Origin of the sequence: Shewanella chilikensis (assembly GCF_037953065.1) — a bacterium.
GTDB classification, from domain to species: domain Bacteria; phylum Pseudomonadota; class Gammaproteobacteria; order Enterobacterales; family Shewanellaceae; genus Shewanella; species Shewanella chilikensis.
In genome coordinates, this window is the sequence record NZ_CP149966.1 from 410,001 (window position 1) to 640,686 (window position 230,686).

Sequence of the window (230,686 nt, forward strand, 5' to 3'; positions counted from 1 at the left end):
AGGCGAAAAGAACCCCTGTGAGGGGAGTGAAATAGAACCTGAAACCGTATACGTACAAGCAGTGGAAGCGGTCCTTGAGACCGTGACTGCGTACCTTTTGTATAATGGGTCAGCGACTTACATTTAGTAGCGAGGTTAAGCGAATAGCGGAGCCGTAGGGAAACCGAGTGTTAACTGCGCGTTTAGTTGCTAGGTGTAGACCCGAAACCCGGTGATCTAGCCATGGGCAGGTTGAAGGTTGAGTAACATCAACTGGAGGACCGAACCGACTAATGTTGAAAAATTAGCGGATGACTTGTGGCTGGGGGTGAAAGGCCAATCAAACCGGGAGATATCTGGTTCTCCTCGAAAGCTATTTAGGTAGCGCCTCGGACGAACACCTTTGGGGGTAGAGCACTGTTAAGGCTAGGGGGTCATCCCGACTTACCAACCCTTTGCAAACTCCGAATACCAAAGAGTGCTATCCGGGAGACAGACGGCGGGTGCTAACGTCCGTCGTCAAAAGGGAAACAACCCAGACCGTCAGCTAAGGTCCCAAAGTAATTGCTAAGTGGGAAACGATGTGGGAAGGCTTAGACAGCTAGGATGTTGGCTTAGAAGCAGCCATCATTTAAAGAAAGCGTAATAGCTCACTAGTCGAGTCGGCCTGCGCGGAAGATGTAACGGGGCTAAGCAATTCACCGAAGCTACGGGTACTGATGCTTGCATCGGTGCGGTAGAGGAGCGTTCTGTAAGCCGTTGAAGGCGAAGGGGTAACCCACGCTGGAGGTATCAGAAGTGCGAATGCTGACATGAGTAACGATAAAGGGGGTGAAAAACCCCCTCGCCGAAAGACCAAGGGTTCCTGTCCAACGTTAATCGGGGCAGGGTGAGTCGACCCCTAAGGCGAGGCTGAAAGGCGTAGTCGATGGGAAACGGGTTAATATTCCCGTACTTCTGCTAACTGCGATGGAGAGACGGAGAAGGCTAGGCCAGCGCGGCGTTGGTTGTCCGCGTTTAAGGTAGTAGGTGGTGTGCTTAGGCAAATCCGGGCACACATACACTGAGAGCTGACGACGAGTCCCCAAGGGGATGAAGTGGTTGATGCCATGCTTCCAGGAAAATCTTCTAAGCTTCAGGTTAGCAGGAATCGTACCCCAAACCGACACAGGTGGTCGGGTAGAGAATACCAAGGCGCTTGAGAGAACTCGGCTGAAGGAACTAGGCAAAATGGTACCGTAACTTCGGGAGAAGGTACGCTGCCGGCGGTGAAGACCTCGCGTCGTAAGCTGCTGGCAGTCGCAGATACCAGGTGGCTGCAACTGTTTATCAAAAACACAGCACTGTGCAAAATCGCAAGATGACGTATACGGTGTGACGCCTGCCCGGTGCCGGAAGGTTAATTGATTGGGTTATCTTCGGAGAAGCTCATGATCGAAGCCCCGGTAAACGGCGGCCGTAACTATAACGGTCCTAAGGTAGCGAAATTCCTTGTCGGGTAAGTTCCGACCTGCACGAATGGCGTAATGATGGCCACGCTGTCTCCAGCCGAGACTCAGTGAAGTTGAAATTGCGGTGAAGATGCCGTATACCCGCGGCTAGACGGAAAGACCCCGTGAACCTTTACTATAGCTTGGCACTGAACATTGACCCTACATGTGTAGGATAGGTGGGAGACTATGAAGATGAGACGCCAGTCTTGTTGGAGTCAACCTTGAAATACCACCCTTGTAGTGTTGATGTTCTAACCTTGGTCCCTTATCGGGATTAGGGACAGTGCCTGGTGGGTAGTTTGACTGGGGCGGTCTCCTCCCAAAGAGTAACGGAGGAGCACGAAGGTTGGCTAAGTACGGTCGGACATCGTACGGTTAGTGCAATGGCATAAGCCAGCTTAACTGCGAGACAGACACGTCGAGCAGATGCGAAAGCAGGTCATAGTGATCCGGTGGTTCTGAATGGAAGGGCCATCGCTCAACGGATAAAAGGTACTCCGGGGATAACAGGCTGATACCGCCCAAGAGTTCATATCGACGGCGGTGTTTGGCACCTCGATGTCGGCTCATCACATCCTGGGGCTGAAGTCGGTCCCAAGGGTATGGCTGTTCGCCATTTAAAGTGGTACGCGAGCTGGGTTCAGAACGTCGTGAGACAGTTCGGTCCCTATCTGCCGTGGGCGTTGGATGATTGAGGGGAGCTGCTCCTAGTACGAGAGGACCGGAGTGGACGAACCGCTGGTGTTCGGGTTGTCATGCCAATGGCATTGCCCGGTAGCTACGTTCGGAATCGATAACCGCTGAAAGCATCTAAGCGGGAAGCGAGCCCCAAGATGAGTCATCCCTAGGTCCTAGAGACCTCTGAAGAGCCGTTCGAGACCAGGACGTTGATAGGCAGGGTGTGTAAGCGTTGCGAGGCGTTGAGCTAACCTGTACTAATGACTCGAGAGGCTTAACCATACAACCCAGATGGGTTTTACGGACTTGAAGAAGTTAGATACTTGATTGAAGTTTGAACTCAGGCTCTGAAAAGAGCACAGCTTTCTGAATTGAAGAACAAAGGTTAATGACGCAGGTAATTGTTTGGCTGACAAAGCCATGACGAGCGAGCCGCGCAGTGTACTGAAGTACATGAGCAGCGTAGCGAGGAAACAATACCGTCAGACGGACAATTAACCAGTAAGAATATGTCTGGTGACAATAGCATTGTGGTCCCACCTGATCCCATCCCGAACTCAGAAGTGAAACGCAATCGCGCCGATGGTAGTGTGGGGTCTCCCCATGTGAGAGTAGGTCATCGCCAGACGCCTAACAAACAAAAAAGCCCTAGCTGAATGCTAGGGCTTTTTTGTTTGTCTCGCTTCCAGCGAGCACGACTTAACATGCAGCCCAAAGCTGCTGGCGCAGTGTGTGCCCCTCAGCTCGCAGCCAAGCTGCTTCGCGCTACAGCCATCTATCAAGCTGTGCTTGATGAGCAGATGTCTTTCGCCCCCATGTGAGATGGTGCTGTGGATATGTTGAGAATGGCTCGACTGGTTTATCTGGTCAGATTTATCCAACCTCTGGAGCACAGAGATTTCACTCGACCAGTATCCTCAATGAAGGTATTCCAGGCTCGGGATACTTGCTCAACAATTTGCTCCTAGCAATCGAATATTCGGTTGGAAAGACAGTGTAGTCTGAACCATTGCCAAATTTGCTCCATCGGGTTCTGCTCCGGGGGAATAGGCGGACAGTTTAATCAAAGTGAGATTTGAGAAAACCATTGCCGTATCCATAGTATGCCAGCCTGCGCCATCAAGGATGACCTCTGCAGAGGTGATTTGGGACATCTGCATCGACAAGACAGGGATAATAAAAAGCCAGCTTAGGCGGCTGGCTTAGGGCTTACTTTGAAAACTCTGTCAGGATTTTATCAAGAATCGGTTGGTTGGCATCCGGGAAGGTGTATTCCGGGAGCTGTTCCAAGTGCACCCACTCGACTTGCTGTCCTTCTACGCCATAAGCCGTACCATTGAATTCCGTAACCAGGTGAATATCCAGTAATACCTGTTTGTCCGGGTAGTCATAAGACAACAACATAAAGGGAGTAGAATCTGCTATGTTGAGGCCAACCTCTTCCGCGAGTTCTCTGGCAAGCGCTTGGGTGACGGTTTCGCCCATTTCGACTTTACCGCCGGGGAACTCCCATTTTCCACCTTGATGCAGATGCCCATGGCGCTTGGCCAGTAGGATCTGTTTACCGGATTTGATAATACCGACTGCGACATGAACTCTTTTGGTCATGATTGATCCTTGAAGAAATTGCCTTCATCGTAACCCAGCTCATCCAGCATCTGCTGATCAAATTCTGGCTTCACCGGGATAGCATGTTTCTCTGAGGCCCAATCTCCAAGATCTATGAGTTTACAACGCTCGCTACAGAAGGGCTTGAATTTGGATTCGGGGCTCCATTCCACCTCTTTTTGACAGGTGGGGCACTTAACTGTGATAGGCATTTTTGTGTCTCTCGGGCTAACTGATGGCGCCCATGGTAAAGAGTTTAGCCGCAGGTCGCCAGTAGGAATTTGACGGTTTTGTCGGAATGCTTTTGTTGTTCGAACTGGACAAAATGAATGGCAAAGCGGTTTCTGTGACCACTAATGGTGGGGTAGCAGCCTTGCTCAGCATCCAGCTTGACTCTGACCAGCGACAGGCTTTGTTGGCTATCGCCTTGATAAAAGCCGGCATGGGCCACAGCTTCTCGGTACTCACAGCTCATGCGGGTTAGTTGCAACAGCAGGCTGATAGGTTGCAGTAAACTCCTGAAGTGGTTAGTCCATTGGCGATACTCTTGGCTGCGTTCTTCCCAAGGTTTCGCCAGCCAAAAGTGGAGTTGTGGCAGATCGAAGTTACAGCAAGCACCAGGCATACTGAATCTCTGTCTGAGCGCCGATATAAATCTGTCTTGTTTCAGTTGGCTACCTGGACGCTGCGGGCGTTGCAGCTCTTCTCTGGCATGGGAGAATTGTTCAAGATAGTGCTGCAGTTGTTGTTGATCGACTTGTTCCTGCTGTTGCCAGTTTTGCAGTTGGATTAATTGGCGGTCGATGTCTTTGATGACTTCGCTGCGGTAATCACAGCGTTCGGTAAGTTCACAGAGAGAGAAAAGCGGATAAAAGCATCTGTGTTGATGATCTTGCAGCAGGTTGTTATCCAATTGACGAGCGAGATATTCCAGGCGCAGATAACTACGGATCTTTTCATTTAGCGGCTGTTCGAATATCAGTTCTGTCGTGTTCATGAATTTTTAATGTCTGCCAGCTGTAAGTATTTATTATGCAGCGCCAGTACCTGGGCCTGTAACGCGTCGATCTCTCCCTGATTGTCAATCACATCATCGGCCTTATCGAGTCGGCTCTGGCGGTCGCTCTGGCTATTGATAATGTTTTGAACCTGCTCCTTAGACACCATGTCCCGTTCAATAGTTCGCTGCAATTGTAATTTGGGTGAAATATCTACGACTAATGTGCGATCTGCCAGTTTGTCCAGGCCGTTCTCAAACAGTAAGGGAACCACCATAATGACATAAGGAGAAGCCGCCATCTCAAGCTGTTCCAGCATGCGGGTGCGTATCATGGGATGCAACAGGGCATTGAGCCATTCCCTGTCTTGCGGATGATGAAATATCTGTTCCCTCAGCGCCGCCCTATCCAAGCAGCCATCGGGTGTCAGCATCTGCGGTCCAAATTTATCGCCAATTTGCTTAAGGCCATCTGAGCCTTTGGCGACAACTTCTCTGGCGATGATATCGGCATCAACCAAAACAATGCCTTGCTCGGCAAACAGATTGGCTACTGTCGTTTTACCGCTGCCTATGCCCCCCGTGAGGCCTATAATAAAGTTCGCCATTTAAAGTGTTCCCAAGTACCAGTCAACTATCTGTTGCCCCCACACCATGGCAACCCAACCGGCTATGGCAATATAGGGGCCAAAGGGAATGGGGTTACCCCGATTGAGGTTCTTGAACACTATGAGTAACACACCTACCAGGGCGCCCACCAAAGAAGAGAGCAGAATTATCAGTGGCAGCATCTGCCAGCCCAGCCAGGCGCCGAATAGAGCCATCAGCTTGAAATCGCCATAACCCATGCCTTCCTTGCCGGTGATTAATTTGAACAGCCAGTAGATAGACCAGAGGCTTAAATAACCGGCTGCGGCGCCTATGGTGGCATCGGTAATGCTGGTAAAAGTGCCGGAGATATTAATCAGTAAACCGAGCCACAGCAGCGGCAGGGTTATCTGGTCAGGCAACAGCATCTCATCCAAATCTATGCCGCTGAGGGCTATCAGTCCAAAGGTCAGAATAGTTGCATAGGCAAACTGCAGTGTTGGACCAAAGTGCCAAGCGAGCGTACAAATGAGTAGGGCAGTCAACAACTCGAACAGAGGATATCTTGCCGAGATCTTGGTCTTACAGGCAGCGCATTTGCCGCCAAGCATCAGGTAACCGATTATGGGTAAGTTGTGCCAGGGTTTGATATGAGCGCCGCACTTGGGGCAGGCAGACTTCGGCAGCAACAGATTGTACTTGGCCGGGTAGTTATCTATCGGTGCATTGAGCTTGGCTTCACCTATCTGTTTGGCGAATTCGGGCTGGTATTCCTGCAGGTATTGATTGCATTCCTGCTGCCAATCGCGCTTCATCATTACCGGCAGACGGTGGATTACCACATTGAGAAAGCTGCCTATCACAGAGGCAAACAGAAAACAGAGAACAAGAAAGAGCCACAGATTGTGGCTCAATATGGCAATAAAGTCTGACATCGAATATTACACTGCCCTAAAAATGGTGTTAAAAGTGCTGCTTGTTATTATTGCACCGGCTTTGATACTGAGGCTTAACCTACCACGTTACCCATTTGGAAGATAGGCAGGTACATACCTACAATAAGGCCGCCTACCAGAGTACCTATCACCACCATCATAATGGGTTCAATCAGGCTGGAAAGCCCGTCTACGGCGTCATCTACCTGCATCTCGTAAATATTGGCTATCTTGTTGAGCATATTATCCAGCGAGCCGGATTCTTCACCTATCATCACCATCTGGATCAGCATATCGGGAAACAGCTTGGTGGTACGCATGGCTACGTTCATTTGCATACCGGCCATCACTTCGGTACGTACATTCAGCAGGGCCTTGCGGTAGACATAGTTACCGGAGGCGCCGGCGGCGGACTCCAGGCCATCAATCAGCGGTACCCCGGCGGCAAAGGTAGTGGCCAGGGTGCGGGCGAAACGGGCCATGGCAGCCTTATGGAGAATTTCGCCAATCAGGGGAATTTTAAGCACCATTTCATCGATACGGTTACGAAACTTTTCCGAGTTGCGATGGGCGCGGACAAACAGCCAAACCCCGATAACAATTGCCGCGAGAAACAGATACCAGGTACTTTGCAGCCAACGGCTTATATTAACTATCAACTGGGTAAAGGCGGGCAGTTCGGCGCCAAAGCCGGCAAAGATACTTTCGAACTGAGGTACCACAAACAGCAATAGCAGCACAGTAACTGCTATGGCAACCACAACTACCGCCGCGGGATAGAACATGGCTTTTTTGATCTTGGACTTGAGCGCCTCGGCTTTTTCTCTGTAGGTCGCGATACGGTCAAATACCGCATCCAAAGAGCCGGAATGTTCCCCGGCGGCCACCAGGTCGACATAGAGATCGTCGAAATAAGCCCTGTGGGGGCGCAGGGCATCGGAAAGGGGGATACCGGCCTGAACATCGGCCAGCACAGTGCCCAGCAAAATACGCACCTTGTTTTTCTCATGGCCGCGGGCAATCAACTCGATGGAGGTCACCAAGGGCACACCTGCGGCCAGCATGGTGGCTATCTGGCGGGTGATCACCGCGATATCCATCGGCTTGATTTTTTTATCACCGCCAAAGAGAGAGGCAGACTTTTTACGTACCAGTTTGGGATTAATCCCCTGGTTTTTCAGCAAGCTTTTGATTTCGGCAATGCTGGCGCCGCGCAATTCGCCGGAGCTTTGCTTGCCATCGCGGTTAAGACCTTTCCAGGTGAAGGTGTAGATCTTGGCTTGAGCCTTGGCACCTTTGGTTTTGGCTTTATTGTTTTTAGCTGTTGCCGTTGCTGTGGCCATAATAGTTCCTTGGAATAAACGGTTTGCCGTGCCTGCATATTATTTTAGTCGGGTTACCCCTGGCCCGCCTGCAGCGAATGGCGTTAAGCACTTATGTTGTGGCGCTTATGCTATGGCACTCACGCTTTGGCACGCAGGCTTTGGATATCACTGTCGCTGTCTGGCTTGGCAGGCATCAGTAACTGGTTACCCGGTTGACCTCGGCAATGCTGGTGACGCCCTGAATGACTTTAAGCAGGCCAGACAGGCGCAAGTCCCTCATTCCCTGCTGCTTGGCGGTAGCGGCAATCTGCAGTGAATTACCGCCTTCCATAATGGTTCTGGCAATTTCATCGGACATCTTCATCACCTCATAGATACCGACTCGGCCCTTATAGCCACCGGAGCAGTGCTCACAGCCACAGGGCTTATAAACGGTAAAACCGCTATCTATCTGTTGCTGGCTGAAGCCCAGCTGCAGCAGTTCATGTTCGGGGACCTCTTCCGCTTGTCGGCATTCGGGACAGAGACGGCGGGCCAGGCGCTGGGCAATAATCAGGTTGACCGAACTGGCAATGTTGTAGCCGGGTACGCCCATATTGAGCAAACGGGTGAGGGTTTCGGCCGATGAGTTGGTGTGCAGGGTCGAGAGCACCAAGTGGCCGGTTTGGGCCGCCTTGATGGCGATTTCGGCGGTTTCCAGGTCACGAATTTCCCCCACCATCACCACGTCCGGATCCTGACGCAGAAAGGAGCGCAGCGCCGAGGCGAAGGTTAACCCGGCCTTGGGGTTGATATGTACCTGATTAACCCCTTCGAGGTTAATCTCCACCGGGTCTTCGGCGGTGCTGATATTACGCTCTTCGGTGTTGAGAATATTGAGGCCGGTATAGAGGGACACGGTTTTCCCAGATCCCGTGGGGCCGGTAACCAATATCATCCCCTGGGGTCTTGCCAGCATCTCCATATAGGCTTGTTTCTGGTCTTCCTCATAGCCGAGCTTTTCTATGCCCAACTGCGCTGAAGAGGAGTCGAGGATCCGCATCACTATTTTTTCGCCCCAGAGGGTGGGCAGGGTGCTGACTCGAAAATCGATGCTCTTGTTGCGCGACAGCCGCATCTTGATGCGGCCATCCTGGGGCACCCGGCGCTCGGCGATATCCAGCTTGGACATCACCTTTAAGCGAGCCGATATCCGTCCGGAAAGTGAAATCGGCGGCTCGGACACCTCATGGAGTATGCCATCGATACGAAAACGGATGCGGTAGCGTTTCTCGTAGGGTTCAAAATGCAGATCCGATGCGCCCTTACGGATGGCATCGGTGAGAATTTTATTGATATAGATGACGATGGGGGCATCGTCCTTGCCTTCATTATCTTCATGTTGGCGCTTGTCGGTATCTGTGACTTCGATGTCGGCGAGGGACTCTTCGTCGAGGCCATCGAGATCCAGCGAGCTCAAGTCCTCTTCCAGTACCTTTTCCAGCGCCTTGGCTAACTTGTCCTCTTCGACCAGTATCGCCTCGGCATGCAGGCCGGCGCTGAACTGAAAGTCTTCCAGGGCGGCGATATTGGTGGGATCCGAGGTGGCGATATAGAGGCGGTTGCCGCGCTTGAACAGCGGCAGACATCTGTGTTTGTCGATCAGCTTCTTGTTGAGAAACTCATCCGGAATACTGCTGAGGTCAAACTCATTGAGATCCAGCAGCGGGGTGCCGTACTCCTCATAACAGAGCTCGGCTATGCTGCGGGCGGATAAAAGCTTGCTGGTCACCAGGGTGGTGACCAGGGCTTGGTTGCTGTTTTGCGACTGCTTGATGGCCTCCGTCAGGCTGCTCTCATTGAGCAGCCCCTTACGGATAAATAGGGTCGATAATCCTAAGTGGAGGCCTGTTGTTGGCATTAATTAATCATTTAATCGAGTTTAAGTTAATAATGGACTCTTTTAATTAAGAGCCCATTAGCTTTAATTTTGCTTAAGCAGCAGGAGCAGGATTACAGAATTCAGTTGATTCGTTTCCACAAGTCGCTGTCCAAATCACTTTGCTACCAACGATTGCTGGTGTAAGGGTATAAGTATCCCCGGCGACTAAGTCACTATCAGTTGCTGGTACGGCTACAATAACTCCGGCTGCGGTGCTTAATCCAACGATCCCCGCACCAGCTTCAACATCTGCAGGAATTCCTTCTGCCCCGGCATTACATACATCTAGGGAAGGTGCGAATAAGTCCGAGATGTGAGATCATCGTGTTGTAACCTGAACCCAGAATGAGTAACCGGATGAGCCAGCAACTGACTTTTGCCGACAGTGAGTTTTCCAGTAAACGCCGCCAGACCCGCAAAGAAGTTTTCCTTGGCAGAATGGATGACTTGCTTCCCTGGGACAAATTACTTGGCGTTATCGAGCCTGTGTATCCCAAGGCCGGTAATGGTCGCAGGCCCTATCCGCTGGAAACCATGCTGCGTATTCACTGCATGCAGCAATGGTACAACCTGAGCGATGAGGCCATGGAAGATGCCCTCTATGAAATCGCCTCCATGCGACAATTTGCTCGCCTGTCACTGGATAAAGCCATTCCAGACCGCACTACCATCATGAATTTCCGGCATTTGCTGGAGCAGCATGAACTGGCCCGCAAAATCTTCAGTACCGTTAATCACTGGCTAGCAGAGTGTGGCGTTCTAATGACCCAGGGCACCTTGGTGGATGCCACCATCATTCAAGCCCCCAGCTCTACCAAAAACAAACACAACAGCCGTGATGAAGACATGCACCAGACCAAGAAAGGTAACCAGTGGTACTTCGGCATGAAAGCGCACATTGGCGTGGACGCCAAAAGTGGCCTGACCCACAGTCTGGTGACCACGGCGGCTAACGAGCACGACCTCAATCAGGTTGGCAAGTTACTGCATGGCGATGAAGAATTTATCTCAGCCGATGCTGGTTATCAGGGGGCCGAAAAGCGCGATGAGCTCAGCGATGTCAGCGCAGACTGGCTTATCGCCAAGCGTCCCGGCAAAGTGAATGCATTGAAGCAACACCCGCGCAAGAACAAGCTGGCCATCCGTTACGAATACCTGAAAGCGAGTATCCGAGCGAAGGTTGAGCATCCATTTCGGATAGTAAAATGTCAGTTTGGTTTCGTCAAAGCCAGGTACAAGGGGCTGGCTAAAAACGACAGTCAACTGGCGATGTTATTCACCCTAGCGAACCTGGTTCGAGTTGACCAATTGATACGGGCACAGGCGAGATCTACCTGAAATGAGGAAATTGGCCTGAAACAGGGCCAAAATCAGCCACGAAGAGACGATTTTGGGCTGAAAATTGGAAAATTGAGCCACAGGACGTCGATAAAGGACGGTTTGGGGCGTCATATCGGGAGCTGCGGACCACTTAATCGCAGCTTCCCTAGGTCTTGCTTCATCTGAACACATATTTCTACGGCTGTTTTAACAGCAGCAGTTGCATTGGTAACCTCTGTGAATTTTGCTTTAAGCAAATAGTTTTGATACGCAGGCAGTGCGATGGCCGCCAGAATGCCTATGATCGCGACAACGATCATTAGTTCGATCAGGGTAAAGCCCTGAGCACGCTTGTTGAGTTTGATACCTTTCATTTGCTTTCTCCGTTGTTGCCGTCTTGAGTGAATCGGTAACTTGATTCCCTGTTACTCGTATTCCTGTGATGCCTGTAAATATTCAGGCGGTTTTTCCGGCTTGCCAGCTTGGTGGGGATCACCCCAAAGCCTATCTGGATCCAGACTCAATCAGTTCAGCAAAACCATTTAAGTTTATCGTATGTCGTTCCGGCAAACCGCACCTCAAGGAACTGAGCATTTACTCAAATCACAATTTTTACATTTGTAACTTTATTGTGCGTCATAAAATAGCAGTTTGGGTGGTTACCTTGTCGGTGAGGTTGGCCGACGCGGCCATCTCGCCTGCCCTAAAAGTTAGTATAAAGTTACTAAAAAGGGAATCTGCAATAGTGAAAAAACCACCTGAAATAGCGGAAAAAATCAAAATTGTTATCCACCACCAAGTTTTACCGGTAACAATATTTTGACGCTTCACCCTGTTTGTGTCAGGGATGTGGCGTTGTCAAAAAAATGCTTGGCTCCCAATTAGCGGTAAATATAGTTGTTAACAGTTTGTTTGTTTTGTTGGGCGGTTTTGGGGGCGGATTTTTGGCGGGGAATAGGTGATTTTTATAGCTGGTTTTACCTAGGTGGGTTTTCATGCACAGGTTTTGTGCATGGGCTTTATGCATGACTTTATGCATGGGCTTTATGCATGAGTTTTATACTGGTGCCGAGTGAGGTGCACAAACCGTGCCTGCCAGAGGACGAATATAACCCTGGGATAGTATTATCAGACGGGCTCTTGCTCGGGCTTGGGGCTGGGCTTGGGGGTGGACTTGGGTCTGGACTTGAGTTTGGTCTTGGGGCGGCGGTTTTCAGTGGAGTGGCGAGAGCCTGACTCAGAATAAGGCGCAGATGCTGCAAGCTGCAATGGCAAGCGGATGAGTATTGTGCGGTTAGCGGTTAACGCCTGCTGGGGTGGGATTGGGGCTGAAATCGGCATACCCCTGGCGTCAGGGGTATGCCTGCCAAGATCTCAGCCTTTGAGGCGCATGGAGAGATCCATGGCCCGCACATGCTTGGTCAGGGCGCCGACCGAGATAAAGTCGACACCGGTTTGGGCGAAGGCAGTTATGGTTTCCAGAGTGACATCGCCGGAAACTTCCAGTTTGGCACCCAGTCCCTTGGCCTTAAAGCCATTATTGAGCTCTACCGCCTGCAGCATCATGGTGACATCGAAGTTGTCCAACATAACAATATCGGCGCCGCCCTCCAGCGCTTGCGCCAGTTCTTCCAGGGTTTCTACTTCGACTTCCACAGGTTTGTCCGGGCGCAGTGCTCGTGCGGCCGCAATCGCCTTGGCGATACCGCCGCAGGCCATAATATGGTTCTCTTTGATCAGAAAGGCGTCGAACAAACCTATGCGGTGGTTTTTGCCGCCGCCGCAGGTGACGGCATATTTTTGCGCCGTCCGCAGGCCGGGAAGGGTCTTGCGGGTATCGAGCAAACGGCATTGAGTGCCCGCCAGTTTGTCGCAGTAAATCTTGGTCAGGCTGGCTACGCCTGAGAGGGTTTGAATAAAGTTCATCATGGTGCGCTCGCCGGTGAGCAGCAGGCGAGCCGGGCCAGAGAGTTCACACAGCAGCTGATTGGGCAGCACAAGATCGCCATCATCCACATGCCAGTGCAGGGCCACTTCGCCTCCGAGCTGGTTAAATACCTGTTCGGCCCAGGCTTTACCACAGAAAACACCTTCTTCGCGGGTAATAAGGGTAGCTTCGGCATATTTGTCTGCCGGGATCAACAGGGCTGTGATATCGCCCTCGGAGGCCTTCTGGTGGCCAAGATCTTCGTCCAGTGCGGCTTTGACACTGACCCTGATATCATTTTCGAGCATGATACGCGTCCTTGATTGACTCGGGATTATTGAGGAAATTTATGCTGCTAGATTAGCATAATAAGGGGCGCTGCTGGTATTGTGTTGGAGGCACAATTGGCTGTGGTCGAGTCCGGGGTGATTTGAAGCGCAAGCAGCCAAGCCTTGCTTTAGTGACGCCAATAGAGAGTCGGGAGATAAATAATTGGTTCGGGAGCTATGGATTGATGGTTGGTATGGCGAAGCCGTACCCAGGCCTTCACCTCACTTTAATCACAGGCCAGATGGCGAGGTGAGCCTTTTGGTGATCCATAATATCAGTCTGCCGGCCGGCTGTTTTGGTCTGCCTTATATAGAGCAGCTGTTTTTGGGAACCTTGGATACTGAAACCGACCCCAGCTTTGCCGAGCTTAAGGGGCTGGAAGTGTCGGCGCATTTTCTGATTCGCCGTGATGGTGAATTGCGCCAATATGTTTCGGTCGACCAGCGCGCTTGGCATGCAGGGGTATCTAACTTTGCCGGTCGTAGCGGCTGTAATGACTTTGCCGTCGGCATAGAGTTGGAGGGCACAGATGATTCCGGTTTTACCGAGGCGCAGTACCATAAACTTATTACCCTGAGCCAAAGTTTACGGTTGGCCTACCCGGATATCACCAAAGAGAGAATAGTAGGTCACAGCGATATTGCCCCTGGGCGCAAGACAGACCCGGGCCCGGGGTTTGATTGGCAAAGGTATCTGCAGGCGCTGTGACGCGTGTCGCTTTGAGATGGCCACAGGCCTAAAGAGAGCATGGAGAAGAAGAGATGGCACTGTTTTCCCTGTTGATCGCGATTATTGTTGAACGTTTGAAACTGCTGCCGGCTCGTTGGCAGTTGGACAGTGGGCTGCGCTGGTATCAAAGGCAGATGTTTACCGACAGTCAGTTGAGCACTACAGGTGGCATGATAGTGGCGCTCTTGCTACCGGCTGTGAGTGTGGCAGTGGCTTTGTGGGTAGTGGATGGATGGTTTTGGGGCTTGCCTTCGCTGCTGTTGTGGGTGGCGCTGGCGGTAGTTTGTTTTTCCCACCAATATCAAAGGCGTTTATTTAAGCGTTATGTGCAGGCTGCTTGCCGCGGTGATGTGCAAGCCAGTTTTCATTTCGCCGGAGAGCTGGACTGCAGTGAATGCCTGGATGCGGTCAGCGAACGCGAGTTGGGCGCCAGGGTAGGCCAGAGCGTGGCCTGGCTCAACTACCGCTATTATGGCGCCGTGGCGCTGTTCTTTATTCTATTTGGCCCCGTAGGCGCGGTGTTTTATTGCAGTGTGCGTTTTTTTGATGAAAGGCGCCAACGCTTGGCTAAAGAGTGGCCTGTGGTAGATAAGCTGCTGTATTGGCTCGACTGGTTGCCGGCACGGATCATAGGTTTTGGTTATGTGCTTTGCGGTCATTTCAGCAATGCTTTTCCGTTATGGTGCCAGTTGGCGCTGAAACGGGAGGCGACGCCCAGGGAGATAGTGACCCAAGTGGCGCTGGCTGCTGAAACTCTGCCGGATGATGAAGATGTGCCTGTGTCGGTACAGTCTACCTTGGCACTGCTGGCCTTGAGTAAGCGTAACTCAACTTTACTGCTTACTATTTTGTCGCTGTTGACCATTTTTGGTCTGGTGAGTTAGTGCTGAATAAGTGTGCTTGCGGTTTTGCTGCGGCGGGGCTTGGGTTTAACCAGGCTTTGGCTTAACCAGGCTTTGCCGCAAACAGGGCCCGAAGCTGCTTGTTAATTGGTCTGACCCCAGAGGGAAAAATATAGGCTATGCTCACACATCGTGAGTTGACTTGATGCAGATCACTAACTGGACTTTAAAAGTGTGATTTGATAAAGTGCGCTCACTCGTAGAAATTGGTAAGACCAATTTACAATAGGAGCTGAGGGCCAGATGGCTTATAGCAAAATCAGTCAGCCAAAGATTTCTGACGTCATCATGAATCAGTTGGAGCAGATGATCCTGGAAGGCAGCTTGCAGCCGGGTCAGAAGTTACCTCCTGAACGCGAGTTGGCGTTGCAATTTGAAGTCTCCCGTCCCTCATTGCGGGAAGCGATTCAAAAGCTGGAAGCAAAAGGATTATTGCTGCGCCGCCAAGGCGGTGGTACCTACGTTAAAGAACAGTTGTGGCAGAGTCTTGCCGATCCCATAGTCGAACTTATGCAGGGTGATCCGGAGAGTCAATATGACTTGCTGGAGTTCCGTCATGCCACCGAAGGCATGATGGCTTATTTTGCCGCCCTGCGCGGAACTGACGCCGATATGCAGAATATCCAGCGAATGATCCAGGAAGTGGAAGACGCCGAGGGAATTGAAGCGCAAGCGGCCGCCATTGTGCATTTTTACCGGGCAGTAGCCGAGGCATCACACAATGTTGCCATGCTGCACCTGGTGCTGAGTTTAACTCCTGTGCTGCATCAGAATGTGGCGCAAAACCTGGAGCTTCTGAGTCGTCGTGAAGAAGCTTCATCCATGGCGAATAAACATAGGCGGGCTTTGCTGGCCGCTATTATTCGCCGCGATCCCGAAGCCGCGCGTGAAGCGTCCAATGACCACTTGAGTTATATCGAGGAAGTCATGTTGTCGGTACGGGAAGAAGATAGCCGGTTGCAGCGTAGCTTGCGCCGTTTGAAGAGCGGCGTGTAGCCCAGGGTCGGCCCAGTGCCCACCTTAGGACGTCGTAATCACTATTAATACAATGTATAGAAGGACAGTGTCATGTCTGAAAATATGCTACAAGACTTGGATCCGTTAGAGACACAGGAATGGGTAGAATCCCTGCAGGCCGTATTGGAGCAGGAAGGTCCCGAACGTGCTCATTACCTGTTGGAAAAGCTGATCGATAAGGCTCGCCGTAACGGTACTCACCTGCCTTACACTGCCACTACTGCTTACCTGAATACCATTCCTGCCGGGCAAGAACCTCATATGCCGGGTAACCAGGAGATGGAACGTCGCATTCGCGCCATTGTGCGTTGGAACGCGTTGGCTATGGTACTGCGTGGTTCCAAGAAAGATCTGGAGCTTGGTGGTCATATTTCCAGTTTCTCATCCAGTGCCACTATCTATGATGTGTGCTTTAACCACTTCTTCCGTGCTCCCAACGAGAAAGACGGCGGCGACCTGGTTTACTTCCAGGGTCACATCGCCCCCGGCATCTATGCCCGTTCTTTCCTCGAAGGTCGTCTGAGCGAAGAACAGCTGGCCAACTTCCGTCAGGAAGTGGATGGCAAAGGCCTGTCCTCCTATCCGCATCCCAAGCTGATGCCTGATTACTGGCAGTTCCCTACGGTTTCCATGGGTCTGGGCCCTATCCAGGCCATTTATCAGGCGCGCTTCCTTAAGTACCTGACTGACCGTGGCATCAAGGATTGCTCCGAGCAAACCGTATATTGCTTCCTGGGCGACGGCGAGTGTGATGAGCCGGAAGCGCTGGGTGCCATCGGTTTGGCCGCTCGTGAAGAGCTGGATAACCTGGTGTTTATCGTTAACTGTAACCTGCAGCGTCTCGACGGCCCTGTACGCGGTAACGGCAAGATCATCCAGGAGCTGGAAGGTGAATTCCGCGGCGCCGGTTGGGAAGTGGTCAAGGTTATCTGGGGTCGTTACTGGGATCCATTGTTGGCCAGTGACACCAGCGGCAAGTTGCTGCAACTGATGAACGAAACCGTTGACGGTGAATATCAGAACTGTAAAGCCAAAGGCGGTGCCTGGACCCGTGAACACTTCTTCGGTAAGTATCCTGAAACCGCCGAGATGGTAGCCAACATGTCTGATGATGACATCTGGCGCCTGAACCGTGGTGGCCACGACCCGGTGAAGATTTACGCCGCGCTCGATAGAGCCAAGAAGACCAAGGGTCGCCCAACTGTTATTCTGGCCAAGACAGTGAAAGGTTATGGTCTGGGTGATGCCGGTGAAGGCAAGAACATTGCCCATAACGTCAAGAAGATGGACATTGAAGCCATTCGTCACTTCCGTGACCGCTTCAACATCCCAATCCCTGATGACAAGCTGGATGAAATCCCCTTCTACCATCCGGGACCGGATTCCGAAGAGGTTAAATACCTCAAGGAACGTCGTGAGGCCCTGATGGGTTATCTGCCTGCCCGTCGGCAGAAGTTCAGCGAAGAACTGCAAGTGCCTTCACTGAAGATTTTTGATGCGGTTCTCAAAGGCTCCAACGGCCGTGAGATCTCTTCTACCATGGCCTTTGTGCGGGTATTGACTGCCTTGCTGAAAGACAAGGGCATAGGTAAGAAGATAGTACCTATCATCCCGGATGAGGCCCGTACCTTTGGTATGGAAGGTCTGTTCCGTCAAGTGGGTATCTATGCTCACGAAGGCCAGAAATATGTGCCTCAGGATGCGGATCAGGTTGCTTACTATCGTGAGGACAAGTCCGGCCAGGTGCTGCAGGAAGGGATTAACGAGCTGGGCGCCATGTCCTCTTGGGTGTCGGCTGCGACCAGCTACTCGGTCAATGATACGCCGATGATCCCTTTCTATATCTATTACTCCATGTTCGGCTTCCAGCGGATCGGCGATCTGGCTTGGGCCGCCGGCGACATGCGCGCCCGTGGCTTCTTGGTAGGTGGTACTTCCGGCCGGACTACGCTGAACGGCGAAGGCTTGCAGCACCAGGATGGTCACAGCCATATTCTGGCCAACACCATTCCTAACTGCATCAGCTATGACCCAACCTATGGTTATGAAATTGCCGTTATTGTTCAGGATGGTATTCGCCGCATGTATGGCGAAGATCAGGAAGATATCTTCTACTACCTGACCACAATGAACGAGAACTATGTTCAACCTGAAATGCCACAAGGCGTGGAAGAGGGCATAGTCAAGGGTATCTACAAGTTGGAAAGCGTTGCCGGTTCCGGCAAAGGCAAAGTCCAGCTGATGGGTTGCGGCACTATTCTCGAGCAAGTACGCAAGGCGGCGCAGGCGCTGGCGAAAGACTTCGGTATCAGCACAGATGTGTTCAGCGTTACCAGCTTCAACGAGCTGGCGCGTGATGGCCAGGCAGTTGAGCGCTGGAACATGCTGCACCCAACAGAAACCGCCAAGGTGCCTTATGTGAGCACAGTGCTGGCCAAAGATGCGCCTGCGATTGTGGCGACCGATTACATGAAGATCTACGGCGAGCAGCTGCGCGCTTACGTGCCTTGTGACTACAAGGTGCTGGGTACCGACGGTTTCGGCCGCTCTGACAGCCGTGCCAACCTGCGTCACCACTTCGAAGTGGATGCCAAGTTCATCGTGGTTGCTGCGCTCAAGTCGCTGGTGGACCGCAACGAGCTGCCGGTAGATGTTCTGGCCAAGACCATTGCCGAATACGGCATCGACGCCGACAAGATCGACCCACAGCACGCGTAAGAGGGGAAGCAGAATGGCTGATATGAAACAAGTACTGGTTCCCGATATTGGCGGGGACGAGGTACAGGTTATTGAGATCTGTGCCAATGTGGGTGACAGCCTGGCGGCTGAAGACTCCATTATTACCGTTGAAAGCGACAAGGCGACCATGGATATTCCTGCGCCATTCGCCGGTGTGCTCAAAGAATTGAAAGTGGCCGTTGGCGACAGCGTGTCTGAAGGCACCTTGATCGCCTTGATGGCCGCCGAAGGCGCAGAAGCGGCTCCTGTTGCAGAAGCGCCCAAGGCAGAAGCTGCACCTGCTCCGGCAGCGGCTCCCGCGCCAGCTGCAGAACAGGCGGCGCCGGCCGCACCTGCAGACGGTGGCAGTCAGGTCATCGAAGTGACAGTGCCGGATATCGGTGATGCCGCAGATGTCGATGTTATTGAGGTGCTGGTGAGCGAAGGTGAGGCTATAGAAGCCGACGCCGGGTTGATCACGCTGGAAACCGATAAGGCAACCATGGATGTACCTTCGCCTCAGGCGGGTACAGTCAAGTCACTGAAAGTGAAGGTTGGCGATAAGGTTTCCCAGGGCTCTTTGGTGTTGCTGCTGGAAGTTGGCGCCTCTGCCGAAGCGCCACAAGCGCCAGCGGCTCAAGCAGCCGCACAGCCGGTGGCCGCTCAGGCAGCCGCGCCTGCCACAGTTGCAGTGAAAGAGATTGCGGTTCCCGATATCGGTGATGCTGCCGATGTGGACGTTATCGAAGTGCTGGTGGCGGTAGGTGATGAGATCAGTGCCGATCAAGGGCTGATCACTCTGGAAACCGACAAGGCGACCATGGAAGTACCGGCGCCCTTCGGTGGCAAGCTGGTTTCTCTGACCGTCAAAGTGGGTGACAAGGTGTCTCAGGGTAGCGTGATTGCCACGGTTGAGACCCAAGGCGCTGCTCCCGCAGCAGTTGCTGCACCGGCAGAAGCCCCAGCTCAGGCGGCCCCTGCCCCCGCACCGGCTCCAGTGGCCGCGCCTGCAGCGCAGAGCCGCCCACCTGTGCCGCATCATCCGAGCGCCGGTGCCCAGCCTAACACAGGTGCGGTACACGCTTCTCCGGCGGTGCGTCGCCTGGCCCGTGAGTTCGGTGTGGACCTGACTCAGGTGAAAGGTACGGGTCGCAAGGGGCGTATCCTCAAAGAGGATGTGCAGGCCTATGTGAAATATGAACTGTCACGGCCCAAGGCCACGGCGGCGACTTCTGTCGGCGGCGGCAGTGGTCTGCAGGTTATCGATGCGCCTAAGGTAGATTTCAGCAAGTTCGGTGAAGTGGAACAAGTACCACTGACCCGGATCCAGAAGATCTCCGGCCCTAACCTGCACCGCAACTGGGTGACCATTCCCCATGTGACTCAGTTCGATGAGGCTGATATCACAGAGATGGAAGCTTTCCGTAAGCAGCAGAATGAATTGGCTGCCAAGCAGAAGCTGAATGTGAAGATCACTCCGCTGGTGTTCATGATGAAGGCGGTTGCCAAGACGCTGCAGCAGTTCCCGGTATTCAACTCCAGCCTGAGCCCGGACGGTGAATCGCTGATCCGCAAGAAGTACTTCCACATAGGGGTGGCGGTTGATACGCCAAACGGTTTGGTTGTGCCGGTGGTGCGTGATGTGGACAAGAAAGGGATTATCGAGCTCAGCCGTGAGCTGACCGAAATTTCGATCAAGGCCCGCGACGGCAAGCTCAAGGCAGCCGACATGCAAGGCAGCTGCTTCACTATCTCAAGCCTGGGTGGTATCGGCGGTACCGCGTTTACGCCTATCGTCAACTATCCGGATGTGGCAATTCTCGGGGTGTCCAAGTCTGAGATCAAGCCGAAGTGGAACGGTAAAGAGTTTGAGCCAAAGCTGATGTTACCACTGTCACTGTCTTATGATCACCGGGTGATCGACGGGGCGATGGCGGCACGCTTCAGTGTCACTCTGTCAGGGATCTTGTCCGATATTCGTACAATGATCCTCTAACACAACAGGCTGCCCCTCGGGGCGGCCTTTTGTTTATTGTGATCAGTGTCAAACACGGGTTAAAATGCGCCCACCTTACGAGACAAGCACTTTCGAGCTGGCGCATCGCAGGTTGGGCTGGCTGTCCCCAACGGAATGAAAGAAATCAGAGGAAAAAATGAGTAACGAAATCAAAACTCAGGTAGTGGTATTAGGTGCTGGCCCTGCTGGCTATTCTGCGGCTTTTCGCGCGGCAGATTTAGGCCTGGAGACAGTGATTGTTGAGCGTTTCAGCACTCTGGGTGGCGTATGCCTGAATGTGGGTTGTATTCCTTCCAAAGCCCTGTTGCATGTAGCCAAAGTGATTGAAGAGGCCAAGGCGGTATCGGATCACGGTGTTGTGTTTGGCGAGCCAAAAATAGATCTCGACAAGCTGCGTGGCTTTAAAGAGAAAGTGATCGGCCAACTGACCAATGGTCTTGGCGGTATGTCCAAGATGCGTAAAGTTAAGGTGGTTAACGGTTTCGGTAAGTTCACTGGCCCCAACAGCCTCGAAGTGAAAGGTGCCGACGGTGAAACCACAGTGGTTAACTTTGACAACGCCATCATAGCTGCTGGCTCACGCCCAATTCAGCTGCCTTTCATTCCTCATGAAGATCCACGTATCTGGGACTCTACCGATGCACTGGAACTGAAAGAGATCCCAGGCAAGATGCTGGTGATGGGCGGCGGTATCATAGGTCTGGAAATGGGTACTGTTTACTCGTCTCTGGGCAGTGAAATCGACGTGGTTGAAATGTTCGACCAGGTGATCCCTGCGGCGGATAAAGACGTGGTTAAGGTCTTTACCAAGCAGATCAAGAAGAAATTCAACCTGATGCTGGAAACCAAGGTGACAGCGGTTGAAGCCAAAGAAGACGGCATTTATGTGTCTATGGAAGGTAAGTCGGCACCTGCCGAGCCAGTGCGTTACGACGCAGTGCTGGTGGCCATTGGCCGTACTCCCAATGGCAAGTTGATTGATGCCGACAAGGCCGGGGTCAAGATTGACGAGCGTGGCTTTATCAATGTCGACAAGCAACTGCGTACCAATGTGGCCAACATCTTCGCCGTGGGTGATATAGTTGGTCAGCCAATGCTGGCTCACAAAGGTGTGCATGAAGGCCACGTGGCCGCCGAAGTGATTGCCGGTATGAAGCACTTCTTCGATCCTAAAGTTATCCCATCCATCGCTTACACAGATCCTGAAGTGGCTTGGGTTGGTCTGACCGAGAAAGAAGCCAAAGAGCAGGGCATAGCATACGAAACCGCGACCTTCCCATGGGCAGCCAGCGGCCGTGCTATCGCTTCCGATGCCAGCGAAGGTATGACCAAGCTGATTTTCGACAAAGAGACTCACAGAGTGATCGGTGGCGCTATTGTGGGTGTCAACGGCGGTGAGTTGCTGGGTGAAATCGGCCTGGCCATCGAGATGGGTTGTGATGCCGAAGATCTGGCGCTGACCATTCACGCTCACCCGACTCTGCACGAGTCTGTAGGGCTGGCGGCCGAGATCTACGAAGGTTCAATCACAGATCTGCCTAACCCAAAGGCAAAAAAGAAAAAGTAATCTGCTGATTGGGGACTTGTTCCCTGGCAGGGTTGAAGTCGGGTCCAGTTAGCTGGGCCCGATTTTTTTATATCAAGTGCAATCCTTGTAAACGAACTGTTGTTTACAAGATGAAATTCGGTGGTCTAGCTGGTACATTCAAGACTGGTCACCAAGGTCATTCATCAACCGATGATAAGAAAACTAATAACAGCAGGTATTGCTATACTGCTCAGCCTTTTTTTCGGGGCTGCATCGGCAGATGCCGACGAGTTGGTTAAAAGGGTATTTTCTTCCAGGGATGGTTTGATCAACACCAGTATTCTCGACATCAGTATGGATGAGCGGGGATTTATCTGGCTCTCTACCGAACAGGGACTGTATCGCCTCAGCAACGCCAATATCCGCCGTTTGGATCGCGATGGTCTGGAATCGCGGATGGCCGATGAGTATCTACCCCTGGTCAAGTCTCTCGGGCAACAACAGATGCTGGTCAGTACTCTGTCGCACGCCTATCTCTACCATATAGCCGATAACCGTTTCCGTCAGTTTGGCAGCGATGAGCTGTTTCCGGATTATCAGGGTGGCGGTTTAATGAAGAGCTTGCAATCGACCGCTGGCGGCTGGCTGCTGTTAACGGAAAAAGGTCAGATTTGGCGCCTGAGTCAGGACCTGCAACAGCTTAGTAAGTTGTTTGATTTACCTTTCGACAGCGATTTGCTTTGGGATCAGCTGTTACAGCTTGAGAGTGGTGCCTTACTAATAGGGAACGCTTATGGCTTGGAGCTGAGATCGCACAATGGCGATGTATTGCAGCGTTTACCCTGGCAGGATAACTATGGACGTCTCAATGCCTTGTTTCTGGATAGCCAACAGCGGATCTGGGTGGCCGCCAGCAAAGGATTCTATCGGGTGGATCTGGCTGCCAACAGCATAGAGGCCGTGGCCGAAATCCCTTTTTTTACCAGTGAAATCACCGAAGATCTCAAGGGAAACCTGTGGATTGCCAGCAAGCAGGGATTGTTAAACTGGTCTCCGGATAGCCGCAAATTAAAACAGTATAAAGAACAGTTGAAGCTCAAGGCCGGTATCGAATATATCAATGCCCTGCAGGTGGACAGCAATGGCCTGATCTGGGTTGGTGGCACGGGGCATTCGCTGGCAGTGGTAGCCGATTCACCGGAATTTATTCTGGATAGTTTCAGCGCTTCTGAACCTTACAAGCTCAGTGATTCCATGGTTTGGGCCATACTGGCCGACGGTGAGATGCTGTGGCTGGGAACCGACTCAGGGTTGTTGGCCGTCAATCGAAATACCCAACAGAGCCAAACTACGCTTCCCAAAGGGATGGAGGTCAATGACAGCATCTACAAGATAGATAATTTGGACCAGAATCACCTGTTGTTATCGACCACCAATGGCTTATTTGTGATGAACAAGCAGACCTTGGAAGGGCAACCCTTGGGGGATTGGAACGGCAGCGGGCAGTCTCTGAGTCACAAGACGGTGATCACGGCTTTGAATGAGGGCAACCTTTGGTGGTTTGCGACCAGCAGCGGTTTGTATGAGTGGGATCAAACTCAAGGCAAGATAGCGCAAAAGACTTTGCCGGACACTGAATCCAGTGGCAATAATCCTGCGATTTACGGTGTCTATCGCGATAGTCGGCAGCGCTTGTGGATAGGTGGCAATAAGTCGTTCGGTTACCTGGAAAAGGGTGGTGGCTTCCGCTCGTTGGCGTCGGTATTTGATGACTTGCCGCATATGCCGACGGTGAGCCAATGGTTGGAATTGAGTCCGGATCGTTTTTGGCTGGCCACCCGGCAGGGAGGCTTGATCGAGCTGGACTTGCAGACCATGAATATTCGCCGTTTGACGCAAGAATGGCAATTGGACTGCAACACAGTATTTTTTTTGCAGGATACCGGCGACTACCGAGTTGTGGGATGCAGTTATGTGTTGATCCGTCAGGAAAAGAGTAGTGGTGAAATCAAGGTATTCAATAATGATGACGGTTTGTTGGGGGAGGAACTCAACGAAGGGGCATACTTCTATCAGCCGCAGCAGGGCCTCTATGTAGGTACGCCGGATGGGGTGATACTGCTGGACGTTGCCGGCATGGTTAATCGTATTCCAAAGCACGGCGCCATTGTTGAGTCGATTGCGGTTTATTATGACAATAAAACAGAGCTGAGTTTGGTACCGACTCCTGAACAACTCATTGCTCCCGGAGCCAGAATGCTCAGTTTTCAACTGAGCAGCATGGACTACCTGGATGATGCGCCCATTAGCCTCAAATACCGTTTGCGGCATCCAGGGGAAGATGAGTTGAATTATCTACTGCTGGATAATCAGTCCCAGATCAACCTTTCAGGGCTGACTCCCGGCGCCTACCAACTGGAGGTGATTAGCCAAAATAACGGTCTCTGGCAGTCGGAAGCCTTTCGCTTTCCTTTTTCTGTTGACCAGTTCTGGTGGCAGAGTCAGTGGTTCAAGGGGGTGTTGTTACTCATTATATTGGCAACGATTTTCAGTATCGTGCTGTTGCGTCAGCGTCAGGTACAACGTTTTATGACCATGAACCTAGCGTTGATGCAGAGTGATGACAGGTTGAGGCAATCACTCAGGGGCAGTGAATCGGATCTCTGGGAATGGCGCCGTGATACCGGCCAGTTTCATCTGGATAATCGCGGTGGCGTGCTGGGCAGCGGTGAAGACTTTATTCTTATCGGGATAGATAAGTTGCCGGTGCATCCAGATGATAGGACTGCCGCTTTGGACGAATGGCGCAGGATGTTGGAAGGTGAGAGTGACAGGTTTGAGTCTGAATACCGTTATATGCGTCAGGATGGCAGTTGGGGCTGGCTCAGGGTGCGCGGTAGGCCGGTCAGTCACGATCCGGTTTCCGGCAAGGTGCTCAAGGCAGCCGGGATTTATTCCGACATCACCATCAAGCGGCAACTGGAAGAGGAGGTAGAGCTGCTGGCGCAGGCATTTGAAAACACCTCTGAAGGGGTGTTTATTTTGGACGCCAATGAGGTCATCAAGGTCGCCAACAGAGCGGCAGAGTCGATAGTAGGTCAGGATAGGCAGAGCCTGCAGGGACGGCACTTCGGCGAGTTGGTGGTCAGTGAAAACTTCCATAAAGATAAGGTCGCCATTTTACTGCAAGGGATAGATTCCTGGACCGGCGAGCTGGAAATTGTTGGTGTGGCCGGGTCGCGCTGTCCTGTGTGGCTCAATATTTCCCTGATGCAGGATCGCAAGGAGCGGGTGCAACACTATGTGGTGGTGTTTTCCGATATCACTGAGCGCAAACGCACCGAGGCGGATCTGCGCCGCCTGGCGAACTATGACGTGCTGACCGGTTTGCCGAACAGGTCGCTGTTTGCCAACCGTTTGCAACAGGCAATCGAAGGGGCCAAAGATCAGCAACATAAGCTGGCCTTGCTGTTTTTGGATCTGGACAGGTTCAAGCATGTTAACGACTCCTACGGCCACAGCATGGGAGATGCGCTGCTGATAGAGGCCGCCAATAGGCTGCAGTCAGTGATGGGGCCGGAGCAGGTGTTGTGCAGGTTTGGCGGTGATGAGTTTGTGATCCTGGTACAGGATGCCGAGATAGATAAGCTCAATCGCCTCTGTGAGCGTCTGTTGGCGCAGATAGCTCAGCCGTTTGAACTCTATGGACGGGAGTTTTTTATTTCCACCAGTATCGGCATCAGTATCTGGCCCGACGATGCCAGACAACCTGAGATGTTGATCAAGAACGCCGATCAAGCCATGTATCACGCCAAGGAAGAGGGCAGAGGGAATTTCCAATACTATTCCAGTGAGCGTAATGCAGAGGCTTTGTACCATCTACGTTTGGAAGCCGATTTACGCCACGCCATAGAGCAGGGCGAGTTTGAGCTCTATTACCAGGGTCAGTTTGATGTAAAAGAGCAGCAAAAGCTTATCGGTATGGAAGCCTTGTTGCGCTGGCATCATCCAAGCGAAGGTTTTGTACGGCCGGATATTTTCATCAAGGTGGCCGAATCCTGTGGTTTGATTATTACTATCGACCGTTGGGTGCTGCGCCAAGCTTGTGAGGATGGTGCCCGTTGGAGCCAGAGTGCGGCGGAGCCGTTCAAGTTGTCGGTAAATGTCAGCGCAGTGCATTTCCGTCACCCGGAATTTATCAGTGGCGTGCTCGATATCCTCGAAGAAACCGGAATGCCGGCCGAATATCTGGCGCTGGAGATCACCGAAGGGGTGTTGATGAAAGAGCTGCAGATTGCCCGCCAGCACTTGAGACAGCTGAGGGCCCACGGCATAGAGGTGGCGATTGATGACTTTGGTACCGGCTACTCATCGCTGGCTTATTTGCGCCACTTTGAAGTGAATACCCTGAAAATTGATCGCTCCTTCCTCAAAGATATTGCCGGCAACAGTGCCGATCAGGCGATTGTCAGCAGTATTGTCGAGCTGGCCCGTAACCTCAAACTCAAGGTGGTGGCCGAAGGGGTGGAAACCCGGGAACAGCTGCAACAGGTCACTCACAGAGGCTGTCATATCATTCAGGGTTACTACTTTGCCAAGCCCGTACCTGCTGGTGAACTGGCATCCTGGTTTTACGAAACGTGCGATTTATGATCTTTGTTTATACCCTATTGGAACTTTCTCTTTACTGTAAATTCTTTGTTAGAATATACCGACTCTAATTCTGGAACTCTTGCTAGGTATGAAACCCTCTCTGCGCTTACTGGTTTTGATTGGCACTTTGTTGAGTGTGGCTGCGGTGGCGGCCGAACGTCCTAAGGTAGGCCTGGTACTCAGTGGCGGGGGCGCCAAGGGCGCGGCACATGTTGGGGTGCTTAAGATGCTCGAGGCAAACAATATTCCAGTCGATTATGTTGCCGGTACCAGCATAGGCGCCTATGTCGGCGGCCTTTATGCGCTTGGCTACAGCGCCACAGAAATTGAAACCATTATGATGAATGAGGATTGGTCCAAGGGTTACTCGGACACTATTCCGCGCCAGGCCATGAGTTATCGTGATAAACAGCAAAGAGACCAATACAATATTCCGCTCAATCTGGGGATCCGTGATGGTGAAGTACAGTCGCCCAGTGGCGTACTCCTTGGGCAAACCATGTCGCAACTGTATCGCAACACCACAGATCTGGTGCGGGAGTTCAATAGTTTCAACGAGCTGTCCATTCCCTATCGGGCGGTGGCGACAGATTTGGAAACCAGTCTGCCGGTAGTGATCAGCAGTGGCAGCCTGGTGCAGGCGATGCAGGCTTCGGCCACAGTGCCGGGAGCGCTGCAACCAGCTGAAATCGATGGTAAGTTGCTGGTGGATGGTGGTATTGCCAACAATATGCCGGTGGATGTGGTCAAGGCTATGGGGGCCGATGTGATTATCGCCGTCGATATAGGTTCGCCTTTGGTGAAAAGGGAGAAGCTTAACGGCACCTTAGCGGTATTGGATCAGCTGTCTACCATGCTGACCAACGCCAGCACAGAGCGGCAAAAGGTCTTGTTGACCAAGGACGATATCCTGATCCGCCCGGCTATCGACAACCTCAGCACCACAGATTTCGCCGATATGCCCAAGGCATTGGAAGCCGGGGTGACAGCTGCTGTACGGTACACCGACAGATTGAGCCAGTTAGCCGTGTCTCCTGAGGAATATCATGCTTATGTCCGGCAAAAACGCGAAGCCAGTCGTGATTGGCTGGATAACTTGGAGCGCCCGGTTACCCGGATAGTTTTTGATAATCAGTCCAAGGTCAGTGACTCTCTGCTGGGTGATACTTTGGGTATCGAATTGGGTGACAGAGTTACCAAACAGCAACTGGACGAGAGTATTGCGCGGTTATACTCACTGAACAAGTTTGAACGGGTCAGTGCCGAGTTTCAGGATACTGATGAGGGCCGGGTGTTAACCGTAACTACCAAGGCTAAGTCCTGGGGGCCTAACTATTTCCAGTTTGGCTTGAATTGGGAGGACGATTTCTCACTGGATTCGGCAGTAACCCTGGATGGTGCCGTGACCATGACGGACTTGACCGAAAACGGTGGTGAATGGCGCAACGAGCTCAAGATGGGCTTCGAGAAGCTGCTCGGTACCGAATTTTACCAACCTCTGGACAAAGATCAGCAGTTCTATGCCCGCGCCCGATATCAATACGAGATCAAAGGTTGGGATGTGTTTGATGCCAACAAGCTTTACTTTGAGCTGGATCGCAAGAGTCACAGAGTCGACCTGGGTTTGGGGTACAACTATGTCAAACAGGGCCGGATTGAGCTGGGGCTGACGGGTGAGTCGGGAGTGGTCTCCAACGAGGCCTTCTTCGATGATCTCAAGTTCAACACCTATGGCGCCTATTTGAAGCTCGGCTACGATACCCTGGACAGCATCAGTTTCCCCACCTCAGGTAACCGTTTTACTCTGAATATCTATTTGCGTAATGAAGAGTATGAAGACGGCGAGTTCAAGACGGATCCGGAACGTTCGCTCCAGATAGAAGCCGACTGGAAAGGGGTAGTCAGTGTTGGCAGCCACTCTTTTGTGGGTAAGGCATCCTATGCAAACGTGGATAAAGACGGCAACTTTACTCTCTATGTATCCGACCTCGGCGGTTTCCTTAATCTCTCCGGCTACCACAAGAATTCTATTGCCGGCGCCCAAAAGGTGTTCGGTGCCTTCATTTATCAGTACGATCTCGGTCGTGATGCGCTGGGGATGAAGGACTTTCCGCTTTACTTGGGAGCCAGTTTGGAAGCGGGTAACGTTTGGGGTCTTGATGAGCATGTGATGTTCAACGATCTCATCTATTCCAGCAGTTTGTATCTGGGGACAGAGACTCAGCTGGGCCCTGCCGCGATCGGCTTTGGTTTCAGTGATAACGGTGAAAAGGCGGTTTACCTGTTTCTCGGCAAAAACTTCTAAGTCTTATTGTTGACCAGGTCAGTGGTGTTCATAGTTATTTACAAAAATCCACTACAGACTGGTCACAGGGAGTGCTAAGGTTTGAAGCTGGTATCTTTGTAACAATATAACTATCTGAACAATCACAAATTCGGGAAAGAAAATGAGCAAAATAACCACCCTGGCACTGGGCATCGCCCTCAGCCTTGGTCTGGCTTCCTGTGCCAGCCAGCAAGCGCCGCAGTCGCAAGCAGAAGTGAAAAAGGCCTCCGGTATTGAGCTGGAGAACTTTGACCACCAGGTTCGTCATCAGGACGATTTCTACTATAGCGTCAACGGTAAGTGGTTGGCTACTACGCCTATTCCGGCCGACAAATCCAACTATGGTGCTTTCTCTGTGCTCTATGAAGAAAGCCAGGCTGCCCTGAAACAGATTATCGAAGAAGCCGCCGCCAAGCCTAATAAAGCTGAAGGTTCGGTGGAGCAGAAGATAGGCGATTTCTATGCCGCCTATATGGATAGCACTCTTGCTGACCAACTGGGGATTGCGCCGCTCAAGGGACAACTGGCCGATATCGCCAAAACCGCCAGCCATGCCGATGTTGCCGCGCTGATGGGCAAACTGTTGACCGATGGCTCCGGCATTCCCTTTGGTTTTTACGTTAATAACGATGCCAAGAATTCCAGCCAATACGGGGTTTACCTGTACCAGAGCGGCCTGACACTGCCGGATCGTGATTACTACCTCAAGGATGATCCCAAGTTTGTCGCCAATCGCGAAGCGATGCGTGAATATGTTCGCAACCTGATGAGTGCCGCCGGTTACCCGCACGCCGATGCCGCTGCAGCCAATGTCGCCAACATTGAACTCTTTATCGCCCAGAGCCAGTGGAGCCGGGTCGAGTCCCGTGATGCCAACAAGGCTTACAATAAGATGAGCCTGAAAGAGTTGCAGCAGCTGATGGGCGGCTTCGACTTTGACGGTTTCGCCAAGGCGGCCGGTCTAAGCGGCAAGACTCAGGACGTGATAGTGCGTCAACCTTCCTACTTTGAGAAGTTGGGCGCCGAGTTCGGCAAGTTCCCTGTTTCAGCCTGGCAAGACTACCTGGCATTCCATCTGGTGGACTCCTACGCCGGTTTGCTGAGCCAGCAGTTTGTCGATTTGCACTTTGATTTCCACAGCAAAACCTTGATGGGTATTCAGGAGCAAAAACCGCGCTGGAAGCGGGCCGTCGATGGCGCCGACCAAGTGATTGGTGAGCTGGTGGGTAAAGAATATGTAGCCCGTCACTTCCAGCCGGAAGCCAAGGCGCGGATGGAGTCGATGATCAAAAACTTGATCAAGGGCTTTGAAGTCAGCATCAATGAGCTGGAGTGGATGACACCCGAGACCAAGAAAGCGGCTCAGGAAAAACTGTCCAAGTTTACTTACAAGATAGGTTATCCGGACAAGTGGAAGGACTACAGCAATCTGGAGATCAAGGCCGACGATTTGGTGGGGAACTATCAGCGTTATGCCCGTTTCGAGTATCAGGACATGCTGGCTAAGCTGGGCAAGCCAATCGATCGCACTGAGTGGCACATGACACCGCAAACGGTGAACGCCTACTACAACCCTGTGATGAACGAAATCGTGTTCCCGGCCGCCATTCTGCAGCCGCCTTTCTTCAACATGGAAGCCGATGACGCGGTGAACTATGGTGGCATAGGCGCGGTGATTGGCCACGAGATCAGCCATGGTTTCGATGATCAGGGCGCCAAGTATGACGGCGACGGTAACCTGCGCAACTGGTGGACAGACAAAGACCGCGAAGAGTTCCAGAAGCGCGGTGCGCAGCTGTCTGCCCAGTACAGCCAGTTTGAAGCTCTGCCTGGCAAGTTCGTCAACGGTGACCTGACTCTGGGTGAGAACATAGGCGATCTGGGTGGCTTGACTGTTGCCCTGCGCTCTTATCACCTGAGCCTCAACGGTAAAGAAGCGCCGGTAATGGACGGCCTGACCGGCGATCAGCGTTTCTTCGTCGGTTGGTCACAGGTGTGGCGCCGCAACTACCGTGATGAGGAGCTGGGACGTCGTCTGCTGACTGACCCCCATTCACCCAGCCACTACCGCGCCATGGGTACTCCCCGCAACGTGGAAGGTTTCTACAAAGCCTTCGACCTCAAGCCGACTGACAAGATGTATCTGTCGGAAGAGGACAGAGTGAAGATCTGGTAAGGCGGATTATCCAGAAAACAGAGCCAGGCAGATGCCTGGCTCTGTTGTATCTGGTGGTTTATAGGGTATCAAGCAGTGCCGGCAGGGCTTCCAGGCTATCACCTTGATAATGCGCCGCAGCCCAGCGGGGATCCTGGCGCTGCTCGGCTGCCGGGACTATTAAGGTCTGCATATTGGCGGCGCGAGCGGCTATCAGGCCGTTGAAAGAATCTTCCACCGCCAGGCAGCGGCTCGGCGCCAGCGCCAGTTTGGCGGCGCAGGAGAGATAAACCTCAGGGTGGGGTTTACCGAGGGGAAAATCCTGAGCCGATTGTATCGCATCGAAGGCTTCTGTTATGGCGAGTTTGCCAAGCACGGCATCGATAATATCCCAGGAGGAAGAGGTGGCCAGACCCACTTTCAGACCTCGGCTGCGGCAGGCGCTGAGGGCTTCGACAACACCGCGCATGGGTTTGCCATCGCGGCGGATATAGGCGATTACCGCCGCGATGATTTGATCGGCGATATATTGAGGATCTACTTTGACCTCGGGAAAGCGCTGTAACCAGAAGTCCACCACTTGATCGATTCGCAGGCCGGTGGTGAGCGCAATGGCCTCGCGGCTGACGCTCATTCCAAGCGAGTGTAAAACCTGAAACTCGGCTTGCTGCCAGACGGGCTCTGAGTCAATTAATATCCCATCCATATCGAAAATAACGGCCTGTATTGCGGGTGCTTGCATGGAAAAGTCTCAAAAACGGCGCGGATTTGGACGCAGGATAACGAAAATCGGCCTCGGGATGCAAAATTATCCCGGCTGGGATGCTTGGCTGAAGGCGTTTGAATTTAATTCGATTACTACAATCTAATTATTTGTATTTAAATGAAAAAATCATTTTTTCAAACTATTGTCTAATTTCCTTTGTTTAATGAGGGGCTTAGTGTGTTGCCGACCTTGGGATTTTGCCACGATTTCTCAGTTGCCTTAGTGTGATCTCATTCATACTTTTGCAAAGCTGTAGTATACTGCAGGCCGGAATTTACGGGTCGATCCTGTGGGGCTGTCAGCTTCATTCATGAAGACGTGCAGTCGTAAGAGCGCCTAACAAAGAGGAATGTTGCCGTGCTAGAAGCATATCGTAAACACGTCGAAGAGCGTGCTGCTGAGGGCGTAGTCCCTAAGCCATTGGATGCACATCAAGTGGCTGAGCTTGTTGAATTAGTGAAAAACCCACCTGCAGGCGAAGAAGAATTTATTCTTAACCTGCTCGAAAATCGTATTCCCCCAGGTGTTGATGAAGCCGCCTATGTTAAGGCCGGTTTCCTGGATGCCGTTGCCAAGGGTGAGGTGAAATCGCCAATCCTGAGCGCCGAGCGTGCGCTGGAACTCTTGGGCACCATGCAGGGCGGTTACAATATCGAACCCCTGATCCGCCAATTGGACAACGAGCAGATGGCCCCGCTGGCGGTCAAGGCTCTGTCCCACACCCTGCTGATGTTCGATGCCTTCCACGATGTGGTCGAGAAGATGAAGGCGGGTAACGCCTATGCCAAGCAAGTGGTTGAGTCCTGGGCCAATGCCGAGTGGTTCCTCAGCCGTCCCAAGCTGGCCGAGAAAATCTCTCTGACCGTATTCAAGGTCACAGGCGAAACCAACACCGACGATCTGTCTCCGGCTCCTGATGCCTGGTCACGTCCCGATATCCCACTGCACGCCTTGGCGATGCTGAAAAACGCCCGCGACGGTATTGAGCCGGATCAGCCAGGCGTAGTAGGGCCAATCAAGAAGATTGAAGAACTCAAAACCAAGGGCTTCCCACTGGTTTATGTGGGCGACGTGGTAGGTACAGGTTCTTCCCGTAAGTCGGCGACCAACTCTGTGCTGTGGTTCATGGGTGATGATATTCCATTCGTGCCCAACAAGCGTGCCGGTGGCTTCTGCCTCGGTGGCAAGATAGCTCCTATCTTCTTCAACACCATGGAAGATGCCGGTGCTCTGCCGATTGAGTTGGATGTGGGCAATATGGAGATGGGTGATGTTATCGACATCTACCCTTATGCCGGTAAAGTGACCCGTCACGATAGCGACGAAGTTATCTCTGAATTCAAACTCAAGACTGATGTGCTGCTGGACGAAGTGCGTGCCGGTGGCCGTATTCCATTGATCATCGGCCGCGGTCTGACCGACAAGGCCCGTGAAGCTCTGGGTCTGGAAGCCTCCGATGTCTTCGTGCGTCCAGGTGACGTTGCCGATACCGGCAAGGGTTACACCCTGGCGCAGAAGATGGTAGGTAAGGCCTGTGGCGTAGAAGGTATCCGTCCTGGCCAATACTGTGAACCCAAGATGACTTCTGTCGGTTCTCAGGACACTACCGGCCCTATGACTCGTGACGAGCTGAAAGACTTGGCCTGTCTCGGTTTCAGTGCTGATTTGACCATGCAGTCTTTCTGTCACACTGCCGCCTATCCCAAGCCTGTTGACGTAAATACTCACCACACTCTGCCTGACTTCATCATGAACCGCGGTGGTGTTTCCCTGCGTCCAGGTGACGGTGTTATTCACTCTTGGCTGAACCGCATGCTGCTGCCCGATACCGTAGGTACAGGTGGTGACTCGCACACCCGTTTCCCTATCGGTATCTCTTTCCCAGCCGGTTCCGGCCTGGTGGCTTTTGCCGCCGCTACCGGTGTTATGCCACTGGATATGCCTGAGTCTGTGCTGGTGCGCTTCAAGGGCAAGATGCAGCCTGGTATCACTCTGCGTGATCTGGTGCATGCGATTCCGCACAAGGCCATCGAAATGGGTCTGCTGACCGTTGAGAAGAAGGGCAAGAAGAATATCTTCTCCGGCCGTATCCTCGAAATCGAAGGTCTGGAGCACCTCAAGGTTGAGCAGGCATTCGAACTGTCTGATGCGTCTGCCGAGCGTTCTGCCGCCGGTTGTACCATCAAGCTGGATAAAGATCCTATCATCGAGTACCTGAACTCCAACATAGTCATGCTCAAGTGGATGATTGCCGAAGGCTACGGCGACCGTCGTACCATAGAACGTCGTATCAAGGGCATGGAAGAGTGGTTGGCGAACCCTGAACTGATGGAAGCCGACAAGGATGCCGAGTATTCAGCGGTTATTGAGATCGATCTGAATGAGATCAAAGAGCCTATTCTGTGTGCACCGAACGATCCCGATGACGCCGTATTGCTGTCTCAGGTAGCCAACACTCAGATTGATGAAGTGTTTGTCGGTTCCTGTATGACCAACATAGGCCACTTCCGCGCCACGGGTAAGATGCTGGACAAGTTCGCCAAGACGCTGCCTACTCGTCTGTGGATTGCTCCGCCAACCAAGATGGATAAGGATCAGCTGACCGAAGAAGGTTACTACGGTATCTTCGGCCGCGTCGGTGCCCGTATTGAGATCCCCGGTTGTTCTCTGTGTATGGGTAACCAGGCGCGGGTTGCTGAAGGTGCGACCGTGGTGTCGACTTCTACCCGTAACTTCCCGAACCGCCTGGGTACGGGGGCCAATGTGTACCTGGCCTCTGCCGAGCTGGCTGCCGTTGCAGCGCTGTTGGGACGTTTGCCAAGCCCTGAAGAGTATCAGGAATATGCCAAGGAACTGGACGCAACAGCGGCCGATACCTACAGATACCTGAACTTCGACCAACTGGAGTCTTACACCAAGAAGGCCGGTGAAGTGATCTTCCAGTCAGCGGTTTAAGTTATTGCATAGATTATCGCAATAACCTAAGTCAGCTCATGGAACTCAATGCCAATAGCTATAGAGGCTTAACGGTTTCCGGGAGCTGACGCAAAACCCCACTAACTTTGTTAGTGGGGTTTTTCTATGTTAGCTGAAGCGTTCGGGAAGATGCGAATAGCTACTCATGGCACCCTCATTGAAAGAGGGCGAAGCTTACAAAGCGGTTTGTTGTGTGCCGATCACGCCTTGATTCACATCACGAAGAAGTGGACTAAGCCTATAGGGGATAGGGAGCCGGTGAGGGTGAAACTCACTGTTCGGTGACAGAGTATCACAGTGATAAACTGGCACCTAAACAGAAGAATATATCGCCGTGTTAACTATATGAGTATTAATGCTTATACATAACATCAAAACTCCAAGAACGGCAGTTTTATACAGTGCGAATTACGGGATCAGTTTTCCAGTTCGCTGCGCAAATACTTGAACAGCTCGGCAGAGGACTTGGACTGAGGCCCCTTGGCCAGTTCCTTATTGGCCTGACGCACCAGTTGCCTGAGTTTTTGTCTGTCCAGTTGCGGATGTTCTTCCAGCAGGGACTGCACTTCGGCATCGCCACCATTGAGCAAACGGTCACGCAACTTCTCAAATACCTGGGCCTTGGCGGCCGCTTCGTTGTTCTTGTTCAGCACCCGCTCAAGCGAGGTTTGAATCGCCTCAAGATCTTCGTTGCGCATCAGCTTGCCGATAAACTGCAACTGACGACGGAAGGCCTCGGTATTGGGCTTGATGTTCTTGGTTTGCATGATGGCATCAAACAGGGACTCACCCAGCTCAATTTTGGCCAACTGACTCTTGCTCAGCGCTGCCAGCTGTTTGCCCAGATCCTGAGCCTCTTCACTGTCGCGTTTGAGCGAGGTCTTGCTGATATAGTCCTCGTCCTCATCATAAGGCTGTTTAAAATGCTCTGAATCGCCAACTATTTTCATAAAGTCTTTCCTCTGATACTGGCGCTGATTGTAGCATCCCCCTTGGCGCTTCGTCTTCTACGGCAGCAAAATTGATCTGTCGTGGTTATGTGAATAAAGCCGGCTTTTGTTATGCTAGGGGCAGTTTAGCCAATTCAAGAGTAAACCTGTGTCTGCAAATTTTATTGATAGTGAACTGAGTGCGTTGAAAGACGCGGTGGCGATGGCGCTGGAGTATGCCAATAGCCTGGGCACCAGTGCTGCCGAGGTGGCCATCAGCAAGCAACAGGGTCTGAGTGTTTCCACTCGCCTCAAGGAGGTGGAAACGGTCGAATTCAACAAGGATGGCGCGCTGGGGATCACCCTGTATCGCGATGGACACAAGGGCAGCTCTTCCACTTCGGATCTGTCGCCGGAGGCGATTCGCCAGGCGGTTAAGGCCGCCGATGGTATCGCCCGCTATACCAGTGAAGACCCTGCCAGCGGTTTGGCCGATCCTGAGTTGATGGCGAAAGATTTTCCCGATCTGGATCTCTATCATCCCCGTCACACCAGCCCGGAAGAGTTAGCCGAGTTGGCCATTCGCGCCGAAGCTGCGGCGCTGGACAGAGATCCGAGGATCAAGAATTCGGATGGTGCCAGTGCCAACGCCCACAACAGCGTCAAGGTCTATGGCAACAGCCATGGTTTCCTGCAGGGTTACTGCAGCTCGCGCTACAGCCTCAGCTGTGTGGTGATTGGCGCCGAAGACAACGGCGATATGCAGCGCGACTATGACTATGGTATCAACCGCCGCTTCGACGCCTTGTTGAGCCCGGAGCAGGTGGGGATTAAGGCCGCCGATAAGACGGTTGCCCGTCTCGGTGCCCGCAAACTGGCAACCGGCAAACTGCCCGTGCTGTTTGCGCCGGAAGTGGCCACAGGTCTGGTGGGACATCTGGTCAGCGCCATCAGTGGCTCAAGCTTGTATCGCAAGTCCAGCTTCCTGCAGGATGCTATCCACACTCGGATTTTCCCCGAATGGTTAAGCATTGCCGAGCAGCCGCATCTCAAAGGTGCCCTGGCCAGTGCCAACTACGACAGCGAAGGGGTCGCGACCCGTGAGCGGGACATAGTCCGTGACGGCACACTGGAGAGTTATCTGCTGACCAGTTACTCGGCGCGCAAGCTCGGACTGGTCAATACCGGCCATGCCGGCGGCATCTATAACTGGACGCTGGCCGATACCGGCCACAGTTTTGATGAGTTGGTGCGTTCCATGAGCCGCGGGCTCATAGTCACAGAGGTGATGGGTCAAGGGGTGAATATGGTTACCGGCGACTATTCCCGCGGCGCAGCCGGTTTCTATGTCGAGAATGGCGAAATCCAGTTCCCGGTCGAGGAGATCACCATAGCCGGTAACCTGAAGCAGATGTACCGCTCTATGCAGGCGGTTTCCAGCGACAGGGATCTGCGCTCCAGCATACGTACCGGGGCAATATTGCTCGATGAGATGAAGATAGCCGGTAACTGAGTTGGCAAACGGCTAAAAACGCTTGGAAAAAGCCCGCTGTCAATGCGGGCTTTTGGGCATGTTCATTTTTATCAAAACGTTACGGGCTTATTGGGCATCATGCAGGGTGATATGCTTCCTCACCCGAGTCACTATCCTCAAAGTTGAGTGGCAGATATTGGCTGAGCTCTTTTAAGTTATTGCAGATACTGTGGGCTCTCTGTTCATCCCCTTGATGCAAGATGGTGAACATATGTTGCAGTGCCATGGCATTAAGATAGTCCCGGTGAACCGGCGGGAAGATTTCGGCATCGATTTTCGCCCGCTGCAGGCGCTTGTTTATCGCTTGTTGACTGCTGAGCAGCACCAGTTCCAGCGCGGTTTTCAAGTGCTGTTCCTCTTCGGCCATCAAGTTCATGGCCAAGTCCAACTGTGCCTGTGGCGTTAACGGCTTACGGGAAAACATCTGATTAACTCTTTACGGCCAAAAACGCCAGTGTACCCCTGGCATGCTGGACTCAGGCTGAACCACAGGGACTAGAGCCCTTGTTTAGGCTTAGGGGAACTAAGGCGTCGCAGCAGGCTGTGATACCTGTTGCATATAGTCTTGATAACGCCGCTCGGTTTCCCCGCTGTTGGCCATTTGAGACAAGACTTGCTGTAGTGCGTAGGCTATGCTGCCTGCTTGTAATTCCCAAGGGCTGTTGTCAATGGATATCGGCTTGGCGGCGACATAATTGGGGTTTACGTCGGCGCTGAAATAACGGCTCTTGCGTGAGAAGCCCAGGTGACCTGGCCGCCAGTTATCGCAGCAGTTGGGATGCAGTTTTAGCCCGTGCTGAGGATGATTTTGCAGCCAGTACCTCAGGGTTGATTCATCGTAGACATAGAAATCCCCTTGATGCTGTGTGAGAAAGGCTATCGCGGAGTCTGTGCTCATGTCCGGTGGCTTGCGCACTATCAATTTGTTTGGTAAACCACCCAGCTGATAGCTACCGGGGGAGATCAGCAGCACCAATTGTTTATCCACCAATTGCTGCAGCGAAGTGATGTCAGTCAAGTCGTCGCGGCTGACGCCTATATAGCGTTCAGACAGGCCGTTAACGATAAAATGTGCATAGTTGTGGCGTTCTTTGGAGAAGGCCAACCCAGGGTAAAAGTCGATATTGCCCTTGGCGATTTCCCGTAGAATACGCTTTTTCGGTGCTCGCACTACCTTAAGACTACAACCTATTCTCGCTGCTGCCTCTTGATAGAGGTTGAGATAGAGGCCGCTGTTATCCGGTGCTTCAGCAATATAGGGTGGCCGGGCGTTGGTGCGATATCCCATGGTTAACTCACAATTTTCTGTGGCAAACACTTGTGCCGCACAAACGAGCGTCAGCAGTGTCAAACAGAACTTGATGATCAAAGAATAACTCCTCCGGGTGGGGCTAACGCAGGCTGAATAATACGGCGGGTTGCTAGCATAGGTAAAATACTCGTGATATTTTCCTGGAGCCGATACTTGGTTATTTTAATAAAAGAGGATAATATTTGCGCGATTTTTGTCCGGTATGGCTGGGCAAGTCTCATCCAATTGAAATAAGGAGCCGATATGGCCAAACATATTAAGCAGACCGCACTGCTGGAGCATGAATCCGGTCGTGGACAGATCAAAGATAACGCCCTCAAGGCGGTGGTGACCAGTTCACTGTTTCGCTGTCGCAGCGAGAAGCCGAAGAAGGGCAAAGGATCATACAGTCGTAAAGGACGCAATGGAAAGGGGCAACAGGGTGTTGCCCCTTTTGATTTTATGACTCTAATCTTTTCACCCTGCTGACACCTCAAGAAAGGTTTCTCCAAGGTGTTGGGAGAGTTTATTCCGGCATCTGCACCAGTTCGGCCCACAGATCGTGCTCATCAGAATGAGTGATCAGTGCGCGCACCATGTCCCCTGGGCTTAGTTCCACTTCTCCGTTTAAGAATACCATGCCGTCGATTTCAGGCGCATCGGCATAGCAGCGGCCAATGGCGCCTTCCTCGTCCACATCATCGATAAGGACATCCAGCTCACGGCCTACCAGGCGCGCCAGCCGCTCGGCACTGATCTCGGCCTGCACCTGCATGAAACGCTCATAGCGGTCCTGCTTGACCTCTTCACTGATAAGCTCGGCCAAGGTATTGGCCACGGCGCCATCGACTTCCGAGTACTTGAAGCAGCCCACTCGGTCCAGCCTTGCTTCACGCAGGAAGTCCAGCAGGATTTCGAAATCTTCTTCGGTTTCACCGGGGAAGCCGACGATAAAGGTTGAGCGGATCACCAGATCCGGGCAGATTTCACGCCATTTCTTGATGGCGTCCAACTGGCGGTCGACCCGGCCGGGGCGCTTCATCATCTTGAGCACGCGAGGGCTGGCGTGCTGCAGTGGCAGATCCAGATAGGGCAGGATCAGTCCTTCGGCCATCAGCGGGATCAGCTCATCGACCCAAGGGTAAGGGTAGACATAGTGCAGGCGCACCCACACACCCATCTTGCCCAGGTGGCGGGCCAGGGTAGTGATATCCTGCTTCACCGGCATGCCGTTCCAGAAATCGGTGCGGCCGCCCTTGTCTTTGCCGTAGGCCGAGGTGTCCTGGCTGACGACCAGAATTTCCTGAACGCCACTTTCCACCAGGCGTTTGGCTTCATCCAGCACGCTGCCGACACTGCGGCTGTCCAGATCGCCCCTCAACGCCGGAATGATGCAGAAGGTACAGCGGTTGTCGCAGCCTTCGGAAATCTTCAGGTAGGCATAATGCTTGGGGGTCAGCTTAATGCCGGCTTGCGGGATCAGCGAGGTGAAGGGGTTGTGCTCCGGCTTGGGCACATATTTGTGCACATGGTTCAGCACGGCTTCATAGCTGTGGGGGCCGGTGATCTCCAGTACATCCGGATGCACTTCGCGGATCTGGTTTTCCTTGGCGCCCAGGCAGCCGGTGACTATCACCTTGCCGTTTTCTTCCAGCGCTTCACGCACGGCTTCCAGCGACTCTTCCACCGCGGCATCGATAAAGCCACAGGTGTTGACTATTACCAGGTCTGCATTGTCATAGCTGTTGGTAACCTCATAGCCGTCGATGCGCAGTTGGGTGAGGATCCGCTCGGAATCCACCAGGTTTTTGGGGCAGCCCAGGCTGACAAAGCCGATGCGATTGCCGCTGGTTTGGGCCTCGGCAGGGCTGTTTTCCTGTGCCAGAGTCTTGGCCGGAGTGTCCAGAGTCGTGGTCTGCTTGGGATCAAAAATGTCGACTGATTTCTTCAAGAGCTGTTTTCCGCAATGCTAAAGCTGATGGAGCACGCTTGGGTGCCGGTAAAATTGGCGGCGATTATACCTCAGCCATAGAAAAGGTACAGTTGGGCTGGCTAATTTATGTTCTATGTTGCCATCTCGGTTGCCGCTTCAAAACGTCGTTGAAAAATTTTTTGATTTTTTTAACCCTTTTGTCAGCCGGCTGCGTTTCTATGGTCAACGAAAGCGAACTTTTTGGAGAACCAAGATGAAAAAATCTCTGCTGAATCTGGCGCTGATAGGCGCATTGTTACCCGCTACTCTGATGAGCCACTCAGTACTGGCTCAGGATAGACCTCTGCTGGAAACCACAGGCGTCAGCCAGATACAGGTTGAGCCCGATATGGCCGAAATCCATGTTGAAGTGTCATTAAGCGAATCTGATGCCAAGGCGGCCAAGGCCGCATCCGACAAGGCTGTGGCCGCTTTTATCGAGCGCCTGCTCAAGGCCGGGGTCGCCAAGGAGTCGATTGCCGCCGCCAATCTGAATCTGCAACCTGAGTATGTTTACCTTAAGGACAAGGCGCCCGAGCTCAAGGGGTATCGCGCCAGTCGCAGTGTGACAGTGTTGGTGAAACAGTTGGATCAGCTCAATCCCATACTGGACTCGGCGTTAATAGGCGGGATCAACAAGGTGAACCAGATCAACCTTAAGTCCAGTAAAGAAGCCGAGATGCGCAAGCAGGCGCGGCAGGCGGCCATTGAAGATGCCAAGCAAAAGGCCAGTGAGCTGGCGGCCGGATTCGGCGAGAAACTCGATGGCGTCTGGTCGATTCGTTATTTCGACCAAGGCCCGGTGCGTCCTGTGATGTACAAGGCCGCCATGATGGCCGAAGGCGCTATCAACCAGAGCTATGAGTATGGCCAGGTAACCTTCTCCGACAGGGTCGAGGTCAGCTACAAGCTGCGTGACTGAGGTAAGCATTCGGGTGAGAGCCGTTGGCTCGCTGATGGAGCGAAGCAGTTTTTAACCGTGGCTCGTGAACAAGCGGTGCCGGTATTGCTAGGCCGTGACATGAGTCACTTCCCCTGGGCTTAATGCCCGCCTAGCGGGATATTTACCGCCAGAGGCGCAATCCGGCTTGCTATTGGGGCTGTGATAGTTAGAATGCCAGTCGAATACCTTTGAGTAGAGGCGCGCTGCCTAAAAGTAACCGGGAAGAGGGTGATGCCTTTGAGGCCCGGGGAAAGGAGTCGGCGCCGAAGTAGCCAGGCCATCAAACCTAGCTGCTGGTTCTGTATCTAACAGGTGCAGGACTGCCATAGTCATCCACTATGGAGCGCTACCTGAAGGAGCTGAGAAGTTTCTGCCCTCCTTGGTCTGAGTTTCTTCGATCCTATCGGTAGATCTCCACCTTTCTTGGTGTAAAGAGATCATGAATATCATGCATTTTGCGGACTCTCCCTGGTCCATAGTTCCTCCTCTGCTGGCGGTTGCGCTGGCGATCATCACCCGTAGAGTACTGCTCTCCCTTGGGGTAGGCATAGTCGCCGGCAGCCTGATGTTGCAGCAGTTTTCACCGCTGCAATCGCTGCGCTACCTGTTTGACAGTGTGCTGAAAATCTTCTGGGTCGATGGTGCTCCCAACAGCGATAACCTGAATATGTTGCTGTTTATGCTGCTGCTGGGTGGGCTTATCAGCTTGATGACCGCCTCGGGTGCGACCCGGGCCTTCGCCGAATGGGCCGCCAGGCGCTGCCAGAGCCGCAAGGGCGCCAAGTCGCTCACCGGCTTGATGGTGTTTGCCTTTTTTATTGACGACTTCTTCCACAGCCTGTCGGTGGGGCCCATTTGCCGCCCTGTGACCGACAGATTCCAGATCTCCCGCGCCAAGTTGGCCTATCTGCTGGACTCGACTGCGGCGCCCGTATGCGTATTGATGCCCATTTCTTCCTGGGGAGCCTATATCATCGCCCTGGTGGGCGGCATACTCGTGGCCCATGGGGTGACAGAGCAGAGCCCGATCGCCGCTTTTGTGCAGATGATCCCCATGAACCTCTATGCGGTATTTACCCTGATCATGGTGGTGGTGGTGATCGCTTTCCAACTGGATATTGGGCCGATGCGACAGCATGAGCAGCGGGCGCTCGAAGGTAAGCTCTGGGATGAATCCAAGGGCAGGCCCATAGGGCTGGATATGGAAGCCCCGGCCGACAGCCGCGGCGGCATGCTGGATATGGTGTTGCCGATAGTGACACTGACGGCGGCGAGTATCTATTTTATGCTGGACTCCGGGGCCCAGGTATTGGCCGCCAATGGTCAGGCCTTCAGCGTGCTGGGCGCCTTTGAACATACCAATGTGGGCTCATCTTTGGTTTATGGCGCTCTTTGCAGCCTGGCGGTGTCCGGCCTGTTGGCCCTGCGTCTCGGCCTTGGGATCTCCACTTGGCTGCGCGCCGCCCCGAGAGGCATCATGGCCATGTTGCCGGCGATCAACATACTGCTGTTTGCCTGGACCATAGGCGCCGTGGTGCGTGACATGGAAACCGGCAAATATCTCGCCAGCCTGGCTAACGGCAACCTGCCCACAGGGCTGCTGCCTGTGGTGGTGTTTGTGCTCTCCTGCGCCATGGCCTTTGCCACAGGCACCAGCTGGGGCACTTTTGGTATCATGTTGCCGCTCGCCGGTGATATGGCTGCCGCCAGCGATATTCAACTCCTGCTGCCCATGCTGTCGGCTGTGCTGGCCGGCGCTGTGTTTGGCGATCACAGTTCGCCCATCTCCAGTACCAGTATTCTGTCGGCCACCGGTGCCGGCTGTCACCATATAGACCACGTACTGACCCAGTTGCCTTATGCCCTGACCGTCGCCTTCGGGGCAGCGCTGGGTTATCTGGCCATGGGGCTGCTGCATTCCACCCTGGCCGGTTTCCTGGTGAGTGCCGCTTGGTTTGCACTCTTCTGCCTCTACCACGCCAGGCGTTTCCAGGCGGCTCCCGAGGCCGCCATCGGCTGAGATGGGATACAAAAAAGCCCCGGGAGTGTTCCTGGGGCTTTTTACTCTTGCCAAAGGTTTGCGCGTCGATAAGGAGTATCAGTGATCCAGATAGAGATAGTTCTGCCAGCTTTTCATCCTTATCAATACTTTACGCATGATTGATACATGCTCAAAGCTATCGGAATAGATGGCGATCTCCACATTGGTACCCAGTGGCAAATGATACTGACTCAGGTCATCCAGCGGCTTGAGTTTCACCAGAGGTCGGCCGTTGAGGCGAATTTGTGACGAGCCATAGAGCTGCCCCTGCGCCTGCACCTGAGATTCACCTATGGCCGGCAGCACTTCGACCACTTCGGCTTGAAACACCTTGCCCGGCAGAGCGCGGAAGATCAGCTCGGCCTTGATGCGACTGGCCTCGGCGGCCTTATAGACAGCGTCAAGCCCCAATGCCGCCTGTTTGGCCTGCTCCAGGCTGGCTTACAGCCGGGTGACTTCTGTTTGATAAGGAGTCGGATTGACCCGGAACAGCCACTCGCCCTCTTTTAGCAGTTTGTTGGGGGTGACGGGCACATCTATGACCTTGCCGCGCACTGAGGGGCTCCGCGGGGTGGTGATGTACATCTGGCTACCCATGGCGGTATGGGGATGGCTGTAGCTCATCAACAAATCAAGGTGGCTATCAGTACTACTCCACAGAGCACTACGATGGGCAAGCTTCAGTTGTTGAGCGGAATACGGAAAATCTTGAAGATGGCGACGCAGATAGCGGATTGCCCGGGAATGATGAATTTTTTCAGTGGCATAAGATGAAAATCGACTCGTGCCCGAAAGGGTTAGGGCTCGGCAGGTCCCGGCAGCATAAGCTGATAAAACGCCAAATCCAGCCAGCGGTCGAACTTATAACCCACCTGAGGCAGGGTGCCTGAGTGTTTGAACCCCAACTTCAGGTGCAGGGCAATACTGGCCTGGTTTCCGGCATCTATGGCGCCCACCATGGTGCGTATGCCGCGCTCCCGGGCCTGGTTTATCAAATGCTGCATCAGAAAGCGCGCCACCCCTTTGCCTCTATGCTCCGGGTGCACATACACAGAATGTTCCACCGAGTAGAGGTTGGCCGGATAGCCGCGAAAGGGGCCGAAGCTGGCAAATCCCAACAGTTGCCCCTGCTCATCCTCGGCGCCCAGAATCGGCCAGTTGCCTTGCTGTTTGGCGCCGAACCAGTCGCGGATCTGCTGCTCGCTCCTGGGCTGATATTCATAAAGGGCTGTGGTATGGGCAATGGCATGGTTGAAGATGGCGCGTATCGCCTCGCCATGTTGCTCAAGTTGGCAGTGACACAGATGCATCTTAGGCTCCCAAGGTGGTTTCGCCTGAGTATGCCACAAGCCGGTCGGCGTGCCACCTAAAGGACTGGATATCAAAAACAGTGCCTGCCCAGGTGGCAGGCACTGCTCAGGCTCAGTGCTGATCCAGCATGCCTTGGGTGACAATAAAGTCGATGATTTCAGCCACCCCTTGCCCCTGCTTGAGGTTGCTAAATACCCAAGGCTTGTTGGGGCGCATTCTGGTGGTATCTTCGGCCATCACTTCCAGCGAGGCTCCGACATAGGGCGCCAAATCTATCTTGTTGATCACCAGCAGATCGGAGCGGGTAATGCCAGGGCCGCCCTTACGGGGGATCTTCTCGCCCTCGGCCACATCTATTACATAGATGGTCAGATCTGCCAGTTCCGGGCTGAAGGTGGCACTGAGGTTGTCGCCGCCACTCTCGACAAAGACCAGATCCAGGCCGGGATGGCGCGCCGTCAGTTCTTCCACTGCCGCGAGATTCATAGAGGCGTCTTCGCGAATTGCCGTATGGGGGCAGCCACCGGTTTCCACGCCTATTATGCGGTCGGCGCTCAAGGCCTCGGCGCGGGTGAGAATTTTGGCGTCTTCCTGGGTATAGATATCGTTGGTGACCACGGCCAGGTTGTAGTTGTCACGCATCGCCTTGCACAGAACTTCCAACAGTGCTGTCTTGCCCGAACCAACGGGGCCGCCAACGCCTATGCGCAAAGGTTGTTTGGTTGTTTGCATATTTTCTCTCATGAACGAAACAGTCGGGTGTATTGGGTTTCATGGCGGGCACTGGCAATGGCCAGTGCCGGGGTATAACTGCCGATATCGGCTTCGGGCCAGTCTTGCGCCTTTTGCAGCGCCTCGGGGATCTCGGCGCTCAGTTGCAGCAACAGCTGCTGACCGGCACTCTGTCCCAGGGGGATCAGCTTGACGCCGGCAGTGACGGCATTTTCGAGCCAGCTCCAGCAATAGGCTTCACACAGTTCATATGTCGGCAGTTGCCAGTGTTTGGCTGCGAGGGCAAAGGCCGCCAGTTGGGTTTGCAGCACCAGCTCCCGCTCCTCGGGCGCAAGTGGGATCCCCAGCTGTGGCAGCAGTTTGGCAAAGGCCTGACCGCGCTGGCGTTCTTCCTGCCTTAGTTCTGCGGTTTCGCGACTGGCCAGCAGTAATCGGCAATAGTCGCTCGCCGCAGAGATGTGTTCTTGCGCCAGCGCCTGACACAGACGCATCAGCAAGGGCAGCTCCAAGGTGGCCAGGCTGTCTTTAAGTTGGTTTTGCAGCCAGTGTCCCAGGGTGACAGGGTCTTTGACCCAGCCCCGCTCTATGGCCCACTCCAGTCCTTGGGAATAGGTAAAGCCCCCCACAGGCAGAGACGGACTCACCAACTGATAGAGGCGCAAGCGGCCAAGCTCGCCGGGGACCTTGGTCTGAGGCTCAAGGCCCTGCTGCCCATGGGCTGGAACCCGGCCTGGGTTGATATTAGTGCTCATGGCTGTGGTCGTGACCATGTCCGTGATAGTGCCCATGACTATTGCCGTGACTATTACCGTGACTATTACCGTGACTATTACCGTGACTATGGCCGTGGGCACTGCCACCATAGGCTCCCGCCTCGGGTTGGAACTTGTCCTGGCGATAGCTGACCGTGAGTCCGAGTCCCTTAATCATCTCGTCCAGAACATGATCGTGCAGGTAACAGCATTGGCCTTGGGTTATCTGCAGCGGCACATGACGATTCCCCAGGTGATAGCAGGCACGAGCCAGCAGCAGTGGGTCTGAACTGCTGACCACGGACAGGTTCTCGGCCTTGGCACAAACCTTGGCCAACTCGCCCGTTTCTGCCTTGAGAATATCGCCTTCTTTGAGGACAGTACCGCGTGGCAGAAACAATCCGGCTTCGCTGCCGTCACTCAAGGTCACTCTTTGGCGGCTGCGAACCCGCTCATCCATCGACAGCCACAGCTGCAGTGTCGGGAGCTGTTGGCATTCATCGGCTTCCAGGCGTTGACAGAAATGGATCATCTAAACTTGCTCCTCTTGGTTTCAAGGCCTGTATATCAGAACAGGAAGTAACGCTGGGTCATGGGCAACTCAGTGGCCGGTTCACACACCAGCGGCATACCATCGGCCTTGACTTCATAGGTTTGGGAGTCCAGTTGGATCTCCGGGGTATAGTCGTTATGCAGCATCTGTTTTTTACTTATGTTGCGACAGCCCCTCACTTCACCTATGCGACTCTTGAGCCCCAACTTACCTGGGATATCCGCTGCGATGGCCGCTTTGGACAGAAACAGCATGGAGCTGCTGTGCAGCGCCTGGCCAAAACAGGCATACATGGGGCGATAGTGCACGGGTTGCGGAGTGGGGATGGCCGCATTGATGTCGCCCATAGGGGCGTAAGCGGTCAGGCCACACTTGAGCACCAGTGCGGGTTTAACCCCGAAAAATGCCGGATCCCAGAGCACGATATCGGCCAGTTTGCCCGGCTCTATCGAACCCACCTCATGGGCTATGCCATGGGCGATCGCCGGGTTGATGGTGTACTTGGCCAGATAGCGCTTAATGCGTTGGTTATCGTTGTGCTCCGTGTCTCCCGCCAGAGGCCCGCGCTGCAGCTTCATCTTGTGGGCACATTGCCAGGTACGCATTATCACTTCCCCGACCCGGCCCATGGCCTGGGAGTCGGAGGACATCACTGAGATGGCTCCGAGATCATGCAGTATGTCCTCGGCGGCTATGGTCTCACGGCGAATGCGCGACTCGGCAAAGGCTACATCTTCGGGAATGGCCGGATCCAGGTGATGACAGACCATCAGCATATCCAAGTGCTCATCCACAGTGTTGACTGTGTAAGGCATGGTGGGATTGGTGGAGGCCGGCAGAATATTGGCTTCTCCTACTGACTTGATCACATCCGGGGCATGGCCGCCACCGGCGCCTTCGGTGTGAAACACATGAATGACCCGGCCGTCGATCGCCTTGATGGTTTCTTCATAGAAGCCGGCTTCGTTGAGTGTGTCCGAGTGAATGGCTACCTGCACATCCATCTCATCGGCCACCTGCAGGCAATGATCTATGGCGGCTGGCGTAGCCCCCCAGTCCTCGTGGATCTTGAAACCCATGGCACCGGCCGCTATCTGTTCCCGCAGTGCTTCCTTATTGCTGACATTGCCCTTGGCGAACAGGCCTATGTTGATTGGCAGTGAGTCCACGGCTTCCAGCATCCGGTGCATGTTCCAGATCCCCGGAGTGACTGTGGTGGCGTTACTGCCGGCCACAGGCCCTGTGCCGCCACCGATAAAAGTGGTGACGCCACTGACCAGACCTTCTTCGGCCTGTTGTGGGCAGATAAAGTGGATATGGGTATCCACCCCTCCGGCGGTGACCAGCTTGCCTTCACCGGCCACCACTTCGGTTGCCGGGCCAACTACTATGTTGACACCATCCTGCACATCTGGGTTACCGGCCTTGCCTATGGCCTGAATGCGGCCGTCTTTAATGCCTATGTCTGCCTTGACTATGCCCCAGTAATCCAAGATCAGGGCGTTGGTGATCACCAAGTCGACACAGTCGGCCGCCAGTGCCTGGCTCTGGCCCATGCCATCGCGGATCACCTTGCCGCCACCAAACTTGACCTCTTCGCCGTAACGGCAGTAATCCTGCTCTACTTCGAGGAAGAGCTCAGTGTCGGCCAGCCGTACCCGGTCGCCCTTAGTTGGGCCATACATGTCGGCGTAGGCCCGTCGTGATAACTTGCTCATTTTGCCTCCAGTGCGCCCATAATGGCGCCGCGAAAACCATAGATGGCCCGGCGACCGCCAAAGGGCACCAGCTCCACGGTTCTTTGCTGGCCGGGCTCGAAACGGATTGCCATGCCGGCCGGAATATTTAGCCTTAACCCCTTGGTTTGCTCGCGCTCGAACGCCAGTTGGGGGTTGACCTCGTAAAAGTGGAAATGCGAGCCGACCTGAATTGGCCTGTCACCCAGATTAGCCACCGAAATTTTCAACTTGGGCAGGTCAGTGTTGATTTCAATGTCGCCCAGTGCCTCATTGAGGCGGTATTCGCCCGGGATCATCCGCTGCCTCCAATCAGATTATCGGTTCGTGGATCGACACCAACTTGGTGCCGTCGGGGAAGGTGCATTCCACCTGAATGTCGCTGATCATCTCGGGGACGCCTTCCATCACATCCTCGGCACTGAGTATGGTGCGGCCGTAGTTCATCAATTCGGCTACTGTCTTGCCGTCACGGGCCCGCTCCATGATTTCACAGGAGATCAGGGCTACCGCTTCCGGGTAGTTCAGCTTCAGGCCTCGGGCCCGGCGACGTTCGGCCACCAGCCCGGCGGTGAACAACAACAGTTTGTCTTTTTCTCTTGGGGTCAATTCCATCTTCTGGTCTCGCTATCAGGTCGCCCAAATCCTTGGCGGCTGCGGCAGACGTCCGTGCCAGTGTTGGTGGATCTGTTGCCAGACGGCAATCAAGGCCGTCATCAGCACTTCGGTTTGGTGTCCCAGCAAACGGATACAAAGAATGCCGTCTACCAGGGTGGCACCGTATTCAAAATCGCTTGTGTCTGCGGCGAAGGCAGTCAATGCCTGGCGTACCAACGCCAGTAACTGCGCATCGGCGGGGAAAACGTAGCAGTTGCCCTGCATGGGATAGGTTTGTAATCCTGCCAACTGTTCAGGGTTGCCGGCCTGCTGCACAAACAGGCCTTCAGACAGGCGCAGCTCGCCATCCAGATAAATTTGACTGCGGCCGCGGATATCGCCATGGCTGAAGCGCTCCTTGAGCACAGGGCGACCGAAGCAGAGCATCTCCCAGCCGATGAAGCGTGCACCTGTGACCAGCTCTATGCGGGTTTCCAGGCGGGCACAGGCGCCGGGGAAAAACAGGGTTTCCTGGGGCAGCCATTCCAGCAGGGCGCCATCGGCCACTTGCAGTTGCAGTTGCTGAGCCGCGTATTGGCCGCCGCTGCGGTAAAACTTACCGGCGCCCGGAGTGGTTACCAGACTGTGGGCACCGCTGTCGGCGGCGATAATGATCTGCAGCTGGTCGCCGCCGACTACACCGCCCGGTGGATGTAACAGATAGGTGTGGCAGACTCCGGCTTCGGCCTGAAACGGGCGTTGCACCAGCAAGGGACCAAACTGTTCCCTTTGCAGCAGCCGGGTTTGCCCCCGTCTGGGGCCATAGCGCAGATAGAGTCGGGCACGCCAGTTGGCATGCGTTACAGGAATTACAGACACACTTACCCCTGCCCTGGAATTGTCAAAAGGCATTTAGTTGTTTGAAAGTTGGACTCGATTTCGATCAGTTCGGCGTCGACCACGCCCTGGATGCACCGCAGAAAACTACGCGGTAGGGCGAAGAGAGAAAGGTCGACGGACGCCTGAGATCATAGGGGCAGTCAAGCATGGCGACAAGAGTCGCCCAAGCGAATTCATTTCGTTATCTGCTCATTTTATTTCGCAGTTGTTGTTTCCGGAGTTTTCGCCAGCACCAGCGATGGGCGTCTGTGTCCAGGTGAGCCGCTATCCTTGAGGGCAAACAGTGCCAGAATGTCGTTGCCGCTGCGGGAATGGCTGCGAAACTGCAGCGGTGTCATTCCCTGATGCTGCTTGAACTTGTCGCAAAAATAGGCCGGGCTGTGAAACCCGGACAGCTTGCAGACCCGACTGACCGGGAAGTCGGTGAAGGTCAGATAGTTGAGAGCTACCCCCATGCGCACTTCCAGCAATAATTTACTGAAACTGTAGCCTTCCTGTTGCAGATGACGCCTGAGCGTGGCCGGGCTGGTATACAGACGGGCGGCGACTTGTTCCAGGGTCCATTTATGGCCGGGATCTGTCATGATCAGGCGTGCCAGCGCCCTTTCCCTGGATTCGTCATATTTGACTCTGAGGGTATTGAACAGATCGACTCCGGCGGCCAGTATCGCCTTGAGGATAAAGTACTGACATTGGCGCAGCAGGCAGGGAGCTTGAGGTGTTTGGCTCACCAGTTCATGGGTGAGCCGCAGCAGTTCAAAGTTGTCCCTGGCAGCATCCGGCGTATTCAGGGCGTAGCGGCGATTGTGGCCATCTATCTGACACTGGCCCGGCAGATAGTCGACGGCCAACTCTGCCAGCAAAGCTTCATCCAGCGTCAGCGTTTGCACCGTCAGCGGTTGCTGCGCCGCTTCTATATGACAGGAGATATGGGCAAAACGGGGAATGATCAGCAGAGTATCCTGGTTTACGTTCAGTCGTTCACCATTGATACTGACCCAGCCACGACCCGAGTACAGACGCACCAAAAGCACGCTATCTATATAAAATTCGCGCAGTTCTAGATGTCTGGATGAGTCTATATGTCGGTATTGCATCGTGAGTCTGAGCCGGGATGAATGCCTGCATTATAACCTGAGCCGGCTTGTCACCAAGCCGGGCAGATCAAAATCCGCTCCCCGGGATTCAGTCGCGACTGTCTTTGGGGGCTTGAAACTCGGTCAGGCTCATATCGGCGTGCAGTACGGCTATCCGCTTGGGGGCGCCGTTTTCTGCCAGTTCCAGAAGGCCGATACCGCTTTGGTTGACCAGGCGCTTGCTGGGGGCTCCATTGGGGCGGCGGCCGCGGATCGACATGCGTTTGCGTTTGGTCAGCAGATTGAGCGGCGAGAAATGCCCATAGAGCCAACCGTTGAGCTTATCAAACACAGGCAGCAGCTTTTCCGGGAACTGATTTTTGATGCCGCTGGCGGTGATCTGGTAGATGTTGGGACTGGCACGGCGAAAGCGGATCCCTATGTCATAAGCAAAGGAGTAGTGCACATCGCCGGAGAGGATCACAAACTCCTGCGGGGTACGTCTGTGCATGAAGATCGACAGCAGGGCGTTGGCGGCGCCGGGGTGTGCCATCCAGTTTTCGGCGTCCACCAGCAGCGAAGCACCGATGAGAGTGGCCGTGCGCTGCACAGCCTCAATCAGCTTGACCCCGAAAATCGGCGCCGCCGAAACTATGATGACCTTATCCTGCCCCAGCAGCGCCTGTTGTAGATCCATCAGCGCCTCCCAGTCCATCAGTCCGGAAGGCTTGGCCAGGTTGGATTCGCTGCGCCAGCGGCGGGTACGGGTATCCAGTACTACCATTCTGGGGTGAGTATCCAGGGTGTAGTGCCAGTTCTCACACTTGAGCAGCTTGTCTATCAGGGCATCCTGGCGCTCGCTGTCGGCCAGATAGAGGCCGCTCAGATCTTCGAAAAAGTCGGTAAACCTCTTGGGTTGATTGCCGAGAGCTTGAAACAGGGTGTACCCCAGCAAGGCATTGCCTATGATGCGCTTGGAGAAGGCGTGACTATAGGCGGCCTCTTCCCAGCGGGCCGTCAGGTTCCAGTCGTCGGTAATGTCATGATCATCGAAAATCATATAGGTGGGCAGATGCGCCAAAAGGCGCCTAACCTTGCCAAGGCCCGCCTTGAACTCCAATAAGTGTTGCCACTGGTTCTGCCACTCCTGTGCCCGTTTACCGTTCAGCCCGGGCAACTGTTGCGGCAGTTCCAGTTGCTGCCACAGTTCCGGCGACCAGATTAAAAGATACAGGGCAGTAACTTCGGCGAAGCTCAGCAGATGGTTTTCTGCCATCGAGGAGGTGAATATGGGGTGGTTGATATACCAGTGCCAGAGCGCAGTCTTGGCCGGATACTGGGTTCGGGGCAAGAGTTGTTTCGGCCGCAGGTAGAGGGAGTCTGGGCCATAATCTATCTGTGCCGAGTCTTTGAGCGGGGCGTCGCTAAAGCTTTCCTGTTTCAGTCCCAGCAGCGCGATTACCTGGGCAATGGCCACCAGGGTGGGGCCGGCCACATCATCGACATAGAGCTGATCGCCGCTTAGCATCAACAGCGCCGGGCGCTCGGCCGGGGCATTGTTCTGTTCCAGCTGAGTATCGGCCGCCACCAGTGCGTCGCCGCTGTGATGATGCGGGTTGCGACAGGAGCCGTGCAGCAAACGATCCAGCCTGGGCTGCAGCACCAGTTCGGGAGAGGCTTTGCCCGGATAACATAGGCCTTCGATACCGGCGAACAGCGACTGACCATCGGCATCTTCCAGGCTGTAACCCACGGCTTGCCCTTGGGGCAGCAATCCGGGAACCTCCAGGTGCAGCAGATACTGCCAGGCATGTTCACCCAGTTGTACTTTGTGCACTTGCTCTTCATTCAGCGGCAAGGGCGCCGACTTGTGACTCAACTTAAGCGTCAGTTGCGGGCTCAGCGGCTTGCTGCTGACCCACCAGAGGGTGAAATGGTCCCGGTCGCAGTGGCGCAATATCGGGCCGGCCAGGATCAGCGGCAAGGAAGAGGAAGTGGTCATCGGCGAATTTCGCAGCCTCTCAGGAATGAAAAAAGGTGAATCCACAGGTTAAACAAGTGCTTTGGCTTTGAAAAGCCCCTAAAATGTGAAGCCTTGTTAATGATGTAAAGCGGCTGTGCCGAGGCATCGACGGCAGACATTGACACTCCAGAGCCTCCTAATGCCATAGCCAACTTGGTATACCTGCCGATTCAATGCCTTTGCAGGTTTTCGGATGATAAACGGATGAAAAGCACCCCGATAGGAATGAATGGCTTATTTGGCCGAACCGGTGGCTTGGCGGCGGCCGATCAACTGGCGTTGCTGCGAGTTTTGGGTTTGCTGCTGCAACTGGGGCTGACCCTGCTCGGCAGTGACGCCTTTGGCTTGACGCTGCAACCTGAACCCTTGTGGTGGGTGTTTGGGCTGGAAAGCGCCTATCTGGCCTTGACCCTGTGGCTTCGTCATCCCCTCTATCGCCAGAGTGCCGGTATCTTTATTGCCCTGTTACTGGACACCCTGTTCTGGATCTCCTGGCTATGGTTTTCCGGTGGTGCTACCAATGCCTTTATTTCGCTGCTGTTGGTGCCGATTGCGCTGGCGGCGGTCACCTTGCCCGCCTGGGGCAGTTGGAGTCTAGCGGCGTTGTCGACCCTGGCCTACAGCTTGATGATCTTAAGCTTGCCGGAAGGTCATATTCGCCATCACGGCATGGATATGAGTTCACACTTCCTGGGGATGTGGCTCAACTTTGTGGTATCGGCACTGGTGTTGACCACCAGTGTCGCTCTGATAAGCCGTCGTCTGCGGCGCCAGGATACCGAGCTTGGTTGGCTGAGGGAAAATCAGTTGCGGCAGGAACAACTGTTGGCGTTGGGCACAGCTTCGGCGCAGATGGCACACCAGTTGGCAACGCCGCTAGCGAGCCTGAGGTTACTGCTGGATGAAGCCATGGAAGAGGGCCTGGATGCCGAGGCTCAGGTGCAAATGGGCCAGGCGCTGTCCCGCTGTGAAGTCACACTCAATGAACTGCGGAATGCCACCGAATCGATTCGTGAGCGCCGCCGTCAGGCTGTGACCCTGGCGGCTCTGGGGCAAAATATGCGCCAGCAACTCATGCTGTTGATGCCCGAGGTGGATTTCAGCCTCACCTTGCCCGCAGGCCTGACTGATCGTGAAATTATCACAGATGCCAGTTTGTTGCCGGCACTGCTGGCGCTGGTGGATAACGCCGCCAAGGCCAGCCTCAACAATACAGGCGAGCCCAAGGTTGAAATCGGCTTCGATTCGCTCGGTGATACTCGGCTTGAAATTAACATCAAGGATTATGGCCGCGGCATAGAGGCACATCTCTTGGGTGAGCTTGGGCTGATGCCGGTGGCGAGCCGCACCGGCATGGGGGTTGCCGTGCTCTTGAGTCACGCCAGTCTGGAAAGGCTGGGGGGCGAGCTGGTGCTGCACAACGGCCCACAGGGCTGTGAAGCGCGTATCAGTCTGCCCTTATTGCCGGTTTCTGCCAGTAAAGGAGATGCGGCATGAAGCGGCTATTGATAGTCGAAGATGACCTGGCGCTGGCGGCCATTCTGAAACGGCGTATGCAGCGGCACGATTTCGAGTGCTGCCATGCCGAAGATGCCAGCCAAGCACTGCTCAGCGCCCGCAGTTGGCAGCCGAGCCATGTGCTGCTGGATATGAAATTGGCGCAAAGCAACGGCCTTAATCTGATAGTGCCGCTGCGAGCCAGCCTGCCCAAGGCCTGTATTGTGTTGCTTACGGGCTTTGCCAGCATAGCCACTGCGGTGGAGGCGGTGAAACTGGGGGCAGATAACTACCTGGCCAAGCCGGCCGACACCCAGACACTGCTGGCGGCACTCAAAGTCGAGCCTAAATCCCACACGGCTTCATCCTTGCCTGATGAAACCCCGTTGCACCCCAAGCGCTTGGAGTGGGAACATATTCAGCAGGTACTCAATGCCAACAAGGGCAATGTCTCGGCCACCGCCCGCCAGTTGGGAATGCATCGCCGCACTTTGCAACGCAAGCTGGCCAAGAAACCTGTTGCTTAAAAAAATCCCGGCCTTTCGAGACGAGAAAAGGCCGGGGCAGGTTCAATTGCAGTGGAAGTCTCAACGGCTTGCGGGAGCACGGTGAGGATGAACCCTTAAGCGGGCAACCGGGGCGCCCTTAAAAACGGTACTCGCCCATGACCCAGGCGTTGAGACCGGGTTGTGGCAAGCGCTCGCCGACGGCGATATCACCGCCCATTACCCGGTTATAACCGGCGAGATGATCGACATATTCTCTGTCCAGCAGGTTATCGACCCCGGCCTTGAGCATAAAGCTGTCACCGCGGTAACCGGCCGCCAGATTCACCAAGCCATAGCCTGCAGTTTCCTGCTCCAGCTGAGTGGCCGAGACCTTATCCTGGGCGGCAACCGCTACTGTCTCGAGGCGGGCAAACCAGCTGCCCTGATCCCAGTTGAGTCCCAGAGTCAGGTTGGGTGGGGCGATACGGTATAGCTTGTCTTCCACGTCGCGGCGCTCACCATAGGTATAGGCCGCCTGCAGATCCAGGCTCCACTGTTCATGCAACTGCCAGTGGGCGTTGACATCCATGCCGTAGAGCAGGGCGTCGGTATTGCTGAACACCAAGGTGTTGGCATCGCCGGCGGCGATAACGGCGGGATCATCCGTGGGCAGGCCCTGAATATAGTTGTCTATCCTTTGGACAAATACCCTAGGGGTCAGGTTGAAATCCTGACGGTGTAAATCCAGCCCCAGCTCCAGTTGCCAGGCGGTTTCCAGATCCAAGTCCATCTGGCCTACATAGGTGCGGCCATCGGCCAGGCCACCGGTGGACTGCATCGGCACCCAGAGATAGCGCTGTTGATAGCTGGCACTGGCCTGTTTGCGCGCCAGGCCGATTATGGCATCCAACTCACTGTCGATTTCGAAGCGGCCGTTGATCACCAAGTCCAGCCCGGTATCGTTTTGGCTGCGATCGGCCTGATTGAATCTGTCCATCAGGGTCTTGATTGCCGGTTTCATCGCCGCCATAGAGTGACTCACGGGATCGGCATCAAACCTGTAGTGTTTCACCCGGCTGCCCAGTTGCCAGCTCCAACGGCCAAAATCCTGCTGCCATTGGGCGTAGAGGCTGTAAACACTGTCGTTGACGCCGTTGAAGTTATCCACCCGGAACTTGCTGTTGCTGGGGTCTGTCACCACAGTGTCGTGTTCGGCATGGCGCCAATCCAAGCCAAATTCCCAGCTGTCTTTCGCCATTTGCCAATGGCCGTCGAAACTCTTGGAATCGGCTATGGTGTAGCGCGGGGCCATGGTAGGCATTTTCATTCGCAGACTGAAGTTGTCCATGCCGTGGCGGGCATCGCTGTAGCCCAGATGCCAGCGCGTCTGCCAATCGGCCAGCAGGTGCTCACCACTGAGCTTGAATCTGTCGGTGCGGATATAGTCGATATCCATCGGCAGCGCCGGGGTGGCGGCATCTGTGGTTTCCAGATGCTGGAATGAGAAGGCTATCGACTCATCATCGGCGTTGCTGTCGGCCAGGTTGAACCTGTATTCACCACCGAACACCTGCTTGTCGTAGACCCCTGGCAGCAGTCGGTGGTTATCGCCGCTCTCGGGCACATCATTGCCCTTGAACAAGTCGCCATACAGCATGAGTGCCTGACGCTCGCCGCCGAAATTGCTCTTGACGCCGATGCGGCTCTGCTCGCCATTATGCTGGTATTGGCCGCTGACCAGGCCACTGACTTCATCGAAACGGGCCTGGGACTCCACTACTCGGATGCTGCCACCCAGGGTATCGACGCCGCTGGCGACCGGGGCTATGCCGCGATCCAGCTCTAACTGCTCAGTGATCACTGGCACGGCATAACTCAAGGGTGTATCCATGGCGTTGGGACCAGCACCGGCCATGCTCATGCCGCCGACCTGGGTTTCGACTCTATCGCCAAAGAGACCACGATACTGGGCTATGCCGGTTAGTGGACCGTTACTGTTGACGTTGGCACCGGGCAGCGACTTGAGCAGGCCACTGATATCGGCCTTGGGCGCTGTGGCCTCGGGCGAGGTTTGCAACACGCTGCTTTGTACACTGCCGCGTACCACCAGCACTTCCATGGGAGAATCACTGGCCTTTGCGGCAGTGCTCAGACCGATTATAGGCAGTAAAGCCAGAGTGAGAGGAGAAGGTGAAAAGCGCATATCTTATTGATTTTGGTTGTTTTGGGTGACCCATTCTGGGTCTTGTGCACGGGCGGGGCAAAGCTAAACAACCAAAGTGCGACAAGCTGTCGCACCCGGGAGAGGGTCAAACCAAGGGCGTGAACTTAATCAGTTCGGCAATACTGTGAACACCAAGCTTTTTCATGATCTTGGCGCGATGTACTTCTATGGTTCGCAGCGACAGATAGAGAGCTTCGGACATCTGTTTATTGGTCATTCCCTGTACCAGCAGCTGCAATACCTGCTGCTCCCGCTCGGTCAGGGTGGCGTATTTCTGCTGCAGTTGCTGCTGTTCATGGGTCTTGAGGCTGTAGTCGAAGGCTTTTTCGATGGCGGCGGCCAGCGCCTTGCCGGCAACGGGTTTCTGGAAAAAGTCGCAGGCTCCCTGACGAAAGGCGTCAACGGCCATCGGCAAATCGCCATGGCCGGTAAGAAAGATGATCCCCAAGGGACTGTTGGCCTCCAGTAATCTCTGCTGTACCTGCTGGCCAGTGAGTTCCGGCATGCGGCTGTCGAGGATCACGCAGCCAGGCGCCTCCAACTCGGCGGCCTGGAGAAATGCCTGGCCGCTGTCAAAGGCTTGCAGCCGGTAACCGAACTGGCTCAGCATAAAGCCGAGTGAATCCCGGACGGCGGCATCGTCGTCCACCAAATAAAGCGTTGTGTCAGTCACATACTTGCCTCTCTCGGGTGAATAAGCCAATCCTAATCTTTGTCGCGACTGGGCTCAAACCCGGTTGTTGGCTTTTAGAGCCAGATCACTGAGGTGTTGGCCGACATTTGCCCTCCATCAAGTTATTTTTTTGCTGTCTGTATTAGCTTATCTTGATGGATGAAAGGGGAGTTGGAATGGCCAAAATATTAATCTTGATACTGTTGTTGGGGGCCGGGTGTGCTTCGGCTTTTGCGCAACTGTATGAACCGGCGACCGATGCCGAAATGGGTGACGAGCCCATAGAGGCCGTTTTTCGGGTCGGGGTGCTGGCCAATCACGGGGTTGCCCAGGCAAAAGAGAGATGGCGCCCCATGATGCAATATCTCAGTCAAGAACTTCCTGGAAATCGCTTCGAGGTCGAACCGCTGACCTTTGATCAAATGAGCCAGCAACTGCTGGAGCACAGGATCCACTTCATTGTGACCAACCCGGGGCAATACCTTAGCCTCAGCAGCAAGCTGCCTCTATCCTGGCTGGCAACCATGCGCAGTCGCAAACATCAGGGCACCACCTTTGCCATCAGTTCGGCGATCATAGTGCGGGCCGACAGCCCGGTGCGCAATATTGAGGAGCTGCGTGGTGCTACTGTGGTGGCCAGCGATCCTCAGGCGCTGGGGGGATATCAGGCGACAGTAGGCTTGCTCAACAAGCGTGGCTTTGCTGCCAAGCGTTTTTTCGGCGAAGTGCGTTTTTTGGGGTTTCCGCTGGAGCCTCTGGTTTACCAGGTGCGTGACCGCACTGTCGATGCCGCCATTACTCCCTTCTGTACCCTTGAGGAGATGGTGGATACCGGCTTGGTGCAACGTCAGGACTATCGGGTGATCAACGGCGTCAAGCCAGAGGGCTATGATTGTGAAACCAGCAGTGCCCTCTATCCCAACTGGTCATTTGCCGCCTCTGACTTGGTGCCCAGCCATATCACCCAGGCGGTGACCCGGGCACTGTTCGACTTGCCTTCCGACTCTGAAGCGGCGATCAAGGCCGACACCATGGGCTGGACAGCTCCAATCAGTCAGCTCAAGGTGATTAAGTTGTATGAGGAACTGGATCTTCACGGCGGTCCACCCCCTTTGTATGAAGCCGCCATCGACTGGGTACGCAAGAACAAGGAGTGGGGCGGAGCGCTGCTGTTACTGTTTCTGATCTCCACTCTCTACCACCTGTGGTTGGAATACAAGTTCCGCCAGAAGAGTGAATTTTTGCTGGCAACAGAGCGACAGCTGCGGGATAAAGAGTTGCAACTGGAACGAATGCAGAGTGCCGCTATTCTGGGCGAAATTGGCGCTGGGCTGGCGCATGAGCTCAACCAGCCGATTGCCGCCATTACCCAATACAGCGAAGGCGCCATGATGGTGCTGGAGCAGCGCGCCGCCGAGGGCTGTGGTGAGCGCGCCGATGCCATGCGTGAGGTGCTGACCAAGATCAATAATCAGTCTATCCGTGCTGGGGCCGTGGTGCATCGTATTCGCGGCTTGCTGCGTCGGCGCCGGGCCGAATCTGAGCCTGTGGTGATAGAGTCGCTGCTCAGGGATGCACTGGCGCTGTTTCAGCGGCCGATGGAGCAGCAGGGCGTCGAGCTCAAAATAAGTCGCCGCGGGCCGGAGCGGCCACTGCTGGGGGATGCTGTGGGGCTGAGTCAGATGCTGGTTAACCTGCTGAAAAATGCCATGGATGCCCTGGATGAAGTTTCGGGTAAACGGGAGATCCAACTCAAACTCGACTATCAGGCCGAGCCCCCTTCCGCCGGGACCAAGGGAGAGTGGCTGCTGCTGGAACTCTTGGATACAGGCACAGGCCTTAGCGCCTCGGCTGCGGAGTTAATGCTGTCTTTCGCTACCACCAAGGAGGATGGATTGGGGCTGGGATTGGCCATCTGCCGCGACGTGGTGACTCAGCATAATGGCCATCTGGAGCTTGAAAACCGCCGCGAGTGCCGCGGCTGCCGAGTGCGGGTGTGGTTGCCTATGGGGGCTCCATCCCGGGATGAATGATCATCCTTGATTCAATTCTGGGGTGTCCGCTTTATCTCAGTGCCCCAAGGGTTTGCCACTGACGGCGGCCGAATTCCAGCACCACACCCACCGCCAGACCAGCGGCGGCATTGACGGCCAGGCTCACCACGGCGGTCGTCAGGATAACAAAGATACAGAAAGGCTTGCCGTCCAAGAGGCGTTTGGACCAGGCCAACTGCAAGCCGGCGGTGGACAGCAGACTACCGAGAATAGCCAGCGGAATAAGGCTCAGCAGCCAGGCCACGTTTTCCCCCCAGGAGAGGGCTATCAGCAGGCAACTGCCGCCGAAGATTAGCGGCGCCCACAGGCGGCGGGCACCGAAATGGTATTGCACCGCCAACCCTCCGGCACCGTGGCACATGGCCGAAGCACCGAAGGGACTCAAAAGCAGATTGGCCAGGCCAGAGCTGGTGGCAAAGGCCTTGGGGCTGAAACGCTTGCTGTCTTCGGGGAACTTCTCTTTGGCCATTACTGAGGTGGCGATAACGGCATTGGTCAAAGTCAACGCCAGTTGCGGCAGTACCAACAGGGTCGCCGCGGCGCCCCAGTCATTTAACTCGGGCCAGCTCAAGTGCCAGGGCGTGTTGTTGAACACAAAGCTGCTGTCGCTGCCGCCTTGCTGGTATTGCCATAGCATGCCGAGGGCAATCACCAAGGGCATGGCCAGATAGCGCAGCGGGATAAAGCGGGCAAAGAAAATCAGTGCGAAGGCGCCGAATCCCAGCACAGGCTCGTCGGCCATCATCTTGAAGCCCATCCACAACAGTTGCAGCCCTATGGCCAGTTGGATGCCGACACTGATAGCCTGGGATATTTGCCGCGACAGCCAACTGATGGCGCCGGAAGCCGCCAGTACCAGCAGTATTACTCCCATCAGCATGGCGCTGGCTTGCATCATGCCGGGTGTCAGCCCCTGGGCGATGACCAGGGCGGCAATCACTTTCATGGGTTGCACGGGAATGGGGCGGCGATAAAATAGGGCTGTGGCCAGGGCAAAGAGACCGAAACCGAGAAAAATGCCTTGGGGAGAAAACTGATTCAGGGCAATCAGTCCAAGCACCAGAGGAAGAAAGGTTCCCAGATCGGCAAAGGCGCCGCTGAGCTCACCCAGGGAGCGGTTTAATGAGGAAAAAGTCTTGCCGTTTGTTGTCATTGCACTTGCCACAGAAAAGGATGCCCAGACAACGCAAGAAAAATGCCATTTTTTACCGGGAGTTGCATCATCAATGACCCGAATTTACCGTCATAGTCTAATTCAATGTAGTGCCGCTTGGACACTTTGGCCCGATTCTGGGTCTAAATGTCTTTTTTGGGGATAAGTGGCATCTCGTTTGGAGAGTACCAAATGAGAGAGTGGCAGATGAGAGAGTAACAGATGAGAGAGTGACCGGCTCCCGGGAGGCAGGGAGATGCGGGAGCCGGTCTTCAGGGCTTGCCTGAATCGGATCAGCGGGCGTGGCGAGCGCCGCCTTTGTGCTTCATGGGGTCGCCCTCATAGCCCAGCGCCTGCCAGTCGAGGCGGTCACCGCCGTTGTGGCAGTCGGCGCACTTGAGCGCTTCGCTCTTGGGCGAGACCATGTGGTTGATACGCCACCACATTTCGGTTTTGGCGAAGCCGTACTGACCACTGTAGCTGATACCCTTGGCCTGCATGGGCTCACTGGCGGCCATCCCTAAGCGAATCGCCTTATCCCAGTCAAACTCAGACCAGAAACCGCCCTTGCCATAGGTCTTGGGATTGAGCAGCACCTTGTTGACCTTGTCGTACACCTGCTTGCCTGTGTGCACTTTGAAGGGGTAGATCTTCGCCTTGGGATCCTGAATGTCACCCAGGGGGAAGGTCAGACGGGTGACCTGCTCGGGATCCATCTTGTCACCGGCCATATAGGCATCGGCGCGGCCGTTGTACCAGGCGTAGCTGGGCTTGACCATCTTGCCCCAAACGAAGCTGCCCTTTTTCTTGGCGTAGCTGTGACGACCATATTGATCCAGGCTCTCTTCCCTGTCTTCACCGGCAGTTGACCAGTCCCAGTGCAGCTTGGTGGGTTCATGGCGGGCAAAGAAGGGAATGTGGCAGGTCTGACAGGCCACAGTGGCTGCGTGCTTGTTCAGCTGTTTGTTGCCGTGTGGCGCACTGTCGTGGCAATTGTCACAGCCGATATGATCTTCACCGCCGGGGGACACACCCATGGCGTTACCGCTGATCATATGCTTCTGGGTGGTGTGGCAGTCCTGACACTGGAAGTCGTTGCCATCGCTGTCCATATGCACATCTGTGGCCTTGTCCGGGTAGGCCATGGATGAGTCGAGGTCGCCATGCTTGACCGCATCTCCGCCGCCACCGTAGAAGTGGCAGCTGCCGCAGTTATCCCGCACCGGCTTGCCGACATTCTGGGCGACCCGCAGCAGATCCACTGTCTTGAATACCTCTCCGGCCGCGATGGGATCTTTGACATAGGTGCCCGTGGTGTCATGGCACACCAGGCAGTCCACCTTGGTCTTGTCCTTGAAGTCGAAGCTGTTGTCTTTCCAGCCGTAACCGGCATGGCAGCCGGTACAGCGCGGTTCGTTACCGGCGATGGAAACACAGAAGTTGTTGATGGAGTTTTTCTTACCCCGTTTGACTGTGCGTCCGGGCAGTTCCTGCTCCAGCTCCCAGGTCCAGTGGGATGACAGCATAAAGTCATCTGCGTCTTTTTCGTGGCACTCAAGGCAGGCTTGGGTGACTTCCGAGCCTGTGTTAAAAGGGCCCTTGAGCACCTCTTTGTGGGGGCCGCCGGCCTGGGCTGGGCTCAGGAGGCCGAGCCAGAGTGCCGTGGCTATAAATGGCAGATAAAATGTTTTCATCTGTGTTCCTCCCTAGAAATTCACTGTCAGTGATGCGTTGATATCCAGCGCCGTATCCACCACGGGCAATAGCGAATAGGCGCTGCCGTCCAGCACTTCATCCACCTTCACAGGTGCACCCACGGGCGTGCCCGAACCTGTGTATTCATAGTCGTAGTAGAGCCCAGCCAGCTTGATAAACATCCTGGGGTTGATATCGAAGATGTAGTAAGCCTCGGCCACATGGCCGCGGGTGGCCAGTTTGCTGCCGACCGGGTCGTCTTGGGCCTGGGTGAAGGGCGTCCAGTACTTGGAGCCATAGTTGTATTCCAGACCGAACTTGCCGTAAGGCGCCGGGATCTGCATGCCGATATAGATGCCGTAACCATCGTGGGAAGCATCGGACTCGGCGCTGGATGGCACCATCAGCAGTTCATCGCCACTGTTGTTGAGCTCTGCCTGGAACACGGCGTCGGTCAACATGCCGCCGAACATGCCGGCGTTGCCGTTGCTCTCGCCGCGGGTCCAGCCGAAGGAGGCAAACAACTTGAGATCGTCATCGGATTCATAGGCATAGCCCAGGCCGCCTAGGTACATGTCGCCTATGACCCCGCTGGGTTGCACCCGGGTGACAAAGTTGAAGTTGTCGAATTTCTGCAGATCGCTGTAGAGGGTGGGGGCGAAAATCCCGGCCAACTCGTTGGGGAAGGCCATGGTGCCCTTGAAGCCGTCGTTGATGTCCCGCGCGGCAAACAGGGTCAGCTGCAGGAAGTGGTTACCGTCGTTGATCACATCAATGTTGAAACCGCCCAGGTGAGTGTCCTTGCTGACGGTATCGCCATAGAGCTCGCCATTGCCCCATTGGGACTCAAAGCCCTGGCCGTAACAGAAACGCACCACCTGGCCTTCTATCCCTGTGAGCTCTCCAAGCTTGTAGCCCAGAGTGGCGCCGTCAAAGTTGAAGTTGACCAGGTGCCCGGAAGGGGTGCCGCCACGCTTTTCATTTTCCCGGTAGTGGCTCGGCGGGCCATAGGTGGAGGGACGACGGCCGACAGACAGATAAAACTCGCTGCCGCCGATGTTTTTCCAGTCAAAGTAGGCGCGCTCGACCCGCAGCCAGTCGCCGCTGGGGTTGCCTGAGTTGGTGCCGTCCATAGTGAAAGAGCGCCAGGAATCAAACACCTGCACACCGGTGGAATCGCCCCAGTCCTTGAACATGGTCAGGCGTCCGGCAAAGCTGACGTTGTCCCACACCTTGGCCTTGAGATCGAGCCGCAGCCGAGTGGTGTAGAAGATGTCATTGTCTATGTCGCCACTGCTATAAGGCGCCAGCACATAGGGCATAACGCCCTGCAGTTGTCCCTGGGCAAAGGCGTTGGCCAGCTCAGGGTTGGCAGCCATCATCTTGCCAAGGGGTGAGGTGGGATCCATGGGGTTGCCCAGTTCGCCAGCCATGGCTTTGGCGCCGAAGTCGTTGAAGTCCATCTTGATCGCCGGATGCCAGGTGACATTGCCATAGTGCAGCGAGTGGGCTCGGGTGCGGAAGTCGCCGCTGATCTCCAGTCGATCGAGCGCCGTGTGCCGCTCTGTCTTGTCCACCCGGCTGTTGAGTATATCCAGCTCTTCGGTGATCTCCTGCAGTTGCTGTTTAAGCTCGTGGATCTTGGTGCTGTCATCCAGTTCCCCGGCCTGAAGCTGGGGGCTGCCGAGCAGAGCCAAACCCAGTGCCTGGGCCACCGCCAGTGCGATAAGAGTACGCATAGTTGATTCTCCTGACCGGCCTTGCCGGTCATTTTCAGGCAGCAAGCGGCCCTGGGGTAACCCCATACTTGGCTTGCAAGCCGTAAATTTAGTTAAGTGATTGGCGCCTATGCGCTCGGATCAACCGCAGGTCTGGGGTTGATCCGAGTCGGCGGCATGGTCGTACAGGAACTGTTGAATATCCTTGAGTTCCTGCTCAGTTAAAGGCTGAAACGCCTCGGGTTTGGCTTTGTGTTTGTCTCTGGCGAAGAATCTGTCCCATTGGCTCATGGTCTTGCTCATGGGAGTCAGTTCGCCGCCTATGCCAGCTTTGCTGTGACACTCTTTACAGACTTTTTTGTACAAGTGTTTGCCTTTCTTGGGGTTGCCGCCGTCGGCTGCGGTGGCGCCTGTGGCCAATGCACAGGCTAAAAGCAGAAGGCCGAGTTTGCTGCTGGTGTTCATCATCTATTCCTCTGGGTGACCGCCCGCTCCGTTAATGGGCTGTTATTTTATGTGTCCTTGCGGTTGTCAATTTAGCAATCCTGAGGTTTATCAGCTTTGAAGTAGATCACCTTCATGAAAATAATCTAATTGATAAAAATATCATTGAAATAAATCTAATTGATTTACCGTTTTTGTATTTATTTATTTAATTTTATTGTGTTTTTATTTTTTCCTCAGAAATCATCACTGTTGTTTTGGTTGATTTTATGAGCGTGATCGGCTTAACAGTTGTGAATATTTGTTGTCTCTAAAGTGGTTTTTGTTAACTGGTTTGGTGCTTGTGGTGGCTTTTTTTAACGGCTAGAGGCTGGATTACCCTCACACTTTCATGTCCTTTCCGGCATCTTTGCGGGGCATGGATCACACTCACTCCCCCTATGTGGTTTACCACAATACCCACAGGAATTTAATGGGTAAACAATGAGCTTAAGCCGCTGTAGTCAAGCGGAATCCCATTCAAACAATAACCTGTGTGAGCGACCTTTCCCCGAGGGGAGAGGATGGAGGTAAACCATGATAGAGCTTGATAGGCGCACCTTTCTGAAAGGGGCTGGAGCCGGAGGGGCAACCTGTGCCCTGGCCGGAGTTCTGCCCGGTTCGCTGGCGGCTTTGGGGCGCAGCCCTCTGACCGGCAGTGCCACTGAAGTTGCCAGTATGTGTGAGATGTGTTCGACCCGTTGCCCGATTTCGGCGCGGATAATCGACGGCAAAAACGTCTTTATTTCTGGCAACAAAGAAGCCAAATCATTCGGCGGTAAGGTCTGTGCCCGTGGCGGCGCCGGCCTTAGTTTATTGTACGATCCACAAAGGATTGTCAAACCACTCAAGCGCGTCGGTGAGCGCGGCGAAGGCAAGTGGGCTGAAATAAGTTGGCAGGAAGCCTATCAAACCATCGCCAGTAAGCTGAATCAAATCAAGGCCGAGCATGGCCCTGAAGCCGTGGCGTTTTCCTCCAAGTCAGGTTCGCTATCCGGACACCTGTTCTATTTGGGGCAGGCTTACGGCAGCCCCAACTCCTTTACCCACAACACCACTTGCCCGGGCGGTTATGTGGTCGCCGCCAAGGCGATGTTCGGCACCAAGGTGAAGCGGGATCTCTCCAACTCCAAGTACATCATCAACTTCGGTCATAACCTCTATGAGGGGATCAATATGTCCGAAACCCGGGGAATGATGAAGGCCCAGGCCGACAAAGGCGCCAAGTTGGTGGTGTTTGAACCCAGGTTCTCTGTGGTGGCCGACAAGGCCGATGAGTGGTATGCCATTCGTCCCGGTTCGGATGTGGCCGTAGCCCTGGCGCTGTGCCATGTGTTGATTGCCGACAACCTCTATGACAAGGTCTTTATTGAGCGCTATGTTGTGGGTTTTGAAGAGTTTGCCGCCGAGGTCAAGGCCTACACCCCCGAATGGGCTGAGAAAATTTCCGACGTGCCTGCCGCCGACATCCGCCGTATTGCTCACGAGTACGCCGCTGCAGCGCCCCATGCCGTGGTCGACTTTGGCCACAGATCTACCTTCACTCCGGAAGAGTTCGATATGCGCCGGGCGCTGTATGCCGCCAACGTGCTGATCGGCAACCTGGAGCGTAAGGGTGGCCTCTACATGGGCAAGAAGGCCGGTGGCTACAACAAGTTTGCCGGTGAGACCGTGGCTCCTGAGCTGGGTAAGCCGGGCGTTAAACTGCCCAAGCCGCAAGCCAAACGTATCGACCAGATGGATGAGCAGTTTGCCATGGCCTGGTCCGGTGGTGGTATCTATCAGTCAATCATAGATGCAACCCTGGAAGCCAAGCCTTACCAACTGCGGGCCTGGGTTATGAGCCGTACCAACCCTATGCAGACCATGACTGACCGCGCCAAGGTGGTTGAGAGCCTGAAGAAGATGGAGTTTGTGGTTTCCTGTGATGTTTACATCAGTGAAACCGCCGCCTGGGCCGACATCATACTGCCTGAGTGTACTTATCTGGAGCGGGATGAAGAGGTGGCCGACAAGTCCGGCAAGAACCCGGCCTACTACCTGCGTCAGCAAGTGGTGGATGTGATTGGCGATGCCAAGCCTTCCTGGCAAATTTTCCGTGAACTGGGCATAGAGATGGGCCTGGAGCAGTACTATCCCTGGGAAAACATGGAAACCCTGCAATTCCTGCAGGTGAATAAAGACGCCCAGCTGCTACAGCACATAAAGGACAAGGGCTTTGTCAGCTACGGCAAACCGCTGATGCTGCGCGAACCCAAGATGGTGGCCGACTTTGTCGCCGCCTACCCCAACGCCAGAGCCATGGATGAAGATGGTACCTATGGCAGCGCGCTTAAGTTCAAGACTCCCAGCGGCAAGATTGAACTGACCTCCGCCAAGGTGGAAGGCATGGCGCCTGGACGCGGCACTATCGCTTATCGCGAAGTGACCCTGAAACAGCCGGATGAGCTCTACTTTATTCAGGGCAAGGTGGCGGTGCATACCAATGGCGCAACTCACAATGTGCCTATGCTGGCCAACCTGATGTCCGACAACGCCGTCTGGATCCACCCTGACACCGCCGCCAAGCATGGCATTGAGAATGGGGATGCCATTCGTCTCACGTCCAGTGTCGGCAGTGAAGAGGGCCACGCGCTGGTGACCAAGGGTATACGTCCCGACACTGTATTCGCCTACATGGGCTTTGGTTCCAAGAACAAGGAGCTGGCACGGGCGACCGGCAAGGGTGTGCATTGCGGCAACCTGCTGCCCAACGTGACTGCACCTGTGTGCGGTATGAACGTACACACCACAGGTGTGAAGCTGGAAAAGGCATAAGGGGAGGCGAAGATGACTAAAAGATATGTGATGGTGCACGACGAGAATAAGTGCATCGGCTGTCAGGCCTGTAACGTCGCCTGCCGCAGCGAAAACGGTGTACCTGAGAGCGTAACTCGCCTGCAGGTAAGGGTAGAAGGTCCATTCGGGGATGCGCCGCATCTGCACTTCAAGTATCACAGGGTTTCCTGTCAGCAGTGTGAAGATGCCCCTTGCGTTAAGGTCTGTCCTACCGGAGCGGCCTATGTGGGCGAGGACGGCATTATTTCCATCAAGGCAGATAAATGCGTTGGCTGTATGTACTGTGTGGCGGCCTGCCCCTACAAAGTGCGCTTTATGAACCCGGAAACCAAGGTAGCCGACAAGTGCAACTTCTGTAAGGACACCCGACTGGCGCGCGGCGAACAACCCGCCTGTGTGACCGTATGTCCTACCGATGCCCTGGTGTTCGGTGATGCCAATGAGGTCGGCAGCGAGGTGGCGACTCTGCTTAATACTCGCGTGACTTATCAGGACAAGACCCATCTGGGTACCAAGCCCAGAATCTACCGTATTCCTGTCAAGAGAGGGGGGATCCAATCATGAACAATACTTGGGGCGATATGACACAATACGACCCTGTAACCTGGAACTGGGTCATTGCGGTTTACCTCTTCTTGGCTGGGTTATCGGCAGGCAGTCTGCTGATTGGTATCGGGCTGCGTTGGGTGCAAAACAAGACAGAGGGTGACAGCGGTCTTCTCAAGGCGGCAGCCTTGATAGCGCCAGTGGCTATTTGTCTGGGGATGCTGTGTCTGGTATTTGACCTGACCAAGCCGTTCCACTTCTGGCTGATCCTGATCAACTACAACCTGACATCCGTCATGTCCATCGGGGTGTTGGCGCTGCTGGCCTATATTCCGCTGACTTTTGCCTATGCACTGGTGGTGCTGAAAGATGATCTCGGTAACTGGGGCCTGGGCTTCCTTAAAGGGATAGCGGAATCACTGACTGGCCTGCGCAAGATCATGGAAGTGCTGCTGTTCGTGCTGGCGATTGTCGTGGGTGCCTACACCGGCTTCCTGATCTCCGCCATGAACGCTTACCCCATGCTGAACACTGCCGTATTACCGGCGCTGTTCCTGGTATCCGGCTTGTCGGCCGGTGCGGCAGCCAACGCGGTAGTGGCGCTGCTGCTGTTCAAGACAGACAAGCACTGCCCACAGCTGGGACGGATGCACGGTTTGGAATTGCCCATAATGGCGGCAGAAATCCTGTTCCTGTTCATGCTGTTCTGCGCGCTCTACTTCAAGGGTGGCGCAGCTGCCGCCGCGCTGGCATCACTGACAAGTGGCGTCTGGGCCAGCGTGTTCTGGATTGGGGTTGTGGGTATCGGCTTTGGTATCCCGCTGCTTTCCATGTTGTTGCTGCCTGCGAGTACCCGTCACACCAAGGGCGCTATGTTGGCGGTAGCCTGCTGCAGCCTGACCGGGGTGCTGGCACTTAGACACTTTATTCTCTATGCAGGTCAGAGCTATCTTGGTTAACAAGCACTTCTGAACCTGTTTGAGCCTCAGCCCGTATCATTTGGTACGGGCTTTTTTTGTATCTTGATACCATTGTGCCACTGAGATTTGGACTATCTTTAACCCATATAACTAACGTCTTGCGTCTGGTTACAGATAAAAGCAAGAGGGTGATGAGATGAAACTGAGTCTGTTGACACTGCTTACGACGGGGCTTGCCAGCACGCTGGCGTTGGCTGGGCAGGATGTTTATGAGGCCCGCGCCGATGCCATGGGCGGGGTTGCCGTGGCGGCTGGCAATCGTGAGGCGGCGGCCTTTTCCAATCCGGCCCTGCTGGCTTTGCCTTCGCGCCGCAGCAGTGACTTCAGTTTACTCATTCCCACCATAGGCGCAGATGGCGCAGATAAAGATCAGATGATCGATAAGTTTGACGCCCTGCAGGATAACTATGACGCTCTGGTCAATGCCATAGACGCCGCCGACACAGCGGCTATCGATGACTACCGCAAGCGCCTCAGTGGTGACTTGCAATCGCTGCAGGGCAACAGCGCCTATGCCAGTGCCGGTATCAATATGGCGTTGGTCATGCCTTCGGATGGTTTTAGCTATGCCTTTGTATTCAAGAGTTATCTCGATGCCTTGGGGATTGCCGAAATCGCCGCTGCGGATATTGATACCCTGGATAATCTGGATCCCAATAACCCGCCGGAAATCCAAGATTTGACCTCCCAGGGGCGGGTAGTGGCCGGGGCGGTTTCCGAGCTAGGGGTTGCCGTGAGCTATCCGCTATCTATCGTCAATATGCCGGTGACAGTGGGAGTCACTCCCAAGCTGCAACGGCTGGATAGTTTCAACTATGCCGTCAGCGCCAATAACTTCGATGCCGATGATTTCAATGATGATGATTATCGCAGTGATGACACAGGCTTTAACCTGGATATCGGTTTGGCATTCCAGCCATTGGATGGTTTGGTTATCGGTGTCAGCGGTCGTAATCTTATCGAGCGGGACTTAAGCAGCATAGAGGCCGGCGGCGTGCAGCTTACCTATAAGGTGAAACCTATGGTTACCGCAGGGGTGGCCTATGACTGGGCAGCCTTTTCACTCAGCAGCGACTTGGATCTTACCGACAACGACAAGTTTGCCGAGCTTGAGGGCAGCCGCTATTGGCGTTTAGGCGGTGAATACCGGCCTACCGACTGGGTTGCTTTACGGCTCGGTTATCGCCAGGATCTCAATGATCACAGCGCTGATCTTTATTCACTCGGGACAGGGTTCGCCATAGGCAACAGTTTCCGGCTGGATCTCACCGGCATGTTTGGCAGCGATGACGCCATAGGCGGCGTGCTGCAAACCAGCTATCACTTCTAAAATTAACCGTTGATGAGCGCCAGGCTTGATTTGATGGTCAGCAACAGAGCGCTCAGGGCGCACAGCGCCAGCGTCAGAACTCGGGTCTTCTCTTTATCCACCCGGCCCACCAAGCGGCCAGCGACCAGAAAACCGAGAAATACCGCAGGCAGCAGCAACAGCGACAGCCATAAGTGTCTCAAGGTCAAGAGGCCAAAACAGCCGAGAATAATCAAGGCTATCAAGGAGCTGAAGATAAAGAAGGCCGACAGCGCTGCGCGGAACTGACTGGCATCCTTACCCGCCAGCAGCAGAGCCATCGGCGGTCCACCTATGGCGGCCACGGTGCCGAATATCCCGGAAAATATCCCGGCAATAAACAGGCTGAGGCGGTTGATCTTGATGCTGTACTTTCTAAGGCTGAGGAATACGGCTACGGCCACAATCAGGGCTATGGTCAAGCCCAGAATAGGTTGCGGTGCCAGCAACAGCAGGGTGGCACCAATCAGGCCGCCGGGGAGCCTTCCCAGCAAGGCATATTGCAAGCCGTTGAATTCCAGGTGGCCGCGCTCGCGTATCAGTGTCAGCAGGGCGATGGAAAACCCCATGGCGATAACGGGGGCAGGAACCAGCTCCGGATCGACGATATACAATAAGGGAGTGGCTACCACTGCCAGGCCAAAGCCTATCAGCGACTGGGTCAGGGCACCGGTAAATATGATCAAGGATGCCAGTAACAGGGTGACGGGATCTATCAGTGACAGCATTCGCAAACCCCCAAAAGAAAAGGATCGCGCAGCGATCCTTGTTCAACAATAAGATAATTCAGAGGAATAAGACACTTATTCCATGTCTTCCCATTCAATGCCCATGGCATCCATCATGCGCTTGGCTTCTTCCGGGATGCCGTCGGGTTTGTCTTTGGACAAATCCTCATCGTTGGGCAGTGGCTGGCCGGTATAGGCATGCAGGAAGGCTTCGCACAACAGTTCGCTGTTTGTGGCGTGCCGCAGGTTGTTTACCTGGCGCCGGGTGCGCTCATCGGTCAATACTTTCAGTACCTTCAACGGAATAGAGACAGTGATTTTTTTCACTTGCTCATTCTTCTTGCCGTGTTCGGCATAAGGGCTGATGTATTCGCCATTCCATTCAGTCATTGATTCACCTGTGATCTCACTAATTCGCAGCAGATTTTAAACCCTTACAGGATACAGTCAAATGATTGCCTGCAAAATCTGTGCAATATGAACAGAAATCCATACATTTGGACGTCCAAACGTCTTGATGCCTATTGACGGCTGGATGGTCATTGGTTAGATTTAGACGTCCAGACATCTTTATGGTGTCGAACCTCAGCATTCAGGAGTCGATTATGACAGAGCGGCGATTAGCAACCACAGCGGTCCGGCAGGGCATCGAATCAGACAGCCAGCACGGGGCCGTGGTGCCACCCATCTATCTGTCGACCAACTATGCCTTTGATAGCCACACTCAGCCAAGAGCCTTTGATTACAGCCGCTCGGGTAATCCTACCCGCTCCATTCTGGGGGATGCCTTGGGGGAGCTGGAGCAGGGCTGCAGTGCGGCAATAACCGCTACCGGTATGGCGGCCATTACTCTGGTAGTCAACCTGCTGGGGCCGGATGACCTCTTGTTGGTGCCCCATGACTGTTATGGCGGTAGCTATAGGCTGTTCACCAATCTGGCCGCCAAGGGCCAGTTTCGTTTGCAGGTTTTGGATCAAACCGACCCGCAAGCACTCGCCGCTGCCCTGGCGCAAAAGCCGCGCATGGTGTGGCTCGAGACGCCATCCAATCCGCTGCTGCGGGTAGTGGATATTACCGCCATTGCCGAGGCGGCCCACCAGCAGGGGGCATTGGTGGTGGTCGACAACACCTTTTTATCGCCGGCGCTGCAACAGCCTTTGCTGTTGGGGGCCGACATAGTGGTGCACTCGACCACTAAATACATCAATGGCCACAGCGATGTGGTAGGCGGCGCCGTGATTGCCAAAGATCCTGAACTGGCAGAGCAATTGCACTGGTGGTCCAACACGCTTGGGCTGAGCGGTGGCGCCTTCGACAGCTACCTGACCCTGCGTGGTCTGCGTACTCTGGCGCTGAGGATCCGCGAGCATCAGGCCAATGCCGAGCGCATAGTGGCGCTGCTGAGCCAGAGTCCCGTGGTAGACAAAGTTTACTATCCGGGGCTTAAGAGCCACCCAGGTCATGAGATTGCCGCCAGGCAGCAGAGTGGCTTTGGCGCTATGCTGAGTTTTGAACTCAAGGGTGATGAGGCGCAGGTGGTTGCCTTCCTCGGCGCGCTCAAGCTGTTTTCCGTGGCCGAGAGCCTGGGAGGGGTTGAGAGCCTGGTGGCCGTGCCCGCCACCATGACCCACAGAGCCATGGCGAGTGAGGCTCGCGCCGAAGCCGGTATTAAAGACACGCTTATCCGCTTGTCTGTGGGTATAGAAGATGGCCGGGATCTGCTGGACGATATCGCCGCCGGATTGGCGGCAGCCGCAAACTGTTGAATTGAAGGAGCTTGAGATGGCACGTTGTCACCTACATAAGTTTGGCGGTTCCAGTCTCGCCGATGCCGATTGCTACCGACGGGTCGCCCATATTTTGCTAACCCATGGTCATGCCGATGATCTTGTGGTGGTTTCCGCCGCCGGCAAGAGTACCAATTTTCTCTATAAACTGCTGAACCTGAAGGAATCTGGCGCTCTGTGGCAGGAAGAGCTACAGGTGCTTGTCGGTTATCAGCAGAATCTGATTGAACAGCTGCTGGGCAATGAACAGGCACGTCAACTGCGGGAGCGTCTGTCTACAGATAAGGCGCAACTGGCCAGTTTATTGTCCTTGCCTGAACTCAGCGAATACCAATGCAATCAGGTGGTGGGTTTCGGCGAACGCTGGTCGGCCAGACTGATGGCGGCGCTGCTGCGGGAGTCCGGTGTTGCCGCTTCCCATGTGGATGCCCGCAGTTTATTGATTGCCGATGAGGGCGCAGTACCCAGGATTCGCCTCGATGAGTCCCGTGAAAGGGTGCAGCGGCTGCTGGCCGAGCATCCCGATGAGCGCCTGGTGATCACCGGCTTTATCTGCGCCAATAGCCAAGGCGAAACTCTGTTGCTTGGTCGCAACGGCTCCGACTTCAGTGCCACTCTTATAGCCAGCCTGGCCGATATCGACAGGGTCACTATCTGGACAGATGTTGAAGGGGTGTTCAATGCCGATCCCAACAAGATTGCCGATGCCAAATTGCTGAGTAGCATGTCGCTGGCTGAGGCCGACCGCCTGGCGCGGCTCGGCTCCCCGGTACTGCATTGCCGTACCCTGCAGCCGTTATTTAATACCGATGTCAGCCTGGCGGTGCGTTCTAGCTACGCCTCGCATACCGACTTTACCCTGATAGCCCCCAAGAGTGATGCCGCAAGCGCCCCTGTGGTGACCAATCTCAATCAGGTGTCCCTCTTGAGCCTGGAGTTCAATGGCACCCAGGCTCAGACTCAGACGCTCGATGCGCTCAATGAGGCGGGTTTGACCCCGCTGGCCTACTGGTCTCAAGGGCAACACAAACTTGAGCTGGCCTATACTCCCGAATTATCCCGCCAAGTCTGGCAGTTACTGGAAGCGCAGACATCCGAGCTTAAAATTCAAAGTATTACCGAGGACAGAGAGCTTGGGCTGGTGGCCCTGGTAAGCAGTGGCGCCGGCAGTTATCGCCGTAGTTTTGCCCGCTTGCTGAGCCGTGAAGCGCGGCCTCTGTATCAGGACCAACTCAGCCTGGTCACCCTGGTACCCAAATCTCAGGTGAACCTGTTGACCCAGAAGGTGCACAGGCGCTGCGCCGGCCCCCGCAAACGCATAGGCGTTATTCTGCTGGGGGTGGGTAACATAGGCGAAGCCTGGGTGGAACTATTTAGCCGAGCACGCGACGGCCTCAAACGTGAGCTGGAGGCCAGTGTTGAACTCCTGGGCTTGGCGAGTTCGAGCCGCGCCTGGATCTGCAATGAGGGGATCTTTGGGGATGACTGGCAGGCAAGGTTTGAAGCCGAAGCCACCCCTTGGCAGTATGAACATCTGTTCGAACAGCTTGCGTTGCTGCAAGCCGATGAACTGGTGGCGCTGGATATCAGTGCCAGCGCCGGACTGACACTGCAGTATCCTGAGTTTTTTGCCCGTGGCATTCATATGGTCAGTGCCAACAAGTTGGCCGGCTCCGGGCCATTGCCTTTCTACCGTGAGCTGAAACAACAACTGGGTAACCGCCGACTGTTCTGGCGTTACAACGCCAGTTGCGGCGCCGGGCTGCCGGTGCAGCACGCGCTCAATGATTTGCACAACAGCGGCGACAGGGTAGAGGCTGTCGGCGGTATCTTCTCCGGCACGCTCTGCTGGCTGTTTGAGCATTTCGATGGCATCAAACCTTTCTCCGAGCTGGTGTTGCAGGCCAAAGAGCTGGGGATCACTGAGCCGGATCCCAGGGACGATCTTTCCGGGCGTGACATGCAGCGCAAGCTGTTGATTTTGGCCCGTGAAATCGGTTTGGAACTGGAGCTTGAGGATATTCGCTTAAGCTCTCTGGTGCCTGAGGCGCTGGCCGATATTCCGTTGGATGAGTTCTTGCAGCGGATCCCCGAATTGGATGCCACTCTCGCGCAGCAGTTTGCCGCCGCGGCCGAGCAAAACAAGGTGCTGCGCTATGTGGCTTCACTGGAGCAGCAAGATGACCGGGTTAACGCCGAAGTCTCTCTGCAATGGGTAGAGCGTCAGCATCCATACGCCAACCTGACCCCGGGAGATAATGTGTTTGTCATCCGCTCGGCCTTCTACCAGGGTAATCCGCTGATCATTCGCGGCCCAGGTGCCGGTAGGGAAGTGACTGCCGCGGCAGTACAGTCTGATCTGGTGCAGATCTGTCGCGATCTGCTGCAGGAGTAGGGTTGGTATTAGCGTCATCGACCTTCGACATCCCTGTCTCGGCTACGCCAATTTGCAACAACGCCAGCGGCGGCTCCGAAGGGGGAGTTGGTGCCATTCTGCAATCATAGCGTTGCTTGAAATTGCTTATATACCTACAGACATACGCCTATTTTCCAGGCACAGGCGGAACTGTGACCTTCCGAGCCAGGGATGGCGAGGCAGAGCTTACAGGGATGTACTCGCAGCGAGTCACAGGATCGCCTGTGCATAAGCCTGCGGCAGGCAATGAGAAACATCCGTCGCCGGAAGCTCGGCCAATACTAACTTAGATACTCTTAGCTGGAAGCTATGATAGCCGCTGTTCCAGCGGCGTAAAGTCGTGGTGTAAATGCCTCCATGCACAACGGCCAGTTCGCCATCCCTGGCTCTCGCTCGTAAGCTCGTCGCTAGGCGACACTCGCCAAACCACACCGGGCAAGGGGCTTTGCTTGTCCAAAGCCCCTTGCATCCCCAAGGACACCCCAACGTAGCCGAAATCCCCGCTGGCTTATGAAACAAATTGGCTACACTCAGGACTCGCCAAATGCATCCATGCATAAGGGCCAGCTCGCCTTCCTTGGCTCGCGCTCATAAACACACTCGCCACCAGCGAGCATTCGCCCTCAGCCACGTTATTTGCGCCACCGGCTTCCGGCGACACCGAGGGGGAATAGGTGCAACTCTGTTAGTCCTGAGTAGCTTGAAACATCTGAGGTATTTGCAGACATACACCTATTTCCAGGCACAGGCTCGCCTGTGCATAAGCCTGCGGCAGGCAATGGGAGACATCCGTTGCTGGAAGTTCAATCTATGTTATTTGGCTATTTTGAGCTGAAAACAATGATAGCCGCTGTTCCAGCGGCCTAAAGTCGTGGTGTTCCACACCACACCGGGCAAGGGGCTTTGCTTGTCCAAAGCCCCTTGCATCCTCAAGGACACCCCAACGTAGCCGAAATCCCCGCTGGCTTATGAAACAAATTGGCTACACTCAGGACTCGCATCCTTGCTCGACCTTCGAGCCTCGACATCCCTGTCTCGGCTACGCCAATTTGCAACAACGCCAGCGGCGGCTCCGAAGGGGGAATTGGTGCAATTCTGCAATCATAGCGTTGCTTGAAATTGCTTATATAGCTACAGACATACGCCTATTTCCAGGCACAGGTGAGACTGTGACCTTCCGAGCCAGGGATGGCGAGGCAGAGCTTACACGGATGTACTCGCAGCGAGTCACAGGATCGTCTGTGCATAAGCCTGCGGCAGGCAATGAGTAACATCCGTCGCCGGAAGCTCGGCCAATACTAACTTAGATACTCTTAGTTGGAAGCTATGATAGCCGCTGTGCCAGCGGCCTAAAGTCGTGGAGCAAATGCATCCATGCACAAGGGCCAGTTCGCCATCCCTGGCTCTCGCTCGTAAGCTCGTCGCTAGGCGACACTCGCCAAACCACACCGGGCAAGGGGCTTTGCTTGTCCAAAGCCCCTTGCATCCCCAAGGACACCCCAACGTAGCCGAAATCCCCGCTGGCTTATGAAACAAATTGGCTACACTCAGGACTCGCCAAATGCATCCATGCATAAGGGCCAGCTCGCCTTCCTTGGCTCGCGCTCATAAGCTTGTTGCTTCGCAACATTCGCCCTGCTCGACCTTCGAGCCTCGACATCCCTGTCTCGGCTACGCCAATTTGCAACAACGCCAGCGGCGGCTCCGAAGGGGGAATTGGTGCAACTCTGTTAGTCCTGAGTAGCTTGAAACATCTGAGGTATTTGCAGACATACACCTATTTCCAGGCACAGGCGGGACTGTGACCGTCGAAAACAAGGATGTTTTCGTCGAGGCTACATGGACGTATTCACGCCGTGTCACAGGCTCGCCTGTGCATAAGCCTGCGGCAGGCAATGAGTAACATCCGTCGCCGGAAGCTCGGCCAATACTAACTTAGATACTCTTAGTTGGAAGCTATGATAGCCGCTGTGCCAGCGGCCTAAAGTCGTGGATCAAGTGCATCCATGCATAAGGGCCAGTTCGCCATCCCTGGCTCTCGCTCGTTAGCTTGTCGCTAGACGACACTCGCCGCCCCACACCCGACCAAGAAGGGATCAACAGCAATCCCCTCTTGGATCTCCCTTGCCGCCCCACATGGTGTCGAAAGCCCCTTGGCCTAATGGCGCAAATAACTACCGCTTCAGACGCTCATCCCTGATTCGACTGTTGCTGCTTCGGCATCCATGCCTCAGTCACGTTATTTGCGCCACCGGCTTTCGGCGACACCGAGGGGGAATAGGTGCAACTCTGTTAGTCCTGAGTAGCTTGAAACATCTGAAGTATTTGCAGACATACACCTATTTCCAGGCACAGGTGAGACTGTGACCTTCCGAGCCAGGGATGGCGAGGCAGAGCTTACACGGATGTACTCGCAGCGAGTCACAGGATCGTCTGTGCATAAGCCTGCGGCAGGCAATGAGTAACATCCGTCGCCGGAAGCTCGGCCAATACTAACTTAGATACTCTTAGTTGGAAGCTATGATAGCCGCTGTGCCAGCGGCCTAAAGTCGTGGAGCTTCGCCCCACACCCGACCACGAAGGGATCAACAGCAATCCCCTCTTGGATCTCCCTTGCCGCCCCACACGGTGTCGAAAGCCCCTCGGCCTAATGGCGCAAATAACTACCGCTTCAGACGCTCATCCCTGATTCGACTGTCGCTGCTTCGGCATCCATGCCTCAGCCACGTTATTTGCGCCAACGGCTTTCGGCGACACCGAGGGGGAATCGGTGCAACTCTGTTAGTCCTGAGCAGCTTGAAATATTTGAGCGATTTGCAGACATACGCCTATTTTCCAGGCACAGGATCACCTGTGCGAAAGCTCTCCCAGGTGCAAAGCCGAGGCTTTGCAGAAACCCTCTTTAGTGGCTTTTATACTGATTAAGATAAATACACCTTTGAAGCCATCTTTGGGCTTGACTTCAATGACAGTTTCTCTAGTATGTGGACATATAGACGTCCAAACGTCCAGATAGACAGTTGAGGGAATTTTCAATGGCTTTTCATCACGCACAACATGCGCACTCGCTGAACCAGAGCTTGTCCGAGCTCAACGGCGACATCAATGTTTCTTTCGAGTTCTTTCCGCCCTCAACACCTGAGATGGAAACTTTATTGTGGAACTCAATTCAGCGCCTGGAGCCACTGAATCCCAAGTTTGTTTCTGTCACCTATGGTGCCAACTCAGGAGTGCGGGATCGCACTCACAGCGTGATCGAGCGGATCCAGCAGGAAACCGAGCTGGTGGCGGCGCCGCACCTGACATTGGTGGATGCCAGTGATGAAGAGTTACTGGAGTTGGCGCGTCATTACTGGAACAGCGGTATTCGTAACATAGTGGCGCTGCGAGGCGATCTGCCGGAAGGCAGCCCCAAGCCGACACGTTTTGCCTCAGATTTGGTGCGTTTGCTGCGCTCGGTCGCCGACTTTGATATTTCGGTGGCTGCCTATCCTGAGGTGCACCCGGATGCGACCAATGCTCAGGCCGACCTTATCAACCTGAAGCGCAAGATTGAGGCCGGTGCCAGCCGTGCCATCACCCAGTTTTTCTTCGATGTGGAGTCTTATCTCAGGTTCCGCGACCGTTGTGTGGCCGCCGGCATTGATGTGGAAATTGTTCCCGGGATATTGCCTGTGGGCAACTTCAACCAGCTTAAGCGTTTCGCCGCCATGACCAATGTGTCTTTGCCGGGATGGCTGCACCGCCAGTTTGAAGGTTTGGATAACGATCCCGGTACCCGGGCGTTGGTGGGCGCCAACGTGGCCATCGACATGGTCAAGGTGCTTTCCCGTGAAGGAGTGAAAGATTTCCACTTCTATACCCTGAACCGCGCCGAGCTCACCTATGCCATCTGCCATACACTGGGAGTGCGTCCAGGCAAGTGATGGCCTCTCAGTGAACCTTTGATAAAAGGAAGCCCACCAACAGGTGGGCTTGTCTTTAGTGAGTTAAACCTTGAATTGGCTGACCAACTGCTTGAGGCGTACCGACAGCTGCGCCAGCTCTTCACCGGCGACGGCTATCTGGGCTGCGCTTTCACTGCCCTGAGCCACGCCATCATTGATATTATTGAGATTGCGATTGATCTCGGCCGAGACGGCGCACTGCTCGTTGGCGGCGCTGGCTATCTGGATATTCATCTGGGTGATGGCGGAAACCGCGGCGCGGATCTCATTGAGAGCCGCATCGGCGTTTTGCACTTCGGCAACACACTTATCCATGGTTTGATTACTGCTCTGCATCACACCGACGGCTGACTGCGCCCCTTGTTGCAGGGTTTCAATCATCTGTTGAATTTCGGTTGTCGATGCCTGGGTGCGGCTCGCCAGGGTGCGTACTTCATCGGCTACCACGGCAAAGCCCCGTCCCTGCTCGCCGGCCCTGGCCGCTTCAATGGCGGCATTGAGTGCCAGCAGGTTGGTTTGATCGGCAATGTTGCGGATCACTTCCAACACTGAGTCTATCGCCTGACTGTCCTGCTCTAGCTGGTCGATAGCTGCCGCGGCGCCGCGGATCTCTGACTCCAGCCCGGCCATCAGCTCAACCACACTGTTGACCACCTGTTTACCTGAATCTGTGGCGGTATCGGCTTGCTCTGCCGAGTCGGCGGCAACAGTGGCATTTTGGGCGACCTCCTGAACCGTGGCGGCCATCTCGTTCATGGCGGTAGCCACTTGTTCGGTTTCCCTTTGCTGCTGCTCGGCGCTGTGGCGGCTGTCGCTGGTGATGCCGGACATCTCTTCGGCTGAGGTTGCCAGTGAGTCCGTGGCTTGAGTCACTTGCTGAATAGTTTGCTGGATTTTGGCGACAAACAGATTGAATGCCCGCGCCAGATCGGCAATTTCATCCTTGCTGCTCACCTCGATACGCTTGGTCAGGTCGCCTTCCCCTTGAGCGATGTCTTCCATGGCGCTGGTGGTTTGCGCTATAGGGCGGGTGATGCTGCGGGCAATAAAGAAGGCGATAACGGCGCCCGCCAACAGCGCTATGGCACCAATGGCCACCAACTTGAGTTTGATATACCAGAGGCTGGCTTCCGAGTGGCTGCGATCCATGGCGATCGCCAGTACGCCAATGGGATTATCGGAAAAGTCAGTCACCTGATGCAGGTAGAGGACATGACTATTGTTATTCAGACTTATCAAAGACTTGTCAGCTTTTCCCTGTTGTACTTTCTGCAGCAGCGCCGTGTCTTTGAAAGCCGCTGTTTCAAAGGTTCCGCCAAAACGGCGGTAACCGCTGCTGTCAGGTGTCAGCAGGGCAATTTCGGCTTGGTAATTCTGTTTGAAGGCATCGAAGAAAGGTTGGCCAAATGACATGCCAAACTCAACCGAACCTGTATGTTGTCCCTGATAAGTCATAGGAGCCAGGCCGCGGATCCCGAGGCCGGCTACCCCCTTCTCGAGTCCCATTATCGGTTGCTTGCTGTTGTTGGTCTGCACTACCGTTTGGCGAAACCCAGAGAGATCGTCACCGAACTTTTCCGGTTTATGTACCCTGAGGAAGGAGGTGGCCGGTGGCAGATGGAATTGAAACTGCTGCACGGCAAAATCCCGCTTCAACGGGACAAACAGTTGTTGGCTGCGGTTGTTGAGTGAATCCCTTTCGCCGAAGGCGAATTCCTGTTGCATTTCCGGGGTATTGGCCACCACAGTGGCCAACGCCTCGGCCAATTTGCCTGAAGAGTCTATTTCAGCAATCGCGGTTTGATATAGCTTATGCAGTTCACGCTGCTCGGCATTATCAATTTGGCCGGAAAATTCCGACAGTACCAAGGGCATGATAAAGCTCATCATGGCGATAAGCACGGCGCAGATCCCCAGCACGATTCGAGTGCCGATTTTTAGATGTGAGAACAAGTTAGCCTCCAGGCATGGGAGTGATGAAACGAGTGCGGCGGCTTGACGTGGCCTGGTAATCGCCACGATCTTGCGCCGGGCTCATTGTACCTTCCCAGGTTCAAACAAGGTTGAATAATTATAGTGAGCCAGGTGTTAAGCAATTGCGACTTATGACAAATTTTTGCTCCGATCCGTTTACTTACTGAGCAGATGTGCGAGGCAGATCGGGTTTATTTTCGATCGGCTATTTACTTAGCAGGCTAAATAAATAAAATGCTTAGCCTGCTAATTAATTAGTGAGTCGAGATGCACAGATATATAGAACAGCTGACCGAGACCTCTCTGGGAGAGCGCTTGGGGCGTTTACACCGTTTATGGCGCATGGTCGCCGACAATGAATTGGCTCCTTTGGGGCTGACCCATCCCCGTTGGACCGCGCTGTGGAAGTTGAGACGCATGGGCGACCACATCAGTCAAAAGCAGTTGGCCGAGTCGCTGGAAATTGAATTGCCTTCTTTGATGCGGACCCTGGGTCAGTTGGAGCAGCAAGGGCTAATCTCCCGCCACAGCTGCGAGCATGACAAAAGGGCTCGCATCGTTTCCATGACGGCTGAAGGTGAAGAAGTTATTCGCTCCATGGAGGCCAGAATCATCCAGGTACGGGCCAAGTTGTTGGCGGGCATAGATCCGAATGAGCTGGCTCATTTTGAAGCTGTGATCACCAGGATTTGCGATAACGCCCAACATCAGCTGCAGCAAGAGCAAGCGAAATGAGAGAGACTTTATGACGCCAGATCAACAATTTGCCAGACTCGTTAAATTTTCCATGGTGGGCTTTGTGCTGGTCTTTGCCTATTTCATGTTGGCGGATCTGGAGATGCCGCTGACGCCACAGGCGATGGCGACCCGCACTGTGGTCAAGGTAGCCCCCCAAGTGAGCGGCCCGGTGCAATCTGTGGCCGTAGCCAACAATCAACATGTAGAGACCGGGCAGTTACTCTTCGCCATTGACCCGGCTCCTTTTGAGCTCGCGCTGGAGCAAGCCAAACTGGCGCTGGAGCAGGCGGTGCAGGATAACGCCGAGCTGGATGCTGCCATAGAGGCTGCCAGCGCCGATGTCAGCGCCAATGAGGCCATGTTGCAACAGAAACAACGTGAGGCCAGGCGCCTGGATGCCCTCTATGCCAGTAATGGTGTGTCACGCCAGCTCAAGGATCAGGCCGATACCGATGCCAGCTCGGCACAAGCAAAGTTGGTGGCTTCCAAGGCGCAGTTGGCTAAACTCAAGGTTTCCCGGGGAACAGCCGGGACAGAGAACCTCAAGTTACGTCAGGCCCGCAGCCGTTTGGCTCAGGCTGAATTGGATCTGAGTTACACCAAGGTGCTGGCAGAACACGAAGGCATAGTGACTAATCTGCAACTGGCGAGTGGCAGCATGGCCAACAAGGGCCAACCTGTATTGGCCCTGGTGTCGGAGCAGATGGATATCATTGCCGATTTTCGCGAGAAAACTCTCAGGGGAGTTGAGCCGGGCACTGAAGCCTGGGTGGCGTTCGATGCCGAACCAGGCAGACTCTACCCCGCCAGAGTCAGTAGCCGCGATGCCGGTGTCAGCGCCGGACAATTCGATGCTAACGGCATGTTGGCGACGCCGACCGAGTCGGATCGTTGGGTGCGGGATGCTCAGCGTCTGCGACTGCACTTTGAACTCCTGAGTGAAGAACACCCCATGTTGGCCGCTGGCTCCCGTGCTACCGTACAACTGCTGCCGGACAATAGTTTCTATCGTTTCATGGCCAAGCTGCAGATCAAGGCAGTCAGCCTGCTGCACTACATTTATTGAGGTGGCCGATGATCTTGCGTCACCACCCCTTGACTCAGAATGAGCTGCGCCAGTGCCTGCGCATCGCCACAGGTGCCAGTCTGGGCTTTCTGATCTGTAAGCTGATGAATTGGAACTATGGGGTGTTTTACACAGTTACCCCCATGTTGTTGCTGGGACTGGTGCCAGTGATGAACGGCCATGCCGCACGCCAGTTGCTGGCCGCGGCTGTTGTCTGTGGGATCGAGGTGGGCATCATAGGCGGTTTGTTTGGCAGCCATCCGGCACTGATGACCTTGATTGTCTTTGTGCTGTTTCTGTATCGCTTTGCCTGTATGTCCCGTGGCGCCCTGTTTCTGTTTGGTGCCAATGGAGTGATCAGCCTCAGCATCATGCTGCATTTTGCCAGTTATCCGGATACCGATCTTAACGATCTCATCTTCGGTAATTTTTGGGCCAGTGTGCTGTCTGTGCTGATAGCTTATTTGATGACAGTGCTGATCCCGGATGTTGAGCCTCGCAGTGCTTATGTGCCCGGGCCCAAACAGCCCCACAGAATGCGCCATGAAGCTTTGATGGGGGCCAGCGTCGCAACCCTGTCGTTTCTGATATTCCAGGCTTTCGATCTGCGCGATTCCATGTCGGCGCAGGCTACTACACTGCTGTTGCTGTTTCCCATGCATTGGAACGGTGCCCTCGACTACGCTCGCAAACGGGCAATGGGCACTGTGCTCGGGGTGGTATATGGTATGGCGGTGCAGCTGTTGCTGTATGACTGGTCAGGTGTGCTTTTGTTGGTTGTACCTATGCTCTGGTTCGGTACTTTGTTGTTTGCCCAGGCTCATGTCAAAGAGGCCAGTGGTTCGGCGGTGGGCTTTGGTGCCATGACCACCTTAGGGATATTGTTCGGTCAATATCTGACTCCGGGTAATGATCTGATCTTCAGTGCCCTGTATCGGGTGAGTAGCATTCTGGTGGCCATAGTCGGTACCCTGTTGGCTTGTTATCTGTTACATCATTTCCTCAATAGCTTTGAGACGACCCGCTTTGGAGAGTAACTACCTCTAAACGAGAATCGTTATCCAATACATTGTTAGAAAAGGGTTTTTTATAAAACTCAAATCGTAAGCAAATATTTCAAAGCTTGGGATTTATTTGAGCTGCAAACCTTATGGCATCTGGATTATGTCCGATCTCTCCGGTTTTTTGATGTTTATCGCAAACTTCTCATATATGTGATTTGGATCTATGCTATAGCACTTACTCATTTTGGGGGATAACAGATGAAATCAATCACGCTCGCCGCAGGTGGTCTGCTGCTGTTGGCTCAGTCCATAGGAACCGCTATGGCAGCAGAGCCGGCTATGCCACCGCAGGCCGCGCTTTGTGGCAGTTGCCACGGCCCTCAGGGACAGGGCGTAGAGCCGTTGGGCCCAAGACTCGCCGGACTCTCAAGCCAATATATTCAACAACAAATCAAGCTGTTTCAGGCAGGAACCCGCCAAAACGCTACCATGATGCCTATGGCCATGACCCTGCAAGGGGATGAGGTTATCGGCCAGGTGGCGGATTACTTCGCGGCCCAGAGTGTCGCTGAAGTCAAACCCCAGCTCAGAGGTGAGCAAGTGGTATTTGCCGATCCGACCGAAAAACTGGTGTACCAGGGCGACTGGACCCGGAACCTACCCGCTTGTGTGACTTGTCATGGCCCTTCAGGCCTGGGTGGCGGCACTTTCCCCAGGCTTGCCGGTCAGCAAGCCAGTTATATCAAGACTCAACTGCACGCTTGGCAGGATGGCAGCCGTAAAGGCGATGTCGATGGCATGATGGAGCATGTTGCCAAACAGCTCAGCAGCGCCGAAATCGACGCTATTGCCAGTTATTTTGCCAATCTCAAGTAAGGACGCAGCATGAAAAAATCTACTCTGTTTATCATGGGTGCTGTGGCCGCAATTACAGCTCAGGCCCAGGCCGAGAATCTGCCCGATCGTCAGGCGCAACTGCCTTCTTCACCCAAGGTTCAAGGGCAGGAATATCTGATCCCCAGACCTCTGGATGCGATTCCGGCCGGTGCTTTTGGTGATAAGGTACGTCAGGGCTATCAGCTGTTCGTCAATACTCAGCAACTGCGCGACAAATACGTCGGCAATGAGTTGAACTGTGTCAACTGCCATATGGATGCCGGTCGTAAGCCCAATGCTTCTCCTATCTGGGGCGCTTACTTCGCTTATCCTGCCTATCGGAAGAAGAACGATAAGGTCAACAGCTTCGAAGAGCGTATTCAGGGCTGTTTTACCTATTCAATGAACGGCAAGGCGCCAGAGAGCGGCAGCCCTGAGTTGGTGGCCTTGTCTGCCTATGCCTATTGGCTTGGGGTAGGTGGCTTGATGGATCAATACGGCGTCAAAGGCGAAGTGCCTGAACTGGCCGATGCCGAGCTTATCAAGGGCGGCAAACGGGAAGACTTCCCCATCCCTGAAGCTATTAAGCAGCAGTTGACGGTAGAGCAACGCGCCAATTTGCCGGGCAGGGGTTACCCTTCAATCCCCAAACCTGAATTGGCTTATGATCCAGCCCGTGGTGAGCAGGTTTATCAGGCTCATTGCCAAGCATGTCATGGCGCCGATGGTCAGGGCCAAGCGATAGCCGGTGTATATGCCTTGCCACCACTTTGGGGGCCTCAGAGCTTTAACTGGGGCGCCGGAATGCACAGGGTTAACACGGCGGCCTTCTTTATCCACGAGAATATGCCGCTGGGCAAGAGTATGCAGCTAACCACTCAGCAAGCCTGGGATGTGGCCGCCTATATCAACTCCCATGAGCGTCCTCAGGATCCCCGCTTCAAAGGAAAGCTCGAGGAAACCCAAGGCAAGTATCACAAGCATGCCGGTTACTACGGCAAAGAGGTAAAGGGTACCTTGCTGGGCCAGGAGGCTTATCCCATCTTCCCCAAGAAGTAGTAAGGCAAGAGCCTTAATCTATTCGGCGCGCCATCAGGCGCGCTTTTTTTGTTTGGCAGTACAGGGTTGGGAACTTGACTCTGTGGCTTTAGCCCTAGGGGCTGGCAATGGACTGGCTTAAGCCACTAAAAAGTAAAAGGCCGGTCTCAGGGGGAGGACCGGCCTTGGATACAGATGGGCCTCAAATGGAGATGAGCCCAGGTATCACGCTCTGCTTAGATGATCAGAGGTTGTTTTCCAGGTACTGGCGGATAGCTGTGTCGTTGAAGACACAGGCATGGTTGCCGCCGAAACCGACTTCGAGAGCGAAAACGCCATCGCCGATACGCATGTTCTTGGCTTCTTCGGCATTGTCGTTGATGTTCTTTATATGCAGGGTTTTGATCTGCGCAACAATCTCTTCCTTGGCGTCCTGGTCGTTGGCGAGTTCTCTGAACGCGGATTTGACACGATCCAGTGCATAGGTGGGCACATACATGATCTCTTTGGCGCTGTCGAAGCTGTCCCAGTCAAAGGTTACGTCCAGGTCGGCATCCAGAATGCTTTTTATGTCCTGCTTGAACTCAACCACATACTGCTCTTCGATAGAGCGCTTCCATTGTTTTTCTTGTAAACCCATTATTTCCTTCTCTATAAGTTGAGGAGAGCGCGTACTGGCTACTCAAGCAACCGATTTACGCCCCCAAATCATATCCCTTGGTTTGTTTCCAAGGAGGTAAACCGGGGCCAGTCTACCTATTTTGTGGCATGGGATCCATAGGGTTATAACCGAAAAATGCTTCCTTAAAAATAAATTAAAAACTCAGCTAATCAATGAGATTGGTTGTTTATGTCCGGTGACAGGCTATTTGTTCGCGAATAGAAACACTCGTTGGCAACTCTCTAGCGGCGATGACAAATCCTCGCTGTTATAGGGGCGGAAAGCAGCTTGGCCGCTATGCTTAGCGTCATACTGAGGCGGTGGTCGCCCGCGCCTTATCACTGACTCCTGGGGGGGAATTCGGCATTGACTTGAGCTGGGGCGCAGTAGATGTGGGCCGCAGTTTGCTCCATTATGATGGGGAGTCTTGGCTATTGGCTGCAGCAATATCGGGGGAAATGCTTACTCTTTGTTGGGAAGATTACTTTCTTTAGCTTGGCAGTTCAGCTGCTGTCTATTGGCAAGGGTTTTTCCCTGGGGCAAGATGAATTCAGCCGTATGCCGTTTTGCTCGAATTATCAGCATAAGCTTGCCCGTTCAATCAGGATTACAAGGATTGTCATGACTCAGACTCACTATATTGCCCGTTGCCATTGTGGCGGGGTTCAGTTGGCGCTCACTTTTCCCGAAGGAGTGAACAATGTTCGTCGTTGTGATTGCTCCATGTGTCGCCGCCGCGGTGCGCCGGTAGCTTCTGTGTCCTTGGCCAATCTCAAGCTGGTTAGCGGTGCAGAGCTCACCAGCTGTTATCAGTTCAATACCCATACCGCCAAACATTATTTCTGTAGTCGCTGCGGTATCTATACTCACCATCAAAGGCGCTCGAATCCAGAGGAGTATGGCGTTAATCTGGGGTGCATCAACGACTTGGATCCTTTTACTTTCAAGGATGCTCCCGTGATGGATGGCATCAATCATCCCGCTGACAGGGAGGCTTCATGACCGAAAAGTCCGCTGCTCGCTGCCCTGTATGTCAACAAGCCAACCAATGCGCCATGGCGGCAGGTACAGATCCTGCGCTTTGCTGGTGCATGAAGGCTGATTTTAGTTACCTGGAACTGACCCTGCGGGATATTCCCAAGCACAGTTGTATCTGCCGACACTGCTTAATCAATATAAAGAAAAATGCCGCTCACCATGAGTGAGCGGCATTTTTACCGAGTTGATTTAATCCGCTGGATCAGCTGCGGTCATCACGACGACGGGGCTTACGATCCGGACGGCGTTCGCCCGAGTGCTTGCGAGGGCGACGAGCAGGGCGCTGTTCACCTTCGAAGCTCTGGCTACCTGCTTCACGGATATTAATAGGCTTGCCGCATACCCGAACTTTCTTCAGGTGCGCCAGTACGTCTTTAGGCATACCGGCAGGCAGATCGACTGTAGTCAGAGAGTCAAACAGTTGGATTTGGCCTATGTAACGGCTGTCTATGCTGGCTTCATTGGCGATGGCACCCACGATATTGCCCACACCCACTCCGTGCTCACGACCCACATCCAGTACATAACGGCACATCTGCAGATCCGGGTTATCCTTCAGGGAATCGGCCTTGCCGAGATCGCCGGGAACCGGACGAGAGTCACGACGGCGCGAACCACGATCGTCGCGTGAGCTACGATCATCACGGCTGTCACGCTGACGCTCCTGGATCGGAGGCAACTGCAGCGGACGCTCCTGCTGTACTTGTTGCAGCAGTGCGGCCGCCAGAATATCTGTGTCCACTTCCAACTGCTGACACAGTTGAGCCACGGCGCCCTTCATAAAGTCCAGCTCTTCGTTGGCTATGGTGGCAGCTACCTGATCGCCCAAACGTGACAGACGGCGCTCGGCCACAGTCTCAGGGCTTGGAACCTTCATTGGAGAAATACGGCTGTTGGTGGCACGCTCAATGGTGCGCAGCATGCGCATCTCTCTGTGAGTCACAAACAGAATCGCCATCCCGGTACGACCGGCGCGGCCGGTACGACCGATACGGTGTACATAGGCTTCGGTATCGTAAGGGATGTCATAGTTGACCACGTGACCGATACGCTCAACGTCCAGACCACGGGCAGCAACGTCGGTGGCAATCAAAATGTCCAGCTTACCGGACTTGAGTTGATCCACGGCGCGCTCACGGGCCTGTTGATTCATATCACCGTGCAGTGGTGATGAGGCGTAACCGCGGGCTTCCAGCTTCTCGGCCAGTTCCACACAGGAGTTACGGGTACGCACGAAGATGATGATACCTTCGGTGTTTTCCACTTCGAGCACACGTACCAGGGCTTCCAGTTTATTGTGCTGAGACACCTGTACAAAACGCTGCTCAATGGAGTCAACCGTGGTGTGGCTGGCGGCAATGCTGATGGTGGCTGGGTTGTTCAGGTGCTTGTTGGCAACCCGCTTGATCTGCTCAGGCATAGTGGCAGAGAACAGTGCCAGCTGACGCTCGGCCGGAGTATGATCCAAGATCCACTCGATATCGTCGATAAAGCCCATTTTCAGCATTTCATCGGCTTCATCCAGCACCAGAGCCTTGAGGCTATCGAGCTTGAGGGTGCCACGGCGCATATGGTCCATGACTCGGCCTGGAGTACCAACGACTACCTGAGGGCCGCGACGCAGCGCCTGCAGCTGTTGGTGCATGCTTTGACCGCCATAGATAGGCAGTACATGGAAACCTTTCATGAATTTGGCATAGCTTGAGAAAGCTTCAGCTACCTGTACCGCCAGTTCGCGGGTCGGTGCCAGCACCAGAATTTGCGGTGCGTTGAGGTTATGATCTGTTGCATTAAGCAGAGGCAGAGCGAAGGCACCGGTTTTACCTGTACCTGTCTGTGCCTGGCCAAGAATATCCTGGCCCGCCATCAGGGGGGCGATACTCGCGGCTTGAATTGGGGTCGGGTTCTCGTAGCCGAGCTCATCTAGAGCACGCAGCAATGCCTCGGAGAGGCCGAGTTCCCGGAAAGTTTTTTCACTGGATGACATGGGTTGTAGCCTTGTGGACGCGTCTGGATGACGCAGAAAGTTTCACAGACAGAAAATCAACCCCGTGTCGATTTCCCGCACCGAAAACGCCAGATTATAACAGCGAAATCTGCTATTTTCCACGACTAAAGGTGTTTTTATGGCAAATTTAAAGCAAATAGTAGGCCAACTATCGGTTTTGTAGCTGTTCCGATGGCAGTCGCAGCAGCAGATCGGCCGCTTCGGTCACGGCGCCGATAAAAGGATAATCCAGTCTGTCGGGCGTGTCATCACGGGTATGGTACAGGGCGTGGGCGGGAACGCCGAAATAGAGCCAGGGGATCCCAGCCTGGTGGAAGGGATAATGATCCGAGGCCCTGAGCCAGTCGCTGCGCTGCACGCTGCGACCAATAGGGCGCGGATGACTGGGGCGAATGCACAGCCCTGTGCCCGCCATCAGATAGGCGCTGAAGTCATCATAGTGGCGGAAATAGCGGCTGCCTTCGAGGTAGATGGCATAGGGAAGCCCGGGCCTGCCTATCATATCCAGATTGACCGCCAGCGAGATGTGCTCGGCAAAACCGCTTTGTTGCAATGCGCTCACCAAGGCCTTGCTGCCATAGAGTCCGGGTTCTTCGGCGTCACTGGCAATAAATAGCAGGTTATAGCGACTGGGCGCTTGTTTGACTCTTCGGGCTATGGCCAACAAGGCCGCCACGCCAGAGGCGTTGTCGTCGGCTCCCGGATAAAAGCCCGGGCCGCGATCGCCCAGGTGATCATAGTGGGCAATCAGCAGGCGCCACTCAGTGGTCGGTTCGGCAGCCGGCAGCCAGCCCAAAAGGTTGATGCCCCGAGCGTCGGCAAAGCCATCGACATAGTTGAATGAGTGTTGAAAGCCGCTCAGAGTCTCGGCCAGGGGCGGAAATACCGAAGTGAGCGGCTGCAGGCCGATTTGTTCAAAGCGCTCTGTGAGGTACTCGCGGGTCAGCGCAGCGCCTTGGGTGCCGCTGCGCCGACCTTGCAGCCTGGGCGAGGCAAGCACTTCGATATCCTGTTGCAGCTGCTTTGTCTCGGCCCAGTTCAGTTGAATCTCAGCGCCGCAGCGTTCGGGCGAACTGCTGCAACCGGCAGCAAGCATCGGCAATATCAATAGGAGTGCCCACAGCGGAGAGCGAATAGAGAGTGCCCACAGCGGCGGGTGGATAGAGAGTGTCATCGGCATCCTGCCTCCGGCAAGGGTAATCAACTCAAGCTATGTTGCAGTTTATACCATTCTCCGAGACAGGTTTGCCTGCTTATTTCGCGGCTTGTGCCACGCCGCCCTGATAGCCGGGCGGTAGGGGATTGCCGCCATGGCTGGCCGAAGGCGTATCTGCCTCTGCTCGGCCTTTGAGCTTGAATACCTCTATTCCCGATACCAAATGACGCTTGGCGCCTATGGTGACCAGAGTCGCCGGGGGCAGGGCACTGGGTTCAACCAGCGCAGTGCGGCCATCGGGCAGGGCGACGGTAGTGCCATCCGGGCCGGAATGGACCACTTCACCCAAATAGCGTTTGCAGTTGCCTACCAAGGGGTCCAAGGCTGCCAGTAATAAACCCGCCATACAGATAACCAGGGCCAATAACAGTAGTCTGTTGCCTGTCACAGTCACCTCACAGCATAGGTTTAAGGAAGCGGGCGGTATGGGACTCTGGATGCTCGGCTACCTGCTCCGGGGTGCCGGCCACCAGAATAGTGCCGCCACCCGAACCACCTTCCGGCCCCAGATCCACTATCCAGTCGGCTGTCTTGATCACATCCAGATTGTGTTCAATCACCACTATGGTGTTGCCCTGGGACTTGAGTCTGTGCAGTACATCCAGCAGCAGTTGGATATCGGCAAAGTGCAGCCCTGTGGTGGGTTCATCCAGAATATAGAGGGTCTTACCTGTATCCCGCTTCGACAGCTCTTTAGCCAGTTTGACCCGCTGAGCCTCGCCGCCGGAAAGGGTGGTGGCGCTCTGGCCCAAACGTATATAAGACAGACCGACATCCATCAGGGTTTGCAGTTTACGGGCAATGGCCGGCACCGCATCGAAGAACACACGGGCTTCCTCGACCGTCATCTGCAGCACTTCGTGAATGTTCTTACCCTTGTACTTCACTTCCAGCGTTTCACGGTTGTAGCGCTTGCCCTTACAGACATCGCAAGGCACGTACACATCCGGCAGGAAGTGCATCTCTACTTTGATAAGGCCGTCACCCTGACAGGCCTCACAGCGGCCGCCCTTGACGTTGAAGGAGAAACGCCCCGGCTGATAGCCGCGGGTACGGGATTCCTGAGTCGCCGAAAACAGCTCGCGGATCGGGGTAAATATGCCGGTGTAGGTGGCCGGATTGGAGCGCGGCGTGCGGCCTATGGGGCTTTGATCTATGTCCACCACCTTGTCGCACAGCTCCATGCCCTCGATACGCTCATAGGGCGCCGGCTCTTCGGCGGTGGCGCCGTTGAGCATGCGATGGGCAATCTTGAAGAAGGTGTCGTTGATCAGGGTAGACTTGCCTGAGCCGGATACCCCGGTGACACAGGTCAGCAGTCCGACAGGGATCTCCAGATCCACCTGCTTGAGGTTGTTGCCGCTGGCACCGAACAGCTTGATCATCTTGCCGGGATCGCAGGGCACCCGACCTCCGGCCACAGTGATTTTTTTCTTGCCGGACATATATTGGCCGGTAACAGATGCTTCACAGGCCATGATGGCGTTGATGTCACCGTCACAGATCACTTCACCGCCATGCACCCCGGCGCCGGGGCCGATATCAATAATATGATCCGCCATGCGGATGGCGTCTTCATCGTGTTCAACCACAATCACAGTGTTGCCCAAGTCCCGCAGGTGAGTGAGGGTGTTGAGCAGGCGCTCGTTGTCGCGCTGATGCAAACCAATCGAAGGTTCATCGAGTACATACATCACCCCGACCAGACCGGCGCCAATTTGGCTGGCCAGACGGATCCGCTGCGCCTCGCCACCTGAGAGGGTTTCTGCCGAACGAGACAAACTCAGGTAGTTGAGGCCGACATTGACCAAAAAGCCCAGGCGATCGCCCACTTCCTTGAGGATCTTCTCGGCTATCTGTGCCTTTTGCCCCTCAAAGCCCAGGGTGGCGAAGTAGTCGCTGGCCTCGCCAATGGACCAGGTGGTCAACTCCGGCAGATTGATATTGCCTATAAACACATTGCGGGCCTCTTCGCGCAGGCGTGAGCCGCCACAACTGGAACAGGCCTGATTGCTGATGTACTTGGCCAGCTCTTCACGCACCGAGTTGGACTCTGTCTCCCGGTAGCGTCTGTCCATGTTATTGAGGATGCCCTCGAACGGGTGGTTGCGAACCACTACATCGCCGCGGTCGTTGATATAACGGAAGGCGACATTCTCTTTGCCTGAGCCATAGAGCACTATCTTCTTCACTTTGGCGGGGAGATCGCCAAAGGGGGTTTCCACATCGAAGCCGTAATGCTCGGCCAGTGAGGTGAGCATCTGGAAATAGTAGAAGTTGCGTCTGTCCCAGCCACGAATGGCGCCGCCGGCCAGCGACAGCTCGTCGTTGGTGATCACCCGATCGGGATCGAAAAACTGCTGTACCCCGAGGCCGTCACAGGTCGGGCAGGCACCGGCGGGGTTGTTGAAGGAAAACAGCCTGGGTTCCAACTCGGCCATGGAGTAACCACAGTGAGGGCAGGCGAAGTTGGCGGAGAACAGCAACTCTTCATTGCTGCCTTCCTCCATGCTGGCTACAGTGGCCACACCGCCGGACAGCTCCAGTGCGGTTTCGAAAGATTCCGCCAGCCGCTGCTGCAGATCTTCGCGTACCTTGAAGCGGTCAACCACCACATCGATATTGTGTTTTACATGCAGATCCAGTGGCGGCGGGTCGGACAGATCGCACACCTCGCCATCGATCCGGGCGCGAATATAGCCCTGGGCCGCCAGGTTCTCCAGTAATTTGACATGCTCACCCTTGCGGCCCTGCACTACGGGAGCCAACAGCATCAGGCGCTCGCCTTCGGGGCGTTCCAGTACCTTGTCTACCATCTGGCTGACAGTTTGTGCCGCCAGCGGCTGGCCGTGAACCGGGCAACGAGGCTCGCCCACACGGGCAAACAGCAATCTGAGATAGTCGTAGATTTCGGTAATGGTTCCCACGGTAGAACGGGGGTTGTGGGAAGTGGACTTCTGTTCAATCGAGATCGCCGGGCTCAGGCCTTCGATATGATCCACATCCGGTTTTTCCATCAGGCTCAAAAATTGGCGGGCATAGGCCGACAGGGATTCCACATAGCGCCGCTGACCTTCGGCGTAGAGGGTATCGAAGGCGAGAGAAGATTTACCCGAACCAGATAAGCCTGTAATAACAATGAGTTTGTCTCGGGGAATGGTCAGATTGATGTTCTTGAGATTGTGGGTTCTGGCACCGCGAATGTCTATCTTGTCCATCAGTCTCTACTTTGGCTAATCACTGGAGAAAAAGAGCACAAGTATCACATATTTTGCGCTGTGCCGATAGCGGCGGCGCATTTGTCCTACTGACAGCATACTGTCAGTAACAAGCCTTCAGTCGTGGGCTGAGGGCGACTTGGGTTTTTCTCTTTGAGCTGTTCAAAACCTTCGTGGTAACATGCGCTCCCTTAAAAAATTCTTAATCCAGGGCATAAACTATGGCCAACGGTGGACTTTCCGGCACAGAAAGAAAAGTCGCGTTCTCATTAGCCAGTGTATTTGGGCTGCGCATGATGGGCTTGTTCATGATCATGCCTGTCTTCGCGCTCTATGGACAAGATCTCAAAGGCTTCTCACCTCTGTGGGTGGGTATTGCCATCGGCGCCTATGGTCTGACTCAAGCGATACTGCAGATCCCCATGGGGATACTGTCAGACAGAATTGGCCGCAAGCCGGTTATCCTCGGCGGCCTGTTGGTGTTTGCCCTCGGCAGTGTCCTGGCGGCTATGTCCGACAGTATTTACGGCGTTGTCGCCGGCCGTGCTCTGCAGGGTATGGGCGCCATCGCCGCCGCGGTGCTGGCATTGGCGGCGGATCTTACCCGGGATGAGCAACGCACCAAGGTGATGGCTATCATAGGTATGTGCATAGGTTTCTCCTTTGCCTTGTCGCTGCTGGTGGGGCCTGTGGTGGCGCAGCATCTTGGGCTATCGGGCTTGTTTGCCCTGACTGCGGGCCTGGCGCTGCTGGGTATGCTGATAGTGCAACTGCTGGTGCCCAACCCTGTGGCCCATGCGCCCAAGGGCGATACCATGGCGGAACCGGGCAAGCTGAAAAATATGCTTAAAGATCCGCAGTTGTTTCGCCTCGATGCCGGTATTTTTATTCTGCATTTGGTGCTGACGGCGGTATTCGTGGCATTGCCGCTGGACTTGGTGGACGCAGGTCTTGTTAAAGAAAAGCACTGGATGCTGTATTTTCCGGCCTTTGTCGGCGCCTTCTTTTTGATGGTGCCGCTGATCATCATCGGCGTGAAGCGCAACAATACCAAGGGGATGTTTCAGTTTGCTTTGTTGATCATGCTGGCCTCTTTGCTGGCGATGGCGCTGTTTTCCCATAGTCTTTGGGTGTTGGCGTTGGCCATAGTGGCCTTCTTTACCGGCTTTAACTACTTGGAAGCCTCGCTGCCCAGCCTGATCGCCAAATTTTGTCCCGTGGGAGCCAAAGGCTCTGCCATGGGGGTGTATTCCACCAGTCAGTTTCTCGGCGCCTTCTGTGGCGGTTTGCTCGGTGGTGGCGCCTATCAAATCATGGGCGCTGCCGGAGTGTTTAGCGTGGCAGTGGTGCTGCTGATTATCTGGCTGGCATTGACCCTGGGAATGAAAAATCCTGTGCTGCTCAAGAGTTATACTCTAGAGGCCCAAGTGAGTGGCCGTGAGCAGGCGCAGAAGATGGCCGCCGAGCTTTCTCAATTGCCGGGGGTTGCCGAAGCCATAGTGGTTTTGGAAGAAAGAGTCGCTTACCTCAAGGTGAACGATCAATTCGATTTAAGACAAGCCAGAGCTGTGTTAGGCTCTGTCAATTAAGCTAAGTTTAAGTGAAAATCGCAGGAGATTTCGATGGCCAGTCGTGGTGTTAATAAGGTAATTCTGGTGGGCAATCTGGGGCAGGACCCAGAGGTGCGCTACATGCCAAACGGCAACGCCGTAGCGAATATCACAGTGGCCACCAGTGAGTCATGGAAGGACCAACAGGGCCAACAGCAAGAGCGTACCGAGTGGCACAGGGTTGTCATGTTCGGCAAGCTGGCTGAAATTGCCGGTGAGTACCTGCGCAAAGGCTCACAAGTGTATCTGGAAGGCAAGCTGCAGACCCGCAAGTGGAAAGATCAGAGCGGTCAGGATAAGTACACCACTGAAGTGGTTGTCGATATGGGCGGTACCATGCAGATGCTGGGTGGCCGTAACCAAAATCAAGGTGGTATGAGCCAGGGCGGCAATCAGGGCGGTATGAACCAAAACCAAGGTGGTTACGGCGGTGGTCAGGCACAGTCTCAATACAATGCGCCACAGCAGTCCGGCGGCTATCAGCCCAAGCCTGCTCAGCAACCACAACAGCCACAGCAACCACAGCAGCAGTACAACGCGCCGCAGCAGCAAAGCTATGGTCAGCAGCAGAACTCAGGTTATGCGCCCAAGCCACAGCAGCCAGCGCCACAACAGGCGGCTCCACAGCAGCGTCCGGCACCACAGCCTCAGCCACAACAGCAGAACTACACGCCGGATCTGGATGACGGCTGGGATGATGATATCCCATTCTGAGGTCTATTGGAGATAGGCACTTGTGCTTGATACCAGAAAAAGCCACTGCAACTGCAGTGGCTTTTTGCTTGGCGCCTTTCGAGCGATAGGTGCTGCTCTTTTGCGGTAATAGCTTGAGGCTCGGGATTGAGCTATTGCTGTTTGGCTCCGTCTCCTTGAACCTGACCAGGCCTTTAGCAATATTATCGACGTCATGAACGGTTTACTGAGATGCTTTCCTGATAGGTACAGATGAGCTTTGGGTCTCAAGTCAGTGCCCGCTATGCCTGATTCGCCAATAGCGGCAGGATATTTTTGATAAAAATTGACAATCTTTACATTTGTGAGTGGCTTATCTGTTGTTTAGTGTTTGATGGTTTTTTAGGCGGTGGGTCAATTTGACTTGATGGCGGTTATTCTGCTCCCCCGGTTGGCTACTGCAGATAGTGTAAAGGTGTTACTGATGTAATACTTTGTTTTATCTGTTATATTCGTTCATTCAGTTATTTCCCCTTGTCTTAGTTGTCGGCTTTTTTAGCACTATCCTTTTCTCTTTCCCGTCGATTGAACCTCAGTTAATGGTGCTTTATCCTGCCTTTTTCGCTGTTGGGACAAAATTTACCTATATGTTTGGACAAAATGTCTTTTGGTGTGTTTTTTGTTCGTTTTGGTGGTATAGGCTATTTCTTGTTTGATTTTTGGGTTTTAATTCTGATCTTTATTGTGTTTATGGTTCAATTTGTCATAGCTACCCCTTTGTGATCTTGGTCTCGTGTCATTATTTGTTATCCTGAGTGTCTTTAAGGATAATCTTACGCAGAGTGTGGTCTTTGATTCGACTGCACTTGGCAGGTCGCAGCCAAGGGTTGCGACCCCAATCAAAACTCATAACGACAAGAGTGTGAGGACGCTATGAACAGACGTCAGTTTTTCAAACTGTGCGCTGCCGGGGCGGCAACTTCAGCCATATCTGCGCTGGGGTTGTTGTCCGAGAAGGCTTATGCTGCAGTTCGGGAATTCAAACTACTCAGAGCTAAAGAGACCCGCAACAACTGCCCGTATTGCTCGGTGGGTTGTGGCTTGCTTATGTATAGCCAAGGCAGCGGTGGCAAAAACTCTGAACATGCCATTTTTCATATTGAAGGTGATGCCGATCATCCGGTAAACCGTGGGGCGCTCTGCCCTAAAGGCGCAGGCCTGGTGGACTATGTCAACAGTCCGCACCGTCTGCAGTACCCTGAGTATCGCGCTCCGGGCAGTAATGAATGGAAGCGCATCAGTTGGGGCGAAGCTTACAAGCGTATTGCCCGTTTGATGAAAGACGACCGTGATGCCAACCTGATTGAGAAAAACGCCGATGGCGTAACAGTCAACCGTTGGTTGACCACAGGGATGATGACCTCATCCGGAATGGCGAACGAGAGTGGTTTTGCGACTCAAAAGTTTGCTCGTTCTCTTGGCTTAGTCGCCATCGATACCATTGCACGTAACTGACACTCCCCAACGGTAGCAAGTCTTGCTCCAACATTTGGGCGCGGTGCCATGACCAACCACTGGATCGACATCAAGAACTCTAATGTAGTGATCATTATGGGCGGTAATGCTGCAGAAGCGCACCCTGTCGGTTTCGGCTGGGTCACGGAAGCTATGCAACATAACAATGCCAAATTGATTGTGGTTGACCCTCGTTTCAACCGTAGTGCTGCTTTGGCCGATCACTATGCTCCTATCCGCTCAGGCACAGACATTGCGTTCTTGCTGGGTGTGATCCGCTATCTGATCTCCACCAACCAGATCAACTTCGATTATGTGAAGGCCTATACCAACGCCAGCTATCTGGTGCGGGAAGACTTTGAATTCCACGAAGGTCTGTTCTCAGGTTTTGATGAAGAGAAGGGCGACTACGATAAAGAATCCTGGTTCTATCAACTCGACGAAAACGGCTATGCCAAGGTGGATGAATCCCTTGAGCATCCACGTTGTGTGTGGAACCTGCTGAAACAGCACGTAGAACGTTACGACTTTGCCACTGTCAGCAACATCACAGGGACACCGGTAGACGACTACCAAGTGGTCTGTGAGGCGATTGGCAGCACTTACACCAAAGACAGGGCGGCGACCTTTATGTATGCCCTGGGCTGGACTCACCATAGTAAGGGTGCGCAGAACATTCGTACCATGGCCATGGTGCAGTTGCTGTTGGGTAACATTGGCCAGTTGGGCGGTGGGGTTAACGCCTTGCGTGGTCACGCCAACGTTCAGGGCTCGACCGATATGGGTCTGCTGTGTCAGAGCTTACCGGGCTACCTTAAGCTGCCCAATGATAAAGACGTCAATCTGCAGACTTATCTGGGCCACTATACGCCTAAGCCGTTGCGTCCGGGTCAAACCAACTATTGGCAAAACTATCCCAAGTTCTTTATTTCGCAAATGAAGGGCTTCTGGGGCGAGCATGCCACAGCTGAAAACGACTTTGGTTATGACTGGTTGCCTAAGTGGGATCAGATGTATGACTTTGGCCGCTATCTCGACATGATGTATCGCGGTCAGATCAACGGTTGTATTGTGCAGGGGGTTAACGCGATTAACTCTATGCCTAACCGCAACAAGAACCTCAAGGCGCTGAGCAAGCTCAAGTATTTGATCGTATTGGATAACTTGGCATCTGAAACTGCGACCTTCTGGCAAAATGAGCCGGATTACAACGAAGTTGATACCGCCAGTATCCAAACGGAAGTGTTCCGTCTGCCCACAACCTGTTTTGCCGAGGAAGAAGGTTCCATCGTCAACTCGGGTCGCTGGATGCAGTGGCATTACAAGGGTGCCAATGCTCCCGGTGAATCCATGCCCGACTCTGAGATTGTGGCCGGTATTTTGCTGGAGCTGAAAAAGCTGTATCGCGAAGAGGGCGGCAAACTGCCTGAGCCTGTGGCGGCGGTCAAGTGGGACTATGCCGATCCGCACAACCCAAGCTCGGTGGAGCTGACCAAAGAGTTGAACGGATACGATGTTAACACCGGCCGTCAACTGAGCAGCTTTAGTGAACTCAAGGACGATGGCAGCACCGCCTGTGCCTGTTGGATCTATGCCGGTTCCTGGACCGAGCAAGGCAACCAGATGGCACGCCGTGACAACCATGATCCATCCGGCAAGGGGATTACCCCTGGATGGGCATTTGCTTGGCCTGCCAACCGCCGAGTGCTCTACAACCGCGCCTCTTGTGATGTCAACGGTAAGCCTTGGGATCCAAACCGCACCATAGTCGAGTGGAAAGATGGCAAGTGGGAAGGCATAGACGTGCCTGACTTCAACGCCAAGCTCAATCCACAGGACAGCGCGCACCCATTCATCATGCAGGCAGAAGGTGTGGGCCGTTTGTTCGCCCTGAAGCTGCTGAAAGAAGGGCCGTTCCCTGAGCACTATGAGCCGGTGGAATCACCAATCGGGACCAACCCATTGCATCCTAAAGTGGTGCACAGCCCAGTGCTGCGTTGGTTTGAGGGTGTGAAAGAAACCATAGGCACCAAAGAGGAGTTCCCTTACGCCTGTACCACATACTCGCTCACTGAACACTTTAACTTCTGGACGACTCACTGCCGTTTGGCGGCGATCTCCATGCCAGAGACCTTTGTGGAAATGAACGAGCAGTTGGCAGCAGAAAAAGGCATCAAGAATGGTGATTTGGTGAAGGTGAGCTCCAAGCGTGGCCACATCTTTACCAAGGCTCTGGTGACCAAGCGTTTGCAGCCACTGCAAGTCAATGGTCAAACGGTACACACCCTGGGTATTCCACGTCACGGTAGTCATAACGCCCTCACCAAGAAGGCATATACCTGTAACGTGCTGACCACAGAGATGGGTGATGCCAACACGGGTGTTCCTGAGTACAAAGCGTTCCTGGTGAACGTTGAGAAGGCGGAGGTCTGATAATGGCAACACAAGATATTATTCGACGCTCAGGCACCTCAGCGGCAACGCCGGCATCGCAAACTCGGATTGGTGATATCAAGCAGGTTGCAAAACTGTTTGATGCGACCAAGTGTAACGGTTGTAAGGCCTGTCAGGTGGCGTGTTCCGAATGGAACGATCTGCGTGAAGAAGTGGGCAGTTTCGAGGGAAGTTATCAAAACCCGATGAAACTCTCCGGCCAGGTCTGGACCTTGATGGAGTACAACGAGGTGATGGACGAGCGCAACAAGTTGCGCTGGCAGTTCACTCACTCAGCTTGTATGCACTGCGCCGATCCAGCCTGTCTCAAGGCGTGTTCGACCGCAGGCGCCATTGTGCAGCACGCCAACGGGGTAGTGGATTTCGATTCAGACAAGTGTGTTGGTTGCGGTTACTGCGCCAGTGCCTGTCCGTTCGATATCCCTAAAATCGACCCCAAGGACAACAAGGCCTACAAGTGCACCATGTGTTCCGACCGCCTGGCGGTCGGGCTGGAGCCTTCTTGCGTCAAGACCTGTACCACAGGCGCACTGCGCTTCGGTACTCGTGAAGACATGTTGTTCTATGCCGACAAGCGGGTGGCCGAGCTCAAGGAGCGTGGCTTTGCCAAGGCCGGGTTGTACAACCCGGAAGGTGTGGGTGGCACAGCGATGATGATGATATTGCACGATGTCACTCAGCCTGAAAGCTACAACATGCCGGAAGATCCGCAGATCCCACTGTCTGTCACTCTGTGGCAGGACTGGGTCAAGCCTTTGGGTACAGTTGGGATCCTGGCAACCGCCGCCGTGGCTTGTCTGCACAAGATCACCGTTGGCCGCAACATAGTCGAAGAGGATCAACCCGGTTATCAGCCGCCTGAGGAAGATCAGCAAGCGGCTCAGAAAGAGGAGGACGGCAAATGAGCAAGCATCACAAGCAAGAGATGATAGTGCGTCATAAGCTGTTTGACCGCATCTGCCACTGGTTCATTGTGGCGGCAGGTTTGGTCACCTTTCTGACCGGGTTTTCGTTCTTTTATCCTTCCTTCCAGTGGATGGGGGCTATTGCGGGCACGCCTCAATTGGCGCGCTTCGTTCACCCCATTGCCGGGTTGTTTATGTGTCTGCCGCTGATGTTGATGTTGGTGCGTTACTACCATCACAACAAGTGGGAGAAGAACGACCTGAAATGGATGCTGTCCATCAAGGATGTGATGTTTGAGAACGAGGACAAGATCCCGCCTATCGGCCATTACAACCCTGGGCAAAAGGTGCTGTTCCGTGCTTTCGTGGTGACCTCCATCGGACTGACGGTGACAGGCTTCATCATGTGGCAGCCTTATTTTGCACCTTATTTCTCAGCCACAACCATTGGCTGGGCGATTCTGGTGCATGCCATCTGTGCCCTCATCATGCTGATTTTCGTGATGGTGCACTTCTGGATGGCGACCTGGGTAGAAGGTTCGGTTGCGGGCATGCTCTACGGCAAGGTCTCCAAGGCCTGGTGCCGTAAGCACCACCCCAGAATGCTGGAAGAAGATTCGGAAGCGGAGAAACACTAAATGAGTCAAACAGCCGAGATACCCCTGGCCCCCGGCAGCGAGTCGCCGCTGGAGCTCAAACCACTGAAAGCCGCCGATCCTGTCAGCGTTTATCTGCGCAGAGCCAAGCGTCTGGAAGTGTTGGCCAAGGACTCGCCGCTGGCTGATTACCTGGAGCTGTGTCGCCGTTTGGTCGCCGTACAGGCCAAACTGGCGGCGGAGGAAGACTTCGGCCTTCCTCCCGCCTGGGACAAGTCCGAGGGATTGCCCCTCGCAGACTTGGGCCCCAGTGCCGACAGCTATTGGCAGAGTTTGCTGCAGCAACTGCTCAGTGAACTCCTGCCTCAGGTGGATGAGTCGGTCGCCCGGGTGCTGCGTCTTTTGATGCAACAGGCGCCCGAGCAATTGAGTGCCTGGGGGCAGGCGCTGCGTCAGGGCAACCTGAGTGCAGTGCCCGCCAGGTTCAGTCTGTTTCTGTGGGCTGCCATGGGGCTTTATTGGTCTCACTGGGCGCCGGCAGTCATTCAGCGCATGGATCAGCGCCAGGTCAAACAGCAGAGCCTGTGTCCGGTTTGTGGCAGTCATCCGGTTGCCAGCGTGATAGTCGATGAACCCAGAGCCGGTTTGCGTTATCTGCATTGCAGCCTGTGTGAGAGCGAGTGGCACTTCATACGTGCCCATTGCACTTGCTGCGGGCATGACAAGGAGATGACCCTCTGGTCTTTGGACGACTATCAGGCCGAAGTTCGCATCGAAAGCTGCGAGGCTTGTCATGGTTATACCAAGATGATGTTCCTCGAAAAGTCACCGCTAATGGATGTGGCCGCCGACGATTTGGCAACCCTGATGCTCGACAGTCAGCTCAATGAGAAAGGCTATGGTGCCACCACAGTCAATCCCTTGTTGCTGGCTCACGAGACGGAAGACAGCGAGTAACTAGCTCGTTAGTAACGAAAGCCGGGAGGGCTTAGGCCCTCCCTTTATTCAGTCAATGATGAAACAGATGATGACCCAAACTGCCGATACCCTCAAAGACCTCTATCGGGCTTTGCCTTCCATGGATAGCCTGCTGGCCGAGCCAGCACTGGCTCCGCTGCTGAGCCGCTTTGGCAAGGCCGCCGTCAAACAGGCGCTGGATGGACAACTTCGGCTGGCAAGAGCCGGGATAGGCCGTGAGCAACGCCTGCCCGACTGGTGTCACTCACACCAAGCCTTGTATGGCATTTTGGTTGATCAGCTGTCCAGCGATTATCGCCACAGTTTAAGGCCGGTATGGAACCTCACCGGCACCCTGCTGCACACCAACCTGGGACGGGCGCAGCAGTCCGAGGCGGCCATCGAGGCCGTTACTTCTGTGATGCGTTACCCGACCCCACTGGAATTTGAGCTGCAGGCCGGCAAGCGCGGCCATAGAGACAATGCCGTCAGCTCGCTTATTCACCGCCTCACCGGCGCCGATGCTTGCTGTGTGGTTAACAACAATGCCGCCGCCGTGCTGTTGATGCTGTCGGCGGTGGCCGCCGGTAAAGAGGTGATAGTTTCCCGCGGTGAGCTGGTGGAAATAGGCGGCGCCTTCCGGATCCCCGATATCATGCGTCAGGCCGGAGTGACGTTAGTGGAAGTGGGCAGCACCAACCGAACCCATCTCAGGGATTACGAGCAGGCGATAACCGACAACACCGCCGCCATCATGAAGGTGCACACCAGTAACTATCATATTCAGGGCTTTACCGCCTCGGTGGAAGAGTCACGGCTGGCGACATTGTGCCGCGAGCATGATATTTCGCTGATCTCGGATCTCGGCAGCGGCTCGCTCACCGACTTGCGCCGCTTCGGGCTCAAGCAGGAACCTACTCCGCAGGCGATGCTGGCCGATGGCGTCGATTTGGTGAGCTTCTCCGGCGACAAGCTGCTCGGTGGCCCTCAGTCGGGATTAATAGTCGGCAAACAGTCGCTTATCAATAAGTTGCAAAGCCATCCGCTCAAGCGGGCGCTGCGCTGCGATAAGCTGATTCTGGCGGCGCTGGAAGCCACACTGATCCACTATCTCAACCCTGAAACCCTGGATACTGAACTGCCTATGATGGTCAAGTTCGGCCGCAGTCAGCAGCAACTCAAGCTGCTTGGCAGCCGTTTGCACCAGGCGTTGCAGCCCCTGTTTGCCCCCGGTTATCAACTGCAGCTGGTGGAGTGCCGCACCCAGGTGGGCAGCGGCTCACAGCCGGATACCTTCCTGCCTTCGGTGGCACTGGCGTTCAGTGCCAATCCGGGGGCTAGCCTGATTGAGCTTGAGCAACATTTCAAGCAGGCCGAACGGCCGGTGATCGGCCGGATCAGCAATGAGCAACTGCTGCTGGATCTGCGCGGGGTCGACGATGAAGCCGAGCTGCTGGCCGAGCTGAGCACCTTGGGAGTGTCGCTGTGATCTTGGTAACCGCTGGCCATGTAGACCATGGCAAGACCAGTCTTATTCGGGCCTTGACAGGGCAAAATACCGACAGATTGCCGGAAGAGAAACGCCGCGGCATGACCATAGATCTGGGTTATGCCTTTATGTCGTTTGCCGACGAACAACGGCTGGCCTTTATCGATGTGCCGGGTCATGAAAAGTTTATCAACAACATGCTGGTGGGCGTCAGTCATGCCAGACACGCGCTCTTGGTGCTGGCCTGTGATGACGGCGTGATGCCGCAGACCCGCGAACACCTGCAGATTTTAGCCATGTTGCCGCTTGAGAGCCTGACACTGGTGCTTACCAAGAGTGACCTGGTGGAGCGGGCCCGCATCGATGAAGTGGTTGCAGAGAGTGAGGCTCTGCTCTGTGAGTTTGCCCTCAAGGCCTCCGGTGTGTTTAGCGTTTCGGCCAGCAATGGCCAGGGGATTGAATCGCTGAGGGACCATATTCTGGCGCTGGCAGCGAGCGAGCTGCAGCATGAGAAGGCTTGCGTTGCCGCAGACGCGCAGCAGGCCTTTCGCCTGACCCTGGATCGCGCCTTCAGTGTCAAAGGCGCCGGTTGGGTGGTCACGGGCACAGTGATCAGTGGCAGTGCCAATGTTGGTGATAACCTTTATAGCTCGGGTCAGAAAGACAAGCTGAGGATCCGCGGCATTCACTGCCAGGGACAGGAGTCGCAGACGGCGTTGCCGGGCACCCGGGTCGCCCTCAATCTCAGTGGTGTTGATAACCACAGGGCGCCGCAACGCGGCGATTGGCTCAGTAGTTTGCCCCAGCCGGACGCCTGTGGTCGCCCTGTGGTGCAGATCCGCGCCTTTGAGCCTGTGACTCACTGGCAGAGCGTACATTGCCACCACGGCGCCGATCATACTCTGGGACGCATATCCCAGTTAACCGAGGCCGATGAGCGCGGCTACTGCCTGGCTGAGCTGGTGCTGGATAAGCCGCTGTTGTTATGTCAGGACGACCCTATAGTGCTGCGTCACGCCAGTGGCAAGCACACCCTGGGCGCCGGTAGAGTGCTGGCGCTGACAGTTCCCAATCGCAAGAAACGCACCGACGAGCGGCTCGCTCTTATTGGCTGTCTCGCCGATGCCGAAACACCGGCCACTGCACTGGCTTACCTAGGTAAACAGCAGGCCTTGGCTGTGGCTGACTTGGCCTGGCGCTGGCAACTGACTGAAGCCGGTCTGACTCGACTCATTCAGGAGGCCAGACTCAGCCGCCACGGCGGCTTCCTGTTGGCACCTGAACTGCTGGAAGCCGAGCAACAGCTCTATTTGTCACTGCTGGAGCAATACCATCAGCAGCACCCGGATCAATTGGGGTTGGGGCGCAATCGCCTGTTGCGTATGAGTCACAGCAAGTTCCCCTTGCCACTGGCCAGTTTGATCCTGGAGCGCCTCTGTCGCGATCGCCGCATGGTGCTGCGCGGCGCCTTGTTGCAGTTACCGCAGCACAGAATGACCTTGGACCCTCAAGCCGAAGCCTGTTGGCAGCGTTTATCCCCCTGGCTGGAACAGCAGGATACTCCTGTGTGGGTGACTGAGATGGCCGAATATCTTGAGCTGGAGCCGGGTGAGCTGCGGCCGCTGTGTTTCCAGTTGGTGCAGCAAGGGTTTATTACCGCCGTGGTGAAAGACAGATACCTGCTCAGCAGTAAGCTGTGTCACTACGCCGATCTTATTCGCGGTCATTTAGCGCAAAAGGGGCAACTGGAAACCGCTGAGTTCAAGGCGATGATAGGTCTTGGTCGCAAAGTGAGTATCCAACTGTTGGAGTTTTTCGATCGCAGCGGTTTTACCCGCAGGAAATATCGCAGTAACAGTCGGGAGATCCGGGACGCTGAACTTTTCTGGTCCCATGAAGATTGGCGGAAGAACATAGGAGTCGAACCTACCCGGGACTGCTGGCAGCCCCACCCGGATTTGAAGTCCGGACGCCTCACCGGAGACGACGTTCTTCCATCGAAAGACAGGGAGATAATAGAAAATGAATTCAGTTGAAGCAACCCTGTTTTTATTTACTTTATGAGTTTGTGATATAGCTCTTATTTTATTTTAAAGTCTGTAAATTTTTATTATTTAGATAGGTTCAGAGGGTACTTATGGATTATTATTCGCATGACGTTGTCACCGAGAAACAAGTCACCCTTATGGAACAAGGGCAGGCTTCGGAATTAACTGACTATTTAGCGAACGAAGTGAGAATCGCCCTGGTATATAACGGCATTTCCCATACAGTAATGTTGGCCAGTCCGCAGGATCTTGAAGCCTTTGCTATCGGCTTTACTCTGTCGGAGCGTATAGTTAGAAACATAAATGAAATCAAGGGTGTTGAGCTGGAATATACCGAAGAAGGTGTGCTGGTTCAGATTGAGATAACCCAAAGATGTTTCATGGAATTAAAGCAACAAAGACGCAATATGGCCGGTAGAACCGGTTGTGGACTTTGCGGTGTTGCCCAACTTGAAGAAGCGGTTAAACCTGTTATTCGAGTTGATAATGGTGCCGAGTTTAATATCAACAATTTAAAGGTTGCTTTGAATTTTGTTAAGGACAATCAACAGCATTTTAAATTAACTGGCGCCACCCATGCTGCAATGGGTTTAAATAATGATGGGCATATTATTGATGCCTATGAAGATATTGGAAGACATATAGCACTGGATAAGTTAATTGGTGCCTTTTCACAGAAACATGCCGAGCGGCCAATCGCGGTTTTATTGACCAGCAGAGCCAGTTTCGAGATGGTGCAAAAGGCTGCCAGTGCCAATATTCAGATTCTTTTTGCCATGTCCGCCGTGACCTCACTGGCGTTGGAGTTGGCCGAGAAGAGCAACATCACGCTGGTGGGCTTTTGCCGCAACGGTCGTGCGACGCTCTACACCCATGGTCACAGACTGACGGGGTTGAGCCGCGATCGCCTGGCCAAGGCCATTTAAGTAAGTAAAGACAAAGTCCTCGCGGGACTTGTTCGCCCTTTCTTTAGCACAGCGCCTACTGTCTGCTCATCATCGTTGTTAAACACTGTTTATGGCCGGTCGGAACCCAGTTTCGGCCGGTCTTTAGTGCTTTGATGATGCCAGACAGCCGTCGTTTGCTGCACTCCAGCGGTTTTATCGCCGTAAAGGCATGAAATAAGGTGCGACAGGTCAGTTGCTGTGGGCTGTTTGTTCGCACCTTACAAAATGGTTGACGGACACCCAGTGTCCGTTTTGGCAAGGTCTCGTTCATTAGGGTAATGACATGACATGGCAACAATTTAAACAACAATATCTGGTCCGTTTTTGGGCTCCCATGCCGGCTGTTATCGCTGCTGGTATTCTTTCCACTTACTATTTTGGTCTGACCGGTACCTTCTGGGCCGTGACCGGCGAATTCACTCGCTGGGGTGGCCACTTGCTGCAAATGCTCGGTGCCGAGCCGGAAACCTGGGGTTATTTCAAGGTGATAGGTCTGGCCGGTACGCCGCTGGATCGCATCGACGGCATGATGATTATCGGCATGTTCGGTGGCTGTATCGCCGCGGCGCTATGGGCCAATAACGTCAAGCTCAGAATGCCACAGAGCCGGGTGCGCATCATGCAGGCCCTGGTTGGCGGCATCATTGCCGGCTTCGGCGCCCGTTTGGCCATGGGTTGTAACCTGGCGGCCTTCTTTACCGGTATTCCGCAGTTCTCGCTGCATGCCTGGTTCTTCGCGCTGGCCACTGCCGCCGGTTCTTACTTTGGCGCCAGGTTCACCTTGCTGCCCATGTTCCGCATTCCGGTGGCGCTGAAGAAGGTCACCAAGGCCAGCTCGGTCAAGCAGGATGAAAACCAGGCCAGAAGGCGTTTTCGTATCGGTATGCTGGTGTTTATCGGCATAGTCGGTTGGGGACTCCTGACCCTGTTCAACGCACCCAAGCTGGGTATTGCCATGCTTTGCGGTGTCGGTTTCGGTCTGCTGATTGAAAGGGCACAGATCTGCTTTACCTCGGCATTTCGCGACATGTGGATCACCGGTCGTACCCATATGGCCAAGGCGATCATCATAGGTATGGCGGTCAGTGCCATAGGGATTTACAGCTATGTGCAACTAGGGGTTTCACCCAAGATCATGTGGGCTGGTCCCAACGCGGTTATCGGTGGCTTGCTGTTCGGTTTCGGTATAGTGCTGGCCGGTGGCTGCGAAACCGGTTGGATGTACCGCGCCGTGGAAGGGCAGGTGCACTTCTGGTGGGTTGGCCTGGGTAACGTTATCGGCTCCACCATTCTGGCCTACTACTGGGACGACTTGGCCGAACCACTGGCCACCAGTTGGGACAAGGTCAACCTGCTTTCCAGCTTGGGGGACAAGGGCGGCTTGCTGGCCACCTACCTGATGCTGGGCCTGGCGTTTGTCGCCATGCTCGCCTGGGAAAAACAATTCTTTGCCCGTAAAGCCAAACGGGATGCACAACTGACTGCGGAGGCCGCGTAATGAGCCAATATACTCCTGATTACCAATTGGATATGGTTGGTGAACCCTGTCCTTATCCCGCCGTTGCCACCCTGGAGGCCATGCCCCAGCTCAAACCCGGTGAAATTCTGGAAGTGATCAGCGACTGCCCACAGTCGATCAACAATATTCCATTGGATGCCAAGAACCACGGTTACAAGGTGCTGGAGATAGAACAGAACGGCCCGACTATCCGTTATCTGATCCAGCGCTGAATTAACATTAATTTCCGCTGTTTCAATCGTTCAAAGACGCTGCTTTTGCAGCGTTTTTTTATGCGGGTTTAACGTATGGCGGTTGCGAGGCTTGGTATTGGGGCATCATAACTGTTCAAATATTGAGATTGCCGAACGCGGCGAGACAATGGCCGCCATGACTCTATGTCAGATTTGCACTGCAACGAGTTAAAGGCAAATATAAGCTGTGGTTCGGCTCTTCCCTACATCAAGGAGCAGTAATGAAACAGGTTATTTTTGATACTCCAGGGCAACCGGAAGTGCTCTATTTGGCTGATGCCGAGATCCCTACTCCCGGCCCGGGGCAGGTGTTGATCAAGGTGGCTGCGGCCGGTGTCAATGGTCCGGATTTGGCCCAGCGCAAGGGCAACTATCCGCCCCCGGCAGACGCTTCTCCCGTGCTGGGACTGGAAGTAGCCGGTGAGATAGTCGCGTTGGGGCAAGGCGTAGACCAATGGCAGACCGGACAAGCGGTCTGTGCCCTGGTGCCGGGTGGTGGTTACAGTGAGTATGTGCTTACCTGGGCGGGTCATTGCTTGCCTGTGCCCAAGGGCTGGAGCTTGGAAGAGGCCGCTGCGATTCCCGAGACCTTCTTTACCGTGTGGGGCAATCTGTTTATGCGAGCCAGGTTACAGCCAGGCGAGACAGTGCTCATTCACGGCGGTTCGGGCGGCATCGGCAGCAGCGCCATTGCCCTGGCCAAGGCTTTTGGTGCCAGAGTACTGGTGACTTCCGGGAGCCCGGAGAAATGCGCCTGGTGTCGGCAACTGGGAGCCGAGCTGGCGATCGATTATCGACAACAAGATTTTGTTGAACCTGTACTGGACTGGACCCAAGGCAAGGGGGTCGAAGTGGTGCTGGATATGGCTGGCGGCGACTTTGCCAACAAGAACCTCAAGGTACTCGCCTGTGATGGCCGCATGGTGTCTATTGCCATGCAAAGGGGAGCCAGGGCTGAAGTGGATATCTTTCGCCTGATGGCCAAACGCATTGTTTGGACCGGCTCAACCTTAAGGCCTCAAAGCGTCGCGGCCAAGGCGGCAATTGCTGCCGAACTCAAGGCCAAGGTCTGGCCGTTATTGAATGAAGGTGCCCTGAAGCCACATATCTTTGCCAGCTTCCCGCTGCAAGACTGCATTGCGGCACACCACTTGTTGGAATCCGGCAATCACTCGGGCAAGGTGGTGCTGACACTGAAGTAAGTAGCTACTGACGCGCCACTCCCTATGGCTGCTGAATATTCCTTCGGCAGCTTTTTCTTCATTGTTGCTGGTTGGCTGTAACATGCAGCCTTAAGGCGTTTGCGTGCAAAATTCAACTTGCCCTGGTGGAAATTTCGGCTAAAGTCCTTTGTGAGAGCACTCTAGGGTGCTGTCATGAAAAATTAATCGTTATTTAGTTGGAAAAATCACGGTTTGCAGCATTGATTCTCGGAAAGATTCTGTAAGAATACGCACTTGAAAACGCCACCTTCCAAAGGTGGAAACCTATTTGTGGCAAAGTGAGCAGTAGTGCGCTTCTTTGGCCGAAAAACTTTAGGGAAGGCGTGAGCAAGTCTAGGCACAAAGCGCAGCGACTTATTGGCAACTTCTCTGGTGTATGTGTTGATTTAAGGGTATTGGCATATATGTATAACACTGCAAAGAAACAAGTTTGGTATGGCGAGCTCAGAACCGCACGTGGCAATGCTATCGTCGTCCATGACAATCAGTTACCCGAAGCCTCTCCTGGACGTATCTACCTGTTCAACTCTCAGCGCAATGCGATTATTGAATATGTGGAAGATATAGTTAAACCCAACTTGCATGAGCTGGGTGAGGATGAAGCCAAGGCTGCCGAGCGTGAGTTCGGTAGTGCGTTCAAAGCGGTCCGCAGCGAGTTTATGCAAAAGCAGCAGGCCAGAGTCAATCTGAACAACGTCAAAGACAGCGCTCCGGCGCGTAAGCCCAAGCCGGAACCTGAGGTCGAGGTTGAAACCGACAACATGGGTGATGATTTCGATGACGATTGGGATGACAGCTTCGACGACTGATATCCTTCTGCCCGGCCGTCCGTCTTCAGTTTACTGAAGCGGTGGCCCGGGTATACCGGACAGTCGAATACTGACATTAGCTATTGGATAGCCGATTATTCTTTATCGAAGCTATCGACTATGATGGCGCCCATAGAGGCAGGCATGGCGATCAGCAGGGTGCGCTTCAGCGCCAGTAAGGGATCGCTCAATAATGGCCATTTATCCAGGGCCAGTAAGACGACACTCACCACCAGCAAGGTCAGGGCATAAGCCAGCAGGATCCGCAGCCAAAATCCCCACACCCTGGCCTTGATATTGGCCTGAAACACACTCTGATAGGCAAACAGGGCGATAAAGCTCAGGCTTAATACCACCACCAGTACCAGATTCAGCACCGGCAGATTGGCCGCCAGCATCCAGGCTTCCTCGGAAAAGGAGATGGGCACGGACAAGGCAAAGGCGCCTATGCTGATCTGGCCGAGATCCTCGGCGTTGAAATAGAGTTTGGTCATGCCTGGGTGTCGAACTCGTAGCGGCTCAAATGATGATAGATTTGTCCGGGCGTTATCCAGGGATCGCCGTGCAGCTGTGGCTGATTGGCGCCGTCCGGCAGCATTTGTGGCTCGAGACAGACCCCTTGCCAGGCCTTCATCGCCTGGCCCTTACGACCCTTGACGCCTTCGAGCCCGGCGCCTGTGTAAAGCTGCACTCCGGGTTGATTGGTATACAGTGTCAGGCCGCGACCGGATAGCGGCGCGCTCAAACGGCCCACACGCCAGAGCTCATCTTTCTGTTGCCGGCTGATAAAGCAGTGATCCAGCCCTTGGCCGGCGGCCAGTTCCGGCTGTCCAAGCAGCATCTTGAGTGCCTTGCCCTGACTGAGATCCAATATGCCGCCTTGGGTATCGATTATACCGCTGGGAATGCCTTCAGAGTCGGTTGCCAGGGCTTTGTTGCTATCGAGTTGCAACTGGTGCTCACTGATATCTGCCCGGCCATCGAGGTTGAAATAGCTATGCTGGGTCAGGCTCACCGGGCAGTCTTGGCTGCTTGAGGCCATAAACTCCACAAACAGGTTGTTGCCCGCCAGGCGATAGTCCAGTTGTACCCGGCATTCTCCGGGAAAGCCCATGTCGCCATCCGGGCTTATCAGGCTAAGGCGCACCCCGTCCGGCAATGTGCCCAGTTGCCACTGGCGCCGATGAAAGCCTTCGCGGCCGCCGTGCAGACAGTGGCCGTTGAAGTTCTTATCCAGAGAAAAAGTCTTGCCGCGGTAGTTGATTTGACCTTGCTTGATGCGATTGGCGTAACGCCCTACAGCGGCGCCCAAACAGGCGTCCTGAGCCAGATAATCGGCCACAGAGTCACAGCCAAGCACGATATTGGTTCGTTCACCGTGGCGATCCGGTGCCCACAGTGAGCGAATAATGCCACCGAGACTGAGCACTTCCAGTGCCAGAATGCCGTTATCGATTCTGAGTCTTTCTATCTGTCCGCCGCGGGGATCTTCCCAATTGTCGAGTGCGCTGAAACGTATCATCTGCTACTTCCTTTTGGCTTTAGGGCTACAACTCAGTCCAGGCGGCTGGCTCCGTCGCTGGGGCTGCACAGGTACACACTGACCTCCAGCTCGGTTTTGGCCGGATATTGCTGTTCGACGGCGGCGATCACCTTGTCGGTCAACTCATGTTCCACCAGGGCTATGACGCAGCCGCCAAAGCCCTTGCCTGTCATTCGTACTCCACCGCGTTCGCCGACGACTTCGGTTATCAATTCCACCAGGGTATCAATTGCCGGATGGCTGATTTCAAAGTCATCGCGCATCGAGCGGTGCGATTCGGCCATCAGTTTGCTGAGCCTGGCGATATCGCCCTGCTCCAGGGCGCGACAGGCGCTCTGGGTGCGTTGGTTTTCACTGATCACATGGCGGGCGCGGCGAAAGGCAACCGGGTCCAGTTCATCCTCGGCGCTTTGCAGCGCCCTGAGCGACAAGTGGCGCAGGGTATCCAATCCGAAATGTCCGGCCACCTGTTCGCAATGCAAGCGGCGCTCGCCAAACTCTTTGTTGTGAGCGATGGAGGGTAGGCCGGAATTGATGATCAGCAGACTGAGATCCTCGGGGAAGGGCACGCTTTCGCAGTCCAGATCCAGGCAATCGATCAGCAGCGCTGCACCGGCTTCGGCCATGGCACAGGTGATCTGATCCATAATGCCGCAGCTATGGCCGACATAGTGGTTTTCACCTCGCTGTGCCAGTTGTGCTATGGCCAGTGGCGACAAGTGCAGTTGACTGGTGTCATTGATGGCGGTGCCGAAGGCGATTTCCAGCGAGGCCGACGAGGCCAATCCGGCGTTGGCGGGCACATTGCCGATCACTGCCAGGTCCAGGCCACGAGCCGGCAGACCACTTTGGGCCATGGCCGAGGTAAAGCCCTTGAGGTAGCTGACCCAGCCCTCATCCTCGTTCATGCTGCCTTCATCGCCATAGTGCCATTCAAAAATGCCGGGAAAGGCACCTGATACGGCGCGGAACTTGTCGTCGTCACGGCGCTTGACCGCGATCACTGTGTGAAAGTTGATTGCCGCCGGCAGCACCAGACCTTCGTTATAGTCTGTGTGTTCCCCGATAAGGTTGACCCGTCCGGGGGCCTGATACAGGGCATCGGGCTTGGTGCCGAAGGTTTTGACAAAGAGTTTTGTAACGCTGGGGGCAGGATTCGACATGCTCTTATGGATTCCGCAAAAAAACGCTCGAACAGCAACATAAATGACTGCTTTTTTGTTGTTATATCATTTCTGTCACTGAGGTGTAAGTGAGATTTTTATCCCGGTTGCATTCCAGGGGGGATTGGGGGTATTCGGAAAGATGAAAGGAAAAAGCCTCACCCGCCGTGAGTGGACAGGGTGAGGCTCAAAGCCGGTACTGATAAGTGACGCTTTTCGCTTGCGCCGAGTATCAGGAAACCGCTTTCTTGGCGTCGGCTTCCTTGACGGTTTCGGCCGCCAGCAGTTCACAGACCACATGCTCGACGAAACCGGCACCGGCGGCTTCATAGAGGTTGTAAACACTGTGTACGCCGGATTCACGCAGCGCCACACCTTCATCACCATATTGCACTATGGCGCTGATTTTGCCTTGGTAATTCAGTTTCTTGAGTTGCTCAACCGCAAACATGTTACCCGCATGATACGGCATCGCCAGCAGCACCAGCTCAAGCCCTGGAGCTCGGTCGAGTTTTTCCCAGAAGTCGGTATCCGAGGCATCACCTTGCACTACGTTACGCCCTTGCTCGCGGTGGAAATCCACCAACTCCTGTTTGTGTTCAATACCCAGAATCTCGCCATCGAATCTGGCCTTAAGCTCATCATAGGCACCTGAGCCTATGCGCCCCATCCCCAGAATAAGGAAGCGCGGATTGCCCACGGGGATCTGCCTGTCTTCCGGGTGCAGCGGGTGCTTCTCGAGTTTTACCAGTTTCTGTTGGTACTTCTGGTAGATGTTGCCCACCATGGCGTTGAGTGGTGCCGCCAATACAAAACTGAAGCTCAGTGCCACGGCAATGATCACCAGCCACTGAGAGGGTAGCCAGCCTTTGCTGGTGGCCACCGCAGCCACAATCAGGCCAAACTCACTGAAGTTACCCAGGTTGAATGAGCCCAGCATAGAGGTGCGCGAGCGCAACTTGAAGCGGGTGAGGATATAGACAAACAACAGGATTTTCAGCGGGATCAGCGTCACCAGCAATACAGCCAGCATAATATCTGTCACGCTCGGCAGACCGTTGAGACCTATGGTGAGGAAGAAGGCCACCAGAAACAGTTCTTTAAAGTAGAACAGTGACTTGGCCAGTTCGGATGCCTTTTTGTGTCCTGCCAGCAGTATGCCTATGATCAGCGCGCCAAGATCCGGTTTTAGCCCCACAGACTCAAACAGCCAGGCGCCGACCACCAAAGCCATCACCAAGCCGAAGAGTACCAGGAGTTCACCGTGGCCGACCTTATCAAAGGCTCTGTATATCAATGGTTTGGCTAACGGTAGTAACAGAAGTGCCAGCGCCCATATCGAGGGAAACTCGCCCTTGGAAATGGTCAGGAACAATACCGCAAAGATATCCTGCATAATCAGAATACCTATAGCGACCCGGCCGTAGAGGGATTGCATATCGCCCTTGTCTTCCAACACCTTGACCGCAAACACAGTACTGGAAAAGCTCAGGGCAAAGGCCAGCAGGGTCAGCTGTTCGACCGTAAGATTGGTCAATTGCACCAGGCCAACCAGCCCCAGCAGTTTGAGAATAGGGACAAAGATCACCATGGATAACATCAGGTGCAGGCTGGAGCCGGCCCAGACTTCGGCCTTGAACAGGCTGCGGATATCCAGCTTGAGGCCTATGGCAAACAGCAGCAGGGTAACCCCTAAGTTGGCCAGTTCGTTAAGCATTGGCAGGCTGTCATTGTCTACTCCCAAGGTATAGAGCACAAAGCCGGCAGCCAGATAGCCGATAAGCGGTGGTAAATTGATGCGGTTGACCAGCATGCCGCAGGCCAAGGTAATAACAAGAATTGCTGGTTCCATTTTTATTCTTTCGGGAAAAATGATGGCTATTTGAAGGGTATTCTATAAGAAGAGCATTAAATTTAAATAAAAAAGCGAACTTATCTGCTGATAAGTTCGCTTTTCCAAAAGTATTGGTGCTTAAGTAAGGTGTCTGCAAGTCCCATATCTGCTTCGGGTGGGCCTACAGACTAGTGCTCCTTAGTAAAGAGCCTAGATCCTTTGCCAAGGTCCCTGAACGCTAATTTTCGAGCAGTATGTCCAGGTGGGCGGCAAACTCTTTCGGGGCCATGAAACCTGTCACTCTCAGCTCATTTTTCAGCTGGCCCTGCTCATCGATAAACAGCAGTGTCGGCAGCCCCAGCACATCGTAGGCTTCCAGCAGGGCGACATCGGTTTCATCCATGGCGGTCACATCGGCCTGCAGCAGCACCATCTGTTCCATCCGCTGTTTAACCTCGGCATTCTTGAAGGTGATCTGCTCAAACTCCTTACAGGCCACACACCAATCGGCATAGAGATCCAACATCACCGGCTTGCCGGCGGCCTTGGCATCCGCCAGTTCGCTCTTGAAGTCTTCAAGCGACTTGATCCGTTTGAAGGTATGATGCTCGGCTTGCTGCTGCCCCATGAAGTGGTAGCCCATGGCGCTCATAACCGCCTGGAAGCCATAGGAGAAGCTCGACAGCAACAGCAGGGTCAGGATCACGCTGCGCACTGTCTGTTTCCAGTTGAACTGGCTCAGCTTGTTCTGGTGCATCAGGTAGCCGACAAAGACGATGGCCCAAACAGACCACATGAGATCCGACACCAATCCAGGCCAGATACGGCCCAGCATTATGATGGACACGGCCACTAGCAGGAAACCGAACACATGCTTGATTATGTTCATCCAGGTGCCGGCGCGCGGCAGCAACTTACCGCCCGAGGTGCCTATCAGCAGCAACGGTAGTCCCATTCCCATGCTGAGAATATAGAGGGTTAAAAAGCCCTGCAGCAGATCGCCGGTTTGCGCCACGTACACAAGTACCGCCGATAAAGGCGCCGTGGTACAGGGCGAGGCCACCAGGCCCGAAAGTACCCCCATGACGAATACGCCCAGCAGATTGCCACCCTTTTGTTTGTTGGAGAGGCTGTTCATCTTCTGTTGCCAACTGGCGGGCAGGCGCAGCTCATAGAGACCAAACATAGACAAACTGAGTACTACAAACAGTATGGCTATGGTGATCAGCACAGCCGGGTGTTGCAGCGCCGCCTGATACTTGAGGCCGGCCGAAGCCACTACCAACCCCAGCAGCGAATAGGTAATAGCCATACCCTGCACATAAGCCATCGACAGGGTAAAGGCCTTGCGGGTGGAGACTTTCTGCCCCTGGCCGACAATGATCCCCGATAGAATGGGATACATGGGGAACACGCAAGGAGTCAGTGCCAGACCTATCCCCAACACGAAGAAGGTCAGGTAGTTGAGTAGGGTGCTGTCGCCGGAGAGCAGTTTATCCAGCAGGTTATCCTGTTGGGTTACCGCCTGGCCCTTGGGAGCCGGCGCTTTTGCATCGGCGCTCTTGTCGGTATCGGGCAGTATGCCATCATTGGCCGCCACAGGTTTAAGCAGGGCGTCTCTGGTGGTCGGCGGGAAGCAGAGCTTGCCTTCGGCGCAGCCCATAAAGGTGACGGATAACTTGGCGGCTTCACCTGCCTCTTTGATGGCAACTGGAATTTCGATGAAGGAGTAGTACACCTGCTGCTCACCGAAATACTCATCCGTGTGGCCCTTGCCCTGGGGCAGGGCTATCTCGCCCAGTTCACCGCCATCTATGCTGAACTTGAGTTTGTCGCGGTACATGTAATAGCCGTCGGCTATCACCCAACTGAGCTTGACCTTATTGCCTTGCTGACTGAAGTCGAAGGCGAAGGCCTGATCCACGGGCATCAGCTCAGGTTCACTCTTGAGAAAATCGAATTGCTTGTTGCCAAAGATCCCATCGGCCTGAACCAGTGGGCTGAGAAGCAACAGGCTGCCTAGCAGCAGGGTAAGTATTTTCTTCATAGCTTAGTGTTGTCTTTTATCCAATCCAGATAGGCGGGCAGCCCATGACTGATGGGCACAGCAATAATTTCAGGTACTTCATAGGGATGCAGCTCGAGTATTCTCTGCTCCAGCCTGGGGTAGGCGCTAGCCAGACACTTGAGCTGCAGACTGACTTCAGCCTCCTGGCAGAGTTCGCCCTGCCAGACATAAAAGGAATCCACAGTCTGGCTCACCTGAGCACAGGCCACCAGCGACTCGCGCACCAAGGTTGCGGCCAGGCTTTTGGCACTGTCTGTATCCGGGCAACTGCAAAAAACCAGCAGCGCTTGTTGAGATTTTATGTCCATAATGAGCGGGTTAAATTAAACCTGACTTAAGCCAAGGGGATTAAAATCGAGCGTCTACTTTACGTGTTTTGCCGCAGGCTTGCATTAAGGCTTTGCTGAAACAGTGAGCTTAAGCGCCAAACCCGCTGCAGGCTGCGGACTTGAAATCAGACCGGGTTATCCCCATTTAGTTTTCAACTACTGCAAAAAATGAGGCCTACATGCCATTTCTGATAATGTTGATCATCTTTGTGCTGATCCCTGTCGTCGAACTCTCGGTGCTTATCCGGGTTGGCGAAGTCCTGGGCAGCTGGAACACTGTGGCATTGGTGATCCTCACCGCGGTGGTCGGTGTTTCTCTGGTTCGTAGCCAGGGCTTGAGTACCCTGATGTCGGTACAGAAAAAATTGGCCGTCGGTGAAGCGCCGGGGCAAGAGATAGTCGAGGGCATGATGCTGGCCATGGCCGGTATTCTGCTGCTTATTCCGGGGTTTGTTACCGACCTTATCGGTCTTATTCTACTGACCCCTATCACTAGGGCACCGCTGGCGCGTTATTTCTATCAGCGGATGCAGCTCAAGGTGGTTGCCAGCGCTCAATTCAGAGCCGGTCCGAACCCCTTTGAGCCACCTCATCAAAGAGGTCAAGGCGGTGATGTATTCGAGGGCGAGTTTGAGCGCAAGGCCGACCCTTCCGATAAGCGTCCTGAGAGCCATCAGCTGGAAGAAGAGAGCCCTCAGCTGGAAGAAGAGAGCCCTCAGCGAGGTGAAAATGGCCCTCAGCGAGGTGAAAATAGCCCTCAGCGTAATGAAGGCCATCAGCAGCAGGATACGGAAGATAAAACAGACCAAGATGATAGTCGGCCCGGCAGCGCAGGTGATCGGCACAAACACTGATAAAAAAGACCTTCCGCTCGGAAGGTCTTTTTTATTCACCCCTCATAACTTGCAGCGCTGGTTGGAGAAATTTATCACTTATTTATCAGTGGTTTATCACTGTGTCAGTGGCTACTTCAGCTCTTTGAACAGGCGCCGTAACAGTGGCCGCGGCGTCAGTTTTCGGATACTGTGGCGGCAACCACAGCCGTACATACTCTCAGCTCTCTGGCGTCGCCAAGCGCTTATCCCTCGTTGGGGCAGGGAGATTTGATTTTCTGCGGCTCGCTGATATTGCTGGCCAGATAATAGCTGGCAATGCCCATGAGTATGTTGGTCAGCGGCAGCGCCAGCATCAGGCCTTTTACCCCACCGAGGAAGGCGCCCAGCGCCGCCAGTGGCAGCATCAACAGGAACAGGCGACACAGGTTCAGCACCAGTGAGGCCATGGGTCTGTGATAGGCGTTGAGCGAGGTGGCCACTATGATCACCACGCCAAGAGGGCCGTAAGCGGCGGGCAACACCAGAATATAGAAGCTGAGCCATTCCAGCACCTGAGGGTCGGTACTGAACAAGGCGGCAATTTGCGGCGCCAGCAGCGCCAGCGGAATATACAGCAGGGTCTGGAACAGGAGCACAAACTTCAGCGCCAGCAGCAATGCCTCACGGGCACGCTCTTTCTGACCGGCGCCCAGATTCTGGGCGATAAAGGGCACCAGGCTGGAAGACAGCCCCATCACCACAATCAGCAGCAAAGATTCCAGCCGGGTACCGGCACCGAAGGCGGCTACGGCGGCGTGATCTATCCTGGCCAGCATGGCCATCATCACGGCATTGGCCAGGGGGTTGATCATATTCATCAGCGCCGCCGGTTGGGCGATATGGGCCAGCTGTTTCCAGTTATCGACAAAGCGGCTGAAACACCAACCCGCGGCCACCAACATATGGCGTTTGACCACCAACAGATAACTGGACAGCGACAGCGCCATCAGCCAGGAGATCAGGGTCGCCACGGCGGCACCTTGAATTTCCAGCCTGGGGAAAGGGCCGATACCAAAGATCAGCAGCGGATCGAGGATCAGGTTAATCAGCGCCGCCAGCGACAAAATCGCCGCCGGTGAGCGGGTGTCGCCAGTGGCTCTCAGGCCCTGATTGCCCACCATCAACAGCACCAGTAGCGGCGCCCCCAGATACCAGAGATTCATATACTCATGCACCAGCGGCAGTATGTCGTCTTTGGCGCCCAGCAGAGAAAACAGCGGCTCGATACACAAACTGCCCAGCAAGGATAGCCCGGCAGTCAAAATAAAGGTCAGCAGCAGGGCGTCGTGCAGAAACACCTTGGCCTTGGGGGCGTGCCCGGCGCCAATCAGGCGCCCCAGATTGGTGGACACTCCGGCGCCTATGCCGATGGCAATACTCGACACCACCAGGGTCACGGGAAAGGTGAAGCTGATTGCCGCCAGCGCCTCTGTGCCCAGCTTACTGATGAAGTAGGTGTCTACCAGGTTGAAGCCCAGCACGGTGAGTATTCCTAACATATTGGGAACACTCATATTAAGCAGTACACGACCTATCGGCTGACTGAGCAGCCCGTGTCTGTCTCTCATGGCCCGTATCTGCCTCTTGTGAAATGGATGAAGTCAATCGTGCGGAAGCGCGATTCTAACAGGATTGCCCTGGCTTTAAAAAACGAGGCTCAAAAATTTTCAAAAAATTTTGAGCTGTCCCCTTGGAAGTGCCAAATACGGCCCCCATATAAGCCAACATCAAGCGGCTAAAGCCAATTGGCACGGCCGCCTTTTACATCAACCATGAACCGCCTCATATTGGGCAAAAATCATTAGGAGAATCCATCGATGAATATTCGTCCATTACATGACCGCGTGATCGTCAAACGCCTGGAAGTTGAAAGCACTTCGGCCGGTGGCATCGTACTGACCGGCAGCGCAGCCGAAAAGTCTACCCGTGGTGAAGTACTGGCTGTTGGCAATGGCCGTATCCTGGAAAACGGTGACATTAAGCCATTGGACGTGAAGGTAGGTGACGTAGTGATCTTCAACGAAGGTTACGGTGTCAAGAAAGAGAAGATCGACGGTGAAGAAGTCCTGATCTTGTCAGAAGCTGACCTGATGGCCGTAGTGGAATAAACCACTCGAACCATTAAAGACCTTCCAAAGTAATCGAAAAATTTAAGGATAATCAACATGGCAGCTAAAGAAGTAAAATTTGGCAATGACGCTCGCGTAAAAATGCTGGCGGGCGTGAATGTTCTGGCTAACGCAGTTAAAGTCACACTGGGCCCTAAAGGCCGTAACGTCGTTCTGGACAAGAGCTTCGGCGCACCACTGATCACCAAAGACGGTGTTTCAGTCGCCAAAGAGATTGAACTGGAAGACAAGTTTGAAAACATGGGCGCGCAAATGGTTAAGGAAGTTGCTTCCAAGGCCAACGACGCAGCCGGTGACGGTACCACTACCGCCACAGTACTGGCCCAGGCTATCGTGACCGAAGGTCTGAAAGCCGTTGCCGCCGGTATGAACCCAATGGATCTGAAGCGCGGTATCGACAAGGCTGTAATCGCCGCCGTTGCCGAGCTGAAAGCCCTGTCTCAGGATTGCTCCGACTCCAAGTCTATCGCTCAGGTAGGTACCATCTCTGCCAACTCTGATGAGTCTATCGGTGAAATCATCGCTACCGCGATGGAAAAAGTGGGCAAAGAAGGCGTGATCACAGTTGAAGAAGGTCAGGCGCTGGAAAACGAACTGGACGTAGTTGAAGGTATGCAGTTCGACCGCGGTTACCTGTCTCCTTACTTCATCAACAAGGCTGAAACCGGCTCTGTTGAACTGGACAACCCATTCATCCTGCTGGTTGACAAGAAGATCTCCAACATCCGTGAGCTGCTGCCTATCCTCGAAGGCCTGGCCAAGACTGGCAAGCCACTGCTGATCGTTGCCGAAGACGTTGAAGGCGAAGCCTTGGCGACTCTGGTGGTCAACAACATGCGCGGTATCGTTAAAGTGGCTGCCGTTAAGGCGCCTGGTTTCGGTGACCGTCGTAAGGCCATGCTGCAGGATATCGCTATCCTGACCGGTGGTACTGTTATCGCTGAAGAGATTGGCCTGGAGCTGGAAAAAGCCACTCTGGAAGACCTGGGTACTGCCAAGCGCGTGGTTATCACCAAAGACAACACCACCATCATCGATGGCAGCGGTGAAGAGTCTCAAATTCAAGCCCGTGTTGCCCAGATCAAGCAGCAGGTTGAAGAATCGACTTCCGACTACGACAAAGAAAAACTGCAAGAGCGTATGGCCAAGCTGGCCGGCGGTGTTGCGGTAATCAAAGTCGGTGCCGCTACCGAAGTGGAAATGAAAGAGAAGAAAGCACGCGTTGAAGATGCGCTGCACGCTACCCGCGCCGCCGTTGAAGAAGGTGTGGTTCCTGGGGGCGGTGTTGCCCTGGTTCGCGTTGCCTCCAAGATTGGTGAGCTGGACGTGAGCAACGAAGATCAGAAGCACGGTGTGGTTATCGCCCTGCGCGCCATGGAAGCCCCACTGCGTCAGATCGCCACCAACGCAGGTGAAGAAGCCTCTGTTGTTGCCAACAACGTTAAGAACGGCAGCGGTAACTATGGTTACAACGCCGGTAACGACACTTACGGCGACATGCTGGAAATGGGTATCCTGGACCCAACCAAAGTTACCCGCTCTGCACTGCAGTTCGCGGCCTCTGTAGCCGGTCTGATGATCACCACCGAAGCCATGGTAGCCGAGCTGCCAAAGGAAGAGGCTGCGCCTGATATGGGCGGTATGGGTGGTATGGGCGGAATGGGCGGCATGATGTGATCCTAGCTGGTTAAAATCGTCTATAGCGGCGTTATCTTGACACTCGTTTAGTTCACTAAACGTCGCGGCAAGATGCTTGGCTCTAAAACGATTTTTCCTGCGCTAGATGCAATGTCGGTCTTAAGCTCAGAAGCTTAGAACTTAAAAAAGGAAAGCCCCGATGCCAAAGGTATCGGGGCTTTTGCTTATTCCGAGAAAGGAAAAGGCCCGCGCCTCGAACGCGGGCCTTTTCCATTTCAGCGGTTTCTGCCGAGGGCGGGGGAGTGGTTTGGGTTTGGAATGGCTTCCGGCTGATTGTGCCACTCATTGCCTGCCGCAGGCCTTATGCATATGCACCTCAGTGACACGCTGTGAATACATCCTTGTAAGCTCGGCGCCAACATCCATGTTGGCGACGGTCACTGATGCGCATATGCCGGGTGATTTGGTGCAATCTGCGAGTGAAGTGTTTTGGCTGTCCTCACTCTTCCCCAATAGATAGGTCCCTGTAGGCTCCACACAGCAAAAATGTTGTGGGTGTTCTGACTTTTGTTCTTTATGAAAAATCAAATCCTCTTTATGCTGCACTGCTCCAACAATATTTCCGGCTTATATCCTACAGTGTTAAAGTCCGCTTTAACAGAAACCGCTCCGGGTGCTGGGGAAGTTGATATCACAACCCATCTTTTATTTTCTTCAATTAAGATAAGTCCGCATTCAGCAATTATGTCATCTTCTTCATTTATTAGAATATCAAGCGATGAAATATCTATCGGCTCAATAGCCACATATGTAATTAACTCTTTATTACTTTCAACCGGCTTCAAGTCCATTCTTAAATACCCATATTCTTTCCATCCTGTAGAACTCGCAACATCTGATGAAAAACTGAGAGTTTTATCAAAACCTTCAAAATAAAGGTTAAATATCCAAGCACAAGATAAGTTCTGTGATGTTGGGACACCATACCCAATCACTCTATTGTTCAAAAGAATGTGTTTTATAATGTTCAGTGAAACATCACCAGTACTAAACTTTAAGTATTTCATTGTTTGTTCTGCTCTTTTGATGGGTAATGCAATGTCTCATGAGGTTTGTCGCCATTAGCAGGAATGTCAATACTTGAGCCACATCTTCTATTTTCTGGCCTTCCAAAGATTCCATTTTCACCGATCTGACTGCTTGGAGATGCCGAATCTCCAGGCCCAGCAGGACGAGTCCCACCAGAGGGCTGCAGGCTTGTCGCCCTCTTACTAATAGATAGGTCCCTGTAGACTCCACACAGCAAAAGTGTTGTGGGTGTCCTGACTTTTGCTTGTTTGGATTTGGAATGGCTTCCGGCTGACTGTGCAACTCATTGCCTGCCGCAGGCCTTATGCATATGCACCTTAGTGACACGCTGTGAATACATCCTTGTAAGCTCGGCGCCAACATCCATGTTGGCGACGGTCACTGATGCGCATATGCCGGGTGATTTGGTGCAATCTGCGGGTGAAGTGTTGTGGCTGTTCTCACTCTTTCGCGGGTGAAGTGTTGTGGCTGTCCTAACTCTTTTTCGAACGCGGGCCTTTTCTATTCCAGAGGTTTCTGCCGAGGGCGGGGGAGTGGTTTGGAATGACTTCCGGCTGATTGTGCCACTCATTGCCTGCCGCAGGCCTTATGCATATGCACCTCAGTGACACGCTGTGAATACATCCTTGTAAGCTCGGCGCCAACATCCATGTTGGCGACGGTCACTGATGCGCATATGCCGGGTTATTTGGTGCAATCTGCGGGTAAAGTGTTGTGGCTGTCCTCACTCTTTCCTCTGGCGCAACAAGTGGGCGCTGTTATCGACCTATTTTAAGTACCCGGAATACGTGCGTAAGGCTATCTACACCACGAACGCGGTTGAGGCCGTACATCGTCAGTTTCGTAAACTGACGAAAACCAAGGGTGGTTTTGCCAACGAGAACAGTTTACTCAAACTGCTCTACGCCGGTATATTGAAGGCTCAGGAGCGGTGGTCACACCCGATTCAAAACTGGAATTTAACGCTATCTCAGCTGTCCATCTATTTTGAAGGACGACTGGATGCTCACATCGATCTGTGATTTTTAACGTGACACAGAATTTTGAACACCCTCCTCTTCCACAAAGCAAAAGTGTTGTGGGTGTCCTGACTTTTGGTGTGACTTTTCCCTCTAGTAATTTTTAATAATTAGAAAATACGCTTAATAGTATTTATTTAAGTGACCAATTACCAATGGAGTAAAGAAAAAAAATAACGCTGTCACAATAATAATTGTTATGGCTAAAATTCGACTTCTAGTGATTTTTTTCTTGAATTCATTATCCTTTGTGATGTAATACTGTTCTACCCAAGTTCTAAGGCCCTCGGTATCTAAGGTGTTTTTAATGATTTTTTTAGTCTGAAATTTATATGTTGCGATTAAGCATGATAATATAATGAAGAAGTAAATGATACTCTCAGCGAATTCAATTGGTTTTGAGTTTACTTTGATAGTTGAAAATGTAGTAAAGTGCTGAAGAACTGTTAACCATAGAATTGACGTTATTGTTAGAGTTAATGCTAAATATGTCCTGGCCGTGTTCTTTATCTCTTTTTCTTTTTCATTTTTTTTTGTTTGCTTCTCTATTTGAACCTTAAATGACTCTTTTATAGACTTTAAGTAAATGGTTTCTCTATCATATTGTTCAGTAGTCAAGTAATTGTCTTTATGTAAGGATTTATACAATGAATTCATATAGGCTATGATTCCTTGCTCATCGTGAAATACTTTATTTCCTCCACTGGAGTATGTTCTTTTTATTGCTGTAAGTTCCCTTTTTAACTGTCCAATTATACGTAAGCCAACTTCATTTTTTGTATCTTCTGAACTTTCCTTTTGAACTATTGTTGTCAGCGAGTCTTCTGCTGCATGATGATGTTTGTGTGAGTGAAGTGAATATTTTATGTAATAAAATGCCTGTCTTAATATTATATAGTCACTTCTTGGATTAGACTCTATATCCATTTTTAACTCAGTCATTCCTCGGCTGTTTACATAAAATTTCACCTTGTAAAAGTGCTCTTTTATAGGATGTGTATCTTTATTTTTAAGGCAAAATGATAAATCTTCATAGTTTTTATTTAATGCCCTTTGAGTCGTTGTCCAACTTTCATTGCTCTTTTCGCTTTCGAGCATATTTCTATAATTTGAAATTAAATCATTGGATTTATGAATTAAATCAAACCAAGGTAAGTCAATTTTTCCATCATTTTTGGGAGGTTCTGCTTTAAGAGGATATATGTATACAGTACCCCAAAGGTGCCGATCATCAAGGTTGTTTGTTTCATTGGTCTCGGCAGTTAATATAACTCTAAAGTTTCCATCTGTTTCAGAGTTAGGAGTGTCTTTCCAGTCAACTTTAGATTGAATAATTATTCTTCTTGCATGATGGTCATCTTGAGCTTTAAATCCATAGTTAATAGCTGTACGCTTTGCGTCACATGATGAAATATTGGTAAACCCACCAAATATACCTGGAGTCATAAGTCCAAAGTTTAAATGTCCATTGATACAGGGGGTCCAACCTATATGAGTATATTGCATATTTCCCTCAAAATGTAAAAAATCCACCTGCATAGCAGGTGGCTTTGAACAGCCCCCTAGAAGGGGGCTAAAAGAATTACCCATCCAAACTAAGCTTGATCTGACCGTTTGATTCCTCCGCCTCTACTTTCTGTTGATACCTTACATATCGACGAATGTTCTCTTCGTTTGCTTCCACTGAATCTACAAAGTAGCCTCTTTGCCAAAAGTGGTTACCCCATAATTTATGCTTTCGTAAATAAGGGAATTTGTTAAACAGTCTTATCGCCGTTCTTCCCTTTAAAAAACGAAACACTCAAGCTTGGCGGAAGTCTCACCAGTAAGTGAACATGGTCTATCTGGACATTTAGCTCTACTATCCGACACTTCTTCATGCCGCTATAGATATAAATACTGCGACAAACCTCCTGCCCAACTCGGCCCTTCAAGATCCTGTGTCTATACTTTGGCGTCCACACAATGTGATACCGACAGCGATAGAAGACGTGCGATGCACTTTCATATCTGCTCATATCGCTTACTCCTTGATTTGCTGGTAACAAACCGAGTCAGTATGCAGTATGGGCACTCTTCGGGCTGAGCCCCGACTTGACGATCACCACCTCCATAGGAGGTGGTTTTGAGGTGACAATAAAAAAAGCTCACTATGAAGTGAGCTTTTTTAGAAAAAATTTATTCTAAATCAATCTCTTATACCACATAATAGATTCTTTTTGATCTGAAACAATGGTATTTGTTCTGGTGTCAATGCACATCCCATGTGACAGTGTTGAACCGTAGGGGGTGATACCCGCTCTACGTAAATTTTTCTCTTTTGCTTTCATATTATTACGTTGTCTTTTGTTCCAATGTGCTGAAAATAAGAAATTTATAGCAATGGTAATGCTTACAGCGCTCAAGATGACAAGTAATGTGGACATAAGCTATCCCTTTTTAGAGTTTGTTTTCACAATCACAATTGTAGACCATGCTGGACTTTTTGATCTCAAGCGCAGTCTTCATTTGTTGTGAGCGTGCAATGGTATCAATATGTTTTTGATATTAGCAATTTTTTTTGGTTACTTTTTGCTCTGACTTTGGTTATCAACAGGCTTATCCACATTTATTGTTGATAAGTTTGTTTTTAAAGTGGTTGATTGTTTATAACTTTTGCCGTGCCAAATTCTCATATATGAGAAATAGTTCGCTAGTCGGAAGCCTAGGATGAACATAGTTTTCCTTTACATGGGGAAGCATTAGCAGTGCAAAATTCTGTTTGAGGTATCACCCATTGAGCTAAGGACGAGCGATTCTCAGTGAAGAATGTTATTAAGAGATAATTCTAAGTTGACTCAGTTTTAGGGCTGTAATCCCTATCTATAGGGATGGCTACCGCAGTGAATTCTAGCTATCCCAGAGCGTACTGAACCTGATTAAATTTCAACAAAAACAACACTAAAGCTATCAACTTGTGGCTGGTAAAACCTTAGCTTAGGGCACAAGTTGCACAGCCGTTAAAGTGGTTTTTGTCAGGGAGGTAGATGAGGTGAGGTGTTAAAAGCTTGTCCTTGCCTTTTGCCTGCTCGGATGAGAGCGGCTGCCATCCCTGATTGTTATTCGCACTTTAGCTAACGCTTAAGTATTGCTTTCGTTGGTTTTTTGTTAAAAGCCTAGCCAATCCTACAATATTACCGCGGTGAAAAACAAGCTTTACCGCATGGGGTTTTGTTGTGCGGTTTGGCTGAAGTAACTTGTTTGAGTGACTTGTTTGAGTAACTTGTTTGAGTTGCCTGCTTGAGTTGCCCGTTTAAGTTGGTCGCTTGAGCTAGTGGCTTCTGTGAATGGTTTTGTTGGTCTGTTAACTGGCAAAAAGTGTCTGGCGGGGAAGCGGCGATGATTTTTAGGGAAAAGTGAACGGTTTTAACCGGATTTTGAGGATGTTGCAGCAGTAGCTGCCGGGTTGAGATGTTAGTATCGCTTGCTTGGATCTGTTCTGTTGCTGCGGCGGTTTTTTGTGGCTGTTGTTGTATAGGGCTTTGGAAGTCGTAGAGAAAGTTATCGGGATTGTGTAGTGAAAGGAAAAGTCGTTTCGTATGTCTCATCTAAAAAATTTGGCTTTATCAATGGGGATGATGGTGAAAGCTATTTTCTGCATGTTTCGGCCCTGGTGAACAGGAGTGATGAGGCTAAGCTGGTTAAGAATGTGCTGGTCGAGTTTGACCCTACGCCAACTCCCAAGGGATTGTCTGCCAAGCAGATCCGTATTCCTGAGGTCTATATAAGCGAGCGACTGCTGAATTTCTTCACCTCCAAGGGCAGCAATCCCAAGCATGGTGACGCCGCGTTGCGTTTGCCTATTTCGACCCGTTTTTTCAAAGATCCGGCCAAGGGGCGCCAGTATATAGAAGAACTGGCTAAGCAGTGTGGCTGCAATGCTGTGCTCGGGCTCGAGTTTGAAAAGAAGACCTTCTCTGAAGGCAACTATCGCTTTACCGGCCATGCTTTCAAGGGCGAGTTGGCCCTGGTCACTGAAAAGCAGCCCTGTGACACCAAAGAGATGGCCCTTGCTGCCGAGCGGCAGTTGCAGCAAAGAATTCAGGCGGCTGAGCAGGCCTTTGGGCCGATACAAGAGGCTGAGCTTAAGGCAAGACAGAGCCAGCTTTCCGGTTGCCTCGGCAGCGCCGTCGCCGTGCTTGCTGTAGTGGCAATCCTGCCAGCGGCCATTATCGCCGGTATCGCCGGTCTGTTCCCGCAGTAACAGGCATGGTGATTTCAGCTTGAATGGATGAAAAGTGTATTTAACTACACTTTGCGTCGTTCTTATGGCCCCATTAACTCCATATGCGTCGGGCGCTTGGATTAAGGCCCACAGAAAGGAAGCGGCACTCACTCAGGATGTGGCGGCAATGCTTTGTGGTGTCACCAACAAAACCTTGAGCCGGGGTAAGATAGCTGAAGATGTCCATATCTCTACTGTCTTCAAGATACTCGATGGTTTGGGGATCCGTTTGCTGGCGCTGCCCAAGCCCGATGTTGATTCGACCGGGCGGGACTGGATATGGGGGGACTGGATATGAGTCGATCAGCAAACCTTGTTCTGGATATGCATCTTGGTGACCGAATCAAAGGTGAGTTGTTATTCGATGCCGCCTAGAGCTTTGCCGTCAGTTATCGCCGGTATGTTTCCTTGCTGAGGTAGGCTGTTGTTTCAGCGCTTCTCTGTCTCTTGCCCGAGCGACAGATAAGCGGCGAGACTAAGCTTCTTGCTTAGTCCTTTGCTTATCTGCCTGGGCGGTCTGTCGGCGGTTTAACTCAAGGTCGGCAAGTGTCAGAATTGCCATCTGAACTGCACATCCGGGACTTGCAGATACCTGAGCTCATTCACCAGCTTGTCTTTTTCATTCAGCAGCTGTTTTTTCTTCTCCAGGGTGCTGGCCTTGTCTGTCATGGACACCAGCTTCTGATCCAGATCGCGGATTTGATAATCTATCTGACGCAGGCGGCTGCGGATCTCATCGGCGCGTTTGTTGAGCTGGTATTGGCGGTAGCCGGCATTGTACTGTTCGACAAAGGCGTTGCTGGAACAGACCCCGGCATAGCCTTCACCCGCCAGGCCGACTCGGTAGCCGTTTTCCGGCTGACAGTAGTTTTGCAACCCCTGTAGATAGCCATCGCGCCACTCGCCATGATCAACCCGAATGCCGAACTCGGCACAATCCTCGGCATAATCATTGACTCTGCTGGCATGAGCGCCATTGTTGCCATCCTGAAGCCCGAGGGAAAACCAGTCTGAGTTTTGGCATTGGTTGAGGTCGAGTGAACTGCATTGGGTCAGCATGAGCGCGCTCAGTGCCAATAAGATATTTTGGTATTTCATTCTGTAAATGACTGCTTATCAGTTGAATAAGCCTAATCCATGGCGAGGAGTTGGCATAATACAGCGATTAGCTCTAATGCTGATACGTTTTAATACAAATTTACAATTTAACCTCGAAAGGACCCAGCATGTTCGCCGGGTTGACCCAAGTATCAAACTCGGCCTCGGTTACCAGTCCTGACTCCAACGCGGCTTGCCTCAGACTAATGCCTCTTTGGTGGGCGTCCTTGGCGATTTGGGCAGCCTTGGCATAGCCTATGTGAGGATTGAGGCTGGTGACCAACATCAAGGAGCGCTGCAACTGCTTGGCAATCATCTGGCGGTTGGGTTCCAGCCCCGAAGCGCAGCGCTCATCAAAGCTCAGACAGGCATCACCCAGCAACTCGGCGCTTTGCAGCAGATTGGCGGCGATGAGCGGCCGAAAGACATTGAGCTGAAACTGGCCGTTGCTGGCACCTATGCTGACGGCAAGATCGTTGCCCATCACCTGAGCCGCCACCATGGTCAGCGCCTCGCACTGAGTCGGGTTAACCTTGCCGGGCATTATGCTGGAGCCGGGTTCGTTGCCAGGCAACTGCAGTTCCCCTATACCGCAACGGGGGCCGCTGGCGAGCATGCGAATATCATTGCCTATCTTCATCAGGCTGACCGCCAGGCGCTTGAAGGCGCCGCTGAGTTCCACCATGGCATCGCTGGCACTCAGTGCTTCGAACTTGTTGGCGGCGCTGACAAACTGCTCACCACTGAATGACGATATCAGCTCGGCGGCGCGCTCGGCGTAACCTATGGGAGCATTGAGGCCAGTCCCCACGGCTGTGCCGCCAAGGGCCAATTCACGGCAGTTTGCCAACGCCTGCTCTATGGCGCCTATGCCTTTATCCAACAGAGTCACCCAGGCGCTGATCTCCTGTCCCAGTGTCAGCGGGGTGGCATCCATAAAGTGGGTGCGGCCGGTTTTGGGAATATCGGCAAACTGTTGTGACTTGTGTTTTAGGCTATCGCGCAGCGCAGCTATGGCGGGCAGTGTGTGTCTGCAGGTCTTGAGCACCACGGCGATATGCATGGCGCTGGGGAAGGTATCATTGCTGCTCTGGCTGCGATTGACATCATCATTCGGGCTCAGGTTGATGGCCTTGTTTGCCAGAGCCATGCCGCGATTGGCTATCACCTCGTTGAGGTTCATATTGGTTTGGGTGCCGCTGCCGGTCTGCCAAATGACCAGTGGAAAGTGCTGCTCCAGTTGGCCCGCCAAGATTTCGTCGCAAACTCTGGCGATGAGCGCCGCCTTGTCCTTGGGCAGTTGCCCAAGCTCGGCATTGGTCTGGGCTGCGGCTTTTTTCAACAGGGCGAAGGCGTGGATGATGGCCTTTGGCATACTCGCTTGCGGGCCTATGGGGAAGTTTTCCAGGCTGCGCTGGGTTTGGGCGCCCCAGTATTTGTCTGCTTCGACCTTGACTTCGCCCAGAGTGTCTTGCTCAATCCGATATTGCATTGCCGCCTCCTGTCGTCTGTCATCGTCCTCAGCATAGCATGGCCTTTGGCCCACTCCTGAAATAATCCGCCGCTGTTCCCGGTCTGGGTTGGGCGGCCTGTTTCAGGCCTGGATTCTGATTTTTACAAAGGGAGTAAGCATGAGAGTATCGGTTTGGCCTGCGTTATTGCTCTTGGGGACTCAGTTGGGTGTTTTGGGCTCCAGTTCGGTAATGGCGGCTCAGGCAAATGATTTTATCCAAGTATTTGAAGTGCTTTCCGGTCAACATCCGGGAGAGCGCAAGGGACATGCCAAGGGAATTTGCACCATAGGTAGTTTCCGGCCGAGTGCCGGGGAGGTCTGGCTCAAGGAACTACCTCTGTTTGCCACAGAGCAGGCACTGCCCGCTCAGGTACGTTTTTCCATGGCGGGTGGCGATCCTTTTGTGGCCGATACCAGTCGCAGCCCAAGGGGGATAGGCGTACGCATCGAACTGCCAGATGGGCAGGTGCATCAGTTGGCCGGGCTGACCACACCAGTGTTTCCGGGTAAAAATCCCGACAGTTTTCTTGGCTTGCTGCGCGCTTCTCTGGCTCAGCGTGAGGGGGAAACCGGCGCGGTTGCACGCTATCTACAGCAGCATCCGGATGCCGCCCGCCAGGGGCAGTGGCTCAAGCAGCACAATCCACCGGCGGCCTATACCTCAGTCAGCTACTTTGGCATTCACAGTTTTATTTTTGGTAACCAAGGCCAGCAAAAGCGCTTTGGCCGTTGGGAGCTTTGGCCTGTGGACGGGGAGCAACCACTGACGGATGCCGAGTTGGCACAATTGCCGGATGATTTTCTGCAGGACAGGTTGATGCAGAGGCTGAAAACAGGACCGGCTCAGTTTGAGCTTAAGCTGACCCTGGCCGAGGAGGGGGATCCCTTGCTGGACCCTTCACAGCAGTGGCCGGATAACCGGCCCAGAGTCGCCCTCGGGCGCCTGAGCATAGACTCGGTTGCGACTTCAGCCTGTGACAAGCTGAACTTTGATCCCAATGTGCTCAGTAAAGGGATCGCCGCCAGTGACGACCCTGTGCTGCGGCTGAGATCCGCGGCCTATGCCATCTCTTTTGGCAAGCGCTTAAGCGGCCGGTAACGGTAATAAAATGACAGGAACGAACCTAAAAAATGTAGCGCTTTATCATTGTTATATGTACATTTTTTATCGTTGGGGGCGATAACTGTGTGTCAGGTTCGCTCCTGTCGAAACTTTAACGGATTAAGCTGAACTCCTGGCTCAACTGACGAATGCGCTGCTGCAGTTGCTGCAGTTCCCCCATCAGCCGGGATTGTCTGGGTCTGCCTGCCGCTTCATCCTGCGCCAGCCATTGATAAACCAGTTTGGTGGAGATCCCATGCTGACGGGCAACGTCAAACATGAGCCTGCCGTTTTGAGTCACTTCCTTAATGGCTTGCTGTCGCAGCTTCTGCTCGTTAATTTCCATACTGCCTCCTTGATGCTCCAAGAATGGTTTTCCAGAGCTGTGATTCCACCTCTGTTATTCCACATCCCATTGGCTGTAGCCCAAGTGCTTGAGGCAATGCCAGAGTGAATGCCAGAGCGAATGCCAACTGTCGTGTATTTTCATCAGTGTTTTCATCATGACTCCTGAACAGTGGAATACTGCTTTATAGGTATGTAAGAAACATGCCAGTTTTTATATTTACTTTAATGCATTGATATAAAAGTGAATTAACTCATTTCCTTGTCGATAGAGCCTGCCGGGCGCTACCCAATAGAGTGCAGTCTGCTCTATTTTGGGGTTTTACTTGATGTCAACGCCATGACACTTGGTTGACAATCCGGGTTGGAAAAGTCGGATTTGACTGAATCTATGCTGAATGCCGTGCGGATTTGCCACCTCTATGACCTCCGGGGGATTGTCTGCTTGAAGCGCTGCTATATACTTTGGCGCCAGGTAGGTTCCGCTTAGGTTGGAACAAGCAGACGAAGGAAAAAATAACATGAAAAAGCGCGCTTTTCTGACAGCTCCTCTGTTGCTGGCATTGCTGGCAACTGGCTGTACCACAGTGAATCCTTATACCAATGAACAACAGACTGCCAAGGCGACCAACGGAGCACTGATCGGTGCCGTAGCCGGCGCGGCCATAGGTGTGGCCTCTTCCAGTAAGAGCGACAGGGGCAAGGGCGCCCTGATCGGGGCAGCATCCGGCGCTGCCGTAGGCGGTGGTATCGGCTATTACATGGATGTACAGGAAACCAAGTTGCGTCAGCAACTGGCTTCAACCGGCGTCAGCGTAACCCGGGTGGGCGATACCATAGTGCTCAATATGCCCAATGAAGTGACTTTCCAGGTCGACAAGACAGATCTCAGTAGCGGCGCCATGCGGGTATTGGACAGCGTAGTGCTGGTGGCCAAGGAATATGACAAGACTCAACTGAATGTGGTGGGTTATACCGACAGTAGCGGCTCTGAGTCCTACAACCTGAGATTGTCACAGGTTCGTGCCAGCGAAGTAGGTAATTACTTGATCCGTAAAGGTGTATCCGGACAGCGAGTATTGACCCAAGGCCGAGGTGAGGCCAGCCCAATCGCCTCAAATGCCACCCCTCAGGGGCGGGCACAGAACCGTCGGGTAGAGATTATTCTTAGTCCTCTCGGCTAAGATTTTAAGTTTAAGGGTCGCTGCGGCGGCCCTTTTTATTGGGTCAAATTGTCCCTTTCTCCGGTTTTCCCTGTCAGATGGCGTGATCTTGAGGGGAATTTATGACAAGTTTTGCCGTGGTGCGTTGATTTGTGATGCTGTTTGGTTGAGTTTAGCGGCATCTGTATCTTATACACCGGAGAAAAATAAATGAAAAAGAGTGTCTGCTTACTCGCCCTGTTACTGCCCGCCTTCTCTCAGGCGGCGGATCTTGAGTTCAGGGCCGCGGGAAGTTTGAAGACCGCCATGACGGATGTTATCGCCAGTTATCAGGCCGATGGCGGCGTTAAGGTCAATGCCCAGTTTGCCCCTTCAGGCTTGCTCAGAGGCCGAATTGAAGAGGGCGAGAAGGTCGACTTGTTTGCTTCGGCCAATATGAAGCATCCACAGAAACTGATGCAGGAAGGCAAGGGCGCGCCTGTGGTGATGTTTGCCCGTAACCGCCTGTGCGCCTTGGCGCAAGATAATGTCCCGCTGACGACAGAAAACATGCTGGATACTCTGCTGGACAGCAAAATCAAGCTGGGCACCTCCACTCCCAAGGCCGACCCTGCCGGTGACTATGCTTTCAAGGTGTTTGACCGCGCCGAAGTTATCAAGCCCGGTAGCCAGGCCAAATTGGCGGCCAAGGCGCTCAAGCTGACCGGTGGTGCCGACAGTGCCAAACCCCCTAAAGGCAAAAACCCCTATGGCTGGGTGATGGCCAATAAACAGGCGGATGTATTTTTAACTTATTGCACCAATGCCGTATTGGCCAAGAAAGAAGTGCCTGATCTCAAGATAGTGGCGTTGCCTGAGTCGCTGGCAGTAGGTGCCAACTATGGCATGCTGGTGCTGGATAAGGCCGACCCTGCCGCTTGGCCGCTGGCCATGTATATTCTTTCTCCCAAGGGGCAATCCATTCTGGCCTCTTACGGCTTTGAAGCGCCGCTTAAACCTTAAGCGCTATAACAGAAAATATTTGGAGAGTGTGCTTCAGTTCCCCGGAACTGAAGCACACTCTCTTTATGGGTATATAGCTACTTTTTGGCCAAATCAGCTTGCACCGGCAATTATTATCCTTCTAAAGTAAGGCATTATATCCTTACCTGGGGGGAGCATGCTCGAAACCAAAGGCTTACCGATAGCGACAGATTATCTCGGTGATGAGGTGAGGTTTATTCGCCTTTGCTATGACAGTCAGGGCTTGGATATCGAGGTAAGTGTCGAAGGCTGCAGGGCGCAGGTTCATTTTGACTCTGTGGTTGGCTTTCGAATGTTGGATGAGGGCGATCTGATGGAGTTCTGGACCGAATGCAGCCTCTCCAATGGCTGGTTATTTCAGATCTCCAACGGCGGCTGGTACCGCCAGGAGGCCAAGCGCAGCGGCTTTATGGCCAGCGCCAACCTCAAGTTGCAGGAATTTCTGTTGGTGAGCCGTGGCGAGTGTGTCTCCGTCTTCTGTGAGCAGGATGAACCCAAGGTGTATTGGCTTAAAGACTGACTCGCTTTCTTTCACAGCCCAAGGGCGAGCTTGGTCGCCCTCTGTTATTTATTCTATTCATCAAGGTCAGAGCTTGATGCTCTCGGCCCCCGTTCTTCTACCCTCAAAAGCAGACTTTTGCTCACTAAAACCAGAGCCTCAGCCCATTAATACCTGAGCCTCAGCCCATTAATACTAGAGTCGCCAACCCCAGGAAGGCGAACAGGCCTATTACATCTGTCACTGTGGTCAGCACCATGCCACCGGCCAATGCAGGATCCACATTGAGCTTTTTCAGTATTAAAGGGATGCTGGCTCCGGCGAGACCGGCTACCGTCATATTGATTAACATGGCACCGCCAATAAGGGCGCCGAGTGCCAGATCGCCTTTCCAGATCCACACGGCAGTGAATACCAGCGCCGACCACAACAGGCCATTGAGAAAGCCGATGGCCAACTCCTTGCCGATAAGCCAGCGGGAGTTGCTCTGACCTATGTGGCCGAGGGCGATACCGCGGATCACCAGCGCCAGAGTCTGGTTACCGGCAACGCCGCCCATGCTGGGCACTATGGTCATCAGAATCGCTATGGTGGCAAATTTTTCCAACGTGCCTTCAAACATATTGCTGACCGAGGCGGCCAACAAGGCGGCAAACAGGTTGAAGGTCAGCCACAAAGAGCGGCGAAAGGCACTCTTGAACACAGGGCCGAAGGTGTCTTCATCATCGTCCATCCCCGCCATACCCATCATGGAGTGTTCGGCGTCTTCTCGGATAACGTCCACCACATCATCAATGGTGATCCGCCCAAGCAGATGGCCTTCACTGTCGACCACTGGCGCCGAAACCCAGTCGTGACGCTCAAACAGCTGGGCCACTTCATTGTCCGGCATGGTGACGGGAATGCTCTCAAGCTCGGGATCCATTATGCTGCGGATCCCGGCGGTGGGGTTACAGGTCAGTAGGGTGGAGAGCTTAACGCCACCGAGCAAAATATCGCGCCTGTCCACCACATAGAGGGTATCAGTGGCTTCGGGCAGCTCGCCCCTTTGGCGCAGATAACGCAGCACCACATCGACGTTGACGTCCGGCCTCAGGGTCACGGTATCTGTATTCATCAGACTACCGGCGCTGTCTTCCGGATAGGAGAGCGCCTGTTCGACCCTGGCCCTGTCTTGGGCACTCATGGAGTGCAGTACCTGTTTGTAGAGTGTATCCGGCAGGCTTCGCAGCACGTAGGCCAGATCATCGGTATCCATACCCGCGGTCGCTCGTGCCAAACGCTCAGGACTCATCAGGCTGATCAGCTGGTCTTTCATATCTTCACCCAGCTCTTCGAGGATCTCACCGCTCTGTTCCTGATCCACCAGTTGCCAGAGTACCTGACGGGTACGTGGCGGTGAAGATTCGAGAATAAAGGCGATATCCGAAGCCGTCATTCGCTGCAGCATGTCGCGCACATGCACGAACATACCACTGCCAAGAGCTTGGTTTAGTTGAGTAAGACGTTGTTCTGTCAGCTCTTGGTCGAGCGCTTCTATTGGCATGCAGTTCCCCCTGTGATGCAAAGCGAGGATATGTTACCTCAAGACAGGGGAGTTATAGAAACAAAGAGTGCAGCGCTAAGGCTTTAGCTGGCTTCGTCGAAACGGGCGTTGATCAGGGCGCAGATGGCATCCATCGCCGGTTCGGCATCCGGGCCTTCGGCAATAAGGCGTATGGTTTTGCCTTGACCGGTTTCCAGCATCAAGAGCCCAAGCACGCTGGCGGCCGAGGCCTTTTTCTCGCCTTGGATCAGAGTGATATCGGCTTCGAACTCGCTGGCCAGCACCGCCAGCTTAGTGGCGGCGCGGGCATGCAGGCCCAGTTTATTGACTATGGTGACTTCCCGTTCAACCTTTGCCATTGCCCAGCTCTCTATGACGGGCCTGTACCTTGTGTTTGCTGTTGCCAAAACGCTTGGCCAACTGGTCGGCGACATAGACAGATCTATGCTGGCCGCCGGTGCAGCCTATGGCTATGGTGAGATAGCTGCGGTTGTTGCGTTCAAGGTGCGGTAGCCAGGTTTCCAGCAGATTCTCTATCTGCCAGATAAATTTGTTCACCAGTGGCTGACGGATAAGGAATTCCTGTACCGGCTCATCCAGCCCGGTCAGCGGCCTGAGCGCCGGTTCCCAGTGAGGGTTGGGCAGAAAGCGTACATCAAACATGAAGTCGGCTTCCTGGGGCATGCCGTGCTTGAAGCCGAACGATTCGAAGTTGATCACCAACTCTTTGTCGACGCTGCCGAGTAGAATTTCCCGCACTTTGTCACTGAGTTCATAGATATTCAGTGCCGAGGTATCTATGTAGTGATCCACCAGTTTCGACATGGGCTCCAGCAGTTTACCTTCGTGCTTGATGGCATCCTGCAGCGAGACAGTGCTTTTGGATAGAGGGTGTAGTCTGCGGGTTTCGCTGTAGCGTTTTAGGAGTACTTTATCGGAGGCGTTGAGGAAGAAGCTGGTCAGTTGGGTGTTTTCCGGCAGCGCCGCCAACTGTTTTTCCAGCACCTTTTCCTGATCCGGCATGTTGCGCACATCTATGCTGATGGCGACCAGATCATTGCTGCCGCGGAGGTTTTCCAGCAGGCTGCCTATCATGGGCAGGGGCAGATTATCCACACAGTAGTAACCCAGGTCTTCGAGTACCCTGAGGGCAACGGATTTTCCGGAACCGGAGCGGCCTGAGACTATAGCGAGTTTCATCCTGTGATCACCTGATAAAGTTCTGTTTCATCGCGGGATTTACGCAACTGCTTGAGTATTGCCTTATCGCTGAGCTTTTCAGCCATGGCAGACAGGGTACTCAGATGTTGCTGGCATTGATCTGCGGGCACCAGAAGAGCGAATAGTATGTCCACCGGTTGGTTGTCTATGGCATCGAAGGCGATAGGCTCTTCGCATTTGACCAGCACGGCAATCGGCTCTGTGATATCAGGCAGCCGGCCATGCGGAATCGCAATACCATTACCTATACCTGTGCTCCCCATCTTTTCGCGGGCCAAAAGGCTTTCAAAAATCGCTTGAGAGGAAAGGGTGGGGTACTGGGCGCTGGCGAGATCGCTAATTAGCTCCAGTACCTTTTTCTTACTGCCCGGAGTGGCACAGGTAGTGCACTCCGGCCGCAGGATGGTACTCAGTTCCATCGTTAGTGTTTTGTCAGCTTTTCTTTATGTTTAATGACCTGACGATCCAATTTATCAATCAGAACGTCGATGGCGGCATACATGTCGGCATGTTCAGAAGTTGCATAGACTTCGCCGCCTGTGAGGTTGATCTTGGCTTCGGCAATCTGTTGCAGTTTTTGTACATTGAGCACAACGTGCACATTATTGATCTGTTCGAAATGGCGTTCAAGTTTCGAAAACTTACTTTCCACATAGTCACGCAGTGAGTCGGTGATCTCGATATGATGTCCTGTCAGGTTGATTTGCATAGAAAGATTCCTCCAATTTCCAACTGTGGATTTATAAACTCTTACGCTGGTTCGACGGTGGTATCATCATAGCCTCGCGATACTTGGCTATGGTGCGTCTTGCAACGTTGATTCCCTGTTCTGCCAGAAGTTGTGCCATTTTGCTGTCGCTCAAAGGTTTCTTCTGGTTTTCCGCTGCCACGAGCTTCTTGATAAAAGCCCTGATCGCCGTGGAAGAGCATTCTCCGCCATCTTCGGTACCGACATGGCTGGAGAAGAAGTACTTCAATTCAAATATTCCCCTGGGGGTATGCATATACTTTTGAGTGGTGACCCTGGAGATGGTCGATTCATGCATCTCGACCGCCTCGGCGATATCGTTGAGTACCATGGGTTTCATGGCCTCTTCACCATATTCGAAAAATCCCTGCTGGAACTGCACTATGCAGTTGGCCACCTTGAGCAGGGTGTCGTTGCGGCTCTCCAGGCTCTTGATAAACCATTTGGCTTCCTGAAGATGACCACGAATAAACTGGCTGTCTGATTGACTGCGGGCGCTACGGGCCATGGCAGCATACTGTTGGTTGATCCCGAGTTTGGGCATACAGTCCGGATTGAGCTCCACTACCCAGCGGCCGCTCTTCTTCCAGACGCTGACATCCGGGATCACATATTCCTCGTCCATCGGCTGCACCAGCAAACCGGGGCGGGGATTGAGGCTCTGAATAAGGTTGATGGCGTCACGCAGTTGATCTTCCTTGAGCTTGGTCTTGCGCATCAGGGTGCGAAAGTCGCGGGTAGCGATGAGATCCAGATGCTCGTCGATCAACAAGCGGGCATCGGCCAGATGCGGGGTGTCGGCGTTGAATTGTTGCAACTGGATCAGCAGACATTCGCGCAGATCTCTGGAGGCGATGCCGACAGGGTCGAAGTGCTGGATCCGCTTGAGTACCGCTTCGACTTCATCGAGCTCAATCTCAGGGTTACCCATGGCTTCGAGGATCTCCTCTGTGCTCTGGGTCAGATAGCCCTGCTCGTCGATGGCATCTATGATGGCGGTGGCAATAGCGTCGTCGGTATCGGAAAACGGGGTCAGGTTCTTCTGCCATTCCAGGTGTTCATAGAGACCTTCGCTGGTTTCCCCCTGAAAGGGCATATCATCTTCACGGCCCATGGCCGGCCCTGAGGCGCTGGCGGCGGTAAAGACTTCATCCCAGGTGGTATCCATAGGCAATTCATCCGGCATAGACTCATTGTTCAATGCCTCTGAGGTTTCTACCGTGGAACCATCTTCCTGCTTGGCGCTCAGTTCGCTGGCGTCGTTTTCCTTGTGATTGTCGTCAATCTGTTCCTCCTGGCTGTCCTCGGCCATCTCCAACAGAGGGTTGGCTTCCAAGGCTTCCTGGATTTCCTGCTGCAGCTCAAGGGACGACAGTTGCAGTAGGCGAATGGCCTGCTGCAACTGAGGTGTCATGGTCAACTGTTGACCTAGTTTGAGCTGGAGTGACGCTTTCATTATACCGCTAATCCCTACTCGTTATTTTTCAAGGAAAAAATTCAATAATAACAAACTATAATACCCGGAATTGCCGCCGGATGACATGATCCTAACTATAGCCTGAATTGTTCGCCTAAGTACACAGCACGCACTTGCTGGTTGTCCAAGATTTCAGCGGGTGTGCCCTCGGCGATCAACTGCCCATGGCTGACAATGTAGGCTCGCTCACAAACGTCGAGCGTTTCGCGAACATTGTGGTCTGTGATCAGCACCCCCAAACCGCGGGACTTAAGCTGTTCGATGATTTTCTTGATATCGATAACTGAGATGGGATCCACACCGGCGAACGGCTCATCCAGCAGAATGAACTGTGGATTGGCGGCCAATGCCCGGGCGATTTCCACCCGGCGGCGTTCACCGCCGGAGAGGGACATCCCCAGGCTGTCACGTATGTGGGTAATGTGGAATTCTTCCAGCAGCTGTTCGAGTTGTTCCTCGCGCTCGTCGCTGTTGAGTTCTTTGCGGGTTTGCAGCACGGCCATGATGTTGTCATGCACCGACAGCTTGCGGAAAATACTGGCTTCCTGTGGCAGATAGCCTATGCCTTTACGGGCACGCAGGTGCATGGGATCCAAGGTCAACTCGTCGTCGTCAATGAAGATACGACCCTTGTCACTTTGTACCAGCCCAACCACCATATAGAAGGTGGTGGTCTTGCCAGCTCCGTTGGGGCCCAGCAGCCCGACGATTTGGCCGGTGTTGACCGATAGGCTGACGTCTTTGACTACGTTGCGCTTCTTGTAACTCTTTGCCAGGTTTTGTGCCGTCAGGGTGCTGGTCATTGCGGTTCCTGCTGCTGTTCTTTCTTGTTGAGATCCTGATAGTTTTCCGGCTGGATAACAGTGGTTACCCTGTCTTGGCCTTTGCCGCTGCTTTCCGCTTCAAGCTGCTGCTTGTTGATGTCATAGACTATCTTCTCGGCGGTTACTTCGCTGCCGTCCTGTTCCACTTTGGCTTGGCCTATCAAGGTCATGATGCGGCTGTCTATGTTGTAATGGATCTCTTTGGCCTTGGCGCTGGCCAGACGGCCGTCTTCCAGTTTTTGGGTATAGGTAGCGGGTGAGCCTTTGGCCACCAGGATCCGCTCGCCACTCTTGTCTTCAGTGTAAGCCGTGAGTTCATTGGCCAGCAGTTTCAAACTGCCCTGGGTGACTGTGACAGGCCCGCCGTATACCACGCGCTTGTTTTTGATATCGGCAAACTGATTGGCGGCGCTGATCTCTACTTTTTGCAGCAGATCTTCTTCAATGGCCACCGCCGACAGGCTTGTGATGCACAAGAGGGCACCGATAAAAAGCTTACTTGGTTTCATAGGTTCCTTTCACCTGACTGGTCAGCTTTACTTGCTGAGCATTGAGATCGGCGTACAGGCCGGATCCCTTGATATTAAAGTCTCTGCCTTCGATCAGGATCTCGCGATCTGAGGTCATGATCATGGTGTCCAGATCCAGTTCCACATAACTGGTTTTCAGGCTCTGGATCGGTTCATTGGGGCTAATGGCATCGATGATAACATTATTTTCAAGTACCACTCGGTTACTCTTGCGGTTGAGCCTGCCCTCGTTGGCAGACAGGCGCCACTGCGCTTCGCCCTTGTCCGGATAGACCAGATAAACCGGTTGGTTGAAGAAGGTCTTCTCACTGGCTTCATAGTGCTCCATGTGCGCCGCGGCGACCCTGCTGGCGACATTGCCCTGCTCGTCAAAGTTGACCGAGCGCAGGTCATCGGCGACAAAGTCCGGCCGCACCACATCCACAGGCGCCTCACTCTGTTGAGCGTTGCGCTTGTTCTGCACCTGCCAATAAAGGATAAGTGCAGTGGAGAAAAACAAAATAATGGCCAGGGTGACCCTATTCATATACTCATTCCGTGGGCATTTTCAAATTTGTCCTGACTGAGCAGGATAAGATCCGCCAGCTCCCGGAGTGCACCATGGCCGCCGGCAATCTGAGTGACCATGTGGCAGTGCTGCCTTACCCAAGGATGACCATCGGCCACGCAAACCGCCAGTCCAACTTGCTTCATCACCGGCAAGTCGACAATGTCGTCACCTATATAGGCCACTTGTTCAGGCTTGAGATCATAATGTTTAAGCAGCGCCTCATAGGGCTCCAGCTTGTTGTCTATGCCTTGATAAATCTTGTCTACCCCCAGGGCCGTCATACGGTTTTCGACTATCTGGGACTTGCGGCCGGTGATCACCGCCACCTGGATACCGCAGGACAGCAGCGAGCGCACCCCATAGCCATCGCGGGTATGGAAGGCTTTCAGCTCTTCACCGCTGTTGCTCATATAGATGCGGCCATCGGAGAAGACACCGTCGACATCACAGATAAGTAGTTTGATTTTGGCGGCTCTTTGCCAGTTATCTTCGCTTATGGGCCCGTAAAAACCTTGATGACTCATCAGATAACCCCCGCCTTGACCATATCCAGCATATTGAGTGCCCCAATTGGCTCATTGGCGCCATTGATGACAATAAGACCGTTGATGTCATTCTCGTCCATCACCTTGAGCGCCTGAGCTGCGAGGATATTGTCACCACTGGTGATGCAATTCCGGGTCATGACGTCGCTGATTTTTGTGGTACGCAGGTTGACTCCGGCGTCTATGACACGTCTCAAATCACCATCGGTGAAAATACCCACCAGTTGTTTCTGTTGATTGACCACTGAGGTCATACCCAGGCCCTTTTTGGAGATTTCATAGAGGGCGTCGGTGATACAGATATCTTCTGTGACCAACGGCAGCTCTTCGCCTTTGTGCATCACATCACTGACCTTGAGCAGTAGCTTGCGTCCTAAAGCGCCGCCGGGATGCGACAGGGCAAAGTCATCTTTGGTAAAGCCCTTGGCCTGCAACAGGGCGACCGCCAGGGCGTCTCCCATCACCAGGGTAGCCGTGGTGCTGGAGGTGGGTGCCAAGCCCAGCGGGCAGGCTTCTTCCTGCACCTTGATGCACAGATGCAACTGCGCCAGCTTAGCCATGGTGGATTCTGGCTTGCCTGTCATGGAGATCATAGGGATCCCCTGGCGCTTGATGACGGGTATCAGGGTCAGAATTTCGCTGGACTCGCCCGAGTTGGAGATAGCCAATACGATATCGTTTTCACTCAACACCCCCAGGTCGCCGTGGCTGGCTTCGCCCGGGTGAACGAAGAATGCCGGGGTGCCTGTGCTGGCGAGGGTGGCAGAAATCTTGTTGCCTATATGGCCCGATTTCCCCATCCCCATCACTATCACCTTGCCGCTGCAGTTGAGGATCAGTTCGCAGGCTTGGGCGAATTCGGGGGAATCAACAAACTGGTACAGGTTGTCCAGTGCTTGTTTCTCGATATCTATTACTCTGCGGCCCCATTGGCGCAGTTGCTTAGCTTCTGCCATAGTTGTCTCTCGTCTTTTTGCCCTTCATCGCTAGTGGGATTGAAACAGGCTGTATTGATAGCCAATGAAGCTTATCAGTAGTAAGGCACCGTGCCAGCGCTTGAGTTCACGTTGTTTGCCTGTGCTCAGCACCAGGAGTGCCAGGGCACAACTGGTGCCCAAAACCATATAAAAGTCGCGTCCGGCCGCCGCGGCATCGATTACGCCCGGGGCGATAAGACCAGGTATAGCCAGTACCGCCAAAATATTAAACAGGTTGGAGCCGACAATATTACCTATGGCCAAGTCGTCCTCTTTCTTGAGTACTCCGGCCACGCAGGCCGCCAGTTCCGGCAGGCTGGTGCCCACGGCAATGATGGTCAGGCCGATAACCAGATCAGACAGTCCAAAAGACTTGGCGATGCCTACGGCACCTTCGACCATCCAGTCTGCCGACAGCGGCAAGAGTACCAAGCCTATGATCAACCAGAGTACTGCTTTGGCAGTGGGCACATCTTTGGGGATCTCGGCATCGGCTTCGTCGGCGAGTGGATCCTTGTTCTTGTTGGTCAGTGCATGCCAGATAAGATAGCCCATTAAGCCGAAGAACAGCGCCAGCAAAGTAACCCCTTCGCTGCGGCTCAGATACTGATCGTGCAGGAAGTAGCCTGCCAGCACAGTGGCGCCCAGCATCATGGGGATCTCCCGCTTCAGGGTCTTGGAGCTGACGGCAATAGCTCCGAGCAGGGCGGTTAAACCCAGGATCAAGCTGACATTGGCGACATTGGAACCCAGCACATTTCCCACGGCCGTATCCGGCATGCCGGCCATAGAGGCGCTGGCGGCAACGAACATCTCAGGGGCCGAACTGCCCATGGCGACTATGGTCAGTCCTATCAACATGGGAGGTAATCCCAGGTTACGGGCAAAAGCCCCAGCGCCATAAACGAATTTATCGGCACTCCAGACCAGGACGGATAAGCCGGCGAGCAGCAAGAAAATATTGAATAACATGCAGTAAATAAAGCTACGGATTCTGGCGTGCATTTTCGCCGTATTTGCTACAAATTGAAAGTATCACGGCGCGATACTATTGATTCAGTTGTGCGCTTATCCTCAATTGCGTACAATTTATCGCTTATCTTTGGCTTGGCCAGACGGGTTACCGGGCGCCATTCAGCGTCAATTCAGTAAGCCTGCGGCAGTATCAAGCCTTATAACGGCGGGCCTTATGTGCCGTGGTGCTACAGCCGCGCCGTAACTTGAATTCCACTAGACAAGGTCTCCATTTCATTTTGATGCCGGAATCCAACAAGCAGCAAAATCCTTCTCCCCTGGTCGAGGTCAACAACCTCGGCTTCAGTCGTGGCTCGAGGGTGATTTTTGAGCAGATAAGCCTCACGATTCCCAGAGGTAAAGTCACTGCCATCATGGGACCCAGCGGCATAGGCAAGACTACGCTGCTGAAGCTCATTGGTGGGCAACTGACTCCGGATCATGGCGAGGTGCTGTTCGATGGTCAGGATCTTCACAAGCTGAGCCGCCACGAGCTGTTTGAAGCTCGTAAGCGGATGAGCATGTTGTTCCAGAGCGGCGCCCTGTTTACCGATATGAATGTGTTCGATAACGTGGCGTTTGCACTCAGGGAGCACTCAGGGCTGCCGGAAGCTATCATCCGCCGCATAGTGTTGATGAAGCTTGAAGCCGTAGGACTTCGCGGGGCGGCGCAGTTGATGCCGAGCGAACTTTCCGGCGGTATGCAGCGCCGGGCAGCCTTGGCTCGTGCCATAGCACTCGAGCCGGAAATGGTGCTGTATGACGAGCCGTTTGCCGGTCAGGACCCCATCTCCATGGGAGTGCTGGTGAAGCTGATTAAAGAGCTGTCCGATGCCTTGAATCTCACCTCAGTGGTGGTTTCCCATGACGTTGGCGAAGTGCTGAGCATTGCCGACTATGTGTATGTGATTGCCGACAAGCGCATCATAGCCCATGGCACACCGGCCGAGCTCAAGCAGGCCGACAATCCACAGCTGAGGCAGTTTATCGACGGTATGCCGGATGGCCCTGTGCCTTTTCACTATCCGGCGCAGGATTATCAGAAGGAGTTGCTCGGTGAGCTTGACTGATTCGATAGCCAACCTTGGCCGCAATGCCCTGGGTCTGATAACAGGTCTCGGCAAGGCCGGAGTGATGCTTTGGGGCGCCCTGGTGCAGCTGCCACGGCCGCGCAAAGGCTTGCCACTGCTGATAAAGCAGGTTTACGTCGTCGGCGTGCAGTCCATGGTGATCATTTTGGTTTCCGGGCTGTTTATTGGCATGGTGCTGGCGCTGCAGGGCTACAACATTTTGGTGGATTTTGGCACCGAAGAGAGCCTGGGCCCCATGGTGGCGCTGAGCTTGCTCAGGGAGCTTGGGCCAGTGGTCACCGCCTTGCTGTTTGCCGGCCGCGCCGGTTCAGCCCTGACTGCTGAACTGGGGTTGATGAAATCCACAGAGCAGCTCTCCAGTTTGGAGATGATGGCGATAGATCCGCTACGGCAGGTGATTGCGCCGCGCTTCTGGGCCGGGGTGATCAGCATGCCGTTGCTGGCCTTGATGTTTACCACTGTGGGTATCTATGGCGGTTATCTGGTTGGGGTTGAATGGAAAGGTATAGACAATGGCGCCTTCTGGTCGATTCTGCAGGCCGCGGTGGAGTGGCGGCAGGACATAGTCAACTGTCTGATTAAAAGTTTTGTTTTTGCCATAGTGGTGACCTGGATAGCCCTCTATCGAGGTTATCAGGTGGTGCCTAATCCGGAAGGGATTAGCCGCGCGACCACTCAGACTGTGGTGCAGTCCAGCCTGGCGGTATTGGCGCTGGACTTCTTATTGACGGCGCTGATGTTTGCCCGCTGATTTTGGCGCCGGCGCATAATGGATGATTAACTCTGGTGACTCTATGTTGACACGAAAAATTGAATTTATGGTGGGACTCTTCCTGTTGGCGGGACTGGTGGCTTTTTTGCTGCTGGTATACAAGGTGGCCAATGTGGAGGTGCAGTCCGCTAGCAATACTTACACTCTGACAGCTAAGTTCAGTAATATTGGCGGCCTTAAAGTACGCTCGCCGGTCAAAGTGGGCGGTGTGGTTGTCGGCCGGGTCAGTCAGATCACCCTGGATCCCAAGCAGATGGTGCCAGTGGTGACTCTGACCATGGACAAGCGTTACGACCAGTTTCCTGAAACCAGCAGCCTGGCTATCTTGACCTCTGGCTTGCTGGGTGAACAATTTCTCGGCTTGACGCCCGGGTTTATGGATGACGATATCGCGATTTTGCAAGATGGCGATCGCATTGACGATACCCGTTCGGCACTGGTGCTGGAGGAGTTGATCGGACAGTTTTTATATAGCATGGGTTCAAAGGACAACTAGGAGCACTGAGATGTTTAAAGGGATAATCCGTAATCTGTTGGCCGTCGCCTGCCTGGCGTCTGCATCGGTGGCACAGGCGGCCGATATCGATACCAGTAACCCTTATGTCATGGTGGAGCAGGTTGCCGACAAGACATTTAACCGTTTTCACCAGGATAAGAGCATTATCGACAGCAATCCGGATCACCTCAAGGTGATCGTTAAAGAGGAGCTGATGCCTTATGTGGATTACAAGTACGCCGCTTACAAGGTGATGGGCCAATACCTGCAGCAGACCACCAGAGAGCAGCGTGATGCCTTTGTCGATGCGTTTGAGGGCTATCTGGTTTCCACCTATGCCCAGGCTTTTACCGAGTACACCAATCAGAAGGTGGAATTTGGCCGCGCCATCGACTTCAGCCAGGAAAAGATAGTCGAGGTGAATGTACAGATCATTGAAGCGGGTCGTCCGCCCATCAAGTTGCAGTTCAAGGCACGTCGTTTGAAGGACGATACCTGGAAGGCCTTTGACCTGGTTGCCGAAGGTGTCAGCTTGCTGGCCTCCAAGCAATCGGAAGTCACTACACTCATTCGCCAAAAAGGCATAGATGCCGTGATTGAGATGCTTAAAGAGCGCACTCAGGCTCACGTGGATCCCGATGGCCCCAAAGGCAAGGATGCGCTATGAAGCTTGAGCCACAGGGCGATAGCTGCAAGTTGAGCGGGCGTTTGACTCAAGAAGAAGTCACCCGCTTGTGGAAAACGCGCAAGACACTGCTGCCGGCCGATGTGCGCCGGTTGGATCTCAGCGAGCTGACATACTCGGACAGTGCCGGCATGGCGTTTCTAATGGAGCTTGTCAGTCTCAGAAAGGGGGAGCTGACCCTGGCTTCTCCCTCGCCACAGGTGCGTAAGTTGATCGCCCTGTATGATTTGGATGCCTTCTTTACCAAAGAGGGCCAAACTAGGTAAGTTTCCTATGAATACCACAGAGATAGAACAAATATTAAAGGACTCACTCTCGTTGACGGAAGTTTATGTCAGCGCCGAAGGCAGTCATTTCAAGATAGTGGCCGTGGGTGAATGTTTCGATGGCATGAGCCGTATCAAGCAGCAGCAGGCTATCTATGCGCCCCTGATGGATAAGATCACCAGTGGTGAGATGCATGCGCTCAGTATCAAGACTTTTACGCCTACCCAGTGGCAGCGTGAAAAAATCTTCAACATGCCAGCCTAGAGTATCAATGTGGATAAACTGAAAATTCAGGCAAGCGGTGCGCTTGCCGGTAACGTGGTGATCTCAGGAGCCAAGAACGCCGCTCTGCCTATCCTGATGGCCGGGGTGTTGACTGAATCGGAATTCCTGGTCTCCAACGTACCTAATCTGAGGGACGTTAACACCAGCTGTAAGTTATTGCGTTGCCTCGGTGCCGATGTCAGCGAGCAAGGTAAAGGGCAGATACGTATCGATGCCAGCGGCATCAATGAGTTTTGCGCCCCTTATGATCTGGTGAAAACCATGCGCGCCTCGATTCTGATCCTGGGGCCCTTGCTGGCACGTTTCGGTAAGGCGGATGTGTCTCTGCCGGGGGGCTGCGCTATAGGTGCCCGGCCGGTGAACCTGCACCTGCATGGCCTGGAGCAGATGGGCGCCAAGATAGAAGTCGATGAAGGCTATATCAAGGCGCGGGTCGATGGTCGCCTCAAGGGCGCGCATATCTTTATGGATATGGTCAGTGTCGGTGCCACGGAGAATCTGCTGATGGCCGCGGCCTTGGCCGATGGTGAAACCGTGATTGAAAACGCCGCCCGCGAACCCGAAGTGGTGGACCTGGCCAAGTGCCTTATCGCCATGGGGGCCAAGATAGAGGGCGCCGGAACAGCCACCATACGGATTCAAGGGGTGGAAAAACTCAATGGGTGCCGTTATCGGGTGATGCCGGACAGAATTGAGACAGGCTCGTTTCTGGTGGCTGCAGCCGTGACCCGTGGCCGGATCCGTTGTCTGGATGCCGATCCTGGCTCGCTGGAAGCTGTGCTGGCCAAACTGGAAGATGCCGGCGCCGAAATCCTTACCGGCAGCGACTGGATAGCCCTGGATATGAAGGGCAAGCGTCCCAAGTCAGTCAATATCAAGACTCTGCCTTACCCAGGATTTCCGACCGATATGCAGGCGCAGTTCTGTGTGCTCAATGCACTGGCAGAAGGCACAGGCACTATCACGGAAACCATCTTTGAGAACCGCTTTATGCATGTGCCCGAGTTGAACCGTATGGGCGCCAATATGGAGCTGGAAGGCAATACTTGTATTATTCACGGTATTGAACAGCTCAATGGTGCTCAGGTGATGGCGACCGATCTGCGGGCGTCTGCCAGTTTGGTGATTGCCGGACTGATGGCCGAAGGCACCACAGTGGTGGATCGTATCTATCATTTGGATAGAGGCTATGAACATATCGAAGATAAGTTCAAAGGCCTAGGTGGCTCGGTAGAGCGCCTCTCCTGACCCGGTTGCACGACCAATAAAAAACCACTCTCAGAGTGGTTTTTTATTGGTGTCTTCCCGGCAAATCAATCGCTGAAAATACTGACGCAGTTGCGGCCGGAAACCTTGGCCTGATATAGGGCTTGATCGGCATTGGCCAACCATTGGTCGCTGTTTTCCACCTCGTCACTCAGATCGCAGATCCCCAAACTGATAGTAAAAGGTACCGGCTGACCATTGAAGCTGAAGCGACTACTTTCTATCTGAGTGCGTAGCCGCTCGGCAAAGGAGCGGGCATCTTCGGCGCTGGTGTGGGACAAGACCACGGCAAACTCTTCGCCGCCATAGCGCCCGGCGCAGTCGGTTTCCCTGAGGTTTTGGCTGAGAATATGGGACAGATGCTGAATAACCCTGTCTCCGGCGATATGCCCCAGGCTGTCGTTAATCCGTTTGAAGTGATCTATATCGAACATCACCAGGCTGGCTGGCTCGCCATAGCGGGTGTGGCGATCAAACTCCCGCTGCATGCAAAATTGCCAGTGTCTGCGATTGTGCAGTTGGGTCAGGCCATCGGTTTGACTCAGGTGTTCCAGGCGTTCGTTGGCGCTTTTGAGCTGCAGCTTGTTGATGGCGATATCCGTCACATCATAGATAATAATGCTGATATGGGAGATCTGCCCGGTCAGAGAGGCCAGCGGCAGCAGGGTGACATTCTGGAACATGAATTCGGCGCGGCCTGTGATGGGCCGATAGTTCTTGAATTTGAATACATAGGGCCTCTGCTCCCAACTGATGAAGGCGCGGTTTTTCAGCAGAAACACAGATTCCATCTTCTGCTTGAGCCAACTGGCCGGCAGATCCGGAAAACGTTCAAACAGGTTGTTGCCCTTGATATCGTTGGGAGAGACGCCACTGTGGTTTTCCATAAAGCCATTCCACAGCTGAATATTGTATTCTCTGTCCAGCACCACCAGGCCAACCTCTATGGTTTGCACCATGTCGATCAGCCAGTGCAGTTCATTTATTGCATTCAAATCCTTTGCCATGGCAAACCTGTTTTGTCAGTTCATCAGATAGCCGAGCTTGAAATTCAGCGTCGGCAAGGAGTCTTCGGTAAAGAGCAGTAGCAGATCACACTGCACATTGTGATCTTCGATGCGATAGTTGATCTCCATCGCCAGCGTGCGCTGCCAGCGATCTGAGTTATCGTGGATCAGATCGTTCACTGTGCAATGCCGTCCGAGCACCACAGGGTGTGCCTGGCTGAATTGCATATCCAGCTGCTCCGAGATGCCGCTGAGGAAGGCGCCGATCAACACGTTGGCTGTGTCGATCATCACCTCGATTTCCGTGTTGGTGTCTTCGGGGTCTGACAGGCCCATCAATTTGGCCATATCCTTGAAGCTGGAGTCGTGAAACAGCAGTAGCGCCTCACCGGCAATGCCGGCACCGATAAAACCCTGACACAGCGCCGATATCTTGGGGCTTTGCTCTGTGGCTTTGAGTGCCATGGTCAACTCACTGACCTCCAGCACATTGACGTTGGGAATGGGCAGGAGCACAAATACATCCAGCAACTTGGCCAGCAGATCGGCGGCGCGACCCATGGCAACGTTGGCGACTTCCTGGCAGGCATCACGCATATCCACCTGGATCATTGGCTCTTCGTTGCCGTCGCCGCCTTCGGCCAACTGTAAAATGCCATATTCCTGTAGTATGTTGCGAATGGCATCTGCACTGACGGGCTTTTGAATAAAATCCAGCGCGCCCAAGGCTTTGACTCTTTGATGGGCTTTAATTTGGATATCGCCCGAGACGACTATCACCATGGCCGGCAGATCTTGTTGTTGAATGGCTTGCAACACTTCATAACCATCCATGACCGGCATATTGAGATCCAAAAAGACAATCTCACCCTTGCCGGCGCGGATAGCCTCAAGTCCTTCGGCGCCATTGGCAGCAAAGTTGATGTCGACTTCCCATTCTTTGGGAAGAGTACGGGCCATCTGCTTTCGCGCCAGTGCAGAGTCGTCGCATATGAGTACCGGAATCGCCATAGAGATTTCCTGTTCTACCGCATTACTTGAAGATAACACCTACAGCGGCATTTTTTGTGATTATCCTCTGACTATGCCGCTGGATCAGTGAGGACAGGGCCGATAGCAATATACCGGCAGATACGGACTTTATGCCCGTTTCTCATATTTGGCAGGATAAAATCTTATTTAGTGCAATGGCTTGCCTGTTGAGGGTCGATATTGTGAACACTTGTCGCCACTAAGTCAAAACCAATGTCAGTTTATTGACGTAAGCCAAAATTTAAACTGTGCTGTGATATTGAAATAGAGAGATTTTTGATCTGGCCTGACCTGTTTGATGGTGATACCGTTAACATAACTTCAACTTTCAAGGACCTGCAGATGCAGTGGCAGACTCTCAGCCTGGAATGGCAGCAACAGTTGGCTATCGTTAGCTTGAACCGGCCGGATAAGCTCAACGCCATTAATTACACCATGTTCAGCGAGCTCAAGGCGATGGCGCGTCATTTGCGCCGTCAACGGCATTTGCGGGCGGTGATCCTTAGAGGCGAGGGCGGCCAATTCAGCTCGGGCTTGGATATCAAGAGTGTGGCTAACTCTCCCTGGCAAGCGCTGAAGCTGCTGTTCAAGTGGCTACCGGGCAATGCCAATTTGGCGCAGCAGGTGTCTGTCGCCTGGCGAGAGCTACCGGTTCCTGTCATTGCCGTCTTGGATGGCCGCTGCTATGGCGGCGGCTTGCAAATTGCGCTCGGCGCCGATTTTCGTATTGCCGCCAATGACGCCGAGTTGTCAATAATGGAGGCCAAGTGGGGCTTGGTTCCCGACATGGGTGGCCTGGTGAGTTTGCGGGAAATTCTGGCAAAAGATCAGGCATTGAAACTCAGTATGACGGCGGAATTAATCCCGGCTCCCAAGGCGTTGGAACTTGGGCTGGTGACCGAGTGCTGCAGTGATCCTCTGGCCCGGGCACAAGAACTGGCATGTGGGCTCAATGAGCGCTCTCCGGATGCGTTGGCGGCGATAAAGCTGAGTATCAACCGCAGCTGGAAAGGTTCCCGCAGGCGCCTGCTGGCGCGGGAGTCCTGGAGTCAGGTACGTTTGCTCTTGGGGCGTAACAGAACCATTGCCGCCGTGCGGCAGGGCAAGGACCCCGAGCGGGCCTTTGAACCGCGGCGAAACTGGTGAGATATCCTTCACGGCTAAATAAATATTAACTTGACCTATATGACAGAAGCGCCTGAAAATCCGTCACTTTATTTATAAATAGGAATTGGGATGCGGATTTTTTTTGAACGCTTGCTCTGGGGCAGTCGCTTGTCTGTCATGGTTGGAGTCTTCTCCTGTGTGTTGGCTGCCTTGGTCACTTTTGTCATGGGAGTCAAGGACGTGCTGCATATGTTTGCCCTACTGTGGGAATACCTGCTCAGTGGCAGCTATGATGTGCGCAATGATCTTGTGATGGTATTGGTGGAGATACTGGATACCTTCCTGCTCGGGGCCGTGCTGCTGATCTTCGCTTTCGGCCTCTATGAACTCTTTATCCGTAACCTGGAACCGGCCAGTAACTCGGATACCGGCGGCAAGATATTGATCATCTCCAGCATAGATGCGCTCAAGAGCAAGCTGGGCAAAGTGATATTGATGATGTTGATCATCAAGGTGTTTTCCTTCTTTGCCGATATCAAACCCAGCTCGGCACTGGACTTGCTGTTCATGGGCGGCACTGTGGTGCTCATCTCCCTGGCGTTAATGTTCTCCAATGGCGGCAAGAAAGAGTAATCGCATTCCCGACATTTACTCTACGGAAAGCTTGGCCTGGGAGCCGATTTCGGCAGCAACTTCTGTATTAGACGGTCACTGATTGGCTTCAGTGGCCGTTTTTTCGTTTGCTGCCAGCTGTTTCAGCACCTTTCTGGCCATGCCTTCTATCATCATCAAGGTGTTTTCAAAGGCTACATCCTGACGCAGATCCAGCGCCAGTAATTGCTGCCGGTATTGATTGTCCGGCTGGCTCATTGCCAGCGATTTACGACTTTTTACCGTGGCCTGCGAGGCTTGATGACCGTCGGGGGATTGGATATCGAGTACCGCCAACTCCAATCCGGCCAGCTGCTTTGGCAAGGCCAGATTGACATCGGGATCGTCAAGGTAGGGATTGATCACCACCAGCAAGTCCGGTTTGGCCAACTTCTGCGCTGCCAACAACTCAATTACCAAGGCGGCGGACTGATCCTGGGCTATCAGCAAGCGCTTGCCTGGAAAGGGGGCTCCCAAGGTGTCCAATTGCGCCAGACTCTGTTGGATAAAGCTCTGTTGCTGTTTCCTGAGTTTCTGCCATTCCTCTGCCTCTCGGCGGCTCGTTGCCTGGTTGCGTTTCCCCGGCATTTTGCCATCGCCTGCCTTGCTTATTTCCTGGGCCTCTGTGGTGAAGTTGGGCTGCTCAGGAAAGGGCGGTGGTGTGATGCTGAGACTGGCCCAGCCTGCGGGATTGATGTTGCGGCGCAAGAAGGCGTTGAGCCCGGGGGCATCGGCGTGGGTGCCGGGAGGCGGCAGTAACAGCGCCGAGCCCAATTGTTTCGGGCCACTCCAGGGGCGTATCAGAACGGCTTGCTCCTCGCCATCTACTTGGATCTTTTGCAGTTCTGAGGAGGCGACATGCTCCAACGCCCGGCTATTGTCTCTGGGTTTCATAGGGGCTGTTTCAGGCGTTTGACTCGCTGGCTCTGGTTGAGTCTGCGCCTGGTTGGCCATGTCTTGGTTGGTTGGCTCATCGGCAGCCAGTACCACCAAAGGCAAAAAGCACAGCATAGCTATCGTCCTGGGTATCAGCGCCAAGGGAACTCCTTAAACTTGCTTTGGCTGGAATAGCATGATTCTGCAGCCTTTATTGACTCAATGCCAAAATTATAAGCCGCAAATTTGTGCACTAGTAGCTGTTGTATCGAAAGTTTGCGTGCTGATCCCATGTTTGAAGGCGTGGTGCACCAGGGCTTCTGAAATTTAGCGCAAAAAGCAAGACCCGCAGTTAGCGGGTCTTGGGGGATGATATTTGATTGGATTGTCAGGCGTGGCTGACCAGCACCAGGCGCACGGCATCGAGCTGCAGCTGACATTGATCCAAATAGCCGCGTAGTTCGGCTATCTGATTTTGCAGATACTCAAGCTCGGCGTCACGGATATTGGGGTTCACCGCCTTGAGGGCTTCCAGGCGCTGCAGCTCGGCGCCCAGTTGGCGTTCCATCTGCTGCTGGGCTTCGGCCTGCAGGTTGGACATAGCTTCCATGGCGTGGGCTTCGCCCTTGGCCAGCAATGGATGCAGTATCGCCTGTGAGGCGTTGACCAGTTTGCTGCCGATATGGCGGTTAACCGCGCTGAGCTGGCGATCAAAATGCTCGTAGCTCACCTTGTCAGACAGATTGTTGCCGTCTTTATCCAGCAGAATACGCAGTGGTGTCGGCGGCAGATAGCGATACAGCTGGCTGGACTTGGGCGCCGAGGCCTGTGCCAGATAGATAAGCTCCAGGAACACGGTACCTGCTGGCAACGCCTTGTTCTTGAGGATGGCAACACTTGTGGTGCCTGTCTCAGAACCTGTGATCAGATCCAACCCGGTTTGCACCAGAGGATGCTCCTGGGTTATCAGGGCGATATCGTCGCGGGACAGGGCGGTTTCCCGGTCGAAAGTCACGGTAATGCCATCTTCCGGCAGGCCAGGATAAGTGGGATACATCATGTGCTCACTCGGGCGCAGCACTATGGTGTTTTCGCCTCTATCGTCCTGATCCAGACCTATGATGTCCCACAGACGGATCACTGAGCCGATAAGCTGGGTGTCGTTATCCATCTGCGCCAGTCTCTCGGCCAATGCCAATGACCTGTCGCCGCCGTGGGAGTTGAGTTCCAGCAGCTTGTCGCGGCCCTGCTCCATTGCCTGCTTTAGCTCTTTATAACGGCTGCGGGTGTCGCGCAGCAGCTTAGCCATCTCTTCTTTGTTTTCTTCTACCAGCAGTGGCAGCAACTGGGCGCCAAACTCCTTGAACAGAATATGGCCGCCGGGGCAGGTGAGTTCGAAGGCGTTGAGGCCTTCATGGTACCAGGCCAACAGACGCTCCTGCGCCGTGTCGGTGAGGAAGGGCAGGTGGATCTCTACATCATGGTTCTGACCTATGCGATCCAGGCGACCTATGCGCTGTTCCAGCAGATCCGGGTTCAATGGCAGATCAAACAGCACCAACTGGCTGGCGAACTGGAAGTTACGCCCTTCGGAACCGATTTCCGAGCAGATCAACGCCTGGGCACCACCCTCTTCCTGGGCGAAGAAGGCACCGGCTTTGTCCCGTTCTATGATGGACATGCCCTCATGGAACACAGTGGCGAGGATCCCTTCACGGGTGCGCAGCGCTTCTTCCAGACTCAGCGCCGTGGCGGCCTGACTGGCGATGATCAGCACTTTCTTGCTGCGGTTTTGCTTGAGGAAATCGATGAGCCAGTCGACCCTGGGGTCGAACTTCCACCAGGCGGCGGAGTTTTCATCAAACTCCTGATACATTTTTTCCGGCGCCAGCGCGTAGGCGGCCTTCATTTCCAGGGTGCGGTGACCATTCATCATGGCACTGACTCGGGCCGCAGTGAGGTACTGCTCCGGCATGGCCTGTGGATAGGCGTTGAAAATGCGTTTCGGGAAGCCTTTGACCGAGGCGCGGCTGTTGCGGTACAGCACCCGACCTGTGCCGTGCCTATCGAGCAGCTCTTGCAGCAGCTCGTCACGGGCGGCTTGCTGCTGCTCGGCATCGACACCGTCAGCCTGGATAAGGCGAATAGCGGGGGCGATATCTTTCTCGGACAAGAGTTCGGTCAGGCTGTTGATGGCATTGTCGGGCAGCTTGTTGCCACTTGCCAGCGCCTCGGCGGCGAGGGCCACCTCTTTGTAGCCTTGTTCCTCTTTGATAAAGGCTTGATAGTCGTAGAAACGATCCGGATCCAGCAGTCGCAGTCGGGCAAAGTGGCTCTCATGGCCCAACTGATCCGGGGTTGCGGTCAGCAGCAGTACGCCGGGCACCACTTCCGCCAGAGCTTCAACCACCTGATAGGCCCGGCTCGGAGCCTCTTCGGTCCACTCCAGGTGATGGGCCTCATCGACCACCATAAGATCCCAGTCGGCATCCAGCGCCTGGTCGAGACGGCGCTTCTTGCGCAGCAGTTCCAGTGAGCAGATCACCAACTGTTCGGTGTAGAAGGGGTTGTCATGGTCGGCAAAGGCTTCGATGCAGCGATCTTCATCGAATACGGCAAATCGCAGGTTAAAGCGGCGCAGCATCTCCACCAGCCATTGGTGGCGCAAGGTATCTGGTACTATCACAAGTACCCGCTCGGCGCGGCCTGTCATCAACTGTTGATGAATGATGAGGCCGGCTTCTATGGTCTTGCCCAGACCCACTTCATCGGCCAGCAGCACCCGTGGCGCGTAGCGGCGCCCGACCTCATGGGCAATCCACAGCTGATGCGGAATAAGGCCGACTCTGGGACCTTGCAGCCCCAGCAGATCTGAGGTGGCCAGATTGTGGCGCAGTTGCTGGGCGGCGTAGCGCACCCCGAATCTGTCCAGTCTGTCTATCTGGCCGGCAAAGAGTCTGTCCTGCGGCTTGTTGAAACGAATATTGTGATCCAGCAAGGTTTCCCTCAGCTGCACTTCTTCGCCGGTTTCGCTGTGAATGCCGGTGTAGATCACCAGCCCGTCTTTTTCATCCAAAGAGTTGATGGTCAGTGTCCAGTCTTCATGGCTCTTGACCTGATCACCTGGGTTATAAATCACCCGGGTTAACGGGGCGTCGTTGCGGGAGAACATGCGGTTCTCTCCGGTGGCGGGGAACAGCAGTGAGACCATGCGGCCTTCCAGTTGTACTACTGTACCCAAACCAAGCTCTGATTCGGTATCACTGATCCAGCGTTGACCTAAGGCGAAGGGCATCTTTAACTCTCATCTCCGGGCGGATTCACAAAGGGCGCGTATGTTATACCAATCCGAGTATAATACCAATCCTGCCCAGCAGGCCTTTTCGTCCGCTTGTCATCCAATCGTCATCTTTAGCATCCTACACTCAAAAACGGATACCGCGCAGTGGCCATTAAAGAGACTGCAAAGGGTATTTGTCATCCGTTGCTAAAGGTGCCAGTATTAGTTTAAGCCATGTCACAGTGGTGAAACCTACCCGCAATCAGTTAGAAACAGGAGTGACATATACCCCAACCCCAGGCCTGCGCTGGCCCATGACAACAAAGCTGTGAGTAGCTCATTGACGCAAATGGAGGCGCCATGGAACAAGACGACAGAAAGTTGTTTGTACTTGATACCAATGTGTTATTACATGAACCCTTAGCGATTTACTCCTTTAAAGAACATGATGTTGTGGTCCCAATGACGGTACTGGAGGAATTGGACCAGATAAAAGACAGAAAGCGGGATGTCAGCCGCGATGCCAGGGTCGCCATTCGGGCGCTGGAAGATATCCTCGGCGGCAAGACCACTCCGGAACAGATAATCAAAGGGGTTCCCCTTCCAAGCCGCGAAGGGCACACAGATGCCACAGGTACTCTGGCCATCTTCCCCGACCACCAGATTGAATTCACCATAGGCTCGCTGCCCGGCGACAACAACGACAACCGCATCATCAACACAGCCCTGCATCTGCAAAATCAATACGAGCCCCGTACCGTGGTGCTGGTCACCAAAGACATCAATATGCGTCTCAAGGCCAAAGGTGCCGGGATACTCCTGGTAGAAGACTACCGCACAGATCAGCTGATCGATGACATACGTTTTCTGTCCAAGGGTTTTCATCAATTTGAAGGCAACTTCTGGGAGCATCTGCACAAAGTGGCCACCGAGCGTCATGGCCGTCATACTGTGCACGATGTGCCGCTCAAGGACCTGGGCGACGATCTGTTTTATATCAACCAATATCTACTGGACGATGAGTCCGAATTTTGTGGCCGGGTGGTCGGCCGCAGTGAAACCAGTCTCAATGTGCTGGATCTCGGTCGCGATCGCCTGATGAATATGGAGGCCTGGGGCGTGAGACCGAAGAACATCTATCAGGGCATGGCGCTGCAGGCCTTGATGGATCCCGATATCGATCTGGTTATTCTCACCGGCCCAGCAGGATGCGGCAAAACACTGTTGGCGATGGCGGCAGCATTGGAGCTGGTGGTGGAGCGAAATCTCTACGACAAGGTAATAGTCACCCGGAATACTCCGGAAATCGCCGAATCGATAGGCTTCCTGCCGGGCACGGAAGAGGAAAAAATGGCTCCTTGGCTGGCGGCAATTACCGATACCCTGGAGGTGCTGCACAAGCATGATGTTAACCCCAGTGGTTCACTCAACTACATAATGGAAAAGGCCAATATCCAGTTTAAGTCGATTAACTTTATGCGTGGGCGTTCGATTCAGAACTCGGTGGTATTGCTGGATGAGTGTCAAAACCTGACGGCCTCACAGCTGAAAACCATGATCACCCGTATGGGAGAAGGCACCAAGCTTATCTGTTGCGGTAACCTGGCGCAGATAGACTCCAACTATCTGACCGCGGTCACCTCGGGTTTAACCTATATGGTTGAACGCTTTAAAAATTTTGAGGGTAGTGCCAACATTTATCTCAACGGCGTAGTGCGCTCACGGCTGGCAGAGTTTGCCGAAGAGCAGCTCTGATAAACCCTGCTACTGAAAAAGGCCCCATTTCGGGGCCTTTGCTTTGTGCGGGGTACTGCATATGCAGCCAAATTAAGTATATGATATCTTTCTTCCCCACCGCTTGGGGATGGGCCGTGATGCAAGGGTAATGGATGAAATTGAGTGAGCCGGATCTGCAGCTGAAATCTCCGATCCAGAAAAATTACAACCGTGCAGTGTTTTACACCTATATGGGGGTGATTGTACTGGCGTTGCTCACCGCCTGGGTGTTTTTTGAACGCCAGAAGACCCAGCAGATGGAGCTCAGGGAAGAACAGGTCGATCGCCATGTGATGCAGATTGACCTCTTGCTGGAATCCAGTATCCGTGCGGTCAAGAGCCTGCGTAATGTGGCCGTGGACCACTTGCGCCTGGCCGAGCAGGTGCGCAAGGACAGGCTGCCTCAGTACGAGAAATTCAACGAAAGTGGGCAGTTCTTTACCCTGGAGCCTAATTACGCCAGGAGTGGTGAACCCTTCACCAACATGGGGCGGATAACCGGCTCAGGTACTCTCGATGGCCGCGGCGACAAGTTCTATCAGGAACTGGAGATGCTGTTTGAGCTGTCATTGTCGTTCCCGGTCGCCAAGGAGGCTGCGCCCAAGGCCTCGGCCATCTATTATCTGTCCAAGCGGCGGATGATGTCCTATTACCCCTGGCCCTCGGATGAGCAGCGTTTTCGCGATGAACTGCTGAACAAGAAACAGTTTCAACTGGCGACTCCGGCGATGAACCCCCAGCGCAGTGTGTTCTGGAGTGAGGCCTATGTGGACTCGGCCGGTAATGGCCTGTTGACCACCCTCGGGGTGCCCATCTATCTCGAAGATGAGTTTATCGGCTCAATTAATCTGGATATGACACTGGCATCGCTCGCCAAACAGATACGTCTCTATTTCAAAATGCCGGGCACTGTGATTTTGCTGGATCAGGGCAATAATATTCTTTCCCACAGCGATTTTGATACCTCCAGCATTAACCGGGTCTACCACATCAGTCAGCGGATCCCATCCGAGCTGCATTCATTGCCTGAGTCCGAGTTGTTCGATGCCCACGAGGGGATGATCCGTAACGGCTATTACATCCACTCAGTGGCGCTGCACAACGCCCCTTGGCGCCTGCTCTATCTGCAGGATGTTGACGATCTGTTTCTGGACTCGTTCGAGAAGCTGCAGCTGAGCTTTATTTTAGTGGTACTGGCCTTGTCTGTGCTGGTGACCATAGTGCACTGGCAGACTCGCCGCTCTTTCGTCAGCCCGGCCTCGCGCTTGCTGTCACACCTGGAAGACTGTTCCCGTGAGCCGATCCGGCCGCCGGCGAAGATCACCCAGGGCTGGGAGCCCTGGTTCCAGTTGGTCAGCCGCATTTTTGAAGAAAACCAGCAATATACCCGTCACCTGGCAGAGCAGAACAAGCGGCTGGATAAACTGGTGGCCCGGCGCACCGAGCGGCTGAAGGAAACCACAGAAAAGCGGGAGCGGGAATACGCCCTGCTGCGCTCTTTGTTGGACTCGATTCCTGAAGCCATTGTCTTCAAAGACAAAGAAGGCAAGTACCTCGGCTGCAACAAGTCGGCCGAGCGGGTACTTGGCTATACCGAGGCCGAGATGATCGGCCTGAATTCAGATACTTTGACCACCCCGGAGCAGGCCGCCAGAATTCGCGCCGAGGATGAACAGGTGCTCAAGGACAGGGCGCCGCTGCGCTATCAGGAAAAGGTCGAGCTGGCGGGCAAGCCCGTGCTGCTCGATACCCTCAAGCTGCCGTTTTATAACCGCCGCGGCGAGATGCTGGGCTTGATTGCCGTTTGGCGTGATGTGACCCGCGAATATGAAGCCGCCGAGCAGTTGCGTTTGTCGGAAGAACGTTATCACCTGGCGATGGATGCGGTGGAAGATGGCCTGTGGGACTGGTATCTGGATTCGGAGCAGATCATCTGCAACCCGGCCTACTACACTATGCTGGGCTACAAGACCAATGAGTTTCCGGCGCTGCTGTCGACCATAGACGAGCTGATCCATCCGGACGACAGGATCCGGGTTGAAGAGTATCGCGAGCAGTATCTGGCCGATCCCATAGGCGCCTATGAGATAGAGTTCCGAATGCGCGGCAAGAGCGGGCAGTATCACTGGGTGCTGTCCCGTGGCCGGGTGGTGGAATTTACCGCCAACAATGAGCCCAGGCGTATGCTGGGTACCCACAAGGACATTACCCGCAGCAAGAGCAACGAGGTGGCCTTGCTGGAGGCCAAGAAAGATGCCGAACTGGCCAACCTCTACAAGAGTGAATTCTTGGCCAATATGAGCCATGAGATCCGCACGCCGATGAATGCCATCATAGGCATGCTGCAACTGGCGCAGCGCACCAACCTGACGGTGCAGCAGAAAGATTATCTGGAGAAGGCCGGCTTCTCGGCCCAATCATTGCTGCGGATCATCAATGACATTCTCGACTTCTCCAAGATTGAAGCCGGGAAGCTGGAGCTGGAGCGGGTCTCCTTCCCGTTGGACAAGGTGCTGGAGCACGCCTTGGATATCAACTCACTCAAGGCGCAGGAGAAAGGGGTTGAGCTGTTACTGTATGCCCCTGTGACCGCCGGACTTATGCTCAAGGGCGATCCGCTGCGTCTCGGCCAGGTGCTGGTGAATCTCTTGTCCAACGCGGTCAAGTTTACCTCTGAAGGGGAGATTGAACTCGGCTGTGAAGATGTCGGCGAACGCGATCATCGTATAACCCTCAAATTCTGGGTTCGCGACACAGGCATAGGGATCAGCAAGGAGCAGCAGGAGATACTGTTTGACGCCTTTGCCCAGGCAGATGGCTCTACCACCCGTAAATATGGTGGTACTGGCCTTGGCTTGTCCATCAGTAAGCATCTGGTGTCCATGATGGGCGGCAAGATGCAGGTGCAGAGTGAACCGGGTGTCGGCAGTGTATTCAGCTTTACCATCAGCTTTGAAATCGCCGAAGAGGCCAAGATTGAACCTCTGGTGATGCCGGAGCAACTCAACAGCCTGCGGGCGCTGGTGGTGGACGATAACTCTACGGCGCTGCAGATATATTCGACCCTGATGCGCGATTTCCACTTCGAGGTGGACACTGCTGCCAGCGGTGCCGAAGCCCTTTATAAGTTGGAAAAACAGGAAACCGACCTACTGCTAATCGACTGGATGATGCCGGAAATGGATGGCCGTGAGGTGATCCGTACCCTGGATGAAATGGTGGCCAATGGCAGAATAAGCAAGCGCCCCGTGGTGATCATGATGACGGCCTATGCCGCCGGTCCATTGGCCCAGGAAGTGGAAGATGCCAATGTGTTTGCGCTGCTGCAAAAGCCCTTCAAGGCCTCGACTCTGTTTGATGAGATAATCTCAGCCTTTGCCGAGAAACCTCATTCGGCGACTGTGGCTGAAATTACCGACAACCAGAGCGGTGGTCATAAAGGCCTGGTACTGCTGGTGGAAGACAACCTGATCAACCAGCAGGTGGCCTCCGAACTGCTGCGCAGCGCCGGTTATGAGGTAGATCTGGCCGACAATGGTCAAATTGCCCTCGATATGGTGGAGCAGCGCCAATACGATGCGGTATTGATGGATATTCAGATGCCTGTGATGGATGGCCTGACGGCGACCCGGGAACTGCGCAAGAAATACGACAGGGAGACCTTGCCGATTATCGCCATGACGGCCCATGCCATGTCAGGCGATCGTGAGAAGAGCCTGGCGGCGGGAATGAACGCTCATATCACCAAGCCTATTATGCTCAATGAACTCTTTGATACCTTAAGTGAATGGGTGGGCAGGACTTGAGATAAACCGGCCGATCCCTTAACTTGAATGGCAACTTACAGATAACAATCAGGAGATGGGATGAAACCTCAAAGTTGGACCTTGTTGTTGGCGCTGATCGCGGTACCCGGATTGGCGCAGGCGGCACAGGAGAGGGAGGCCGCCGACGTCATCAGCGAAAGCACTCAGGCCGAAGGTTTTATCAATCTCTTTTATGATGCCAAAGCCGGGCAGCTGTATCTGGAACCGAGCAAACTCAACCAGCCTATGTTGCTGCTCTCCAGCTTGCCCCACGGCGCCGGATCCAATGACATTGGGCTCGACCGTGGGCAACTTGGGTATACCCGCATGGTGCAGTTTGAGCGCCAGGGCCCCTATATTCTGCTCAAACAGCTCAATACCCGTTTTCGCGCCGATACCGACGACCAAGCCGAGCAAAGAGCCGTGTATGAAGCCTTTGCCGAATCAGTGCTCTGGCGCGGCAAACTCCTGCCGGGAAAACGTCTGTTGGTGCCGGTCAACGACTTGATGTTGCAGGACCTGCACGGCATCAGCCAACAGTTGGCGGCCAGGGGGCAAGGGCATTATCGTCTGGACACCAGCCGCTCTGTGGTGTTGCCAGCCTCGGTCAAGTCGTTCGAGCGTAACTCGGATGTGGATGTGCAGCTGACTTTCGCCAGTGATAAGGCCGGCGCCAGAGTCGCCGAGGTGACCCCGGATGGCCAGGCCCTGTCTCTGAGACTGCGCTATTCCTTTATCGCCTTGCCCGAGCCGGGTTATCAGGCGCGCCTCTATCACCCCATGAGTGGTTATCTGTCCGATGAATACAAGGACTATGCCACCGCCATAGATCAGGATATCAACCAGCGCTTCTTGCTGCGCCACCGGCTGCAGAAGGTTAATCCTGGCCCTGAGCCAAGCGAAGTGGTTGAGCCCATTACCTATTATCTGGATCCCGGTGTCCCCGAGCCTATCCGCGGTGCCTTGCTCGAAGGCGGCCGCTGGTGGGAGCAGGCTTTCAATGAGGCGGGGTTTATCAACGGCTTCAAGTTGGAGCTATTGCCGGAAGGCGCCGACCCTCAGGATGTGCGCTACAACGTGATCCAGTGGGTGCACAGGGCCAGCCGTGGCTGGTCCTATGGCGCGGCGGTGACAGATCCCCGCAGTGGTGAAATCATCAAGGGCCAGGTCACTCTGGGAAGTCTGCGGGTACGTCAGGATCACCTGATTGCCCGTGGCCTTACCGCAGGTTGGGAAGACAGGCAAGCGGCCGATGAAGCCGCCATGGCCTTGTCTCTGGCGCGTATTCGCCAGTTATCGGCTCATGAAATCGGTCATACCCTGGGGCTGGATCATAACTTTGCTGCTTCCACCAATAACAACGCTTCTGTGATGGATTACCCCCATCCCTATGTGCGCCTCGATGGCAAGCGGGTGGATATCAGCCAGCCTTACGCCGAAGGGCTGGGGGCTTGGGATAAGTTTGCCATCAAGTACGGTTATGGTGACTTTGGTGATGAAGCCCAAACCCAGGCCGCGCTCAAGTCGCTGCTCAAAGAGGTGCAGCAGCAGGGGCTGAGATACATAGGCGAGGGTGATTCGAGGGCGACTTCAGCCGCCCATGCCTATGCCAGCCTTTGGGACAGAGGCGAGGATCCGGTTAAGGAGTTGGCAAGAATGCAGCTGGTCAGGCGCCAGGCGCTGGAGACCTTCTCCGCCAAGGCGCTGTTGCCGGAGCAACCCTTGGGCGAACTCAGTGATGCCCTGGTGCCCATCTATCTGTTGAATCGCTACCAGATCAGCGCCGCGGCCAAGTTTGTTGGCGGCATTGACTACAATTACCTGGCTGATGCCGGTAGCGGTAACTGGCACTTTATTGCACCGGAATTGCAGAAGCGGGCATTGGAGACTGTGCTGGCGACTCTGGATCCCAGAGAGCTATATCTGCCAACTGAGCTTTTGGAGCAACTGGTGCCCAAGGCTGGCAACTATTACCGTAGCCGCGAGAGTTTCGACTCATCTTTGGGGGTTGCCGTGGATCAATTGGCCATGGCAGAAGTGCTCAGTCGTCACACAGTGTCGACGCTGTTGAACCCTGAGCGGCTCAATCGAGTGGATCAGGCCTTTGCCAGAGACACAGAGCAGTTGTCGGTAGAGGATTTGCTGGATAGATTGCTGGCTAAGACACTGCTGAAATCACTGCCTTCGGGAGATCAGACCAGTATTGCGATGAGGGTAAATGCGGTAGTTTTGGATGGCATGTTGCAGAGTCTGGAGAGTGACGCCAGCGCCCCGGAAGTCAAAGCCATGTTGAGGATGAAGCTGGATTATCTGCTTAAGCAGTTGCCCAGAAAAGAAAAAAGAAGTTCAGGTTACAAGGCTGCCCACTATGGACAACTGCAAACAGTGCTTGAACAGGCACTGAAACAAGCCGGGGTCAGAGTGATCAGCAAGCCTGCGAAAATGCCACCGGGCTCACCGATTTAGTACGTTGTAAGGTATTGATTATGTGACACAATTAATTTCTTGTCTTATATTGGCATCTTTCATGTTCCAGAGGTTCGGGCCCTTTTGCACCGAACCTCTGTTTTTTTGAGGGAATTCGTTATGCCAAAAATCCTGTTTCTCAGAGCCTTGCTCGGCAGCTTGTTGCTGCTGTTCTGTTTCCTTGCCAAGGCCGAAGGGCTAAGCGTTAGCCCTCGCATTCATCAGGGCCAACTGGACAATGGTCTTAAATATCAATTGGTGGACAATAAGACGCCGGCCAACGCCATAGTGATGCGGATGCGGATCGCCTCCGGCTCACTGCTTGAGGCGGAAAATGAGCAGGGGCTGATGCACTTGCTGGAGCATATGGCGTTCAAAGGCTCGGCAGCTGTCCCGGAAGGGGATATGATCCCAAGATTGCAACGTCTTGGTTTAAGTTTTGGCGCCGATACCAATGCAGTGACTGATTTCGAACAGACGGTCTATGAGTTCAACATCACCCAAGGGGATGAGCAGAAGTTGGATACCGGGCTGATGCTGATGCGGGAGATTGCCGACAGACTCACTCTGGATCCCAAGGCACTTGCCCAGGAAAAAGCCGTGGTGTTGGCCGAGCTCAAGGAGCATCAGTCGGCTGAGTTTGAAAATTATCGTAATCAGCTGCACTTTTGGTATCCATCGAGCCTGCTGCCAAGACGTTTACCTATCGGTGAGGCTGATATCATCAAGGCTGCAGATGTAGCCAAGTTGCGCTCTTTATACCAGCGTTTCTATACTCCTGAGCGAACAACACTGATCCTGGTAGGCGACTTTGATATCGCCCGTACCGAGGCTCAAGTCAAGCAGTTGTTTGCCGATTGGAAGCCGCACCCTCAGGCGGTTGCCCCGGCACGGGTGAAGCTTTCACCGCCTGTGGTCAGAAAGCAGCCTCAGGCGGACGCTTTCTTCAATCCTCGTTTGTCGACTCAAGTCTCTCTGGGGGTACTGACTCCCAGAACACCAAAGCCTGACAGTATTGAGCTCCGTCAACAGATGATACTCGAGTCACTGCTGGGGAGTATGCTCTATCAGAGATTGCAGTCACACCTGTTTGCCGAGGAAGGTGTAAGCCATGCTTCTGTTGAGTTGGGCACAGAGTTTGGCACTGCGGTAAGAGTGGAACTGGCGCTGGAGACCCAGGAAGATAACTGGCCGCAAGCCGTGGCCCTGCTGGAGCAGACCATACGTCAGGCCCTACAATACGGCTTTAGCAGCGACGAGCTGCAGCAAGCGCTGAAGAGCAAACATAAGCTCTACCAGCTCAATCTGGCCGGTAGCAACACCATTCATAGCCTGAATATGGCCGAGGCTTTGGTATCAACGGATGCCGAGGATTTGATACCGATAGAACTAGCAGATAAGCTGGCCATTTTTGAGGCCTTGGCCCCGCAGATTACCCCGGCTCTTATCCAACAGACATTGGCAGAGCTTTGGCAGGGGCAACCCGGTATCTATCTCTCCGCTGCCAAGGGCCCCGCCGATGTAGAAACACAATTGCTGAGGGCATATGAGCAGAGTCAGCTGCAGCCAGTTGCCCCCTATACAAGCACAAAAGCCAGCGAGTTTGCTTATCAAAGCTTTGGGGAACCGGGCAAAATTGTCGCCGACAACAGGGATCCCGATACCGGAATACGCCAGTTGCGTTTTGCCAATGGGACTCTGCTCAACCTCAAGCCTACCGAATTTGAGCAGAGTAATGTGGCCGTCAGCTTGTCATTGGGATTCGGTGATTTGCCATTTCCGCACCAAGAGGGTTTGGGCACCCTATTCAACAGCGCCTTTCTTCTTGGCGGGCTTGAACAGCACTCCTGGCAACAGTTGGCGGATATCTTTGCCGGGCAGGACATCTCGGCAAATATAGGAGTCAGTACTGAAGGCTTTGGCGGCGTCACTCATACCAATGCCGCTGAACTCAGAACCCAGCTGGGGTTACAGGCCGCCTTTTTAACCGCACCGGGCTGGCGCCAGGAAGCCATTACCCTCTTTCGGCAACAAGTCAAGGCAGAGAGCCAGAGTCGTAATACCAACCCGAATAGCGCTTTCTGGGATGGTCTGAGTGGACTCCTGCACCCAGGCGATCACCGTTATGGTTACGGCCGGGAAGAACAGGTATTGCAGCGGGACTTTTCTGAAATTGCCAAGGTGTTGGCATCGGCACTGGATAAGGGAATGCTGGAAATCGCGCTGGTAGGTGATTTCGATGAGGCTCAGGGGATAAAAGCGGTTGCCGAGACATTCGGTGCCATCAAGCGGCATCCTGCCAAGGCCCCGGCCTTCGAGAGGCCGGTATTTCCCAAGGTGCCGGCTCAGAGACAGATTTTCCATAGAGGCGCCGAGAACTCGGCGGCATTGGCCTGGCTGTGGCCGACAACCGACATGCAGGATGTTCGACGCCACAGTGAACTGATGTTACTCGAACAGGTGATGGGCATTTTGTTGAATGAAGAGGTCAGGGAAAAAGCTGGTGCCGGATATTCGCCTTATACCTTCAATCATTTCGATTGGCATCCAACAGGTTACGGTTATCTGGGACTGTTTACCGTCACAGATGCAGCCAAGCTGAAGGCGGCCGAACAGGGCTTTGCCGCAGTCGAGGCCAGAGTCAAGGCCAAGGGCGGCATAGATAGCGATCTATTGGAGCGGGCGCGCCAGCCCTTGTTGCAGTGGTTGGATAGTGCACCTGCCAGCAACGGTTTCTGGTTGGATCTGGCGGCAACGGCCCAGAGCCGACCGGGCCGTTGGCTGAGTTGGCAACAGCGCAGGCAAATGCTGGGGCAACTGGATAGTGAAGCCCTGGAAGCCGTGGCCCGTGAGTATCTTGAAAATGAGCGCCGCTTGAGTGTGACCACTACTTACGCCGACTAACCACCGCTCTTGGGGTTTCTCGGATAGAAGCGCTCCGGCTTGCGCTGCAGGTGCTCGAACCTGCGGGTATTTTTATAGGGTAGCTTCATAAACCCCGAGACCCCCTGGCCCTGGATCTTGTCGACATGACTGAGGATCCTGTCCAGACAGGCGCGAAACTGCGCCTGTTTTCTAGGGTTGAGCAGTCTCAGATAACTGTGGATCTTCATATGGGTTGGCAGGGCTTCGAAGATGATACAGCCTGTGTGGTGTATCTGGTTGAGCCAGCCCAGCTCTGTCATGATTTCCGCAGGCAGCTCCAGGTTTTCATCCGGATCCCGGCCATCTTCAAAGTAGGAGTGCAGCCGGGATTGATCTTCGAGTGTCGGCACATCGCCCACCTCAAAGGGCAGCAGCTGATCTGCTTTGGCCTTGAACTGCTCTGCAGGGGCGCTGCGCTCCAGGTGCAGGGTATCTTTGGCGTTGAAGAAACAGGCCTTGAAGATACCTATGCGATGAATGCCCCGGGCCAGGGTCACCATGTTGTTGACCGCCTGAATCAATGCCGGCCTGAGTTCTTCATCATAAAGCGCCAGGTTGGAGTCGATATAGACGCCTGTCTCCTGCCAATGAATCGCCAAGCCACCCACAATCGGATACTGCCCCAGGCGGCCGACGGCAGCGATAAAGCCCTTCTCTGTGTCTCCCATACCGGCGAGGAAGTTGCGGTAGTACTTCTCCAGTTGAATATCTTCTGCGCGAATAGCCTCGGCATCGGCGTCCGGATGATGGCTGCGCAGAAACGACTTACGCGAACTGTAGCTGACGGTTTCCACGTCCCGGGCCCGCTTCTGTACCCAGACGGGGATCTCGGCATTCAGCTCCTGTGGTAGCGGCGGCAGTAAAAGATGCTGGCTGTATCTCATGCTACGCAGGAAGTAGTCGCCGGCCTTGAGACGGGTGAGAGGATCCGAGCCCAACATCCCCTCGAGGATCCTGGCCAATTCTATCGGCAGACCTATGCTGGTGGGCGGGATCACCTGGGAACCGAAGCGGCTGGCCTGGCCGGACGCCAGCGCATAGAGGGTGGCGGCAACCCCCTGTTCATCAAACCTGGGGCTGGAAAGCGCCCCCGAGAGTTGCTCATCGCCGATAAAGTAAACATCGCCCATGCGGGCGTTGGTATGCTGCTGATCGCTCGACATTAACTCCATCACATTGCCGCCAACCGGGCGGTTGTCGGCATCGCGCTGGGCAAATACTGCCGAGCCCCAGTCAATCAAAGACAGCTTATCTTCCTCTGGGTCATAAACCAGGTTGGAAGGTTTGATATCCCCGTGTACCAAGGGTCTGCCGCTGCGCAGATACTGCAGCAGATCCGCCAACTGCCTGGCAATGCTCATGATTTCCGCCACAGGCAAGGCGCCTTGGCGGCGGCAGCGTTGATCCAGATCCTGGCCCTGAGCTCTGGCCATCACCAAGATCCCCTGGCGCCCGACTCTGTCGAACTTTATCAGTGGCGGCACATTGGGATGATTGACCTGAGACAGCATGAAGGCTTCTTCTTCCAGTCTGTCCTGCACCTGCTGAGGCAGGGTAATACGGGAGAACTTGAATACATGTTTCTGGCCATGGCGGTTTCGTCCGGCGAACACAAAACCATAGGCACCTTTGCCTATCAGTTGCGGATCGTCATAGCCCAACTTGATCAGTTGCTGGCGGCAGAGGCGGATCCAGGCTCTGTGTTTGCGAGCGTCATCGGCCTTGAGCAGATAGACAGACTGCTCTTCCGAAATATAAAAGTGCTGCAGCTCAGGTGTTTGCAAGCGATTTCTCCATTGGCAGAAGCAAGGATACAAAATAACAACAAGCAGAAGCTCATTAAAACAGCAAGGGATAACAGCGGCAAGTTGTGACTCTGGGATCCAGCTCAGAACCAGGCTTCCTAGCGTATCCTTTTGGGCGGCACTTTGACCTATATCAATTTCATTGCGCCCTCCCCAGAGTAACCTGTTTGCAACAAGCCGCAGTGGCAGAAGAGATTTGGAGGCCTTATGTCAGTGCCAGATAAGCAGGAGCTGATCGAATTGTTCGAGTATGCCCGTCCCAGGGTGATACAGTCGATGGAATTGCGTCATTGTCCCCATGCGGGTTTCTATAATCCTGTGGATGAGCGCTGTAACTTTTGTCATCAGGGAATGGAATGTATCTGGATGAATCAGAATGATGAACTGGTGGATCTGGAGCAGAAATCACTCGAAGAATTGAAGCAGCAGTTATTGATAGCGGTCGACTTTGTCGATTCCAGCCTGAGCCCGCACCATTTGTCACGGCGCAAGTGTCAATGTGATAACTGCAATTGGTTGCGCAAGGTGCAGGAGACCCTGGCCAGATTGTCTTGATAGTACTCCGCATAAAAGTTTGTGTTGCCACTCAATGATGCCGGCTCATTGGGTTAAGTGAACTTTCTGGTGGAATGGTATTGGAATTGCGCGATACCATTCCTTGTCTGGACTCAATCCCAAATAATCTGCTACATATTTCCTTCAACATTCAGCTGTAACCTTCTGGTTTTATATGGGTTATTTCTTAATGGCACAAACATTGTCCTAACGCTGCTTAAAATGCGCCACAGCGGCCACAGATATGGCAAAATAATGCCATTGCTTATCAACTAGACTCAGAAGATGAACAGGATCAAGAAACGCTTTGTGGCCGGAGCCAAATGCCCCAAATGTCAGGCCCAGGACAGCATAGTGCTGTTCAAGGAGAACGGCATAGAAACGGTCGAGTGTGTCGAGTGTGATTACCGCGAGCAGCAGACCGATGATAAGGTCAGCGACAAGGCGACCGGTGAAGTGATAGGCCTGTTCAAACCTGAATAATATTCTTTGATACCCGCAGCGGATCCCGCTTTCTTTACCGGCCCTTCAATTGCCAAGGGTGGGGCTTTCCATTAATTTAAGGGTTTTGCTGTATTGAGGCGGTTTGCCCGCCTGTTGCCGCGAGTGCCGGGGCCTCTGGCTATTTGGCGCTTGCTGTCTGCATAAGGATTTATATGCCAAGCTTGATTCGAATAGTACTGATCGACACCCATCTGCCGGGCGTGGTGGAACTGAAGCTCGATGGTCATACCAATATCTGTGGTACCAACGCCTCGGGCAAGACCACGCTGCAGCGTCTGGTGCCTGTGTTTTATGGTGAATACCCCAGCCGGGTCGTGCCTTCGACCCGTGACAGCTTCGAGCGCTGGTATCTGCCCAGAGAATCCAGCTATATCATTTACGAATACCAAAAGAGTGATGGCTTGCTGTATCAGGCGGTGCTGGCCTCGGCCGGCGATGGCAAAGGGGTCAACTACCGTTTTATCGCCAAGGGATTTGAACTGGAAGACTATATCAAGTCTCAAAACGGCGACACTATTTTGTGCCATACCATGGCCGAACTGGGCCGCGAGATGAAACGCGCCGGAGTGAACCATACCAAGCTTTTGAATACCCGAGAGTTTCGCGCCATCATCCAGAATGACCGCACCTTGCTCAACACAGGCTCCAGCCGCACCGAGCTGCGCAGCTATGCCCGTTTGTTCTCTCTGTGCGAGGCCGACCATTCACTGCGCCATATCGAAAAACTGGCCAAGGCGGTGCATTCCAAAGAAGGCAAAATGGAAACGGTCAAGTCGATGATCGCCGCCATTTTGGAAGAGGATGGCGTTAACCCGCCGGCATCAAGGCTCAATCCACAACGAGTCGAGGCCTGGATCCGCGAGAGCCAGCTTATCGCCGGGTTCGAGCAGATCCGTCCCGAATTTGACAAGCTGGAGCAGGAGTTCAACGAGCTGCTGTCGGCCGAACTGCGTCTTGGCAGCCTGGCCAAGGGCTATCGCAATGACGAAGTGCTGGAGGCCCAGCGTCAGGAGCAAAATCAGACCCTGTCGCGGGAGCTGAACTTCCGTCTCAAGGCATTGGACGATGAGTGGAAAGAGCAGCGCGATGAGCTTAACCAGGAGCTGTCTGCCGCCAAGGGCGATGTCGCCAAGCTGGAATATGAACTCGACGCCATCGAAAACCAACATGCGGCGTTTCTCGATGCCGATATCGAACAGGCCAAGGCCAATCTGGAACAGCTGCCGCTGTGGCGTAGCGATCTTGAGAACCTCAGCGAAAGACACAAGCTGCAAACAGAGAAACATCAGGACATAGAAGCCGCCTATAACGCCCGCCGCAGCAAGATTGGCGAACAGCTCAACAAGGAGCTGGAAAAGCTGCAACAAGAGTTGGATAAGCAACGCGAGGCCCGCGACAAGCAGCGTGAAGTGGCCCGGGAAGACTTAGCGCGCCTCGATGCCGAATTCCGTGAGCAGCAGGAAAACGGCAAGGCCAAGTTCCAGGAGCAGGAGTACCAACTCAAGCTCAATGCGGCCGAGCTCAAGCTGCAGGTCGACAGTGTGACTTATACCGAGGAGGAGAAGCTCAGCCTGGCGGTGTTCGACGAGCGTATCGACCGTGCCGATGCCGAGCAGGAGGCTGCCAACGCCAAGGTGGAGCGGCTGATGAGCGAAGAGCGCAAACAGCGCTCACTCAGGGATCAGGCCAGCGAATCACTCAGAATTGCCGCGCTCAGAGTCACGGAGCGCCAGGGCGATCTGGACGATCTCAAACACATGCTGTTCCCCCAGTCCCACACCTTGCTGGAGTTCCTGCGAAAAGAAGTGCCGGGTTGGGAGCAGCACCTGGGCAAGGTGGTACATCCCGACTTGCTGCACCGCACCGACTTGCACCCCAATGTCGGCGCCGAAAGTGACAGCCTTTTTGGGATCTCATTGGATCTCAAGGCGCTGGAAATCCCCGAATACGCCAGTTCAGAGCCTGAGCTGAGGGCAAAGCTGGCCAAGGCCGAAGATGCCCTGCAAAACGCCTATGGGCTGCAGGAAGAAGCGGAAGAGCGCCTGGTGCAGGCCAACGAAGCGCTGGATAAACTGAACCGTGAGCTGACCTTTGCCCGCACGGCATACAAGAATTTGCGTGACGATTTGCGCCGTCTGTTCGAGGAGCGCCGCACTGTGCAGGAGCAGATCAACAAGGCGTTGGCTGAGCGTAAGGCACAGGCCGGTAAACGCCTGACGCTGCTGGATCAGGAGATGAAACAGCTGCGTAACCAGCACCTGGAATGGCTGGAGGAGCTCAAAGAGCAGGCGCTGGATGCCAGAATGGAAAAGAACGCCTACTGGCAGGAAGTGGTTGGCGCGCTGGAGCAGCATCTGGAGCAGCTCAAAGAGAGCATCAATCAGCGCCGCAGTCGTGCCAAAGAGGAACAAAAAGCCTGCGAGCTGTGGTACAAGAATGAGCTTAAGTCCCGCGGGGTGGATGAAGACAAAATTCTCGCCCTCAAGCGGGAGATCCGTGAGCTGGAAGGTGCCATTGCCGCTGCCGAGCAGCGTCGCAGTGAAGTGCTGCGCTATGACGACTGGTATCAGCATACCTGGCTGGTGCGTAAACCCAAGTTGGTGACCGACCTGGGCGAAGTCAAGCGCGCCGCCTCCGAGCTGGATCAGCAGCTGAAAACCAAGGCCAACGAAGTCAAACATGCCCGCCAGCAACTGGAGCTACAAAGGCGCCAGTCTGATGCCGCTCAGGTAGAGGCCTCGGAAAACCTCACCAAGTTGCGCGCCTTGCTGCGTAAGCTGGCCGAGCTGAAATTGCCGCGCAACGATGAAGAGCCTCAGGGTAGCCTGGGTGAACGTCTGCGTCAGGGCGAGGAGCTGCTGCTCAAGCGCGAGCATCTGCTGGGTTCGGTCAGGCAGTATGTGGATCATTTCGATCAGGTGATTGCCAGCAAGTCAGGCTCCAGCCTATCCGAGTTCTGGGAAAAGGCCCGTGAAGAGTCCAGCTCTGTCAATGACAAGGGCATACGCCTGCTGGATTACCGCAAGTTGGTGCCGCATCTGGCCCAGTTGCTCAATGTGATGGTGCCGCAGTCGATTACCGCGCTGCGTGAACAAGGCCGGATCTTCGGTGTCGACCTGACTGCCTTTTACGATGTATTGGCCGATATCGACCGCCGTATTGCCTCCCAAAGTGCCCGTATTACCCGCGAAGTCGGGGAGGAGCTGTTTCTTGAAGGCGTCTCTGAATCTGCGGTCAGGATCCGCTCGCGGATCAGTGAGCTGGAGTTCTGGCCTGAGCTGGAGCAGTTCGTTAAGGCGTTCCGCGCCTGGAAGGCCGAAGGCTTCACCGGCCTGCCGGATGAGCACTATACCAACAGCATGCGCCGGGCCCTGGATATCATAGGCCGCTCGGCCCTGACCGGCGGCATCGCCAAGCTGCTGGAGATTGAGCTGCGCCTCAAGGAAGGCAATTCGGATCTGGTGATCCGCACCGACCGTCAGCTCAACGAGTCATCCAGTCATGGTATGGCTTATCTGATCCTCTGTAAGTTCCTGCTGGCCTTTACCCGTTTGCTGCGGGGCAAGGCGGATGTCACTGTGCACTGGCCGATTGATGAGCTGGGCACCTTGCACCACGCTAACGTGAAGAAGATCTTCGATGCCTGTGAAAACAACAATATCAGCGTGTTGGGTGCTTTCCCCAACCCTGAGTCCGAGGTACTGAATTTGTTTGCCAACCGCTACATCATCAACAAGCAGACCAAGCGACTGCAGGTGGTTAAACCCAAGGTCGATCCCATAGCGCAAAAGCTCTCTGAGCGCTTGGCCAGGGAGGCGGTGTAATGAGCGAACTGCAAAGTACCATCGTCGGCTCAGGCGCCCTGATTGAACGTCTGCTCAAGGGGGAATTTATCTGCCGCACCACGGATGAGGAAGGTTGGCGTTCACTCAAGAGTCCGGCCACCCGTGACAGAGTCGAGGCCTATCTCAACCAAATCAACCGCACTGTGGCCCAGGCCGCCGAGGGCGAAGTCTTTTTCTGTGGTTATCTGCAGTTGGGGGAGGACGAGCGCAAAGTGATTTCGGCGCAGTTTCGCGATATCTGCCAGGCGTTGATCCCCATGGTGGAATGGCTGGTATTGGTGCAGGAAGCCAGCGGCCAGGACGCGCCCCTGACTGAAGGCGCGGCGGTGCGGCTTACCGAATTGCAGAGCCGCATTGAGGATACGCCGGCGTTTCGCGAGCAACTGGCCAAGCTGAGCCAGTATCGGCTGTTCGGCTCCAGCTCAAGCAGTGTCGATGGCCAGATTAAACTGGTTTTCAAGCGCTTGCAGGAGCTGGGTTATCTGGTGCGGCCGAATCCGGAAAAACAGATCTATATCGCCACCGGCAAGCTGGATTACCTCTACGAAGTGATCCGCTTTATCGATGAAACCGAGGGCCTCAGTCTGGAGGCTCAGGCTGAAACTGCCACCCAGAGGGATCTGATATGAGCAGCAACCTGCATCAGGCCGGGGTCAAGCTGCTGAGGCTGCTTGGGCGTAACGCCGAACTGGTGATGGACGCCTATCTCTCCGGTAGCTTGGACGAGACCCGGCAGGAACCTGCGCTGCTGAAGAAGCTTACCGACAACGGTATTCTTTGGCGTCCCGAGCCGGATGAACCGCTCAGATTGTCGCGTAATGTCAGGGCCCTGCTGGAAGAGGGCCTCAAGGATGAGCGTAACCGCCAGATCAACGCCAACGTCGGTTCGGCCCTGGCCACCATCAAGACCTTGGCCAATCACTACCGTGAGGCGCGCGCCAGTGTGGATTACAGCGCCGCCGAGGCCTATCTGGCGGACTTGACCGAACACGTATTCAGCTTCACCGAGAGCCTGCGTTACTCCATTCGTGTGCTCTGGGGCCGGATCAATAATGAGTTCGGTTATGTGGGTTCAATTAACGCCAAGATCCGTGAAAACGAGCTGGCCCAGAGTCAGGTATCGGAACTGCTTAACGGCCTGGAGCTGTTTGAGTTTACCGAGCTTGGCGAAATTGCCGGTGATATCCGTGAACTGCGCCGCCTGCTGGTGACCATGTTGCAGGAGACCCTCAGCGATTGCACCCAGGAGCTGAGCGTGGTGCAGGGGCGTCTGCTGGAATTGCTGGGACGCTTCAGGCAGATCCGCGGTCGTACCCGTTTGCTCAAAGGCTGGTTGCTGTATACAGATTTGCACCCCGACTATCAGGTAGCCGACCATGTGGCGCACAAGCAGGTGCCTGTGTTGTTCAATCATGCCGAGGCCTTGCTGGCACCGGCATCTGTGGATGTGAATAACAGCGGCCAGGAACTGCAACTGATGGAGATGGTGGCCCGTATCAAGGCTATCAGTCGTGACCATCTGCCCAAGAGGTTGCAGGAGCACGATGTGCCGGTTGCGGTTAGTCCTCAGGAAGACTTTGATATGCCGGATAACCCGCTCAAAGAGGCCGTGGATGAGTACTTCTGCGCCGTCATTGACTCGGGCCGCAACACTTCGGCGCTGGAATATCTGCAGCAGCAACAGCTGTCCTGGGATCCGGAAAGCTGGCTCTATCAGGTGATAGGCGGCTTCGAGGGGCTCAGTGAAGAGCACAAGCGCTTCTTTGCCCTGGAGCCTTTGGGTGAACCCCATCCGCTTTATTCGGGTAACTTCATTATCCGCGACGTGGAAGTGGGGCTGAGATAAGCCCAGGTAAGAATGTGATCCGGCGCCGGTTTTCCGTCTGCAATACCGGCTTTACATTGGTAAACGTAAGGCGAGACAAGATGACCAATATGGTTGTTTTGTCTCGCAAACTTGTTAATTTTTCTTATTATTCCACCTTACTGATGACTCTGGCTGTACTAACCCTGTGTCTGCGGCTTTGTTGCGGTGCCAGGGGCCGCCACTTATAATGCTTCGGCCCGCCAGCGGGCACCTCATTGACTCGTCTGTTAATCAAACGTAAGGAATCGAATAATGCAAAGACGCAATTTTTTAAAAACTGCGGCTATTTTGTCGACGGCCGGTATCACCAGCCCTGTGATGGCGGCCACATCGAAGACCAAGGCCGTCGAGCATTATTCCGCCGACGGCCGCAGACACTTCACCCTGACTCAAGATTACCAACTGATTGCACCCGAGGGCTCAGAGGGCGTGGTCAAGTTGTGGATCCCGCTGGTGGAAGACACCCAGTTTCAGCAAGTTCGTAAGCTGAATTTCAAAGGCAATTTCCAGGACGCTTACATCACTGCCGCTAACAGCTATGGCGCCAAGACACTATTTGCCACTTGGCCTGATGCCAAAGGCAAGATGGAACTGCAGTTGGTGATGGAGCTGGAAACCCTCGACTGGGAACCGCTGAAAAACGGTGAACTCGAACATTATCGCGCCCCCGAAACTATCCAGTACCCGGTGGATGTGGAGCGCTATCTGCTGCCCACCAAGCATATGCCCATTGATGGCATAGTGAAGCAGACTGCAGACAAGATTGTTGGCAAGGAAACCGATCCGCTGCAAAAGGCCCGTCTCATCTACAACTGGGTCAGCGCCAATATGTTCCGCGACAACGACGTTATCGGTTGCGGTACGGGTGATGTGGCCACTATTCTCGAGAGCGGCAAACTGGGGGGCAAGTGTACTGATATCAACTCGGTATTTGTGGCCTTGGCTCGTGCCGCCGGTATACCTGCCCGGGAGATGTTCGGGATCCGGGTAGGACAGGCTATTAAGATGGGCAAATACTCCAAGAAAGCCTTCGGCAGCAGTGATGCCTATGGCCTGGCCAAGGTCAGTGGTGGTCAGCACTGCCGCGCCATGTTCTATCTGGCGGGTTACGGCTGGTTGCCGGCCGACCCTGCGGATGTGACCAAGATGCGTTTGACCGAGAACAAGCAACACCAGGATCCCGATGTGCAGGCGGTCAACGACTATCTGTTCGGTAACTGGGAGATGAACTGGGTTGGTTTCAACTTCGGTCGCGACTTCGATCTGGCGCCTATGGCCGAGCAGACGCCGCTGAACAACTTTGGCTACCCTTATGCCGAAGTGGATGGCGACCCTGTGAACTACTATGACCCTAAAGTTTTCGCCTATGATTTCCAGTCAACAGAACAGCTCTAAGGGGTTTTTGGCGACACTGGCAGCAGCCGTTGTTGCCGCCGTCGCCTCCAGCCTGTGCTGTATTGGGCCGCTGATCTATCTGGTTTTTGGGGTATCGGCAGCCTCGCTGTCGGGCATTGAACAGCTGGGCTGGCTGCAAGTGCCTATGTTGGCGTTGTCGACTCTGTTGATCCTGCTGGGCTTTTGGCGTTTGTATTTCTCCAAAAAGCCTCTGTGCACCGCGACCATGAGCCGCACCAGAATGTTGCTGCTCTATTGGCTGGCGGTGCCTGTGGTCTTGGCGTTTCAGCTTTACCCTTTTGTATTACCTTGGCTGTTAGAGGTGTTTGAATGAGAAGCTTGTTACTGGTTTTACTGCTGCTGTGTACGCCGTTTGCCTGGGCGGGCAATCAGGTGGTTACCCTGGATGTTAAAGGCATGACCTGCCCTTTGTGTGTCACGGTAATCAACAAGGCGCTGCGCAAGACAGAGGGCGTTATTAAGGCCAAGTCCTCGCTCAAGACCCAGCAGGCCAGAGTGATAGTGCCTGAAGGCTTTGATATGGATGCGCTGATAAAGGCGGTGGATGAAACCGGCTATAAGGGCTGTATCAATAAGATAGAGCCAGAGGCCTAAGCTCTAAGACCCGGTTCATTCAATAGGTTCAGCTTGCGCCAAAAGCAAAAGCTCTGTCCAATAAAGCGTGCTCTAAGCACGCTTTTTTGATGGGTTCAGGCCTTGAGCAATTCCCGGCACAGTTTGACGAAGTCAGAAGAGGTGACTATGCCCTGCACCTTGTTGTGCTCGTCCACTACAGGCAGACAGCCATGTTTGTTGGCAATAAAATAATCCACCACTTGAGTCAGCGGCGCATCGGCCATGAGTGGTTCAAAGTCGGTTTCAATCAGATCGGCTATCAGGGTGCCACGTTCCTTTCGTTCCAGTGCTCCCTGGCCATAACGAGTCAGTAGATTGACTACTGTGGCAATCATCTTTTTATGAGTGAGTATCCCTACCAGAGTGCCGCTGGTTTCTGATATCACCGGCAGATGGCGTACGCTGCGGGAATGCATCAGTTGGTGGGCGTCCTTGACGCTGGCGCCATCACTGATACACACCACTTGGGTACTCATGATGTCTTTGACTTTCATTGTTTTGTTCCTTCAGCAGGGCCCTGGCAGGGCTAATTATTTGTCCTGTAAGGCATTTTGCCCTCAGCCACTGTAGGCTGCAAGCGCCTTGGCCTAAAGCTGGCATTATTTTGTTTAACTGACTGAATTCATTTGAATATCAATACACGGTTACCTAATTGTCACAATTGTGTAATAGTTTAACTTCACAATCTGGACATCCGACCTCATACCAGCATGATGAAGCGTTTTTAAAGGAATAATAACAATGACCCGTAACTTCTCCCGTCGTGACTTTCTTGCCCTCTCTGCCAAAGGTGTTGGCGCCGCCGTACTTTCATATGGCCTGATGGGCTGCTCCAGTGACAATGATGACAATACTGTCGCCGCCGATTTTCTTCATGGTGTCGCCAGCGGTGATCCCACTCAGGATGCCGTGATTATCTGGACCCGGGTCACACCGCAAACGGCGGGGGATGTCAGAGTATCCTGGCAGGTGTCCCGTGATGGTGCCTTCAGCGACTTGGTGACCACAGGTGAAATGGTGACCAATGCCGAGCGTGACTACACGGTTAAAGTCGATGCCATAGGGCTGGAGAGCGGCAGCCGCTACTTCTATCGTTTTATGACGGGTGATAAGACATCCACGGTCGGTATGACCAAGACCCTGCCCGAGGGCGCGGTCGATTCGGTTAAACTGGCGGTTATGTCCTGCGCCAATTTCCCGGCCGGTTACTTCAATGTCTATGAATTGGCGGCGCAGCGGGACGATCTCGACGCCATGCTGCACTTGGGCGACTATATCTATGAATATGGTCGTGGTGGTTATGCCAGTGAACATGCCGCCGAGCTGGGCCGTGAGGTACTACCCGCGGGAGAGTTGCTGTCCTTGAGCGATTACCGTAGCCGCTATGGCCAGTATCGCGGCGATGCCAGTTTGCAGAAGCTGCACGCCAAGCTGCCGTTTATTACTGTCTGGGACGATCACGAAGTGGCCAACGACACCTGGAAGGATGGTGCCGAAAACCATAGCCAAGGGGAAGGGGACTTCGACGCCCGTAAACAGGCGGCATTGCAGGCTTACTTCGAATGGCTGCCTATCCGCCCATGGCGCGAGGGCAATCATGAAGAGATCTACCGCAGTTTCAGCTTCGGCGATCTGCTGGATCTGCATATGCTGGATACCCGGGTGTTGGCCCGTGACAAACAGTTGGACTATGGCAACTATCTGGATTCGGCTACCGGCGCTTTCAACGATCAGCAGTTTCTCGCCGACGTGACCGACACTCAGCGTACGCTTCTGGGCCAGACCCAACTGCTGTGGTTGCAGGGAAAACTGTTGCAATCCAGCGCCAAGTGGCAGCTTTTGGGGCAGCAGATACTGATGGGGCGGATGATGTTGCCGGCGGCGATAGCCACGCAGCAGCTGCCTATTCCGCAGTTTGCCGAGTTGGCGGCATTGGCGCAGCTGGCGGCTCGTGCTCAGGCCGGCGATCCGACGCTGACCCAAGCGGAACTGACCTATCTGGCTGCCAACCAGGCCAAACTGACGCCGGAAGTGCTGGCGCTGTTGCAACTGCCGTCGATCCCCTACAACCTGGATGCCTGGGATGGCTATGCCTATGAGCGTGAAGTCGTGCTGGCTACTGCCCGGGCCTCGGGTAAAAACCTGGTGGTGATTGCCGGTGATACCCACAATGCCTGGGCCAATGATCTCAAGGACAAAGATGGCAACATGGTTGGGGTTGAGTTTGCCACCAGTTCGGTTTCCTCCCCGGGGCTTGAGTACTACCTCAACCTGCCACCAGAGCAGATCCCGGCGACAGAGGCGGCCGTTGTAGGGCTGGTGGACGACCTTAAATACGCCAACCTGTTGAACCGGGGTTATATGACGCTGACTTTCAGCAGCGAAGAGGTGGTCAGCGAGTGGTTCTACGTGGATAGCATTCTGAGCAAAGATTTCACTGAAGCCGAGGAGCGGCGCGCCATTGCCCGCTCCTTGGATGGAAAGCCTGGGATCTTGCTTGGCTGATTATTGGCTTATATTGTTACCCGCCGAGTCTTGGTGAGTTTGAATGAAGTTGTTGAGCCATGACAAGGCGTTTTCCGGCATAACCTGGGTTTCCATAGGTTATGCCGAGGTTCATTAACCACTGACAGGCGGAAAATCCAAAATAGCGGTGGCGACATTGAAGTAGACGATGACACCTATGATATCGGCTATCGAAGTCACCAGCGGCGCGCTGGCCGACGCTGGATCCAGCTTGAACTTACTCAGCAAGAAGGGCAGGGACATGCCTATCAGGCTGCCGATAATCACCACAAGTTGCATAGTCAGGGCGACCACCAGGGCGATATCGCCGCCGCGCCAATAACCCAGGGTAAATACCGCAATGGCCATGGTGGCACCCAGCAAGCCGGCCACAAGCAGCTCTTTGGCCAGTAGCGACAGCCAATCTTTGAGGACGACCTCCCCGGTGGCCAGAGCCCTGACCATTAAGGTGGCAGACTGTGAACCGGCGTTGCCGCTGCTGCCGATGAGCAGTGGCAAGAAGAATACCAGAGCAACATAAGCTGTAATGGTATCTTCAAAGTAGGCGATCCCAGTGCCGGACAACACATTGCCGAACACCAGCAACACCAGCCAAAAGACTCGCTTACGATAGAGCATGCCAATACTGGCTTCCTTGAAAGAGCAGGCCAACTGCCCCACGGCGCCGTGTTTGTTGAATTCGGCATCGGCCTGGGCACTGGCCACATCCATGGCATCATCATAAGTGACTATGCCGACCAGTTGGTCTTTGTCGTTGACCACAGGCAGCGCCAGCAGATCATAGTGGGCTATCATCTGCGCCGCTTCTTCTTTGAAGGCTTCCGCTTCTATGGCTATGGTCTGCTCTTTCATAAAGTCTTTCACCAATGCCTTGGGGGGCGCGATGATGAGCTGACGCAGCGACACATTGCCTATCAGGCGTCCGCGCTCATCCACCACATAGGTCTGGTAGATGGTTTCCAGATCTGCGGCAACTTTCCTCAGGCTGTCTATAGCCTCTTCCGCGGTGTGATTGACCCGCAGCAGGGCATAGTCAGAGGTCATAATGGAGCCAACCTTGGAGTCATCATAGGCCGCCAGGGTACGCATATCCTCGCGCTCCGCCTTGGCCAGAGTGGGTAGCAGCAGCGCTTGCTGCTCAATCTCCAACTCGTTATAGAGGTCGGCGCGCTCGTCTGCCGCCATCTCCATGATAATTTTCCCTAGGGTTTGATGATCCAGTGCTTCCGCCAGCAGCTTTTGCTGCTGATGGGGTAGATACCGCAGCAGCGCCGCCGCGGTTTTGGGCTGGCACAGGGTCAGTATTGAGGCCGTTTGCTGGCTGTCGAAGGTCGGCAGTACGGCGGCTATGTCCGCCGGATGCAGCTCGGATGCCAGCATCTGCATCGCCTTGGCGTCTTTGTTGGCCAGAATAAGGTGCAGGTTGAGTATGATGTTGTTGCTGTTCATAGGTCATTCTCCCAATGAGCTATCAAGAAAAGAAAAATTGTATGCCGGCGCCAAATTGGCGGGCGCCACCGCCATACTGATTGCCATAACCCAATTGCCACTGCCAATGGGCGTTGGGTTGGTTTTGCCAGAGTAGCTGGTAGCCATAGTCGCCTTGGCCCAGATACTGGTTTTCAAACAGCAGAGTTTGCTGCTGAACTTTGAAGCCGGCTCCCAGGCCAAAAATCATTGCCGGACCTTCCCCCGACTCCAGGCTCAGCCCCAAGTTGTTGCGCACAAAGAAGCCCTGGGTGGCAATCGGCAGATCGCTACTGACCAGGGCGTGACCCTGCCAGCCATCTCTGTGATGACGCCCCAGCTCCAGTGCCAGAGTCTGAGATAAGCCGTTTGTGGCCAGCGGTTGTTTGTAGCCGAGTTGCCAGCCGTGGCTCTCATGTCTGTCCCAGGGGGCATCCCGGTCGTCTGTTTGCAGTTCCAGCGCCAATTCGCCGCCAAAGACGGCTTGGTTGAGCCCCAGGGCAAAGCCGTTGTTGCCCGCTTGTCGTTGCCAGTCGACAGCGAGTTCTGTGGCAGCGGCAATATCGGGATCTTCCAGCAACTGAATGCCGGCATGCAGTTGTCCATGCCAGAGCAGGCCGCCCAGCAGCAGCGTATTGGTATATCTGAGTTTCATGCTTGTTCCTCCTGTGTGGGGGAACACTCAAGGTCGTAGATGGGGCAGCGGCAGCAAGGCTGTCCTAAGTAAAAAACCTTTATGGATGCATTAGTTTGCAGCCACAGGAGAACACTGCGGCATGCGTATGCATGTAAAGCTCAACAAGGTTTTTATGGGGAGTAACGGAAAAAGGGATTCTTTAATACGCTACTGCCAGTCCTGGCAGTAGTTTGCGAAGCTGCAGACTAGTGCCGGGCAAATAATCCTGTCTGACTGACAGGGCATCTACTGTCACCTATGTGTGTGTCCACAGTGGGTCTCCGTATGGTTAATTAAGCGGCGATTGTATGGTCGAAACCAAACAAGTCAAGCGGGAGATCGAAAAAGCCTGTCAAACAGGTTTTTTTAGCCACAAACAGCGGCTTTATGTTGCTTATTTGTTGGGCTGTTGGGCGCTGTTGGGGGGGAATGGGTAGCCGGAAGGTTGTTTTTGGTGTGCTATTGGACAAATCTCAGCAGCGGCTTAATATCAACACTATTACTCAGCAGGGTTACCGGAGCCGCAGCGCTTTTCATGTCTTCCAATATCCGCATCGCCAGTCTGAATCTGTTCAATTTTGCCATGCCGCCGCTGGCGTTTCATGAGTTCAACAACATCTATACCCAAGGGCAGTGGCAACAAAAGTGCGACTGGACAGTCCGCTGGCTGCAGCAGGCGCAGCCAGATCTGGTGGGCTGGCAGGAGGTATTCAGCCCCGAGCCGCTACGCGAATTGTGTCAGGCTGCCGGTCTTGCCCACTTTGCGCTGGTGGATTCGCCGGTCATAGAAGGCTTTGTTGCCCGCAAGAGTGTGGTGGCACTGGCAAGCCGTTTTCCGATTGTTTCCTTGGCGGCGGTGGAGCTGGATACCGAACTGGCATTTTCACTTGGACTCAAGGAAGAGTTTCAAAGTAGTCGCCAGATACTGCGAGCCACCTTGATGCTGCCGGGGATAGGCCACTGTGATACTTACGTGGTGCATTTCAAATCACCTCGCAACAAGTTGCCCAAGGGCGCGGTCGAGTTGCAAGGTGCCGCCGGGCTGCTGGCCGAGAGTGCGCTGGGCCGATGGTCAGCCACTTTGCAGCGTGGCAGTGAGGCCATGTTGTTGTATCAGGCGATACTCAAGCAGCGCCGGCAAAGCGGCAATGCTGTGGTGCTGATGGGGGATTTCAACGCCGGCATAGATTCCAGTGAACTCAAGGGCCTGTTGGTGGGTGCCGGGCAGCTCTATAACGGGGATATTCGCGCTGCGGGCCTTCACGGCCTGCCAGATGAAAGGCTGAAACTGCAGCTGGCGCATTTTCAACTGTTTGACGCCTGGCAGCTCTGGCGAGAAGCCTCTGAGCAAAGTGGCGAGCAAGTGACAGTGATTCGCCCCGTGACCCATTTTCATGGTTCTCAAGGCAGTGTGGTCGACTATCTGTTGTTGAGTCAGGAGTTTGATGCCCGCAGTCAGCATAGTTTGGCAGAAGTGGCAGATTACCGGGTTTATGACAGGCATCTGCTGCGGCCGCAGTTTGAACTGGATGCCCAGGCGAGCGACCATACACCGATTTTGGCAGAAGTCCGTTTACGCCATCCCTGATTAGGAGGATGATTTTGCTGGCCTCTGGTTTTTAACTGGCTCAGAATGAGTTTTGTTGCTGCCTGCTTGTTGGGTTTGGGAGTTTACAGCCAATGCGTTCGCCCTTTACTCGCCGAAGAAAAGGGGCTTAAATGCGGCAAGGCCTTTTAAGTAAACAGGAACAGAGGATGTTTAAGAAATTGCTCGCGGCAGTTGGCGTTGGCGGCGCCAGTGTCGATACTCGTTTGCTCAATGCCAGCCTGCAACCTGGGCAAACCTTCGACGCCCGAATCGTGCTCAAGGGCGGCGAGGTGAGTCAGAGTATCGCCGGTTTGGAACTGGCCCTAATGACCCGGGTTAAGGTCAGTGACGGCGACAGCAGTCACTTTATCAATCATTGTCTGGCCAGCTGGCGTATCAGCGAAGGCTTTGAACTTCAGGCCGGAGAGGTGAGAGAGTTGCCTTTCATCGGTCAGTTGCATCCTGAGACGCCATTTACCGAGTTGCCGGTGCGTAACAATCAATGCCGGGTTTGGCTGCAAACCGGGCTGGCGATAGATTACGCCATAGATCCAGGCGATCAGGATCTGCTGCAGATCCAGCCTACCCAGCTGTTGCTGCACCTGCTGCAGGCCATGGAGGAGTTGGGCTTTGTCCTTAAAAAAGCCGATGTCGAGCAAGGCTATATCAACACCTCTGATTTTCGCAGTGGTTCAGGCTGCTATCAGGAGTTGGAGTTTGTACCCACAGGGCGTGGGATCCGCCTTTTGCGTGAAGTGGAACTTACCCTGGTTCCCGATGGCGAGCAAACCCATCTGCTATTGGAGCTGGACCGGGCCTTTCGCGGTGATGGCTATCTGAGTCTGACCTTGGATAACCAGGCCGATTATCCCCAGGTGCTGGCCCTGTTGCGACCTCATCTGGCTTGAGTCGGTTTAACGCCGTCCCCTATTTCACAGTGTGCGGCGATAATGCCGCTTGAGAGGAGAATCCTATGTTGATTGCATGTCCCCAGTGCGCTGGAATGAACCGGGTGCCGGAAGAACGGCTGTCTCAAGGCCCTAAGTGCGGCCACTGCAAGCAGCCTTTGTTTCAAGGCCTTCCAGTAGAACTGACTGATGCCAACTTTGCCAACCATGCCCATAAGTCAGAGCTGCCGTTGGTGGTGGATTTCTGGGCCGGCTGGTGCGGCCCTTGCAAACAGTTTGCTCCCATATTCGAGCAGAGCGCTGCCGAACTGGAGCCGGAGTTTCGTTTCGGCAAGCTGGATACCGAAGCTCAGCAAGCGCTGGCGGCCCAGTATGGGATCCGCTCCATTCCGACCATAATGCTGTTCAAAAATGGCCGAATGATAGCCCAGCAGGCCGGTGCCATGCCCAAACAGGCATTCCAGCAATGGCTCAAGAGTCAGCTAATTTGAGGCTGGATAACAGCAAAGCCCTGGTGGTGCTGGTGCATGGCTTCAATAAAGATGAGCGTGACATGGGCTTTCTGGCCCAAGGCTTGGCTCGGCAATACAGTATCCTGTGCCCCAGATTGCCCACCCGTTTCGGCTCACTGCAACAAGCGGTAGTGACCTTACGCCAGGCGCTGGATGAGCAGAAATGGCAGCAGTATCCCAGGGTGCACTTTGTGGCGCACAGTATGGGAGGCTTAATTGTTCGGCAATTGCTGGCAGAGCAGCCGCCCGGCAATTTGGGCCACAGTGTGTTTATTGCCACGCCCCATGATGGTTCACCGCTGGCGAGTCTGGCCGATAAGCTTCCGGGATATTCCAGGCTATTTCAGCCGTTGCAATCTCTGTTGCCGGGGCTGCACTGGGCAAGTTGGCACGAGGATAGCCAGGCTCATCTTGGGATCATCGCCGGCAGTGGGACTCAAGATCCCTTGGGCGCCTTGATTGACGGAGAGTCCGATGGCCGGGTACCCCTGGCGTCCACCCGTTGTGATGATGCCAGTGATTGGATGGTGTTGCCCCTGTGCCATAAGGCCATACATTGGCATCAGGATACGCTGGCGGCGGTACAGGGCTTTCTTGAGCGCGGCTGCTTCGGCGCTGACTCATGAGCGCTGACTAATAAGCTAGGGTTAATAGACCTTGGCTAAGGGCTCTGACTAAGGGCTCTGGCTAAGGGGAAATGAGGGCCGCTGAGTTTCTCTGGTGCGCCGGATAAGCTTACAGATTGGAATTTTGGGCCGGGTTCGCACCTGGCAAAATACTCAATTATTATTCACAGAGGGTTTCCTGGCTCACTCAGTTTCAGGTGCACTCAAGTTCAGGTGGGCTTATTTATCAGGAGCGAATTTGGCCGCGAAAAAGGGATGGTTTAGGCGACTGACAGCCTGGCTGATAAAACTGTTGTTGGGGCTGTTGATACTGTCCCTGCTGATGGTGATAGCGCTTAAGTTTGTTAACCCACCGCTGTGGAGCTGGCGTATTGAACGCTATTGGTTTCCACCGGCGCCGGTAACACAGGTACAGCACCAGGTGCAGCATCAGTGGCAGCCGCTGACTCAGATATCTGCCAATATGCAGCTGGCGGTGATCGCCAGTGAAGATCAGCGTTTTGCCCTTCATTCCGGTTTTGATCTCAAGGCGATTCAGACTGCCATAGAAGATAAACTTCAGGGAGAGCGCCTCAGAGGCGCCAGCACCTTGAGCCAGCAAACCGCCAAGAACCTGTTTATGTGGTCTTCGCGTAGCTTTATTCGCAAGGGGGCTGAAGCCTGGTTCACCTTGCTTTTGGAGGCGGTGTTGGATAAGCCCAGGATCCTTGAGTTGTATCTGAATATTGTTGAATTCGGCCCGGGGATCTACGGCGTTGAAGCGGCGGCGCAACACTATTTTCATAAGAACGCCGCTCAGTTGTCGTCCCGCGAGGCCGCCTTGCTCGCCGCCTTGTTGCCTAATCCCTGGCAATATCAAATCGATCCACCGAGTGCTTACATGAACCGCCGCGCCGACTGGATCCAGCAGCAGATGCGGCAATTGGGGCGGCAAACACTTAAAGACCTGGATTGATTTCAATGTCGGTATTTACCCCTTGGTCGCCAGCGCTTGAATTGGCGACGACCCGATTGCGGCCACTGTTTTTGGCTTGATAAAGTGCGTGGTCGGCTCGTTTTACGGCCGCTTCTATCGATTCTGTTGCAATTTCAACCTCGGCGATGCCCAAGCTTATGGTGCAACTTATCTTGTCTCCCGTGTCGGCGGTTAGCTGCATCGCTTCGACATTGAGGCGCAGCTGCTCGGCTCGCTGCAAGGCTTGGTTTAGTGGGGCTCCCGGCAGCAAGATCACGAACTCTTCACCGCCGAAGCGGGCCGCCATCTCGGCTCCTTGGCAGTGTTGCTTCAATAATTTGGCCAGGGCGACTATCACTCTGTCGCCCAAGTGGTGACCAAAGTTATCGTTGATCTGCTTGAAACTGTCTATATCCAGAATAAGCACAGAGATAGCCTCGCCATTGCGGCCGGCCAGCTTAAGTTGATAGTCGGCCTCAGAATAGAAATAGCGCCGGTTATAGAGTTTGGTCAGAGGGTCTGTGGCCGCCTGGCGCTTGAGCTCTTCCTGCGAGGCGCGGATATCCTCAAGGATTTTGATCCTGTAGGAGATGATAAATGCCAACGTCAGGGCTTCCAGCATAATACCTATGCCGACTCCGTGGCTGCTGAGATAGCTCGGAGAGATTAAGCCCTTGTAGAAGAGCACGGCTATGCCATTGAAGATCACGAAGAAGCTGTGGCCTACCAGAAAGTACTTCACCAGTGGATTGCCCTTGCGATATAGGGAGATACTCACAGAGAAGGTCACCAACATCATGAGTGCTGCCAGGCTACTGGCGGGTTTGAGTGCTGCTGAGATATCAAATAAGCCCCAGAACAAGGTCGCTAGCAGCAGTAACAGCATCAGCTGTAGCGCCTTGTGCTCTGTGGGGTAGAACTTCCTGGTCTCGAAAATAGCCGTCATAAACAGCAGCAGGAAAATCGGCATGGTGAGCAGCGACAGATTGAGCATGAAGACGCTCGAGCCGTAGGCGTTGAACACGCTGGCAACTAGACCATAGGACAGGGCTATCCACACCAGACCCGAGATCAGATACAGCGAATAGTAGATGTTCTCTTTCTTACTGGTGGCGAAATACAGCAGGCAGTTGTAGAACACCAGTGCCAGCAACATGCCCACCATAAGTGCAATATCATAGTGAGTGCTCACCAGGGCCCGCCGCGAATTTTCTCCATCCATCAGTGTCATGGCAAACCATTGATGGGAGTAGGCGTGGCTACGAATATACAGGGTTGTTATCTGATCTGGCGCCAGCTTCAATGGGTAGACGACTGTACCCCGATACATGAGCGGGTTGTTGGCGGCCTGTTCGAGGTCCAACTGCTCGTGTCGCTGCAGTTGTTGGCCGCTTTCCTCATAGATGTCGATTTGCTGCACATGGTAAGCATGGGGCAGGTGTAAAAACAGTGGCTTTGCCTGTGAGAGCCTATTGTGCAGCATCAGCTTGAACCAGGTGACCCTGGCATTGGTACCCAAGGTGGTGACATTATCGGTTACGCCGAAAGGCTTCTGGCGTGCCTGCTCAAAGCCAAGGTTTTGGCTGTCATCAATGAAATAGCCGATTTTGAATTCATCAAGCGCGACGCTGCTTTGTTCTATATTAATAACGGGAAGTTTAACCTGCTCTAATGCAAATAGTTTTAGGCTGGTTAGCAGCAAAAACAGGCACAGCAACGCGTATCTCAATTCCATTCAAGTATCCATTTTCCCTGGCGCCGGCATGTCCAGGCGCTTCTTTATTGTTCAATGGTACCCAAGGATAAAAAGTGTCGCCAGCAATACCGCTTGTTATGCGGTTTATCGCAGATAATTATTGACGTTGATCTTTCGGTGAATCCATTACCACCATGGTGGTAATGGATTTGACTTGAGGATATTCCCCGAGGACTTCGGCATGAAAACGTTTATAGCTGCTGAGATCTTTGGTCTCGACCCGCAACAAGTATTCGTTGGCGCCTGTGATATTGTGGCACTCTACCACTTCCCTGGCGTAGCGGATATGCTCTTCAAAGCCTAACTGGGATTGTTTACTGTGACTGTTGAGGCCTATGGCGACGTAAGCAATAAAACCTATGTTCAGCTGGCTCTTGTCCAATACGGCCCGGTAGCCCGTGATCAGCTTTTTTCGCTCCAGTTCCTGTACCCGTCTCAGGGTGGCAGAGGGAGATAATCCCACCCGCTCGGCCAGCTCGACATTGGAGATCCGGCCATCACTCTGTAGCTCTTGCAATATTCTTTCGTCAAATCTATCCATGGTGATGTTTTATTGCTTACTTTCCGCTTTAAGAGCAAATATAAGCACAAAATTGCGTACCAATCCATCTAGTATTTGCTGACTGCTTATTTCAGGAGTAAAGCAAGAATGGAGCCTAATCTGCTATGGCCTTTGGTGATGTTTGCCTTTGTTTCAACCGTGACCCCAGGGCCCAACAACATCATGTTGATGACTTCAGGTGCCAATGTGGGGTTTGTTCGCACCTTACCGCATATGCTGGGGATAGTACTGGGGTTCAGCCTGATGCTGTTGTTGGTGGGTATCGGCGTGACCGGCTTGTTTCAGGCCTATCCTTGGTTGCACCAGTTACTGAGTTTGCTATGTATTGCCTACATGGTGTATCTGGCGCTGAAAATCGCCTTGAGTCGTCCGGGAAATACCAATGAAGGTTATCGCAGCATGACCTTCATTCAAGCGGCATTGTTTCAGTGGCTCAATCCCAAGGGATGGTCCATGGCGCTGGCGGCGGTGAGTCTTTACAACCCGAGTGCCAGTTGGCAGCAGTTGTTGCTGATCTCTGTAATATTTGCCTTGGTCAATGTCCCGTCTGTCAGTATCTGGACCCTTATCGGCAAACAGTTGAGTCGCTGGCTGACGGCGCCCAACTACGCCCGTGGTTTTAACTTGTTGATGGGCGGTCTCTTGCTGGCATCCATAGTACCCATGCTCTGATGTTCGCTTTTCGTGGCATTAATATGAAAGAAGGCGACCCTGAGTCGCCTTCTTGCTTGGATGCCGATTATCGGCGATTAACGTGGGCCCGGCTCGGCATAATGGGTCATCCAGTCTTTGACCTGGTTATACCAATAGATGGAGTTGTTGGGCTTCATGATCCAGTGGTTCTCATCGGGGAAATAGATCATCCGCGATTCCACTCCACGGCTTTGCAGGGTGCGGAACAGCTCAAAACCTTGTCCCACGGGCACCCGGTAGTCCAGCTGACCATGGCTCACCAGCGTCGGGGTATTGAAACCTGCGGCAAAGTAATGGGGTGAAATCGACTGGTAGATTTCCGGGTTTTCCCAGTAGTGGCCGAAGCGGGTGCTGTGCACGGCGAAGTCGGAAGCCATCTGGGAGTACATGTCGTACACGGCGGCATGGATCAGCAGCGCCTTGAACGGATGTTTCTGCCCGAGGATGATGGAGGTCAGATAGCCGCCGTAGCTGGCGCCACCGGCCACCATGCGATCGCTGTCGATCCAGCTCTTTTGTTCAAACCAGTCGGCTGCCTTGAGGACATCATCCAGAGACTTGTTTTTCCAGTCCGGGTTGATGGCATCGGCAAAGTCCTGGCCGAAGCCGCTGGAACCGTGGAAATTGGGCCAGGCGGTGACATAACCCCAGGAGGCAAAGGTCTGGGCGTTCCAGCGATAGTGGAAACCATCGCTGATGGCATTGTGTGGGCCGCCGTGTACCAGCATAAACAGCGGGTACTTCTTGCTGCGATCGAAACCCGGTGGGTAGTGCACCCACATCTGGATATCCTGGTTGTTGTAACCCTTGTAGGTCACAGATTCATAGCTGCCCAGATCCACATCCTTGAGCAGTTCGTCATTGAACTGCTCCAGCCTTTGGCCCTTGCCGTTCTTGGGATTGATCGCCAGCAGTCGCGCCGGATAAAGGAAGCTGTCGTTGAGGGCAATCAGGGTGCCTTTCTTGCCTATCTGCGGCTGACCATAGTTGGTGTCCTTGGTGATCGCCTTCACTTTGCCGCTCTTGGCATCGATATGATAGATACGGCTGGTGGCGGCATCATCAATGGCGGCGTAGAAGCCTTTGCCATCCGGCGTCCAACTGAACTGAGACACAGATCTGTCCCAATTGGCGGTCAGGGTCTTGAGCTTACGGCTGTGGATATCCAGCAGCATCAGCCTGGAGGTGTCGGCATAGAAACCCGGTATCTTCTGGCGAGTGAAGGCCAGCGTCTTGCCGTCGGGGCTGAAGCTTGGGCGGCTATCGGGCGCTTCGTTGTCCGGTGTCAGGTTTTCTGCCTTGTCTGCGCCTATCTTGCCGAGGAAGATGTCCAGCTTGGGATCGACCCGGTTGTCGGAGCCGTAGGCGTTGAAGGCGATCAGTTTCTCATCGGCAGACACATCATAGCTGCCGGCGCTTTGACTCGAACGAGGCAGCTCATGGCCCAGTGTTTGAGTAATGGCTTCTATCTCGCCGCCCTTGGCGGGAATTCGGAACACATGCGCCTGACGACGTTCATCCAGCCAGTGATCGAACTGGGCATAGGGCAGGGCATTCCACTGCTTGGCCGAGGTCTTGTTGTCCTTGTCGGCTTTCAGTTGTTCTTGCATCTGCTTCCAGTCCTGCCCGGGGAAGATGTTGCTGATGAAATAGAGATGTTTGCCAACCCATTTGATGCCGTAGACGCCGGTAGGCACCTCGGTCAGCCGCTGGGCTTCACCCGGGCCATTCATCGGCAGCAGATAGATCTGCCCGGCATCGTCTTCATTACGCTGGCTGACAAAGGCCAGAGTGTTGCCATCGGGAGAAAATACCGGGTTGCTCACCTTGAGTCCGGCGGCAGTCAGTGGGCGTTGATGTTTGCCATCGGTATCAAAGTACCAAAGTTGGGTCGACCCTTTGTCGGCCTTGACATCATACTCGGTCACGGGGGCGATGATATGCTCGCCGCCCGGCGATACTACCGGGCTGCCGATACGCTTGAGTTGCCACAATAGCTCAACCGACAAGGGCTTGCCCGGCTCTGCCCACGCCGATGCCAGTGGCATCAAGAGGCAGAGCAACAGAATTCCAACCTTCTTCACGGAAAGTCTCCTTTAGATACAGATAGTTATTATATTTAACAGCAGAGGCTGCCTCGGGAGTATATCCCCGGATGATGAAAACAAGCTTATCCGGGCACGGTTTGATGGGATTATTTTGTGTAACTTTCTGTTAGCGCTCGTACGGTATCGTGCGAAATTTGGCCGTTTTTTATGGGGTTAAGCTAGGCCATTTATAATTAGAGGCTATAAAGAATAATAACTTAATATTTTGTCGTGCTTAAACTAGCGCTTATTATGCGGTAGATTCTCTCTTCATATACCGTTTCCCGTATAAGGTTCCATATGTCTATTGCAGTTATCGCAGCCATTGCGGTATTTCTCGGCGTTCTGTTTATTCTGTTTCACCAACAGCAAAAAGAGCACAAATTATCCCGTCTGGTGCTGATCGGTTTAATCCTCGGCAGTGCCTATGGTTTCCTGATGCAGTCTTACTTTGGCGTGGACAGCCAGGTCACTGCAGAGACGCTCAGTTGGATAGCCATAGTCGGTGGTGGCTATGTGGCCTTGCTGAAGATGGTGATCATGCCCTTGGTGTTGGTGTCCATGGTCGCGGCAGTGGTCAAGTTGGATAAGGGCGGCTCGCTCGGCAAGATCTCCTCCCTGACCATATTTATTTTGATGGCGACCACAGCCGTGGCGGCTTTGATAGGTATTCTGGTCACGTCCATCTCAGGGATTTCTGCCGAGGGGCTGATAGCCGGTAGCCGGGAAACGGCGCAAATGGCGGTATTGGATACCAAGGCGGCTTCGATTGCTGATCTGACTGTACCGCAAATGCTGCTGAGCTTTATTCCGGTAAATCCTTTTGCCGATCTGGCCGGTGCCCGTTCCACTTCCATCATTGCCGTGGTGATTTTCGGTATCCTCCTCGGGATAGCAGCCCGCAAGGTGATGCATGAGAAAGAGCAACTGGAATCCCCCATACGGACCTTTGTTGAAGGTGCGCAGGCGATTGTTATGCGCCTGGTGAAGATGATTATGGCGCTGACTCCTTATGGTATTGCCGCGCTGATGGCCAAGGTGGTCGCCTCTTCCAGCGGCGCCGATATGCTCAACCTGTTGGGTTTTATTCTGGCCTCTTACGTCGCCATCCTGCTGATGTTTGTTGTTCACGGCATGCTTGTAGCCATGGTGGGCGTCAGCCCACTGGACTACTTCCGTAAAATTTGGCCCGTGCTGACCTTTGCCTTCTCGTCGCGCAGTTCGGCGGCGACTATTCCATTGAATGTCGAGGCTCAGGTGACTCAGCTGAATGTGCCGCCTGCCATTGCCAACCTGGCGGCCTCTTTCGGTGCCACTATCGGCCAGAACGGTTGCGCCGGTATCTATCCGGCCATGTTGGCTGTAATGGTGGCGCCCAGCATGGGTATAGATCCACTGGACTTGCATTTCATGCTGTCCTTGATTGCCATAGTGACCATCAGCTCCTTCGGGATAGCCGGTGTCGGTGGCGGTGCAACATTTGCGGCGCTAATTGTCCTGCCTGCCATGGGGTTGCCGGTGGCCATTGTGGCGCTGCTGATCTCCATCGAGCCGCTGATTGATATGGCTCGTACCGCCTTGAACGTATCCGGCTCCATGACCGCCGGTACCATGACCAGTCGGCTATTGAAGCAAACCACGGAAAACCAGACGGCCGAGCAGCAATAAGTTAGCCCCGGCTAACGGCTTGAGAAAAAGGATGCTGCGGCATCCTTTTTTGACTCGTGCTCTCAACCCCCAAAGGGGACAAGCTGGATTTTTGTTGTCTCAGGCGGTTATAATTCCGCCATCCTCGCCTATTGGAGCTCACGCCAAAATGAACAACTGACACCTGATCACCAATCTTTTTTACTTTTCCATTATTAGATTGGCAGGGTCGGTCGGCGTGTTCGCTCAAGTCTTTATTGTTGCAGTCAGTTGGTACTCATTCGCCATATCATGACTGCTTAAACCCGGATCGGATCTCGCCGTGCCTCCCTGTCTGCAGGAGGCAAGATGCAGGCATTTAATGCAAGACAAATCTCACTCTATACTCATGGCCTTGAGCCATTGTTTGCCGATATCAGCTGTCGCAATCAATACAGGACAGCCATATCTTTTTGATGTTTCGCCCAGCCTTGACTAGGCTTTGAAATATCCATCAAAGCTCAGTCGAGGTTGGTTATGACCAGTGCCCGTCGCCAGTTGATAGATGTTGAAAGTACGCCCTTTTACCACGTGATTAACCGTTGCGTCCGAAGGGCGTTTTTGTGTGGTGAATGAACAAAGACAGGACAGCCATATCTTTTTGATGTTTCGTCAAGCCTTGACTTGTGTGAATACAGGACAGCCATATCTTTTTGATGTTTCGCCCAGCCTTGACTAGGCTTTGAAATACCCATCAAAGCTCAGTCGAGGTTTGGTTATGACCACAGCCCGTCGCCAGTTGATAGATGCTGAAAGCACGCCCTTTTACCACGTGATTAATCGCTGCGTGAGAAGGGCATTTTTGTGTGGTGAAGATGCACTGTCGGGGCGCAGTTACGAGCATAGACGTGGCTGGATAGTGGATAAAATCAGGCAGTTGTCGTCAATATTCTGCATCGACGTTTGCGCTTATGCGGTTATGAGTAATCACTACCATTTGGTGCTCAACAGAAAAAGACAGGACAGCCATATCTTTTTGATGTTTCGCCCTGATTAAGACAGGACAGCCATATCTTTTTGATGTTTCGCCCAGCCTTGACTAGCCTTTGAATACCCATCAAAGCTCAGTCGAGGTTGGTTATGACCACAGCCCGTCGCCAGTTGATAGATGCTGAAAGCACGCCCTTTTACCACGTGATTAATCGCTGCGTGAGAAGGGCATTTTTGTGTGGTGAAGATGCTCTGTCGGGGCGCAGTTACGAGCATAGACGTGGCTGGATAGTGGATAAAATCAGGCAGTTGTCGTCAATATTCTGCATCAACGTTTGCGCTTATGCGGTTATGAGTAATCACTACCATTTGGTGCTCAAAATCGACCTTGCTGCGCAACAATCGTTGTCACCATTTGAAGTCATTGAGCGTTGGACCGGGCTCTTTAGTGGCAATCCTGTGGCGGCAAAGTTCCTCAAGGGCGATAGTCTCTCAGACGGTGAACGAATACTGTTGGATACGCTGATTAGCGATTGGCAGGAACGCCTTGGCAGTATCAGTTGGTTTATGCGCTGTTTAAACGAAGATATCGCCCGCAAGGCCAATCGAGAAGATGGTTGCAAGGGTGTATTCTGGGAAGGGCGCTTTAAGTCGCAGGCGCTGCTCGATGAACAGGCGCTGCTGGCCTGCATGATGTACGTGGATTTAAATCCCATTCGCGCAGGTATTGCTGATTCGCTGCAAACTTCTGATTACACGTCCATTCAGGAGCGTATAGAAGAAGTTGCTGAGCCTGCATCTGCCAACGCTTCAATTAAGCCACTGCTGCAATTTAATGGTGCAGCCACTGCCACCGAACAAAGCGGCATTCCGTTTCACTTTGCCGACTATCTGGAGCTGATTGATTGGACAGGCCGGGCGGTGCGGGAAGACAAGCGTGGCTTTATTGCCTGTTCCAGGCCCAAACTACTGCTTGAGCTTGGTATCAGCGACGATGCCTGGATAACTTCCGCCAAGGAGTTTCGCCGTCAGTACAGTGGCATGAGTGGCCGATGGGATGCCATGTGTGCCATGAAGGCCAAATATGGCGGTAAATGGTGCCGGGGTAAGCAACAAAGCCAAGCAATACATCCCCATTAACCTTAAACCCTTGGTGATATTGCAGCAACAGGCTTAAGCCTGTCTTTGGCATGCCTGACAACCGTAGTTTTTGTATGAAGCATGCAAATTACTCGTCTCAGAGAGCCTACTTCCAAAAATACGTCGTTATTTATCAGAGACTGACACCCAGCAGCGTGCTTCCTTGCTGTTCAGAAAGTGTTTAGGATGTCCTGTATGTTTTGTATGTTTTGTATGTTTTGTATGTTTTGTATGTTTTCTCAGAGAGCCTACTTCCAAAAATCCGTCGTTATTTATCAGAGACTGCCCCCTGCAACGTGCTTCCTTGCGGCTCAGAAAGTGTTTTGGATGTCCTGTATGTTTTCTGCTCAGAAAGTGTTTAGGATGCCCTGTATGTTCGGCTTTTAGGATGTCCTGTATGTTCATAAGCCTGCCGAAAGCATGCCTGGCAACTGCAATTCTGCATAAATCTTCGAAAGTGAGCGTCTCAGAGAGTCTCATTTCCAAAAAACTGTCGTTATTTATCAGAGACTGCCCCCTGCAACGTGCTTCCTTGCGGCTCAGAAAGTGTTTTGGATGTCCTGTATGTTCCGTCCTCAAAACCAACGATGTCTATCAGAGCAATGAAGTGCTGCCACTGGCGCGTGATATTGTGGAGTTCATCAACAGTGACCCCGAGCTGGCCAAGCTGGGGTCATTGAGTGTGCGAGAACCTTAATTGGGTTTCATCCACACCAACCCCTGGGGGATGAATGGATCAACAACCGGCTGCTCCATTCCAGCGTGGATCCCCAAGTTGGTCAGCGCCACAGCAAACTCGGCATAGTGGCCGCGAGTCGTGCCGCTTTCTTCGCCGTAACGGGCGCCATGGTGCCAAATGGCCAAGTTGCGTTTAATCCCATCTTCAAAGCTCAACGCGTCTTTGTGAATGATCCCCCATAGCGCCAGATGCAAGGTAAAGTAATTGCTGCGGAAGGTAATTTTTTTGCTGGGCTTGGCGGTGTATTCGTCCAGACGTTTTTGGCAATGGGCACTGGCTTTATCATGGTCGCCGTTAAACCAGGCTTTCAGCGCATGCACCAAATCGTCAGTGGTATCCGGTTTGCGGTTGCCTGGAAACTGCTCTTCCGGGTACAGCAAACAGGCTTCTTTGGCGATCGCCAACTCACCGGCGGCCATGGCGCAGTTGAAACAGCTGACGACATCAATGGATTCCTTACCCATGGTAACCTTTTCGCCGATAAACTCTGGGGCGTTCGGGTCAAAAGCCATTTTCAATGGTCGTAATTGATACTCTGCGGCTTTTTTGAAAGCGGCCTTGGCCTCATCAAATTTTTGGTTCAGTGCATAGGACATGCCCAAGCTGGCATAATCAAAGCCGCGGCCCCAATAAACGTGCTCTATCTCATGATCCTTATAAAAACCAGTTTCATCCAAAGCTTTTTTTCGGGCGATGGTTTCCAAATCGATTTCTAGTTCATTGGCAAGCTGCTCTGCCGAGAGTTGGGGGATTTTTTGGGTCATGGTTATTTGTTTCCTTTCAATGCTTTTAATCCATCGGCAAAGGTGCTCTTGACTGTCTCAAACTCGGGGATGGTGAATTCTTGGAGCACCCCCTCTTTTGGGGGGAGCAGGTTACCTGCATTATCTTGCCAAAAGTAACGTACCTGGCCTGTTTCGGTGTTGGTAAAGATTGCCAGGTGGTTTTTCTTCCCATCCTTGTCAAGGATATTTTGCCACAGCTGTTGTTCTTTCTGCTGATAGGGGCCGCCTTTCCGGTTGGAGGCTTGACCGACTTTGGGAGCCTTTTTCTTCATCCTTGCCGCCCAGCGTTTATTTTTTCTGTCTGACCCTTGTCTTTCCCGGAACTGGTTTTCACTGAGGCTAGTACTGTTGTTACTGTAACCCTTGTGCTCAATCTCAACTAGACCACGCCTTTGACAATCCATCATATTGTCGCAGCCGTGATAACGGTGGATAAAACCCTTATTTTGCTTTAGTCCCAAGTCCTTGTATACCTGCTCGGCACCATATTGTCCCAGGGCTTCACTCAGGGCATTGGGGGATTTGGTGTTGATTTGGAATAGGATTTTACCGGCTTCTTCTTTGAACTCGGCCAAGTCAGTGACAAGCTTCTTGCGATTGGTGGCAGCCTCAAGCACCAATAGTGCAGCTTCATAACCGACAAACGATTGTACAGCTTCCGCTCCGGCCAACTCATTATCCGCAAGTGGCAGGGTTGGATTACCCCGATAGCGTTCACCTAATTCTTCCGGAGTCAGGATTTGGCCTGTCGCTTCATCTTTGGCTTGAATGATCCCTTTATCGGCCAGCCACTCGGCTTGTGATGCGCGTTGCTCGTCAATGTAATCATTAATGACCTGTTTAGCACCGCCCATCATGGCATTAATGGCTTGGGTTATCCCGGTTTCTTTCAGCTCAGCTGGGGCTTCCGGTACCGAGGTAATGTCCGGCTCGACAATGGGGGCTGGGGCTTTGGCATAGTTGCCATGCCCGAACTGAGGCCGGGGAGGCAAACGCTTGACACGTTCCCTGAAAGTGGTCGATACAAAAGGGCTTATATCGCCAAAGAACTGTATGCTGCCGAAGTCATCGTCTCTGTCACCTAACAGGAAAAAGTCACCGCTTTCCAAACGCCAAGCGACGCGACTTAAAGCACTGTCAATTTGATGTTGGCTAGGGGCATAGGAAATGCCGCAATCACTCAGTAGGCTGTCTAAACCAAAGACCGTTTGGTTGAACCCTGGTTGACTGGATAGGGATCTCCGAATGTAGCCAAGAGCCCTTTCTGGTTGGATGATATCTAGGGATATCGTTTTGATAAGCATCACGGTAGTGCACAACTCGCATTTATCTCTCCTTGATAAAAAACCTTCCTGACTTGCAAGCTATCCGATGAATGTACCACTTTTCGGTATTGCGTGCCTCACATTGAAACGGCTTCTTAGCAGTAACTCGGTGTCGGCTGCCAACTTGGGGCCGCAAAACAGATAGAGGGTGCCGGCTGGTTTCAGGACACGCCACAGCTCGGCGCTGACACTATCAAGCCAGGCAAGAAAACTCTCCACGTGAGGCGGATGAGCCTGACAATCATCTGGATATTGAATCGAAAGCGCTCCTGGCCGCGGCACTGGCAGCATACCCGGGCGCTTTTATTCTGGTCAGTCATGATGAGGAGTTTGTGGCGCAGACCGGCATTGAAGAAGCGTTTTCCCTGCCAAATAGCGGATCTTAGACTTTTTTACCTCAGAGCGTGAATTTGGCTATGGTCTTTTGAATACCTACCACATCAGTGCCGCGCTTGAGCTCTTTGACCAGGGGCTCTGCCTGGCCTGAGATCCACAGCTTGAGTTCGGCATCCATGTCGAAGCGCCCGGCGGTTTCCACTTCAAAGTGTACTATCGCCTTGTAGGGGATGGAGTGATAACTCACTTTCTTGCCGGTCATGCCTTGTTTATCTATCAAGATCAGGCGCTTGTTGGTGAAGGCAAAGATGTCGCGAACCAGTTTATAGGCCAGCTGCAACTGTTCGCTGTCGGCCATAATCGGCGTCAGTTCTTCGTTGAGTTTATCCAGATTCACTTCACTGGCGTTGCCCATCAAGGCGTTCAAAAATCCCATGTTTTTCTCCTTAACCCACCAACAGCATTTCACACTTATGGCAGTCGAACACCAGCTTGAACTGCTTGCCACCCAGCTCCATTTCCAGCGGCTCTGCCTTGATCCCCGGCACTTCTTTGGGGCACATGTTGTAGCTGTAACGTATGCAGTGTTTGGTGATCATCAAAGGCGCATCGCCTTTCACCGGCCGCACTTCATAGGCATCACGGATGGACACCACCCCGTGACGGGTATAGAAGTCCTTGGCCTTTTGGTTGGCCACATTGCCTAGATAGGTCAGGCTGCGCTGCGGGAAGCGGGCGCTGTCGTCCCGTACCCAGGGTGTGGGTCTTTGATACCCCTGAATGCGCGCTTCGTCCAGGGCAGCAATGGCATCACGGCGCAGGCCATTGATGATGGATGCCGGTACAAAAACGGCTTCGGCATCGCCCAAATCCACTTGTCCGAGACGAAAATCTGTATTGCCCAGTTTGGCGAGATGTTTGCCGAGTGATTCACGGTTGCGGCCAATATCCTTGGCCTGCTGTTTTTCGAAGTCAGCGGTCACTGTCGCCTGATGGCCATGACGGTCGGCAGCAGTCAGCGCCAGACCTGTCTGGGTATTGCTGAGGCTGAAGTCCAGCAACAGGGTTCGCTCGGCAGATTCTTTGGCCAGCAGGGCTTCAAAGGCCTGATCTTTGTTGCGATACAAGGTGGCACCGACATAGAGATCTTTCGGCATGTTTTTCAGATACAGGGTGTTACCCTCGGCGCGGTTGACCCGAAAACCTGTCAGCTTGTCATCCGACAACCTGGCCTTTTGATAGTTGGCGGCGAAGAAGCCCAGGCCATCCCCGTTGTGGAACTCGGTATCCGAGTCGACTTGGATGAAGTCTTTGCCTATCTTGCTGACTTTGCCGACCTCTACTCCCAAGTATTTCGGGGTGCGGAAGTCGCCGATGTCCGCCTTGCGCTCATTGACAAAGTAGTCCGTCTTGCCGCGGTTAAAGCTCTTGTCCGGATCCGGGGTGAAGCTGTAGCGGCAGCGGCCGTGGGACGAGGGTTCAAACTCGGGCCGACGCGCCATGATGGCATCCAGTTGCTGGCGGTAGTGAGCGGTAACATTCTTGACGTAGCTGAGGTCCTTGAGTCGGCCCTCTATCTTGAAGGAGCGGATCCCGGCGTCGATCAGTGCTTCGAGGTTATCTGTCTGGTTGTTGTCCTTCAGCGACAGCATATGGTCGTTGCTGGCAATGATGTCGCCCTGGCGGGTCTTGAGATTACCCGGCATCCGGCATTGCTGCGAGCATTCGCCGCGGTTGGCACTGCGGTCTGTGTAGGCTTCACTGATATAGCATTGGCCGCTGTAGGCCACGCACAGGGCGCCATGGATAAAGAACTCCAGTCGCATCTTGGTCTCGGCGGCCACGGCGCGAATTTGGCTCAGACTCAGCTCCCGTGCCAACACCACCTGAGAAAAGCCCACATGCTCGAGAAAGGCGACTTTGGCCGGAACCCTGTTATCCATCTGGGTACTGGCGTGCAGTGCAATCGGTGGCAAGTCCAGCTCAAGCAGCCCCAAGTCCTGCACGATAATGGCATCGGCACCGGCCTTGTACACCGCCCAGATCAGGCGTCTGGCTTCTTCCAGTTCATCGTCCAGTAATATGGTATTGATGGTGACAAATACCTGGGCGTGATATCTATGGGCAAACTGACACAGGCGGGTTATGTCCTCTATGCTGTTTCCGGCGGTATGACGGGCACCAAATGCCGGGCCGCCAATATAGACAGCATCCGCCCCATGGCGAATGGCCTCAATACCGAAGTCGGCATTCTTGGCCGGCGCCATCAGCTCCAGCTTGTTATCGGCCAATTGCACCATTTGCTTGGGGGCCGCAGCAGGGGCTTGTGTCTGTTGGCCGGGATTAAAGAGTTCAACACCTGTAGTGGACATGACTTACCGCTCGTCTGGAATTGGCTGAGAAATTTCGGGCACAAATTATAGCAGAGCCTGTCATTCATGATAGGGGAACTGTGACTTATGCCTTGTTTTTGCTATTTCAGCCGGTAATAGCAGCAGCGACAACACTGCATTCGACAGTATTCAATACTTGCTGTTTAAAAATTAACCTATAACTATTAATATCTTACTAAACTGAGGCTGGTTCGGTGGCATGAGAGCTGATTAATATCTTGGCCGGAGTGCTATGGACGCGCTTACTCAATCGGAACACCCGGTAGACTATCTTCCAACTGCAACAAAGAGCCAAAATATGGCTCTTTGTGCCGGGATAACTGCAGATGTGCGCCATTTTTATCTAAAGTTATAGAGGCTTTTGTTAAGCAGCCTTCTATCTGTTGCTTGGTTTTTGTGCAAGTTTGAGCACTTGCTCTAAGGTGAGTCCATCAATTTTTTTACCCACCAGGGCAAAGTCAATTTGACCCGCTTGATCTGAGTGTTTCATGGCGGCCAGAGGGCTGTCGAATTCAGCATGTTGGATTTTCATCAAAGCCATCACGAATTCCTGTTTGTCATGAGAATTTAACGTTCTCATGATACTAATAACACCTCGTTGGGTGGATTCTGCACTGCTGCCGTCGAAAACCATGGCTGTTGGCGTGGTGCTGCAAGCTACTAGTCCGGTTAAAAAGGCCGCAATTATTATATTTTTCATATGCAAGTTTCCGTATGTTGTTACTCATGAGTCTGCTGCTGAGTACTTAAAAGTATTCTTTCAAGCTCTAAGCTTGAGATAATGCCTGGCTGAAAACTGACGCCCATCTATGTTGTTGACTTATTTTTTTTATAAAATTACGTGTTTTGCCCAACTTTTGATAGTAACAGCTTTGTTTCTTACCGGTAAACAGGTTGTGTTTTTTACGGGTGATTTACTGAACAGTAAGTCATTTGTCTAATTTGCCCAGGTTGCACTCTTCACAGAGTATTTGCATATTATTGATATCTAATGCTTTGTCTCTGTGTTTGCTGCGAGGTAGTACATGGTCAACATGCAGGACTATATTGTGTTCGGCTTTAGTACGGTTACACTTTACACATCTGTGCTCGTGAGTTTGCAGCACCTGATATCTGAGCGCTAGCCAGGCCCTGGATTGATAAAAGTTATCTATGGTTTTGGGCTCAAATTCACTGAGCTGCTCTGGTTGTGTAAAGATGCGGTGGCCCTGTTCGGGGGAAAAGAAGCTGGCTTGAATATCTCCCTGCTCCTGATGTTTGTTGAGCCATTTCCAAATGCCCCGTAAGGCACCTTGTTCACTCTTGTAGCGTCGGGTTCTTATGCTGTCTCCTGTGCGAAAAGTAACTTGAATCTCCAGTTCCATTATTTCTCCTTACTTGTCTAACTTTTTAAGATGATTTTCAGCCTTAAATGTTTTTCTTTTCCGGTAACTCATTGCATTCATCGAGTTGTTTGAGGAGCTGAGTTTGTTGTTTGGAGAGCTTGATAATCTTAAGTGCTTCCCAGAGCGTGATGGCCGAGCCTATGGCGATTAATAGATAGCAATTTATAGGATTATTGAGCGCCTGGATGAAGGCATCTCCTTCGGCGATGACCAGGCCATAGAGTGCCAAGCCTATGAGTAAGATGCCTGGTGCTCCCAGTAGTTGGGTGATTGCCAAAGAGCGCTTGACCTGAGCCAGCTCGGCGTGCAGTTGAGTCTTCATAATGCCTCCTTTGAAGGGAAGGTATAACGTCGGCTGCGGCAGCAGAGAAACGGCATTCCGGCGGTAATACTCTGCTATAGCAGAATCTGCCTTGTTGCAGCGCGGAACTCAAGTGATATTTGTCTCTTGTGTTTGCATTCGAGCTAATCCGGCAGCACTATTACTCCCAAGGGTTCCAGCAGTTGCTCCTGTTGCCAGGCACAGATCTTGACTCCTTCGAGGTTGACCCGTCTGGGGTCGAGCCCATCCAGATCGGCAAAGGTTAGGTCACAGCCCCGCAGATTGACCTGTTGCCAACAGTCGCGGGAGAAGGTGCCGCGGCTGAGATCTGAGCCCATCAAGGAAGCGCCGCTGAGATTGGCATTGCTCCAGTTGTTTTCAAACAGCTCGCATTTTTCCAGGCATTGGCCACTCAAGTTGGTATAGGCCAGGTTGCAACCTGAGATATAAGCCGAGCAGAAGTACATCTTATGGCTGACTTGATTGTAGAAGCGGGCCCGGGAAAAGTTGGCGCCCTTGAGATCGCACTCCCTGAACTCTATGCCAAAGCAGTTGGCACCGCTGAAGTTGGCCAAAGACAGACGGCAGGCCTTGAAACTGGCATCGCGCAGATCGGCATAGCTGAAGTGACACCCTTCAACGGCGCCGCTTTCAATGAAACTGCAATCCTCGAAACTGGCATCCTGCAGCTGACAGTGGCTGAAGTCACACTGATAAAAGCGGCAGCGGCGAAAACGGCTGTCACTCAAATCCTGGCGTGAGAAATCCTCTTGCTGAAAAACTTTATCAATAATATCCATACGGCTTCCTTTAATCAGGGAGGGTGCTAACTCTTTCGGCGAGCTTTGCCTAGGCAGGCAAACATGGGGTTGGTTCGCGCCTTCCCAACAACCTTTGCAGGCTAACATCGGCACTCTGGAATATCACTAAAAATAAAACCTTTAAAATCATAGCTTTGAGAAGTGCTTAAATCGCGATTTTAAGGGGGTAAATCGACATTTTGAGAGTCTTTAACTGGGTTCCATGCTCAAGGCGTAGTGAAAAATAATTCAAGCCCTTTACGGGCTGCTGACGTGGCTTGCTGGATGCGAGGACTTTACTTTCGAATGGTTTTGTTAAAAAAAGCATAAATACAATGAGTTAATAAGCATTGAAACTTGGGTTTGTATATTTAGCCGCCTTTGGCAACACTTAAGCAGGGCGCGAGTAAATCCTAGTGATCTTCTCTTTTGTCGAGAGTGGCTTGGACAACAATTGGCGTTCAAGGCATAGGACTGAAGACCTGCAGAGGTCCTTCCTATAGATACCGTTGTCTTGGGGGATAATTATGCGCTTACTTTTTCCGCTATTGCTCTATTGTTGCAGTGTGCAGGCGGCTGCGGATCTGAGCCAGCTCAGGTATCTCACCGAAGAATACCCTCCGTACAATTTCAGTTCGGAACAGGGTCAGGTTTCCGGATTCACAATCGACATTTTGCATCTTGTTTGGCGGGAGATGGCGGTTGAGCCGCAACCCATAGAGATATTGCCATGGGCCAGAGGCTACTACCTGTTGGCAAACCGCGATAACGTGGTGTTGTTTTCAACGGCTCGCACAGATGCCAGGGCTCCCCTGTTTCAATGGGCCTGCAGTCTGGGCACCCTGGAGTTAAATCTGTATGCATTCAAACAGACGGCGCCGAGATTAACCCGCCTGGATGACGCCAAGCGGCTAGTGGTGGTGGCAGTCAGAGAAGATGTGGGTGAGCAGCTGCTGTTGAGTCATGGCTTTAATCCTGCCTTATTGGTACGTACCAGCAGTCTGGAGCAGGCGGTTAGGGTGCTCAGTAGTGGCCGCGCCGATTTACTGTCCAGCAACCGATTAACCTTGGTGAGTACCCTTAAGCGGCAAGGCTATGAACCGGGCATGATGGCGCCTTTGCTTGAGGTCAGTCATAAGCCTTTGTGTTTCGCATTCAGTACCGGTATCCCTGCACAATTGGTGAGTGACTTTCAGGCTGTGCTGAACCGTGTTTTGAGTTCGGAAGAGGGGCGGCGTCTGCGGCAAAAGTACTTTGATGAAGAAACCTTGCTCAGCGTTCCCTGAGGCGGGAATGTGAGTTGTCTTGAGGATCCCCTTTGAGCCTTGAGGTAGACTGCAATTCTGTATTTGCAACGGAGTTGTTATGCAAGTTGTCAGCTTTACCGCCATAGGCCATGCCGAAACCCAGTACACAGAACTGGCCAATATGCCGATTCAGGGCAGCAAGGTCGCCGATAACCAAGGGGTTTTGGTGATCCATCCCGACTATGCCGAAGGGTTGGCCGACCTCGATGGTTTTTCCCATGTTTATGTGCTATTTCATCTGCATCAATGCAAGCAGGGAGCACTCAAGGTTAAACCTTTTCTCGATAATCAATTGCGCGGTGTATTTGCGACCCGCTCACCCAAGCGTCCCAACCCCATAGGCCTATCGATTTTGGAGATTGACCGTTTAGAGGGCAACCGTATCCATGTTAAGGGGATCGATATGCTCAACGGTACCCCCATCATAGATATCAAACCCTATATTCAGGCATTTGATTGCGTGCAAAACACCCGTGATGGTTGGTACGAGCAGGGCAGAGATCCACTGCAAACCCTTTCCGACGACAGGTTTGCCTGAATACTTTAACTGATCGATAAGAGGCAGTGATGAACATAAAAGCCTTTTTCATGTTCATCTGCTGTTTCATTTTTATTTACTTGCTATTGATTGGCATCACTTTAATGGCTTTCAAGCTTGTCATGGAGCGGTTTGAGCGTCAAAATTCACTCTCTTTACTCTAGGGGGCATAAACCAATAGTGCTGCCTAGCTTACATCTGTGAGCCCTGGATGGGCCCAGGCCTTAAGGCCATCGAAAAGGATTGTTTTGAAAACTGCTATTGTCGTTCAGTTTCCCATTAGGCTGCTGGTTAATCTAGGCCAAACGCTTCCTTCCCCTTTATTTGCTCTGCATCCGCACCTGGCAAGCCCCCTTAGCCATGCCAAGTTGTTTTTATGTTTGATGGGTGCTTTGGGGCTATTTCATCATGCCACTTCGATTTGCGGACGCGGCTATCTCTTTACTGTTAACAACAGGAGTCTCAGATGACAGCTGCCAAATGGATTTTACATTCCCCGAAGCAGGCCGGTGCCCCGCAGTTGCAGCTGTTGACGCCGCTGGCTGATGGCCGTCAGCAATTGCTTTGGCAGTATGAGTTGCCCCAGGCCGAGGATGAAGTGGTGCTGAGCGCCTTCTACAGCGACAGCGAATTTGTGGTCGCCACCTGCTCCGGGCAGATCTATGCCGGTGATATCGAAACCGGGCCTCGGCTGATGGTCAATCTGCCAAATGTCGGCATCTATGGTCATGGTTGGCTGGATAAAGACAGAGGCGAGTTCTGGTATGTGGCCGAGCAGCCAAGAGGGGATGATGAATATCCCTGTCTTCTGGGCTGGTCGCTGGCCGACTGGCGGCTGATTAAGGATATCTGCTTGCCTGAATATCTGGATAATCGCCGCCTTGGCAGCACCATGGTGCGGCGCCGTGACGGTTGTTTTTTATTCTATGAGCGTAAATGCGGCTCTCTGGCGCAGCGGGAGCATGGCTTCTGGTGCACCAATGTGGTCGACGGCCAGAGCCAATTTCACCGGATTGAGGGCAAACCGCTGCTTAAAGCTCGCCGTTACCCGAGCATACATCTTTGCCCTGACCGGCAGTTGGCGTTATTGCCGGTTTCTGAGTGTCTGTTGGATGAGAGCGGTGACAGTCCTCGCATCGCTCTGCAGTTGCAACTGGTAGCACTCGAATCTCTTGATGTGCTTTGGCAACAGCCGGTGCTTTGGTTTGACAGCCATGATGGCTTGTTGGAACCGGATGAGTTTTCCACTTTGCTTGAGTCGCTCAGGAGCGGCGAAGATGCCTGTGATGAAGAGGAGCTGACTGACGCGCTCGAAAGCCTGTTTGACGGGCTGAGCGGTATCCGCCTTTGCCGGGATGAAGCCGCTTTTTGGCTGAGTTGGCGCAGTGGCGAGCTGATGAAGGGCTATCTGGCGCCAGAGGAACACTTCCGCCTCAAGGCGTTGTCGCCTCGCTATCGCGCCAACGAATGCCCACTCCCCGGCGATGAAGCCAATCCCTTTGCCCTGGTAGCCTTTGACCACTATGACTATCAATTGACCTCTGCATCAGCCAATCGTTTGCTGCTGGTGGGGTTCGAGATATATGCACTGGATACCAGCACTGTCACGCCCATGTTGCCTGGGGACGCCGAGTGCCAGAGTTTGCCCTGTTATTTCTGGCCTAAACCTGAGTTGGTGATGAGTGAGCAGCAGAGCCTGGCCCATGGTGAGGCGGGACTCAATCTTATTGAGGCCGATTATCTGGAGCTGGGGGAGTGTTTGCTGGCCAGCGCCAAAGAGATGGTCAGCCGTCTGGCCGACTTACCAAACAGCGTCAAGGGTGAGCGCCTGGAGTGGCGTTTTAGCGACAGACATGGCCGTGAATGGACCGAGGCGCAGTTTGTGGCCGCGCTGATAGCTGTGCCGGGCGGCGCCGAGCTGTTGGCAGAAGCCGTTGAGAAGCTGCTGGCCTATCCGGATGCGGCAAGTCTGCGCAGCGGCGCCGACAAGTCGGCCTTGTCGGACACAGTGCTGGCGCTGGCCGGTGATGATATAGCTTATCTGCCTTTGTTGGCTCGTTATTTCAATATGCTGGCTGATGCTCCAGGTGCCGCCTTCCATCAACAGCACTCAGTGCCGCTTATTCAAAGGCGCCACGGCCAGGGGCTGCTCAAGAGCCGCCAATATCGCCGTTTTGTCCAGAATTTGCCCTGGCCGATTTCCCCGCCTGATTGCAAATCACAGGAATAACTCAATGAATGCCAATGTAAGAACCAATATCTGCCTGCAACAGGCCAAGCTGTTTTTTATCGGCCCTGAACTTATTCAGGTTATCCAGAGTTCTGCCGAGGCCGACACCCTGTTGTGGCAATGTGAGTTGCCGGGAACCGAGGATGGCGAGCTGGCCTTGTTGCAGTGGCTGGATGACACTCGCTTTCTGGCCTTGGGCCAAAATGGACTGCTTTTTGTCTGCGATTATCAGGCGCGCAGTTGTGAGCAGGTGCTGGATTTACAAATCTCCGGAACCCCCGGGGCCTGGCTCGATAGCCACAACCAGACCCTGTGGGTGGTCGGGCGGGTGGGCATCGCTGCGCGCCGCGGCCACAGCTTGCTCAAGGTCGATCTCGCGGCCATGGAGCCGGTGCAGCATTGGCCTGTGAGTGCCGAAATCGAGCCTGAGTCACTGATTCTGACCCGGGATGGACGCGTGGCCTTTTATGGTCGCAATGAGCATGGCGGTTATCGCTTCCGCTTTCAGCAACTGGTGTATTTTGACCCGTCAAACGAAACCTGGTCCGAACAGCCTCTGCCGGGGAAACCGGCTCCAGTGCAGGTTTCAACGCAGGATTATTGGTTCCAGAACCGTGCCAACGGCCTTATCACTACCCTGGCCGCCGATGGCGTGAGCCGTCATCAGGCCGAGGGCGAGCCTGTGCGTTACGAAGCCAGGTTGCAGCTGATAGATATGAACCTCGGCCGCCAAATCGATGCCGGGGTGCGCTTGCTGGCCATGGCCGATATCTGTGATGAATATGATGCCGAAACGGTTCAGGAGGCGCTGGAGCGGATTGCCGCCGGAGAGATATCCCATCAGGATAACGACGAGTGGCAGCAACTGCTCAACAGCCTGACTTGCAGCTATTTTTGCGAGCAGGAGCAAGTCTTCTGGCTGGGCTGGAAAGGGGGGGTGGTGCAAAAGGTGTCGCCGAAGGGCGAGAGGCTTTCCCCTCTGTACCAACTGGGCAGCCAAGATGCGGCGGGGCAGTGGCGGCCCTTGAGCCATTATGGTGATGATCTGGTCATGATCAAGGGGGTTAACCAAGGGCAACTCTGGTTGGCATTCGGTGATCTCGATGAGCCCAGTCACTACTCGGTCGACATCGACTCCCAAGCTGCTGTGCCCCAGAGCCTGTTGGCTGGCGAACAGCAAAAGTGCCCGCTCAATTGCTGCAGCTATCAACCCAAGCCGCTGCAAATTCCCAGCCAACTGCAGGCCGAGCCTTGCCCCAGTGGCAGAGTGACTCTCTATTGTGACGATCTGACATCGGATCAAGGTAGGCTGCAACTCTTGCAGCAACTACTGGCGGTGCTGCCTAAATTGGAGCTGAGCCTGGGGGAGGCGTGCGGAGCGCCCTTAGCCTCAGTAACAGCCCGAGCCCCAGTAGCAACCAGAGTCCCTGTAGCAACCAGAGCCGGCTGGCTTGGCCGCTTGAAGCAGAAAATAACCCATAGTGCGGTTACTGAGCCTGGCAGGCTTTGGTTTGCCTTTGTCGATGGTTTGGGGAATCGGCACAGTGAATACGACTTCTTCCACTATGCCGTGCGTCTGGAGCAGGGGCCTGAGTTGATAGCGGCCATCCTGGCGGCATACTGCCGTCTGGCCCAGGCCAGGTGTTTGCTGGGAGCCGAGGGGCGGCCTGTGCTGGCCGAGGCTGCCTTGGCGCTCAGCCAGCACAGGCAGGCACTGCCGCAACTCGCGGACTATTTCAATGTTCTCAGCGCCTTGCCCGTGCATCCATTTCATATCAATCGCACCTTGAAAGTGATCTTTGCCGAACATCAGGACTCGCAACAGTTGGCGGCTTTCCTGGCGGCGGTCCCAAGCCCCTATAACGACCCGGAGTTTAAGCTGGCCGAGAAAGGCGACTATGACGACGAATAATTCGATAACGACGATAACTGGCAGTCGCTGGTATTTTTGAGCAAAGGATAAAGAAATATGTCATTCACAAGTTCGCCGGTTGGCGACGGTAAACTCATCTATATTGATGCGGACAATGGCTGCCCTTGCCTGTATCTCTATGAAGCGGCAGATACGGGCTCGGGTTATCGGCTCATCTGGAGCACAGACTTTCCCATGGCCGAGGGCACTATGCAGGTCAGTGGCTGTTTCCATGGGGTGCCGGGGCGTGAGCAGAGCTGCGTTATCTGGGATCAGCAGGGCTGTATCTACTTGGTGGATCTGGCGCGTCGGCAGCAGGAGTTTTTGGCTCATACCGGGATGGAATATCTCAAAGTCGCGGTATTGAGTGATGGCCGAACCCTGGCATCACTGGGCGAAAATGACCGGCGCTGCTGTTATGACTTAACGCTCTGGCACTGGCTGGAGGACAGGGATCTCTCGCCCTCGGCTGCCATGCAGCTGAATGATGAGGTGGATAATCAGGGCAGCCCTTGGGCCGAGGTCGATGAGGCCGGACTGCCGGACAGCATGGGGCTGAGTTTTACCGATCGCCTCTATGCCGGGCCGGATAACAGCTTGATCCTGCATTGTCACCGCAGTAGGCGCCGTCGGTCCCAGGCCTGGCAGTTTTTGCTGCGGCTGGACCCCATGGCTGTCGTCGGTAGTAACCCCGTAGGTAGTGACCTGAGCCAAGTTCAATGGCAGGGCCGTTATTCCGAGCTCTTGCAGGTGGCGGCCATGCCTCTGCCCAATCCGCCGGGGAATGAAGCGCTCTGGGAGTGTGCCCTGGCGCTGGACAGTGAGCGCGGTGAGCTTACCCTGCCGGCCATGGAGTTGAGCCGGGTAGCCGATGCTGAAACAGAGGCGCTGGCGTATCAGTTGCAGCGCATCGACTTGCGCCTTGGCCGCGAGATAGGCCGTTTTTGCGTGCGTCAATATACCCGCGAGCAACTGGCCGATGACGCCGACATGCTGTTGGGCCCGGCCGATGTCGACAATCTCGACTGGCAAGAGGCGCAGGGGCGTTTCTGGTTACAGCTGGATGATATTGCCTACTGCGATGACGAAGCGGCGCTTTGGCTTGGCTGGCATGGCGGCGCGACCCGCAAGGTTTCTCTGGATGGGCTGTGGCGCTCACCCCTGTATCTCCCGGATGGCGAAGATGACTTATACGACGAGGAGGGCATGAAACTCCTCGGCAAGGGAGCCTTGCTGACCGACTGGCATTATCTGTGGCGCGTTAATCCCAACGTCAATCCCACTCCCACTCTAGAGCTGGCCAGCCAGATGAACCAAGCGCCCGCCGCCATGGAGGCGAGCTTTGCTGTGCAATTACAGCAGACAGAATGGAGCAGCTTCCATGCCCAGGCGCAGGTGCAGGATACAGTTCCTCCTTTGCTCGGTTTTTCGCGAATCGAAGTCAGGGTTCTGCAGTCAGCAAGTGCAAGGCTTGAGGCCTTGGACAAGCTGGTGCTGCGGGCATTGACAGATTTTGAATCGCTCAAGTCGGGTAAAGACTTGCGCCTCGGTTTTTATGATGCCGACGAAAGCTGGGATGAGGCGCGCTTCTTTGAGGCTGTGGCCCTCCAATTGGAAGGCCGGAACTATATGGCGCGTCTGCTGGGGCTATTCATTGCCAATGAGCGGCTCCATTACTGTTACAGCGATCCACACATCAGCAAGCCGGCGCTGGCCGACTGTGCGTTGCAATTGGGATTGGCCGGTAGCCAATATCTACCGCTGGTGGCCCAATACCTCAACTGTATCGATGTCGATCATGAGCTGTTTTTCCAACAGGATGGCAATCTGGATACCTTGCTCGGCAAGTATGCCGATACCCCTGATGGCGAGGACTTTAACCGCCGCTTGCCATATGAAATGAGCCGTCAGGATGAAGACGATTATCAATAAAATGATACTTAACCCAGGGGTAATCATCATAAATAACAAAGGGTTGTTTTGTGATTGAGATTTTGGATTTTGCCCACTATTCAGAGAGATACGCCCAGGCCAGCGAATTGGGCCCCAGGTTGCTGAAAGTAAAGTCTGATATAGGTGGCCCGGTTCTTCATCTATTGCAGATGCGTCCACTCGATGACGGCGGCACCGAACTGCTTTGGGCTGCCGAGTTGAGTTCATCCAGTTCTGACTGGCAAGTATTTCGAGGAGGATGAGCAATGGGATTGAGACAATCGTCCAACAGCATGGCTAAGGTGATTAGCGATCTCTTTGTTCAGCCAGAGTTTGGCGGGGCGGAACAAGCCCGCGACCGGAGTCGCTATTTTACTGCGCTGCTGCCCATGCTGGCTATCCATTATCAGTGGCAACTGGTGTACATGTTCTCACCTTCACTGCTGCTGGCAATTCGAGAGGTCGACTTCTTTATTTTACTGTTGGCTATCTTGGCAACTGGGCTGCAACTCAGTATAGGTGCAGGGTTGCTGGCAGCGCATGTCGCTATTGGGCGACGGGCGTTCGGGTATTGGTGCGGTGTGCCGCTGGCATTGGTGAATATCCTGTTCGGCTTCTCCTACCCAACGCTACTGAGCATGCTTCAGTTTGACAAGACTATGCCTTGGCTTGGCTTGATGTTTGCCTTGGGCTGCGCTGTTGTTTGGCTGGTAGTGCAGTTACTGATCTACCTGTTTCGGCCTCCCTTGGTAAAAGTTGAACCTGAACACCCTTTGCTGGCTCATCGTAAGGGGTGCGCCCCCGATCGTCAGACGCCGGCGTTGGCTTTCTTTCGCAGCAGCATGATACTGGGGCTTTGCAATGGATTGTTTCTCGGATGGCTGACCTTTATGGTGCAAACTTCCGGTTCCCCTGCTTTTGCGTTGCGGTCTTTGCTGCGGCTTGAAGGGCAGGGGACAGGAACGCTCATCATGTTTTGGTTACTGCCCAGCCTCTATTTCGGCTACAGGGTTCTCAGTCGCAGGGCTCGTAATCTGGGGTGGTCAGTCGCTAAGACGGTATGTTTGATGTTGTTTATTACTCTACTGTTATTACCCGGGAGCGGTGTTGTTTTCGGTCTGGCCCTGTCCTTTATGGACTCCTACGCCAGTTACATCCTTATCAGCATCTCACTGATGCTGCTTTGGGGAGCTATGCTCTCGACTTCACTGCTGAATATGATGCTGCTTTGGCTGGTGCCAAAGGACCCAAGAAGCAGTCGTGAAACCCAGGCGGCCTGGATGAAGCTGAAGCAGTAGCGAAGCGCCAGACTGACAGCCAGATTCTGCCGGTTGTTGGTACTTTGTCTGTATGGGCCCCTGTGACTGTGGGCCCCTTTGCTTGTTGAGTCTCTTGGCTTTATCACTCTCCTTGCTTTTATGAATGGCACCTCCCAGACCGGGGTAAACTTGCAATCACGCACATAAATCCTTATGGTCTTAAGCGTTTTATCGTATTTACTGAAATAGTCAGCAATTCATACAAGCTGGACACAAATATCTCATCACGTAACAATCCTATTGATTTACGTCACTTTTTGTACGTTTTCCGGATAAAGATAATCGACTGGATGGCGACTTGTGCCTATTTTATCCGGCATGGGCCTCTGCCTGTGGCCCCAGCTCCCGAACGGAGACAAACAGAAGAGCAAAAGCATGAAAAAACACTTCGAACTCATAGATAAAGCCACTTTCTTTGGTGCTCTGGGCCTGCTGCTTGTAGTTGTGATCCCGCTGGCGCTGTTTCCGGTTGAAGGTGCCGAATGGATCGCCGTTGCCAAGGCGTTTATGACGGATAAATTGGGTTTTGCCTACCTGTCGCTCGGGTTGGCGGCATTCTTCTTTATGATTTACATCATCTTTTCTGACATCGGCCAGATTAAGCTTGGCGATGCCGATGAAAAGCCGGAATTTGCCACAGCTTCCTGGGCAGCGATGCTGTTTTGCGGCGGTATAGGCGCCAGTATCCTCTATTGGGGCACAATTGAATGGGCCTATTACTATCAGCATCCACCATTTCAACTTCAAGCCGGCAGTGAAGAAGCGGTGCGCTGGGCCGCCACTTATGGCCTCTTCCACTGGGGGCCTATCGCCTGGAGCATCTATTTGATCCCTGCCATCCCCATTGCTTACTTCTTTTATGTTCGCAGACAGCCTGTGCTCAAGGTATCGGCGGCCTTGATGCCCGTCATAGGGGAAGGCCGCAGTCACGGCAAGCTCGGCAAGTTTATCGATATATTGTTTATTTTCGGCTTGCTCGGCGGGGCGGCTACCACTCTGGGGTTGGCGGCGCCGCTGATCAACGAAGGCCTGAGTTACTTGTTTGAGCTGCCATCGACCACGGGTAGCCAGATTGGGGTTTTGCTTCTGTGTACTGCACTGTTTGCCTATTCCTCCTATAAGGGGATGGATGAAGGCATTAAGGTGCTGAGTAATATCAACTTCTGGGGCGCGCTGGCGCTGCTGGCATTTATTCTGTTTGCCGGCCCTACTATTTTCATGTTGGAAACCGGCCTGGACTCTCTGGGACGTATGTTGAACAACTTCTTTATCATGGCCACCTGGGCCGAGCCTTTCGGTGGTTTGGGGACTTTTGAGAATACCCATTTTCCTCAGGACTGGACCATCTTCTATTGGGCCTGGTGGTTGGTGTTTGCCCCCAGCATGGGCTTGTTTGTGGCGCGGATCTCCCGCGGCCGAACCATCAAACAGATGGTGGCCGGTTCAATTTTCTTCGGCTCTCTGGGCTGTGCCATGTACTTTATGATCTTGGGTAATTTCGGCCTGTCGTTGCAGTTGTCGGGGGAGCTGGATGTGGTGGGTATCCTCAATGAACACGGGGCGACCAGGGCAATTTTTGCGATATTGGAGCAGTTGCCGTTCAGCTATCTGGTCATCGCCGTCTTTACGCTCTTGTGTATCATCTTTACCGCCACCACCTTTGATTCCATCTCTTATATTCTGGCGTCCGTGGTGCAAAACAATGTGACCGAGGAGCCACTGCGCTGGAACCGCCTATTTTGGGCCTTTACTCTGTCTTTTATGCCTTCGGTACTGATGTTTATGGGTGGGCTCGCCACCTTGCAGACGGCGGCTATCGTCGGTGGTCTGCCGCTCTTGGTGATCGCCGTGATGCTGATGATGTCCGGGGTCAAGGCGGCCATGTTGGACTTGAGTCATCAGGATGGTTACGAGGATCCCGTGATTAATATTTCGGATCTGCCAGAGGTTGACCCCTGGAGCCGCGAAGGCCAGGCGCTGGCCAAGTTTGAACAATTGCGAGACAGCGCCATTGAGGCCGCCGATGCCGAGCGTGAAGCCCTGGACGCTATCTGGGAGCTGAAAAAACAGCTGCGTCGTGAAGCCTTGAGCCGCAGTGAATCGCACCTGGAATTGGGGGATGCGCCCGATGAGTCACTTGCCGAGCTGCAGCGCCTCACAGATGAAGCCATGACGGCAAAGGAGCGTAAACTGCAAGCCTCGGAGCAAGCCCAGTCTGCCCGCATTACCTTCAATGAGCTGATGCGGCAGAAACAGGAAGAGGAAGCATTGCAGGCGCAGGAAGAAGCCAAGGCGCAGATTATTGAACGCCTCAATGGCCGCGACTCGTAACGTTATGGCCCGGTTTGCCGCCCGGGCCTAAAACGGCTAAAATTTTTGTCGCATCAATCGATTGAATATAGGACGTTATACATGAATGGAGCGGGAGGGAGTTCCGGCGGCATTGGTCAGTTTTTTATTGGCCTTATCATGATGTGTGGTGGCGGTTATATGCTGCTCAACGCCATTCGGGTATCCAGCAACTTTGGTCTGGGCACCCGCTTGTATGGTGTCCCCGCATTTGGCAGCCAGTGGGGGATCACCGGTGGTATGATCTTGGTGCCCTTTATTCTGGGGGTTGGGATGATTTTCTATAACGGCAAGAATATTCTTGGCTGGTTATTGGCGATTGGCTCAATCACAGCGATGATCTTTGGGGTGATCTCTACCATTCACTTTAGCCTGCGCAGCATGAGCAGTTTTGATCTCTTGGTGATCCTTGTATTGCTGACAGGTGGCATAGGTTTGTTCCTGCGCTCACTCAAAGGCAGCTGAAACTATCTCAAAAAGGCGTTACTGCGTTGACCGGCAACGCCTTTTTAATCTTAAAACAACTTATTCAGCATGCGCCTGACGACGCTCGACTCGTCTTGCTTGAATGGCTCAGTGTTTTCTTTGGTGAGGAAATTATGGTTGGCGATGATTTCCAGCAGGCGTTTGCGCTCATCCGCGGTCAACTGCCCGGACATATCCGGCAGTCGCTGCTGGCTGGCCAAGTGGATAATGAAAGACTCAGGTTGCCGCCCTTCGTGCATGGCAAAATACACAGTGGCTTGTGGCGTCACACCTATCCTATCCAACCAGAGTAGCGCCCAGAATTCCTTGTCGGCTTCAAGTTGCAGGCTCACATCGACATCGCCGATGCTTGAGTGCCCAAGCGCTTCATCCTGCCAACGCTCGGCCATATTCAGATGGCCTTCGGCAACCAAATGGTTGACATAGGCTTCCCTGACACTAGGACAGCCCAACCAGTGCAGCCCTCGCTTCCCAAGACCGCTGAGAAACAGTGCCAGCCGCTCTCCCATCTCGGTTGGCAACAGCCAGACAAAGTCTGCCACGCCAACTTTGCCGCGATAATCGCTGTAGGGATCCCAACCTTGTAGAACCGGCAGTTTCAAGGCTTGTGGTGTCAGGTTTTCCAGGCCTTCGCCGCTTTGCAAATAGGCCTGTAACTTGTCATAGACAGCCTTCGCCGCTGCCGGTTTGAGTTTCTGCTCCAGGCCGCGTTGCAGGCTGAGGTTAAATAGCTCAAAGGCTTGCTGCGGTAAGGGGCGCTCCGGGAAACAGGCCTTGAGATCGGCAATAAACCCCAGCATGGCAGTTTCATCGCAATAGCCGAGGGCATCCAACAGCTTTTGTTGAGCCAGCCAATGGCTGCGGCCTATCATGCTGTTATCTTCTGGATCGCCTTCGGCAAAGCTTGCCAATCGCTCCAGGTATCGTTGCCAGAAGCGCTCGTTGGCCGGCGCATAGCGTGCGATGCGCCTGTCTTGCAGCAAAGTATGGGCATCCAGCTGCGCCTCGCTGACTCCCAGTGTCAGCAGCTTTTGATGCAGGCTCTGCTCTGTCTGCGGATCATCTATGGCGGCATATCCCTCATAGTTTGCATAAAACTGACTGATGCGGCTGATAAGCACCATAGGCGCCAGTTTCAAAAGCAGTTGCCAGTGGCGCTGGGCCAGGATCTGCAGTTCGGTGTGAGCCTCTGGCAGTTGGCTATTTAACAGGAAAAACAGGCTGAGCAGGCCGCGCTGGAAACCATCGTCCGGGAAAAACAACCAGTAGGCCGCTTGACGCTGGCTTATCTGGCTTCCGCGTTTTCCCCCATCCTTGCCAAGTAGCGATTCGGCAACGGCGGCCATAGTGTCAGCATCCTGCTGCTCCTTGGCCTCAGTGAGCCAGGCCTTGAGTATCAAATGCTGCGGATTATCGTTGTTGAAGCGGCCACCATGCCGATTGAAGACACGCATATAGGCAGTGAGGAAATGCTGCTCCAGCCAGCCAAGCAGCGCCTGGGTTTCTGCCGCTGTGCACTCGGGGCGGCCGAGCCGATAGGAAGCATAGGCGATGCCTCCCAGGTGAGTCGGCAACTTGTCCAGTGCCGCCTGCAGACGATCGGCAATGGCTGTATCCAACTGTGCGAAGTCACTTTGCTTGCAGGTATGGCTAAGCAGGAAAAAAGGCAGCTCATCCAAGCTGGGTAGTTGGCAGTTGCCTTGAGTTTGCCCGGGGCTCTTGCCACTTTCCTGCTCTGCCTGGGCACTGCCGGTATCTGTCTTATCCTGCTGCCAGGGGGCGAACCTGTCGTCCATCAGCCAGGCTTCGGCAACCTGTGCCTTGGGCTCAACGCCGAGCGCATCCTGCAGCGCCAGCGCCTCATCTTCCACCCTATGCCCCAAGATCAATTGCTGCTTGACCTGATCCCGCCACAGCTCAGTGTCTTCAAGTTCCGCTTCTACCGGCCAGTCGTCCAGGCTGTAGAAGAATTCCAGTATTGGCTGGGTTTCTTCCAGCGTTTGTTCATCGGCATAGGCCAGCAGCGGGGTTTGCTTTAGACGTTTGAGCAGCTGCGCCTTAAACCAGGCGTAATCGTCAGCATGTTCGGTAAAGTGTTCCAGCAGGCTGGGGTTGACTGGATCACCCTCGGCGGTTTGGAAAAAACAGCGGCGGCTCTGTTCGCCATCACAGTGCAGATAGGCGTGGATCAGTTCGCGGCGCCAGCCGAACTCCTCTACCAGTTTGCCCAGCAGTTCCACGGGTGTATAGCCGCTGTCCAAATCCCAGTAAGGCACTAAAAAGGTGGCCAGATAATGACTCAGTTCGGGATATTGCCTGGCCAGCATGTAGAGGGCTTCCACCCCGAAGACGTTGTAGTCATCGAGAAAGAGATCGCTAAAGTCGTTACGACTGCGGGAGAAGGCCACCATGGCCTCGGCTGTTGCCTTGATCTCGTCCAATAGCTCGGGGAAGTTCAACGCTGCGGCAAACAGCACGGCTTCAGTGTAATATTTAAAGGTGTGGTGCGCTCGAGCGGCGCTGAGTGCATGCACCAGCAAGTTGCGGTTGCCGCCGGCATCGTCATTGCTGAGTGGCTGCTGTTGCTCGTTGACAAACTCGATATTGAACCGCAGGGAGCCTTCAAGACGAAAGGCGCTGCCATCGTGCAGGTGTTGTCGGTATTGCTGCAGCGCCTGGGCGATGCTGGCGGGATCTTGTGGCTTGAGGCTAATGCTGAGGGTTTTGTCGAACTGGGGCATATTGCTTCCTTGATATTAAATTCCGGTCGTTGCCTGTAAGGCACTTCCTGTTAAACAACCGGCGATCGCGCCGTGAGCCAGGGCGTGGCAGTTATCCTGTTATTACTCGTTTATTGGGTTATTCCCAACTGCTGTTTTATCAATGTCTTCCTTAAGAGCCTGCTATTAAGAGCCTTGCGCCAAATCTTTGGCCAGTTGCCGGACCGCGGCAGACTCGTCTTGCAGGAAGGCGCTGAAAAGCTCGGCGTCAGCCCCGGCTTGCGCCAGCAACTTCAGCAGGCGTACACGTTCGTCTATGGTCAAGAGCTGCGAGGTCTCCGGCAGTCGGCCCTCATCGGCCAAATGTTTGAGGAAGGGTGCCGGGGCGCGGCCTTGGCTTACGGCGAAATAGGCAGTGCTCTGCGGCGCTACGCCTATGCTGTCCAGCCAGCCAAGGGCCCAGTTTTCCTTGGCACTCTGAAAGGCTAACCCTGTGTCATAGTCGCTGTGACGCTTGTGTCCTACGCTGTGATCTTCCCAGCGCTGCGCCATCGAGAGACCACCCTCGGCAATGAGGTGGTTGACATAGGCCGTCTCCACACTCGGCCGGTGAAGCCAATACAGGCTTTGGGTTCCAAGGCCTGCGAGAAACAGGGCCAAACCTCGCCCTTGCGCTTCGGGCAATAGCCAGACAAAGTCGCTAAGCTCAGCCGCATCGGCGGGGTCGTCCGAGCGGCAAGGCGCCCAGTCCTGCAACTCGGCCGTGGCTTGGGGCGTCAAGGGTTCAAGCCCTTCGCCCGATGTCAGATAAGCCTTGAGTTGGCGGCAGAGGCTTTGCGCCTGCTCTTCGGTAAATGATTTGCTGAAGCTTTGCCGCAGGCAAAGATCAAACAGTTCGAAAAACGCCTGCGGCAGAGGCGTCTCGGGGAAGTTGGCCTTGAGATGGCCAAAAAAGCTCAGCCTCGGCAGCTCGCGGCTAGAATCCAGCGCTTGCAACAACTGCTGCTGTTGCTGCCAGAGGCGGCGGCCTATCATGCTGTTATCCTCTGGGTCGGCTTCGGCAAACCGGCTAAGCCTGGTGATATAACCTTGCCAGAAGCGTTTATCGGCCGGGCGATAGGCAGCCACCTGTTGTGCTGTCAGCAGGGTATGAGCATCAAGCTGCGCCTCGCTGACACCCAGCTTGAGCAGGTTTTGCCGCAATTCGGCCTCGAGATGCTCATCGTCAATGGCGGGATAGAAGGCGTAGTCAGCCCAGCAATAATAAATTTTTTCAATCAGTTGCAGCGGATCCAGCGTCAGCCATAGCTGCCAATGCCTTTGTGCCAGGGTTTTCAATGCCTGCCACTGCGGCGCTTCGAGCTCCGGGGCGCAGAGCAGGAAATACAGCGCCAACAAGCCGTTTTGGAATCCTTTATTGCCATTGGAGCACAAGAGTGCAATACGCTTTCCGTCCTTACTGGTATAGAGTATCTCAGAGGCAATTTGAGCCATCTTGGCAACATCGCCCTCGGTGTCTATATCCGTGAGCCAGCTCTTGAGAAGGCGATGTTCACGCCTTTTCTTTTGGTACTCTCCGCCCTCATAGAAGATATGATGCTGAAACTGTAACGGCAGCTGCTGCGCCAGCCAGCGAAGCAGCGCCGCGGCCTCGTTGGCCTTGTCGGCTTCCGGGCTTAAGCTGTGGGGCGAGTTCAGGCGGCTCAGGCGATAGGCGGCATAGGCGCAGGCGCCAAGGCTCTTGGGCAGTTCGGCCAGCGCGCAAAGCATCGCCTCTCCCACTTCGGCATCCAGCTCTTCCAGCTCATCAATCCTGAGATAGTCTTCCGGCTCTTCCAGGTCATAAAATAGCTCGGCATAGTCAGAGCCCGGCTCGTTATCATACTGATCCCAGTCATAGTCTTCTGCCAGAGCCTGCTCTTCCCCGGTTTGCCATAGACAATGACGGTCGTCTTCCCGCCAGGCCTCTGCCACTATTACCAGAGGTTGGCTCTGCTCGCTCAGCTGCGCCAGCAAGGAAAGTGCTTCATCCTCTACCCGGCGACCCAAGATCAATTGCTGCTTGACCCGATCCCGCCACAGTTCAATGTCGTCAATGTCAGCCTCTACCGGCCAGTCGCCCAGACTGTAGAAGAACTCCAGTACCGGCTGGGTTTGTTCAAGCGGTTGTTCATTGGCATAGGCCAGCAGTGGCGTTTGTTCGAGACGTTTAAGCAGCTGCGTCTTAAACCAGGGGTAATCGTCCGGATGCCCGGCAAAATGTTCCAGTAGGCTGAGGTTGACTGAATCACCCTCTGTGGTCTGGAAAAAGCAGCGGCGATTCTGCTCGCCGTCGCAGTGCAGATAGGCGTGGATCAGTGCGCGGCGCCAGCCGAACTCCTCCACCAGTTTGCCCAGCAGTAACACAGGTTGGTAGAAGCTTTCCAAGTTCCAGTAAGGTACCAGAAAGGCGGCCAGATAATGGCTCAGCTCGGGATATTGCCTGGCCAGCATGTAGAGGGCTTCCACCCCGAAGACGTTGTAGTCATCGATAAAGAGATCGCTGGAGTCGTTGCGGCGGCGGGAGAAGGCCACCATGGCCTCGGCTGTGGCCTTGAGCTCGTCCAATAGCTCGGGAAAGTTCAGCGCTGCGGCAAAGAGTACCGGTTCGGTGTAAAAGCTGAGTCTGTGATCCCGGCGGGCAGTATCGAGGGCGTGTTCCAACAAAGGGCGGTTGGCACCGGCATCGTCACGGTTAAGCGGCCGCAGCTGCTGATTGACGAACTCGATATTGAATAGCAAGGAGCCATTGAGCCGAAAGGCGCTGCCGTCGTTCAGGTGTTGCCGGTATTGCTGCAGTGCCAGGGCGATGCTGGCGGGATCTTCTGGATTGAGGCTGACGCTGAGGGTCTTGTCGAATTGAGACATACTACTTCCTTGAAACTTGAGTCCTGCCCGGGCACAGCTAATCAGTGGAACTTGCAGCTGCAGCCTGGGGCCCGGCTAGTCTAACGACTGAGACCTTGAGGGTAAACGCCTTATCCGCCGCGGTGGCATTTTTGTGAGGCTCGCAGTTTGCAACCTGTTTGCTGTGGCGTAGCGCTCACTTTCCACAGTCGCGGGGTTTAGGTTGTTTGTTAGGGATTGCCCTTCACAGAGCAACTGGCTAGGGTTAAGGCCTTTTTGTACAGGAGTTGGTTTTCCCACCGGCGGAGCCTGTCATGGCTTGGGTGAAGTCGTCTCGATGGGACAGCCCAAGTCAATCAGGTGGGGTGTGGGAAAATAAATACGGCATTGGTTCAATCAAACTCCTGTCACGGAACGGTATAAATAAAAATAAGGAAGCAGCAGTATGGCGCCAAGAGTTTGTTCCAGTGCACTGGAAGCGGTATCCCTGATAGGGAATGATGAATTTATCTGGACCCACTCTATGGGGGCTACGCCCAGAGTCTTGCTGGAGGCGCTGGCACAGCATGCCATGACGCGGCAGAACCTGACCTTGCTGCAACTGCATACCGAGGAAGCCGAGGCCTTGAGTGTGCCCGAGCTCAAGGGCCATCTGCGCCATCGTTGTTTCTTTGGCGGCGCCCCGACCCGCGCCCTGTTGGCCAGTGGCGAGGCGGATTATGTGCCTGTCTTTTTATCCGAGGTGCCCAAGCTGTTTCGCTCCGGCGAGCAACCCATAGATACGGCACTGGTACAGGTGTCACCGCCGGACAGCCATGGCAACTGTTCACTGGGGATCAGTGTCGAAGCCAGCCGCGCCGCTTGTGATGTGGCCGGCCGGATCATAGCCCATATCAACCCGCAAATGCCGCGCACCCATGGCGACAGCTTTGTACCCTATGACCGCTTTGCCGCCGTGTATGAACAGAGTTCGCCGCTGCCCGAACACCCCATGGCCGGAGCCGATGCCATCAGCCAGGCTATCGGCAAGCATGTGGCCTCTCTGGTTGAAGACGGCGATTGTCTGCAGATGGGGATAGGTGCCATTCCGGATGCCGTGTTGGGGCAGTTGGCAGACAGACGAAACTTAGGGATCCACACCGAGCTGTTTTCCGACGGCATTCTGGCGCTTTATCGCTCCGGGGCGATTAACAACAGCCGCAAGAAGGTGCATCCGGGGAAGTTGGTCACCGGCTTTGCGCTTGGCAGCCGCGCCCTCTATGACTTTGTCGATGACAACCCCGAAGTACTGTTTCTGGATATAGAGCAGGTTAATGACACCTCGGTTATCCGCCGCAACCCGCAGGTAATGGCCATCAACTCGGCGCTGCAGGTGGATATTTCCGGCCAGGTGTGCGCTGACTCCATAGGTACCCGAATCTATTCCGGGGTAGGCGGGCAGATGGACTTTATTCGCGGCGCCGGTCTCTCTCCCGGCGGGCGCTCGGTTATCGCCCTGCCGAGCACGGCCGCCAACGGCGCGGTTTCCCGTATCGCGCCCGTGCTGAGCCCAGGTGCCGGGGTGGTGACTACCCGGGCCCATGTGCACTATATTGCCACCGAATATGGTTGTGCCAACCTCAGGGGCCGCAGTATCCGCGAGCGGGCCAGAGCCTTAATCGACATAGCGCATCCGGATTTTCGCGAATCCCTGTGCCGGGAGACATTCGAGCTCTGGGGTTTGAGTATTTGAGTTAACGCTCATTAGGTAAAACTTAACACTGTTATCATGGTGTTAACTTTGTATACCGGGTAAGATGCGGTCAATCTCTTATCGCGGTAGGTTCCATGAGCGACAGCAGCTTCTTTTTGGGTGATTGGCAGGTCGATCCCGGCAGCAATAGTTTGCGGCTGGGAAAGCGCTTGCGGCAGTTGGAACCCAAAGCCATGGATGTGCTGCTGTACCTGTGTCGTCGCAGCGGCGAGGTAGTCAGCAGCGATGAGCTGCTGGATGCCTGTTGGCCCGGCAGCGACACGGGCGATAACCCGCTGCACAAGACCATCAATCAGCTGCGTCGGGCGCTGGACGACAAGGCCGGCGATCCTTCTTTCATCGAAACTATCCGCAAACGCGGCTATCGAGTTGTAGCCGATGTCCGTTTCCCCATCGGCCACGAAGCCAGTTTGCCGTCGCTGGCCTGGAGCCAGGGCTCACCATTTCCCGGGTTAAAACCCTTCAGCGCCGATTATGCCGGGGTGTTTTTCGGCCGCAGCGAACAGATCAACGCCTTACTGGAACGCATAGCCAGGCAGATTAAACATGGCCGCGGTTTTTGCTTGCTGCTTGGCCCCAGTGGCAGCGGTAAGTCATCGCTGATTAACGCAGGCATTTTGCCCAATCTGGCTTCGCCTCAGGGCTTTCATGGCATAGGCCTGGCCTGCTATTCGATACTGGATCTGGCCGATGTCGCCGAAGATCAACTGCTGCTGGAGTTGGCCGCCGCCATGCTCGACTGGGAGCTGGACGATGCGCCGGTATTGGCAGGCTACAGCGCCGAAACGCTGGCTCACGCCCTGGAGCAGGATATCGACAGCCTCTGCGCCCAACTCTGCCGGGCGCTGCCGTCCCAAAATTGGCAGAAGCCCAGGTTCGGCCTGTTTGTCGACCGTCTGGAAGTGCTGCTGTCTTCGCCGCGCTTCTCGGCCGCCGCCCGTGAGCAGGGGCTGGCGCTGCTCGACACTCTGGCGCGTTCCGGAGCCGTATTGCTGCTCAGCGCCTGTCGCAATGAATTCTACCCTCAGGTGGTTGCCAGCCCCAGCTTGATGGCGGGCAAGGGCAATGGCGCCCATTTCGATCTCTTGCCGCCCAGCCGTCAGGAACTGTTGCAGATGATACGTTTGCCGGCCGCAGCCGCAGGCTTGAGCTGGGAATTTGACCCTGAATCGGCACTGGGCTTGGATGAGCTGCTGTGCCGTGAGGCCGCCAGTAACCCGGATGCCCTGCCCATGTTGCAGTATATGCTGCAGGCCCTGTATCTGCAGCGCAGTGACGACAACCAGTTGCAACTGGCGGTTTATCACCGCCTGGGTGGGCTGGCCGGGGCTATAGGCCAGGCCGCCGAAGATGCCATCGCCTCCTTGTCTAGCTCGCAAAGGGCGGCCCTGCCGCGGGTGCTGTCACTGCTGGTGACCCTCAGGGAAGATGAGCAGTCGGTCACCAGTCGCAGCGCCAGATATTCCGAATTGGCCACGGATGCCGAGCGCGCCTTGGTTCAGGCCTTGGTCGATAGTCGGCTGTTTGTCTCCCATCTGGAGGACAGCGAACCCGGTTTCAGCATAGCCCATGAAGCCTTGCTCAGACGTTGGTCCAGGGCCAGAGACTGGATAGATAGCCACAGGGAAGGGCTGGCGGCCAAGGCCAGGCTGTTCCATCAGGCCAGGCGCTGGCAGCAACAGCAGTGCAGCCGCGATTTTCTGCTGCCCCAGGGCAAGCCGCTGTCCGAAGCGCTGGCGCTGAAAAACGATCCCCTGCTTGAGCTGGATCCTGTCAGCGAAAGCTATGTTGCCGCCTCCAGCGCCAGAGGGCAGCGCCAGCGGCGCCTCAAGGGCGCGACCTTCATGCTTTTATGCCTCTTGACCCTCATCTCGGTATTCATGAGTTATCGCAGCGTTGAAGCCGAGCAGCAGGCGCAGGCCAAGCGCCTGGCGGCAGAAGACTTGCTGGGCTTTATGGTGGGCGACTTTGCCGACAAGCTGCGCAGCATAGGCCGGATGGATCTGCTCGATGGTGTCAGCAACAAGGCGCTGGATTATTTTCGCGAGGCCGACAGCAGCCTGAGTGAGGCGGCGTTGTTTCGCCATGGCCAGACACTGGAAGCCATGGGTGAGGTGGCCTATTCCCGTGGCCGGGTGGATGAAGCGGAAAAGGCGCTGCTGGCTGCCAGAGACAAACTCTTGCCACTGCTGTCCGGCAGTACAGATCAGCTGGAGCTGTTAAAGACTCTTGGCGCCAATGCTTTCTGGCTTGGGCAACTCAAGTATGACCAGAGCGATTGGCAGGGCACCCGCCCCTGGCTTGAGGCTTATCTGCAACACAGTCAGGCCATGTACCGACTGGCGCCGGACAACAGCGAAGCGTTGATGGAACTCTCCTACGCCCATAACTCTCTGGGGTCATTGTCGATGACGCTGCAGGAGTTCAGCAAGGCGCGCCAGGGCTTTGAGGAATCGCTGCGGCTCAAGCTGATCGCGCTGGCCGAGTCGCCGGATGACCCTCAGCTCTTGGCCGATGTCGCCGATACCCGCTCCTGGCTTGCCAGTGCCGCCAGCGCTGAAGGGGATATTCAAGTAGCCATCGCCATTCATAGGCAGATAGCCGAAGAGTTAAAACGGCATGCTCAGAGAGAACCCTATCAGCTATATAGATTATCCGGGAATCTGGAGATCTTGGCTCAGTTATACAGAGCGGTGCAGCAACCCGAACTGGCCAGAGATAGCGCAATGGAAGCCAGTCGGGCTATTGCTGCCGCACTTGAGGCCGACCCGGAAAATGAGCGCTGGCGAATGCAGCAATCTTTTGTTGAGGTGTTACTGGTTAGCTTGCTACCGACATCAACAGAAAAAACGGCCATGCTAAATACTTTGAGTGGGCATCTGGCCAGTAAGCCGTCAAGCGAAACCTCGACTAAGCAGCTTAAATTGGAGGCTCGTTTTTGGTTGGCTGCTGCCAATGAGCGGCTCGAACAAGGTGATTATCAGCAAGCTCAGAAGCTTGCTTTGTTGGCAGAAGCGTTTTTTACAACATTAGGACAGAAAACGGTTTTGGGCACTGTGGATATGGGAGCCCTGGCCGAGGCTGGGCTTGTAATCGCCTATAGTGTGTCCATGTTAAATAACGATATAAGCTTTGCCTATACTCACTGCCAGAAAGTCAGCCGAAGTCTGCAACCATGGGTCACTGTGAATAGTGATGCCCGTATACTCGCGCCTTATGCTATGGCTTTGGATTGCATTGATGACCAACAGGAACTATTGAAAATGAAGGCTAAATTTGAGCCACTTGGTTATCGTTTTCGTCAATTTAAATACCCCCTCAAAAACTAACCTAAAACAAGGATGAAGCTATGTCTGTACCCGTAAAAAATATCATTGTCACTATTACATTGGATGATAACCGCGTGCCTCAGTTTGCCTATGAGCCGGACGGCCCAGTAGTGGTAGATAAGCCCAACACTCATATTATCTATAAGCTACAGGACAAGACAGATATGGATTTGGCCTTTGTTGGCGCCTCCTTCGATACCCCCTTCGACGGCATTATCGATGCGGTCAAGACCGAGGCGCCGGATATGCTGATACTGATGGATACCAATTCTGTGGTAGGCAAGACAGGCTTTAGGCTGATCCTCAGTAACAGCAACAATACTCTATTGGTTTCCAGCCAGGATCCTCAAATAGTGAATACTGGCAATAACTGAGTTAGTTTTATTGTCAAGTACTTCAATCTGGCTTGATTGCATTCATCTGGGTGGCTTCTGTACCTGAGCCACTCAATCAGTTTTTCTTCTCCACATAAGGCATGTGGATCTAATTGACATGGAGTCGTTATGCGTATTGCTTTGATGGTCAGCGCGCTGCTGGCAAGCTTTCCCCTGGCACTGAGTGCCGCTGCACAGGCCGAGATCGTTCTGGCGATGGCATCGGTAAAGAATGACGCCGAGTTGCAACTCTTACTGTCCTAGCCCGGATCCTGAAGTCGTAAATAAGCCTGACGAAACAAGTTGTAGAAGTGAGATATTCTGCTTGTTTTTGTTTAAATGTGGGGGCTCTAATCTTAAAGCTGTCACTAAGGATATAAAGTAACTATTTTCCCCGAATCGTGCCGAACGGGGGATTCTTTCCCGCCCGAAAAGCTCCTATGGTTGCCAATCATTGCCGTATTTTTGTGGTTGAACGCCTTTCCTGCCTACAGAAGGTTTGAATTATTAACGATATTTTTCAATTAATTACATCGTAAGCTTATCAGAAGGTTAGCCTTGTACGTACGCGCTAGAGTTATCCCTGTCGAAATTGAACAACCCGCAGGTCGGGAGGGAGAACAGCATGGCAAGCCCCTACAACAATGAAGCTGGTTTTAGTCAGTGTGAGTGTGACAGCGAGGCTCTGGCGACCCTGATTGAGTGCATGCAGCAACCTATGGTGCTGGCCGATGGTGAGGGTAAAGTGTTGGCGGTGAACTCTCCGGCGGCCGAGTTGCTGGGTGATCAGAGCGAAACCTTTGCCGGTGAATTTTGGCATACCTGGTTGGCGGCGCCTTACCGTAGCCGCTATGCCAGCATGTTCAGCAGCCAATACGGTCGTCAGGTACCGCTGCAACATGGCCCCTGGGAGGTATTGCTCAGACGTGTCGATGGGGTCGAGCTGCCGGTGAATCTGTCGCTTTCCTTTATTCAGGGCTTGCTGCCGCTGTTTGTGATTGGTTTGCATGATCTCAGCGGTCACAGGGATGAGATTAAACGCCTGTCCACCCTGGCGGCGACCGACTATTTGACCGGACTGGCCAATCGCCGCACTTTTACCGAGACACTGGAGCGCCAGTGGCAGCAGTGCGTCGATAAGCACAAGCCCATCAGCACCTTGATCA

General features: G+C 53.9%; 184 protein-coding genes, 1 tRNA gene, 2 rRNA genes, 7 pseudogenes and 1 riboswitch (2 of these 195 only partly in view). Of the genes and pseudogenes, 104 read left to right on the forward strand and 90 right to left on the reverse strand.

Features of this window, described 5'->3' with window-relative positions:
- Together WKR14_RS02000 and rrf are read left to right on the forward strand one after the other, a co-directional pair.
- A 23S ribosomal RNA gene (locus WKR14_RS02000) occupies nucleotides 1-2,432 on the forward strand (it extends 460 nt beyond the left edge of the window).
- Between the two features lie 230 nt (nucleotides 2,433-2,662).
- Nucleotides 2,663-2,778, forward strand: a 5S ribosomal RNA gene (rrf, locus tag WKR14_RS02005).
- A gap of 339 nt (nucleotides 2,779-3,117) precedes the next feature.
- Here the strand turns inward: rrf and WKR14_RS21340 are convergent.
- From WKR14_RS21340 to pilB, 8 genes and pseudogenes are all read right to left on the reverse strand, one after another.
- Nucleotides 3,118-3,286: pseudogene (locus tag WKR14_RS21340) on the reverse strand (transposase); the annotation flags it as partial.
- Nucleotides 3,287-3,359: 73 nt separating this feature from the next.
- Entirely contained in the window at nucleotides 3,360-3,758 is a 399-nt protein-coding gene (gene mutT, locus WKR14_RS02015) for an 8-oxo-dGTP diphosphatase MutT (RefSeq protein ID WP_339087272.1), read from the reverse strand.
- A complete protein-coding gene (gene yacG / locus WKR14_RS02020; RefSeq protein ID WP_039033599.1) occupies nucleotides 3,755-3,970 on the reverse strand; it encodes a DNA gyrase inhibitor YacG in 216 nt (71 codons plus the stop codon). Before yacG ends, mutT begins: the two co-directional genes overlap by 4 nt.
- Nucleotides 3,971-4,014: 44 nt before the next feature.
- Nucleotides 4,015-4,755 (reverse strand): cell division protein ZapD, encoded by a 741-nt coding sequence (gene zapD, locus WKR14_RS02025; RefSeq protein ID WP_165564352.1) that lies wholly within the window; start codon nucleotides 4,753-4,755, stop codon nucleotides 4,015-4,017.
- Nucleotides 4,752-5,363 (reverse strand): dephospho-CoA kinase, encoded by a 612-nt coding sequence (gene coaE, locus WKR14_RS02030; RefSeq protein ID WP_101055953.1) that lies wholly within the window; start codon nucleotides 5,361-5,363, stop codon nucleotides 4,752-4,754. The genes zapD and coaE overlap by 4 nt, the downstream gene beginning before the upstream one ends.
- On the reverse strand, nucleotides 5,364-6,278 hold the full coding sequence (locus WKR14_RS02035) for an A24 family peptidase (RefSeq protein ID WP_339087273.1): 915 nt from the start codon (nucleotides 6,276-6,278) through the stop codon (nucleotides 5,364-5,366).
- A gap of 74 nt (nucleotides 6,279-6,352) precedes the next feature.
- Nucleotides 6,353-7,621, reverse strand: a complete 1,269-nt coding sequence (locus tag WKR14_RS02040) for a type II secretion system F family protein (protein WP_039033595.1) — start codon at nucleotides 7,619-7,621, stop codon at nucleotides 6,353-6,355.
- Between the two features lie 175 nt (nucleotides 7,622-7,796).
- Entirely contained in the window at nucleotides 7,797-9,503 is a 1,707-nt protein-coding gene (gene pilB / locus WKR14_RS02045) for a type IV-A pilus assembly ATPase PilB (protein ID WP_339087275.1), read from the reverse strand.
- Between the two features lie 378 nt (nucleotides 9,504-9,881).
- Here pilB and WKR14_RS02050 point away from each other — a divergent pair, with 378 nt between their 5' ends.
- On the forward strand, nucleotides 9,882-10,862 hold the full coding sequence (locus WKR14_RS02050; protein WP_000082736.1) for an IS5-like element ISEc68 family transposase: 981 nt from the start codon (nucleotides 9,882-9,884) through the stop codon (nucleotides 10,860-10,862).
- Nucleotides 10,863-11,023: 161 nt separating this feature from the next.
- Here WKR14_RS02050 and WKR14_RS02055 read toward each other — a convergent pair.
- Nucleotides 11,024-11,218: pseudogene (locus tag WKR14_RS02055) on the reverse strand (pilin); the annotation flags it as partial.
- 68 nt (nucleotides 11,219-11,286) lie between these two features.
- Between WKR14_RS02055 and WKR14_RS02060 the strand changes: the two are divergent.
- A complete protein-coding gene (locus WKR14_RS02060) occupies nucleotides 11,287-11,667 on the forward strand; it encodes a hypothetical protein (protein ID WP_339087276.1) in 381 nt (126 codons plus the stop codon).
- A gap of 305 nt (nucleotides 11,668-11,972) precedes the next feature.
- On the opposite strand, the gene WKR14_RS02065 is transcribed toward WKR14_RS02060, so the two are convergent.
- Together WKR14_RS02065 and nadC are read right to left on the reverse strand one after the other, a co-directional pair.
- Nucleotides 11,973-12,185, reverse strand: a complete 213-nt coding sequence (locus tag WKR14_RS02065) for a hypothetical protein (protein ID WP_339087277.1) — start codon at nucleotides 12,183-12,185, stop codon at nucleotides 11,973-11,975.
- 33 nt (nucleotides 12,186-12,218) lie between these two features.
- Nucleotides 12,219-13,079: a carboxylating nicotinate-nucleotide diphosphorylase gene (gene nadC, locus WKR14_RS02070; protein WP_101055958.1), complete on the reverse strand. Its 861-nt coding sequence runs from the start codon at nucleotides 13,077-13,079 to the stop codon at nucleotides 12,219-12,221.
- 184 nt (nucleotides 13,080-13,263) lie between these two features.
- Between nadC and ampD the strand changes: the two genes are divergently transcribed.
- The 9 genes from ampD (at nucleotide 13,264) to WKR14_RS02115 (ending at nucleotide 31,167) form a co-directional block, all read left to right on the forward strand.
- A complete protein-coding gene (gene ampD / locus WKR14_RS02075; protein ID WP_339087278.1) occupies nucleotides 13,264-13,809 on the forward strand; it encodes a 1,6-anhydro-N-acetylmuramyl-L-alanine amidase AmpD in 546 nt (181 codons plus the stop codon).
- A gap of 53 nt (nucleotides 13,810-13,862) precedes the next feature.
- Nucleotides 13,863-14,714, forward strand: a complete 852-nt coding sequence (ampE, locus tag WKR14_RS02080; protein WP_101055959.1) for a beta-lactamase regulator AmpE — start codon at nucleotides 13,863-13,865, stop codon at nucleotides 14,712-14,714.
- Nucleotides 14,715-14,975: 261 nt separating this feature from the next.
- Complete coding sequence (gene pdhR, locus WKR14_RS02085) at nucleotides 14,976-15,728, forward strand: pyruvate dehydrogenase complex transcriptional repressor PdhR (RefSeq protein ID WP_039033589.1); 753 nt, start codon at nucleotides 14,976-14,978, stop codon at nucleotides 15,726-15,728.
- A 72-nt stretch (nucleotides 15,729-15,800) separates the two neighbouring features.
- Nucleotides 15,801-18,467, forward strand: a complete 2,667-nt coding sequence (gene aceE, locus WKR14_RS02090; RefSeq protein WP_101055960.1) for a pyruvate dehydrogenase (acetyl-transferring), homodimeric type — start codon at nucleotides 15,801-15,803, stop codon at nucleotides 18,465-18,467.
- A gap of 13 nt (nucleotides 18,468-18,480) precedes the next feature.
- Nucleotides 18,481-20,463: a dihydrolipoyllysine-residue acetyltransferase gene (aceF, locus tag WKR14_RS02095; RefSeq protein WP_339087279.1), complete on the forward strand. Its 1,983-nt coding sequence runs from the start codon at nucleotides 18,481-18,483 to the stop codon at nucleotides 20,461-20,463.
- Nucleotides 20,464-20,620: 157 nt separating this feature from the next.
- A complete protein-coding gene (lpdA, locus tag WKR14_RS02100; RefSeq protein ID WP_071476775.1) occupies nucleotides 20,621-22,051 on the forward strand; it encodes a dihydrolipoyl dehydrogenase in 1,431 nt (476 codons plus the stop codon).
- Nucleotides 22,052-22,222: 171 nt separating this feature from the next.
- Complete coding sequence (locus WKR14_RS02105; RefSeq protein WP_339087280.1) at nucleotides 22,223-26,665, forward strand: EAL domain-containing protein; 4,443 nt, start codon at nucleotides 22,223-22,225, stop codon at nucleotides 26,663-26,665.
- Between the two features lie 88 nt (nucleotides 26,666-26,753).
- Nucleotides 26,754-28,970, forward strand: coding sequence for a patatin-like phospholipase family protein (locus WKR14_RS02110; RefSeq protein ID WP_339087282.1), 2,217 nt, complete (start codon nucleotides 26,754-26,756; stop codon nucleotides 28,968-28,970).
- Nucleotides 28,971-29,112: 142 nt separating this feature from the next.
- On the forward strand, nucleotides 29,113-31,167 hold the full coding sequence (locus WKR14_RS02115) for a M13 family metallopeptidase (protein WP_224865819.1): 2,055 nt from the start codon (nucleotides 29,113-29,115) through the stop codon (nucleotides 31,165-31,167).
- A gap of 58 nt (nucleotides 31,168-31,225) precedes the next feature.
- Here WKR14_RS02115 and hxpB read toward each other — a convergent pair whose 3' ends face one another.
- A complete protein-coding gene (gene hxpB, locus WKR14_RS02120) occupies nucleotides 31,226-31,888 on the reverse strand; it encodes a hexitol phosphatase HxpB (protein ID WP_339087283.1) in 663 nt (220 codons plus the stop codon).
- Nucleotides 31,889-32,269: 381 nt separating this feature from the next.
- Here hxpB and acnB point away from each other — a divergent pair, with 381 nt between their 5' ends.
- On the forward strand, nucleotides 32,270-34,867 hold the full coding sequence (gene acnB / locus WKR14_RS02125) for a bifunctional aconitate hydratase 2/2-methylisocitrate dehydratase (protein ID WP_101055966.1): 2,598 nt from the start codon (nucleotides 32,270-32,272) through the stop codon (nucleotides 34,865-34,867).
- Nucleotides 34,868-35,304: 437 nt separating this feature from the next.
- On the opposite strand, the gene yjgA is transcribed toward acnB, so the two are convergent.
- Nucleotides 35,305-35,838, reverse strand: coding sequence for a ribosome biogenesis factor YjgA (yjgA, locus tag WKR14_RS02130; RefSeq protein WP_101055967.1), 534 nt, complete (start codon nucleotides 35,836-35,838; stop codon nucleotides 35,305-35,307).
- A 148-nt stretch (nucleotides 35,839-35,986) separates the two neighbouring features.
- Here yjgA and pmbA point away from each other — a divergent pair, with 148 nt between their 5' ends.
- Nucleotides 35,987-37,330, forward strand: a complete 1,344-nt coding sequence (pmbA, locus tag WKR14_RS02135) for a metalloprotease PmbA (RefSeq protein WP_082050256.1) — start codon at nucleotides 35,987-35,989, stop codon at nucleotides 37,328-37,330.
- A 97-nt stretch (nucleotides 37,331-37,427) separates the two neighbouring features.
- Here pmbA and WKR14_RS02140 read toward each other — a convergent pair whose 3' ends face one another.
- Nucleotides 37,428-37,775: a hypothetical protein gene (locus WKR14_RS02140; RefSeq protein WP_101055969.1), complete on the reverse strand. Its 348-nt coding sequence runs from the start codon at nucleotides 37,773-37,775 to the stop codon at nucleotides 37,428-37,430.
- A 99-nt stretch (nucleotides 37,776-37,874) separates the two neighbouring features.
- Nucleotides 37,875-38,720 carry a substrate-binding periplasmic protein gene (locus WKR14_RS02145; protein WP_101055970.1) on the reverse strand — a complete coding sequence of 282 codons (846 nt, stop codon included), beginning with the start codon at nucleotides 38,718-38,720 and terminating at the stop codon, nucleotides 37,875-37,877.
- 186 nt (nucleotides 38,721-38,906) lie between these two features.
- Between WKR14_RS02145 and WKR14_RS02150 the strand changes: the two genes are divergently transcribed.
- Nucleotides 38,907-39,131, forward strand: a complete 225-nt coding sequence (locus WKR14_RS02150) for a ribosome alternative rescue factor ArfA (protein ID WP_096141104.1) — start codon at nucleotides 38,907-38,909, stop codon at nucleotides 39,129-39,131.
- 37 nt (nucleotides 39,132-39,168) lie between these two features.
- Here WKR14_RS02150 and rimO read toward each other — a convergent pair whose 3' ends face one another.
- The gene (gene rimO, locus WKR14_RS02155) at nucleotides 39,169-40,593 is read right to left on the reverse strand and encodes a 30S ribosomal protein S12 methylthiotransferase RimO (RefSeq protein ID WP_339087284.1); all 1,425 of its coding nucleotides are present in this window, start codon (nucleotides 40,591-40,593) and stop codon (nucleotides 39,169-39,171) included.
- A 235-nt stretch (nucleotides 40,594-40,828) separates the two neighbouring features.
- Here rimO and WKR14_RS02160 point away from each other — a divergent pair, with 235 nt between their 5' ends.
- Nucleotides 40,829-41,536, forward strand: a complete 708-nt coding sequence (locus WKR14_RS02160; protein WP_025010213.1) for an oxidative stress defense protein — start codon at nucleotides 40,829-40,831, stop codon at nucleotides 41,534-41,536.
- A 206-nt stretch (nucleotides 41,537-41,742) separates the two neighbouring features.
- Nucleotides 41,743-41,914, forward strand: a riboswitch (Lysine riboswitch).
- Nucleotides 41,915-41,996: 82 nt separating this feature from the next.
- Nucleotides 41,997-43,577, forward strand: coding sequence for a Na+/H+ antiporter NhaC family protein (locus WKR14_RS02165; RefSeq protein WP_215773868.1), 1,581 nt, complete (start codon nucleotides 41,997-41,999; stop codon nucleotides 43,575-43,577).
- A 78-nt stretch (nucleotides 43,578-43,655) separates the two neighbouring features.
- Here the strand turns inward: WKR14_RS02165 and WKR14_RS02170 are convergent, their stop codons facing one another.
- The 12 genes from WKR14_RS02170 to WKR14_RS02225 all read right to left on the reverse strand — a co-directional run bounded on the left by WKR14_RS02170 (nucleotide 43,656) and on the right by WKR14_RS02225 (nucleotide 53,257).
- The gene (locus tag WKR14_RS02170) at nucleotides 43,656-44,009 is read right to left on the reverse strand and encodes a hypothetical protein (RefSeq protein ID WP_261384488.1); all 354 of its coding nucleotides are present in this window, start codon (nucleotides 44,007-44,009) and stop codon (nucleotides 43,656-43,658) included.
- Between the two features lie 30 nt (nucleotides 44,010-44,039).
- Complete coding sequence (locus WKR14_RS02175) at nucleotides 44,040-44,222, reverse strand: hypothetical protein (protein ID WP_224865825.1); 183 nt, start codon at nucleotides 44,220-44,222, stop codon at nucleotides 44,040-44,042.
- Between the two features lie 173 nt (nucleotides 44,223-44,395).
- The gene (locus WKR14_RS02180; protein WP_226563566.1) at nucleotides 44,396-44,908 is read right to left on the reverse strand and encodes a GNAT family N-acetyltransferase; all 513 of its coding nucleotides are present in this window, start codon (nucleotides 44,906-44,908) and stop codon (nucleotides 44,396-44,398) included.
- A 112-nt stretch (nucleotides 44,909-45,020) separates the two neighbouring features.
- Nucleotides 45,021-45,641, reverse strand: coding sequence for an urease accessory protein UreG (ureG, locus tag WKR14_RS02185; RefSeq protein WP_101055974.1), 621 nt, complete (start codon nucleotides 45,639-45,641; stop codon nucleotides 45,021-45,023).
- 8 nt (nucleotides 45,642-45,649) lie between these two features.
- A complete protein-coding gene (locus WKR14_RS02190; protein ID WP_339087725.1) occupies nucleotides 45,650-46,501 on the reverse strand; it encodes an urease accessory protein UreF in 852 nt (283 codons plus the stop codon).
- Nucleotides 46,383-46,925, reverse strand: coding sequence for an urease accessory protein UreE (gene ureE / locus WKR14_RS02195; RefSeq protein ID WP_234554885.1), 543 nt, complete (start codon nucleotides 46,923-46,925; stop codon nucleotides 46,383-46,385). The genes WKR14_RS02190 and ureE overlap by 119 nt, the downstream gene beginning before the upstream one ends.
- A 35-nt stretch (nucleotides 46,926-46,960) precedes the next feature.
- Nucleotides 46,961-48,664 (reverse strand): urease subunit alpha, encoded by a 1,704-nt coding sequence (ureC, locus tag WKR14_RS02200; protein ID WP_146509064.1) that lies wholly within the window; start codon nucleotides 48,662-48,664, stop codon nucleotides 46,961-46,963.
- Nucleotides 48,661-48,981, reverse strand: a complete 321-nt coding sequence (locus WKR14_RS02205) for an urease subunit beta (RefSeq protein WP_101055978.1) — start codon at nucleotides 48,979-48,981, stop codon at nucleotides 48,661-48,663. The genes ureC and WKR14_RS02205 overlap by 4 nt, the downstream gene beginning before the upstream one ends.
- 13 nt (nucleotides 48,982-48,994) lie before the next feature.
- Nucleotides 48,995-49,297 carry an urease subunit gamma gene (ureA, locus tag WKR14_RS02210; protein WP_039033550.1) on the reverse strand — a complete coding sequence of 101 codons (303 nt, stop codon included), beginning with the start codon at nucleotides 49,295-49,297 and terminating at the stop codon, nucleotides 48,995-48,997.
- 15 nt (nucleotides 49,298-49,312) lie between these two features.
- A complete protein-coding gene (locus WKR14_RS02215) occupies nucleotides 49,313-50,158 on the reverse strand; it encodes an urease accessory protein UreD (RefSeq protein WP_224865829.1) in 846 nt (281 codons plus the stop codon).
- A gap of 215 nt (nucleotides 50,159-50,373) precedes the next feature.
- On the reverse strand, nucleotides 50,374-51,276 hold the full coding sequence (locus WKR14_RS02220) for an AraC family transcriptional regulator (protein ID WP_339087288.1): 903 nt from the start codon (nucleotides 51,274-51,276) through the stop codon (nucleotides 50,374-50,376).
- An 88-nt stretch (nucleotides 51,277-51,364) separates the two neighbouring features.
- Entirely contained in the window at nucleotides 51,365-53,257 is a 1,893-nt protein-coding gene (locus WKR14_RS02225) for an alkaline phosphatase D family protein (RefSeq protein WP_339087289.1), read from the reverse strand.
- A 225-nt stretch (nucleotides 53,258-53,482) separates the two neighbouring features.
- Here WKR14_RS02225 and WKR14_RS02230 point away from each other — a divergent pair, with 225 nt between their 5' ends.
- Both WKR14_RS02230 and WKR14_RS02235 read left to right on the forward strand, forming a co-directional pair.
- Nucleotides 53,483-54,775 carry an ATP-binding protein gene (locus WKR14_RS02230; RefSeq protein ID WP_404829441.1) on the forward strand — a complete coding sequence of 431 codons (1,293 nt, stop codon included), beginning with the start codon at nucleotides 53,483-53,485 and terminating at the stop codon, nucleotides 54,773-54,775.
- Nucleotides 54,772-55,302, forward strand: a complete 531-nt coding sequence (locus WKR14_RS02235; protein ID WP_146509060.1) for a response regulator transcription factor — start codon at nucleotides 54,772-54,774, stop codon at nucleotides 55,300-55,302. The genes WKR14_RS02230 and WKR14_RS02235 overlap by 4 nt, the downstream gene beginning before the upstream one ends.
- Nucleotides 55,303-55,420: 118 nt before the next feature.
- Here WKR14_RS02235 and WKR14_RS02240 read toward each other — a convergent pair whose 3' ends face one another.
- A complete protein-coding gene (locus WKR14_RS02240; protein ID WP_224865834.1) occupies nucleotides 55,421-57,466 on the reverse strand; it encodes a TonB-dependent receptor in 2,046 nt (681 codons plus the stop codon).
- Nucleotides 57,467-57,572: 106 nt separating this feature from the next.
- Nucleotides 57,573-58,160 carry a response regulator transcription factor gene (locus WKR14_RS02245; RefSeq protein ID WP_224865836.1) on the reverse strand — a complete coding sequence of 196 codons (588 nt, stop codon included), beginning with the start codon at nucleotides 58,158-58,160 and terminating at the stop codon, nucleotides 57,573-57,575.
- A gap of 266 nt (nucleotides 58,161-58,426) precedes the next feature.
- Here WKR14_RS02245 and WKR14_RS02250 point away from each other — a divergent pair, with 266 nt between their 5' ends.
- Complete coding sequence (locus tag WKR14_RS02250; RefSeq protein ID WP_234555017.1) at nucleotides 58,427-60,193, forward strand: sensor histidine kinase; 1,767 nt, start codon at nucleotides 58,427-58,429, stop codon at nucleotides 60,191-60,193.
- Between the two features lie 31 nt (nucleotides 60,194-60,224).
- On the opposite strand, the gene WKR14_RS02255 is transcribed toward WKR14_RS02250, so the two are convergent.
- From WKR14_RS02255 to WKR14_RS02270, 4 genes are all read right to left on the reverse strand, one after another.
- The gene (locus WKR14_RS02255; RefSeq protein ID WP_339087291.1) at nucleotides 60,225-61,367 is read right to left on the reverse strand and encodes a putative sulfate/molybdate transporter; all 1,143 of its coding nucleotides are present in this window, start codon (nucleotides 61,365-61,367) and stop codon (nucleotides 60,225-60,227) included.
- A 293-nt stretch (nucleotides 61,368-61,660) separates the two neighbouring features.
- The gene (locus WKR14_RS02260) at nucleotides 61,661-63,061 is read right to left on the reverse strand and encodes a tetrathionate reductase family octaheme c-type cytochrome (RefSeq protein ID WP_165564373.1); all 1,401 of its coding nucleotides are present in this window, start codon (nucleotides 63,059-63,061) and stop codon (nucleotides 61,661-61,663) included.
- 12 nt (nucleotides 63,062-63,073) lie between these two features.
- Nucleotides 63,074-64,801: a DUF3373 domain-containing protein gene (locus WKR14_RS02265; RefSeq protein WP_165564374.1), complete on the reverse strand. Its 1,728-nt coding sequence runs from the start codon at nucleotides 64,799-64,801 to the stop codon at nucleotides 63,074-63,076.
- Nucleotides 64,802-64,921: 120 nt separating this feature from the next.
- On the reverse strand, nucleotides 64,922-65,248 hold the full coding sequence (locus tag WKR14_RS02270) for a c-type cytochrome (protein ID WP_025010197.1): 327 nt from the start codon (nucleotides 65,246-65,248) through the stop codon (nucleotides 64,922-64,924).
- A 552-nt stretch (nucleotides 65,249-65,800) separates the two neighbouring features.
- Between WKR14_RS02270 and phsA the strand changes: the two genes are divergently transcribed.
- The 4 genes from phsA (at nucleotide 65,801) to WKR14_RS02290 (ending at nucleotide 70,957) form a co-directional block, all read left to right on the forward strand.
- Nucleotides 65,801-68,080 carry a thiosulfate reductase PhsA gene (gene phsA / locus WKR14_RS02275; RefSeq protein WP_339087293.1) on the forward strand — a complete coding sequence of 760 codons (2,280 nt, stop codon included), beginning with the start codon at nucleotides 65,801-65,803 and terminating at the stop codon, nucleotides 68,078-68,080.
- 12 nt (nucleotides 68,081-68,092) lie between these two features.
- On the forward strand, nucleotides 68,093-68,665 hold the full coding sequence (locus WKR14_RS02280; RefSeq protein ID WP_101055985.1) for a 4Fe-4S dicluster domain-containing protein: 573 nt from the start codon (nucleotides 68,093-68,095) through the stop codon (nucleotides 68,663-68,665).
- On the forward strand, nucleotides 68,662-69,606 hold the full coding sequence (nrfD, locus tag WKR14_RS02285; RefSeq protein WP_165564376.1) for an NrfD/PsrC family molybdoenzyme membrane anchor subunit: 945 nt from the start codon (nucleotides 68,662-68,664) through the stop codon (nucleotides 69,604-69,606). Before WKR14_RS02280 ends, nrfD begins: the two co-directional genes overlap by 4 nt.
- A 157-nt stretch (nucleotides 69,607-69,763) precedes the next feature.
- Nucleotides 69,764-70,957 carry a conjugal transfer protein TraF gene (locus WKR14_RS02290; RefSeq protein ID WP_226563573.1) on the forward strand — a complete coding sequence of 398 codons (1,194 nt, stop codon included), beginning with the start codon at nucleotides 69,764-69,766 and terminating at the stop codon, nucleotides 70,955-70,957.
- Between the two features lie 2 nt (nucleotides 70,958-70,959).
- Here the strand turns inward: WKR14_RS02290 and WKR14_RS02295 are convergent, their stop codons facing one another.
- Nucleotides 70,960-71,703, reverse strand: coding sequence for a sulfite exporter TauE/SafE family protein (locus tag WKR14_RS02295; RefSeq protein WP_339087294.1), 744 nt, complete (start codon nucleotides 71,701-71,703; stop codon nucleotides 70,960-70,962).
- A 75-nt stretch (nucleotides 71,704-71,778) separates the two neighbouring features.
- The gene (gene metJ, locus WKR14_RS02300; RefSeq protein ID WP_144168575.1) at nucleotides 71,779-72,093 is read right to left on the reverse strand and encodes a met regulon transcriptional regulator MetJ; all 315 of its coding nucleotides are present in this window, start codon (nucleotides 72,091-72,093) and stop codon (nucleotides 71,779-71,781) included.
- A gap of 215 nt (nucleotides 72,094-72,308) precedes the next feature.
- Between metJ and metB the strand changes: the two genes are divergently transcribed.
- The 3 genes from metB to metF all read left to right on the forward strand — a co-directional run bounded on the left by metB (nucleotide 72,309) and on the right by metF (nucleotide 79,832).
- The gene (metB, locus tag WKR14_RS02305; RefSeq protein ID WP_101055989.1) at nucleotides 72,309-73,469 is read left to right on the forward strand and encodes a cystathionine gamma-synthase; all 1,161 of its coding nucleotides are present in this window, start codon (nucleotides 72,309-72,311) and stop codon (nucleotides 73,467-73,469) included.
- Between the two features lie 16 nt (nucleotides 73,470-73,485).
- Nucleotides 73,486-75,885 carry a bifunctional aspartate kinase/homoserine dehydrogenase II gene (locus WKR14_RS02310; RefSeq protein ID WP_339087296.1) on the forward strand — a complete coding sequence of 800 codons (2,400 nt, stop codon included), beginning with the start codon at nucleotides 73,486-73,488 and terminating at the stop codon, nucleotides 75,883-75,885.
- Nucleotides 75,886-78,941: 3,056 nt separating this feature from the next.
- Nucleotides 78,942-79,832: a methylenetetrahydrofolate reductase gene (gene metF, locus WKR14_RS02315; RefSeq protein WP_101056402.1), complete on the forward strand. Its 891-nt coding sequence runs from the start codon at nucleotides 78,942-78,944 to the stop codon at nucleotides 79,830-79,832.
- 63 nt (nucleotides 79,833-79,895) lie between these two features.
- On the opposite strand, the gene WKR14_RS02320 is transcribed toward metF, so the two are convergent.
- The gene (locus WKR14_RS02320) at nucleotides 79,896-81,743 is read right to left on the reverse strand and encodes a methyl-accepting chemotaxis protein (protein ID WP_339087726.1); all 1,848 of its coding nucleotides are present in this window, start codon (nucleotides 81,741-81,743) and stop codon (nucleotides 79,896-79,898) included.
- Between the two features lie 351 nt (nucleotides 81,744-82,094).
- Here WKR14_RS02320 and slyA point away from each other — a divergent pair, with 351 nt between their 5' ends.
- From slyA to WKR14_RS02345, 5 genes are all read left to right on the forward strand, one after another.
- Complete coding sequence (slyA, locus tag WKR14_RS02325; protein ID WP_101056401.1) at nucleotides 82,095-82,562, forward strand: transcriptional regulator SlyA; 468 nt, start codon at nucleotides 82,095-82,097, stop codon at nucleotides 82,560-82,562.
- Between the two features lie 10 nt (nucleotides 82,563-82,572).
- On the forward strand, nucleotides 82,573-83,631 hold the full coding sequence (locus WKR14_RS02330) for an HlyD family secretion protein (RefSeq protein ID WP_165564380.1): 1,059 nt from the start codon (nucleotides 82,573-82,575) through the stop codon (nucleotides 83,629-83,631).
- Nucleotides 83,632-83,639: 8 nt separating this feature from the next.
- On the forward strand, nucleotides 83,640-84,668 hold the full coding sequence (locus WKR14_RS02335; protein ID WP_165564381.1) for a DUF2955 domain-containing protein: 1,029 nt from the start codon (nucleotides 83,640-83,642) through the stop codon (nucleotides 84,666-84,668).
- Between the two features lie 288 nt (nucleotides 84,669-84,956).
- Nucleotides 84,957-85,511, forward strand: a complete 555-nt coding sequence (locus tag WKR14_RS02340; RefSeq protein ID WP_224866007.1) for a c-type cytochrome — start codon at nucleotides 84,957-84,959, stop codon at nucleotides 85,509-85,511.
- A gap of 9 nt (nucleotides 85,512-85,520) precedes the next feature.
- Nucleotides 85,521-86,570 (forward strand): c-type cytochrome, encoded by a 1,050-nt coding sequence (locus WKR14_RS02345; RefSeq protein WP_224865847.1) that lies wholly within the window; start codon nucleotides 85,521-85,523, stop codon nucleotides 86,568-86,570.
- A gap of 223 nt (nucleotides 86,571-86,793) precedes the next feature.
- Here WKR14_RS02345 and WKR14_RS02350 read toward each other — a convergent pair whose 3' ends face one another.
- On the reverse strand, nucleotides 86,794-87,189 hold the full coding sequence (locus WKR14_RS02350; protein WP_025010187.1) for a hypothetical protein: 396 nt from the start codon (nucleotides 87,187-87,189) through the stop codon (nucleotides 86,794-86,796).
- A 642-nt stretch (nucleotides 87,190-87,831) separates the two neighbouring features.
- Here WKR14_RS02350 and WKR14_RS02355 point away from each other — a divergent pair.
- Complete coding sequence (locus WKR14_RS02355; RefSeq protein ID WP_339087299.1) at nucleotides 87,832-88,212, forward strand: GFA family protein; 381 nt, start codon at nucleotides 87,832-87,834, stop codon at nucleotides 88,210-88,212.
- Nucleotides 88,209-88,415: a cysteine-rich CWC family protein gene (locus WKR14_RS02360; protein ID WP_101056395.1), complete on the forward strand. Its 207-nt coding sequence runs from the start codon at nucleotides 88,209-88,211 to the stop codon at nucleotides 88,413-88,415. Before WKR14_RS02355 ends, WKR14_RS02360 begins: the two co-directional genes overlap by 4 nt.
- A gap of 35 nt (nucleotides 88,416-88,450) precedes the next feature.
- Here WKR14_RS02360 and WKR14_RS02365 read toward each other — a convergent pair whose 3' ends face one another.
- The 4 genes from WKR14_RS02365 to uvrA form a co-directional block, all read right to left on the reverse strand.
- Complete coding sequence (locus WKR14_RS02365; RefSeq protein ID WP_101056394.1) at nucleotides 88,451-90,235, reverse strand: DEAD/DEAH box helicase; 1,785 nt, start codon at nucleotides 90,233-90,235, stop codon at nucleotides 88,451-88,453.
- Nucleotides 90,236-90,404: 169 nt separating this feature from the next.
- Nucleotides 90,405-91,436 (reverse strand): M28 family peptidase, encoded by a 1,032-nt coding sequence (locus tag WKR14_RS02370; RefSeq protein ID WP_234554909.1) that lies wholly within the window; start codon nucleotides 91,434-91,436, stop codon nucleotides 90,405-90,407.
- Nucleotides 91,437-91,509: 73 nt separating this feature from the next.
- A complete protein-coding gene (locus WKR14_RS02375; protein ID WP_146225990.1) occupies nucleotides 91,510-91,860 on the reverse strand; it encodes a hypothetical protein in 351 nt (116 codons plus the stop codon).
- Nucleotides 91,861-91,867: 7 nt separating this feature from the next.
- Entirely contained in the window at nucleotides 91,868-94,690 is a 2,823-nt protein-coding gene (gene uvrA / locus WKR14_RS02380) for an excinuclease ABC subunit UvrA (protein ID WP_093983773.1), read from the reverse strand.
- A 221-nt stretch (nucleotides 94,691-94,911) separates the two neighbouring features.
- On the opposite strand from uvrA, the gene WKR14_RS02385 reads away from it, so the two are divergent.
- The 8 genes and pseudogenes from WKR14_RS02385 to selB all read left to right on the forward strand — a co-directional run.
- Complete coding sequence (locus WKR14_RS02385) at nucleotides 94,912-96,279, forward strand: MFS transporter (protein WP_101056391.1); 1,368 nt, start codon at nucleotides 94,912-94,914, stop codon at nucleotides 96,277-96,279.
- Between the two features lie 33 nt (nucleotides 96,280-96,312).
- The gene (gene ssb, locus WKR14_RS02390) at nucleotides 96,313-97,014 is read left to right on the forward strand and encodes a single-stranded DNA-binding protein (protein ID WP_165564386.1); all 702 of its coding nucleotides are present in this window, start codon (nucleotides 96,313-96,315) and stop codon (nucleotides 97,012-97,014) included.
- Between the two features lie 891 nt (nucleotides 97,015-97,905).
- The gene (gene fdnG, locus WKR14_RS02395) at nucleotides 97,906-100,920 is read left to right on the forward strand and encodes a formate dehydrogenase-N subunit alpha (RefSeq protein WP_234554920.1); all 3,015 of its coding nucleotides are present in this window, start codon (nucleotides 97,906-97,908) and stop codon (nucleotides 100,918-100,920) included.
- A gap of 2 nt (nucleotides 100,921-100,922) precedes the next feature.
- Entirely contained in the window at nucleotides 100,923-101,846 is a 924-nt protein-coding gene (fdxH, locus tag WKR14_RS02400) for a formate dehydrogenase subunit beta (protein ID WP_071238702.1), read from the forward strand.
- Nucleotides 101,843-102,484, forward strand: a complete 642-nt coding sequence (locus WKR14_RS02405; RefSeq protein WP_039033519.1) for a formate dehydrogenase subunit gamma — start codon at nucleotides 101,843-101,845, stop codon at nucleotides 102,482-102,484. The genes fdxH and WKR14_RS02405 overlap by 4 nt, the downstream gene beginning before the upstream one ends.
- A complete protein-coding gene (gene fdhE / locus WKR14_RS02410) occupies nucleotides 102,485-103,399 on the forward strand; it encodes a formate dehydrogenase accessory protein FdhE (RefSeq protein WP_039033518.1) in 915 nt (304 codons plus the stop codon).
- A gap of 67 nt (nucleotides 103,400-103,466) precedes the next feature.
- On the forward strand, nucleotides 103,467-104,888 hold the full coding sequence (gene selA / locus WKR14_RS02415) for an L-seryl-tRNA(Sec) selenium transferase (protein WP_071238746.1): 1,422 nt from the start codon (nucleotides 103,467-103,469) through the stop codon (nucleotides 104,886-104,888).
- A pseudogene (gene selB / locus WKR14_RS21345) lies at nucleotides 104,885-106,720 on the forward strand (selenocysteine-specific translation elongation factor); the annotation flags it as partial. The gene selA and the pseudogene selB, both read left to right, overlap by 4 nt.
- A gap of 69 nt (nucleotides 106,721-106,789) precedes the next feature.
- On the opposite strand, the gene WKR14_RS02430 reads toward selB, so the two are convergent.
- Nucleotides 106,790-106,884: transfer RNA gene (locus WKR14_RS02430), tRNA-Sec, on the reverse strand.
- Between the two features lie 141 nt (nucleotides 106,885-107,025).
- On the opposite strand from WKR14_RS02430, the gene fdhD reads away from it, so the two are divergent.
- The 5 genes from fdhD (at nucleotide 107,026) to WKR14_RS02455 (ending at nucleotide 111,667) form a co-directional block, all read left to right on the forward strand.
- A complete protein-coding gene (fdhD, locus tag WKR14_RS02435; RefSeq protein ID WP_071238705.1) occupies nucleotides 107,026-107,862 on the forward strand; it encodes a formate dehydrogenase accessory sulfurtransferase FdhD in 837 nt (278 codons plus the stop codon).
- Nucleotides 107,863-108,166: 304 nt separating this feature from the next.
- Nucleotides 108,167-109,381 (forward strand): selenium metabolism membrane protein YedE/FdhT, encoded by a 1,215-nt coding sequence (gene yedE / locus WKR14_RS02440; RefSeq protein WP_039033515.1) that lies wholly within the window; start codon nucleotides 108,167-108,169, stop codon nucleotides 109,379-109,381.
- Nucleotides 109,381-109,614 (forward strand): sulfurtransferase-like selenium metabolism protein YedF, encoded by a 234-nt coding sequence (gene yedF, locus WKR14_RS02445; protein ID WP_025010175.1) that lies wholly within the window; start codon nucleotides 109,381-109,383, stop codon nucleotides 109,612-109,614. Before yedE ends, yedF begins: the two co-directional genes overlap by 1 nt.
- A 242-nt stretch (nucleotides 109,615-109,856) precedes the next feature.
- The gene (locus WKR14_RS02450; protein WP_165564392.1) at nucleotides 109,857-110,837 is read left to right on the forward strand and encodes an NAD(P)H-quinone oxidoreductase; all 981 of its coding nucleotides are present in this window, start codon (nucleotides 109,857-109,859) and stop codon (nucleotides 110,835-110,837) included.
- Nucleotides 110,838-111,262: 425 nt separating this feature from the next.
- On the forward strand, nucleotides 111,263-111,667 hold the full coding sequence (locus WKR14_RS02455; protein WP_071238709.1) for a hypothetical protein: 405 nt from the start codon (nucleotides 111,263-111,265) through the stop codon (nucleotides 111,665-111,667).
- Between the two features lie 95 nt (nucleotides 111,668-111,762).
- Here the strand turns inward: WKR14_RS02455 and WKR14_RS02460 are convergent, their stop codons facing one another.
- From WKR14_RS02460 to cutA, 6 genes are all read right to left on the reverse strand, one after another.
- Nucleotides 111,763-112,221: a DUF2391 family protein gene (locus tag WKR14_RS02460; RefSeq protein WP_373296803.1), complete on the reverse strand. Its 459-nt coding sequence runs from the start codon at nucleotides 112,219-112,221 to the stop codon at nucleotides 111,763-111,765.
- Nucleotides 112,158-113,189: an aldose epimerase family protein gene (locus WKR14_RS02465; protein ID WP_286996308.1), complete on the reverse strand. Its 1,032-nt coding sequence runs from the start codon at nucleotides 113,187-113,189 to the stop codon at nucleotides 112,158-112,160. The genes WKR14_RS02460 and WKR14_RS02465 overlap by 64 nt, the downstream gene beginning before the upstream one ends.
- Nucleotides 113,190-113,221: 32 nt before the next feature.
- Nucleotides 113,222-114,373 carry a galactokinase gene (galK, locus tag WKR14_RS02470; protein ID WP_165564394.1) on the reverse strand — a complete coding sequence of 384 codons (1,152 nt, stop codon included), beginning with the start codon at nucleotides 114,371-114,373 and terminating at the stop codon, nucleotides 113,222-113,224.
- Nucleotides 114,374-114,605: 232 nt separating this feature from the next.
- Entirely contained in the window at nucleotides 114,606-116,225 is a 1,620-nt protein-coding gene (locus WKR14_RS02475; RefSeq protein ID WP_101056382.1) for a cation:proton antiporter family protein, read from the reverse strand.
- 220 nt (nucleotides 116,226-116,445) lie between these two features.
- Complete coding sequence (locus tag WKR14_RS02480) at nucleotides 116,446-118,254, reverse strand: protein-disulfide reductase DsbD (RefSeq protein WP_339087310.1); 1,809 nt, start codon at nucleotides 118,252-118,254, stop codon at nucleotides 116,446-116,448.
- Entirely contained in the window at nucleotides 118,251-118,583 is a 333-nt protein-coding gene (cutA, locus tag WKR14_RS02485) for a divalent-cation tolerance protein CutA (RefSeq protein ID WP_096141068.1), read from the reverse strand. The genes WKR14_RS02480 and cutA overlap by 4 nt, the downstream gene beginning before the upstream one ends.
- Before the next feature lie 200 nt (nucleotides 118,584-118,783).
- Here cutA and WKR14_RS02490 point away from each other — a divergent pair.
- Nucleotides 118,784-119,341 (forward strand): annotated as a pseudogene (locus WKR14_RS02490) (FxsA family protein); the annotation flags it as partial.
- 341 nt (nucleotides 119,342-119,682) lie between these two features.
- Here WKR14_RS02490 and WKR14_RS02495 read toward each other — a convergent pair.
- Nucleotides 119,683-121,047 (reverse strand): MATE family efflux transporter, encoded by a 1,365-nt coding sequence (locus tag WKR14_RS02495; RefSeq protein WP_224865873.1) that lies wholly within the window; start codon nucleotides 121,045-121,047, stop codon nucleotides 119,683-119,685.
- A 249-nt stretch (nucleotides 121,048-121,296) separates the two neighbouring features.
- On the opposite strand from WKR14_RS02495, the gene WKR14_RS02500 reads away from it, so the two are divergent.
- Together WKR14_RS02500 and groL are read left to right on the forward strand one after the other, a co-directional pair.
- Nucleotides 121,297-121,587 carry a co-chaperone GroES gene (locus tag WKR14_RS02500; RefSeq protein ID WP_025010152.1) on the forward strand — a complete coding sequence of 97 codons (291 nt, stop codon included), beginning with the start codon at nucleotides 121,297-121,299 and terminating at the stop codon, nucleotides 121,585-121,587.
- 57 nt (nucleotides 121,588-121,644) lie between these two features.
- On the forward strand, nucleotides 121,645-123,285 hold the full coding sequence (groL, locus tag WKR14_RS02505) for a chaperonin GroEL (RefSeq protein WP_039033505.1): 1,641 nt from the start codon (nucleotides 121,645-121,647) through the stop codon (nucleotides 123,283-123,285).
- Between the two features lie 545 nt (nucleotides 123,286-123,830).
- Here groL and WKR14_RS02510 read toward each other — a convergent pair.
- Nucleotides 123,831-124,313 carry a hypothetical protein gene (locus tag WKR14_RS02510; protein WP_071477206.1) on the reverse strand — a complete coding sequence of 161 codons (483 nt, stop codon included), beginning with the start codon at nucleotides 124,311-124,313 and terminating at the stop codon, nucleotides 123,831-123,833.
- A gap of 759 nt (nucleotides 124,314-125,072) precedes the next feature.
- Between WKR14_RS02510 and WKR14_RS02515 the strand changes: the two are divergent.
- Nucleotides 125,073-125,357, forward strand: a pseudogene (locus tag WKR14_RS02515) (transposase); the annotation flags it as partial.
- A gap of 120 nt (nucleotides 125,358-125,477) precedes the next feature.
- On the opposite strand, the gene WKR14_RS02520 reads toward WKR14_RS02515, so the two are convergent.
- The 3 genes and pseudogenes from WKR14_RS02520 to WKR14_RS02530 all read right to left on the reverse strand — a co-directional run bounded on the left by WKR14_RS02520 (nucleotide 125,478) and on the right by WKR14_RS02530 (nucleotide 127,780).
- Nucleotides 125,478-126,944, reverse strand: coding sequence for a hypothetical protein (locus WKR14_RS02520; protein WP_339087313.1), 1,467 nt, complete (start codon nucleotides 126,942-126,944; stop codon nucleotides 125,478-125,480).
- Nucleotides 126,937-127,372, reverse strand: a pseudogene (tnpA, locus tag WKR14_RS02525) (IS200/IS605 family transposase). Before tnpA ends, WKR14_RS02520 begins: the two are co-directional and overlap by 8 nt.
- 165 nt (nucleotides 127,373-127,537) lie before the next feature.
- The gene (locus WKR14_RS02530) at nucleotides 127,538-127,780 is read right to left on the reverse strand and encodes a hypothetical protein (protein ID WP_339087314.1); all 243 of its coding nucleotides are present in this window, start codon (nucleotides 127,778-127,780) and stop codon (nucleotides 127,538-127,540) included.
- 1,130 nt (nucleotides 127,781-128,910) lie between these two features.
- Between WKR14_RS02530 and WKR14_RS02535 the strand changes: the two genes are divergently transcribed.
- Nucleotides 128,911-129,597, forward strand: a complete 687-nt coding sequence (locus WKR14_RS02535; protein ID WP_301560899.1) for a cold-shock protein — start codon at nucleotides 128,911-128,913, stop codon at nucleotides 129,595-129,597.
- Between the two features lie 64 nt (nucleotides 129,598-129,661).
- Nucleotides 129,662-129,916 (forward strand): helix-turn-helix domain-containing protein, encoded by a 255-nt coding sequence (locus tag WKR14_RS02540; RefSeq protein WP_234554946.1) that lies wholly within the window; start codon nucleotides 129,662-129,664, stop codon nucleotides 129,914-129,916.
- Nucleotides 129,917-130,167: 251 nt separating this feature from the next.
- On the opposite strand, the gene WKR14_RS02545 is transcribed toward WKR14_RS02540, so the two are convergent.
- Both WKR14_RS02545 and fumC read right to left on the reverse strand, forming a co-directional pair.
- Complete coding sequence (locus tag WKR14_RS02545) at nucleotides 130,168-130,716, reverse strand: DUF2799 domain-containing protein (RefSeq protein ID WP_165564402.1); 549 nt, start codon at nucleotides 130,714-130,716, stop codon at nucleotides 130,168-130,170.
- A 100-nt stretch (nucleotides 130,717-130,816) separates the two neighbouring features.
- Nucleotides 130,817-132,208 (reverse strand): class II fumarate hydratase, encoded by a 1,392-nt coding sequence (gene fumC / locus WKR14_RS02550; RefSeq protein WP_339087317.1) that lies wholly within the window; start codon nucleotides 132,206-132,208, stop codon nucleotides 130,817-130,819.
- Between the two features lie 139 nt (nucleotides 132,209-132,347).
- Between fumC and WKR14_RS02555 the strand changes: the two genes are divergently transcribed.
- Nucleotides 132,348-133,328, forward strand: a complete 981-nt coding sequence (locus WKR14_RS02555) for a catalase family peroxidase (protein WP_339087318.1) — start codon at nucleotides 132,348-132,350, stop codon at nucleotides 133,326-133,328.
- Between the two features lie 115 nt (nucleotides 133,329-133,443).
- On the opposite strand, the gene WKR14_RS02560 is transcribed toward WKR14_RS02555, so the two are convergent.
- On the reverse strand, nucleotides 133,444-133,677 hold the full coding sequence (locus WKR14_RS02560; protein WP_101056032.1) for a transposase: 234 nt from the start codon (nucleotides 133,675-133,677) through the stop codon (nucleotides 133,444-133,446).
- Between the two features lie 520 nt (nucleotides 133,678-134,197).
- Between WKR14_RS02560 and WKR14_RS02565 the strand changes: the two genes are divergently transcribed.
- The 3 genes from WKR14_RS02565 (at nucleotide 134,198) to WKR14_RS02575 (ending at nucleotide 136,382) form a co-directional block, all read left to right on the forward strand.
- Nucleotides 134,198-134,860 carry an OmpA family protein gene (locus tag WKR14_RS02565; RefSeq protein ID WP_101056031.1) on the forward strand — a complete coding sequence of 221 codons (663 nt, stop codon included), beginning with the start codon at nucleotides 134,198-134,200 and terminating at the stop codon, nucleotides 134,858-134,860.
- A 189-nt stretch (nucleotides 134,861-135,049) separates the two neighbouring features.
- A complete protein-coding gene (locus WKR14_RS02570) occupies nucleotides 135,050-135,841 on the forward strand; it encodes a molybdate ABC transporter substrate-binding protein (protein ID WP_101056030.1) in 792 nt (263 codons plus the stop codon).
- A 157-nt stretch (nucleotides 135,842-135,998) separates the two neighbouring features.
- Entirely contained in the window at nucleotides 135,999-136,382 is a 384-nt protein-coding gene (locus WKR14_RS02575) for a hypothetical protein (RefSeq protein WP_101056029.1), read from the forward strand.
- Between the two features lie 160 nt (nucleotides 136,383-136,542).
- Here WKR14_RS02575 and mgtE (WKR14_RS02580) read toward each other — a convergent pair whose 3' ends face one another.
- The 12 genes from mgtE (WKR14_RS02580) to WKR14_RS02635 all read right to left on the reverse strand — a co-directional run bounded on the left by mgtE (WKR14_RS02580) (nucleotide 136,543) and on the right by WKR14_RS02635 (nucleotide 145,751).
- Nucleotides 136,543-137,907 (reverse strand): magnesium transporter, encoded by a 1,365-nt coding sequence (gene mgtE, locus WKR14_RS02580; RefSeq protein ID WP_101056028.1) that lies wholly within the window; start codon nucleotides 137,905-137,907, stop codon nucleotides 136,543-136,545.
- Between the two features lie 83 nt (nucleotides 137,908-137,990).
- Nucleotides 137,991-138,266 carry an HPr family phosphocarrier protein gene (locus WKR14_RS02585; RefSeq protein ID WP_039033490.1) on the reverse strand — a complete coding sequence of 92 codons (276 nt, stop codon included), beginning with the start codon at nucleotides 138,264-138,266 and terminating at the stop codon, nucleotides 137,991-137,993.
- Nucleotides 138,253-139,107, reverse strand: coding sequence for an RNase adapter RapZ (rapZ, locus tag WKR14_RS02590; protein WP_039033489.1), 855 nt, complete (start codon nucleotides 139,105-139,107; stop codon nucleotides 138,253-138,255). The genes WKR14_RS02585 and rapZ overlap by 14 nt, the downstream gene beginning before the upstream one ends.
- Complete coding sequence (gene ptsN, locus WKR14_RS02595) at nucleotides 139,104-139,547, reverse strand: PTS IIA-like nitrogen regulatory protein PtsN (protein WP_039033488.1); 444 nt, start codon at nucleotides 139,545-139,547, stop codon at nucleotides 139,104-139,106. Before ptsN ends, rapZ begins: the two co-directional genes overlap by 4 nt.
- A 2-nt stretch (nucleotides 139,548-139,549) precedes the next feature.
- Nucleotides 139,550-139,837, reverse strand: a complete 288-nt coding sequence (gene hpf / locus WKR14_RS02600) for a ribosome hibernation promoting factor (protein ID WP_039033487.1) — start codon at nucleotides 139,835-139,837, stop codon at nucleotides 139,550-139,552.
- Nucleotides 139,838-139,868: 31 nt separating this feature from the next.
- On the reverse strand, nucleotides 139,869-141,332 hold the full coding sequence (locus tag WKR14_RS02605; RefSeq protein WP_165564406.1) for an RNA polymerase factor sigma-54: 1,464 nt from the start codon (nucleotides 141,330-141,332) through the stop codon (nucleotides 139,869-139,871).
- Nucleotides 141,333-141,427: 95 nt separating this feature from the next.
- Nucleotides 141,428-142,156 carry an LPS export ABC transporter ATP-binding protein gene (gene lptB / locus WKR14_RS02610; protein ID WP_025011764.1) on the reverse strand — a complete coding sequence of 243 codons (729 nt, stop codon included), beginning with the start codon at nucleotides 142,154-142,156 and terminating at the stop codon, nucleotides 141,428-141,430.
- On the reverse strand, nucleotides 142,153-142,686 hold the full coding sequence (gene lptA, locus WKR14_RS02615) for a lipopolysaccharide transport periplasmic protein LptA (RefSeq protein WP_144162188.1): 534 nt from the start codon (nucleotides 142,684-142,686) through the stop codon (nucleotides 142,153-142,155). Before lptA ends, lptB begins: the two co-directional genes overlap by 4 nt.
- Nucleotides 142,673-143,233 (reverse strand): LPS export ABC transporter periplasmic protein LptC, encoded by a 561-nt coding sequence (gene lptC, locus WKR14_RS02620; protein ID WP_101058529.1) that lies wholly within the window; start codon nucleotides 143,231-143,233, stop codon nucleotides 142,673-142,675. The genes lptA and lptC overlap by 14 nt, the downstream gene beginning before the upstream one ends.
- Entirely contained in the window at nucleotides 143,230-143,781 is a 552-nt protein-coding gene (gene kdsC, locus WKR14_RS02625) for a 3-deoxy-manno-octulosonate-8-phosphatase KdsC (protein ID WP_101056025.1), read from the reverse strand. Before kdsC ends, lptC begins: the two co-directional genes overlap by 4 nt.
- Nucleotides 143,781-144,758: a KpsF/GutQ family sugar-phosphate isomerase gene (locus tag WKR14_RS02630; protein WP_101056024.1), complete on the reverse strand. Its 978-nt coding sequence runs from the start codon at nucleotides 144,756-144,758 to the stop codon at nucleotides 143,781-143,783. The genes kdsC and WKR14_RS02630 overlap by 1 nt, the downstream gene beginning before the upstream one ends.
- A gap of 30 nt (nucleotides 144,759-144,788) precedes the next feature.
- Nucleotides 144,789-145,751 carry a calcium/sodium antiporter gene (locus tag WKR14_RS02635; protein WP_101056044.1) on the reverse strand — a complete coding sequence of 321 codons (963 nt, stop codon included), beginning with the start codon at nucleotides 145,749-145,751 and terminating at the stop codon, nucleotides 144,789-144,791.
- Nucleotides 145,752-146,035: 284 nt separating this feature from the next.
- Here WKR14_RS02635 and mlaF point away from each other — a divergent pair, with 284 nt between their 5' ends.
- Genes mlaF through murA form a run of 7 tightly spaced genes read left to right on the forward strand, consistent with a single transcriptional unit; the run spans nucleotide 146,036 to nucleotide 150,637 of the window.
- The gene (gene mlaF / locus WKR14_RS02640) at nucleotides 146,036-146,863 is read left to right on the forward strand and encodes a phospholipid ABC transporter ATP-binding protein MlaF (protein WP_101056023.1); all 828 of its coding nucleotides are present in this window, start codon (nucleotides 146,036-146,038) and stop codon (nucleotides 146,861-146,863) included.
- Nucleotides 146,850-147,635 carry a lipid asymmetry maintenance ABC transporter permease subunit MlaE gene (gene mlaE, locus WKR14_RS02645; protein WP_039033480.1) on the forward strand — a complete coding sequence of 262 codons (786 nt, stop codon included), beginning with the start codon at nucleotides 146,850-146,852 and terminating at the stop codon, nucleotides 147,633-147,635. Before mlaF ends, mlaE begins: the two co-directional genes overlap by 14 nt.
- 43 nt (nucleotides 147,636-147,678) lie before the next feature.
- Nucleotides 147,679-148,152, forward strand: a complete 474-nt coding sequence (gene mlaD / locus WKR14_RS02650; protein ID WP_101056043.1) for an outer membrane lipid asymmetry maintenance protein MlaD — start codon at nucleotides 147,679-147,681, stop codon at nucleotides 148,150-148,152.
- 10 nt (nucleotides 148,153-148,162) lie between these two features.
- Nucleotides 148,163-148,819 (forward strand): MlaC/ttg2D family ABC transporter substrate-binding protein, encoded by a 657-nt coding sequence (locus WKR14_RS02655; RefSeq protein ID WP_101056022.1) that lies wholly within the window; start codon nucleotides 148,163-148,165, stop codon nucleotides 148,817-148,819.
- Nucleotides 148,816-149,103, forward strand: coding sequence for an STAS domain-containing protein (locus WKR14_RS02660; protein WP_101056021.1), 288 nt, complete (start codon nucleotides 148,816-148,818; stop codon nucleotides 149,101-149,103). Before WKR14_RS02655 ends, WKR14_RS02660 begins: the two co-directional genes overlap by 4 nt.
- 7 nt (nucleotides 149,104-149,110) lie before the next feature.
- Nucleotides 149,111-149,368 (forward strand): BolA family protein, encoded by a 258-nt coding sequence (locus tag WKR14_RS02665; RefSeq protein ID WP_039033477.1) that lies wholly within the window; start codon nucleotides 149,111-149,113, stop codon nucleotides 149,366-149,368.
- A 9-nt stretch (nucleotides 149,369-149,377) separates the two neighbouring features.
- Complete coding sequence (gene murA, locus WKR14_RS02670) at nucleotides 149,378-150,637, forward strand: UDP-N-acetylglucosamine 1-carboxyvinyltransferase (RefSeq protein ID WP_101056020.1); 1,260 nt, start codon at nucleotides 149,378-149,380, stop codon at nucleotides 150,635-150,637.
- Between the two features lie 65 nt (nucleotides 150,638-150,702).
- Here the strand turns inward: murA and WKR14_RS02675 are convergent, their stop codons facing one another.
- Together WKR14_RS02675 and WKR14_RS02680 are read right to left on the reverse strand one after the other, a co-directional pair.
- The gene (locus tag WKR14_RS02675; RefSeq protein ID WP_101056019.1) at nucleotides 150,703-151,662 is read right to left on the reverse strand and encodes a GGDEF domain-containing protein; all 960 of its coding nucleotides are present in this window, start codon (nucleotides 151,660-151,662) and stop codon (nucleotides 150,703-150,705) included.
- A 15-nt stretch (nucleotides 151,663-151,677) separates the two neighbouring features.
- On the reverse strand, nucleotides 151,678-152,673 hold the full coding sequence (locus WKR14_RS02680; protein WP_101056018.1) for a response regulator: 996 nt from the start codon (nucleotides 152,671-152,673) through the stop codon (nucleotides 151,678-151,680).
- A gap of 363 nt (nucleotides 152,674-153,036) precedes the next feature.
- Between WKR14_RS02680 and WKR14_RS02685 the strand changes: the two genes are divergently transcribed.
- Nucleotides 153,037-153,840, forward strand: coding sequence for a crotonase/enoyl-CoA hydratase family protein (locus tag WKR14_RS02685; RefSeq protein ID WP_101056042.1), 804 nt, complete (start codon nucleotides 153,037-153,039; stop codon nucleotides 153,838-153,840).
- Between the two features lie 90 nt (nucleotides 153,841-153,930).
- Nucleotides 153,931-154,434 (forward strand): YqhA family protein, encoded by a 504-nt coding sequence (locus WKR14_RS02690; RefSeq protein ID WP_039033473.1) that lies wholly within the window; start codon nucleotides 153,931-153,933, stop codon nucleotides 154,432-154,434.
- A gap of 75 nt (nucleotides 154,435-154,509) precedes the next feature.
- On the opposite strand, the gene WKR14_RS02695 is transcribed toward WKR14_RS02690, so the two are convergent.
- Together WKR14_RS02695 and rapA are read right to left on the reverse strand one after the other, a co-directional pair.
- A complete protein-coding gene (locus WKR14_RS02695) occupies nucleotides 154,510-155,490 on the reverse strand; it encodes a DUF3530 family protein (RefSeq protein ID WP_339087322.1) in 981 nt (326 codons plus the stop codon).
- A 226-nt stretch (nucleotides 155,491-155,716) separates the two neighbouring features.
- Nucleotides 155,717-158,623: an RNA polymerase-associated protein RapA gene (rapA, locus tag WKR14_RS02700; RefSeq protein WP_339087323.1), complete on the reverse strand. Its 2,907-nt coding sequence runs from the start codon at nucleotides 158,621-158,623 to the stop codon at nucleotides 155,717-155,719.
- Nucleotides 158,624-158,968: 345 nt separating this feature from the next.
- Here rapA and WKR14_RS02705 point away from each other — a divergent pair, with 345 nt between their 5' ends.
- The 4 genes from WKR14_RS02705 to WKR14_RS02720 all read left to right on the forward strand — a co-directional run bounded on the left by WKR14_RS02705 (nucleotide 158,969) and on the right by WKR14_RS02720 (nucleotide 169,560).
- Nucleotides 158,969-160,363, forward strand: coding sequence for a PhoH family protein (locus tag WKR14_RS02705; RefSeq protein ID WP_039033471.1), 1,395 nt, complete (start codon nucleotides 158,969-158,971; stop codon nucleotides 160,361-160,363).
- A gap of 134 nt (nucleotides 160,364-160,497) precedes the next feature.
- Nucleotides 160,498-164,190 (forward strand): response regulator, encoded by a 3,693-nt coding sequence (locus tag WKR14_RS02710; protein WP_101056015.1) that lies wholly within the window; start codon nucleotides 160,498-160,500, stop codon nucleotides 164,188-164,190.
- Nucleotides 164,191-164,250: 60 nt separating this feature from the next.
- Complete coding sequence (locus tag WKR14_RS02715) at nucleotides 164,251-166,656, forward strand: zinc-dependent metalloprotease (protein WP_339087324.1); 2,406 nt, start codon at nucleotides 164,251-164,253, stop codon at nucleotides 166,654-166,656.
- 120 nt (nucleotides 166,657-166,776) lie between these two features.
- Nucleotides 166,777-169,560: a M16 family metallopeptidase gene (locus WKR14_RS02720; RefSeq protein WP_339087325.1), complete on the forward strand. Its 2,784-nt coding sequence runs from the start codon at nucleotides 166,777-166,779 to the stop codon at nucleotides 169,558-169,560.
- Here WKR14_RS02720 and WKR14_RS02725 read toward each other — a convergent pair.
- Complete coding sequence (locus WKR14_RS02725; protein WP_339087327.1) at nucleotides 169,557-171,365, reverse strand: protein kinase domain-containing protein; 1,809 nt, start codon at nucleotides 171,363-171,365, stop codon at nucleotides 169,557-169,559. The two genes, WKR14_RS02720 and WKR14_RS02725, sit on opposite strands and share 4 nt — an antisense overlap.
- A gap of 228 nt (nucleotides 171,366-171,593) precedes the next feature.
- Here WKR14_RS02725 and WKR14_RS02730 point away from each other — a divergent pair, with 228 nt between their 5' ends.
- From WKR14_RS02730 to WKR14_RS02765, 8 genes are all read left to right on the forward strand, one after another.
- Nucleotides 171,594-171,941, forward strand: coding sequence for a hypothetical protein (locus WKR14_RS02730; RefSeq protein WP_101056011.1), 348 nt, complete (start codon nucleotides 171,594-171,596; stop codon nucleotides 171,939-171,941).
- A 285-nt stretch (nucleotides 171,942-172,226) separates the two neighbouring features.
- Complete coding sequence (locus WKR14_RS02735; protein ID WP_039034984.1) at nucleotides 172,227-172,424, forward strand: YheV family putative zinc ribbon protein; 198 nt, start codon at nucleotides 172,227-172,229, stop codon at nucleotides 172,422-172,424.
- Between the two features lie 173 nt (nucleotides 172,425-172,597).
- Nucleotides 172,598-176,269, forward strand: coding sequence for an ATP-binding protein (locus WKR14_RS02740; RefSeq protein WP_165564414.1), 3,672 nt, complete (start codon nucleotides 172,598-172,600; stop codon nucleotides 176,267-176,269).
- Complete coding sequence (locus tag WKR14_RS02745; RefSeq protein WP_025011291.1) at nucleotides 176,269-176,919, forward strand: hypothetical protein; 651 nt, start codon at nucleotides 176,269-176,271, stop codon at nucleotides 176,917-176,919. Before WKR14_RS02740 ends, WKR14_RS02745 begins: the two co-directional genes overlap by 1 nt.
- Entirely contained in the window at nucleotides 176,916-178,136 is a 1,221-nt protein-coding gene (locus tag WKR14_RS02750) for a phosphoenolpyruvate carboxylase (protein ID WP_165564415.1), read from the forward strand. The genes WKR14_RS02745 and WKR14_RS02750 overlap by 4 nt, the downstream gene beginning before the upstream one ends.
- Nucleotides 178,137-178,409: 273 nt before the next feature.
- Nucleotides 178,410-179,552: a transglutaminase-like domain-containing protein gene (locus WKR14_RS02755; RefSeq protein WP_165564416.1), complete on the forward strand. Its 1,143-nt coding sequence runs from the start codon at nucleotides 178,410-178,412 to the stop codon at nucleotides 179,550-179,552.
- Nucleotides 179,553-179,568: 16 nt separating this feature from the next.
- On the forward strand, nucleotides 179,569-179,886 hold the full coding sequence (locus WKR14_RS02760; RefSeq protein WP_101060146.1) for a mercuric transporter MerT family protein: 318 nt from the start codon (nucleotides 179,569-179,571) through the stop codon (nucleotides 179,884-179,886).
- Nucleotides 179,883-180,167 (forward strand): heavy metal-associated domain-containing protein, encoded by a 285-nt coding sequence (locus WKR14_RS02765; RefSeq protein WP_339087330.1) that lies wholly within the window; start codon nucleotides 179,883-179,885, stop codon nucleotides 180,165-180,167. Before WKR14_RS02760 ends, WKR14_RS02765 begins: the two co-directional genes overlap by 4 nt.
- Before the next feature lie 95 nt (nucleotides 180,168-180,262).
- On the opposite strand, the gene WKR14_RS02770 is transcribed toward WKR14_RS02765, so the two are convergent.
- Nucleotides 180,263-180,682 (reverse strand): HPP family protein, encoded by a 420-nt coding sequence (locus tag WKR14_RS02770; protein WP_101056006.1) that lies wholly within the window; start codon nucleotides 180,680-180,682, stop codon nucleotides 180,263-180,265.
- Between the two features lie 247 nt (nucleotides 180,683-180,929).
- Here WKR14_RS02770 and WKR14_RS02775 point away from each other — a divergent pair, with 247 nt between their 5' ends.
- Complete coding sequence (locus WKR14_RS02775; RefSeq protein ID WP_165564417.1) at nucleotides 180,930-182,693, forward strand: alkaline phosphatase D family protein; 1,764 nt, start codon at nucleotides 180,930-180,932, stop codon at nucleotides 182,691-182,693.
- 114 nt (nucleotides 182,694-182,807) lie between these two features.
- On the opposite strand, the gene mgtE (WKR14_RS02780) is transcribed toward WKR14_RS02775, so the two are convergent.
- Both mgtE (WKR14_RS02780) and WKR14_RS02785 read right to left on the reverse strand, forming a co-directional pair.
- Nucleotides 182,808-184,163, reverse strand: a complete 1,356-nt coding sequence (gene mgtE, locus WKR14_RS02780) for a magnesium transporter (protein WP_165564418.1) — start codon at nucleotides 184,161-184,163, stop codon at nucleotides 182,808-182,810.
- Nucleotides 184,164-184,185: 22 nt separating this feature from the next.
- Nucleotides 184,186-184,836 (reverse strand): hypothetical protein, encoded by a 651-nt coding sequence (locus WKR14_RS02785; protein WP_165564419.1) that lies wholly within the window; start codon nucleotides 184,834-184,836, stop codon nucleotides 184,186-184,188.
- Between the two features lie 556 nt (nucleotides 184,837-185,392).
- Between WKR14_RS02785 and WKR14_RS02790 the strand changes: the two genes are divergently transcribed.
- From WKR14_RS02790 to mtgA, 5 genes are all read left to right on the forward strand, one after another.
- On the forward strand, nucleotides 185,393-186,445 hold the full coding sequence (locus WKR14_RS02790) for an endonuclease/exonuclease/phosphatase family protein (protein WP_339087331.1): 1,053 nt from the start codon (nucleotides 185,393-185,395) through the stop codon (nucleotides 186,443-186,445).
- 167 nt (nucleotides 186,446-186,612) lie between these two features.
- Entirely contained in the window at nucleotides 186,613-187,353 is a 741-nt protein-coding gene (locus tag WKR14_RS02795; RefSeq protein ID WP_165564421.1) for a sporulation protein, read from the forward strand.
- 65 nt (nucleotides 187,354-187,418) lie between these two features.
- Entirely contained in the window at nucleotides 187,419-187,844 is a 426-nt protein-coding gene (trxC, locus tag WKR14_RS02800; RefSeq protein ID WP_165564422.1) for a thioredoxin TrxC, read from the forward strand.
- Complete coding sequence (locus tag WKR14_RS02805) at nucleotides 187,820-188,491, forward strand: alpha/beta hydrolase (protein WP_286996357.1); 672 nt, start codon at nucleotides 187,820-187,822, stop codon at nucleotides 188,489-188,491. Before trxC ends, WKR14_RS02805 begins: the two co-directional genes overlap by 25 nt.
- 238 nt (nucleotides 188,492-188,729) lie before the next feature.
- On the forward strand, nucleotides 188,730-189,446 hold the full coding sequence (gene mtgA, locus WKR14_RS02810) for a monofunctional biosynthetic peptidoglycan transglycosylase (RefSeq protein WP_339087332.1): 717 nt from the start codon (nucleotides 188,730-188,732) through the stop codon (nucleotides 189,444-189,446).
- Here mtgA and WKR14_RS02815 read toward each other — a convergent pair.
- Nucleotides 189,430-191,181, reverse strand: coding sequence for a diguanylate cyclase (locus WKR14_RS02815; protein WP_339087333.1), 1,752 nt, complete (start codon nucleotides 191,179-191,181; stop codon nucleotides 189,430-189,432). The two genes, mtgA and WKR14_RS02815, sit on opposite strands and share 17 nt — an antisense overlap.
- Before the next feature lie 118 nt (nucleotides 191,182-191,299).
- Complete coding sequence (locus WKR14_RS02820) at nucleotides 191,300-191,743, reverse strand: Lrp/AsnC family transcriptional regulator (RefSeq protein WP_101055997.1); 444 nt, start codon at nucleotides 191,741-191,743, stop codon at nucleotides 191,300-191,302.
- Nucleotides 191,744-191,851: 108 nt separating this feature from the next.
- Here WKR14_RS02820 and WKR14_RS02825 point away from each other — a divergent pair, with 108 nt between their 5' ends.
- Entirely contained in the window at nucleotides 191,852-192,436 is a 585-nt protein-coding gene (locus WKR14_RS02825) for a LysE family translocator (protein WP_028781108.1), read from the forward strand.
- Between the two features lie 77 nt (nucleotides 192,437-192,513).
- On the opposite strand, the gene WKR14_RS02830 is transcribed toward WKR14_RS02825, so the two are convergent.
- Nucleotides 192,514-194,541, reverse strand: coding sequence for a S9 family peptidase (locus WKR14_RS02830; protein WP_339087334.1), 2,028 nt, complete (start codon nucleotides 194,539-194,541; stop codon nucleotides 192,514-192,516).
- A 303-nt stretch (nucleotides 194,542-194,844) separates the two neighbouring features.
- Between WKR14_RS02830 and WKR14_RS02835 the strand changes: the two genes are divergently transcribed.
- The 4 genes and pseudogenes from WKR14_RS02835 (at nucleotide 194,845) to WKR14_RS02855 (ending at nucleotide 198,997) form a co-directional block, all read left to right on the forward strand.
- Nucleotides 194,845-196,212, forward strand: coding sequence for an L-cystine transporter (locus WKR14_RS02835; protein WP_165564426.1), 1,368 nt, complete (start codon nucleotides 194,845-194,847; stop codon nucleotides 196,210-196,212).
- Between the two features lie 736 nt (nucleotides 196,213-196,948).
- Nucleotides 196,949-197,176 (forward strand): annotated as a pseudogene (locus WKR14_RS02845) (alpha-amylase family glycosyl hydrolase); the annotation flags it as partial.
- Between the two features lie 134 nt (nucleotides 197,177-197,310).
- Nucleotides 197,311-198,300 carry a transposase gene (locus tag WKR14_RS02850; RefSeq protein WP_339087335.1) on the forward strand — a complete coding sequence of 330 codons (990 nt, stop codon included), beginning with the start codon at nucleotides 197,311-197,313 and terminating at the stop codon, nucleotides 198,298-198,300.
- Between the two features lie 397 nt (nucleotides 198,301-198,697).
- Nucleotides 198,698-198,997 carry a hypothetical protein gene (locus WKR14_RS02855; RefSeq protein ID WP_339087336.1) on the forward strand — a complete coding sequence of 100 codons (300 nt, stop codon included), beginning with the start codon at nucleotides 198,698-198,700 and terminating at the stop codon, nucleotides 198,995-198,997.
- On the opposite strand, the gene WKR14_RS02860 is transcribed toward WKR14_RS02855, so the two are convergent.
- From WKR14_RS02860 to WKR14_RS02895, 8 genes are all read right to left on the reverse strand, one after another.
- Nucleotides 198,994-199,803 (reverse strand): hypothetical protein, encoded by an 810-nt coding sequence (locus WKR14_RS02860; RefSeq protein WP_286996541.1) that lies wholly within the window; start codon nucleotides 199,801-199,803, stop codon nucleotides 198,994-198,996. The genes WKR14_RS02855 and WKR14_RS02860 overlap by 4 nt on opposite strands.
- A gap of 2 nt (nucleotides 199,804-199,805) precedes the next feature.
- Nucleotides 199,806-201,131 (reverse strand): hypothetical protein, encoded by a 1,326-nt coding sequence (locus WKR14_RS02865; RefSeq protein WP_339087337.1) that lies wholly within the window; start codon nucleotides 201,129-201,131, stop codon nucleotides 199,806-199,808.
- A 415-nt stretch (nucleotides 201,132-201,546) separates the two neighbouring features.
- A complete protein-coding gene (locus WKR14_RS02870) occupies nucleotides 201,547-201,921 on the reverse strand; it encodes a PH domain-containing protein (RefSeq protein WP_287590648.1) in 375 nt (124 codons plus the stop codon).
- A gap of 10 nt (nucleotides 201,922-201,931) precedes the next feature.
- The gene (locus tag WKR14_RS02875; RefSeq protein ID WP_287590653.1) at nucleotides 201,932-203,785 is read right to left on the reverse strand and encodes a peptidase U32 family protein; all 1,854 of its coding nucleotides are present in this window, start codon (nucleotides 203,783-203,785) and stop codon (nucleotides 201,932-201,934) included.
- A 469-nt stretch (nucleotides 203,786-204,254) separates the two neighbouring features.
- Nucleotides 204,255-204,578, reverse strand: coding sequence for a hypothetical protein (locus tag WKR14_RS02880; RefSeq protein WP_126621863.1), 324 nt, complete (start codon nucleotides 204,576-204,578; stop codon nucleotides 204,255-204,257).
- Nucleotides 204,579-204,807: 229 nt separating this feature from the next.
- A complete protein-coding gene (locus WKR14_RS02885; protein ID WP_088498801.1) occupies nucleotides 204,808-205,242 on the reverse strand; it encodes an HNH endonuclease in 435 nt (144 codons plus the stop codon).
- Nucleotides 205,243-205,285: 43 nt separating this feature from the next.
- The gene (locus WKR14_RS02890) at nucleotides 205,286-205,585 is read right to left on the reverse strand and encodes a hypothetical protein (RefSeq protein WP_019705996.1); all 300 of its coding nucleotides are present in this window, start codon (nucleotides 205,583-205,585) and stop codon (nucleotides 205,286-205,288) included.
- A 143-nt stretch (nucleotides 205,586-205,728) separates the two neighbouring features.
- Nucleotides 205,729-206,385: a quinolone resistance pentapeptide repeat protein QnrA1 gene (locus tag WKR14_RS02895; protein WP_012579084.1), complete on the reverse strand. Its 657-nt coding sequence runs from the start codon at nucleotides 206,383-206,385 to the stop codon at nucleotides 205,729-205,731.
- Between the two features lie 527 nt (nucleotides 206,386-206,912).
- Between WKR14_RS02895 and WKR14_RS02900 the strand changes: the two genes are divergently transcribed.
- From WKR14_RS02900 to WKR14_RS02940, 9 genes are all read left to right on the forward strand, one after another.
- Nucleotides 206,913-207,671 carry a substrate-binding periplasmic protein gene (locus WKR14_RS02900; RefSeq protein WP_101056736.1) on the forward strand — a complete coding sequence of 253 codons (759 nt, stop codon included), beginning with the start codon at nucleotides 206,913-206,915 and terminating at the stop codon, nucleotides 207,669-207,671.
- A 79-nt stretch (nucleotides 207,672-207,750) separates the two neighbouring features.
- Nucleotides 207,751-208,230, forward strand: coding sequence for a tRNA (N6-threonylcarbamoyladenosine(37)-N6)-methyltransferase TrmO (gene tsaA, locus WKR14_RS02905; protein WP_101056735.1), 480 nt, complete (start codon nucleotides 207,751-207,753; stop codon nucleotides 208,228-208,230).
- 466 nt (nucleotides 208,231-208,696) lie between these two features.
- Entirely contained in the window at nucleotides 208,697-210,460 is a 1,764-nt protein-coding gene (locus WKR14_RS02910; RefSeq protein WP_339087339.1) for a hypothetical protein, read from the forward strand.
- A gap of 4 nt (nucleotides 210,461-210,464) precedes the next feature.
- Nucleotides 210,465-212,372 carry a hypothetical protein gene (locus WKR14_RS02915; protein ID WP_339087340.1) on the forward strand — a complete coding sequence of 636 codons (1,908 nt, stop codon included), beginning with the start codon at nucleotides 210,465-210,467 and terminating at the stop codon, nucleotides 212,370-212,372.
- Nucleotides 212,373-212,429: 57 nt separating this feature from the next.
- The gene (locus tag WKR14_RS02920; protein ID WP_335923627.1) at nucleotides 212,430-214,304 is read left to right on the forward strand and encodes a hypothetical protein; all 1,875 of its coding nucleotides are present in this window, start codon (nucleotides 212,430-212,432) and stop codon (nucleotides 214,302-214,304) included.
- 50 nt (nucleotides 214,305-214,354) lie between these two features.
- On the forward strand, nucleotides 214,355-214,567 hold the full coding sequence (locus WKR14_RS02925; RefSeq protein WP_339087341.1) for a hypothetical protein: 213 nt from the start codon (nucleotides 214,355-214,357) through the stop codon (nucleotides 214,565-214,567).
- A 3-nt stretch (nucleotides 214,568-214,570) separates the two neighbouring features.
- Nucleotides 214,571-215,602, forward strand: coding sequence for a hypothetical protein (locus tag WKR14_RS02930; RefSeq protein WP_208143124.1), 1,032 nt, complete (start codon nucleotides 214,571-214,573; stop codon nucleotides 215,600-215,602).
- 396 nt (nucleotides 215,603-215,998) lie between these two features.
- A complete protein-coding gene (locus tag WKR14_RS02935) occupies nucleotides 215,999-217,954 on the forward strand; it encodes a BCCT family transporter (RefSeq protein ID WP_101056729.1) in 1,956 nt (651 codons plus the stop codon).
- A gap of 81 nt (nucleotides 217,955-218,035) precedes the next feature.
- Nucleotides 218,036-218,437, forward strand: a complete 402-nt coding sequence (locus tag WKR14_RS02940) for a hypothetical protein (protein WP_101056728.1) — start codon at nucleotides 218,036-218,038, stop codon at nucleotides 218,435-218,437.
- 50 nt (nucleotides 218,438-218,487) lie between these two features.
- Here WKR14_RS02940 and WKR14_RS02945 read toward each other — a convergent pair whose 3' ends face one another.
- Complete coding sequence (locus tag WKR14_RS02945; protein WP_339087344.1) at nucleotides 218,488-221,199, reverse strand: hypothetical protein; 2,712 nt, start codon at nucleotides 221,197-221,199, stop codon at nucleotides 218,488-218,490.
- 165 nt (nucleotides 221,200-221,364) lie between these two features.
- A complete protein-coding gene (locus WKR14_RS02950; protein WP_339087345.1) occupies nucleotides 221,365-224,085 on the reverse strand; it encodes a hypothetical protein in 2,721 nt (906 codons plus the stop codon).
- Nucleotides 224,086-224,509: 424 nt separating this feature from the next.
- Between WKR14_RS02950 and WKR14_RS02955 the strand changes: the two genes are divergently transcribed.
- From WKR14_RS02955 to WKR14_RS02975, 5 genes are all read left to right on the forward strand, one after another.
- On the forward strand, nucleotides 224,510-225,796 hold the full coding sequence (locus WKR14_RS02955; RefSeq protein WP_039034996.1) for an acetyl-CoA hydrolase/transferase family protein: 1,287 nt from the start codon (nucleotides 224,510-224,512) through the stop codon (nucleotides 225,794-225,796).
- A gap of 95 nt (nucleotides 225,797-225,891) precedes the next feature.
- Nucleotides 225,892-229,146 carry a winged helix-turn-helix domain-containing protein gene (locus WKR14_RS02960; RefSeq protein ID WP_339087346.1) on the forward strand — a complete coding sequence of 1,085 codons (3,255 nt, stop codon included), beginning with the start codon at nucleotides 225,892-225,894 and terminating at the stop codon, nucleotides 229,144-229,146.
- Nucleotides 229,147-229,166: 20 nt separating this feature from the next.
- Nucleotides 229,167-229,520 (forward strand): DP-EP family protein, encoded by a 354-nt coding sequence (locus WKR14_RS02965; RefSeq protein WP_101056723.1) that lies wholly within the window; start codon nucleotides 229,167-229,169, stop codon nucleotides 229,518-229,520.
- Between the two features lie 129 nt (nucleotides 229,521-229,649).
- Complete coding sequence (locus WKR14_RS02970) at nucleotides 229,650-229,784, forward strand: hypothetical protein (RefSeq protein WP_339087347.1); 135 nt, start codon at nucleotides 229,650-229,652, stop codon at nucleotides 229,782-229,784.
- 361 nt (nucleotides 229,785-230,145) lie between these two features.
- On the forward strand, nucleotides 230,146-230,686 hold the 5' portion of the coding sequence (locus WKR14_RS02975; RefSeq protein ID WP_165564444.1) for a sensor domain-containing diguanylate cyclase. The gene runs 392 nt beyond the window's last position; only the first 541 of its 933 coding nucleotides appear in the window; its start codon is at nucleotides 230,146-230,148; its stop codon lies off the right edge, out of view.

Bases quoted from the DNA above. Each gene is read 5' to 3' on its own strand.
- yedF (WP_025010175.1), top strand. From the start codon at position 109,381: ATGAGCCAATATACTCCTGATTACCAATTGGATATGGTTGGTGAACCC.
- WKR14_RS02895 (WP_012579084.1), bottom strand. From the start codon at position 206,385: ATGGATATTATTGATAAAGTTTTTCAGCAAGAGGATTTCTCACGCCAG.
- WKR14_RS02475 (WP_101056382.1), bottom strand. From the start codon at position 116,225: ATGGAACCAGCAATTCTTGTTATTACCTTGGCCTGCGGCATGCTGGTC.
- yacG (WP_039033599.1), bottom strand. From the start codon at position 3,970: ATGCCTATCACAGTTAAGTGCCCCACCTGTCAAAAAGAGGTGGAATGG.
- WKR14_RS02405 (WP_039033519.1), top strand. From the start codon at position 101,843: ATGAGCAAGCATCACAAGCAAGAGATGATAGTGCGTCATAAGCTGTTT.
- WKR14_RS02330 (WP_165564380.1), top strand. From the start codon at position 82,573: ATGACGCCAGATCAACAATTTGCCAGACTCGTTAAATTTTCCATGGTG.
- metJ (WP_144168575.1), bottom strand. From the start codon at position 72,093: ATGACTGAATGGAATGGCGAATACATCAGCCCTTATGCCGAACACGGC.
- WKR14_RS02110 (WP_339087282.1), top strand. From the start codon at position 26,754: ATGAAACCCTCTCTGCGCTTACTGGTTTTGATTGGCACTTTGTTGAGT.
- WKR14_RS02740 (WP_165564414.1), top strand. From the start codon at position 172,598: ATGCCAAGCTTGATTCGAATAGTACTGATCGACACCCATCTGCCGGGC.
- WKR14_RS02955 (WP_039034996.1), top strand. From the start codon at position 224,510: ATGGCGCCAAGAGTTTGTTCCAGTGCACTGGAAGCGGTATCCCTGATA.
- rapA (WP_339087323.1), bottom strand. From the start codon at position 158,623: ATGCCCTTCGCCTTAGGTCAACGCTGGATCAGTGATACCGAATCAGAG.
- WKR14_RS02310 (WP_339087296.1), top strand. From the start codon at position 73,486: ATGGCACGTTGTCACCTACATAAGTTTGGCGGTTCCAGTCTCGCCGAT.
- WKR14_RS02350 (WP_025010187.1), bottom strand. From the start codon at position 87,189: ATGGGTTTACAAGAAAAACAATGGAAGCGCTCTATCGAAGAGCAGTAT.
- WKR14_RS02290 (WP_226563573.1), top strand. From the start codon at position 69,764: ATGAAACTGAGTCTGTTGACACTGCTTACGACGGGGCTTGCCAGCACG.
- WKR14_RS02710 (WP_101056015.1), top strand. From the start codon at position 160,498: ATGAAATTGAGTGAGCCGGATCTGCAGCTGAAATCTCCGATCCAGAAA.
- WKR14_RS02295 (WP_339087294.1), bottom strand. From the start codon at position 71,703: ATGCTGTCACTGATAGATCCCGTCACCCTGTTACTGGCATCCTTGATC.
- nrfD (WP_165564376.1), top strand. From the start codon at position 68,662: ATGAACAATACTTGGGGCGATATGACACAATACGACCCTGTAACCTGG.
- mgtE (WP_101056028.1), bottom strand. From the start codon at position 137,907: ATGCCAATAGAAGCGCTCGACCAAGAGCTGACAGAACAACGTCTTACT.
- WKR14_RS02885 (WP_088498801.1), bottom strand. From the start codon at position 205,242: ATGGAACTGGAGATTCAAGTTACTTTTCGCACAGGAGACAGCATAAGA.
- WKR14_RS02225 (WP_339087289.1), bottom strand. From the start codon at position 53,257: ATGACCACTTCCTCTTCCTTGCCGCTGATCCTGGCCGGCCCGATATTG.
- uvrA (WP_093983773.1), bottom strand. From the start codon at position 94,690: ATGGACAAGATAGACATTCGCGGTGCCAGAACCCACAATCTCAAGAAC.
- WKR14_RS02355 (WP_339087299.1), top strand. From the start codon at position 87,832: ATGACTCAGACTCACTATATTGCCCGTTGCCATTGTGGCGGGGTTCAG.
- WKR14_RS02715 (WP_339087324.1), top strand. From the start codon at position 164,251: ATGAAACCTCAAAGTTGGACCTTGTTGTTGGCGCTGATCGCGGTACCC.
- WKR14_RS02930 (WP_208143124.1), top strand. From the start codon at position 214,571: ATGGGATTGAGACAATCGTCCAACAGCATGGCTAAGGTGATTAGCGAT.
- WKR14_RS02720 (WP_339087325.1), top strand. From the start codon at position 166,777: ATGCCAAAAATCCTGTTTCTCAGAGCCTTGCTCGGCAGCTTGTTGCTG.
- WKR14_RS02160 (WP_025010213.1), top strand. From the start codon at position 40,829: ATGAAAAAATCTCTGCTGAATCTGGCGCTGATAGGCGCATTGTTACCC.
- WKR14_RS02730 (WP_101056011.1), top strand. From the start codon at position 171,594: ATGTCAGTGCCAGATAAGCAGGAGCTGATCGAATTGTTCGAGTATGCC.
- WKR14_RS02540 (WP_234554946.1), top strand. From the start codon at position 129,662: ATGGCCCCATTAACTCCATATGCGTCGGGCGCTTGGATTAAGGCCCAC.
- slyA (WP_101056401.1), top strand. From the start codon at position 82,095: ATGCACAGATATATAGAACAGCTGACCGAGACCTCTCTGGGAGAGCGC.
- WKR14_RS02940 (WP_101056728.1), top strand. From the start codon at position 218,036: ATGAATGGAGCGGGAGGGAGTTCCGGCGGCATTGGTCAGTTTTTTATT.
- WKR14_RS02770 (WP_101056006.1), bottom strand. From the start codon at position 180,682: ATGAAAGTCAAAGACATCATGAGTACCCAAGTGGTGTGTATCAGTGAT.
- yedE (WP_039033515.1), top strand. From the start codon at position 108,167: ATGACATGGCAACAATTTAAACAACAATATCTGGTCCGTTTTTGGGCT.
- WKR14_RS02750 (WP_165564415.1), top strand. From the start codon at position 176,916: ATGAGCAGCAACCTGCATCAGGCCGGGGTCAAGCTGCTGAGGCTGCTT.
- WKR14_RS02105 (WP_339087280.1), top strand. From the start codon at position 22,223: ATGATAAGAAAACTAATAACAGCAGGTATTGCTATACTGCTCAGCCTT.
- WKR14_RS02815 (WP_339087333.1), bottom strand. From the start codon at position 191,181: ATGGAATTGAGATACGCGTTGCTGTGCCTGTTTTTGCTGCTAACCAGC.
- nadC (WP_101055958.1), bottom strand. From the start codon at position 13,079: ATGCTCGAAAATGATATCAGGGTCAGTGTCAAAGCCGCACTGGACGAA.
- WKR14_RS02455 (WP_071238709.1), top strand. From the start codon at position 111,263: ATGTATAACACTGCAAAGAAACAAGTTTGGTATGGCGAGCTCAGAACC.
- WKR14_RS02465 (WP_286996308.1), bottom strand. From the start codon at position 113,189: ATGATACGTTTCAGCGCACTCGACAATTGGGAAGATCCCCGCGGCGGA.
- tsaA (WP_101056735.1), top strand. From the start codon at position 207,751: ATGCAAGTTGTCAGCTTTACCGCCATAGGCCATGCCGAAACCCAGTAC.
- WKR14_RS02690 (WP_039033473.1), top strand. From the start codon at position 153,931: ATGCGGATTTTTTTTGAACGCTTGCTCTGGGGCAGTCGCTTGTCTGTC.
- WKR14_RS02665 (WP_039033477.1), top strand. From the start codon at position 149,111: ATGAATACCACAGAGATAGAACAAATATTAAAGGACTCACTCTCGTTG.
- fdhE (WP_039033518.1), top strand. From the start codon at position 102,485: ATGAGTCAAACAGCCGAGATACCCCTGGCCCCCGGCAGCGAGTCGCCG.
- WKR14_RS02785 (WP_165564419.1), bottom strand. From the start codon at position 184,836: ATGAAACTCAGATATACCAATACGCTGCTGCTGGGCGGCCTGCTCTGG.
- fdxH (WP_071238702.1), top strand. From the start codon at position 100,923: ATGGCAACACAAGATATTATTCGACGCTCAGGCACCTCAGCGGCAACG.
- WKR14_RS02545 (WP_165564402.1), bottom strand. From the start codon at position 130,716: ATGAAATACCAAAATATCTTATTGGCACTGAGCGCGCTCATGCTGACC.
- WKR14_RS02230 (WP_404829441.1), top strand. From the start codon at position 53,483: ATGAAAAGCACCCCGATAGGAATGAATGGCTTATTTGGCCGAACCGGT.
- aceF (WP_339087279.1), top strand. From the start codon at position 18,481: ATGGCTGATATGAAACAAGTACTGGTTCCCGATATTGGCGGGGACGAG.
- ssb (WP_165564386.1), top strand. From the start codon at position 96,313: ATGGCCAGTCGTGGTGTTAATAAGGTAATTCTGGTGGGCAATCTGGGG.
- pdhR (WP_039033589.1), top strand. From the start codon at position 14,976: ATGGCTTATAGCAAAATCAGTCAGCCAAAGATTTCTGACGTCATCATG.
- WKR14_RS02705 (WP_039033471.1), top strand. From the start codon at position 158,969: ATGGAACAAGACGACAGAAAGTTGTTTGTACTTGATACCAATGTGTTA.
- WKR14_RS02850 (WP_339087335.1), top strand. From the start codon at position 197,311: ATGACCACAGCCCGTCGCCAGTTGATAGATGCTGAAAGCACGCCCTTT.
- WKR14_RS02890 (WP_019705996.1), bottom strand. From the start codon at position 205,585: ATGAAGACTCAACTGCACGCCGAGCTGGCTCAGGTCAAGCGCTCTTTG.
- WKR14_RS02680 (WP_101056018.1), bottom strand. From the start codon at position 152,673: ATGGCGATTCCGGTACTCATATGCGACGACTCTGCACTGGCGCGAAAG.
- WKR14_RS02530 (WP_339087314.1), bottom strand. From the start codon at position 127,780: ATGTCCACATTACTTGTCATCTTGAGCGCTGTAAGCATTACCATTGCT.
- WKR14_RS02910 (WP_339087339.1), top strand. From the start codon at position 208,697: ATGACAGCTGCCAAATGGATTTTACATTCCCCGAAGCAGGCCGGTGCC.
- fumC (WP_339087317.1), bottom strand. From the start codon at position 132,208: ATGCAATATCGGATTGAGCAAGACACTCTGGGCGAAGTCAAGGTCGAA.
- WKR14_RS02555 (WP_339087318.1), top strand. From the start codon at position 132,348: ATGAGAGTATCGGTTTGGCCTGCGTTATTGCTCTTGGGGACTCAGTTG.
- ureC (WP_146509064.1), bottom strand. From the start codon at position 48,664: ATGAGCAAGTTATCACGACGGGCCTACGCCGACATGTATGGCCCAACT.
- WKR14_RS02915 (WP_339087340.1), top strand. From the start codon at position 210,465: ATGAATGCCAATGTAAGAACCAATATCTGCCTGCAACAGGCCAAGCTG.
- rapZ (WP_039033489.1), bottom strand. From the start codon at position 139,107: ATGAAACTCGCTATAGTCTCAGGCCGCTCCGGTTCCGGAAAATCCGTT.
- WKR14_RS02365 (WP_101056394.1), bottom strand. From the start codon at position 90,235: ATGTCATCCAGTGAAAAAACTTTCCGGGAACTCGGCCTCTCCGAGGCA.
- WKR14_RS02260 (WP_165564373.1), bottom strand. From the start codon at position 63,061: ATGAAAACATTTTATCTGCCATTTATAGCCACGGCACTCTGGCTCGGC.
- WKR14_RS02950 (WP_339087345.1), bottom strand. From the start codon at position 224,085: ATGTCTCAATTCGACAAGACCCTCAGCGTCAGCCTCAATCCAGAAGAT.
- WKR14_RS02480 (WP_339087310.1), bottom strand. From the start codon at position 118,254: ATGAAGAAAATACTTACCCTGCTGCTAGGCAGCCTGTTGCTTCTCAGC.
- WKR14_RS02820 (WP_101055997.1), bottom strand. From the start codon at position 191,743: ATGGATAGATTTGACGAAAGAATATTGCAAGAGCTACAGAGTGATGGC.
- WKR14_RS02605 (WP_165564406.1), bottom strand. From the start codon at position 141,332: ATGAAAGCGTCACTCCAGCTCAAACTAGGTCAACAGTTGACCATGACA.
- WKR14_RS02825 (WP_028781108.1), top strand. From the start codon at position 191,852: ATGGAGCCTAATCTGCTATGGCCTTTGGTGATGTTTGCCTTTGTTTCA.
- WKR14_RS02335 (WP_165564381.1), top strand. From the start codon at position 83,640: ATGATCTTGCGTCACCACCCCTTGACTCAGAATGAGCTGCGCCAGTGC.
- zapD (WP_165564352.1), bottom strand. From the start codon at position 4,755: ATGAACACGACAGAACTGATATTCGAACAGCCGCTAAATGAAAAGATC.
- WKR14_RS02040 (WP_039033595.1), bottom strand. From the start codon at position 7,621: ATGGCCACAGCAACGGCAACAGCTAAAAACAATAAAGCCAAAACCAAA.
- WKR14_RS02790 (WP_339087331.1), top strand. From the start codon at position 185,393: ATGTCTTCCAATATCCGCATCGCCAGTCTGAATCTGTTCAATTTTGCC.
- WKR14_RS02115 (WP_224865819.1), top strand. From the start codon at position 29,113: ATGAGCAAAATAACCACCCTGGCACTGGGCATCGCCCTCAGCCTTGGT.
- WKR14_RS02935 (WP_101056729.1), top strand. From the start codon at position 215,999: ATGAAAAAACACTTCGAACTCATAGATAAAGCCACTTTCTTTGGTGCT.
- lptB (WP_025011764.1), bottom strand. From the start codon at position 142,156: ATGACCAGCACCCTGACGGCACAAAACCTGGCAAAGAGTTACAAGAAG.
- ampE (WP_101055959.1), top strand. From the start codon at position 13,863: ATGGCACTGTTTTCCCTGTTGATCGCGATTATTGTTGAACGTTTGAAA.
- trxC (WP_165564422.1), top strand. From the start codon at position 187,419: ATGTTGATTGCATGTCCCCAGTGCGCTGGAATGAACCGGGTGCCGGAA.
- aceE (WP_101055960.1), top strand. From the start codon at position 15,801: ATGTCTGAAAATATGCTACAAGACTTGGATCCGTTAGAGACACAGGAA.
- WKR14_RS02920 (WP_335923627.1), top strand. From the start codon at position 212,430: ATGTCATTCACAAGTTCGCCGGTTGGCGACGGTAAACTCATCTATATT.
- WKR14_RS02205 (WP_101055978.1), bottom strand. From the start codon at position 48,981: ATGATCCCGGGCGAATACCGCCTCAATGAGGCACTGGGCGACATTGAA.
- hxpB (WP_339087283.1), bottom strand. From the start codon at position 31,888: ATGCAAGCACCCGCAATACAGGCCGTTATTTTCGATATGGATGGGATA.
- WKR14_RS02765 (WP_339087330.1), top strand. From the start codon at position 179,883: ATGAGAAGCTTGTTACTGGTTTTACTGCTGCTGTGTACGCCGTTTGCC.
- lptA (WP_144162188.1), bottom strand. From the start codon at position 142,686: ATGAAACCAAGTAAGCTTTTTATCGGTGCCCTCTTGTGCATCACAAGC.
- WKR14_RS02970 (WP_339087347.1), top strand. From the start codon at position 229,650: ATGCGTATTGCTTTGATGGTCAGCGCGCTGCTGGCAAGCTTTCCCCTG.
- metB (WP_101055989.1), top strand. From the start codon at position 72,309: ATGACAGAGCGGCGATTAGCAACCACAGCGGTCCGGCAGGGCATCGAA.
- WKR14_RS02965 (WP_101056723.1), top strand. From the start codon at position 229,167: ATGTCTGTACCCGTAAAAAATATCATTGTCACTATTACATTGGATGAT.
- WKR14_RS02500 (WP_025010152.1), top strand. From the start codon at position 121,297: ATGAATATTCGTCCATTACATGACCGCGTGATCGTCAAACGCCTGGAA.
- WKR14_RS02510 (WP_071477206.1), bottom strand. From the start codon at position 124,313: ATGAAATACTTAAAGTTTAGTACTGGTGATGTTTCACTGAACATTATA.
- WKR14_RS02735 (WP_039034984.1), top strand. From the start codon at position 172,227: ATGAACAGGATCAAGAAACGCTTTGTGGCCGGAGCCAAATGCCCCAAA.
- WKR14_RS02360 (WP_101056395.1), top strand. From the start codon at position 88,209: ATGACCGAAAAGTCCGCTGCTCGCTGCCCTGTATGTCAACAAGCCAAC.
- WKR14_RS02565 (WP_101056031.1), top strand. From the start codon at position 134,198: ATGAAAAAGCGCGCTTTTCTGACAGCTCCTCTGTTGCTGGCATTGCTG.
- WKR14_RS02660 (WP_101056021.1), top strand. From the start codon at position 148,816: ATGAAGCTTGAGCCACAGGGCGATAGCTGCAAGTTGAGCGGGCGTTTG.
- WKR14_RS02775 (WP_165564417.1), top strand. From the start codon at position 180,930: ATGACCCGTAACTTCTCCCGTCGTGACTTTCTTGCCCTCTCTGCCAAA.
- mutT (WP_339087272.1), bottom strand. From the start codon at position 3,758: ATGACCAAAAGAGTTCATGTCGCAGTCGGTATTATCAAATCCGGTAAA.
- WKR14_RS02175 (WP_224865825.1), bottom strand. From the start codon at position 44,222: ATGAGCTACAGCCATCCCCATACCGCCATGGGTAGCCAGATGTACATC.
- WKR14_RS02855 (WP_339087336.1), top strand. From the start codon at position 198,698: ATGTTCATAAGCCTGCCGAAAGCATGCCTGGCAACTGCAATTCTGCAT.
- ureG (WP_101055974.1), bottom strand. From the start codon at position 45,641: ATGCAAACAACCAAACAACCTTTGCGCATAGGCGTTGGCGGCCCCGTT.
- yjgA (WP_101055967.1), bottom strand. From the start codon at position 35,838: ATGAAAATAGTTGGCGATTCAGAGCATTTTAAACAGCCTTATGATGAG.
- WKR14_RS02635 (WP_101056044.1), bottom strand. From the start codon at position 145,751: ATGTTATTCAATATTTTCTTGCTGCTCGCCGGCTTATCCGTCCTGGTC.
- mlaF (WP_101056023.1), top strand. From the start codon at position 146,036: ATGCCGGAATCCAACAAGCAGCAAAATCCTTCTCCCCTGGTCGAGGTC.
- WKR14_RS02520 (WP_339087313.1), bottom strand. From the start codon at position 126,944: ATGGGTAATTCTTTTAGCCCCCTTCTAGGGGGCTGTTCAAAGCCACCT.
- groL (WP_039033505.1), top strand. From the start codon at position 121,645: ATGGCAGCTAAAGAAGTAAAATTTGGCAATGACGCTCGCGTAAAAATG.
- WKR14_RS02755 (WP_165564416.1), top strand. From the start codon at position 178,410: ATGCAAAGACGCAATTTTTTAAAAACTGCGGCTATTTTGTCGACGGCC.
- WKR14_RS02270 (WP_025010197.1), bottom strand. From the start codon at position 65,248: ATGATGAACACCAGCAGCAAACTCGGCCTTCTGCTTTTAGCCTGTGCA.
- WKR14_RS02220 (WP_339087288.1), bottom strand. From the start codon at position 51,276: ATGCAATACCGACATATAGACTCATCCAGACATCTAGAACTGCGCGAA.
- WKR14_RS02050 (WP_000082736.1), top strand. From the start codon at position 9,882: ATGAGCCAGCAACTGACTTTTGCCGACAGTGAGTTTTCCAGTAAACGC.
- mlaD (WP_101056043.1), top strand. From the start codon at position 147,679: ATGTTGACACGAAAAATTGAATTTATGGTGGGACTCTTCCTGTTGGCG.
- WKR14_RS02165 (WP_215773868.1), top strand. From the start codon at position 41,997: ATGAATATCATGCATTTTGCGGACTCTCCCTGGTCCATAGTTCCTCCT.
- WKR14_RS02345 (WP_224865847.1), top strand. From the start codon at position 85,521: ATGAAAAAATCTACTCTGTTTATCATGGGTGCTGTGGCCGCAATTACA.
- galK (WP_165564394.1), bottom strand. From the start codon at position 114,373: ATGTCGAATCCTGCCCCCAGCGTTACAAAACTCTTTGTCAAAACCTTC.
- pilB (WP_339087275.1), bottom strand. From the start codon at position 9,503: ATGCCAACAACAGGCCTCCACTTAGGATTATCGACCCTATTTATCCGT.
- kdsC (WP_101056025.1), bottom strand. From the start codon at position 143,781: ATGAGTCATCAAGGTTTTTACGGGCCCATAAGCGAAGATAACTGGCAA.
- WKR14_RS02675 (WP_101056019.1), bottom strand. From the start codon at position 151,662: ATGGCAAAGGATTTGAATGCAATAAATGAACTGCACTGGCTGATCGAC.
- WKR14_RS02495 (WP_224865873.1), bottom strand. From the start codon at position 121,047: ATGAGAGACAGACACGGGCTGCTCAGTCAGCCGATAGGTCGTGTACTG.
- WKR14_RS02320 (WP_339087726.1), bottom strand. From the start codon at position 81,743: ATGATGAGCTTTATCATGCCCTTGGTACTGTCGGAATTTTCCGGCCAA.
- WKR14_RS02945 (WP_339087344.1), bottom strand. From the start codon at position 221,199: ATGCCCCAGTTCGACAAAACCCTCAGCATTAGCCTCAAGCCACAAGAT.
- ptsN (WP_039033488.1), bottom strand. From the start codon at position 139,547: ATGGAACTGAGTACCATCCTGCGGCCGGAGTGCACTACCTGTGCCACT.
- fdhD (WP_071238705.1), top strand. From the start codon at position 107,026: ATGGATTATTATTCGCATGACGTTGTCACCGAGAAACAAGTCACCCTT.
- WKR14_RS02570 (WP_101056030.1), top strand. From the start codon at position 135,050: ATGAAAAAGAGTGTCTGCTTACTCGCCCTGTTACTGCCCGCCTTCTCT.
- WKR14_RS02560 (WP_101056032.1), bottom strand. From the start codon at position 133,677: ATGGAAATTAACGAGCAGAAGCTGCGACAGCAAGCCATTAAGGAAGTG.
- WKR14_RS02630 (WP_101056024.1), bottom strand. From the start codon at position 144,758: ATGGCAGAAGCTAAGCAACTGCGCCAATGGGGCCGCAGAGTAATAGAT.
- WKR14_RS02450 (WP_165564392.1), top strand. From the start codon at position 109,857: ATGAAACAGGTTATTTTTGATACTCCAGGGCAACCGGAAGTGCTCTAT.
- WKR14_RS02960 (WP_339087346.1), top strand. From the start codon at position 225,892: ATGAGCGACAGCAGCTTCTTTTTGGGTGATTGGCAGGTCGATCCCGGC.
- WKR14_RS02180 (WP_226563566.1), bottom strand. From the start codon at position 44,908: ATGCATCTGTGTCACTGCCAACTTGAGCAACATGGCGAGGCGATACGC.
- WKR14_RS02060 (WP_339087276.1), top strand. From the start codon at position 11,287: ATGCCTGTAAATATTCAGGCGGTTTTTCCGGCTTGCCAGCTTGGTGGG.
- WKR14_RS02805 (WP_286996357.1), top strand. From the start codon at position 187,820: ATGGCTCAAGAGTCAGCTAATTTGAGGCTGGATAACAGCAAAGCCCTG.
- WKR14_RS02875 (WP_287590653.1), bottom strand. From the start codon at position 203,785: ATGGTGCAATTGGCCGATAACAAGCTGGAGCTGATGGCGCCGGCCAAG.
- WKR14_RS02240 (WP_224865834.1), bottom strand. From the start codon at position 57,466: ATGCGCTTTTCACCTTCTCCTCTCACTCTGGCTTTACTGCCTATAATC.
- phsA (WP_339087293.1), top strand. From the start codon at position 65,801: ATGATAGAGCTTGATAGGCGCACCTTTCTGAAAGGGGCTGGAGCCGGA.
- WKR14_RS02035 (WP_339087273.1), bottom strand. From the start codon at position 6,278: ATGTCAGACTTTATTGCCATATTGAGCCACAATCTGTGGCTCTTTCTT.
- WKR14_RS02255 (WP_339087291.1), bottom strand. From the start codon at position 61,367: ATGACAACAAACGGCAAGACTTTTTCCTCATTAAACCGCTCCCTGGGT.
- WKR14_RS02250 (WP_234555017.1), top strand. From the start codon at position 58,427: ATGGGTGACGAGCCCATAGAGGCCGTTTTTCGGGTCGGGGTGCTGGCC.
- metF (WP_101056402.1), top strand. From the start codon at position 78,942: ATGGCTTTTCATCACGCACAACATGCGCACTCGCTGAACCAGAGCTTG.
- WKR14_RS02280 (WP_101055985.1), top strand. From the start codon at position 68,093: ATGACTAAAAGATATGTGATGGTGCACGACGAGAATAAGTGCATCGGC.
- cutA (WP_096141068.1), bottom strand. From the start codon at position 118,583: ATGGACATAAAATCTCAACAAGCGCTGCTGGTTTTTTGCAGTTGCCCG.
- WKR14_RS02685 (WP_101056042.1), top strand. From the start codon at position 153,037: ATGCAGTGGCAGACTCTCAGCCTGGAATGGCAGCAACAGTTGGCTATC.
- WKR14_RS02880 (WP_126621863.1), bottom strand. From the start codon at position 204,578: ATGAAAAATATAATAATTGCGGCCTTTTTAACCGGACTAGTAGCTTGC.
- hpf (WP_039033487.1), bottom strand. From the start codon at position 139,837: ATGCAAATCAACCTGACAGGACATCATATCGAGATCACCGACTCACTG.
- WKR14_RS02265 (WP_165564374.1), bottom strand. From the start codon at position 64,801: ATGCGTACTCTTATCGCACTGGCGGTGGCCCAGGCACTGGGTTTGGCT.
- WKR14_RS02340 (WP_224866007.1), top strand. From the start codon at position 84,957: ATGGCAGCAGAGCCGGCTATGCCACCGCAGGCCGCGCTTTGTGGCAGT.
- WKR14_RS02575 (WP_101056029.1), top strand. From the start codon at position 135,999: ATGCTCGAAACCAAAGGCTTACCGATAGCGACAGATTATCTCGGTGAT.
- WKR14_RS02385 (WP_101056391.1), top strand. From the start codon at position 94,912: ATGGCCAACGGTGGACTTTCCGGCACAGAAAGAAAAGTCGCGTTCTCA.
- WKR14_RS02235 (WP_146509060.1), top strand. From the start codon at position 54,772: ATGAAGCGGCTATTGATAGTCGAAGATGACCTGGCGCTGGCGGCCATT.
- lptC (WP_101058529.1), bottom strand. From the start codon at position 143,233: ATGAATAGGGTCACCCTGGCCATTATTTTGTTTTTCTCCACTGCACTT.
- WKR14_RS02655 (WP_101056022.1), top strand. From the start codon at position 148,163: ATGTTTAAAGGGATAATCCGTAATCTGTTGGCCGTCGCCTGCCTGGCG.
- WKR14_RS02870 (WP_287590648.1), bottom strand. From the start codon at position 201,921: ATGGGATTTTTGAACGCCTTGATGGGCAACGCCAGTGAAGTGAATCTG.
- selA (WP_071238746.1), top strand. From the start codon at position 103,467: ATGATGACCCAAACTGCCGATACCCTCAAAGACCTCTATCGGGCTTTG.
- WKR14_RS02900 (WP_101056736.1), top strand. From the start codon at position 206,913: ATGCGCTTACTTTTTCCGCTATTGCTCTATTGTTGCAGTGTGCAGGCG.
- WKR14_RS02585 (WP_039033490.1), bottom strand. From the start codon at position 138,266: ATGGCAAAGGTTGAACGGGAAGTCACCATAGTCAATAAACTGGGCCTG.
- WKR14_RS02795 (WP_165564421.1), top strand. From the start codon at position 186,613: ATGTTTAAGAAATTGCTCGCGGCAGTTGGCGTTGGCGGCGCCAGTGTC.
- WKR14_RS02860 (WP_286996541.1), bottom strand. From the start codon at position 199,803: ATGACCCAAAAAATCCCCCAACTCTCGGCAGAGCAGCTTGCCAATGAA.
- WKR14_RS02065 (WP_339087277.1), bottom strand. From the start codon at position 12,185: ATGCCGATTTCAGCCCCAATCCCACCCCAGCAGGCGTTAACCGCTAAC.
- ureE (WP_234554885.1), bottom strand. From the start codon at position 46,925: ATGATCCATTTCTGTCAACGCCTGGAAGCCGATGAATGCCAACAGCTC.
- WKR14_RS02140 (WP_101055969.1), bottom strand. From the start codon at position 37,775: ATGTTTTCCCGTAAGCCGTTAACGCCACAGGCACAGTTGGACTTGGCC.
- lpdA (WP_071476775.1), top strand. From the start codon at position 20,621: ATGAGTAACGAAATCAAAACTCAGGTAGTGGTATTAGGTGCTGGCCCT.
- ureA (WP_039033550.1), bottom strand. From the start codon at position 49,297: ATGGAATTGACCCCAAGAGAAAAAGACAAACTGTTGTTGTTCACCGCC.
- coaE (WP_101055953.1), bottom strand. From the start codon at position 5,363: ATGGCGAACTTTATTATAGGCCTCACGGGGGGCATAGGCAGCGGTAAA.
- WKR14_RS02150 (WP_096141104.1), top strand. From the start codon at position 38,907: ATGGCCAAACATATTAAGCAGACCGCACTGCTGGAGCATGAATCCGGT.
- mgtE (WP_165564418.1), bottom strand. From the start codon at position 184,163: ATGAACAGCAACAACATCATACTCAACCTGCACCTTATTCTGGCCAAC.
- WKR14_RS02370 (WP_234554909.1), bottom strand. From the start codon at position 91,436: ATGCCGATGACACTCTCTATCCACCCGCCGCTGTGGGCACTCTCTATT.
- WKR14_RS02835 (WP_165564426.1), top strand. From the start codon at position 194,845: ATGTCTATTGCAGTTATCGCAGCCATTGCGGTATTTCTCGGCGTTCTG.
- WKR14_RS02745 (WP_025011291.1), top strand. From the start codon at position 176,269: ATGAGCGAACTGCAAAGTACCATCGTCGGCTCAGGCGCCCTGATTGAA.